The organism is Ochrobactrum sp. BTU2 (assembly GCF_024539785.1).
In the GTDB taxonomy this organism is placed as follows: domain Bacteria; phylum Pseudomonadota; class Alphaproteobacteria; order Rhizobiales; family Rhizobiaceae; genus Brucella; species Brucella anthropi.
Window position 1 is genome coordinate 456027 of record NZ_JAHWRG010000002.1, and the last position, 230686, is coordinate 686712.

Here is a 230686-nt window from a genome sequence, read left to right on the forward strand (position 1 = left end):
ACCGTCGATCTGGCGGCGCGCGATGCCAAGACTGCCATTGGCGGTCAGGCTTCGGCTCAGATGTCCGCTCAGGGGCTGGGTGCTGCGGGGCTTGCGCCTGTCGCCATCGAACGCGGGACGGAAGAACGCCGTCCTGTGGTCAAGCCTGTAGTAAACCGTCCTGCGCCGTCCGGGGACGATCTTCGTTTCTGGAATGGTTATGGCGGCTTTGCCGAGGACGGCGGCTATGTGGTGCGCGTCAACAACCGCACCAACACGCCGCATCCGTGGATCAATGTGATCGCCAATCCGAATTTCGGGTTCCATGTCTCGGCGGAAGGTTCGGCCTTCACCTGGGCAGGCAACAGCCGCGATTATCAGCTCACCCCATGGGCGAACGACCCGGTCACGAACCGTCCGGGCGAGGCGATCTATATCCTCGACCGTGAAACGGGCCGCACCTTTGCGCCGACGGCAAGTGTGCTGCGCGATGAGGCCGTGACCTATGAAGCGCGTCATGGCCACGGCTATTCGAGCTTCGGGGCACAGCATGGCGAACTGGCACTCGACCTCACCCACATCGTGGATGCGGACAAGCCGGTGCGCCTGTCACGCCTGACCGTCACCAATAACGGGCGTTCCAAGCGCAAGCTGCGCGTCTATGGCTATGTGGAATGGGTGCTGGGCAATGCCCGCTCCAAGAACGTGCCTTTCATTGTACCTTCGCAGGACGAGGAATTGGGCGCACTCTTTGCAGGCAATCCGTATCATCCGGACAAGTCCGGGCAGGTCGCTTTCTTTGCAGCAACCGAAAAGCCGCAATCCGTCACTGCCGACCGCAGCGAGTTCATCGGCACCACCGGTTCGGTGGACAAGCCGGAAGTCGTGCTGGCTGGCAAGGCGCTTTCGGGTACGGTCGAAGCAGGCCGCGATCCATGTGCGGCGCTCGCTCTTGATATCGAAGTGGGGCCGGGTGAAGCACGCGAGGTTGTCTTCCTGCTCGGCAATGCCGCCGATCAGAGACAGGCGAAGGCGCTGATCGCCGAAACCCGCAAGGTGTCGTTCGGTGACAAGCTTGCTGCTGCCAGACAGCAGTGGGAAGGCCTGTTCGACCGCGTTCAGGTGAAAACGCCAGACCCTGCTTTCGACCTTCTGGTCAATGGCTGGCTGCCCTATCAGGCGATTGCCTGCCGTATATGGGCCCGCGCTGCCTTCTATCAGGCAAGTGGTGCGTTCGGCTTCCGTGATCAGTTGCAGGACACGCTGTCGCTGCTTCTGATCGATCCGACGCTTGCCCGCGCGCAGATACTCAATGCGGCATCGCGCCAGTTCCCGGAAGGCGATGTGCAGCATTGGTGGCTGCCAGCGACCGGGGCGGGCGTCCGCACGCTGATCTCGGACGATGTTGTCTGGCTCGGCTATGGCGCTTCGCTTTATGTCGAGACGACGGGCGACCGCTCGATCCTCGATGAAAAGCTGCCATTCCTCGAAGGGCGCAAGCTGGAGGAGGGCGAACACGATGCCTTCTATCAGCCGGAAGTCTCCGAGCAGACGGCAAGCCTCTATGAGCATTGCGCCTTGGCGCTTGATCTTGCTGTCGAGCGAACCGGCAAGCACGGCCTGCCGCTGATCCTCGGCGGCGACTGGAACGACGGCATGAATCTCGTCGGCGTGAAGGGAGAGGGCGAGAGCGTGTGGCTCGGCTGGTTCCTCGCCTATACGCTCGGTAAATTCATCCCGATTGCTGAAGCGCGCAAGGACAAGAAGCGTGTCGATATCTGGAAAGCGCATCTGGAAAGCCTGACCGAAGCGCTCGACCGCGATGGTTGGGATGGCCAGTGGTATCGCCGTGGTTTCTACGACAATGGCGCGCCACTCGGCTCGAAGGACAGCGACGAGTGCCAGATCGATGCCATTGCGCAATCGTGGAGCGTGCTGTCCGGTGTTGCCGATCCGAAGCGCGCCGAACAGGCGATGGCTTCGCTCGAAAAATACCTGCTGGATGACGAAGGCGAATTGCTGCGTCTCTTCACGCCGCCTTTCGACGTCACCATTCAGGAGCCGGGTTATATCAAGGGCTATCCACCGGGTGTTCGTGAGAATGGCGGCCAGTACACCCATGGCGCGACCTGGGCCATCATGGCGCTCGCCCGCATGGGCAAGACGGCTGAAGCATGGCGTCTGTTCTCGCTCATCAGCCCGGTCAGCCATGGCCGCAACCCGGACATATACCGCGTCGAGCCTTATGTGATCGCAGCCGACATCTATTCCGTCGAGCCGCGTCGCGGACAGGGCGGCTGGACCTGGTACACCGGTTCCGCCGGCTGGTTCTACCGCGTTGCGACGGAGGGTATCCTCGGCGTCACAAAACGCGGCGACCGCCTGCATCTCGACCCGGCCTTGCCACCGGAATGGGATGGTTATGAAGCCGAGCTCCGCTTCGGCGAAGCGCTCTACCGCGTGAAGGTCGTGGTAGGTGCCCCCAGTGCCAAGGACAAGGTGGTGAAGCTCAACGGTCGCAAGGTCGGCAAGCCGGAAGAGGGTGTGCCGATCAAGCCGGACGGAGAACACGAAATCGTCGTAGAGCTTCCCAAACAGAAGTGAACCGATTAAAAAGGCGGGTGAAAACCCGCCTTTTGTACGACTCGGCGAAGTAAAGCCGGATGTTTGTGCTATCGGAAACATGCTTTTTCTGGAGGCCGTCATGGCCAAGACTGATATTGCGCGCCGCGTCTACAATCACGCATGGAAGCTCGATCCCATCGTCCGCAGCCTTCTGGATACGGACTTCTACAAGCTTCTGATGCTGCAGATGATTTGGGGCCTTTACCCCAAGGTGGACGCAACCTTCTCGCTCATCAACCGCACGACGTCGGTGCGCCTTGCCGATGAGATCGATGAGGGCGAATTGCGTGCGCAGCTCGACCATGCCCGCACGCTGCGCTTCTCCAAGAAGGAAATGATCTGGCTGGCGGGTAACAGTTTCTATGGCCGCAAGCAGATTTTCCAACCCGAGTTCCTGAACTGGCTGCACGATTTCCAGCTTCCGGAATATGATCTGCGCCGCAAGGACGGCCAGTACGAGCTGCATTTCCATGGACCGTGGTCGCACACGACCATGTGGGAAATTCCCGCACTTGCCATCATCAACGAGCTGCGTTCGCGCGCGGCGATGAAGAACCTTGGACCGTTTTCGCTCGATGTGCTTTATGCGCGCGCCAAGGCGAAGATGTGGAGCAAGGTTGAACGCCTGCGCCAGCTGCCGGGGCTGAAGATTTCCGACTTCGGCACGCGCCGCCGCCATTCCTTCCTGTGGCAGCGCTGGTGCGTCGAAGCGCTGAAGGAAGGCATCGGCGATGCCTTCACCGGCACCAGCAATGTGCTTCTGGCCATGGATACCGATCTTGAAGCACTTGGCACCAATGCGCATGAATTGCCGATGGTGCTGGCAGCTCTTGCCAAGAATGACGAGGAACTGCGCTCAGCCCCCTATCGCGTGCTGCAGGACTGGAACCGTTACTATGGCGGCAATCTTCTGATCGTTCTGCCCGATGCTTTCGGCACGGCTGCCTTCCTGCGCAATGCGCCGGACTGGGTTGCCGACTGGACCGGCTTCCGCCCCGACAGTGCCCCGCCCATCGAAGGCGGCGAGCGCATCATCGAATGGTGGAAGTCACGCGGCAAGGACCCGCGCGAAAAGCTGCTGATCTTTTCCGACGCGCTCGATGTGGATACGATCGAGGAGACTTACCGTCACTTCGAAGGGCGTGTGCGTATGAGCTTCGGCTGGGGCACCAACCTCACCAATGATTTTGCAGGTTGCGCTCCGAAGGAAATCGAAGGGCTGAATGCCATCTCGCTGGTCTGCAAGGTGACGGATGCCAACGGCCATCCTGCGGTCAAGCTTTCCGACAATCCGCAAAAGGCGACCGGCGATCCTAAGGAAGTGGCGCGTTATCTCAAGTTCTTTGGAAATGAGGAGCGGGTGGAGCAGCTCGTCCGCGTGTAACGAGCTGCAACGAGCGATTAAAGCGCGTTTCGATCTGACTGGATCAGATCGGCGCCCTAATCTTTTGTTTTGACGCACATCTTATCCGAAAACCGTTTCACACTTTTCGGGATGCGCTCTATTCCATCAACCGTGCGGTGCCGGAAACGCGGATAGAGCCGCCGCGCTCATTGCCGATCTGGGCGCGCAGATGTGACGGACTGCCCATATCCTCGCCCTGAAAGACTTCGATCTCGCCGCCATGCGGCCAGCCGCTATCACGCAGATAGGCGGCAAAGGCCGCCGTGGCCGCGCCAGTCGCCGGGTCTTCATAAACTCCGCCGGAGGCAAACGGGTTGCGGCTGTGGAAGCGCTTCGGCGTCTCGGAATAGATGAGCAGGATCGTCGTCCAGCCTTGCCGCTTCATCAGGATGCGCCCGCGCGCCATGTCGTAATGCATCGAAGCCAGCTTTTCGCGTGAACGAAGCGGAAGCACGATATGATCCGCCCCGGCATGGATCAGGGCGGGTGCCAGACCGGGTGCCAGATCATCCTGTTCGAAACTGAACAGTGCCAGCGCCTGTTCCACTTCCGCATCATTGGCGGCACGCTGGCGCGTCGGCGGCGATTGCAGGCTGGCCGCAAACAGCTCGCCTTCCTTGCGGCCTTCGACGCTGATATCGCCATTGTTGAGCTTGAGTGCGAAACGTCCATCGCCCATGCGCATGGCCAACGCAGCGCCGAGAGCAATGGTAGCGTGACCGCAGAACGGCACTTCCATTTCCGGTGCAAAATAGCGAACGCGCCAGCTATCGTCCTCCGGTGCAGCAAAGGCGGTTTCGGAAAAGCCCACATCCTTTGCAATTTTCTGCATATCTTGCGGGGAGGGGAGGCGATCGGCGATCAACACTCCAGCGGGATTGCCGCCCTGATTGCCTTGCGAAAAGGCAGCAATGCGCAACACGTCCATGGTTTCTCCTCGCCAGTCTGATTCGTGTCCCGCCCACCCCTATAAAAGGCGTGAAATGTGGCTGGTCAAGCAGTCTGTCGGCTAGCGGAAACTATCAACAGCATAGGTCGTTCCATCTCATCCGACAGTGCCGGCCATGCCGCGATCTGCTCTGGCGATGGATGCCATTCCTCCAGCCGGTTGATGGCAAATCCGGCCTCAATCAGCGCATTGACGGAGGTGCTGAGGCGGCGGTGATATTTAATGACACCCTCTGTCAGCCAATCGGTTCGCCTTTCACCTTCCACTGCATAATGATCGACCGGCCAGCGCTTCTGGCCGTTGCCTTCCTCGATCCAGCCCGGCGTAAGCGGCGCCATGAAGATCGGATGCTCGATCGTGAAAACAAAGCGACCTTCTGGCCGCAAAGCTGCATGGATCGCTTTCAAAAGACGCGGGAAGTCGCGGATATAGTGAAAGGCCAAAGAACTGTAGACGAGATCGAAGCTTGCTTCTGGAAGTTCCAGCCCTTCCATGTCGGCCTGAATGTAGCGAACGGCGTCATCCTGTGTGTCGTGGCGCGCACGTTCGAGCATGTTCTCCGAAAGATCGTAGCCGGTGAGGGAGGCAGCTCCCTGTTCGCGGGCAAAGCGGCAAAACCAGCCGAAACCGCAACCAAGATCGGCAACGTCACGGCCGGTCAGATCAGGCAAAAGCGAACGGACAATTGGCCATTCAGGCGCGCCTTCCAGCCCATGCACGGAACGTGGCAACTGGCTGTAAGCGGCGAAGAAGTCGTCGCGATCATAAATATTCTGGGCCATGGTCTATCGTTCGGTCAGTGCGAGTTTTGCCCCGAGTGCGACGAAGGCGGCAGCAAAGCTGCGGCGCATCCATGCAAGCACAGCGGGGCGCGAGATGATCTGGTTACGGACGGCGGCTGCGAACACACCGTAGAACGCAAACACCACGAATGTCATCGCCATGAAGACGAGAGACAGTTCCACCATGCGGGCAACCGTCCCGCCCTGTTGCGTATTTACGAATTGCGGCAGGAAGGCAAAGAAGAATATCGACAGTTTGGGGTTCAGCAGATTGACCAGAATTGCCGACCAGATGACCTCACGGTCCGAACGCGGCGCGTCGTTGGTTTCGATCTTCAGTGTGCCATGCTCCTTGAGCGTCATCCACGCCATATAGAGCAGATAGGCAACGCCTGCATATTTGATGACCTCGAAAGCAAGTGCGCTGGTATGGAGCAGAGCTGCCAGCCCTGTCACGGCAGCCAGCATATGCGGCACGATGCCGAGCGTGCAGCCGAGCGCGGCAATGACCGAGGCCCGTGCGCCACGGGACAGCCCTGCCGCAAGCGTTACCAGCACGCCAGTGCCGGGGGAGGCGACAATGATGAAGGATGTCAGCAGAAATTCGATGCTCATGATGTTCTGGACTCCTGTTCGGACCTTGTCGGAAAAGGTCGACGCAGGCCGGACGCATCATGTCACGGCTTTGCCTTGCGTCAATCCTTCATCTCATGCGCCCATGGCGGGTTTGCACCTGCACGCGAGACGGTGACGGCAGCAGCCCGGACCCCGAGCGCGACAGCGGAATGAATCTGGTCTTCAGTCAGTTCGGCAAGCGCGTCCTTGTCGAGAAGGCCCTGATTGTGAAGGCTGGCGAGAATGCCCGCATTGACCGTGTCGCCGGCGCCAACGGTGTCAATCACGTCCACTTTCACACCCGGCACGCGCACGGTTGCCTTGGTCGTATAGGCGTCAGCGCCATGCGCGCCCTTGGTAATGACCACCAGTTTCGGTCCGAGCTTCAGCCATTCGGCTGCGATTTCGTCGTGGCTGCCCTTTTCGCCAAACCAGGCGAGATCTTCGTCTGAAAGTTTCACGATATCGGCGAGCGCGATCATGCGCTTCATGCGCGCCAGATGTTTTTCGCGGTTGGTGATGAAGCCAGCACGAATATTCGGGTCGAGGAACATGACCCGCCTTGGTGCCTCACGCGTCATCAGCGCTTCATAGACGCTGCCGCACGGTTCGGAAATCAGGCTGATGCAGCCGAACAGCATGGCGTCGATGGCATCATCGACATAGGGCATGTCGCTCTCGGCCAGCATGCGGCCAGCAGTATTTTCATCATAGAAGGCGTAACGCGCCTGCCCATCGACCAGACGCACGAAAGCCAGTGTCGTTGGTCGATCCGAGATTGCGGCAAAGGAATAATCGACATTGGATCGCGCCAGATTATCGCGCAGTACCTCGCCAAAAAAATCCGACGAAATGCCTGAAAAGAAACCGGTCGGGACTTCGAGGCGTCCAAGCGCGATGGCCGTGTTGAAGACGGAGCCACCTGCGAAAGGCTGGAACGCGGTTTCCCCCGTTGCGGTTTCGCGTGGCAGCATGTCGATCAGGGATTCACCGCAGCAAAGGATCATGAAGGCACAACTCAGTTGTTAAATCGATTGAAACAGACATAACCACAAAAGCGCGAAGAATTTCAATCTCCGCGCTTTGTTAAGATGTCAGACGTGCTGGCCGCCATTGATATGAATTTCCGAACCCGTCACATAGGATGAGGCCTCGGAGCAGAGGAAGTAGATGGTTTCCGCCACTTCCGATGTCTTGCCGAGGCGGCGCATCGGAAGCTGTTCCACCAGCTTGTCGGTTCCCGGTGAAAGGATCGCCGTATCGATTTCTCCCGGTGCAATGGCATTGACGCGGATACCGTAAGGGCCGAAGTCGGAGGCCATTTCGCGGGTCAGGGCAGCAAGTGCGGCCTTCGATGTAGCATAGGCGGTTCCGGCAAAGGGGTGCACGCGGCTCCCCGCGATCGAGGTCACATTGACCACCGAGCCATGTGCAGCCTCGAGTTCCTTGAACAGGCCACGTGCCAGCATGATCGAGGCAAGGAAGTTGACCTGAAATACATCGCGCCAGACCGCCATGGGCGTTTCGATGGAATTCATGCGGCGTCCGCCCTCCGCCTTCGGCGAAATGCCTGCATTGTTGACCAGTGCATGAAGCTTGCTGCCATCGGCTTCGAGACGGCGGCGGATCTCGGCGATTGCCTTGCCAACATCTTCCTGATCGGCGAGGTCGACCTTGATGTGATCTTCCGGACCGGCAGGCCAGGGGCAATTGTCGGAAAAATCCTGTCGCGAGCAGGTGATGACGCGCCACCCGGCCCGCGAAAAACGCTTCACCGTCGCATGACCGATGCCACGGCTGGCACCGGTCAGGACCAGAGTTTTACGTTCGGTATCCGCCTTGGGAGTATCGGAACCGGCAACGTCTGTTTTGGTGACTTGGGACATGGAAACCTCGCTCTCCAATCTTGAATAGACCAAGCCGCTCAAGATTTCGAGGGGAATTAAAGCGCATCACGAAAAGTGTGAAACGGTTTTCGGAAACTGTGCGTGTTAGCGGAAATAGTGAGAGCGTTGATCTGACTTAATCAGATCGAAACGCGCTCGAACAAGCTTGGATTGAAGCTGCTTCACTTGATCGCGAGTAAAGGCCGCCAGTGGCGGCCTCTATTGATGTTACTGTGAATTACCCATGATGATATCGAGCAATGTCGTGGATTTTCCTGGCTGCTGCGGCTGCCCGCCGCCCACGTCGCCTGGCGGCATCGGGCGGTAATTGTCATTGGCATTGGCCGGGTAAGTCGTAGCGCCGGGCTGTTCGGCGAGTGGGCGGCCCGTCTCATTCGACTGCTGGATGCTGTTGCGGGCCGTGGAATCCGGAGCAGGTGGCCAATAGCCGTCATCACCATTAGCCGCCATCGGCTGATTGCCATAGGAATCCTGCGGCATCATGCCGGGATCGTAAGGCGCATTCGGATCGATGCCGTCGCTGCCACCGGGAACGACGTTCTGGATATCGTAATGGCCGGGAAGCTCGGCAACCGGCACGCCCTTATGTGCTTCCTTCATGAAGTTTTTCCAGGCGGCGACCGGTAGGGTCGAACCGAACACGCGCTTCATGCCCTTGCCGTCATCATTGCCGAACCATACACCGGTTGTGAGGTTGGCCGTATAGCCGACAAACCACGCATCGCGGAAATTCTGGCTGGTACCGGTCTTGCCTGCAGCGGGCCAGCCGAAGGCGGCGCGCTTTGCCGTCCCGTCTTCCACCGTGCGCCGCAGCATGGCGTTCATCATGCCGACATTGCGTTCATCGATGACACGCGGGCCAACGCCATCTTCCTTCTGATAAAGAACCTTGCCGTCGGAATCCGTCACCTTGGTGATGAAATAGACCGGCGCGCGATAGCCGCCATTGGCAAAAGGCACATAGGCATCGGTCAGTTCCAACAGGGTCACTTCCGACGTGCCGAGTGCCAGCGAGGCATTGGCTTCGAGTTTGGACTGAACGCCGAGCCGATGGGCCGTGTCGATCACGGTCTGTGGGCCGACTTCCATCACGAGCTGCGCGGCAACGGAATTCAGTGAATGAGAAAGGGCGGTAGCCAGCGTCACCTGTCCCATATATTTGCCGTTATCGTTGCTCGGCGTCCATTTGCCGATACGAACCGGAGCATCGTTGCGTACCGAGTCCGGTGTCCGCCCCTGTTCGAGCGCTGTCAGATAGACGAAGGGCTTGAAGGATGATGCAGGTTGGCGGTGAGCATCGGTGACACGGTCGAACTGGCTTGTGGCATAATCGACGCCGCCGACCATGGCGCGCACTGCGCCGGTACTGTCAATGGAAACGAGCGCACCCTGACTGGCGTTCATCTTTGTGCCGCTCTGGGAAATCTGGTCCTTGATCGCCTCTTCACCTGCGCGCTGCAGGTTCAGATCGATGGTGGTCTGGACGGTGATGTCTTCCTTCGCTTCACCGATCAGCTCGGGTAGTTCCGCCACAACCTTGTCGGCAACGTAGTTTTCCGAGCCCTGCCAATAGGATGGCGCACGCGTCATCGGTTCGCTTTCGGCGATGGCCATCTGGCTGTCATCGATCATGCCTTCCTCGCGCATGGCGCCCAGCACCAGCTTGGCACGTGCGGCGGCGGCTTCCGGATCGCGGGCAGGCGACAGGCGCGATGGTGCCTTCAGAAGACCGGCAAGGGTTGCCGCTTCCATCAGGTTCACATCCTTGGCGGGCTTGCTGAAATAACGCCGGGAGGCCGCATCAACACCGAAAGCGCCGGAACCGAGATAGACCCGGTTCAGATACATCTCGAGAATCTGGTCCTTGGTGTATTTGTGCTCAAGCCAGAGCGCGAGCATGACTTCCTGCACCTTGCGCTCAAGCGTGCGGTCGGGAGAAAGAAACAGGTTCTTGGCAAGCTGCTGGGTCAGCGTTGATCCGCCCTGAACGGCGCGGCCCGAAACAACGTTGGTTACTACTGCGCGGGCAAGGCCGATGGGGTCAATGCCGAAATGCGAATAGAAGCGGCGATCCTCGATAGCGATGACGGCCTTCGGGATAAAGGGCGACATTTCATGCAAGCCCACGGCCTCGCCGCCGGTAGTCCCGCGATTGGCGATCAGGTTTCCGTTGACGTCAACGATACGCACATTCGGTGGACGATCAGGAATGGCCCAATCCGTCGTCGGCGGCATCTTGGCCGCGAAATAGACCAGCATGCCTGCAAAGGCGATACCGCCCCAGAGGCCAAGTACGAGGCACCAGTAGATCGAGCGGCGCAGAAAGCCGAAAAAGCCACGCGGCTTCTTCTTGCCACGTCGTGAAGCGCGTGGTTCCGGTTCTTCTGATTGCCTGCGTCGGCGCTGCTGTGAGCGTGCCATGCGATCCTCCTCGTCGACGCGAAAAACCTCGTCATCTTTTTTCTCTTCGCCACCGAAGGAAGGTTCGATGCGCCGGTTTTTATCGTCACGCGATGTCATGTCAGCCTGGATCCGCCCACCCGTTTGCCGGTCCAATCGTGATGTGGACCGGTCATTCTGAATAATGTCTGCGTGCTTTACGGGATTTTGTGCCGCAAAAGCAAATAAGGGCCTAATCCGGTGCAGGGTAAATGCGGCAGTTTAAAGGGACGTAAATCGTTCACACACAAAAAAGGCTCCGCGGGGGCGGAGCCTTTTCTCAGTTATAAGCCCGATTATGTGCTTATCCCAGGGCGACGAAATGCTAACGCATCATGCCCTGAAAATGCTCAATCGCCGCACAGGCTTAACCAAACGCGATGAGCCAAACTCATCGAGTTTGGTATTAGAACTTGTAAGCAACACCGAGGCGGATATCGTTGGTCTTGAACGAACCGCGTGTCGCGGTGTTGCCAAGGTCGAAATCCTTGTTGCCGAAATCGGTATAGCGATATTCGAGGCGCAGAAGGACATTGTCGGTCGCAGCGTAGTCAACGCCGGTACCAACAGTCCAGCCGGTCAGGGTCTTGTCGTTGTTATAGTCGCTGCCGCCGACATTGAGCGAGTTCTTCACGCCGCCGAAAGCAACGCCACCGGCGATGTAGGGCATGAAGCGGTCAACGGCATAACCAGCGCGTGCGCGAACAGCGCCCGACCACTGCAGCTTCGTTTCAGCTGAAGTCTGAACAGCGTTGCTGTTCGAAATATAGTCGTGCGACTTCTTCAGGTCGTTGTAGTCGAAGTTGCCGTCAACGCCGAGAATGACGTTGTTGCCCATGTCGAAGTTATAGCCAGCATAGACGCCACCGATGAAGCCGTTCGGCTTGAACTCGTTGGACTGATCCGTGGACTTGTCGTCAAGCTTGGCGCGGCCCCAGCCCCAGCCAATCTCACCACCGATATAAGCGCCGCCCCATGAGAAGGCGGGAGCTGCCATTGGGGCAGGTTCCTGCGAAACGATTGCGTCGGCTGCATAAGCACCGGTGCTGGCGACGACTGCGAGCAGGGAAGCGCCAAGTAGAATTCTGAACTTCATCGAAAACTCCTATAAAATATGTTCGATATGGATTTTCAAATAGTATTTCTATGCCATGATGTATGTAACATTATGGCAACATAAATATAGTTTAGAAATAACTTAATATACAATTTGTTATTATTCAATTTTTGCTTTACTAAAAAGCAAACTACGAATGTTTTTCGTTCTATGTATTTTAGTTATAAATAAATTTCATCCAAATAAATTCAGGCCTATGCCAACGAAAAAAAGGCCCCGCGATGCGGAGCCTTTTCAGATATGTTTTCAACCAGAATTAGAACTTGTATGCGACGCCGAGGCGAACTTCGTTCGTCTTGAAGTCCTGATTGACATTCAGGCCGCCAAACTCAATGTCCTTATCGCCATAGTCGGTGTAGCGATATTCGAGGCGAACGATCAGGTTGTCGGTTGCGGCATAGTCAACGCCGGCGCCTGCAGTCCAGCCGGTAAGCGTCTTGCTTTCGGAGAAGCTGCCGATACCGTCAATGCTGCCGCTGTTTTTGATGTTGCCGAATGCAACACCACCGGCGAGGTAGGGCATGAAGCGATCAACCGCATAACCGACACGTGCGCGAACGGCGCCGGACCAGCGAAGCTTGGTTTCGAAATCGCCAACTGCGAGGTCGCCGCTGTAGACATCGATGTCCTTGGAAACATCGTTGTAGGTCACGTCGCCGTCGATACCGAGAACGATGCTGTTGCCGAGATCGAAGTTGTAACCGGCATAGATGCCGCCGAGGAAGCCATCCGGCTTGACGTTGCCAAAGCTATAGACGTCGCCGCTGAAATCGGACTTGCCCCAGCCGTAGCCGATCTGGCCACCGATGTAAGCACCGCTCCAGGTAAAGGTTGGTGCAACCACAACCGGAACTGGTTCCTGCTCGATGACAGCGTCGGCAGCCTTTGCGCCTGTAGCGGCCACAAGGGCAACAGTCGATGCAAGAAGAAGGGCCTTGAGCTTCATGATAAACCTCCTGAAGGAAAGTCTCAGAACCAATATTTGTCCCTAATATAAGCGATTGCTGTCAAAAGTCTGTAGCAAACGAGACACATCAAGGGGAATGTCGCCAGAGCGGTACACGTTAGCGTGAGCACCCTGTGAGGAGTCTTGATGTCGTCAGGCGCAATATGGCGCAGACACGCGCAAGTTATACCGGATGTAATTCCGCCGTTGTCGCGTTATAGAAAGCGACAGAACTTGCGGGGGAAACGGAAATGCATGACGCGAAGGGCATGAATGGGCGGGTCGACTGGGTCGATATTGCCAAGGGTATCTGCATCATCTTCGTGGTCATGATGCATTCGACGCTAGGCGTGGAGAAAGCAGCCGGCGCCCAGGGCTGGATGCACTATGTGGTCGCCTTTGCCAAACCCTTCCGTATGCCGGATTTCTTTATGATATCAGGCTTGTTTCTCAGTCTTGTGATCGACCGGCCATGGCGGCGCTATCTTGACCGCAAGGTCGTGCATTTTCTCTATTTCTATATTCTGTGGCTGACGATCCAGTTTACGTTCAAGGCGCCGGGCATTGCCAGCGAAGCCGGAGTTTCCGGTGTGGTGAACGCCTATCTGATGGCTTTCATCGAACCGTTCGGAACGCTCTGGTTCATCTATATCCTGCCTGTTTTCTTCATCGCGACGCGGCTTTTGAAGCACGTGCCGGTAGGCGTGACCTTTACGGCGCTGGCATTTCTCGAAATCCTGCCGATCCATACGGGTTGGATTATGGTCGACGAATTCTGCTCCCGTTTCGTCTATTTCTATGCGGGCTATGCTTTTGCTCCCGCCATCTTCCGGGCTGCGGACTGGCTTCGACAGCGCCCGCTCATCGGTGTTGCCGGACTGCTGGTCTGGGGCTTGATCGAATACAAGCTCGTCTTCATGCCAGTGCCGGAAAGCCTTGCCGCGCTGATATCACCCGCAAGCGACCTTCTGGATAGGCGGGGCGCAATCAGCGATCTGCCGGTCGTTTCACTTCTCCTGGGTCTGGTGGGTGCGCTGGCAATCATTTCCATATCTTCGCTCCTCAGCCTGCTGTCGGCCAGAAACTGGCTGCATCGAGGCTTGAGCTGGCTCGGTGCGCATTCGATTGTCGTCTATCTGGCTTTCTTCCTGCCGATGGCCATTGCCCGCACAGCGCTGCTGAAACTCGGCATTGGCGATATCGGTACAGTCTCGCTCCTGACGACAGCCAGCGGCGTCATCGGTCCGGTCATTCTTTATGGCTTTATCCAGTGGAGCGGTTACGGACAGTTTCTGTTCCGCCGTCCCGGCTGGGCCTATATCGATCAGGCGCCGCAAAAGAAAACGGCGGCTACCGCCGCCGTTTGATCTCATCACGAATGGGCGAAAATGTCGTCCTCGGGCCAGCCCATCAGATCGAGTTCCGAGCGCGTTGGCAGGAACTTGAAGCAGGCTTCGGCCTGTTTCGCACGGCCATCGCGTTCCAGCCGCTGTTCGAGCACGGCTTTCAGACGATGCAGATAGAGCACGTCGGAAGCCGCATATTCGAGCTGCGCAGCCGACAGTGTTTCCGCTGCCCAGTCCGATGATTGCTGCTGCTTGGAAATCGAAACGTCGAGAAGCTCGTTGCAAAGCTCTTTCAGGCCATGGCGGTCCGTATAGGTACGGGTCAGCTTCGATGCGATCTTGGTGCAGAACACAGGTTGCGGCATGGTGCCGAAAGCCTGCGCCAGCACGGCCAGATCGAAGCGGCCAAAATGAAAGATCTTGGTGATCGAGCGATCCTTCAGAAGCTTGACCAGATTGGGGGCCTTCTTCTGGCCGGCTTCAATCTGAATCACATCTGCCGTGCCGTCGCCGGGCGAAATTTGCACCACGCAAAGCCGGTCGCGATGCGGGTTCAGGCCCAGTGTTTCGGTGTCGATGGCGACCGCATCGACTTGATAGTTGTCGAGGTTCGGCAGATCGTTCTTGTGAAAACGGATAGTCATTCAGTTATCCTTACTTCGCGGCGATAGCCGCCATAATACGTGCCCAAGAGCGTTGTCCTTTGTGGAAGGAGTTCAGCTCGTATTTTTCGTTGGGCGAATGGATGCGGTCATCTTCGAGGCCAAAGCCCACGAGCAGCGATTCCATGCCGAGGAACTTGTCGAAGTCGCCGACAATCGGGATCGAGCCGCCCATGGCGATCAACACGGCTGGCTTCGGCCATTCGTCGGAAAGCGCATTCTTGGCCTTGGAAACAAGCGGTGAATCGTAGGGTAGCTGGATGGCTGGCGAGCCACCATGCGGATGGAACTCGACCGAACAATCGGCTGGCAGACGTTCCTTGACGAATGTGCGGAAGGCTTCGCGGATTTTGACCGGGTCCTGCTTGTGGACAAGACGGAACGAAACCTTGGCGGAAGCTTCCGCTGCAATGACGGTCTTGAAACCTTCGCCGGTATAGCCGCCGGTGATGCCGTTGACTTCAGCGGTCGGGCGCGCCCATGTCAGTTCCAGAACGCTGCGGCCTTTTTCGCCGGATGGAATGGACAGACCGATCGGACCGAGGAAGTTTTCAGCCGTGCGGCCAAGGCTTTCCCATGACTTCAGAATCTGCGTCGGTGTTTCTTCGACGCCCTCATAGAAATCGGGAACTGTCACGCGCCCGGTTTCGTCGTGCAGGTCGGCCAGAATTTTTGTCAGGACGTGGATCGGGTTTGCCGCAGCACCGCCGAAGAAGCCGGAATGGAGATCGCGATCGGCTGCCTTGATGACGATCTCCTCGCCGACGAGACCGCGCAAGCCCACGCTGATGGCAGGTGTTTCTGCGTCCCACATGGCCGTGTCGCAGACGAGTGCCACATCGGCCTTCAGCTCTTGCTTGTTGGCGTCGAGGAACGGCTTCAGCGATGGCGAGCCGGATTCCTCTTCACCTTCAAACAGGAGTGTCACCTTGACTGGCAGATTGCCATTGATCGCCTTGTAGGCGCGGCAGGCTTCCACAAAGGTCATCAGCTGGCCCTTGTCGTCGGACGTGCCGCGACCGGTCAGGATCTTGCGGCCATTACCCACGTCCTTGATAGCCGGATCGAAAGGATCGTTTTCCCAAAGATTTAGCGGATCGACCGGCTGCACGTCATAGTGACCATAGAACAGCACGTGCGGCGCATCCGGTGTCGCGCCTTCATGATGGGCAACCACCATCGGGTGGCCGGGCGTGTCGCGCACACTGGCATCGAAACCGATTGTCTTCAAATCTTCGACGAGCCATTCCGCAGCCTTGCGGCAATCGGCCTTGTAGGCCGGGTCGGTCGAAATCGACTTGATCCGCAAAAGATCGAACAGGCGATCGAGGCTCTGATCGAGATTGGCGTCGAGGTGGCTGAGTACTTTGTCGAGCGATTGCGCAGACGATTGCTGGGACATGGAAATTTCCTGACGAGTCGTAACGTAAACTGGCGGCACACTACAACCAGCGTCGTCAGGATGAAACCCGGTTTGGAAGAAAGAAGAGCCTCGATAAAATGAATTGGCCGTTACGGTGAGGGGGTACCGCAACGGCCATGTCACTACACTCAAAGCGGTAGCCCGGAGAGGGGAATGAGGCTACCGCTAGCATCCGGCATCCAACGGGGGACGGGTCAGAAAACCGGCGACCGACGAACTGTCGATGACTGAGATTTGGCCTTTCAACTGTGGCTATTCAAGGGCACGGAAGATTACAAATCTGTAACAAACGTGTTACCGCGACGTGATGGGTTTTCTTTCACGTGGACGGATGTTTCTCCTGACACGGGAGTGGTTTTCTTTAGGCGTCATTTCCTCTAATTCTAGCTTATGAAAAAAGGCGATCATCTCTTTCTCGTTGACGGCTCGGGCTATATTTTCCGCGCCTATCATGCCCTGCCACCGCTGACCCGCAAGACGGATGGTCTGCCGGTCGGCGCCGTCTCGGGCTTCTGCAACATGCTATGGAAGCTCTTGAAAGATGCGCGCAACACCGATGTGGGCGTGGTGCCGACCCATTTTGCGGTCATCTTCGATTATTCGTCGAAGACGTTCCGCAATGAAATCTATCCTGAATACAAGGCCAATCGCACTGCGCCGCCGGAAGATCTCATTCCTCAGTTCGGCCTCATCCGTCAGGCAACGCGCGCGTTCAATCTGCCCTGCATCGAGAAGGAAGGTTTCGAGGCTGACGACCTGATCGCGACCTATGCCCGTATTGCCGAGCAGGCTGGCGGCGATGTCACCATCGTTTCGTCCGACAAAGATCTCATGCAGCTCGTGACGCCAAGCGTATCGATGTATGACAGCATGAAGGACAAGCAGATTTCGATCCCGGAAGTGATCGAGAAATGGGGCGTTCCGCCGGAAAAGATGATCGACCTGCAATCGCTTACTGGCGACAGCACCGACAATGTTCCTGGCATTCCCGGCATCGGGCCGAAGACGGCGGCGCAATTGCTGGAAGAATTCGGCGATCTCGATACGCTTCTGGCCCGCGCTTCCGAAATCAAGCAGAACAAGCGTCGCGAGAACATTCTGGCGTTTGCCGACCAGACGAAGATTTCGCGCGAGCTGGTTACACTCAAGACCGACGTGCCGCTGGATGTCGATCTGGACAGTCTGGTGCTGGAGCCGCAGAACGGCCCGAAGCTGATCGGCTTCCTGAAGGCTATGGAATTCACTTCGCTCACTCGCCGGGTGGCCGAAGCGACTGACACCGACGCATCGGCTGTCGAGCCGTGCCATGTGGAGACAGACTGGGGCGCGGACGCCCATGGTCCCGATGTCGATGTTCCCGCCAAGGCTGATAATGCTGCGTCGCAACCGACATCCGCTGTCGCTGCCTCGGATCAGGGCTACACGCCGAAGGCGCTCGCAGAAAAGCGGGCGACAGAAGCAGCCGCACAGACAATCGATACGAGCGCTTATACCTGCATTCGCGATATCGCCACGCTGAAACTCTGGCTCGCAGAGGCGGTTGAAACCGGTGTTTTGGCCTTCGATACGGAAACGACGTCGCTTGATCCGATGCAGGCGGAGCTGGTTGGTTTTTCTCTGGCCTTGGCGCCGGGCAGAGCCGCTTATATTCCGCTCCAACACAAGTCTGGCGCGGGTGATCTTCTCGGCGGCGGCATGGTCGAAGGACAAATTCCGCTGGATGAGGCGCTGGCCGCTTTGAAGATCGTGCTTGAGGATGCTTCCGTTCTCAAGATCGCGCAGAACATGAAATATGACTGGCTGGTCATGCGCCGCCATGGGATCAATACAGTCTCGTTCGACGATACGATGCTGATTTCCTATGTACTTGATGCTGGCACGGGTAGCCATGGCATGGACCCGTTGTCCGAGCGCTGGCTCGGTCATACGCCAATTCCCTATAAGGATGTGGCGGGAAGCGGCAAGAGCGCTGTCAGCTTCGACATGGTCGATCTCGACCGTGCCACGGCTTATGCGGCAGAAGACGCCGATGTGACCTTGCGCCTGTGGCAAGTTCTGAAACCGCGTCTTGCAGCTGAAGGGCTGATGTCGGTCTATGAACGTCTGGAACGTCCGCTGGTCGATGTTCTGGCGTGCATGGAAGAACGCGGCATTGCCGTTGACCGCCAGGTACTGTCGCGTCTTTCTGGCGATCTGGCGCAGGCTGCCGCTGCCTATGAAGACGAGATTTACGAACTGGCAGGCGAAAGATTCAATATCGGTTCGCCCAAGCAGCTTGGCGATATTCTGTTTGGCAAGATGAGCTTGTCGGGCGCGTCGAAGACCAAGACCGGTCAATGGTCCACGTCTGCGCAGGTGCTGGAAGACCTCGCTGCCGAAGGCCATCCGCTGCCGCGCAAGATCGTCGACTGGCGTCAGCTCACCAAGCTCAAATCCACCTATACCGATGCGCTACCGGGGTTCATCAACCCGGAGACAAAGCGCGTTCATACGTCCTATGCGATGGCGTCCACTTCAACCGGACGTCTTTCGTCATCCGACCCGAACCTGCAAAATATTCCGGTTCGCACAGCCGAAGGCCGCAAGATCAGGACGGCCTTCATCGCCGAACCCGGCAACAAGCTGGTTTCTGCCGATTACAGCCAGATCGAACTGCGCGTGCTGGCCCATGTGGCCGATATCGCGCAACTGAAGCAGGCCTTTGCCGACGGCATAGACATTCACGCCATGACGGCATCCGAAATGTTCGGCGTGCCGGTGGAAGGTATGCCGTCGGAAGTGCGCCGCCGTGCCAAGGCGATCAATTTCGGCATCATCTACGGCATTTCCGCATTCGGCCTTGCCAACCAGTTGTCGATTCCGCGCGAAGAAGCAGGGCAATATATCCGCACCTATTTCGAGCGCTTCCCCGGCATCAAGGACTACATGGAGGCGACCAAAGCTTTCGCGCGCGAGAATGGCTATGTCGAAACGATTTTCGGGCGTCGTGCGCATTATCCCGATATCAGGGCATCCAACCCGCAGGTTCGTGCGTTCAATGAGCGCGCGGCCATCAATGCGCCGATACAGGGTTCCGCCGCCGACATTATCCGCCGCGCCATGATCCGCATGGAAGATGCGCTGGCGGAGCAAAATCTTGCCGCGCGCATGTTGTTGCAAGTGCACGATGAACTGATCTTCGAAGTGCCTGATAATGAAGTCGAAAAGACCATACCGGTCGTTCGTCACATTATGGAAAATGCGGCGATGCCTGCCGTCTCGCTTGCGGTGCCGCTGCATGTTGATGCGCGTGCAGCGCATAACTGGGATGAGGCGCATTAGAGCGCATTCCGAAAAGTGTGAAGCGGTTTTCGGGCCAAATGCGCGTCAAAAAGGACCAGAGCGGCGGTACGATTCAATCGGATCGAATTGCGCTCTGAGGTTTGGCCGGTTGACCTGAGCGGTCCAACCCTATAGGGAAGCATCAATTCTGTTGCTTCGGTGGTCGTCAGGGGAGTCGTGGACAAGTGGGTTCACGGCCAATGGGTATACGGCTTGAGAAGCTTTTTTCGTGAAAGTGGTTCATGTCTTTGCCCGAAACCATCGCTCCGGCTCTGTCCGGAGCATTAGCCGCTCGCGGTTATAATACACTCACCGCCGTTCAAAATGCCGTTCTGGCACCCGAAACGCTCGATGCCGATCTTCTCGTTTCCGCACAGACCGGATCGGGCAAGACGGTTGCTTTCGGCCTTGCCATGGCTAACACCATCCTCGAAGGCGAACTGCGTTTCAGCGATGCCGGTGCGCCGCTTGCCATGATTATCGCGCCGACGCGCGAACTGGCGCTTCAGGTTCGTCGTGAGCTGGAATGGCTCTATGCCGATACCGGTGCGCGCATTGCATCCTGCGTTGGCGGTATGGATATCCGCACCGAGCGTCGTGCGCTGGAACGTGGCGCCCACATCGTTGTCGGTACGCCGGGACGTCTGCGCGACCATATCACCCGTGATGCTCTCGACATGTCGGAACTGCGTGCCGTCGTTCTCGATGAAGCTGACGAAATGCTCGACATGGGCTTTCGCGAGGACCTCGAATTCATCCTTGGCGAAGCGCCGAAAGACCGCCGCACGCTGATGTTCTCGGCAACCGTGCCGAAGCCGATTGCCCAGCTTGCCAAGCGCTTCCAGAACGACGCGCTTCGTCTCACCGTCCAGAGCGAAACCAGCCAGCACGCCGATATCGACTATGTCGCCATGCCGGTGCCGCCGCATGAGCGCGACCACGCGATCATCAATACGCTGCTCTATTACGATTCACAGAACTCGATCATTTTCTGCTCGACCCGCGAAGCGGTGAAGCATATGGCAAGCCGGCTCTCCAATCGCGGCTTTGCCGTGGTTGCGCTGTCGGGCGAACTGAGCCAGGCCGAACGCAACAACGCCTTGCAGGCAATGCGCGACGGTCGTGCCCGCGTCTGCGTGGCAACCGACGTTGCCGCGCGCGGCATCGATCTGCCCAATCTCGACCTCGTCATTCATGCCGATCTTCCGAACAATCCCGAGACGATGCTGCATCGTTCGGGGCGTACGGGTCGCGCCGGTCGCAAGGGCACCTGTGTGCTGGTTGTGCCGTTCTCGCGTCGCCGCACTGCAGAGCGCCTTCTGCATATGGCGAAGCTCGATGCGCAGACGGTTCCGGCACCAAGCATCGCTGCTGTTCAGGCCAAGACCAATGAGCGTATTTTGAATGCGGAAGTCTTCAACCAGCCGGTTGAAGAAGAATATCAGGATCTCCTGAAGGCGCTGACCGAGCGTTATACGCCGGAACAGATTGCCGCTGCTTTCCTCAACCGCGAAGTGGCCTCCTATCCGGCGGCGGAAGAAGTTTCCGATGCGCCGGTGCATCCGGTTGGCGGCAAGAAACCCAGAGACCGTTTTGAAAAAGGCGAACGTTCTGATCGCGGTGATCGTTTCGAACGCGGCGAGCGTCGTGAGCGTGGCGAACCGGGCGAACGTTTCGACCGCAATGCTTCTTTCGATGGCGTGTGGTTCTCGGTTTCTGCTGGTCGCAAGCATCGCGCCGATCCGAAATGGCTGCTTCCGCTCATCTGCAAGGCGGGCGATGTTTCCAAGCGCGATGTCGGTTCGATCAAGATTTTCGACAATGAAACCCGCTTTGAAATCACTGCCTCCAAAGCCGATGAGTTCCGCCGTTCGGTCGAAGAACGCGGCACCGGCGAAAAAGGTCTTGTGATCCGCACTGCCGTTGCAGGTGCAGGCGGTGACGCTGCTCCGCGCGAAGGCAAGGGCGGTTTCAAACCACGCGGCGACAAGTCCAAGGAAGGCGGCTTCCGGGATGGCTACAAGAGCGACGGCTATAAAGGCGACCGCTCGAAAGGCGACAAGTGGGACAAGCCACGTGATTTCTCCCGTGGAGACGACTTCAAGAAAGATGGTTTCAAAAAGGGCGGTAAAAAGCCTGAAGGCGGCGGTTACAGCAAGAAGCGTCGCGGCGAGTAAATAACCACGATAAAAGAAAAGCCCGCTAAATAGCGGGCTTTTCTTTGGGTATTATAAAACCCCGAGAAGCTTTCCGGCTTTTCGGGGTTTGTGTTTTTTAAACGTCGAGATTGGCAACGCTCAGCGCGTTTTCCTGAATGAACTCGCGCCGCGGTTCCACGTCATCGCCCATCAAGCGCGAAAAGAGTGAATCAGCATCGGTCGCATCCGTCACCTTGACCTGCAGCAGCGAACGCACGTTCGGATCGAGCGTGGTTTCCCAAAGCTGTTCGGCGTTCATTTCGCCCAAGCCTTTGTAGCGCTGCAGGGTCAGGCCCTTGCGGCCCGTCGCAAAGATTGCGTCGAGCAGGCCCATCGGGCCGGAAAGTGTCTCCACCTTGTCCTTGCGGCGCAGCACAGGTGGCTCGGCAAAGACCTCTGACAGACGCGAAGCCACGCGGTCGATCTGACGGGCATCGGCAGAACCGAGCAATGCCATGTCGAGAATGGCAATGTCCTTCACGCCGCGCACCATGCGCTCAAAGCGATAACCGCCATCTTCCGTCACATGTGCTTCCCAACCACGTTCGGTTTCTTCCGAGATCATGTCGAGACGCTTTGCAACGGTATCGGCGGAACGCTGTGCGGTTGCATTGTCCCTTGATGCATCCGGATGCAGGAGCCCTGCGATGGCAGCCTGCTCCACCACGCGACGGTCATAGCGCGTGTGAAGACCCGCCAGAAGCTGACGCATGGTGCGTGCATCTTCCACCACCGAACGCAAGTCAGTCCCGGCGCGAACTTCGCCGCTTGCCATTTCCAGCGTGGCTTCTTCAAGACCCGTCTCAATGAGGAAGTCTTCGAAGGCGGCCTCGTTCTTGATGTATTGCGAGGACTTGCCACGCGAGACCTTATAGAGCGGCGGCTGGGCGATATAGATATGGCCGCGCTCGATCAGTTCCGGCATCTGCCGGAAGAAGAAGGTCAGCAGCAATGTACGAATATGCGCGCCGTCGACGTCAGCATCGGTCATGATGATGATCTTGTGATAGCGCAGCTTGTCCGGGTTGAAACCGTGCGTTTCATCCTTGCCGATTGATGTGCCGAGCGCAGTAATCAGCGTGCCAACCTGATCGGACGAGATCATGCGGTCGAAGCGGACGCGTTCCACATTGAGGATCTTTCCGCGCAGCGGCAGGATGGCCTGGTTCTGGCGCGAACGACCGCTCTTGGCGGAACCACCTGCCGAGTCACCCTCGACGATGAAGATTTCAGACTTGGCCGGATCGCGCTCCTGACAGTCGGCGAGCTTGCCGGGCAGGGACGTCACGCTCAGATTGCTCTTGCGGGTGATGTCGCGGGCCTTGCGGGCTGCTTCGCGGGCGGCAGCGGCCTGAATGACCTTTTCGACTACAATCTTGCCGCCAGCCGGATGCTCTTCCAGCCAGGTCGAAAGCGCTTCGTTGACGAGGCTTTCCACAACCGGGCGAACTTCCGAGGAAACCAGCTTGTCCTTGGTCTGCGACGAGAACTTCGGATCAGGAACCTTGACCGAGAGAACAGCGGTCAGGCCTTCGCGGCAGTCATCGCCGGTCAGCGTCACCTTTTCCTTTTTGGTCATGCCCGAAGCATCGGCATAGCCCGTCACCTGACGGGTCAGCGCGCCGCGAAAACCGGCCAGATGCGTGCCGCCATCGCGCTGCGGGATGTTGTTGGTGAAGCACAGCACCTTCTCGTGGTAGGAATCGTTCCACCACATGGCGACTTCAACCGTCATGCCGTCTTTTTCACTGCGGATATAAATCGGCTCGTCCAGAAGCGATTTCTTGCTCTGGTCGATATATTTCACGAACTCCACAAGCCCGCCGTCATAGTGCAACTCATGCTCCACCACGTCCGCATGACGGCGGTCGGTGAGCTTGATGCGAACGCCGGAATTGAGGAAGGCGAGTTCGCGCAGGCGGCGCTCCAGCGTATCGAAATCGAATTCGACCATGCTGAAGGTATCGGGCGAGGGCAGGAAGCTGACTTCCGTACCCGTCTCCGCACCGGCATCACCGGTTACCACGAGCGGGGCATCGGCCACGCCATGGGTAAAGCTCATCTCATGAATCTTGCCGGCACGACGGATCTTCAGCTTCAGCCAGATCGACAGCGCGTTCACAACCGAAACGCCAACTCCGTGCAGACCACCGGAAACCTTGTAGGAATTCTGGTCGAACTTACCACCGGCGTGAAGCTGGGTCATGATGACCTCGGCCGCTGAAACGCCTTCTTCCTTATGGATGTCGGTCGGAATGCCACGACCATTATCGGTCACGGTGCAGGAGCCGTCCGGGTTGAGGGCGACGGTGACAAGCGTGGCATGTCCTGCCAGCGCTTCGTCGATCGCATTGTCCACGACCTCGTAGACCATATGATGCAGGCCGGAGCCGTCATCCGTGTCACCGATATACATGCCGGGACGCTTGCGAACAGCATCCAGGCCTTTCAGAACACGAATGGAATCCGCGCCATACTCGGCGGGGGCTTCGGAATTCATCTCGGGCATCTCGCTCATGAAAATCTTTCGAAAAACGCGCTGCGAATGCAGCTTCAAAGATATGTCGAATCACGCGACAAACATGGCTTTAATATAGGTGCTAAAGGCTTTTTTTCCAAATTTTGGCGGTAAATTTGCCGGGGATTCCGGCAGTTGGTTCATATGAGAACAGTACCGGCACCGCTTGGCTTCTGGAACCGCCACAATTGACGCTTATATCGGGTTTGACGGGGGCGTTCTCGACCTGTTTTATGACGAAAGGAACGCTTGATGGAAATTGCGAACGTCATGAGCGAAAGACCGGTTCCATTTGTGCCGCCCGCACCGCGCCCGCGCGAAAAGCCGGTGGGGCGTTTCGAGATGATGCGGGTCGTCTACAAGAACCCGCTCGAGCTTTGGGGTGAGCCTTCCTATAACGAGCGGTGGATTTCCGTCAGCTGGTTCGGCATGAAAACCATCATCGCCAATGATCCGGGGCTGATCCGCCATGTGCTGGTCGACAATGCAGCCAATTATCCCATGTCCGCCATTCGTCAGCGCGTGCTGCGCCCCTTGTTGCGCGACGGCCTGCTGACGGCTGAAGGCCAGGTGTGGAAGCGGTCACGAAAAGCGATGGCGCCGGTTTTCACGCCGCGTCATATCGGTGGTTTTGCCGAGGCCATGCGGGACCGGTCGCTGCAGTTCGTTGAGCGATACAAGACCCCCGGTACGATTACCGATGTCGCCCATGACATGACGCTCCTGACCTATGATATTCTGGCGGAGACGCTGTTTTCCGGCGAGATCGCAGGCGATCCAAACGATTTCGCACATCAGATCGACAAGCTGTTCGAGACCATGGGGCGGGTCGATCCGTTCGACCTTCTGGGGCTGCCCGACTGGCTGCCGCGCCTCACGCGGTTGCGCGGACAGCAATCGCTGGGTTTCTTCCGCGAGCTGGTCTCAAACACCATCGCGCTGCGTAAAACGCGCATGGACAGGCAAGAAGACGTGCCGAGCGACTTCCTTACCCTGCTGTTGCGGGCCGAAGGACCAGATGGCCTGAGCCGCTCCGAAATCGAGGACAACATCATCACCTTCATTGGTGCCGGTCACGAGACCACCGCTCGCGCGCTTGGCTGGACGCTCTATCTACTCGCGAAGGCTCCGCGTGAGCGCGAACGTATCGAAACGGAAATCGACGGCTTTTTTGCAAAAGGCGGACGTGATCTGCCGCCGCAGGAATGGCTGGCATCGCTGCCTTTCACACGTGCGGCCTTCGAGGAGGCTATGCGGCTATATCCGCCAGCGCCGTCGATCAATCGCGAGGCGGCGACCGACGATACATACGATGACTTGAAAATCCCGAAGGGCGCGACCGTGCTGGTTATGCCATGGGTCATTCATCGTCATAGGCTCTACTGGGACCAGCCGGACGCTTTCATGCCTGAACGCTTCTGGCCCGAAAACCGCGACAAGCTCGACCGCTTCCAATATTTGCCCTTTGGGGCAGGCCCGCGCGTCTGTATCGGCGCGAGTTTTGCCTTGCAGGAGGCTGTGATTGCGCTTGCCATCTTGCTCGACGGACGTCGCTTCGAGGTGCTGGAAACGACGAAGCCATGGCCCGTGCAGAAGCTCACTACTCAGCCGCAAGGTGGTCTACCGATGAAAGTGATGAAGCGCTGATTAGCTCTTAAGGCGTTCAGCGTGCCATTTCAGATGATCATCCATGAAGGTCGAGATGAAGAAATATGAATGGTCATAGCCTTCACGCATATTGAGCGTGAGAGGAATGCCAGCCTTCTTGCAAGCCTCTTCCAGAAGCCACGGACGCAAGCCATCATCGAGAAAACCGTCTGCGGTACCCTGATCGACCAGAAATTCCGGGAACCGATAGCCGTCTTCGATGAGCAGCGTGGCGTCATAGGCGCGCCAAGCCCGTTCTTCCGGTCCGAGATATTTTTCCAGTGCCGGTCTGGACCAGCCTGCAGTAGAAGGTTGGACGATAGGTGCAAAGGCGGATGCTGACTTGAAGCGGTCCGGGTTCTTGAGCGCAATTGTCAGCGCACCATGTCCGCCCATGGAATGGCCGGTGATCGCCTGTCGCGACATATCGAGCGGGAACTCGCGTCCCACCAGATCGGTCAGTTCCTTCGTAATGTAGCTGTACATCTGATAATTTCTGGCAAATGGCTCCTGCGTGGCATCGACGTAGAAACCAGCACCTTTGCCGAACTGCCAGTTGTCCGGCTCATCCGGAATGTCATCGCTCCGCGGGCTTGTATCTGGGCAAATGACGGCAATTCCCAGCTCTGCGGCCATTTGCCGATATTCGCCTTTGTCCATGACATTCTGATGCGTGCAGGTAAGGCCGGAAAAATACCAGAGTACCGGTACCGGACCGCCTTTTGCCTGCGGCGGCAGGAAGACGGCAAAGGTCATGTCGCACTGGTTCGTCTCGCTTTTGTGGCGATAGACGCCTTGCATCCCGGCGAAGCTCTTTGCGGTCGAAATGGTTTCCATAGAGAATTCCCAGTTGTGTTCAGCTTCCGAGCGCCACTGCGACATTGACAGACGCGGCGACCAGCACGGTGTTGAAGAAGAAGGAGACGATGCTGTGCAGCAGCGTGACCTTGCGCATCGCAGGCGTCGTCACACTCGTATCGGAGGTTTGCGCCGTCATGCCGATGACATAGGCGAAATAGGCAAAATCCCAGCCGGAAGGTTCCGATGTTCCGGGAAATTCAAAGCCACCGCGATAACGGCTGGCATGGCTGGTATCGTCGCCAGCCGGTTCGCCCGGCTGCCAGTATACGTGTGCATAATGCAAGGCCGTCATCATATGAATGGTGAACCAGCCGAGTGGGACAGACGCAAGTGTCATGACCAGTGAGAATGTATCGGCCTTTGTTTCGCTGTTGATGAGAAGGAACAGCGAGACGATTGCGACGAGAACGGTCGCGAAAGTCACCAGAAAGATGATCCAGACAGGTTCGTCAGCACTTGCGGCGTGCTTTTTCAAAAAGCTGACCGTGAGCTTTGGCAAGGCAGACGCCGCCAGCCCCAGATAGAGCACGAAGAAGCAGTTTGCACCGATGACCGGGGCAAGAGAGCTTTTGAAAAGCCAGGCAATGATGAATGTTGTTACGCCACCAAGAGCGCCAAGATAGAACGACATATGGCGGCGCAGCAGAAACATCAGGCTGCTACTTCCTTTGGATCTAACCGCATATCGACATGCGGTATACCATCTTCGAGATACTCTTCCGAAATCGCGACAAAGCCGAACGACCCGTAGAATTTCTGCAAATGGCTCTGTCCGCCAAGTTCGATCGCTATGCCCGGAAAACGGGCATGAGCGAAATCGATTGCCTCTTTCATTAGGCGCTGACCAAGCTTGTAACCACGATAATCCGGCGCCACGACGACGCGCCCGATTTTCACCGGCTTGCCAGCCTGTTCCGGTGGCAGAACTCGCAGCGATGCTGCAAGTTCCTCGCCGTCGAGAATGCGCAGGTGAAACGCCTCGAAATCCTTGCCGTCGATTTCCGGGTAAGGGCATTTCTGCTCCACCACGAAAACGTCCACGCGCAGCTTCAGCATCGCATAAAGCGCGCGCGGGCTCAGATTGTCGAGTTCATCCCATTGGGAAACGAGAAGCTTTTCACTCATCAGTAGACAATCACCGAACGGATGGACTTGCCTTCATGCATCAGGTCGAAGGCCGTGTTGATTTCATCGAGCGGCATGGTGTGGGTGATCAGATCGTCGATGTTGATCTTGCCGTCCATGTACCAATCGACGATTTTCGGAACATCCGTGCGACCGCGTGCGCCGCCGAATGCGGTGCCTTTCCAGACGCGGCCTGTGACCAGCTGGAACGGACGCGTGGCAATTTCCTTGCCCGCTTCTGCCACACCGATGATGATCGATTCACCCCAGCCGCGATGGCAGCATTCCAGCGCCTGACGCATGACGTCGGTATTGCCGGTAGCGTCGAACGAATAATCCGCGCCGCCATCGGTCAGGTCCTGAATGGCCTGCACCACCTTGTCATTGCCGACTTCGCGCGGATTGATGAAGTCGGTCATGCCGAACTTCTTCGCCATCTCGACCTTGGATGGATTGATGTCCACGCCGATGATCTTGTCGGCGCCGACCATGCGCGCGCCCTGAATGACATTGAGGCCAATGCCGCCAAGACCGAACACTACGACATTGGAACCCGGACGAACCTTGGCGGTATAAATCACTGCACCAATACCCGTGGTCACGCCGCAGCCGATATAGCAAATCTTGTCGAATGGCGCGTCTTCACGCACCTTGGCAACCGCGATTTCCGGCAGAACGGTGAAGTTCGAGAAGGTCGAGCAGCCCATATAATGAAACACTTCGCCGCCATCGCAGGAAAAGCGCGTGGTCTTGTCCGGCATCAGGCCCTGACCTTGCGTAGCGCGGATCGAGGTGCAGAGGTTCGAGCGCTGCGACAGGCAAGTTTTGCACTGGCGGCATTCCGGCGTGTAAAGCGGGATCACATGATCGCCCGGCTTGACCGAGGTCACGCCTGCGCCCACTTCGCGAACAATGCCCGCGCCTTCATGGCCAAGGATCGCCGGGAATTTGCCTTCGGAATCGAGACCCGAAAGGGTGTAGGCATCTGTATGGCAAACGCCCGTCGCCATGATTTCGACCAGCACTTCGCCAGCCCGTGGACCGCCAATCTCGACTGTTTCGATGGTGAGCGGCTTTTTCGCCTCCCACGCAACGGCTGCGCGTGATTTCATGACGATGTTTCTCCCTTTCAGTCTATCTTAGAGCAACGCACTCATTTGAGGTAGGTGCGTAGAATCCGCATGATTTCGTCGATTTGTGTATCGGGATCAGCTTTGGTTTCCTGTCCAAATGTCTCGCGGAAATGACTTTCCAGCACTTCGGCCATCAACCCGTTGGCAGCACCCCGCAGTGCCGCAATCTGCTGCAACAATGCCGCGCATTCCGTGCCAGCCTCCACCGCACGCTCCAGTGCTTCGGCCTGTCCGCGAATACGGCGCAGGCGCGTCAAGGCGCGCTTTTTGTCTTCCGGTGAATGCGGCATGGAATCTCCCGATCTCAGCGAAATCTATATACTCTAGGGGAGTATGTCAATTGTCGGTCGCCAGCCGCAGATGCAGGAGTGGATAGGGGCGTCCCTGATCGTCTGTCTCTGAACGTCCGGTTTCGATAAAACCCATATGCCGGTAAAAGCCGACACCCTGCAGGTTCTGCTCGTTCACATCGACTGTCAGCGGACTGCCGAACGTTTTTGCATGCGTTATCAACTGTTTGCCGATGCCTTTGCCGCGCTGGTCGGGTGCGATGAACAGGCTGTCGATATGACGCTCGCTCATGCCCATGAAGCCGACCGGCTTGCCAGCGTCTTCAATAAGCCAGACTTCGACGTTCGGCAGATATTGCTCGGCCACCAGCTTTTCGATTTCCAGAAAATCATCGCGGCTCAGGAAGTCATGCGTGGCGAGAACGCTGGCGCGCCAGATTTCAGTCAACGCGGGCGCATCGGCCCTGTTCGATTTTCGAATATGGATCATGTGCGTTCCCTGTGTGATAAGCACGAAAGCGGAAGCCTTATCTGACGGAAATTATTTTGACGAGCCTGCCCGACCTTCCTGTGACACGAATTCTGCCTCAGCTGGATGAGGCATTGGCGCATCATGCGAGCGCAGTCCTTGTCGCGCCGCCCGGTGCGGGCAAGACGACACTGGTACCTATTCATATGCTGAACGCGGACTGGCGCAAGGATGGCACGATCGTGCTGCTTGAACCGCGTCGTCTGGCGGCACGTGCAGCTGCTCGCCGCATGGCGCAGCTCCTGGGCGAGGAACCGGGTGAAACGGTCGGCTACCGGATGCGCCTTGAAAGCAAGGTATCAGGGAAAACCAAGATCCTCGTCGTTACTGAGGGCGTCTTTGCGCGCATGATCCTGGACGATCCAGACCTCAAGGGTGTCGCCGCAGTCCTGTTTGATGAGTTCCATGAACGCAGTCTCGATGCGGATTTTGGACTGGCGCTGGCGCTGGATGTGCAGGCAGCCTTGCGTGACGACCTCAAAATTATTGTCATGTCGGCAACACTGGATGGCGCTCGCGTGGCTCAACTGTTGGGCGATGCGCCGGTGATCGAAAGTGAGGGGCGCGCTTATCCCGTCGATATTCGCTATCGCGATCGCAAAGCGGATGAACGGGTCGAGGACGCGATGGTGCGTACGATCCGTGATGCGCTGGCAAATGAAACCGGCAGTATCCTCGCCTTCCTGCCGGGGCAGGGCGAGATTGAGCGCACGGCAGGCATTCTGGAAAAATTACTGCCTGCCAATATCATTCTGGCACCGCTTTACGGTGCAATGGAAGGCCGCGATCAGGATGCGGCGATCAAGCCTCTACCGACAGGCCACCGCAAGGTGGTGCTGGCGACTTCGATTGCAGAAACCTCTATCACCATTGATGGCGTACGCGTGGTGATCGATTCAGGCCTTGCACGCCAGCCGAAATATGAACCGGCCACGGGCCTCACCCGGCTTGAAACCGTGCGGACTTCGCGTGCAAGTGCCGATCAACGTGCTGGCCGTGCGGGTCGTACAGAACCGGGCATTGCCATTCGCCTCTGGCATCAGGGGCAGACGGCGTCGCTCCCCGCTTTTTCACCACCGGAAATTCTCGAAGCTGATTTGTCGGGCCTTGTGCTGGATGCGGCTGCGTGGGGTGTGACCGATCCGGCAATATTATCGCTGCTCGACAAACCGCCGGCACCTGCGCTCAAAGAAGCCAAGGCGCTGCTTATGCGGCTCGGTGCGCTGGATGAAGCGGGACGATTGACGCCCGACGGTGAAGCCATGCGCTCTTTGGCCCTGCCTGCACGTCTGGCACATATGGTTGCAGAAGCTGGCAAGCGCGGCGAGGTGCAAAAGGCTGCTGAACTCGCTGTTTTGTTGACCGAACGCGGCCTTGGCGGCAATGAAACCGACCTTGATACGCGCATGTCGCGGTTCCGCAATGACCGATCAGATCGTGCACAGCGTGCAAAAGGGCTGGCACGGCGGCTTGCAGCAAATGTCCCAAACAAGGGTGAGGTGGCAGGCTCAAGCGTAGGTCGTATGCTCATTGATGCTTATCCGGACCGCATAGCCAAGGCTCGCGGGCAGATGGGGCAGTTTCTTCTGGCCAATGGACGTGGCGGCGAGGTCGATCCCGCTATCAGCCTCAGCAGGGCGCCATGGCTTGTGGTTGCCGATATGTCTGGAAGAGCGGGCCGCGCCCGCATTCTTTCTGCCGCGGAAGTTTCGGAAACCGAAATCCGCGCAGCCCTTGGTAACAGGATCGAAAGTGGACGACAGGTCGTCTATGACGCGGAAAAGAACGCCCTGCGGGCTCGTGAGGCTGTGCGCATTGGTGCGATAGCTCTCTCCGAAAAGCCGCTCGCCGCTCCTTCGGGAGCTGCCGCCGACGAAGGCGTGATTGCCGCCGTGCGTGAACATGGCCTCGATATTCTGCCATGGGGCAAGGAAACCGATATTCTGCGTCGTCGCCTTGGCTGGCTTCATCGCGGCCTTGGTGATCCGTGGCCTTCGATGGATAGCGACCATCTCATCGAAAGGCTGGACGATTGGCTGCTGCCCTTCCTGACGGGCGAAGCGCAACTTGACCGCATTCCCGGGCACGTGTTGAAGAACGGTCTGATGAGCCTTGTACCCTTCGATCTGCAGCGTAGTGTCGACCAGCTTGCGCCGACGCATTTCGAAGTGCCGACCGGATCGAATATTCCGATTCGCTATGACGCCGAAGAGCCGGTGATCGCAGTTCGTGTCCAGGAGCTTTTCGGTCTTGGGGTGCATCCGGCCATCGCCAATGGCAAGGTGCCGCTCTTGCTGGAACTTCTTTCTCCAGCTCATCGCCCGATCCAGATCACCCGTGATCTTCCCGGCTTCTGGAAGGGATCATGGGCGGATGTGCGCGCCGACATGCGCGGACGCTACCCGAAGCATGTCTGGCCGGAAGACCCGGCCAATGCGGAAGCGACGCGTCGCGCCAAGCCACGCGGAACCTGATTCCAACCTGCGACCGGATAACGCAGTTCCGCTTGCGTTGAGACCCGACCTTGTCTCATAAGGAGCGAGTAGAGGGACTCATGCACGCAGAATTCGAGAATCGCGCTTCCAATCTTTCGCGCCGCCCGCGCCTGACCACGTTGATACGTGTGCGCTGGCTGGCCATTGCCGGGCAGACCGCCGCCGTCATGTTCGTGGCGCTCTATCTGCAATTTCCTTTTGCAGTCGGCATCTGTTTTGCTCTGATCGCCTGTTCAGCATGGCTCAACCTTTATCTGGCCTTCCGCTTTCCGACCAACCACCGGCTCAATCCGGCGGCGGCAAGCCTGGTTCTGGCGTTCGACGTTCTGCAATTGGCAGGGCTGCTCTATCTCACTGGCGGGTTGCAGAATCCTTTCATCATTTTGATGATCGTACCCGTCATTATCTCGGCGACGTCGCTTTCGGCTCGTCATACGCTGGTGCTCGCCTTGCTGGTGGTTGCCTGTACGTCGGTGCTTACCATCAGGCACGAACCGCTGCCCTGGTATCCGGGCGAAACGCTGGACCTGCCGTTTCTGTTCGTCATCGGCATCTGGTGCGCCATTATTTCGGCGCTCGGATTCACTGGCGTTTACGCCTATCGTATCGCCGAGGAAGCGCGTCAGCTGGGCGATGCATTGAGCGCTGCCGAACTTATTCTCCAGCGTGAACAGCATCTGTCGGCGCTGGATGGTCTGGCTGCCGCAGCCGCCCATGAATTGGGCACACCGCTGGCAACGATTGCGCTGGTGGTAAAGGAAATGCAGCGCGCCCGCACCACCGATCCGGGCCTTGCCGAAGACATCGCCTTGCTCCATTCCCAGACCCAGCGTTGCCGTGAAATTCTTCAGCGGCTGACCAGCCTATCTTCGGAGGGCGAGGAACACATGTCGCGCCTGCCGCTCTCCTCTCTCATCGAAGAGGTGATTGCGCCGCACCGCAACTTCGGTATCACGATTGACGTGCAGAAGACGGAAGGTCCGAAACCGGAACCCGTCACCCGGCGCAATCCCGGCCTTCTCTACGGTCTCGGCAATCTGGTGGAAAATGCCGTCGATTTTGCACGTGGTACGGTCAACGTGACCTGGGGCTGGACCGACGGTAATGTGAGCGTGACCATTCAGGATGATGGCGAGGGGTTCAAACCGGAAATCCTCGATCGTATCGGCGAGCCCTATATGACGAGCCGCGACAATACGCGGAACGGCGGCGGACTCGGCCTTGGTCTGTTCATCGCCAAGACTTTGCTGGAACGCTCAGGCGCGCATATCACCTTCCGCAATCGCAACAATCCCGGACAGGGCGCAGAAGTGAAGGTGGTGTGGCCGCGTTCAGCATTCACATCAGGCTGAAGAAGGATGCAGCATGACGATTCCGCTTGAAATCCAGAGGGCGACGGAGGAGTTCGACAAGTTTCTCCATATGGCTCGGGATGAGGCAGGGCTCGCTACACGCAATCAGGCCTATACGATGGTGGAAGCTGTGCTGCTCACCTTCCGCCACCGGTTGGAGGTCGATCAAGCGATTCGCTTTGCCACGATATTGCCAACCGTTCTTCGTGCGGTTTTTGTAGCAAACTGGGATATTGGTGAAGCGAAACAGCCATTTCTGAGCCGACAGGCATTGACCTGTGAAGTGCAATCTCTGCGCAAAGATCATAATTTTGCACCGGATTCAGCTATTTACGATGTTGCCAAGGCGCTGCGTGCGCATATCGATCAAGTGGAGCTGGACAGCTTTCTGGCCGGGCTATCCGCCGAGGCCCGGCAATATTGGGCCATCTGAGCAAAAGACTGCAGCTTACGCACGATTTTGCTATCAATTCCTTGTGTCCATTTTTAAAAATATTCTGAAAATACAATGGCTTGCATTGTTCTTGCGTATGGGCGAATGCTGAAATTGCTTCAACAATTCAATGGCTATTTGACTTTTTGACGCAGGGGTATCAATAAGGAAAGAAAAATACAGGCAGGAAGCACCCGATGGACGACTTGAAGCAGGAAGACACCGAAGCCATAGGCAACGATCCGACCCTCCTTCTGGTTGATGACGACAAGCCCTTTTTGCAGCGCCTTGCCCGCGCCATGGAGAGCCGGGGTTTTCAGGTGACAACTGCGGAATCGGTTGAGGAAGGCATTGCTGCCGCCAAGGCCGCCGCCCCGGCCTATGCGGTCGTGGATATGCGCCTCGGCGACGGCAACGGCCTCGACATCATAGAAGCTATTCGTTCGCGCCGTGCCGATACGCGCGCCATCGTTCTCACCGGATACGGCAATATCGCAACTGCTGTGAACGCTGTTAAGCTGGGCGCAATCGACTATCTGTCGAAGCCTGCCGATGCGGATGAGGTCTTCGCAGCATTGACCCGCCGTCCCGGCGAAAAGGTTGCGCCGCCGGAGAATCCGATGTCAGCCGACCGGGTTCGCTGGGAACATATCCAGCGCGTCTATGAAATGTGCGAACGCAATGTCTCCGAGACCGCACGTCGTCTCAACATGCATCGCCGTACATTGCAGCGCATTCTGGCCAAACGCGCGCCTCGTTAAATTGGACAGCTAAATCAATCTATTTCTGTCTCGGGTACATCGAGACCCGCAAGTTCGGCGATTGTCAGGCGGGCGGCGCCCGCCCGCGCAAAGCGTAGCATCAACGCCTTTCGGGTTGCGCCGGGCAATTTATGTTCTGGCGCATCACGCATAATTTCCGCCCCATATCCATCAGAGAGAATGAAGCCGCATTCTTGCGGAAATATTTCGCGCGGCACCGCCGGATGGGTGGCGAAGAACAGCCGGTCGCAGTAAGCGCGATATTCGGGCCATTTGTGATCTGCCTTCCAATCCTCGATCGACGATTTGATCTCCACGATCCAGATTTCACCCTTGCGGTTGACCGCCATCAGGTCGGCGCGCCTGCCGGATGCCAGCGGCAGTTCAGGCAATGTTGCAAGCCCCATTTCCAGAAAAAGACGCTGCACGCCACGCCGCACCAGCATGGCGTTCTCCGACTGTCGGCCGTCGGAAAGAGGATGGGTCTGGTTGGGAATCACGATCGGCATGGGCGCATTTTGTGCGTGGATTCAGATCGAAACAATCGGAAAACTGGGACGAGCCGTACGAAAACCGCGCTACCAAGGCAAACATGGCCAAAAAATGTCTTATTCAAGGAATTTTCAATTTACGGTTAACGCCTGGTTAACAATACTACCGCATCTTCGACAAGAATGAGCGATTCGCTTCTATCTCCGGCCCATCGTGGTCCCATTGACGGAATGAACCAATCTGGGGGAATGCATGAATTCTCGCGTCCTTAAACTGACGACGGCTCTTTTTCTGACAGGTGCATTGGCAGGCTGCTCGACCGTAGGCGGCACTTTCTATACCGCCTCCTATTCTTCGGTCACCGACGCCGGCTATGTCGTCCCGGCCATCCCGAGCGAAAAGATCCAGGCGCAATATCGCCGCCAGATCGTCAAATATCCAACGGACGAAGCCCCCGGCACGATCATCGTCGATACGCGGGAAAAGTTCCTCTATCTCATTATGCCGGAAGGCAAGGCCATGCGTTACGGCATTGGTGTTGGTCGTGAAGGATTTGAATGGTCCGGTACGGCGCGCGTCGCCATGAAGCGGGAATGGCCGACCTGGACGCCGCCTTCCGCCATGATCAAGCGCCAACCGGAACTGGCAAAATATCGCAACGGCATGGACCCCGGCCTGCGCAATCCGCTCGGCGCGCGCGCTCTATATCTCTACAACAAGGGTGGCGACACGGGCTATCGTCTGCACGGAACGCCGGAATGGTGGTCCATCGGCAAGGCAATGTCTTCCGGCTGCATCCGCCTCATGAATCAGGACATCATGGATCTTTACGACCGCACCGAACAGGGTGCCAAGGTCATCGTGAAGCAGTAGGTCCAGATGATGACAGATATGAAAAAGGCCGCTTCAAGCGGCCTTTTTCTTTACAAGTCTCAGCAAGGTCAGATCTGTTCGACCTGCTGCACTTCCGGCACGAAATGGCGCAGGAGGTTCTGAATGCCGTGCTTCAGCGTTGCAGTCGACGACGGGCAACCAGAGCATGCACCCTTCATGTTCAGGAACACGGTGCCGTTCTCGAAACCGCGGAAGGTGATGTCGCCACCATCCTGTGCAACTGCCGGACGAACGCGGGTCTCGATCAGTTCCTTGATGATCTCGACGGTTTCGGCATCGGCTTCATCGAAAAATTCTTCTTCGCCATGAGCGGCAGCAGCGTCTGCATTGCTGTTGCCAGCCATTGCAGGTGCGCCCGACATGAAATGTTCCATGATCGTGCCAAGAATGGCGGGCTTCAGATGCTGCCACTCGCCGTCTTCCTTGGTGACGGTGATGAAGTCATAACCGAAGAAAACACCGGACACGCCCGGAACCGAAAAAAGCTTGGCTGCGAGCGGCGATGTGTTGCCCGCGGTGGAGGCGTCGCGGAAATCGGCGGTACCTTCCGGCATCACGACCTTGCCGGGAAGAAACTTCAGGGTCGCCGGGTTGGGCGTGGTTTCAGTCTGGATGAACATGCCAGTTGTCCCGCTTTCAGATTTTGGAACGATTCTCGTAAGCGCAGATACTCATGGACGCAAGTGCTGTCCCGATGCTGCGTGTATCAGTTGTCATCAATATAGGGTGATTAGGTCACCGCATCAATGTCATCGTCGCTCATACCTGCCGGAATGACCGTAACCGGGATCGGGAACTGGGAGCGGCTGGCAAGCGATTGCACGAGAGGGCCGGGGCCTTCCTTGCCCGAACCGGCAGCCAGAACCAGAATGGCGATGTCCTGATCTTCTTCGATGAGGCTAATCAATTCCGAGGCGGTTTCGCCCTCACGGATGTTGATTTCCGGCTCGATGCCTTGGGCTGCACGCACAGTTGCGGCGAATTTTTCCAGCGCTGCGCGAGCACGTTCCTGCGCTTCGGAACGCATGATTTCGCCGACACCCAGAATTTGCTGGAAATCAGAGTCATCAATCACGAAAAGCAGGATGAGAGAGCCGCCCGTATTTTTTGCACGGCGCGCGGCATATGCAACGGCGCGCCCGCATTCGGGCGTCTCATCGATGACGGCAAGAAACTTGCGGCGGTGACCGGCTTCCCGGCTAAGTCGTTTTGATACCATGGCCGCAATTTGCCATCGGGATTGACCGTCTGCAAGCTGACATTTGGTAGGTACTTGAAGATCGGATGATGATTTTCAAGTGAAGAGCGGCGGCAGCAAAAATGTTGCCGCTCGCTTGATCATTGAGAAGTTTAGTTCTGCAGCCAGCCGACGATGTCGCGAACATGGCGCATGGTCTGTTCGGCAATCACGCCAGCCCGCTCACCACCGTCGCGCAGAACGCTGTCGATGTAAGCCGGATCAGCGACCAGACGGCGCATCTCATGAGTGATAGGCGAAAGCTTTGCCACCGCGAGATCGGCAAGTGATGCCTTGAATTCGGAGAACTGGCGTCCGCCGAATTCGTTGAGCACGTCTTCCTTCGACTGAGAGGAAAGTGCTGCATAGATGCCAACCAGATTATCGGCTTCCGGACGACCGGCGAGACCGTCGAGCTCGGTGGGCAGGCCGTCCGAGTCGGTCTTTGCCTTGCGGATTTTCTTGGTGATGGTCTCTTCGTCGTCGATCAGATTGATGCGCGACAGATCGGACGGATCGGACTTCGACATCTTCTTGGTGCCGTCGCGCAGCGACATGATGCGCATGGCAGGGCCGGAGATCATCGGTTCCGTCATCGGGAAGAAGCCGGAAACCTGCTCGTCACCAACCTGCATATCCACGCCCACGCCGAGCGAAGCGATGCGATCCGAATAATCGTTGTTGAATTTCTGCGCGATGTCGCGGGTCAATTCCAGATGCTGCTTCTGGTCCTCACCCACCGGCACTGCGGTGGCGCGATAAAGCAGGATGTCGGCGGCCATCAGACTTGGATAAGCGAACAGGCCGAGCGAAGCGTTTTCGCGGTCCTTGCCTGCCTTGTCCTTGAACTGGGTCATGCGGCTCATCCAGCCGATGCGCGCGATGCAGTTAAATACCCATGCCAGCTCTGCGTGCTGCATGACGCGGCTCTGGTTGAAGACGATGCTTCTCTTCGGGTCGATACCGGCAGCAAGGAAAGCCGCGGTGACTTCACGGGTCGATTGCATCAGCTCAGCCGGATCGGGCGAAATGGTCAGCGCGTGCATGTCCACGACGCAATAGATGCATTCCTGCGTTTCCTGAACCTCGACCCACCGCTTGATCGCCCCAAGGTAATTGCCGAGGTGAAGATTTCCGGTCGGTTGGACGCCGGAGAAGACAAGCGGTTTGAACGTGCTCATGGCTTTATCCTAAAAAAGTTAGCCCCGCCGGTGGAGAGCGGGGATTTTGAATGCTGGTCTTTTCGCAGAGACGCAGCCGCCTTTCAAGCTTGAATTATTGCTCGCTTTCAGGGGCTTTCTTTGCCGCACCGCGCTTGATGTTGCGACGGATCATTCCCGTATTGGCGCCACCCAGACCGAAGGCCAAACCGAAATAGACCACCATTGCCGCAACAACGATAGCGGTGACGGTTCCCGCCCGCAGAGCAAGCGGCGCTGCGGAGGAAAGCTCGTAGGCAAAATGGCCGATGGCATAGTGGATTCCGAATGCCATGATCGCGGCAGCGATGAGGAGACGCGGAATACGGGTGAGCAGCGGAATATCCCGCCCCCAATGGCCGCGCTTCACGAGCATGGCGAACAGCAGGATAGCGTTGACCCATCCGGCAACGATTTCAGCCGTGGCGATGCCGGTCGGACCGAAATGCGGGAAAAGCGTGATGGCGAGCGAGACGTTCACCGCCACCGAAATGGCAGCGAAGATCATCGGTGTGCGGGTGTCTTCGCGGGCAAAAAAACCGGGAATGAACGCCTTGATCAGCACGAACGCGGGCAGGCCGAGGCCGTAGATGGCCAGAATATTGGAAACGACGAGCGTGGAATCCGGGCTGAACTTGCCGCGTTCGAACAGAAGCCGGACGATAGGTTCCGACATGACGAGCAGGGCAGCAGCGGCCGGTAGCGTTAGAAACAAGGTGAACTCAACCGAGCGGTTCTGAAGGTTCGACGCTTCTTTCATGTGCCCGCCACGCAGCGCGCGTGACAGTTCCGGGAGAAGCACGGTTGCGACGGCGATGCCGACGACGCCGAGCGGAAGCTGATAGATGCGGTCCGCATAGACGAGCGACGATACCGCGCCTTCCATGCCGGATGCGATATTGGTGTTGATGAGCAGGTTGATCTGCGTGATGCCGCCGGTGATCGCTGCGGGCAGTGCTAGCACGAGAAGCCGTTTGACGTTCGAGGTCAGACGTGGACGGCGGAAGCCGATCTTGATACCTGCATTGCGCACGGCGATCCACACAATGGCAAGCTGGACCAGACCTGCAGCCATCACGCCCCACGAAAGGCCATAGCCGACCGAAAGCGCGTCATAGCCACGCCACCACGCGAAAGCCAGAACCCCGATCAGGATGATGTTGAGGAATACCGGCGCAATGGCCGCTGCAAAATAGCGATGCAGCGAATTCAACATCCCGCCCATCATCGCCGCCAGCGACATACAGGCGAGATAGGGGAACATGATAACGGCGAGACGCACCGTATTGTCGAACTTCACCGGATCGTCGGTGAAACCCGGTGCAATTATCGTCCGTACGATGAAGGGCATCGAAAGTTCCATCACGATGGTCAGGAACAGAAGCACCGTGAAGAGAACGCCGAACACTTCTTCGGAAAAACGGCGCGCGCCGTCCATGCCGTTCTTCTCTATTTCCTTGGCAAAAAGCGGCACGAAGGCTGAATTGAACGCGCCTTCGGCAAAGAGCCGGCGAAAGGTGTTCGGGAACCGGAAAGCGGCATTGAAGGCGTCGGCTACTGGACCGGTGCCGAGCGCTGCCGCCATGAACATCTCGCGCGTGAAGCCGAAAATGCGGCTCATCAGCGTTCCGGACGCGACCGTGGCGAACTTTTTGACCAAACTCATTTACTGAAAAACCTATGCTGCGGCCTGAGATGAGCGGCCGTTTGTCTTGCTGCCATTTTCGCCGCTGAGAACACCAAGCAGCTTGCGCCTGATATTGCCCTGACGGGTGGCGTTTGAAATCTTGTGGCCCACAAGGTCAGTCACATAAAAACTGTCGATCACTTTCTCGCCGAAGGTGGTGATATGAGCCGATGCAATATCCAGCGAAAGGTCGGAAATAAGGCCAGTCAGTTCTGAAAGCAAACCGGGCCGGTCCAGACCTTCCACTTCAATGACGGTAAACTTGTTCGAAAGCGTGTTGTTGATCTCGACTCGCGGTTCCACCTTGAACGCCTTGGCGGCCCTCTTCGGCTTGGTGCGCTTGGCCAGCACGTCGGGCAGATGGGCCTTGCCGGACAAAACATCCTCGATGACCTTGCCGACGCGTTCGGCACGGCGGCGCTCGTCGTCATCAGTGTCGAACTCGCGGCTGATGAGAATGGTATCCAGTGCGCGCCCGTCGCCAGTGGTGAAAATCTGCGCGTCGACAATGTTGGCACCAGCTGCTGCGCAGGCACCGGTGATGATCGACAACAGGCGCGGATGGTCAGGCGCCAGTACCGTGATTTCCGTAACCGCCTCGAAAGTATGCGGCTTGGCCATGGTGGCCAGCGCCCGCTCGTTGCGGTCGGCTTCGCGAATGAAATGGGCGTGCCGGACCTGATCCTCGAGGCTGACAGTCAGGAAATAGTTGGTGTAATGAAGCGCCAGGTATGCATCGCGCTTGTCCTTCGGCCAATCAGAGAGCCGGTCCGCCAGCGCCTCTCGCGCCTGATGGTCGCGGTCGGCACGGGACAATTCCGAAAAGCCACCGGTCAGGACCAGTTCGGTTTCGTAGAAGAGCGTACGCAGAAGCTGGCCCTTCCAGCCATTCCACACGCCGGGACCAACCGCCTTGATATCGCAGACGGTCAGGATCAGGAGGAGCTTCAACCGCTCCATGGTCTGCACGGTGTCGGCGAAGTCGATGATGGTCTTGCGATCGTTGAGATCACGTGACTGCGCGACCATGCTCATGGTCAGATGTTCGCGCACAAGCCATTCAACGGTTTCTGTTTCGGTAGGGGTAAGACCCAGCCGTGGTCCCAGCCTGCGGGCGATGCGCGCACCAGCAACGGAATGATCTTCCGGGCGCCCCTTGGCGATGTCGTGCAAGAGCAGCGCCACATAAAGCAGGTTGCGGTCGCGCTTGACTGTCGTGATGAGGTGGTTTGAAAGCGGATGTTCGTTTTCAAGCTCACCATGCTCGATTTCCGACAGCACGGCGATGCAACGCAACAAATGCTCGTCCACCGTATAATGGTGGTACATGTTGAACTGCATCATGGCGACGATCTTGCCGAAGTCAGGAATGAATTTTCCAAGCACGCCGGATTCGTTCATGCGACGCAGGATGAGTTCGGGGTTGCGCGGCGAGGTCAGGATTTCGAGGAAAAGCTTGTTCGCTTCAGGATTTTCACGCAGATCGGAATTGATGAGTTTCAGTGAGCGCGTGAGGCTCTGCATTGCTTCGGGGTGAAATTCCAGCCCGTGTTTGTCGGCCAGATGGAAGAGACGAATGATATTGACCGGGTCTTCCTTGAAAACCTCTGGCCGTGCGATGTTGATGCGGTGATTTTCCGAAACGAAGTCGCCGTCGGCGGAAAGCTTGCGCTTGCGTCGCGAGAACGTAAGGAAAATGCGGTTGAAGCCCGGTACATGCTTGGCCTGCTGCTCCTCCAGCGCTGCGCTGATGATGCGGGTGAGATCGCCCACATCCTTGGCCACGAGGAAGTAATGCTTCATGAAACGTTCGACATAGTTCTGGCCGGGATGCGCCGTATAGCCAAGGCGTTGGGCGATTTCCGGCTGGATGTCGAAGGAAAGGCGTTCTTCTGCCTTCAACGTCGCGAAATGCATGTGGCACCGCACCGCCCAAAGAAAATCTTCCGCCTTGTTGAACAGCTTCAGCTCGGCTCGTGACAGAACGCCGAGCTTGACCAGCTCTTCTTTCGTTTTGACACGGTAAAAATATTTGGTGATCCAGAACAGCGTATGCAGGTCGCGCTGGCCGCCCTTGCCTTCCTTCACGTTCGGCTCAACCAGATAGCGGGTTTCGCCTGCCTTGCGGTGGCGCTGGTCGCGCTCCGCAAGCTTGGCCTGGATGAATTCCGGGCCGGTATCCTTGACGATTTCCTCGTCGAAGCGGGTAACAAGCGTTTTGAAAAGCTCGCGATTGCCGGTGAGAAACCGCGCATCGAGAAGTGCCGTGCGGATCGTCATGTCTTCGCGCGAAAGCCGGATGCACTCATCGATGTTGCGCGTGGAATGGCCGACTTTCAGTCCCATGTCCCACAGCATGTAGAGCATGTATTCGACAACTTGCTCGCCCCAGGGGGTCTGCTTGTAGGGCAGCAGAAACAGAAGATCGATATCTGACCCAGGCGCCAGCCCGCCGCGCCCGTAACCGCCGACCGCGACGATAGCCATGTTCTCGGCCTTCGACGGGTTGATCATCGGATAGGCTTTGGTGGTGGCGAATTCAAACAGCGCCTCAATCAGCGTATCCATGAGAAAGGACAGGCGTTTGGCGCAGAGCGTGCCGCCACCATCCTTCATCAACATGCCTTCGGCATTGGCGCGACCGCGCACCAAAGCGTCCTTCAGAGCCTGAAGCACCACTTTTCGCACGGTAGGACTGGTGTAGTTTTCGTCCGTGGAATCCGCCAGTTCGTTGAGCTTGCGGCGTAGCGTCTCGGGATTGACGATCTCTTCCAGCTTAAGGTCGTGTGCGCTCATGCGGCATGTAGATCCGGTTTGCGGAGAAAAGGATAGTGGACGATGGCTATCCTATAGCCGCTTTTATGGATGATGAATATCCAAAAGCAAAGGCCGGGAAAACCCGGCCTTTGTATTGCTCTTCGCTGATCTTTCAGTTCGTCGCGTTATAGGCGGTAATTGCCGCCATATTGACGATGTCGGAATCCTTCGCTCCGATGGTGACGATCTGCGCTGGCTTGTCGAGACCGACGAGCAACGGGCCGATAATCGTTGCGCCACCCAGTTCCTGCAGCATGTCGGCGGCAATCGAGGCCGAATGATTGTCCGGCGTGACGATCACATTGGCCGGGCCCGACAGGCGGATGAACGGATATTGTTCCATCAGCTTCGGGTTCAGCGCCACATCGGCACTCATTTCGCCGTCGAATTCGAAATCGACATGACGTGTTGCCAGAATGCGGACGGCCTCCTGAATGCGCGCGGAGCGTTCACCGCCCATATGGCCGAAAGTCGAGAAGGCGGTCAGTGCGACACGTGGCACATAACCCATGCGGCGTGCCATGCCCGCAGCTTCAACCGCAATATCGGCAAGCTCTGCTGCGGTCGGCATTTCATGAACGGCGGTATCGGCGATGAACACTGTGCGCCCGCGGCAAAGTGCGATGGAAACACCGACCATGCGATGGCCGGGCTTGGAATCGATCACGCGACGCACATCGTCGAGACCTGTCGCGTAATTGCGGGTCACGCCCGTCACCATGCCATCGGCATCGCCGAGCGCCACCATGCAGGCCGCAAAATGATTGCGGTCATTGTTGATGAGACGGTGGCAATCGCGCGTCAGATAGCCCTTGCGCTGCAGTTTCTCGTAAAGATAGTCGGCATAGGCCGCATTGCGGCTCGACAGGCGCGCATTGATGATTTCGATGCCGGGACGGTCGAGGTCGAGACCGGCAGCCTTGGCTGTATCCCTCACCCGTTCCTCGCGGCCAACCAGAATAGCGGTGCCGAGACCCTGATTGACGTAGGAAACGGCGGCACGCATCACCTGTTCTTCTTCACCTTCGGCAAAGACGATGCGCTTCGGCTGACGACGCACGCGCTCATAGATGCCGCGCAGCGTCGAGGCAATCGGATCGCGACGTGCCGACAGTTCGCGCTTGTAGCCTTCGATGTCGGCAATGGCACGCCCGGCAACGCCGGTTTCCATCGCTGCCTTGGCGACGGCAGCCGAGACGGATGCAAGCAGACGCGGATCAAACGGCACCGGAATGATGTAACTTGAGCCGAAGCGCGGACGGCTGCCCTGATAGGCGGCAACCACATCGTCCGGCACGTCCTCGCGGGCAAGTTCGGCCAATGCATTGACGGCTGCGATTTTCATCGCATCGTTGATGGTGGTTGCACGTACGTCGAGTGCGCCACGGAAGATGTAAGGAAAACCAAGGACATTGTTGACCTGGTTCGGATAATCCGAACGACCGGTGGCAACGATGGCATCGTCGCGGATGCGCGCCACTTCTTCGGGCGTTACTTCCGGGTCAGGATTGGCCATCGCGAAGATGATCGGGTTCGGCGCCATGGAACGGACCATGTCTTCCGTGAACGCACCTTTGGCCGAAAGGCCGAACACGACATCCGCGCCGTTCATGGCATCTGCGAGGGACCGCTTGTCAGTCTTCACCGCATGGGCGGACTTCCACTGGTTCATGCCTTCTTCGCGGCCCTGATAGACGACGCCCTTGGTGTCGCACAGGATGACGTTTTCCGAGGCAAAGCCCATCGCCTTGATAAGCTCGATACAGGCAATACCCGCCGAGCCCGCGCCATTGCAGACGAGCTTCGTCGTCTTCATGTCGCGGCCGGTCAGATGCAGCGCATTGATGAGGCCGGCAGCGGCGATGATAGCCGTTCCATGCTGGTCGTCATGGAAAACCGGAATGTCCATCAGTTCGCGCAGGCGCTGCTCGATGATGAAGCAGTCGGGCGCCTTGATATCTTCCAGATTGATGCCGCCGAACGACGGCCCGAGATAGCGTACCGCATTGATGAAGGCATCGATGTCGGTGGTATCGACCTCAAGATCGATGGAATCGACATCAGCGAAGCGCTTGAACAGCACGGCCTTGCCTTCCATCACCGGCTTGGATGCGAGCGCGCCAAGATTGCCGAGGCCGAGAATGGCGGTGCCGTTCGAAATGACAGCGACGAGATTGCCCTTGGCCGTATAGTCATAGGCGCGGGCGGCGTCTTCGGCGATTGCCTTCACCGGCACGGCAACGCCCGGAGAATAGGCGAGCGACAGATCGCGCTGCGTGGTCATGGGCTTGGTGGGGTTGATCTCCAGCTTGCCCGGGCGACCCTGCGCGTGAAAGTCTAGCGCTTCCTTCTCACTGGCTGTGGGTGCGCGTTCTGATGTGTTGCCCTTCGGCGTCGAGGCTGGCATGTTCCCTCCGGTTTCATCTGCGGGAGAACCTCGATAGCGCCAGTCACGCATCGTGTAAACAGTGCTTCGAGGAATAGATATTCATCCAAAAACGATGGAATACGAAATTTTATAACTTTAGCCTCGCCGGCTAAGCAATAAATGAAGGTTTTTAGATGGAAACGACGGCTAACGAACACGGCTCGGAAGCGGAAGAAAACACCGCCGAGGCAGCGCCCGTTCGCCTGACGCCCATGATGGAACAATATATTGAGATCAAGGCGGCGAATGTCGATTCGTTGCTCTTCTATCGCATGGGCGATTTTTACGAGCTGTTCTTCGATGATGCAGTGGAAGCCTCTGCGGCACTCGGCATCACGCTCACCAAGCGCGGCAAGCATCTGGGCGAGGATATTCCCATGTGCGGCGTGCCGGTCCATGCCGCCGACGATTATCTGCAGAAGCTGATCGCCAAGGGCTATCGCGTCGCGGTTTGCGAACAGGTGGAAGACCCGGCAGAGGCGAAGAAGCGCGGCTCCAAATCGGTGGTGAAGCGCGATGTGATCCGTCTCGTCACACCGGGCACGCTGACCGAAGAAAAGCTGCTGGATCCGTCCGAAGCCAATTTCCTGATGGCGATGGGGCGCACGCGCGGCGATGGTGCGCTGGCGCTCGCCTGGATCGACATTTCAACCGGAACTTTCCGTGTGGCGGAAACCACGCCGGACCGGCTTTTCGCCGATGTGATGCGGGTCGACCCGCGCGAACTGGTCGTGGCTGACAGCGCCTTCCACGATGAGGAGCTACGCCCGGTCTTCGATCTGGTCGGCAAGGCGGTAACGCCGCAACCGGCAACTCTCTTCGACAGTGCCGCCGCAGAGACGCGTATTCAGCGCTATTTCAATGTGGCAACGCTTGATGGTTTCGGCCAGTTCAGCCGTCCTGAACTTTCAGCTATTTCCGGTGCAATCGCCTATATCGAGAAGACGCAGATTTCCGAGCGCCCACCCTTGATGCGACCCGAACGCGAACATGAGGGCGGCACGCTTTTTATCGACCCGGCCACACGCGCCAGTCTGGAACTTGCCCGCACCATGTCGGGCAATCGAGACGGCAGTTTGCTGAAGGCGGTTGATCGCACGGTGACGGGCGGCGGTGCGCGACTCCTTGCCGAACGCCTGACCGCGCCGCTGACCAATCCGAAGGAAATCGCGCTGCGGCTCGATTCCGTTTCCTGGTTCCTGAGCGAGCAGTCGCTCTGTGAAGCCATGCGCGCGGAACTGAAGGGCGTGCCGGATATGCCGCGCGGTCTTTCGCGCCTTGCCGTCGGGCGCGGTGGCCCGCGTGATCTGGGTAGCCTTGCCCGAGGCTTCGAGGCTGCGCATGTCATTGCGAGCCTGCTGGAAAGCGCTTTGCTGCCCGACGAACTGGCACATGCCCGCGATGCCGTCAGTGCCATGCCCGCCATCTTTACCGCCCATCTCGACCGGGCCTTGGCTGATGAATTGCCGCTTCTGAAACGCGATGGTGGTTTTGTACGCGGAGGCTATAATTCCGAACTCGATGAAATGCGGGCTTTGCGTGACCAGTCACGCCGGGTGATCGCCGGTCTGCAGGCCAATTATATCGAAGAAACCGGTATCAAGTCGCTGAAGATCAAGCATAACAATGTGCTTGGCTATTTTATCGAGGTGACGGCCAACAATGCCGGGGCGATGACGGATACGGATGAAGCCAAGAGCCGTTTCATCCATCGCCAGACCATGGCCAATGCCATGCGCTTTACCACGACCGAACTGGCGGAACTGGAAAGCAAGATCGCCAATGCTGCCGACCGCGCATTGTCAATCGAGCTTGCCGTGTTTGAGGAATTGACGGCGGAAGCGGTCTCCCATGCTGATAGTATCCGTGCCGCCGCATCGGCGCTCGCTGTTTTCGACGTCTCGGCATCGCTTGCCGTGCTGGCGGAAGAGCAGGGCTATTGCCGCCCGCAAGTCGATGACAGTCTGTCCTTTAACATTGTCGCGGGTCGTCATCCGGTCGTAGAGCAGGCCCTCCGGCGTCAAGCGGCCAATCCGTTCGTCGCCAATGATTGCGATCTCTCGCCGCAAGCAGACGGCGGCAATGGTGCGATCTGGCTTCTGACCGGCCCGAACATGGGCGGTAAGTCAACCTTCCTGCGCCAGAATGCGCTGATTGCGATCATGGCACAGATGGGCTCCTTCGTGCCTGCGGGTTCTGCAAAGATCGGTGTCGTGGACAGGCTGTTCAGTCGTGTCGGTGCTTCCGACGATCTGGCACGCGGGCGTTCAACCTTTATGGTTGAAATGGTGGAAACGGCTGCGATCCTCAATCAGGCAGGCGAACGCTCGCTGGTGATCCTCGATGAGATCGGGCGCGGTACAGCCACTTTCGACGGATTGTCCATTGCCTGGGCAGCGGTTGAATATCTGCATGAGAAGAACCGTTGCCGGGCTTTGTTTGCCACGCATTTCCATGAAATGACTGCACTTTCAGAAAAGCTTGAGCGGCTTTCCAACGTCACCATGCGGGTCAAGGAGTGGGACAATGATGTCGTCTTCCTGCATGAGGTGGCGAAAGGGGCTGCCGATCGTTCCTATGGCGTGCAGGTGGCGCGTCTGGCGGGGCTGCCCGAAGCGGTCGTCAATCGCGCGCGCGATGTGCTGCACCAGCTTGAAGCGGGCGAAACCTCGGGCAAGGCGGACAAGCTGATCGATGATCTGCCGCTGTTCTCTGTCGTCTTGCAGCAGGAAAAGCCGAAGCTGCAGGTTCAGGGGAAAGATAGTGACCTGACCAAGGCTGTCTCTGCAATCAGTCCAGACGAACTGACTCCGCGAGAAGCGCTGGATCTGATCTACAAGTTGAAGGAACTGGCAGGCAGGGCGTGATGGGTTCTGGCCAGGTAGGGTGCCCCAGTCTGTTTGAGATTCTGGTTATGACGAGCCGAAAATGGTGATGTTTGCGACCCGGAACGGAATGTACTTTTGGGTACATGAGCACCGGAAGCGCAAAACAGCGCCGTTTGCAGGCCGTCAGAACCGGAATATCTACAGACTACACGAAGCGGTTCGCTTCCGCGCCGTAGTAAGTGATGTAGCGGCTGGAAATGCGCTCAATCGGCAGGATGATGAAGACATCGGTTGTGCCGAATGCCTCGTCGATTATTGCGCCGTCTCCGATCATCGCGCCAAGACGCAGATAACCCTTGACCAGTGGCGGCATGGAGAACAGCGCAACCTTGTTGTTGATCGCTTCCTTCGGCATCAGGTCCATGGCCTGATAACGATTGGGCAGGGCACGAACGTCCCAGTCATCGGTGGCACGGCAGTTGTGATGGAGGAACGACAGGCCGAGCGCGTGCGCTGCAGGCACCGCGCCGTGGAATGAAGCACAGCCGAACATCACATCGATGGAATGGCGGCGGCAATAGGCCCAGGCACCTTGCCAAAGAAGCTCGACAGTGCGCTTGGAGCGGTATTCCGCCTTCACGCAGGAGCGACCCAGTTCAAGCAGGCGGAGGTTCGGGCGTGAAAGGGCCAGACGCTGCACGTCATATTCATCGGCAGAATAAAAGCCGAGCGCCTGTTCTGCCTGATCGCTACGCATCAGACGATAGGTGCCGACAATCTGCTGATGCTCCGGCACGGGCAGGGCGGTGTCATAAACGAGCAGATGATCGCAAATAGCGTCGAAACGGTCAGCGTCTCGAAGCTCCACGGCTTCGATGCTTTCCCTGCGTGCGCCCATTTCGTCGAAGAAGACGCGGAAACGCAATTCCTGCGCGGCTTCTACCGCCTCGCGTGAATTTGCAAGCCGTACTTCCAGCGATCCGATGCGTCCCAGAACGATGGGATCGCCGTTGGACGCGAACAGCGCCTGTTGTGCTTCTAAGCCTGACATGACCGTATCATCAATGATTTGCTGGTCCATTCCAAGCAGTACTGTCATGATGATGGCTCCTGATTTGTCTATTCACGTATTCCTGAACGGCTTTCCCACGGATATTTCGGCGAGAGCTAGCCAATTCCAATCCTTGTTCAGCCGATTGCATGGACAGGGTGTCCAGTTCGACCGAAGCAGTACAGATTCAGTGCTACGCGACGATGACAGAAGCATGTCACCAATGTGTCAATTCGGATGACTGGACCTTATCCTCTTCAAAAAGCTTTTAATTTTAAGAGATCAAATTATGCGAAAGGCAGGGACTGTTCAACCCGGCGGGTTAGCGGGCGGCCCGTTCGCGCCGCCAGCCGAGGAATTCCTCCAGAATTATGAGACCTGCACCGATTGTAATGAAGGTGTCGGCGAGGTTGAAAACTGCGAATGACCAGGTTGGCAGGTGAAACAGAATATAATCTACGACGTAACCGTGCATCACGCGGTCGATAAGATTGCCGATGGCGCCGCCGACGACAAGTGCAAAACCGTAGCGTGCGAAGATGCGGTCCGGCGCGTTGGTCCACCACAGGTAAAGTACGAACAAAATAACTGCTGCGGTGATTGCGACCAGTCCCCAATCATGCAGCCATGCCAGCATGGAAAAGGCGATGCCCTCATTGTGCGTACGAAACAAGGCAAGGAACGGTAGCAGGTCGATCTGCTGGCCGTAGCCCATCCGCGTTTCCACCAGATGTTTGACACCCTGATCGATCAGTATGGTGAGAACAACGACGAACAGTGAGGACCAGACTGCGTGTCGCTTCATCCGGAAACCCTTTCATCGAGCGTGAGTGCGTCGCGACGAATTTCGTAGAGCATGACGCCGGTGGCAATTGCAAGATTGAGGGAATCTGCACGGCCTGCCTGCGGAATGCGAGCAAGCTTGTCGCAAGTATCGGCCAGACTGTCCGGCAGGCCCTGCTGTTCGTTGCCCATCATCAGCACGACCGGCTTGTTGGCATAGGGAATGGTGCGATAGTCGACCGCACCTTTCAGATGGGTGCCGACGACAAGGCCCGAAATGTCCTTGCGCCAGTTGAGGAAGTCGGCTTCCGTCACTTTATAGAGCGGCATGGAAAAGACCGAGCCCATCGTGGCGCGCACGGTTTCCAGCGAATAGGGGTCGGTGGTGTCGCCGATCAAAATGATGCCCTTGGCGCCGACCGCATCGGCGGTACGGATGACAGTGCCCAGATTGCCGGGATCGCGCACGCGGTCGAGCGCGATATAAACATCGTTGTTCTTCGGCTTGAGGTTTGCGAGCGGGCGATATTGCTGTTCGAAAACACCGACCACCATTTGCGGGTTGTCGCGGCGGGTAATGGCAGCCATGATCTTTTCAGTCACTTCCAGCACCAGCCCGCCCTTGGCGAAGGTGCGGGCGGCAACCTGCTCGACCATCTTGTTGCCCTTGCCGGACTTGGCGAAGACCAGCGTCTTGATGCGCCAGTCCTGTTCGAGCGCGTCGATGACGAGCTTCAGCCCTTCGGCCAGAAACACGCCCTGCTGGTCGCGGAATTTTTTCAGCGCCAGCGAGCGGAGATCTTTCACGATAGGGTTGGTGAGGCTGGTGACTTCCTTCACCTGACCTACCTTGGAATATTCGGCACGAGAGCCGCCTTTGGAAAAATCGTCGTCACGGCTCATTTTGCTACCCAGCGGCTGAACATGGATGTGGAAAGCGCGCGTCCTCCCGACTGATCGGCGGAACGTTCGCGCAGAATAAGTTCGCCCGATTCGACTGTACCACCAAGGCCGGTGAAACGGTCGCGCATCAGTTCGTGAATGGCGAAGAAGGATGCGCGGATCGAATAGGCAGTCAGGATGACGGCGAGCGGTTTTGGCGTCAGGATGGACCGGCATGTATCGACCATTGCGGGCAGATGCTCGAACAACTGCCAAACCTCGCCGCTCGGTCCGCGCCCATAGGCAGGCGGATCAAGCAGGATGATGTCATAGAAACTGCCGCGCCGTTCCTCACGCTGAACGAATTTCATCGCGTCTTCACAGATCCATCGGATTGGCTTGTCCGAAAGCCCGGCCATTTCCTGATTTTCACGCGCCCAGAGAATGGCCTTCTTGGAGGCATCCACATGGGTCACTTCCGCACCTGCACGTGCCGCTACCAGCGAGGCGACGCCCGTATAGCCGAAAAGATTGAGCACCTTAACGCTGCGTCCAGACTTTACCCCATCTCGGATAAGCCCATCCATATAGGACCAATGCGCGGCCTGCTCTGGGAACACGCCGACATGGCGGAACGAGGTGAAACGGCCATGAAAGGAAATGCCATCGTGCTGCATCGGCCATGTTTCGCCGAGCGGCACTTTCGGAAAGGCCCAGCGTCCCATACCTTCCTCGTCGGTGTTGCCGGTGAAGACGGCGTCGGCCTGATCCCATTCCCTTTGTGGCAGGCTTGGCAGCCAGATTGCCTGACCTTCCGGGCGGACGATCCGATAGGGACCATATTGCTCGAGCTTCAACCCGTTGCCGCTGTCGAGAAGCGCATAATCGGGCGAGGGTTCCGTTTCGAGGATGAGCGGCAGTCGTTCTCCCGGGCGTGCGCCGGCATAAGGCTTGATTTCGCGAAGCGGAGTAGCGGGCTTGTCGTCTACGGGCTTGGGTGCGGCCTTGGCGAATTGGGGACGCGGCTTTTTGAAAGACGAGCCTTTATTGTCAGACTTGCCATCAAATCGGCCTTCAAATTTGCTTTCTGAACGCGGCGCATCATGTCTTGCGCGCTCGAAACGACGGTCCTGTTTGCCGCCCGACGGCTTTTTGCCTTTTCCCTTTGGCGCTTTCACCCGAAACTCCAATCATCATGATTGGGGTCTAGGTAGGATAAACAGGGCCGGTGTGAAAGGGGAAAACGACGTTCAATCGCGCTTCGACCATGAAAACCCGGAAGTTTTGCCTCCGGGTTTGAGAATAGCAGGTGTTTCAGGAGTTCACGACCGGCATATTGCGCTTTTCGGCGGCGGTGCTCCGTTCAAGCAGGCGCGCAGCTTCCTGCTTGTACATGCGCTCCTTGCGGCGGTGCTTGCCTTGTGTGAGCCACGTCACCAGTGAGCCAATGACAACGCCGAGAAGAAGCGCGCCGAACAGCCACAGAAACAGAGGCGCATTATAGGACAGAGCGGGATTGCCCGGATTGAACGGATCGATCGTAAACTGCACCGATGCGCGATTGGCAACCGACAACGCAATCAGAGCCACTGCAAGCGGCACGAGAACGATGATGGCGATGATGCGTTTTGCCGCCATGATGTTTATCAGACTGCGCCGTTGAGACGGTCGCGCAGTTCCTTGCCGGTCTTGAAGAAGGGAACCCACTTTTCTTCCACATCCACCGTTTCGCCGGTGCGCGGATTGCGACCGCTGCGGGCAGGGCGGTTCTTCACCGAAAAGGCGCCGAAGCCGCGCAGCTCAACACGATTGCCTTCGGCAAGAGCGTTTGTGATCTCGTCGAATACCGCGCCCACGATGTTTTCGACATCGCGCTGAAAGAGATGCGGATTACGGCTGGCGATAATCTGAACGAGTTCCGATTTGATCACGGCTTTAAACCCCTGTTCTTCTGTTTGTTTCATCCGGTATCTACCGGATATTGTGTAAGTTTACCTGGCTGGCGTCAATTCGCTTCAGGCGTACCGTCAACGTGCCAAACCGAAAGAAGTCCGTCAAGAAAGATGCGTTCCTTGGCGATCTGCTTCAACATGCCGTCTGCTTCCTGCGGCACGCGAAGAAGGCGTGCACCGGCATGAATGATAAGATCGCGCAGCGAGAAACCCGTTTCACTGCTGACCGGCTTCCATTCCAGACGCGGCAAATCTTTGGAAAGCCCCTTGCTCGCAAGCCAGGCGACCGCTTCCTCTTCACCGCCCAATCCGTCGATCAATTTTTTATCGAGTGCCTGTCGCCCTGTAAAAACCGCGCCATTGGCGAGGGCCAGCGCCTGTTCATGTGTGAACGAACGGCGTTTTTCGACAATGTCCACGAACCACGCATAGGAATCCATGATCATATTGCGGATCATGCCCTTGGCTTCTTCGCTGGCCGGGCTGAAATAATTGGGTTCCGCCTTGAGTGGCGAGGATTTGATGGTTTCGACCTTCACACCGATCGTATCGAGAAGCTTTGAAACATCTGGATACTGGAACAGGACACCAATCGAGCCGACGATGGATGTCTGTCGTGCCACGATGTGGTCCGAAGCGCTGGCAATCATGTAACCGGCGGAAGCTGCAAGGGTTCCTACCTGCGTGACGACCGGCTTTTTCTCGGCAATCTTGCGCACGGCTTCGAAAATCGCTTCGCCGCCCACCGTCGTTCCACCGGGCGAATCGAGAACCAGAATCACGCCTTTGACGGCGTCATCCTTGGCGATCTTGTCGAGACGCTTCAGCAATTCCTCATTCTCGAAGATGGTGCCTTCGATACGAACCTTGGCAATGTGCGGCTGGTTGAAGTTGGTGCCGCGCATGGACCATGAAGCGAAGACGGCAATCAGGGCGGCGATCAGAAGCAGGAAGGCCCCACGCCAGATCGTCAGCTTTCTGCGCAATTTCCGGCGTTCGATAATTGCTTCGGCGTCTTGAGCCATTCCCGTCCATCCGTTCGTTCAAATCGCGCGGCTTGCGCCCCGCAGTTCACCTTGTGCCCCGAATGAGGGCACGCGGCAAGTATCTTCGAAAAATAGGTCTGGTTAGAGATAGTGCCTGAAATACATATTGTAATGAAGCTGTCCGAGATTCTTATGTTCGTTGCCAGATCAGCTTTGGCGGCTGCAATACGCACAGCTGTAATTTGACCGAGTTTTGTGGTATCAAAGAGTTGAATAGCATCCTGCTTAATTCGGTGGGGTGTCAATTGGGCTGAAGTATCAAAGGCATAGGCCGTTCCTGCTTGCTGTTTGCGAGGCGGGTGCGGTATTTTGCGCGGTATAAAGCTATTGAGCGACCGATTATTTCACCCCAAATAAACCTTATTGAAATGAAAAAGCGCGACACACACGCGCTGATTATCGAGTTTTACGAAAGCCGTTGAGGAATTGAACGCCACATGACCGCCGACACCACAGATAGCCATGCGCCGCAGAACGCGACTGCTCAAGGTCGCGGCACGGGTGGCATGCGTTTTGGTGCGTCGGAGAAGGCCGAGACGCTTTTTCATGCTGCACAGCGCCATTCGATCCGCGTTCGCGTTCTGAAGACAGCCCTCCCTGTCGCCGCAATCATCGTGGGAGCGGTATTCTCTTGGTACACGTTCCTTGCGACGCCGAACGCGCCCGTTAAGGTCGAAGTGAACAATGGCGGCGAAAGCGGAAAGCTTGTCATGACGAGCCCGCACCTGAATGGATATACCAAGGATAACCGCCCCTATTCAATGACCGCTTCCAAGGCGACGCAGGATGCAAAGAACAGCGGTGCGATTTCGCTTGAAGGCATTTCCGCGGAGCTGCCGGTTGGTGACAAGGGCACGGCCAAGGTCGAGGCAACGTCCGGTGTTTACGACAATGCCAATGGGCGTTTGCAACTTGATAAGGACTTTACTGTTACGACAGACGACGGTTTACGTGCGGTGCTGCGTTCTGCGGACGTAAATCTCAAGAGCGGGCAGATCACCACTGACAAGCCCGTGGATATCCGCAGCGGCAGCACGCATATTCTGGCCGACAGCATGCAGGTCAAGGACAACGGCAAGGTTCTGATTTTCGAGAACAAGGTTCGAATGACTGTTGACGGCAGCGTTGTTTCGCCCAACAAGGCTCCCTGAAAAGGGCGCCTGATTTGAGGATAGGGGAAGCGTTCGGACCGATTCATATCTGTGCGGCGCGGTTGAGTACATTCTGAAACCGGTCCTCGGATCGAAATGTGCTCGAAAACAGATTGTTAGAGCGTGATTCTGATGCAATCGGAATGGTACAGGCTCTAAGCCGCTTTTTTGATCGCATTTTGCGATGCTGAATGTTCCCATTTGGCCGCAAAGTGCTTAATGTTGCGTCTGACCGCATGTCGACCCAGGGATGGTCGAATGCTTCGGGGAGCTGAAATTATATGGAACGCGAGACGGGCAAGATGAACAAGGGTACGATGGCCCGCACTTTGCGGATGGGATTTGCAGTTCTGGCGCTCGGCATTGTCGCGGCTCCGACAGTTTCACTGGCGCAGGAAGGCGCAGCCGTGAACGGGCTGAAGCTTTCCAACAGCAAGGCGCCCGTCAAGATCGACGCTGACAAGCTGGAAATGCGCGACAAGGAAGGCATTGCCATATTCACCGGTAATGTTGCCGTTTCGCAGGGCGACGCCCTGTTGAAGGCAGGCCAGATGACAGTCTATTACAACAAGGCCAAGAAAGACGGCGAAGCACCGGCCCCGGAACCGACAAGTGCTGGCGTGGGCGGCCTCGATTCATCGAGCATCGATCACATCGACATTTCGGGGAAAGTCTATCTCAAGTCCGGGACGCAGGTCGCAACTGGTGATACCGGGCGTTATGATGCGAAAAACCAGGTTATGGTTCTTCAGGGGCAGAAAGTGGTTCTGACCGATGGCGACAATGTCGTGACCGGTTGCAAGCTGACGGCGCATCTCGATACGGGCCGCGCCAATGTCGAAAGCTGCAAGGGCCAGACCAAGGGTCGCGTATCGATTATCATGGCCCCGAAAGATCAACAGCAGGGCGGTGCTGCGCCCAAGCAGAACTGACCGGAGCAGGCGTGGGATTGTTCTGGAACAAGAAGGCCGACGGGCCGCAAGACGCATCGCAAAATGTGAACGCACCATCCGATGTCGCGGGCGCTATGCCCGGCCAGCCGGGTAAGTCGACGCGTCTCAAAGGGACGCTGGTGGCACGCGGTCTCTGCAAGAGCTATCGCGGCCGGCAGGTCGTCAATGGCGTGTCGTTCGGTGTGCGTGCTGGCGAAGCTGTCGGTATTCTGGGGCCGAACGGCGCAGGCAAGACCACTTGCTTCTATATGGTGACAGGCCTCGTTCCGGCTGATGCCGGTTCCATCGAGATCGACGGTTTCGACGTCACGTCTATGCCGATGTATCGCCGTTCCCGTCTTGGCATAGGCTATCTGCCGCAGGAAGCGTCCATTTTCCGTGGCCTTTCGGTGGAAAACAACATCAAGGCTGTGCTGGAAGTTGTGGAGAAAGATCGCTCCAAACGCGCTTCCGAGCTGGATGCGTTGTTGGAAGAATTTCACATCGCTCATCTGCGCAAGGCGCCTGCCATTTCGCTGTCCGGCGGCGAGCGCCGTCGTCTCGAAATTGCGCGTGCGCTGGCATCACGCCCAAACTTCATGCTGCTCGATGAGCCTTTTGCTGGTGTCGATCCGATTGCCGTTTCGGATATCCAGCAACTCGTTCGCCATCTGACAAGCCGCGGCATCGGTGTTCTGATTACCGACCATAATGTGCGTGAAACGCTCGGCCTTATCGACCGCGCCTACATCATTCACGCCGGTCAGGTGCTGACACATGGTCGTCCTGCCGAAATCGTTGCCAATCCCGACGTGCGACGGCTTTATCTCGGCGACCAATTCACACTTTAATATTCGGCATTTTCATATCGTTTCAGGCTCCTATGGAAATGCCTTCATTCTGACCAGCCATCGGTTTGAGCCTGTTATGTTCTGCACAAAGTTACAGAAAGTGCCGCTGAACCGCGACTATTTCCCCTTTTGTCCCCAAACCGCACATTCTGAATTGACAAGCAAGGTTCATACCAGTTTTCATTCAAATACGCTTTCAGCCTGAAACGGCTGCGAGCGCACGGCTTATTCCTCTGTATGGGCTCAGGTCCCATGTCGATGAGTGCCGTCTGAAGGCCAGATTGCTGTCAAGAATATCTCGCGCGTTGACCATGTGTTCCGCGGTTATTGACAGGGTTTAACGGGGGAGAATAACGCGTCGCATGGCTCTGTCGCCCAAGCTCGATTTCCGTCAATCGCAATCGCTGGTGATGACCCCCCAGCTGATGCAGTCGATCAAGCTGCTGCAGATGACGCATATGGAGCTGGAGCAATTTCTCGACATTGAAATCGAAAAAAATCCGCTGCTGGATCGAATTGAGGCAGCGAATGATGATTTTTCGGGCGCTGAATCAGCACGAGACGGCGCTGAAACCGGCGGAGAGGATGCGGCGTCGGATGACTTGTCGGATGGCGACTGGTTCAAAACAGGCGCTTCGGATAATGCCGAAAATCTCTCATCCACCTTCGACAGCTCACTTGAAAATATCTTTCCGGATGATCCGGGTCGCTTCGACGAGATCGGTCCCGATCTTGCCGCGCAATGGAAATCGTCCGTCGGTGACGGATATGTTTCAGGTGGCAGTTACGACATCGATCAGGTTACGGCCAGCCGGATTTCATTGAGCGAGCACGTGGCGGAACAGATCACGCTGACTTTTTCCAAAGCGGCAGACCGGTTCATTGCGACGGCGCTCGCCGATGCACTGGACGAGAGCGGCTATCTGCGTGTCGATATTGTCGGTCTGGCCCAGAATCTTGGCGTGGAAACCGTCGAGATCGAGCACGTTCTTGGAGTGATGCAAGACTTTGATCCGGCAGGCCTTTTTGCCCGTGATCTGCGGGAGTGTCTGGCGATACAGTTGCGTCTCAAGGATCGGTTCGATCCGGCCATGGAGGTGTTGATCGACAATCTCGATCTTCTTGCACGGCGGGATTTCGCGACGCTCAAGAAGCTGTGCGGTGTCGATCAGGCCGATATTCTCGATATGCTGACCGAAATCCGTATGCTCGATCCAAAGCCCGGTGCTTTGTTCGAAATCTCCGTGGCCGATGCCATTGTGCCGGACGCACTGGTTACACCGTCGCGTGACGGTGGCTGGACTATTGAACTCAACGCAGCCGCAATGCCACGTCTTATCGTCAACAATGAATATTATGCAGAGGTGAGCACCTCGGTCAAAGCCGAAGAAAAAGCATTTCTCTCGGATTGCATGCAGACTGCGAACTGGCTCGTACGCAGTCTCGACCAGCGCGCGCGCACCATTCTCAAGGTAACGCAGGAAATCGTCCGGCAGCAGGACGGCTTTCTGCGCCACGGCGTGACCCACTTGAAGCCGCTCAACCTGCGCACGGTTGCCGACGCGGTCGGTATGCATGAATCGACCATCAGCCGCGTGACGGCGAACAAATTCATGGCCACGCCGCGTGGCGTGTTTGAACTGCGCTATTTCTTTACGGCCTCCATTGCCTCATCCGAAGGCGGCGACGCTCATTCGTCGGAGAGCGTGCGCCATCGTATTCGGCAGATGATCGACGCCGAAAAGTCCGACGACGTACTGTCTGATGATGCCATCGTGGATGCTCTGAAGAAGGACGGTGTGGATATCGCGCGAAGAACGGTCGCAAAATATCGGGAATCGATGAATATTGCTTCATCGGTTCAGCGCAGGCGTGAAAAGAAGGCAAGATTGTCAGCTTCCTGATTGCGTAGAGCATTTTGCAGTCAGGTGGCATCACCTGACGTTGCATAAATGCGGTAATACAGACAGATAGAGCGGAAGCGCGAACGAATGTGAGCGCATTTCGCTCTAGCCAAAATGGTTCCACAGATTGCGCTGAGAAGGGACCGTTTTAAATCACCGATTGTACCTCTAGGGCCTTATTCCCGTATTCGAATAGGGGAGAATGCTCTAAAATTTTGGATCTGTAGCGCTGCTCTTTCAGAAAAATTCGATCTCGATTTGTGGAAAGATCAGCATTGCAAGAGGACCAACTGGCAGGAGGACCAATTGACAAGCGCCATTTCACCCAATAGAAGCCCGGCTCGCGTTGCGGCACGTGTCTGGACGCCCTCATTTCCAGGGCTTCCTGATAAGTCGTCAGCGTGAATTGGCGAGATGTCAGCAGAAGCACTTGTGTTTCTACGATCGAAAATACGCCAAAGCAGAATTGAAGCATGTCTCCTCAAAGTAGAACCGGTTTGGGGAGGAAGACATGGGTTGGACGTTTCCGCCGAATGCGTTTTGCAGACAACGTCCGATAATATCGCTGTAATTTCTGGAAGAAATTGCGGTTGTCCATATGTTTGAAGGAAGGGCAATGTGGCGTTCCGGGAAAATCGGGCCAGGAAAACCAGGCCAGGAAAACCGGGCCGGAAAAATCCGGGCAACGGACCAGCTACTGGGGCGTTACTTAAAAGAGCAATGTGCGGCAACCATCCCGTAAAGGGGCTATTGATTGGAGCAGTCACGACTTCGACGGCTTTTTGGAAGGTGTTTCAACGCCTCATCGGAAAGTGCGCCTGGCAAGCGTGCATGCACCATGAATTTAGTTGGAAAACGCACAGGACGAAAAGCATCTTTGATGCTGGTTCGCTTTGCGCTTCGCTCGCCTTGTGATTAGACTGAGTCCTGTGGTGTAACGCAAATGAGGTGTGCCAAATGACTCTGCGTGTATCTGGAAAGCATATGGACGTCGGTGAAGCTTTCACAACCCGGATCATTGATCGGGTGAATGAAGCAGTCGGCAAATATTTCGATCATGGCTTTTCCGGACAGGTTACGGTCACCAAGTCCGGTTCGCGTTACAGTGCGGATTGCACCTTGCACCTCGATAGTGGTGCAACTCTGCAAAGCACTGGCGACGCGCAGGATCCGCAGCTGGCTTTTGAAGCGGCCGCGGACAAGATCGAAACCCGCCTTCGCCGCTATAAGCGTCGTCTGAAATCGCGCCCGGCTACGCAGCCAGATGCGATCTATGATGACGTTGCATATCGTGTTATGGCACCGCTGTCGGAGGAAGAGGAGGATCTTCCGGCGGATTACGCGCCGACAATTGTTGCGGAATCGTCCGTCGCCCTGCGCACCATGTCGGTGGCGTCGGCGGTCGTGGAACTGGATCTGATCGAGAACCCGGTTCTGGTATTCCGCAATGCCGGCAATGATGAAGTTAACATCGTCTACCGTCGCGCGGACGGCAATATCGGCTGGGTCGATCCATCGATGGTCACCCGCCAGGCCGCGCCACGCGCCTGACGGCAAACCTGAAGCGCACGCAGCAGATCGCGATTAGGCGGCCGCGTGCGCTTCCCAAAACCGGGCCGCAAAGGCCTGATTGAAGAAGGAACGGAGAGAATGGATCTTAGTGATCTGATTCAGCCTGGGGCGATTATCCCGGCGCTGAAAGCCAGCTCCAAAAAACAGCTTTTGCAGATTCTGTCTGAAAAGGCTGCGGAACTGACCGGTCTCCCTGAGCGTGAAGTTTTCGAAACAATTCTCCAGCGTGAGCGCCTCGGTTCTACCGGGGTGGGCAATGGCGTTGCCATTCCGCACGGCAAGCTGGCGAACATCAACAAAATAGCCGGAATCTTCGCTCGTCTGGAAACCCCGGTCGATTTCGAGGCGCTGGACGATCAACCCGTCGATCTTGTTTTTCTGCTTCTCGCGCCGGAGAATGCCGGCGCGGATCACCTGAAGGCACTCTCGCGCATCGCCCGTATGCTGCGCGATGCCGATACGGTTGCCAAATTGCGCGGCACACATGACGCGCAGGCGCTCTATTCATTCCTGACAGCTCAGCCTGCTTCCAACGCCGCCTGAGTTCAAATAGTTTCTCGTAGACAAAACCGCCGTTCAGCTTGAACGGCGGTTTTGTTTGTTTGCTCGCAGAAACGAATTGGCAGGGAAGGAAAAAACAGTCCGAGCAGAAGCATATTTCTTCTGCCTCAAGACGACTTGCGGCATTTGTATACGCCACGATCTTCCGTACTGATTTCATACGGAAGCGCGATACCGGCGATGGCCGGTATCGCGTCTATCCTTAGTGCAGCATTACCGTGCGCAGTTCATGGTCTTGCGCGCCTTGTAGCGCGGTGGCGCGGACATCGGAGAGCACGATTGGCTCACCGCTGGCGCCAAAAAGCGCCCAGAGCTCAAGGCCCGGCTCTATCGGTGGGAGGGCAGGGAAGCTGCGGGCAAGGTCATCTGAACGGATCTTGCGCACATAGGCAACTTCACCTTCGCCGAGATGGGCGAATTCATTTTCGGTGAATATATGTCTGTTCATGGTCTTAGCCTCCATTTCGTCGGCATGTCATTTGCGACCATGCCGCATCAGAGCTTCACATTTTCAGTATAGCGGTATTGTGCTGAACAAAAACTGAACAAGCTCAGTCTTTCACCGCTATGCTGATTCGTTTAACCAGCCGTTCGGGTTCGGGGCGGTCGAGATCGATGGCCAAAAGGCCGTTTTTCAGGTCGCAACCGAGAACCCGCATACCGTCTGCCAGGACGAAAACGCGCTGGAACTGTCGGGCAGCGATGCCACGATGCAGAAATTCCCGTTCGGTATCGTCGGTCTGGCGTCCGCGGATGACGAGCTGATTGTCTTCCGTCATGACTTCGAGGTCTTCGCTGGCAAAACCGGCCACCGCCAAAGTGATGCGCAGACGTTCGGAACCCGTCTCGCCGCGCAGGCGTTCAATATTGTAGGGCGGATAACCGTCGCCGGATTTTGCGATCCGTTCCAGCGTTTTTTCCATCGTGTCGAATCCGAGCAGCAAAGGGCTCGAAAACGGTGTCATTCTTGTCATTGCATCAGTCCTTGATGAGAAGCGACCGTTATGAAGAGAACCCTTACGGCGTATCTCCTCGCTAACTGATATGGCTTGTGAAAAGCCTGACTTCAAGGGCCAATCCGGATTCCTTCGTTTCAACTTAAAACGAAGGAGAAGTTCAGGATACCCGGCAATATTAGGGTCAGGACCGATTAATTTGATGGAAATGGCACCTGAAATGACAAGGGCTGCTAGGAGAGACGCGAAGAACGGGGTGGTTTCCCCGGTCAAGCGGTTCGACGCAGCAGATCGCCAGTCATTTCGGTGTCCAGAGGATGTGGTCCATCCACCCGGCTACTTTGTCGAAAAAGCTCGAAAATGAACCACATTTCCTTCGCCTTTTCTCCTCGTATCCGAATGGATGGCCTCACACCATTTTCACCAAATTAATAGGTCCTGACCCCAGGGTGTTGCTATCGGCGTGCTTCTGAAAGCGCTGCACCGAAAGCGGTTGCGAAACTTTCGCGATCATCCTGGGAGAGGAAGTTTCCGATCGCGACACTCGCTTCACGGCTCTCCACGCTCATACCGGTAATTCCGATATCCGGCTTTCGTGCAACCTTGAACCGTATCCAGAACGGATTGAAACGATGCGCAGTCATCTTGCCGGACGCTGCATATTTGCGAATATGCAGGGCAGAGCGGGACACGGAGATTTCCTCACGCGCGCGAGCAGACCGGTAATTCCAGCGAAAAGCCAGATAGATCAGCAGTACATCGAGACCGAAAAATCCGAAGATCGGCCATGCGCCGATGGACCAGAAAAGAATACCGACGAACATCCAGCAGCCGATCAGAGCGCTCATCAATATGGTGAAGCCCGTACGTCCCAGCGAACGATAGGGGGTGAGGAGAGCTTCGAAAATGGGTTTGTCGAACCGATCAGGTTCTGCGCCGTCTGGGTGATGCATAGCATTCAGGTCGTCTGGCAGATTGTCCCGGCCTATACTGGCCTGCGGCAAGCTGCTGATTGTTTTGTCGATCAAGAAACTATTATAGAGACGGAATGGAAAAGGCCAAAATCAAATCGCCTGTGAACGTTTCTGCCGCCACCCGCCCTCAACGTCGGGTGCGTGGTACGCTTTATACGGCCGATGAAATCCATGAGATATTTCGCCGTTTCTCCATTCAGAGACCGGAGCCGAAGGGCGAGCTTGAGCATGTGAATGCCTTTACGCTTCTTGTCGCCGTGGTTTTGTCGGCACAGGCCACCGATGCCGGGGTCAACAAGGCGACGCGCGGGCTCTTCGCAATTGCCGATACGCCGCAGAAAATGCTGGCGCTGGGCGAAGAGAAAGTCGGCGACCACATTCGCACCATTGGTCTTTGGCGGAACAAGGCAAAGAACGTCATTCTCCTGTCCGAAGCCTTGATCCGCGATCATGACGGAGAAGTGCCGGGGGACCGGGACGAACTGGTAAAGCTGCCGGGTGTTGGCCGCAAGACGGCCAATGTGGTGCTGAATATGGCTTTCGGCCAGCCGACAATGGCGGTGGACACGCATATCCTGCGCATCGGCAATCGGATTGGTCTTGCTCCGGGAAAAACGCCAGAGGCCGTGGAAGCCATCCTCGTCCGGGTCATCCCCGCAGAATACATGCTTCATGCGCATCACTGGCTGATCTTGCATGGGCGTTACGTGTGCAAGGCGCGCAAGCCGGAATGCGAGAAATGTGTGATTGCCGATATCTGCAAATATCCGGCGAAAACCTGCGACATTCCTGCGCCGCTTATCCCCTTGCCGCCGCAGGCGTGAGCCGGGCTTCGCGTTGCGAGACAGCCTTGTGCAGATGGACCATCATCGTTGCCGCAAAAAGCGGTGTCAGCAGATTGACGATGGGGATAGCCATGAAGCCTGCAATCAGCAGCCCGGCCAGGAAGACGGTTACGCTATAATGTGACCGTAGCGCCTTGGCCTCGGCTTCGGAATGATAACGCATAGCGGCAAACTCGAAGAATTCCCGCCCGAGCAGATAGGCATTGATGACGAAGAAGGCGATCAGATTGACGCCGGGTATGAACAGCATGAACAGGGCGACGATGTTGCCGAGGATGACGATACCGAGGAATTTCAGCGAAACAACGATAGAGCGGCCGGTCGGCAAAGGCGTACCGGGTGGATCGTTCGGATAGTCTTCACGCTCGACCACTTCGGCGACGTCATCGAGAAACAGACCTGCCACAAGTGCAGTGACAGGTGCGATCATCAATGCGAGAACAAGCGCCAGACCAAGGCCTGCAACAATAGCGGCAACGATACCAAACCAGCCTGCCCATTCCGGCATGCCGGGCAGTATCTGCTCCATCCACGGCCAGGCAAAAGTAAAAAAGATTTGACGAACTGCCGCCCAAAGACCGATCAGCAGCAACAGCGTCAAACCGAGAGTTTTCCAGAAAACTGCACGCAATTCTGGCGTGGTCAGGCGTTTCAGAGCTTTCAATGCAGCATCCAAGATCATTTTCGACCCAATTCCGACTGTAGACGAAGATGGAAATAGGTATGCCTTCATCTTGGCGCAAGCTGCACTACCCACAATGCGGGAGGCTTGCAGGGTAGCCAAAGGGGTTTCAAACCGCTAAACCGGCACCCACATGACTGCCGCATATCCGGCCCAACGCATGTCGCGGAAAAGTGCATAGCGACTTTTCCGATGACGATCTGTTTTGCCGGATAGGAGACTAATCAAAAGGGGAGCTTCTCGCGCTCATGGCCACATTCGACGTTCTTTGCATCGGCAATGCCATTGTCGATATTCTTTCGCGCACTGATGACTCTTTTCTGGAAACGAATGGAATCGTCAAAGGCGCGATGAACCTGATCGATGCAGAGCGTGCTGAATTGCTCTATGGCCGGATTGCAGGTCCGGCAACAGAAATGTCGGGTGGCAGTGCCGGAAATACCGCAGCAGGTGTGGCAAGCCTTGGCGGACGCTCGGCCTATTTCGGCAAGGTTGCGACCGATCATCTGGGCCGTGTTTTCGCGCATGATATCCGCGCGCAAGGCGTTGCATTCGACACCCGTCCGCTGGAAAAGGGATCGCCGACTGCTCGCTCCATGATTTTCGTGACGCCGGATGGCGAACGCTCGATGAACACCTATCTCGGTGCCTGCGTGGAACTCGGACCGGAAGATGTCGAAACCTCCAAGGTGTCCGATGCGAAGGTGACCTATTTCGAAGGCTATCTGTGGGACCCGCCGCGCGCGAAGGAAGCCATCGTCATGGCATCGAAGATCGCGCACGAAAAGAAGCGCCAGATGGCGATGACGCTTTCCGATCCGTTTTGTGTCGACCGGTATCGCGAAGAGTTTCTGGAACTCATGCGCTCGCGCACTGTCGATATCGTTTTCGCCAATGAGGATGAGGCCAAGTCGCTCTATAAGACGAAGTCGCTTGAAACGGCGATTGCCTCCATGCGCATGGACTGCGCGCTTTCGATCATCACCCGTTCGGAAAAAGGTGCGGTCGTCGTCACACCTGACCAGACCTTGACTGTCCCAGCCATTGAAATCGACGCGCTGGTCGATACGACCGGCGCAGGCGATCTCTACGCAGCTGGTTTCCTTTACGGTTATACGAACGAGCGTTCACTGGAAGATTGCGCCCGTCTTGGTTCATTGGCGGCGGGGCTTATTATCCAGCAGATGGGGCCGCGTCCGCAGCTCAGCCTGCAGGCCGCTGCAGGCCAGGCTGGCCTTGTTTAAGATTTATTCCGGCCTGATGATCCGGTCGCGCTGAAGCTCTTCTTCAGTGCGTCCGGGGCGGCTTTTATAGACGGGCAATGTCCAGCCGAAATAAAGTGCGCCGCCGCGAATGAGAAACGCGGTCAGAGCCGCTGCAATCGCACATATAGCTGGCTCGACCTGCAACCAGGCAAGCAGGACATAGAGACACGCACCGGCAAGCGAAGCCGTGACATAGATTTCGCGACGCATTAGCACGGAAGGCTCGCCCGCCACCATATCGCGCAATATGCCGCCCAGAGTGGCTGTTGAAATGCCGGTCACAATGGCGACGGATGGTCCGAAACCGAGCGCCAGTCCCTTGGCTGCACCTATTACGGTATAGGCGGCCATACCAATGGCATCGAGCCAGAGCAGGACTCGATAGCGCGACTCGACCATGTGTGCGGTGAAATAGACAAAGATAGCCGCCAGCGTACCCGCCAGCAGATAAGTCGGCTCGACAACCCAGAAAACCGGTGCACCGAGGACGAGATCGCGGAACGTTCCGCCGCCAATACCGGTGATATTGGCAAGGAACAGAAAACCGATGATATCGAGCTGGCGTCGCGATGCTGCAAGAGCGCCGGTCGCAGCGAAAACGAAAACGCCTGCGAAGTTCAAAAACTCAGGAATCGTCACGCTGCAGCTCTCCTCCACACTTCCAGTGACAATTTTTCACCGGTTCGCGCCAATAGCAATATGCACCTTAGAGCATAATCCGACCGGAGTGAAACGAGGATCGATAAGATTATGATTAAAATAGAATAGGTTAGACCGCTGATCCGATCCAGTCAGATCGAAATGCGCTCTATCGCAAACTGGACTGCAGATATGAAAAGAGCGGCAGACAAAGCCGCCGCTCCAATACTCATCCGTTATTGCTGATATAATCAGCCATTGCCTTCGGAAGCGCCGTTGTCGGCAGTCGCCTTCGGGCCGCCTTTGGACACACCGACCATGGCCGGGCGCAGAACACGGTCGCCGATGGCGTAACCATCTTGCACGACCTGCACGACGGTGTTGTTCGGCAAATCCGGATTAGGCACTTCGAACATGGCCTGATGGAAGTTCGGATCGAACTTCTCGCCTTCCGGTTCAAGTTTCTTGACGCCGTGACGCTCCAGAGCCTGCAGCATGGCGCGTTCGGTCATTTCGACGCCGTCTGCGAGCGACTTCAGGCTGGCATCGGTCGCCAGAGCATCAGCAGGAATAGCGTCGAGCGCACGGCGGAGATTGTCAGAGACCGACAGCATGTCGCGAGCGAAGTTGGTCACGGCATAGGTGCGCGCATCTTGCACATCGCGCTGGGTGCGCTTGCGAAGGTTTTCCATCTCGGCTGCAGCACGCAGGAGCTGATCCTTCAGCTCGCCATTGTCAGCTTCGAGCATCGCGATCCGGTTTGCGGTTTCATCTACTGCCGCTTCGGCTTCGTCTTCGGCAACTTCCGCACGAGCTTCAGCCTTGCGCGCTTTCAGAAAATCGTCGGCAGCTCGGTTCAGCGCCTCACGATCCCGGGGATTGTTGATGTCGCGCTGCTCAAGATCGGGGTTCTGGGATTTGTTTTTTTCGTCAGCCATAATGCTACTTCCGTCTTGAATATCTTCTGGGGCGGATATCGAGTTTCATGCCAGTAAAATCAAGGTCTATTTTCAGGGACTTGGTTTGTCCCGGCAAATCTCACAGTTACCGCAGGAGCCGGGAAACGATCTGAGCGGTGTAGTCCACCATGGGAACGATCCGCGCATAGTTGAGCCGTGTGGGCCCAATGACTCCCAGAGCACCAATAACCCTTTGCTCGCTGTCGCGATAGGGGGCGACCACCAGCGATGAGCCGGAAAGGGAGAAAAGCTTGTTCTCCGAACCAATGAAGATGCGGACACCCGAACCGGCTTCCGCGAGATCGAGAAGCTGGACCATGCCGTCCTTGGTTTCGAGATCATCGAACAGATGGCGCAGGCGCTCGATGTCTTCCTGCGCATGGATGTTTTCCAGAAGATTGGCGCGACCGCGAACGATCAGCCGCGCCGGTTGATCCGTTCCAGCCCCGCTCCAGACCGCCAGCCCTTGGGCAACAAGTTCCTGCGATAGCTGATCGAGTTCCTGCCGTGTTTCTTCCGTCAGCTTTTTCAATTCGGCTTTGGCTTCGGAAAGCGTGTGGCCATGGATGTGTGCGTTGAGAAAGTTCGATGCCTCGACCAGCTGCGAATTGCTGATGCCGACGGGCAGATTGACGACGCGGTTTTCGACATCGCCGTTCTGCATGACAAGAACAGCCAGTGCCCGTGTCGGTTCGAGACGAACGAATTCGATGTGCTTGAGTGCCCCTTCCGCTTTGGTGGCAAGCACGAGGCCCGCGCCGCGCGACAGACCTGAAAGAACTTGGCTTGCCTCGGTAAGAACGCTTTCGACCGAATTGTTCATTCCGGCGGAACGAACCTGCGCCTCAATGGAGGAGCGTTCCTCCGGCGGCAGATCGCCCACTTCGAGAAACGCATCGACAAAGAAGCGTAGCCCGATCTGGGTCGGCAGGCGTCCGGCTGAGACATGCGGTGCGTAGATGAGACCCAGATGCTCGAGATCGCTCATCACATTGCGGATCGTGGCAGGTGAAAGCGTGTGTGGCAGCAGTCGTGAGAGATTGCGCGAGCCAAGCGGATCGCCATCGTTCAGATAGGTTTCCACAATCAGCCGGAAAATATCGCGCGAACGCTGGTCGAGCGAACTCAAAAGCTGGTGTTCCGGCGTTTTCATCATAATATGGTCGCGAACCCTAGTGTGGCTTTGAATCCGAAATTCGTTCACAGCGCTGTTCCCAGATGATGCGAATTTCGGATTCGCCACACTGGAAATAGCATACGCCAAATATAAGGTCGCAAGTCAAAGCGTCAAAGCCTTTAGGCTATAGTGACAGGCCTCTCAACATCTCTGACGGTTTTTCGGGCAGAATGGCTTTCTATTTGCGACCGGGAAGCCTAAAAAGCCGCACCGGAAAAATGAATCGAGGAATTTTCTATGCGTCCATCCAAGCGTGCGGCTGACGAAATGCGTGCCGTTTCTTTCGAACGCGGCATCTCCAAACATGCCGAGGGCTCCTGCCTCGTCAAGTTTGGCGATACGCATGTGTTGTGCACCGCAAGCCTTGAGGAAAAGGTGCCGGGCTGGATGCGCAATACGGGCAAGGGCTGGGTCACGGCGGAATACGGCATGCTGCCGCGTTCGACCGGCGACCGCATGCGCCGCGAAGCCGCTGCCGGTAAGCAGGGCGGACGCACGCAGGAAATCCAGCGTCTGATCGGACGCTCCTTGCGCGCCGTCGTGGACATGCAGGCACTTGGCGAAGTACAGATCACGGTAGATTGCGATGTCATTCAGGCCGATGGCGGCACGCGGACGGCAGCCATCACCGGCGGCTGGGTAGCGCTTCATGAATGCCTGCGCTGGATGGAAGCGCGCCAGATGGTGCGCGTCGAGAAGGTTCTGAAAGATCATATCGCGGCGATTTCCTGCGGCATCTACGAGGGTGAGCCTGTGCTTGATCTGGACTATGCCGAAGACTCTGTCGCCGAGACCGACAGCAATTTCGTGATGACCGGCAAGGGCGGAATTGTCGAAATTCAGGGAACGGCGGAAGGTGCGCCTTTCTCGGAAGAAGAGTTTGCCAATCTGATGAAGCTGGCTCGCGGCGGCATTGATCGCCTTGTGTCCTTGCAGAAGATGGCCGTCGCCTGATAGGAACGAGGTCTGCTCCATACACCGAGGAGACTTCATCCATGCGCGCAGCACGCATCCTTGAAACGGCGCTCTATGTCCGCGATGTCGCGGAGGCTATAGAGTTCTATCACGGCATTATGGGTCTGGAGCCGGTCGGGAAAGTGAGCGAGCGCAACGCATTTTTCCGGTGCGGCGACGGCATATTGCTTCTCTTCAAGGCCGAAGAGACGTTGAAGCCGCCATTGCCAGAGCACTTGCCCGTGCCGTCCCATGGCACAAGCGGTCCCGGCCATGTATGTTTTGCTGCAAGCCGCGAGGAGATGGAACGCTGGCGCAACCATCTGGCAAAACATGGCATAGCAATCGAGGCCGAGTTCGACTGGCCGAATGGTGCGCATTCGATCTACTTCCGTGATCCATCCGGCAATTCATTGGAGATTGCCGAACCCAAACTGTGGAACTGAAAATGAGAAAACTGGAACAGGGCAAGCTGATCGTCGCTTCGCACAATGCGGGCAAGCTGAAGGAGTTCGACGGTCTGATCGGCCCGTTCGGCTTTGAGGTCAGTTCGGTTGCCGCTCTTGGCCTGCCGGAGCCGGATGAAACCGGTACCACGTTTGAGGAAAACGCCTATATCAAAGCGCTTGCGGCAGCTGAAGCAACGGGGCTGCCAGCACTTTCGGATGATTCCGGCATGATGGTCGATGCGCTTGACGGTGATCCGGGGGTCTACACGGCAAACTGGGCCGAGACGGAAGACGGCACACGCGATTTCGACATGGCGATGCAGAAGGTCGAGAACCTGCTGCAAGAAAAGGCTGCCGTTGCGCCACAGCAGCGCAAGGCGCGTTTCGTATCCGTAATCTGCCTTGCCTGGCCGAATGGGGAGGCTGAATATTTCCGTGGCGAAGTCGAGGGCGCTATTGTCTGGCCGCCGCGTGGCACTACGGGTTTCGGTTTCGACCCGATTTTCCTGCCCGATGGCTATGAAAAGACGTTCGGCGAAATGACTGCCGATGAGAAGCACGGCTGGAAGCCTGGTGATGCTTCGGCCTTGTCGCATCGTGCTCGTGCCTTCAAGCTTTTCGCCGAAAAAGCGCTTAATGTGGAGCCGGCATCCGCAAAATGAACAAGCTGTTTCCCCCTTTGCAGGCAGTAGATGCTGCTCGCGCAAATGCCGCCGGGTCGATCCCAATCGCGCGTGCAAATGGGGAAAATGCGTTTGGCGTTTACCTGCATTGGCCATTCTGTCTGGCCAAATGCCCTTATTGTGACTTCAACAGCCATGTTCGTCACAAGCCGGTCGATCAGGCGCGTTTTTCGGAAGCATTTCTTCGCGAGATGGAAACCTTGCGTGAGCGCACCGGCCCACGCACGATCACCAGCATATTCCTGGGTGGCGGCACGCCGTCGCTGATGCAGCCGGAAACCGTGGGTGCACTTCTCAATGGGATCGCGTCCCATTGGTCGGTAGCGCCGGACATTGAGGTGACGCTGGAAGCCAACCCGACCAGTGTGGAGGCTGATCGTTTTCGCGGCTATCGCGCGGCAGGCGTTAACCGCGTGTCGCTTGGCATTCAGGCACTCAACGATCCCGATTTGCGCCGTCTCGGACGCATGCATTCGGTCGAGGAAGCCAAGGCGGCCATTCGGCTGGCACGCGAGATTTTCCCGCGCCTGTCCTTCGATCTGATCTACGCACGCCCGAACCAGACAATCGAGGCCTGGCGGGAGGAACTGAAAGAGGCCATCGGGCTTGCTGCCGATCATCTGTCGCTCTATCAGCTGACGATCGAGGAAGGCACGCAGTTCTATAATCTCTGGAAGGCTGGCAAGCTGACGACGCCCGAGCCGGATCACGCTGCAGCCCTTTATGAGGAAACGCAAAGGGTAACGGCAGAGCACGGCCTTCCTGCCTATGAAATCTCCAACCACGCGGTGCCGGGGCGCGAGTCACAGCACAATCTCGTCTATTGGCGTTACGGGCAATATGTCGGCATTGGTCCCGGCGCGCATGGGCGTTTCGTGGAAAATGATATTCGTACCGTCACCATGACCGAAAAACATCCGGAAACCTGGCTGGATAAGGTCGAGCGCAATGGCCACGGCATTATCGAAGAAGAATATCTCGATGGCGGACAGGAAGGCGACGAATTCCTGATGATGGGCTTGCGTTTACGCGAAGGCATCGATCTTGCCCGCTATGAGCGACTTTCTGGCCATGCAGTTGATGAAAAGCGACTTGCGAAACTGATCGCGGAAGGCATGATCGAACCGATGAGCGGCAGCATCATTCGCGCAACGCCAGATGGTGCGCTGGTGCTCGACGCGCTGGTTGCCGACTTGGCGGCATAAGGAACTTATAATGACGGACGAAGCAGGCGAGGGGCGACGGGAATATGTGGTTGGCGGCACGACAATGCGCGCCCGGCCACTGGAACCTGCTCTTTATATCGTCTCGACCCCCATCGGAAATCTCGGCGATATGACGCTGCGCGGTATCGAAACGCTGGCGTCCGTCGATATTCTGGCTTGCGAAGATACGCGCGTAACCCGCGTTCTGCTCGACCGCTATGGTATAGCGCGCCGCCCCATCAGCTATCACGAACACAATGCCGCCGAAGCCGGTGAAAAGCTGATAGCGGCTCTGTCAGCGGGCAAAAGCGTTGCGCTGGTGTCCGATGCCGGAACGCCGCTCGTCTCCGATCCCGGTTTCCGTCTGGTGGGCGAAGCGCGCGAGGCGGGCATTCGTGTCGTACCTATTCCGGGTGCTTCCGCCGTTCTGGCCGCACTTGCCGCTTCGGGCCTGCCGACCGACGCCTTCATGTTCTGCGGCTTCCTGCCCTCCAAGCATGGGCAAAAACAGTCGAAGCTTGAAAGCCTCAAGGGGATCGACGCAACGCTGGTGTTCTATGAATCGCCAAACCGGACAGCGGCAACGCTGGCGGAAATGGCCGAAGTGTTCGGGCCGGATCGTCTGGGCGCGCTCTGCCGTGAACTGACCAAGGCCTACGAGACCATTCGCACTGCGCCGCTGGGCGAGCTTGCAGCCGAGTTTGACGGCGAAGATCGCATTCGCGGTGAAGTTGTTCTGCTGGTGGGGCCGCCAACGGGCAACGCCGTTCCGCAAAGCGAGGAAGACATCGACAAGCTGCTGCTGTCGCTTGCCGCTGAGCTGCCGCCATCCAAGGCCGCGGGCGAGGCAGCGCGCATGACCGGCGGACAGAAATCGGTTCTCTATCAGCGTCTCATGCAATTGAAATCGGATCAGCGATGACAGACCTCCGCGAGAAGAAGCGAACTGCTTTCTTTCGCGGACACAGTGCCGAACGTTTTGCTTCCGTGCTTCTTCTTCTGAAAGGTTTTCGGATCGTCGCCCGGCGCTATCGAACACGGCTCGGCGAAATCGATCTGATCGCCCGGCGTGGCAATCTGATTTTGATCGTTGAGGTCAAGGCGCGGAGCAGTCTGGAAGCAGCGCACCTCGCTGTCACGCCGCAGGCCATGCGCCGCATCGAAGCCGCAGCCGATCTCTGGCTGCAACGCCAGCCCGACCATGCCCGCCTGTCGCTGCGTTTCGATCTGATTGCCGTGCTGCCGCGACGGTGGCCAAAACATGTTCCGGCATTCTTCACGAGCGGCAACTACTGATAAGTCTATGTAAATCCTATAAAAATTGTGGGGTATATTTCCGGCATTACGGGAAATTAAAATCCCGTATTCCTCCGTTTTGAGGAAAAGTGATGCTCGCCGTCATTTTCACGCGCAAGCCCATTTCTTATAAAATCACGTCGCTCAACGGATAATGGCACCAACTTTTACAAGACGCATTTCCGCACGCGAAACCAGTATCCACTTTCGCTGGAAATGCTCCCAAGGATGGTGCCGTGTCTCTATCGCAAAAGCGTTTACTGGCTGATTTTCCTGCCTTCTTCCGGGTCTCGGAAGAGGTGGTTGTCGTCGTTGGCGGCGGCGAGGAAGCTTTGAACAAGGCGCGCCTCGTGGCGCAGACTTCGGCGCGACTTCGCATCGTTGCTGAAGAAACAGAACATCATCTGGCCGATTTCATTGCAAACCATGGCGCGGAGCATGTGGCTGTACCTTTTGCGCCCGAACACGTTGAAGGCGCAAAGCTTGTTTTCGTGGCGACTGGCGATGAGGCGCAGGATCGCGCCATTGCCGCTGTGGTCAAGGCGCAAAAAATTCCGGTCAATGTGGTTGACCGTCCCGCACTTTGCGATTTCCTGACACCCGCCATTGTCAATCGTGCGCCGCTGACGATTGCGATTGGTTCGGAAGGGACGGCCCCGGTTCTGGCGCAGATGGTGCGCGCGCGTATCGATGCCGCGTTCTCGCCGCGTCTGGGTGAGCTTGCGCATTTTGCCGAAAGCTGGCGTCCGCTGGTCGAGCGCGCCTTGCCGAAGGGGCTGGCGCGCCGCAGCTTCTGGCGCGGGTTCTTTTCGGGCCGCGTCGCCCATGCCATCGAGAATGGCGACCGGGAGGAAGCACAGAAAGCCGCGAGCGACCTGATCAAGCAGCGCGACAATGCCGCCGGTTATGTCTGGCTGGTCGGTGCCGGTCCGGGTGCCGAAGACCTGCTGACCCTGCGCGCCCATCGCGCCTTGATGGAAGCCGATGTGATTGTGCATGATGCGCTGGTGCCGGAAGGTGTCATCGCCATGGGTCGCCGCGATGCCGAGCGTCTTGCCGTCGGCAAGCGCAAAGGCTGCCATTCCAAGAGCCAGGAAGAGATCAACCGCCTGCTGGTAACGCTCGGGCGGGAAGGCAAGCGCGTTGTGCGGCTGAAATCCGGCGATCCGCTGGTGTTCGGACGCGCAGGTGAAGAAATGGCCGCACTGCGTGCCGCCGGTATCGGGTTCGAAATCGTGCCCGGCATCACTTCTGCCTTTGCCGCCGCAGCCGACATGGAACTGCCGCTGACGCTGCGCGGTGTCGCCTCGTCGCTGGTGTTCACCACCGGCCATGACATGACCGGCGACGTGCTACCGGGCTGGACGAAGCTCGCCGTCTCCGGCGCAACCATTGCCGTCTATATGGGCTCGACCGTCGCGGCATCGGTTGCCGCGCGGCTGATTGGTGCGGGCCTGCACGAAGATACCGCCGTGGCGGTGGTGGAAAATGCGAGCCGGCAGGACAAGCGCCTGTTCCACGGCACGCTGAAAGATTTGCCGGATCTGGAAAGCCGCAAGGAACTTTCCGGTCCGGTCATGGTGATCATTGGCGATGCGGTCGCCGGTGCCGCCATCGACAAAGCCGAAGCGCTGGCCCTCAGGCCGGTTTCCGTCGCAGCCTAAACCCGCAGGATGCGCGGTTAACAAAAGTTTGGAGTTTGGAAATGGTTGTAAAAGTTCTCACTGCAAACCGGCTGATCGACGGGCAGGCTGTGTGGCTCGGTGCCGACGGCTCCTGGCAGGAAACCATCGACGGCGCGCTGGTCGCTCGTCACGTAGAGGCCGTTGAAGCGCTTGAAGACGCGGGCAAGGTTGCAGCAAAAGCCAATCTGGTTGTCGATGTGAACGTGATCGATGTCGAGGAGCGCGAGGAGGGACTTTACCCCATCCGTCTGCGCGAGCGCATCCGTCTTTCCGGCCCGACCATCGTGACCTTTGGCGATTTGCCCCTCGAAAAGCCTGAATTGAAGCGCGCCTCCTGATTGTGGATTTGGACCTAGCCTATGTATCGTTACGATGAATTCGACCGCGATTTTGTTGCGGCCCGCGTTGCCCAGTTCAAGGATCAGGTCGAGCGCCGTTTGACCGGGGAGCTGACCGAAGACCAGTTCAAGCCGCTGCGTCTGATGAATGGCCTCTATCTGCAACTGCACGCCTATATGCTGCGCGTGGCAATTCCCTATGGCACGCTTTCGAGCCGCCAGCTTCGGAAGCTCGGCCACATTGCCCGCGTCTATGACCGCGGCTTCGGCCATTTCACAACACGCCAGAATATCCAGTATAACTGGCCAGCATTGAAGGACGTTCCGCGTATTCTGGAAGAGCTGGCAGAAGTCGAGATGCACGCCATCCAGACCTCCGGCAATTGCATTCGCAATGTGACGGCCGATCATTTCGCGGGCGCTGCCGCCGACGAAGTGGCCGATCCGCGCCCATTCGCCGAAATTTTGCGCCAGTGGTCGTCGCTGCATCCGGAGTTTTCCTATCTGCCGCGCAAGTTCAAGATTGCCATCGTCGGCTCGGACCATGACCGCGCCGCCATTCAGGTGCATGACATCGGCTTGCAGCTGAAGAAGAACGAGGCGGGCGATCTGGGGCTGGCTGTCTATATTGGTGGCGGTCAGGGCCGCACGCCGATGGTGGCCAAGAAAATCCGCGACTTCCTGCCCATCGAGGACATGCTGACCTATGTGACGGCCATCGTGCGCGTTTATAATCTGCATGGCCGTCGCGACAACAAATACAAGGCGCGCATCAAGATTCTCGTCCATGAAACGGGCGTTGAAGAGCTTACCCGCGAGATCGATGCCGAGTGGGACGAAATCCGCAATGGCGAATTGAAGCTGCCGCAGCGCGATATCGACGCCATCGAAAGCTATTTCCGCATGCCGAACCTGCCGCAACGGCCGGAAGGCTGGGAAGTGCTGGCCGTCACGCAGAAGGCCGATGCGGAATTTGCAAGCTGGGTGGCGCGCAATGTCACGCCGCACAAGAACCCGGATTATGCGGTCGTCACCATTTCGCTCAAGCCCATTGGTGGCATTCCGGGCGATGCGAGCGCCGAGCAGATGGAACTGGTGGCGGATATTGCCGAGACCTATTCCTTTGATGAAATCCGCGTCAGCCACGAGCAGAATCTGGTTTTGCCGCATGTGGCCAAGGCCGATCTCGCAGCGGTCTATGATCTGTTGCAGTCGGATGGTCTGGTGACGCCCAATGCCGGTCTCATCACCGACATCATCGCCTGCCCCGGTCTCGATTATTGCGCCCTTGCCAATGCACGCTCCATTCCGGTGGCGCAGCGCATTTCGGAGCGCTTCGGCGACCAGCAGCGCCAGCTTGAGATCGGCGATCTCAAGATCAAGATTTCCGGCTGCATCAATGCCTGCGGTCATCACCATGTCGGCCATATCGGCATTCTGGGCGTCGAGAAGAAGGGCGAAGAGCTTTATCAGATCACGCTTGGCGGTTCGGCGGACGAGTATTCGACTATCGGTGACATCACCGGTCGCGGCTTCTCGTCGGAAGAGGTGGTTGATGCCATCGAAACAGTTGTGGACACCTATCTGTCCTTGCGGGAAAGCCCGGAAGAAACCTTCCTTGCCGCCTATCGCCGCGTCGGCATGGAGCCGTTCAAACAAGCGCTTTATGGAGAAATAAGCCGTGCAGCTTGATGCGGAAGAAAGTGCTGCCGCCGAAGCCCGCCTTTTGGAGGCAAGCCACGGTGCGTCTTCCCCGCAGGATGTGATCGCGCTCGTCACGCGTGAACTCTATGAGGGGCAGATCGCGGTCGTGTCTTCCTTCGGCGCGGAATCGGCTGTGCTTTTGCATATGATCTCGGAAATCGACCCGGCGACGCCGGTTCTGTTTCTCGATACGGGAAAGCATTTTCGTGCGACACTTGATTATCGTCATGATCTGGTGGACCGGCTGGGTTTGACTGATGTGCAGGATATCCTGCCGCTTGAGGATAGCCTCAAGGCGGACGATCCGTTCGGCGCGCTGTCGATGACCGACAAGGATCGCTGCTGCTTCATCCGCAAGGTCGAGCCGATGGCGCGCGCCGTGGCCCCTTATCGGGCCTGGATGACGGGCCGCAAGCAGTTTCAGGCATCGACCCGCGAAAGCCTGCCGGTATTCGAATCGGTCGGTTCGCGCATTCGTATCAATCCGCTGGCGCGTTTGCAGGCAGCCGATCTCAAGGCCTATGCCGAAAAACACGACCTGCCGCCGCATCCGCTGATCGCGCAGGGCTATCGTTCCATTGGCTGCATGCCCTGCACACGGCCCGTGAGCGAGGGCGAGGATCAGCGAGCCGGACGCTGGGCCGGATCGGAAAAGACAGAATGCGGCATCCATCTGTCGGGTCTGTCCGATAGTTTGAAGAATTTGGGAGCAGGTGACCGGAAATGAGCGATATCAACGAAACCAAACTCTGGTCTGCCGAGGGCTTTCGCGAAGACGACTATGTCTTTGCCGACGATCTTGAAACGGCGGGCGATGCCCCGGCAATCATCATTCCGCTGGCCGTCTGGCTCGGACTGGATGAGGAGCGCCGCCGCGCCTCCAATCGCCGGATCGGCGTTTCGGTGGCGCCGGGCGAAGCCATTGATCCGCTTCGGGATGATCTGGGCAGCGTGCCGCTGATCGCCTTGCAGTTTCCGGCCTTTAATGACGGGCGTTCCTATTCCAAGGCGGAGATTTTGCGCCGCGAAGGCTTTGCGGGCGAGTTGCGCGCCGTTGGCGACGTGCTGATCGATCAGGCCGCCCTGATGCTGCGCACCGGTTTCGACAGCCTTCAGGTGAGCAACAAGGTGGCGCAGGGCCGTCTTGGCGAAAATCGTCTGGTCGATACGCCCGGCTATTATCAGCCGGGACGTGGATCAGTACCGGAGGAAGCCGGGTTTGCCTGGCGGCGTGTCAAGGCAAGTTAGGCACATCGCTCAAATTTGCCATTTTTCTGCACGCCTTGATGCGCTAGACACGCCTCACCAAATTCAGGGAGTCGCGGCGTGATCCGGCATATTGTTTTCTTCAGCGTCAAAGAAGGTCAGGATATAGAGACTGTCAAAAAGGGATTGGAGCAACTTGGCACCATTCCCCATGCTGACCTTTTTGAAGTTCTGCCAAATTCCAGGGTCGATCCGATGTGCGACCGCATTGATCTCGTGGTCTATGCCGAGTTCAAAGATGAGGAAGCGCTTTTCGCTTTCAAGAAGCATCCGACCTATGACGCGACGACGCAACTGGTGCGTCCGATGCGCGAATTGCGCTTTTCAGCTGATGTTATGACAGACAAGCGCTAAAGCATTTCCAGCAAAAGCGCGAAGCGGTCTTGCGTGCGGAAATGCGTAAAATAACTACCAGTCGGCCTGTGGTCTTTCCTGTAGCGGCAGGCCGCCGAAAAGATCAGGCTCGCTGGACGTTTTTGCTCGCTCGATATTGAGAAGCTTCAGTTTGGTCGCCGTGCCACCTGCCGCCGAAAAGCCGCCGACCTTGCCATTGGCACCGAGCACCCGGTGACAGGGCACAATGATTGGAAACGGGTTTTTGCCCAGTGCATAACCGACGGCCTGCGACAGACTCACATCGCCGATTCTTCGGGCAATCGCACCATAGGTCGTTGTCTCGCCCGGTTTCAGCTCAAGAATGATTTCATAGACCTGCCGGTTGAGATCGGGTTGGGCATCCAGCGCCAGCGGTGTAGTTGAAAAATCCACATCGGCACCTGCCAGAAGCGCGCGCACACCCTGGATCGCATCGCTGACGAAGGAGGGCATATCGATATCTTCGGCACCGGGGAACCGCTCACTGAGCCGATAGCGGGTTTCCTTCTCGTCAGCATCTCCGATCTCAACGCCCACAATCTTCTGGCCGCGCCAGGCAATGCCGCACGGTCCGATCTCTGTTTCGAAAATGGTGACGCCTGACGATTCCATGGAAGTCATATTAACATGGTTTTGAACGGGACAAATGCCGGTTATCGGGCAACGATAGGAACGTTCACGTGAAAAGTCGCAACAATTGCGAAAAATGGCGCAGCGAAATGGTTGAAGAACGACACGAATAATGATTGTGTGATGGCGACCGGCCAATGCCCTTAAATGGCCAAACGGATTGACGAGAGTTTCCGGCACCTGTCACGGCGGGAGCGGAACCAAGGAATTTAAATGGACGATTACGAGCGATATGCCACAGGGTTGATGATCGTTTTTGGTGCGCTGATTATCGGCGGCCTCATGGCGGCTAACCTGTACCACGGCGACAAGCCGGGCTTTTTATTCGCGCTGGGCGCCGCGGTTGTCAGCTGGTTCGCGGCTTTTGCCGTCCTGTTTGACAAACCACGCGTTTATGGCGTGATGATTGCGGTTGCGATCGGTCTGGTCGCGGCTTCCATTGGTGCTTATGTAACCTGATTTATGAGCCAATTTATTTAGAAAAAGCCCCGGTTTTCCGGGGCTTTTTCGTTTTAGAGATATGGCGAGTAGCACTGGCGCCGTGGCCCATAATTGGGCTGGAACGTATTATCGTAGGCTCGGTAGGAACGATAACGGTTGTAGCACCACCGCACATGCGGGTTACCGCCGCGATAGACCGGTGCCGGACGGTAGCGATAAGCAGGCGGAGGCCCCCAGTAACGGCGATCATAGCGATAGTATGGGCGGTAACGCGGACGATCATGCCGCCAGTGTCGACGATGGTCCCGCCAATAGCGGCGGTCACCACGATAGTCGTAATACTGAACGTTCTGAACATTCGGTGCTGGAGCCTGGGCGGACGGTGTCGCCATCAAAGACGGCTGTGCCGCATTCGCAGTTCCGGCAGCAGCGGACAGTCCCATGCCGAGTGACAAACATGCGGCAAACAGGGAATAAGCAAACCTTTTCATCGGTCTCTCCTCACAGCGCATACCGAAAAATGTGAAACGGCTTTCGGATAAGATGCGCGTAAAATGAACAACACAAATCGTCCCTGAGGTCATTTTACGTCGAACATTGTGGCAGAGCGGTGGCCCTGCGCAGTCACAATTTCTTGGGTCCGGCAACAGATCGGTGATGTGCGGATAACAGGATAGGAAACACTCGGCCTGAATTGACATAAAGATATGTTTATGTCATTAAGCGACTTCCGTGATGTGCGTATAAAGGGCGATTCAGGTTTATGTGTCCGAACAGACCTGCTGCCTGGTAACAGATTGAATATAGGCGGTGTTTTATGGCCTCTTCCCTCGATGGTCTTTTTGGTGCAACGGCTGCGCAGCCGGATGGCTCAGAAGTGCTCGCAGCTCTCACCAAGGCAGCGCGTGAGCGCATCCTGATCCTCGACGGCGCGATGGGAACCCAGATTCAGGGACTTGGTTTTCATGAAGAGCATTTCCGCGGCGAGCGCTTCGGCGCCTGCGACTGCCAGCTTCAGGGCAATAACGACCTTCTGACCCTGACGCAGCCCAAGGCTATCGAGGAAATCCATTATGCCTACGCCATTGCGGGCGCGGATATTCTCGAAACCAATACGTTTTCGTCCACGACAATTGCCCAGGCCGATTATGGCATGGAAGAGCAGGTCTATGAATTGAACCGCGACGGTGCGCGTCTGGCCCGTCGCGCCGCCTTGCGCGCCGAGCAGAAGGACGGTCGCCGCCGTTTCGTTGCGGGCGCTCTTGGACCGACAAACCGCACCGCTTCCCTGTCGCCGGATGTGAATAATCCTGGCTACCGCGCTGTTACCTTCGACGATCTGCGCATCGCCTATGCCGAGCAGATCCGGGGGCTGATCGACGGCGGTTCCGACATCATCCTGATTGAAACCATCTTCGATACGCTCAACGCCAAGGCTGCCGTCTTCGCCTCGGAACAAGTGTTCGAGGAAAAGGGCATCTTCCTGCCGGTGATGATTTCCGGCACGATCACCGATCTTTCCGGCCGCACCCTGTCCGGCCAGACGCCAACGGCATTCTGGCATTCGTTGCGTCACGCCAAACCATTTACCATCGGCCTCAATTGCGCGCTCGGCGCCAACGCTATGCGTGCGCATCTCGACGAATTGTCGACCATTGCCGACACCTTCATCTGCGCCTATCCGAATGCCGGTCTGCCGAACGAGTTTGGCCAGTATGACGAAACGCCGGAAGCGATGGCCGCCCAGATCGAAGGCTTTGCCCGTGACGGTATGGTCAATGTGGTCGGCGGCTGTTGCGGTTCCACGCCGGAGCATATCCGCGCCATTGCCGAGGCTGTTGCGAAACACCCGCCGCGCAAGCCTGCCAAGGTCGCGCCGCTGATGCGCCTTTCGGGCCTTGAGCCCTTCACGCTGACCGAAGATATTCCTTTCGTCAATGTCGGCGAACGCACCAACGTGACCGGCTCGGCACGCTTCCGCAAGCTGATCAAGGCTGGCGATTTTGCTGCTGCGCTCGACGTCGCGCGCGATCAGGTGGTCAACGGCGCCCAGATCATCGATATCAACATGGATGAAGGCCTGATCGATTCCGAAAAGGCCATGGTCGAATTCCTCAATCTGATTGCTGCCGAGCCGGATATCGCTCGCGTGCCGATCATGATTGACAGTTCCAAATGGGAGGTAATCGAGGCTGGCCTGAAATGCGTTCAGGGCAAGGCGGTGGTCAATTCCATCTCGATGAAGGAAGGCGAGGAAGCCTTTATCCATCACGCCAAGCTCGTCCGTGCTTATGGCGCGGCGGTTGTCGTTATGGCTTTCGACGAAACCGGGCAGGCCGATACCGAGGCGCGCAAGATCGAAATCTGTACCCGGGCCTACAAGATCCTGACCGAACAGGTCGGTTTCGCACCGGAAGACATCATCTTCGACCCGAACATCTTTGCAGTGGCGACCGGTATCGAAGAACACAATAATTACGGTGTCGACTTCATTGAGGCGACACGCAAGATCATGGCGACCCTGCCGCATGTCCATGTCTCGGGTGGCGTGTCGAACCTGTCCTTCTCGTTCCGCGGCAATGAACCGGTGCGCGAGGCGATGCATGCTGTGTTCCTCTACCACGCCATTCAGGCGGGTATGGATATGGGCATCGTCAATGCCGGTCAGCTGGCGGTTTACGATGCCATCGATCCGGAACTGCGCGAGGCCTGCGAGGATGTGGTGTTGAACCGCCGCTCCGATGCGACCGAACGTTTGCTGGAAATCGCCGAACGTTTCCGCGACTCCGGCTCGAAAGAAGCCAAGGTGCAGGATCTGACCTGGCGCGAATGGCCGGTGGCAAAGCGCCTCGAACATGCGCTGGTCAACGGCATTACCGAATATATCGAAGCCGATACGGAAGAGGCGCGCCAGTCTGCCGAACGTCCGTTGCACGTCATCGAAGGCCCGCTGATGGCTGGCATGAATGTGGTCGGCGATCTGTTCGGTGCCGGCAAGATGTTCCTGCCACAGGTCGTCAAGTCGGCCCGTGTGATGAAGCAGGCCGTGGCCGTTCTCCTGCCATATATGGAAGAAGAAAAGCGCCTCAATGCTGAAAAAGGCATTGGCGGTGGTGAACGTCAGAGCGCCGGCAAGGTGCTGATGGCGACCGTGAAGGGCGACGTGCATGATATTGGCAAGAATATCGTTGGCGTTGTGCTGGCCTGCAACAATTACGAGATCATCGATCTCGGCGTCATGGTGCCATCGCAGAAGATTTTGCAGGTGGCGCGCGACGAAAAGGTGGATATCATTGGCCTTTCCGGCCTCATCACGCCTTCGCTGGATGAGATGGCGCATGTGGCAGCAGAAATGGAGCGCGAAGGTTTCGATATTCCGCTTCTGATCGGCGGCGCGACCACGAGCCGTGTCCATACGGCAGTGAAGATTCATCCGCGCTATGAACGCGGACAGGCAGTCTACGTCATCGATGCAAGCCGTGCCGTCGGTGTGGTTTCGAGCCTGCTGTCACCGGAAGGCAAGCAGGCCTATGTTGACGGTCTGCGCGGGGAATATGCCAAGGTGGCAGCCGCTCACGCGCGCAATGAAGCGGAAAAGCAGCGCCTGCCGATCGCTCGTGCTCGCGCCAATGCGCATAAGCTCGACTGGGATAATTTTGTTCCGGCAAAGCCGACATTCACCGGCACGAAGACCTTCGACGATTACGATCTGGCCGAAATCGCCCGCTATATCGACTGGACGCCGTTCTTCCAGACCTGGGAGTTGAAAGGCCGCTATCCGGCAATTCTTGAAGACGAGAAGCAGGGCGAGGCAGCCCGGCAACTCTGGGACGACGCTCAGGCGATGTTGAAAAAGATCATCGACGAAAAGTGGTTCACGCCGAAAGCTGTCGTCGGTTTCTGGCCCGCCAATGCGGTCGGCGACGATATTCGTCTTTTCACCGATGAAAGCCGGAACGAGGAACTTGCCACTTTCTTCACACTGCGCCAGCAATTGAGCAAGCGCGATGGTCGTCCGAATGTGGCGATGTCCGACTTCGTAGCACCTGCCGAAAGCGGAAAGCAGGATTATGTCGGTGGCTTCGTTGTGACGGCAGGTATTGGTGAAGTGGCCATAGCCGAACGTTTCGAACGCGCCAATGACGATTACTCGGCCATTCTGGTGAAGGCGCTGGCCGACCGTTTTGCCGAAGCCTTTGCGGAACTGATGCATGAGCGCGTGCGCAAGGAATTCTGGGCCTATGCGGCGAATGAGACCTATTCGCCGGAAGAACTGATCGGTGAACCCTATCAGGGTATTCGTCCTGCGCCGGGCTATCCGGCCCAGCCCGACCATACCGAAAAGACGACGCTGTTCCGCCTTCTGGACGCGACTGCGAATACGGGCGTGGAATTGACGGAAAGCTATGCGATGTGGCCCGGCTCTTCCGTATCGGGTCTCTATATCGGCCATCCGGAAAGCTATTATTTCGGCGTGGCCAAAGTCGAACGGGATCAGGTCGAGGATTACGCGAGCCGCAAGGGAATGACGATAGAGGAAGTCGAGCGCTGGCTCGCACCGATCCTTAATTATACCCCAGGTGCAGCTCCCGAAGAGGCTGCGGCGTGACAAATGCCGCAACTCGATTAGCTTAATCTCATATACTCGTATTTCTTACAGATGTATTGGGCGCGTTTGACTGGTTTGTAGTTGCTTGTCGACTACAAACCAGTAGACGGAGCTGCGTCGGCTCGGCATTCCATGTTCCAGAACCGTTGATTTATTTGGCGTTTTAGGGCTGGCCTGCTCCATGTAATAGTTAAGTATTTGTTAAAGTAATTTATAATTTAGATCACTGTAATATTTAACCGGTGGAGATGTATGCATTTCTGATTAGTATATAGAGAAAAATACAGAGATGTGTTACTGATTTGTTGGCGTTTTATTTAAATGCTTCGAATTTCAATAATCATCAATAGTTATATTTTTCGTTGGGAAGTCTGCAATGAAATGGGAACAAATTTATGAATCCATGCAATCTGCTGACGATGCCGGACAGCTCCTTGAATATATAGGCACCTATGCCAGGCAGTGCGGATTTGCACATACGGCTTATGTCATGCGCGTTCCCTTGTTGAACGGCGTGGTCAAATGGCTCAGCTTTGGGTCGTTGCCGCAGGAATGGACCGATCACTATACAGCCCGAAAATATGCGGATGTTGACCCATTGGTTCGCAAGGCACTGAACAGCATAGAGCCATTGGTCTGGTCGTCGAAGCTCTTTGCGGAAGCACCACAGATATGGGCGGATGCACAGCGCTTCGGCATCAAGGTCGGGATTTCCCAGCCGTGTTGGGCTGCTCAAGGCGTGTTCGGAATGCTGTCTTTCCTGAGAACTGGCCCGGCATTATCTTCCGGCGAGATTTCAATGTTGCGGCGCCAGATGCAGATCGCAGCCAATCTGCTGCATTTGTCCATGTATGAACATCTTGATGTTCCGACGATGAACTGCGTTTCTGAAGTGAACCTGACAATGCGCGAGCGGGAAATCCTGCGCTGGACGAGTGAGGGAAAGACTGCCGAGATCATCGGCACGATCCTCAATATTTCGACGCGCACGGTGAATTTCCATATCAGCAACGTGCTCACAAAGCTTGTTGCGGTGAATAAGGTTCAGGCCGTCGCCAAGGCCCGCACTTTCGGTCTTCTGTAAATATCTTCCAAGTCCCTCGGCGGTTTGATCCGAAGGGCATTTTTCAGCGGCTTTCCGGTTTGCGCTTTTTCTGAAACGGGCTACAAATTCATTATCTTTCCCGGAGGATCAATGAATGACTGCTCAGCCAAACTCTCTTGAAGCTCGCGATATCCGTTATCATCTCCATTCTTATACCGATGCTGTCCGCCTCGAAGCGGAAGGTCCGCTCGTCATCGAGCGTGGCGATGGCATTTACGTCGAAGATGTATCGGGCAAGCGCTATATCGAAGCGATGTCAGGACTGTGGAGTGTTGGCGTGGGCTTTTCCGAACCGCGTCTGGCCGAAGCAGCTGCACGACAGATGAAGAAGCTGCCTTTCTACCATACATTCTCCTACCGTTCGCATGGTCCTGTCATTGATCTGGCAGAAAAGCTTGTCTCAATGGCTCCTGTTCCGATGAGCAAGGCCTACTTCACCAATTCAGGTTCCGAAGCCAACGATACGGTCGTCAAGTTGATCTGGTATCGCTCCAATGCGCTGGGTGAACCGGAGCGCAAGAAAATCATCTCACGCAAGCGCGGCTATCACGGTGTGACGATTGCCTCTGCCAGCCTGACCGGCTTGCCCAACAATCACCGTTCTTTCGATCTGCCGATCGATCGTATCCTGCATACGGGCTGCCCGCATTTTTATCGCGAAGGACAGGCTGGCGAGAGTGAGGAACAATTCGCAACGCGGCTGGCGGATGAGCTGGAACAGTTGATCATCGCGGAAGGTCCTCACACCATCGCTGCTTTCATTGGCGAGCCGGTGATGGGGGCTGGCGGCGTAGTCGTGCCGCCCAAAACCTATTGGGAAAAAGTGCAGGCTGTTCTCAAGCGCTACGATATTCTGCTGATCGCCGACGAGGTTATTTGCGGCTTCGGACGGACAGGCAATCTGTTCGGCAGCCAGACTTTCGATATGAAACCGGACATTCTGGTGATGTCGAAGCAGCTTTCGTCATCCTATCTGCCGATTTCGGCCTTCCTCATCAACGAGCGTGTGTACGCGCCAATTGCCGAAGAAAGCCACAAGATCGGCACGCTTGGCACGGGCTTCACGGCATCTGGCCATCCGGTGGCGGCAGCGGTAGCGCTGGAAAACCTCGCCATTATTGAAGAGCGTGATCTGGTCGCCAATGCGCGCGACCGCGGCACCTATATGCAGAAGCGCCTGCGTGAGTTGCAGGATCATCCTCTGGTCGGCGAAGTGCGTGGCGTTGGTCTCATAGCCGGTGTCGAGCTTGTCACCGACAAGCAGGCCAAGACGGGCCTTGAACCAACCGGCGCTCTGGGCGCAAAGGCAAACGCCGTTCTTCAGGAGCGCGGCGTCATTTCCCGCGCAATGGGCGATACGCTTGCCTTCTGCCCGCCGCTCATCATCAACGATCAGCAGGTTGATACGATGGTGTCCGCGCTCGAGGCGACGCTGAACGATGTTCAGGCAAGCCTCACCAGGTAATAATTTGCTCTGGAGCTGTCCGAATAACGGGCAGCTTCAGAGCATAACCCCGTTAAATATCACAAAAATTGTATGATTTTCCGTGACTTGGCCAAAAAGCGGCTTTTCCCAGCGCGCGCAAGTTTGTTCCGGCCCCGCGCGCAAATACGGTAAGTTTTTCGCGCAAGCGAGTTGCAATACGCGATAGGTTTCTTTCACTTTTCCGCATCATTTCACGACAATGCGCGCATCGTGGCTTTTGCCACACCTGCGCCGGATGAAGGCATTCGCCATCCCTCCCGCCAGTATCGAGTCCCCATCCGGTTGCCGGGAGTAAGTAGTCGTGCATCATGCATCCCTGACCAAGAACCTGACGCATCTTCAGCGCCTTGAGGCGGAAGCTATCCATATTTTTCGCGAGGTTGCGGCAAGTTTTTCCAACCCGGTAATGCTTTATTCGGTCGGTAAGGATTCGTCGGTGATGCTGCATCTGGCGATGAAGGCATTCTATCCCGCTCCGCCGCCTTTTCCCTTTCTGCATGTTGATACGACATGGAAGTTTCGGGAGATGATTGAGTTTCGCGATGCGCAGGCGCGTGAAAAGGGTTTTGAGCTGCTCGTGCATATCAATGAGGATGGCGTGCGCGAGGGGGTTGGCCCCTTTAGCCATGGATCGAATGTCCACACTCATGTGATGAAGACGGTCGCCTTGCGGCAAGCGCTCGACAAGTACAAGTTCGATGCTGCTTTTGGTGGCGCCCGTCGCGACGAGGAGAAATCGCGCGCCAAGGAGCGCATCTTTTCCTTCCGTAGCGCGCAGCATGGTTGGGACCCCAAGAACCAGCGTCCGGAAATGTGGAAGATCTACAATACGCGGGTTTCCGCAGGGGAGTCGATCCGCGTCTTTCCGCTGTCGAACTGGACTGAGCTCGATATCTGGCAATATATCCTGCAGGAGAATATCCCCATCGTCCCGCTTTATTTTGCAGCGCATCGTCCGGTGGTCGAACGTGACGGCATGCTGATCATGCTCGACGACGACCGCATGAAGTTGCGTCCGGGCGAAACGGTGGAAAACCGACTGGTGCGGTTCCGCACGCTTGGCTGCTATCCGTTGACCGGCGCTATTGAATCCAGTGCGGCTGACCTCTCCGATATTGTCGAAGAAATGCTGATTGCCCGTACATCCGAGCGGCAGGGCCGCGCCATTGACCGTGACGAAGCCGGATCGATGGAAAAAAAGAAGCGCGAGGGCTATTTCTGATGAATGCGATAATCAAGCCTGTTGCGACCAATGCTGTAGTCAGCGACTTCCTGGCCGATCAGGAGCGCAAGACACTCTTGCGCTTCCTTACTTGCGGATCGGTGGATGACGGCAAGTCAACGCTCATCGGACGCCTGCTCTATGACACGAAACTGATCTTCGAGGACCAGCTCGCATCGTTGAAGAACGACAGCCGCAAGTTCGGTACCACGGATGACGATTTCGATTTCGCATTGCTGGTTGACGGTCTGGAGGCTGAGCGGGAGCAGGGCATCACCATTGATGTCGCCTATCGCTTCTTTTCGACACCACGTCGCAAATTCATTGTCGCTGATACACCCGGTCATGCGCAATATACGCGCAACATGGCGACTGGTGCCTCGACAGCCGATCTTGCTATCGTGCTCATCGATGCTCGTCAGGGTGTACTGACCCAGACACGACGCCATTCCTTTATTGCCGCTGCACTTGGTATTCGTCACATCGTTCTGGCCGTGAACAAGATCGATCTGGTCGATTTTTCGCAAGAGGCTTTCGAGCGCATCGTTGCCGATTATATGAGTTTCGCCAATGAATTAGGCTTTGTCAGCATCCAGCCGATCCCGCTTTCGGCGCGTTTCGGCGACAATGTCACCCTGCCGTCGCCACGCATGGACTGGTATGAAGGGCCGCATCTGCTCGAACATCTGGAGACCGTGCGCATCGACACGGAGGCAGCGGCCAAGCCGTTTCGTTTTCCGGTGCAATATGTGAACCGGCCCAATCTCGATTTTCGCGGCTTCTCCGGCACTGTGGCATCCGGTTCGATCAGCGCTGGTGATGCCGTGGTGGTTGCCAAATCAGGCAAAACCTCCCGCGTAAAACGCATCGCCACCTATGACGGTGATCTGCCACGTGCTTCCGAAGGACAGGCTGTCACACTGGTGCTGGAGGACGAGATCGAGGTTTCGCGCGGCAATATGCTGGTCGGGACGGAGGCCCGGCCCGAAGTTGCTGATCGGCTTTCAGCCAATATAGTCTGGTTCGGCGAGGAGGCATTGCATCCCGGCCGTTCCTATATCCTGCGTACCGAGACTGATCAGACGCCGGTAACGATCAACGAGATCGTATACAGAACCGATATTGACAGTTTCACCCGTCAGGAAGCATCCCGCCTCGACCTCAACGAAATTGGACTTTGCCATCTCCAGACGGTGGATCAGATTGCGTTCGATCCTTACGCGGATAATCGTGTAACCGGCGCGTTCGTCTTGATCGACCGGCTTACCAACGCGACTGTGGGCGCTGGGATGATCGATAGTGCTCTTCGTCAGGCGACGAATGTGCATCTGCAGTCCTTCGACCTCGACAAGCAGACACGCGCAGCGCAGAAATTCCAGAAACCGGCTGTGCTCTGGTTTACGGGGCTGTCAGGCTCCGGCAAATCCACCATCGCAAACCGGCTCGAACAGCGGCTCCACGCGCTTGGCAAGCACACCTACCTGCTGGACGGTGATAATGTCCGTCATGGCCTCAACAGCGATCTGGGCTTCTCCGATGAGGATAGGGCGGAGAATATCCGCCGTGTCGGCGAAGTCGCCCGATTGATGACCGATGCGGGACTGGTGGTACTGGTCTCCTTCATCTCGCCATTTCAAGCTGAGCGTGATCGTATTCGCGCTCGCCTGCCTGAAGGTGAGTTTGTCGAGATATTCGTGGATACACCGATTGAGGAATGCATCGCGCGTGACCCGAAGGGGCTCTATGCGCAGGCTTTGCGTGGCGAGATCAAGGCTTTCACCGGGATCGATTCTCCCTATGAGGCGCCAGTTTCACCGGAATTGCGCCTGAGCACGACAGGTCGTGACGTTGACGAACTCGTCGCAGAAGTAGAAAAGTATCTTGCCGAACGTGGTATCATCGGCAGTTATGGCAGCGATTCCTGGTCAATCTGAGCAATGAAGATTTCAGCCTCCCCGAAAGCCGATCCGAACGACGAAGCAATGCTGGCCGTCCTGCAGGAAGCTGCACTCGAGGCGGGGCGCGTTATCATGAAGCACTATGCCAATGGTTGCGCGGTTCAGAGCAAGAAAGATTCTTCCCCGGTCACGGAAGCAGATCGTGACGCGGAAGCCATCATTCTTGCGGCACTCGCTTCCGTTGTTCCGGATATTCCGGTTGTGGCTGAAGAAGAAGTGGCAGCGGGACGTTTGCCTTCACATTTGGGGCGGCGATTTTTATTGGTCGACCCTCTCGACGGCACCCGTGAGTTTCTGTTGCGAAACGGCGATTTCACAGTGAATATCGGCCTGATCGAGGATGGCGCTCCGGTTCTCGGCATCGTTTATGCACCAGTTCGCAATCGCTTGTTTATTGGAAACAGCAATGGTGCTGAAGAAATAACGACGACCAAAGATCATGCAATCGGAACAAGGCGCGGGATAGCGGTGCGTGTTCACGGGCCAGAGCGGGTGGCCGTCTGCAGCCGGTCACACAAGAACCCGGAAACGGAAAAGTTCCTGAACGACAACAGGATCAACAGCTGTGTTTCCATCGGTTCGTCGCTGAAATTCTGCCTGATTGCCAGTGGAGAGGCCGATATTTATCCACGTTTCGGCCCGACGATGGAATGGGATACGGCGGCGGGCGATGCCGTGTTACGCGCCGCTGGTGGCCTCACCACGACTTTCGAGGGAACGCCGCTCTCTTATGGTCAACGCGCCAATGAAGGTGTTGCGGGTTTTGCAAACCCCAATTTCGTGGCTTTTGGCGGTGGTACGAAGCCTGTTTTTGCTATGCTTTAATAGATTTTGGAAGCAAACGGATAGCGCCGTCCTGCTCTCATATGCAACTCGTCTGAAACCATTTCCAACTTTTGGGGTTAGGCATTAAAAAAACGACAGGATGCTCTTGCAGCTTGAAATTGGGGGCGTTATAAGCCGCCTCAATGGTCAAGACCACGTGGTCACGGAGTGTAGCGCAGCCTGGTAGCGCACCTCGTTCGGGACGAGGGGGTCGGAGGTTCGAATCCTCTCACTCCGACCATTTTCCTGAGAGCGAAGGCTCCTCTTTCATCCGATTTTTAGTATCAGACAGAGTATATCATCGCCGATGATGGGCAATTGCTTGTGTGTCAGGCGATGCTTTTTTCCTTCAGAGCATCAGTATTGGCTACCTCCTAAACGGATACTGTGGTAAGTGCATTTTCGAAGAGCATTGGCGCATTGAGGTAGACTTTGCCTAACTAATACCGGTCTCAACCCAGTTTCACCTATGCGACCTGACAGCAGAGAGCTGTCGGGCGTGTGAACTTGTTCATTGGGTGGTGGCTAGAGACCGGTTTGGCATTGTCAAATGTGCCGGACAGCTTGCGCTGTCTCTGCTCTTCAGCCACTTGAAATATCGCCATACCGCGCCCGGATTGGGCACCTCATTCGCCATCTTGGTGAACTTCCAAAATGGAAGACCGAGATATTATGAGCGATACTCTTCGGGTGCGGTGGATGATCACGCCCAAAACTGCCCCCCAGCCTTGGATTGCGTGCAGCGGATGCGGCAAGCTGAAGCCTTTTCAATCAAGTGGAAAGGTTCGGTTGAATGCCAACGGTCGCAAGCTTGATGCGTGGCTGATCTATAAATGCCTGACATGCGACAAGACATGGAACCGGACGATCTTCGAACGACAGAATATCCGCGAGATCAATCCCAGGATACTGGAGGCAGTTCATTCCAACGATCCGCAATGGATTTGGGTCGAGGCGTTTAATATGCAGGCACTGAAACGGAAATCGCAACGCGTCGATGAGTTCCCGGAGTACGATGTTGCTAAACGTATCGTGTGTGGAGCTGCCAGCTGCAAGGCAATCGAGATCGAATTGCAAATTGCCCTGCCGGTCAGCATTCGCCTTGATCGTCTGCTTGCAGCTGAGCTTAAATTATCTCGTGCTCGCCTTCAGGCACTTAGCGATGGAGGTGTAATTCGGATTGTACCGGATGAAAACGACATGCTGCGACGACGCCTCAAAACCGGTGTCATGATCTCGATAAATCCGGGAGAACCGGGTCAAGAGACTGGTTGGCAGTCGCTGCTTACGGCAGTCACGTCCTGACATAAAAAGGAGGCCCGTTTTCGGGCCTTCTATCATCCTCAATGGGTCATGATTGAACGTTGTTGCGCTCACTTAGTCCGTTTTCCCGAAAACCGACATGCGCATGAACTCCCCATCATATTGGGCGAGGGCGACCACGCGTTTGCGATCCAGTATCTCCACTCGGTTTGAGCGAAACAGGATCAGCCCTTCCTCGCGCAGGTCACGCAGCATCCGATTGAGATGTATCGGTGTCAGCCCAAGAGCATCGGCAAGCTGATATTGCGTCAGCGGGCAGTAGAACGAATTCGGATCACCCATTCCGCACGATTTCACGCGGTCGGAAAGCTCCAGAAACAGATGCGCAGTTCGGACGAACGCCGCGCGGCATCCGATATTGGTGAGATGTTCGATCAACATCGACCGCTGCCGCGCCAGAAGTTCGATAAGGATCAGACTGAGACGTGGCGCGCGTTCGATAGAAGCTTCAAGTGAGGCAAGCGGAATCTCGAAAGCCGACATAGGCGTAATTGCCGCGATTGTGTTGTAGCTGTAGCCATCGGCGGTTCGGAGTCCGAGAAAATCGCTTCGCATGGGAAAGTCGATGATCTGCCGCTCGCCGCTTGAAAGATCGCGATATACGCACCCCCAGCCGGACCGCACGAGATGGATGCTTCTGACACGTGCCCCCTGTTCAATGATGGTGGCATCGGCCGCATAATCGTTTTCGATAACAGTGAGAGAAGAAAGCGCATCTGTTTCCCGCGCTTCCAGCTTGGCAAGAATTGGAGGTGCCTCCAATAAACCAATAAGCGCTTCAATCGATGGGTCTGTGATCTGCTTGCCACTATGCATTTCTAACCCACTAGAGCGTATCCCGAAATTTGTGAAACAGCCTTTCGGAAAAGATGCGCGTCAACATGAACAGTTAGGGCGCTCGTTCGATTCAATCAAATCGATATGCAATTTAAAGCACTTCCACCATACCGCATGGCGGTTTTGCGCGGAAATCGAATAAACAACCAGTTGAACATTTCAGTTGGAAGTCTGAGTGCCCCTGAGCTTTGGAACGCGCAATTGCCCCCCTTTGCGCTGACGAATTCAGTAAAATCGAAAACCAACTAAACGAAAGATATAGAGGCTATATCCTACCTCTCTCCAAGTCGTTCTTATGGACGGTCATAAATTTTCTGCATTGCTAACATAAGTTAATGACACGATTATTTCCCGATAGCAATATTTACCCCAGTCAAGGCTACAGGTCTATCCAGACAAGCACCGGAAATCACTCGTCTCTGACGAAAGTAATAGTTGGATGCATAAACATAGAGCAACTTGAGTAGCGCCGGGAGTATCACATGTTGGAAACAAGAGGGGATAGCCTTTGGGCTGCTTCGGAAAGCATGGGCGACAGGGGAAACGCCGCAAGCATTGAGGCAGCACGTGGTCGGCGTTTGTTGCTCGTATGCAAGAGCAATCTTGAGCGGCAGTGCCTTTATAACGGGCTTGTGCTGAACGGACTCAAGCTTCCCGTGGAAACACAAGCGGCGGTTGAACTCGCAGATCCAACGGACGATATTGCTGTTGTTCTGATCAATATCGGCTCAAAGCGTTTGGCCGATCCGTTTTTTTCGGAGAAGTTGCAGGCTGTGATCGAACTCTGGCGTCCGGTTCCGGTCGTTTTTCTCGCCGAACGCGAGGAGTGGTCCCAGGTTGTGCGCGCCATGGAAATCGGTGCTCGTGGCTACATTCCCACTTCAGTCGATATCAAAGTTTGTGTTGAAGCCATCCATCTTGCCACCGCTGGCGGTATGTATGTTCCGGCCTCCATGGTTTTCCAAACCGCGCCGACCGATATCGACGACGATGTTTTGGGTGAACTGCTCACGGCACGAGAAATCGAGGTCGTCCATGCCATCCGAATTGGCAAATCGAACAAGATCATCGCGTTCGAACTCGGTATGAGCGAAGGCACGGTAAAGGCACACGTGCATAACATCATGAAGAAAATCGGTGCCGCGAACCGCACGGAAGTAGCGTGCAAACTGCACAGAATGTACGGCGAGAAGTTCGATTTCGACTGACTATTTCGATTTTCGTTGGTCTGGCTCAGCGCCTGTTGCCCACAAAATATGGAGGGGCGAACTGGTGATCCGCTCCTCCATAATAAGGATGGATGTTCTTTTGTTGGGCTCTCAGTCCAGTCTCCCCTGAAATACCAGCCTTCCAGAGCCTGATTACATACTCGATCTGCTACGCTATAACGCTACTCATTCCCCACATTCTTCGACCAAAGCCAAACAACATCATTAAACGGCTCGATGGTTTTGTTTTTTAGTTACATCGAACCGGGATAAATGCGCTATGCGAAGTTTTTACCATACCGGTAACTCTTGCTTTGCTTCAGTCTTTCGTGTGCAAGAGATAACTGAAAGAATACAACTGTTCGATTTTCAGTGAATATAGATATTGGATTCTCTATTAGCGATTAGGTTTATGAGAGTTGCATCGGGCCGTTCGAAGGGGCGGTCGAGCTTTAGACATTGATCGGTGAAATATGCGTTTCGTTTGAAATGTAAACGAATGTTTATACTTGAATTTATGCTGCTTTTGTTGGCCATTGGGCGAAAGCGACAAATATCGAAAATTGCTGAAAAGCGAATGCTATTCGAAGCCATTCGAACTGAAATGGTTGCTTTCTATTGAAAAAACGCGAAATTACCCGAACGTAATCAGAATAATGCCAGATCCGGGATAAAAATGCAGCTCACTCCCCGTCACAATGCAATTCTTGAGCTCGCTCGCAAGCAAGGGCAGGTTCTGGTGGATGATCTGGCTGCGGCTTTCGAGGTGACGCCGCAGACGGTCCGCAAGGATTTGAATGATCTTTGCCGCGCCCGGATGTTGCGCCGCATCCATGGGGGTGCGCTCTATCCATCCGGCGTCGAGAACATGGAGTATGAAGCACGACGCCGCATCGCCGCGCATGAAAAGGAATCGATCGGGCGCGCTGCCGCAGAAATCATTCCGGACGGTGCTTCCTTGTTCATCAATATCGGCACCACAACCGAAGCCGTCAGTCAAGCGCTGGTCGACCACAACAATCTGATGGTCATCACCAATAATATCAATTTTGCCAATACGTTGCGTGTTCACCCCTCTATAGAGGTGGTGGTGGCAGGTGGCGTCGTGCGCCCGTCTGATGGAGGGATTGTTGGCGAGGCCGCCGTTGATTTCATCCGCCAGTTCAAGGTCGATTACGCAATCATCGGCGCTTCGGCTATGGACGAAGACGGTGCTTTGCTCGATTTCGATTTCCGCGAAGTGAAGGTGGCGCAGGCCATCATCGCCAATGCCCGGCACGTAATCCTTGTGACTGACGCCACAAAGCTGGAGCGGACAGCTCCGGTGCGTATCGGCCACATATCGCAGATCAATACCTTCATTACCGACCATTGTCCGTCGAACCAGTTGCGGGAGCTGTGCCACGAAAGTGAGGTAGAGCTGATTGAAACCCTTGGAGAAAGCCGGGCGGCAGAAAAACAAGCATAGTTTCGTTTATTTTCGATTTGCTTTCGTATGAAATGATTTATATTCGCTTTGGTTTTCGGAGAGTGGTCTTCGGGGTTCGCCATGGCGCAAGAGAAACTATTTGATATTTTTGTAATCGGCGGTGGCATCAACGGCTGCGGTATCGCACGTGATGCGGTTGGTCGGGGATTTTCAGTTGGCCTTGCCGAGATGAACGATCTGGCAAGTGGCACCTCATCGCGGGCAACCAAACTCATTCATGGTGGATTGCGCTATCTGGAGCACTATGAATTTCGTCTGGTGCGCGAGGCGCTGATGGAGCGCGAGGTGTTGTGGGCCAATGCACCCCACATCATTCATCCGATGCGCTTTGTGCTGCCTTATCATAAGGGCGGAATGCGCCCTGCATGGCTGTTGAGGCTCGGGCTGTTCCTCTACGACCATCTGGGCGGGCGTAAAAAGCTCCCCGCCACGCGTACGCTTGATATGCGCTCGGACCCGGCTGCGCAGCCCTTGAAACCGCTTTTTACCAAGGCATTCGAATATTCGGACTGTTGGGTGGATGACGCGCGTTTCGTTGCCTTAACTGCCCGTGATGCAGCGGATCGCGGAGCGATAATCCAAACCCGAACCAAGGTCGTGGCGGCGCGCCGTGACAGGGAATACTGGACCATCACGCTCGAAGATACCGGTACACATGAGCGCGAGGAAGTTCGGGCTCGTCTGCTGGTCAATGCTGCTGGTCCCTGGGCAGACAAGGTTCTGCAGGATGTCGAAGGAGATCGACAGCTTCACAATGTCCGGCTTGTTCAGGGCAGCCATATTGTGGTGCGCAAGAAATTCTCCGATCCCCGTTCCTATTTCTTCCAGAACAATGACGGGCGTATCATATTCGCCATCCCCTACGAGGATGAGTTCACCCTGATTGGCACAACCGATCAGGACTATCAGGGGGACCCGGCCAAGGTTGCGATCACCGATGGTGAGACCGACTATCTCTGCGCGGCAGCCAGCGAATATTTCAAGGAGCCGGTCAGACGCGCGGATATCGTCTGGACCTATTCCGGTGTGCGCCCGCTTTATGATGACGGTGCAAGCAAGGCGCAGGAAGCAACGCGCGATTATGTCCTGAAAGAAGACGCACCCGATGGGCTTGCACCTCTGATCAACGTTTTTGGCGGCAAGCTGACCACTGCGCGGCGACTTGCCGAACATATGCTGGAGAAGATCGAGCATAGGCTGGGGCAAAAAGGTGCGCCGTGGACCCATGCTGCTCCGTTACCCGGTGGTGATTTCGTGGATGTCGAGTTCGAGCGTGAGCTGCAGAAGGTGAAAGTTGCATATCCTTTCCTGACGCCTGCTCATGCGCGGCGCCTGTTCCGGCAATATGGAACGCGTATTCGTGTTCTGCTTGGGGAAGCCACTTCACTTGCCGACCTTGGACAGCATTTCGGTGCCGATCTTTATGAAGCCGAAGTGCGGTATCTGCTTGAGAATGAATGGGCGGTGAGCGCCGAGGATATTTTGTGGCGGCGTACGAAACTTGGTCTTCGCCTGAATGCGGCGGATGTTTCCTCGCTTGAGGAATATCTGAAGCCTGCTCGCGTCGCCTAAGCCCTCTCAATCTGTAGCCGCACTTGCCAGTTGTGTTTTGAGCGGTCATTATCCTCCCAGACAGCGGGTTCCAGCCTTCCTGGGAGGAAAAGATGGGCACACCGCAAGACCGAACACATGCCGATCTGATTCAATCCGCGATCATGACAGCGGGAGGGGCAGCGCGATCTGCTCTGGTCGCCTCATGGCGACGCTCGTCGGAACTGCACGGGCTTGATCCTGCCGAATTGGGGTCGGTGCGCACCCTTTCCGATGGTGAATTCAGAACCGCTCATCAACGTATCGAACGTCTTGTCAGCATAGCGCAAGCCAGTATGGATCGCCTTTATCTGGCCGTCGGTGGTGTGGGTTGTTGCGTGCTTCTGGCTGACAGCGAGGGCGTTCCCGTTGAACGTCGTGGTGCGCCGGGCGATGATGATACATTCTATCGCTGGGGGCTTTGGACCGGTGCTGTCTGGAGCGAACAGAGCGAAGGCACGAACGGGATCGGCACCTGCATTGTTGAACAGCGCCCGCTGACAATTCATCGCGACCAGCATTTTCATACCCGTAATATCGGGCTTTCCTGTACGGTCGCCCCGATCCATGATCATCAAGGGCGTTTGATGGCAGCGCTTGATGTTTCCTCGTGCCGCGCCGATCTGACGGAGGCTTTTGCGCAGCTTATATCTGTCGCTGTGATCGATGCTGCACGGCGCATCGAGGCTGAAAATTTCCGTCAGGCTTTTCCCGAGGCTCGTATCATGCTGGCGCCAAGCCCCGACAGAACCGGCGGAGCACTGATCGCGGTCGACAAGGATGATCTGGTCATCGGCGCCACACGTGCGGCGCGTCTGGCAATGGGGCTTGACGATGCCGCTATTGCAGTTCCGTTGCCTGCAGCCGATCTTCTCGGCTGGCATGCTGACCCTCGTGAAGATATGGCAGAGTCAGAGCGCAGCGTTATTCTGCGCGCTCTTGCGCGCGCAGAAGGGAATATTTCGGCCGCAGCCGGCCTTTTGGGCATCAGTCGCGCCACGCTTCATCGCAAGCTCAATCGCCTGAAGATCATTCGTCCGCACTAATCACCAATAAGCGGGCCCAACTGTCTCAATATTGCGACACATAACCTTGCGAGCTTGAATGCGCGGGATGACTCTTTCGTGCTGCCGCGCGATCCTCACTCATGAAACGCTGTAGGAGCAGCGTGGTTTTGGGAGGAATGTCATGAACAAGGTTGAATTCAGCCGGACCGTGAAGCCGGCTTTCGCAAAACGCTACGGAAACTTCATCGGGGGCAAATGGGTCGAGCCCAAGTCGGGCCGCTATTTCGAGAACACTTCACCGGTCAATGGTCAGGTGCTTTGCGAAGTAGCCCGCTCGGATGCCGCTGATGTCGAAGCGGCTCTTGATGCAGCGCATGCCGCCAAGGATGCCTGGGGCAAGACGAGCGCGGCTGAACGCGCGCTCATCCTCAATCGCATTGCTGACCGGATTGAGGAAAACCTGCCTGCGCTCGCTGCCGCCGAAACCTGGGACAACGGCAAGCCAATCCGCGAAACCACCGCTGCCGATCTTCCTCTGGCCATCGACCATTTCCGCTATTTCGCCGGTGTGATCCGCGCTCAGGAAGGCAGCATTTCCGAAATCGACCACGACACGGTCGCTTATCATTTCCATGAACCACTCGGCGTTGTCGGGCAGATCATTCCGTGGAATTTTCCGCTTCTCATGGCGACATGGAAGCTCGCTCCGGCACTTGCGGCGGGCAACTGCGTCGTCCTGAAACCGGCTGAACAGACACCGGCATCGATCCTCGTGCTCATGGATCTGATCGGCGATCTTTTGCCCCCCGGTGTGATCAATGTCGTCAATGGTTTTGGTCTTGAGGCAGGCAAACCGCTCGCGTCGAGCCCGCGCATCGCCAAGATCGCCTTCACCGGCGAAACGACGACGGGTCGATTGATCATGCAATATGCCAGCCAGAACCTCATCCCGGTTACACTGGAACTCGGCGGCAAGTCGCCGAATATCTTCTTCAAGGATGTCGCAGCGGAAGACGACGATTTCCTCGACAAGGCCATCGAAGGCTTTGTGATGTTCGCACTCAATCAGGGCGAAGTTTGCACGTGCCCAAGTCGCGCGCTCATCCATGAATCGATTTACGACAAGTTCATGGAAAAGGCGCTCAAGCGCGTGAATGCAATCGTGCAGGGCGATCCACTCGATCCTGCCACGATGATCGGTGCACAGGCTTCCAGTGAGCAGCTGGAAAAAATCCTGAGCTATCTTGATATCGGCCGCCAAGAAGGTGCTGAAGTGCTGGCAGGTGGCGAGCGCAATATTCTGCCGGGCGATCTGGCTGGCGGTTATTACGTCAAGCCAACCGTATTCAAGGGCACTAACAAGATGCGCATTTTCCAGGAGGAAATCTTTGGACCGGTCGTGTCTGTTGCAACCTTCAAGGACGATGCGGAAGCGCTATCGATTGCCAACGATACGCTTTACGGTCTGGGTGCCGGTATATGGACGCGTGATGGCACGCGTGCCTATCGCTTCGGGCGTGCCATTCAGGCCGGTCGTGTGTGGACCAATTGCTACCATGCCTATCCGGCACATGCGGCATTTGGCGGTTACAAGCAATCGGGTATCGGTCGCGAAAACCACCTCAAAATGTTGGATCACTATCAGAACACCAAGAACATGCTGGTGAGCTACAGCCCGAAGAAACTGGGTTTCTTCTAGCCGAAGCTGACCCCGGAACTGCAATACGGAGAAAACATCTTCGTATTGCGCTCAATCAAGGGATGGAACCGTTCCTCATGCCAGTATTGCGTCGAGCATAACGGTTTCCAATACCCCTCCCAAGGGGGCCTGGGCGGAAACGCCCGGGCGACCTTCTTCTAGTGCCTCCGGAAAGCATTCAGTTTTCGACATTCATTTCTTCCCTCCCCCAGGAAGCCAGCTCAGTTCGACAACGAAGGAGAAACTTCATGGCAAAGACAATGAAAGCCGCTGTGGTGCGCGCATTCGGAAAGCCACTGACAATCGACGAAGTGCCAATACCCGAGCCCGGACCGGGACAGATACAGGTTGCCATCCATGCGTCCGGCGTTTGCCATACCGATCTGCATGCAGCCGAAGGCGACTGGCCGGTAAAGCCCAACCCGCCATTCATTCCGGGGCATGAAGGCGTCGGTTATGTTTCGGCTGTCGGTAGCGGTGTCAAACACGTTAAGGAAGGCGACCGCGTCGGCGTTCCATGGCTTTATACCGCATGTGGCCACTGTCGTCATTGCCTGGGCGGCTGGGAAACACTCTGCGAAGAGCAGCTTAATACAGGCTATTCGGTCAATGGCGGCTTTGCCGAATATGTCGTTGCCGATCCGAATTTCGTTGGTCACTTGCCGAAGAACATTGATTTCAACGAAATCGCGCCGGTTCTCTGTGCTGGCGTAACGGTTTACAAGGGCCTCAAGGTAACCGACACCAAGCCCGGTGACTGGGTTGTGATTTCCGGTGTTGGTGGCCTCGGTCATATGGCGGTGCAATATGCCAAGGCAATGGGGCTTAACGTTGCCGCTGTCGACATCGACGACAGAAAGCTTGATCTGGCGCGGAAACTTGGCGCGACGATTACCGTCAATGCCAAAACGCATAATGATCCGGCGGCCTATATCAAAAAAGAAACCGATGGCGGTGCGCAAGGCGTGCTGGTTACGGCTGTTTCGCCGATCGCATTCGAACAGGCCTTGGGCATGGTATCGCGTGGTGGGACTGTATCTCTAAACGGTCTGCCACCCGGTGACTTCCCGCTCTCAATATTCAACATGGTGCTGAACGGCGTCACCGTGCGCGGCTCAATCGTCGGTACGCGGCTCGATCTGCAGGAGTCGCTGGATTTTGCTGGCGACGGCAAGGTCCGCGCTACCATCCGCACGGAGAAGCTCGAAGATATCAACTCCATCTTCGATGATATGCGCCAAGGCAATATTGAAGGTCGCGTAGTCGTGGACCTGACTCAATAGGCAAGTTGGGCTAATATTAAGAGAGGGCGGTGAATTTCCGCCCTTTCGTATCATGGAGGAGGATATGGTTGAGGTAGCTCCCGGCGACGGCAAGGGTCAGGTTAGCGCCACGGCGGCAGCGCTTGACCTCATCCGTGAATTGCAGGCCGAATATGGGCCGATCATGTTCCACCAGTCGGGTGGTTGTTGTGACGGGTCATCACCGATGTGCTATCCACAAGGAGAATTTATTGTCGGCGATACGGATGTAAAACTGGGCGAAATCGGTGACGCTCCGGTCTATATCAGCGGCCCGCAATATGACGTCTGGAAGCATACCGAACTCATCATCGATGTCGTTCCGGGGCGCGGAGGCATGTTCTCCCTCGACAATGGGCGCGAAGTTCGGTTTCTGACGCGTTCGCGGGTCTGTTCGGTTCCCTGATTTCTCTTTTCGTTTTGTGGCGAAGCGGTTAGTTAGATCGGAGAGGGAGGGAGACGATCCAACATGGCCGCAGCAGGAAAACGAGCAACCATTCATGATGTGGCACGCCTTGCCGGTGTGTCGATCAAGACAGTTTCACGCGTCTACAATGACGAACCGAATGTGCGCGAAGCCATTCGCGAAAAAGTCAGGCAGGCGGGGAGTGAGCTCCGTTACCGTCCCAATGCTGCAGCGCGCAACCTTGTTGAACGGCGTTCTCACCTGATCGGACTTTTCTTCGAGAACCCCAGCGCCAGCTATGTCACCGAACTGCAGATGGGCGCACTGGAACGGCTGCGCGACACGCGATACCGGCTGCTGATCTTCCCCGTCGAAAATCGCGAAGACATCCGTGGTGCGCTGATCGAAACAGCCCACGCTTCCGGTCTCGACGGCATCATCGTGACGCCCCCCATGTCGGACGATCCTGAAATTCTGGCCGAACTGACGGCTTCCGCAATGCCATTTGCCCGTGTCGCAGGCGACGCGAACGTGCACCCGACCGATAGCGTCACGATCGATGACGAAGCGGCTGGCGTCGATCTGATGGAGTATCTTCTGAAACTCGGCCATCGCCGGATTGCGATCGTGATTGGCGATCCAACCCATCGCTCGGCAGAGCTGCGCCTCGCGGGCTATCGCCGCGCACTGGAAGAGGCGGGGATCAAGCGCAATCCCGATTATGAGGTACAGGGTGGCTTCAGTTTTGCGAGCGGTCTCGCTGCCGGAAAGAAGCTGCTTTCGCTTGAGGAGCCACCCACCGCTGTGTTTGCGTCAAACGACGATATGGCCGCCGCCGTCATGCAGGTCGCCTATGACCGCAACATTGCGATACCTGATCAGCTAACGGTGGTTGGCTTCGATGACAGCGCGATTGCCAGCATGGTGTCGCCGCAGATCACCACCGTCCGCCAGCCAATTTTCGAGATGACCCGCGATGCGGCGGACATGCTTCTCAACCAGATCGAAACCGGTCACCTGTCAGCCTCCCGGCGGATTGAGTATAAACTCATCATCCGCCAGTCATCGGGAAAAGCGCCGGTATAGGCCTGTCTAACTCTGTGCTGGACGCGAGGGGAAGAACCGCTCGCGAGCGAAATTGCTGCCGAAGATCATGTCATATTGCAGCATCTGATAGTCACGCAGGAGAGGAGGAAATGGCGGCCTCTGTTGCCAGCCTTCCTCGACTTTCTCCGAACGGTCGAAAACCGCATGATTGTCAACGACCTGGTAGCGCTCATGCAACTGACGCAGGAAGCCTGTGTAATAGGGATGCTGCATACCCGCCATATCCAGAATGTGCAGGGGCAGGAAGGCAGGGCTGATCGTACCGGTTCCCCGCTCGGCGCCACGTTTATTCGACCAGAGAACAAGCGGCGTTTCGTGTTGCAGCATCATATCGGCGGCAGGCGCTGTGCGGCTCGCGACCCGGTTTGCCATGAGCCCGGTCTCGACATAGACGGGGCCGAGTGGTGGCAGATGGTCACCGAAGAAGACGAGAATGGTTTCGCGGTCGCGCTTCGACGCCCATTCCATCAACCGTGCAAGGCTCGCATCGGCATCCATGGCGCCTTGCGAATAGGAACGGATCGACTGGCGCGTGTGCTCGCTGGCGTCAGTCTGCACCTCAAGTTTGGAATCCGGGTAACGATTGGCTTCGTAGGGGCCATGTCCCTGAAGCGAGACGGCAAAGAAGAAGAACGGCGCATCCATGGAATCTGCTTCGCGGATGATTTCATCGGTCAAAGCAGCGTCGGAGGCCAATGAGCCGCGCTTTTCCAGCGGTGGCATGTTTTCTTCTGACATGAACTTGTCAAAGCCCATGCTTTCATAGACGGGGCCGCGGTTCCAGAACCATTGGCGATAGGGGTGGATGGCGCGCGTCGCATAACCCTGATCCTTGAAAAAGCTTGCAAGCGAGGGAAGCGGGCGACGGATATATTGCTGATAAGGGATACTGCCGGAGGGCAGGAAGGCTTTGGAAAAACCGGTCAGAGCCTCGAACTCGACATTGGCAGTCATGCCACCGAATTCTGGCGAGAAGACATGGCCGGATTGTTCCGCCCGGACTGTGGGAATCGGGTCGGCGCTGAAAGCCACGCCCGGAAGGCGGGTCGGATCCCAGAAGGATTCGCTCATCACCATAATGACGTCAGGCTTGCTGGTATCGAATGCAGCAGGGATCAACTGCGCCGGCGGTTCGATGGCGGCAATTGCTTCGGAAGAATAGCCTTCTGGAGCGAAGACGGTAGCCATTGGCACATTCAGGATGAAGGCCATGGTAAAGCCGTTATGGGCGTAGTTTTCCTTCTGGTCCCACATGATCGGCAGGATGCGCAGACGGTCGCGCGCCAGCGAAAAACTGGCATAGTCGGAAATCACTGCGAACCAGGCGAGCAAGGGCAGCGCGAAGGCAATACGCAGCATCCGACCCTTCCATGGGATCGGATCAAAGCGCCGCCACCAGAACAGCGTCACGGTGATCATCACCGCTGCCGAAGCGATGAGAAGCAGGGCTATGCCGACCGCACTCCACGGGCGGTCACGCACCAGAAGCGGCAGAAGATCGACGATCTGACGGGCATAGAGAAAATCGCTCGGATAAAGCGGGTCACCGAGATAAAGGCTCTTTTCGCGTGCAGTTGTGGCCGCAATAAGCGCCAGCGGGCCGACAACAAAGAAGCCATAGTGAATGCGTCCGAAAATAGCGTCGCTTGCTGTCAGGACCACGACGAAGAGCGCAACGGTCGTCCATGCAGGCTTATGCGGTGTGCGGAAGAACTGCATCGTGTCGGTGAACGAGCCGCGCACGATCCATTCGACAGCGAAAACCAGCAGTGTTGAAAGTACAATGGAAGCGAGCGCAATTGCGGCGAGGCGCAGCGGCCAGGCAATACGGGCAGGCCCGAAAATCGCGGCATCGCTCCAGCGACGCGCTGCGGTATTTTCCATCACACCCGGCATGTTTTACTCACTAACTCCCGCACTTCTACAAAAAGCCTGTCACATTTCTGTCATGGAAATGTCAAGGCACGCTTGGGCCGCGAGTGATACGCACCGTGATCTGAATGGATGATGAATGGAGCATGTCTCCCGAAAGTGGGAACCGGTTTCGGGATAAAGACATGCTTAAAAACAAACAGATAGAGCATTTCTAATGATTCAATCAAAACAGGGAATGCTCTAAAATGAAAACAGGGCCGGAACTATTCCGGCCCTGTCCATGGCATTATAGCGGATTGGATTACGAAAAGACGTCTTCCAGTCCCTTGGTCAGTTCCAGCGCCTGCCGCTCGAACAGGCGGCGATAGATACCGCCCGGCTTGCGGATAAGCGCATCATGATCGCCTTCTTCAAGGATCTTGCCCTTGTCGAAAACCAGCAACCGGTCAAGCGCACGAACCGTCGAAAGCCGGTGCGCAATGACAAGCGTCGTACGACCAACCATCAGCCGTTCCATTGCCTGCTGGATCAGCACTTCCGATTCTGAATCGAGGCTCGATGTGGCCTCATCCAGAATAAGGATTGGTGCATCTGCCAGAAAGGCACGGGCAATCGCCACACGCTGACGCTCGCCGCCCGAAAGCTTCACACCCCGTTCCCCGACAAGCGTTGCATAGCCTTTCGGCAGGCGGCTGATGAAGTCATGCGCGCTTGCGAGGCGTGCAGCCTCTTCGATTTCCGCCTGTGTCGCACCGGGGCGGGCATAGGCGATGTTCTCGGCCAGCGTCCGGTGAAACAGGATTGGCTCCTGCTGCACGATGGCGATCTGCGATCTGAGCGATGCCTGTGTGACTTCGGCAATGTTCTGTCCGTCAATCTTGATGGCACCGCCACTGACATCGTAGAGACGCTGGATCAGCTTGACGAATGTCGTCTTGCCCGAGCCCGAATGACCGACCAGACCAACCCGTTCGCCTGCCTCGATCTTGACCGAAAAGTCGCGATAGAGGGCTGCTTCGTGGTTGCCATAGTGGAAAGTGACGTGATCGAAGGTGATCTCGCCATTTCCAATCTTGATCGCCGGTGCACCTGGCTTGTCGGCAATGCCGTAAGGCTGTGCCTCGATGTCGACCAGTTCTTCCATGTCGTTGACCGAACGCTGCAGGTTGCGGATATGCATTCCTACGTCGCGCAGATAGCCTTGCAACATGAAGAAGGCTGTCAGAACGAAGGTGATATCACCCGCCGTTGCCTTGCCCTGGCTCCACAGATAGAGCGCAAAGGCGATGACCACGCCGCGCATCACCAACAGGTTCGCGCCCTGAATGAATCCATTCAGCGTACCAATCAGCCATGTGCGGCGTGTGCGACCGCGCCACTTGGAAACGACCTTTGCAAGACGCGCATCTTCACGGCTTTCCGCGCCAAATGCCTTGACAACGGCGTTGCACGAAATGGCATCGGCCAAAGCGCCGCCCATTCGCGTGTCCCAGCTATTGGCAAGCGTTGCCGCAGGCGCAACAAAGCCAAGCGAAATCACGATCGTGCAGACGATGAACAGCACCGAACCGATTGCAACCAGCAACCCCATCAGCGGCCAGTACCACGATAGAAGTACCACCGAACCAACCAGCATCAGGATTGACGGCAACAGTGCCACGATCAGCGTATCGTTGAGCAGGTCGAGCGCCCACATGGCACGCGAGACCTTGCGCACGGTCGATCCGGCAAAGGCGTTGGCGTGCCAGTCTGTCGAAAACCGCTGCAGCTTACGGAACGAACTTGCTGCCATGTCGCTCATGATCTTCAAGGTGAAGTCCGTGATGACATAGAAGGTCAGCTGACGCGTAATCAACGCCAGCGCACCCAGCGCAAGCAGGATGATCAGGGCGTGGATGGCCGCATCCCATCCACTGTCGCCGCCAAGCGACAATGCGTCGACCAACCGACCGGAATAGAGTGGTGTCAGAACATCTGCGGCTGTTGCAAGCAGCATGCCGATTATCATCAGCGTCAGCCGCAAGGGCTGACTTCGCCAATGGCCGAAAGTGTAGCCGAGGACATTGCGGAAGGCAGGTCCCCGGAAATCTATGCGAAACCGAGTCATATCTATAATACCAGGCCGTGTTTAAACGGATTCTGGTTCCTTTAAAGAAGACAAAACAAGCAGCCGGTGAGGGCTGCGGCAAATTTGGAAGTTTTGGAATCTGCCCTTTTAGGGAGGGCGTTCAGGCCTCAGCCTGCAATGCGGGCCAAAGACTTAAAGCTTGGAAGCGCCCGCGCAAACACTGGGCACCATGGGGAATGGGTAATAGACACGCATCTCATACCTCTTGCCAGTGTTGCAGATGGGTGCACAATAAATGAGCAAAAATTTTTGCCAAGGCGCAAAATGACGAATTTTCTATCCAACCATTTGACTGTGACAAATTTGCAAGCCTTGTTTTAAGGAGTGCTGATCCAGCTTTCAGCCCTTTGCTGAACGGATATTTTCACTTTTTCCGTTACAGGACGGCTCCGGCCTTGCAATTCTGCCGCTCATGGGTGAAGGGTCGTTCTGAGATATATCAGAGCCGTGCGGCGCACAGGGAGAGTTCATGACAGTCCATCAAAATCTGATCGCGGGCGAATGGGTCGGCGGCGACGGGATCGCCAACATCAATCCTTCGGATACGAATGATGTCGTTGGGACCTATGCGCGGGCAACTGCCGAAGACACCAAGGCAGCCATTGCCGCCGCGAAAGCCGCTTTCCCGGCCTGGTCGCGTTCCGGCATTCTGGAACGCCACGCCATCCTGCGCAAAACTGCCGATGAAATTCTGGCGCGCAAGGACGAGCTTGGCCGTCTCCTGTCGCGCGAAGAAGGCAAGACGCTGGCTGAAGGCATCGGCGAAACCATTCGCGCCAGCCAGATTTTTGATTTCTTCGCAGGCGAAGCCCTGCGTTTGGCTGGCGAAGTTCTGCCTTCTGCACGTCCGGGTATCGGTGTGGAAATCACCCGTGAGCCGATCGGTGTCGTGGGCATCATTACCCCATGGAATTTCCCGATCGCGATTCCGGCCTGGAAGATTGCGCCGGCACTTTGCTACGGCAACACGATTGTGTTCAAACCGGCTGATCTCGTGCCGGGCTGCTCGTGGGCGATTGTCGATATCCTGCACCGTGCGGGATTGCCAAAGGGCGTTCTCAATCTCGTCATGGGCAAGGGTTCGGTTGTCGGTCAGACCATTCTGGACAGTGCGGACGTTCAGGCCGTCACCTTCACCGGCTCGACCGGTACGGGCAAGCGCGTTGCGGCGGCATCCATCGAGCACAACCGCCGCTTCCAGCTCGAAATGGGCGGTAAGAACCCGGTTGTCGTCCTGGATGACGCCGATCTCGATGTCGCTGTCGAGTCCGTGGTCAATTCGTCCTTCTTCTCGACCGGCCAGCGCTGCACGGCGTCGTCGCGTATCATCGTGACGGAAGGTATCCATGACAAGTTTGTCGCTGCTGCAATCGAAAAGCTGAAAAGCGTTGTGGTCGACAATGCCCTGAAGCAGGGCACGCATATCGGCCCGGTTGTTGATGAAAGCCAGCTTCAGCAGGACATGGATTATATCGAGATCGGCCGCAAGGAAGGCGCAAAGCTTGCTTTTGGCGGCGAACGTCTGAACCGCGAAACGCCGGGCTTCTACCTCCAGCCTGCGCTTTTCACCGAAGCCACCAACCAGATGCGTATCAGCCGCGAGGAAATCTTTGGCCCGGTCGCTTCGGTCATCCGCGTCAAGAATTATGAAGAAGCGCTTGCTACCGCCAACGATACGAGCTTCGGCCTGTCGTCTGGCATCTGCACGACGAGCCTGAAATACGCCACGCATTTCAAACGCAATTCGGAAGCGGGCATGGTGATGGTCAATCTGCCGACCGCCGGTGTCGATTTCCACGTGCCATTCGGCGGGCGCAAGGGTTCGAGCTACGGTCCGCGCGAGCAGGGCCGCTATGCCGCCGAGTTCTACACGACGGTCAAGACAGCCTATACGCTGGCCTGATAGCAATGTGAGTGGATGCAAAAAAACCGGCGGGAAACCGCCGGTTTTTTTATGCGGCTTTTTTAGGCCAGGCAGCAAGCTTGCGGGCGAAATGCGACACGGTGCCGTGCAGCAGCATGGTGAATGCCGCCAGCACGAACAGGCAGGCGAACATCAGATCCACCTTGGCGCGTCCATTGGCGAGCAGCATCAGATAGCCGAGACCTTTCGATGCGCCCACCCATTCGCCGACTACAGCGCCGATGGGCGCATAGACTGCGGCGAGGCTCAGACCCGACGCCAGCGAAGGAAAGGCGGATGGGATGCGGATGCGAAACAGGATCGCCATGCGTCCGGCACCGAGAATTTCCGCTGCGTCGATAAGGCTGCTGTCGGTCCGCCGCATGCCGTCGAAGAATGTCGAAACGACGGGAAAGAAGATCATCAGCACTGTGACTGCAATCTTCGATGCGGGACCGTAGCCAAGCCACAAAGTCAAAATGGGGGCGAGCGCGAAGATTGGGATCGCCTGACTGAACACCATGGCGGGCATGACGAGCCGCTGTGCTAGCGGTGACATCATCAGGCAAATGGCGGTTGCGATCCCAACCGCGCAGCCGAGCGCCAGACCGCCCAGAACTTCGCCGATAGTGGCGGCAGCGTTTTCGGCAATCAGCCCGGCATTGCCGATCAGTGACCGCACCACATCCAGCGGGCCGGGCAGGATGAAGCGCGGCATCTGGCCGATGCTCACCACCGCCTGCCAGATGGCAAGCGCTATGGCTGCCGACAGTAAACCGTCGGCAGCACGCTTTTTTCGACTTCGGTTCGGGAGTGCTTCGTTCACTATCCGGCCTTCAAGCCCATAGACCAGAAATCGGCTTCGAGCCTGCTTGCCGTCGCGAAAATCTGGCAGAGCCTTGGCCAGCGCGGGCTTTTCTCAAAGTCGTCGCCGATGCGGTCCTTTGCGGCTTGATCGAACAGCTTGCCGACCGTGTGGCACATGTCCTGATAGTCAGGCCCCGCATAGGTGTCGATCCATTCTTGATAAGGCGTACCGGGCAGGGCGGTCACGGCAAGGTTGAGGCCGATCTCGCCGTAGCCGTGTGCGCAGGGCACGAGCGCCGTCAGCAGGTCGAGGAAATCGCCCGCCTGTCCGCAGTCGAGCACATAGCGCGTATAAGCGAGGTTTTCCGGCTCCTCCCGCGTGGCGTAAAGCTCGTCCTCGCTGATCCCTTCGCGGGCACAAATGCCGACATGGAGCGGCAGTTCCGTGACGGCCAGACCATGCATGATTTGGGCGCAGAGCCGTGTTTCCTGCAGTGTGTTGGCCTTGACGACGCCGAGCGCAAAGGCGCGGGCATAGTGGTGCAGATAGACATAATCCTGACGGAGATAATGCAGGAAGGCCGCCTTGGGTAACGTGCCGTCACCCAATCCGCGCACGAATTCATGATCGATGTAGGGCTTCCAGTCATCAAGCGTCGCGGCGCGCAGGCGCGTGAACAGTTCGGATGAATAATGCGGTTGCGGCTGGCTCATGACTTGCTCCCTTCCGCGTTGACGTCGATGGCGAATTTTTCGACCGGAAGGACCGAAGGCACGAGACCGTTTTCCTTGAGATAGGTTTCGTAGCGGCTCCAGCGTCCGTAATCGAGACTTGCAGGCGAGCGGGAGAAACGGGCGACCGTGTCTTTCCAGGCGCGCTGGTTCAGCTCGTCCTTGAGTTCGGAACTATAGGATGCGAAGACGTCGTAGCTCTTCTCCGGGTGATTGACGATATACTGCGCGGCCTTCTCGGTAGCCGAGAGGAAGCGTGCGATCTTGTCCTTTTCCGCCGCGTCCAATTTGTCGGAAGCTGCGACATAGACGAGCTCGTCATAAACCGGCACGCCTTCTTCCTCGACGAAGAAGCATTTTCCGGGCACGCCTTCGACAGCCATCTGGTTCAGTTCGACATTGCGATAGGCACCCATTACCGCATCGACCTGCTTCGACATCAGCGATGGCGCGAGCGAGAAATTCACATTGATGAGCTCGACATCCGAGAGTTTGACGCCGTGCTGGCCGAGAATGGTGCCGAGCAATGTTTCCTCGGTTCCGGCGACCGAATAGCCGATCTTCTTGCCCTTGAGATCGGCGATGGAATTCACCGATCCATCGTCTCTGGTCATCAGGCAGTTGAGCGGCGAGTCGATCAACGTGCCGACGCGGATAAGCGGCAGGCCTTCATGCACCTGAAGATGCACCTGCTGCTGATAGGAAATGGCGAGATCCGCCTGTCCTGCCGCCACCATCTTGGTGGGCGTCGAGGCGTCAGCAGGTGCGACGATGTCCACATCCAACCCGGCATCCTTGAAGTAGCCAAGCTTGTCGGCGACGATGATGGGGCCGTGATCGGGGTTCACATACCAGTCGAGAATGAGCTTCAGCTTGTCGTCAGCGTGAGCCGAAGTGGCAGCCGTGAGGGCGAGGCCGAACAGGGCGGCGAAGGCGGTCTTTTTCATGTGGTCTGCTCCAGAGCATGGCCTGCATAAGCGCGCGTGGTTTCGATCCATTGGCGCAGGCGGCTTTCGGGGTCGGCATTGAGGGTGATGTCGGTGACGACGGAAACGATATCGGCGCCTGCTTCGAAAACACCGGGCGCGCGTTCAACGCTCATGCCACCGATGCCCACCAGCGGAATGTCGCCGATGCGCGCTTTCCATTGTCCAAGGCGCGGCAGGCCCTGCTCGTGCCACTTCATCTTTTTCAAAATGGTCGGATAGATGGGGCCGAGTGCGATATAGTCAGGCTTCACCGACAAGGCACGGTCCAGTTCGGCCTCGTCATGGCTTGAAACACCCAGTTTCAAGCCACCGTCGCGAATGGCACTGAGATCGGCATCGTCGAGGTCTTCCTGCCCGAGATGGATGAAGTCGCAGCCTTCCTCCAGCGCGAGCTTCCAATAGTCGTTGACGATCAGCTGGCAGTTATGTGCAAGGCAGATTTCCCGTGCGGCACGGATTTCACTGCGCAGCTCCGGCTCGCTCTTATCCTTGACGCGCAGTTGCACCAGCTTGACGCCGAGCGGCACCATGCGCTCCAGCCATTTTGCGCTGTCGAAGATCGGGTAGAACGGATCGAGGGCCATCACAAAAATGCCTTTCCGAGAAGAGGGGTGGATGGCGCGGCCATGTCACGCGCCTCGATGGCGTCGGCTTCAAAGGCAAGCCGCCCGGCTTCGACTGCAAGCGCGAAACCGCGTGCCATGGCGACGGGATCACCAGCCTTGGCGACGGCGGTGTTGATGAGTACGGCGTCATAGCCCAACTCCATCGCCGCCGCCGCATGGGACGGCACCCCGATGCCTGCATCGACGACCAATGGAATATCGGGGAAATGCGCCCGCATAGTTTTCAGCGCATAAGGGTTGTTGAGGCCACGGCCTGAGCCGATGGGCGCGCCCCAGGGCATCAGCACCTTGCAACCGGCTTCAATGAGCCTTTCCGCGACGACCAGATCGTCATTCATATAGGGAAAGACCTCGAAGCCGTCGTCGCAGAGTGCACGCGCTGCCTCGACCAGTCCGAACGGGTCTGGCTGCAATGTGTCGGTATCACCGATCACCTCCAGCTTGATCCAGTTGGTGCCGAAGATTTCGCGCGCCATTTTTGCCGTGGTCACCGCTTCGCGCGGTGTGTGGCAGCCTGCCGTGTTGGGCAGAACGGCCACGCCCAGCTCCCGGATCAGCGCCCAGAAATCCTGTCCGGCGCGGGCCTCGCCACTTTCGCGCCGCAGCGAGACGGTGACGATATCGCTTTGCGAAGCGCGCACCGCATCGGCTAATATGGCCGGCGATGGATATTGCGCCGTGCCGAGCAGCAGGCGGCTTTCAAATTTTTGTCCGTAGAATTCCAGCATCTCAGCCTCCCTGCATCGGGGCCAGAACTTCGATGCGGTCGCCAGCCGACAGAGTCGCGGCTGCGCGCTCGTCGCTGGCCACGAATTCGCCGTTCAGCGCGGTTGCAACAACCGCTTCATCCAGTTCGATTTCGGCGAGCAGCGCCGCCAGATTGGCGGCTGCCGTGGTGATGACCTCACCGTTCAGCACGATCGTCATGCATAGTCCTCCACAAATTCTGGTTTGGGCTCTGGCGCATCCTCCGGCATGGTCGCGCTCGCAACCGCCATGCGCGCTATCGCCGGCGAAAGCAGGAAGCCGTGGCGGTAAAGCCCGTTGACATAGACGGTTTTGCCCCGCCGTCTTACGCGGGGCAGATTGTCGGGAAAGGCCGGGCGCGCATCGACGCCGGTTTCGAGGATTTCCGCCTCGCCGAAGGCCGGATGCAAGGCATAAGCGGCGCTCAAGAGTTCCAGCGTCGAGCGCACGCTGATGCCACCCCGCTCATCGCTTTCGATCATCGTTGCGCCGATCATGTGCACGCCGTCGCCGCGTGGCACGATGTAGAGCGGAATCCGCGGATGCAGGAGGCGTATGGGTCGCTTGAGATTGATATCGCGCGAGCGCACAACCAGCATCTCGCCCTTGACGCCGCGCAGGTCCTGCAACTGATCACGCGCTGCAAGACCACGTGCATCGACGGTAATGTCGGCCTCGACTTTGACGTCTTTCACATCCTGCCCCAGATGAAAGACCACGCCTTTCTTCTGCAGTTTTTCGGCGAGCTCGATCAGTGTCTGGCGCGGGTTGAGATGGCCTTCTGCCGCGAAGAAAAGTCCCTGCCGAAAACGGTCGGCAAGGTCTGGTTCCAGCGCATTGATCTGGTCTTGATCAATGGTGTCAAATGCTTCCGTCCGGCGGGCGAAGCGGCGCAGTTCGGTCGCATCGCGTGTGTGCGAGAGCACAAGCGTACCCTTGCGATGGACTGTCGAAACGTGCCGCTCCCACCAGCCGATCGCTTCCTGTCCCAAACGAACGACCGGCTCTTCCGCGCTCTCGCCTTCGCACCATGGTGCCAGCATTCCGCCTGCAAACCATGAGCAGCTGTCGGAACCGATCTCAGTGCTTTTGGCAATGACAGTGACTGCATGTCCCTGATCGTGAAATTCTGCCGCGCACACTAGACCGGCGACACCTGCTCCGATGATGGTGACGCGCATCACATTGCCTCCTCTGAGTGGACTTTCCAGAGATTATGGAAGTGATGAACAGGCCCATGGCCTTGTCCGATCTTCAACGCATCGGCGGCGCGGATTGCCCCTTGCAGATAGGCATGGGCTGCAATGACTGCTTTTTCGAGCGGCAGGTTCTTGGCAAGCTCTGCAGCAATGGCTGAGGAGAGCGTGCAGCCCGTGCCATGGGTGTTACCGGTCCGGATACGCGTCGCCTCGACACGCAACGTGGGCTGATCGCGGCGAACCAGCAGGTCGACGCAGATTTCGCCTTCCGCATGGCCGCCCTTCATCAAAACAGCTTTCGCGCCGAGTTCGAGCAAGGCACGCCCCTGTTCTTCGGCGTCTACATCGTCGCGAGCCAGATCGCTGTCGAGCAGGCAGGCCGCTTCAGGCCGGTTGGGCGTCAGCAGCGTGGCCAGCGGAACCAGTTTCTGGCGCAAAAGCGCAATGGCGTTTTCGCTCAAAAGCCGGTCGCCGGATTTTGCAACCATCACCGGGTCGAGTACGACAGGGCCGGAGAAATGCGCAAGGCCCCGCGCAATGGCCTCGATGGTTTCGGGCACGGAAACCATGCCGATCTTCACCGCCGCTACATCGAGATCGCTGAAGACGGCATCGATCTGCCCTGCGACGATGGCGGGCGGGATGTCGTGCACCGCGCTCACCGTGCAGGTGTTCTGCACGGTGACAGCGGCAATGACGCTCGCACCATAGACGCCGAGCGCCGAGAATGTCTTGAGGTCGGCCTGAATGCCAGCTCCGCCACCACTATCGGAACCGGCAATAGTCACGCATATGGGCACGAATGCCGCACTGCCGTTTGATGTGGTTCGGGAGAAACTGTTTTTTTGGTCCATCATCACGTCTCTCATTCCGAACGGAAAAATGAGACGTCATGAACCTGTTTGGAGCTTGAACTCCGATGAGGGAAACCCTCGGCTGCGACGCGTCAAACTCCGTTCCCTACGCAGGTATTACCCGGATCAGGTTCAATGGGTTAACGCGATCAGCGTCTCTCAGCCTTTTGTGTCGCAACATCGGACGGAAAACCGCTTGGCACTTTTCCTGATATTGCTTCGAAGGCACCCCAACGAATTTTGCGTCTTTAGGCATAGGCTGGAAGTTGAAGCCGGTCAAGCGATGGAAAAATGCAGTTTTAAAGAAAATCCTTAAATCGACCCTCAATTTGTATATGGTTTATTAAAATTCTCGGCTTTAATCTATGTTCGGGGTGCATCTTCCGCGTGTTACTCATGGTGCCATGAAACTTGACGGTCCACTTTTAGGGTGGATCGAGATTATCCAGTAGGATCAGTTGGATGAGGGATTTACGATGAGGAAGCGGAGGGGCGCTTCAGCTTCGACGGAAGGCACGATGGCGCGCACGTCCGAGCAGGACTTCCGCATCCTTTTCACAACCCATCCGACACCGATGTGGGTTTATGACCCGGAGACGCTGCATTTCATCGTGATGAATGACGCTGCCTATCGGCTCTATGGATACACTGCTGATGAAATTCCGGGCATGACAGTGCTCGATATTCGACCCCAGACAGAACGGGATCGAATGCTGGCTGCCATTCGTGATCGCAGCGACCTTGAACGACCGGAGCGCTGGCAGCATCTGCGCGCGAATGGTGAAATCATTGACGTTCTGACTTACGGACGTCAGGTGCTGTTTGACGGCAAGGAAGCGATTCTCGCCATTGTTCAGGACAGGACAGAGTTGGCAGAAGCCAATCGTCAGGCAAACCACGCCCAAACCTTGCTGGACAGCCTCGTCAACAATCTGCCGCTTGGTGTCTTCGTCAAGGATATGCACGATGACGGTCGGTATGTGCTCTACAATCAGGCCGCATCAGCGGCGAGCGGACAGCCGGTAGACGAAGCCATCGGTTCGACCGACCTCGATCTTTTCCCTGAACGCGAGGCAACCGTCATCATCCAGCAAGATCGCACGGCGATGCGGCGTCGGGGCGTGTTGAACGTCGAACGCAAGATCGAGCGCAAGGACGGAACGTCGCGAACGATGCGGATCATAAAATGTTCGATCCCACCGGTCGAAGGCAACGAGCCCCGCTATTTGATCGGGCTTGTTGAGGATATAACCGAACGGCGTGAGATTGAGGAACGCATGGCACATATTGCCATGCATGACAGTCTGACAGGCTTGCCGAACCGCGCCTATTTTGCTCACCATGTAGAGAGTTTGTTGAAAAAGGGCGGGGATTCCGAGCCTTTTGCCTTGTTCTACCTTGATATCGATCATTTCAAGAACATCAACGACAATATAGGGCATCAGGCTGGCGACCAGCTTTTGCAGGAAGTGGCGCGTCGACTGAAGCAGATCACGACTTCGGATGAATTCATTGCCCGGCTGGGAGGCGACGAATTTGCCATTGTCTACCGGAGCGGGACACTGGCACAAATTGCAATGTTCGCTGACCGTATCCTTTCTGCTTTTCAGGATCCGTTCGAACTGGTGCGCAATTCAGAATTCGTCGCCTGCAGCATGGGCATCGCCCAGGCGCCATTGCATGGAGACAACCCCGACGTGCTGATGCGCAATGCCGATCTCGCGCTTTATGCTTCAAAATCAGGTGGACGCCGTACATTCCGGTTCTATCAGCACTCCCTGCGCCTGGCGGCGGAGAAGCGTTATGTCATGACCGGCGAACTTCGTCAGGCTCTGCTGGATGAACAGTTTGAACTGCATTATCAACCGATTTTCAATCTTGAGAGCGGCAAGATTTCCGGCTTTGAAGCGCTGATCCGCTGGCGTCATCCTGATCGCGGTATGGTTTCACCGGCGGAATTCATTCCACTGGCAGAAGAAACCGGGCTCATCGGACCGATCGGCGACTGGGTTTTAAGGACTGCATGTCGGGAAGCTGTGCTCTGGCCGGAGGACATAAAAGTCTCGGTCAATCTTTCACCGGTCCAGTTCAGTCAGACCACGCTCTTGCATTCCGTCACGGATGCGTTGGAAGCAGCGCGTCTTTCACCCGACAGGCTTGAGCTTGAAATCACGGAGTCGGTCTTCCTGTCGAACAGCAAGAACAATATCGAGTTGCTGTTCGAACTTCGCCGATTGGGTGTTCGTATCGCGATGGATGATTTCGGGACCGGCTATTCCTCTTTGAGCTATTTGCGATCATTCCCATTTGATAAGATCAAGATTGATCGCAGTTTCGTTTCAGGGATCGAAGTCGATACGCGCGATCTGGCCATCATTCAGGCTGTGGCAACGCTCGGTGCTGGCTTCAATATTGTCACGACGGCCGAGGGCGTGGAAACCGCACAACAGTTGGAACGTTTGAAGACCGAGCGTTTTGGCGAAGTGCAGGGTTTCCTGACCGGGCGGCCAATGCCTGCCGGAGACGTGCATTCCTTTATCCAGAATCGCAGCAATGTCGGTCTGGAAATGCCTGCAGCACACAACAGATTGCCGATTTAGGGCATCGCCCACTTGTTATTGAGCGGCGCTCGAAAAGCCATAACACCAAACAAAAAGTCCAAATCGAACCTCGCCTTAAAAAGGGCTTGACCTTCCAACGGTGGGAAGGCCTATCTAGGGAGCAACTCTCGAATTATGCCCTTTCCGGGCGATGAAAGGGATTGCCATGAACAAGCCTGTTAATCACGAAACCATCAGTTTTCCAGTGCCCGTCGAAGGGATGAGTTGCGCGTCTTGCGTGTCATCCGTTGAAAAAGCCGTGTCCAAAGTTCCGGGCGTCGACAAGGTTTCCGTCAATCTTGCAACGGAACGCGCCGACGTGACTTTCAAGGGTGAACCGGATTTGCCGTCGGTGATCGATGCCATTCGCAAGGCGGGTTATGATGTCCCGGCAGGGAGCATCGATCTCGCTATTGAAGGCATGACTTGTGCTTCCTGCGTCAGCAAGGTTGAAAAGGCGCTGAATGCTGTGCCGGGCGTAACACGCGCCAGTGTTAATCTCGCAACTGAACGTGCCCATGTGGAACTGGCCGGGCCGGTACAGCCCTCCGAACTCATCAAGGCGGTTGAACAGGCAGGTTATGAGGCGCGTTCGCTGGATGACGCGCAGAGCGACGTCAAGCAGGAAACCCAGTCCGAGAAGCGGGATGCTGAAGCGGCAGAACTGAAGAAAAGCGTCATTCTCTCTGCCGTTTTGACCTTGCCTGTTTTCGTTATGGAAATGGGTTCGCATCTGATCCCTGCAGTTCATATGTTCGTCATGGACAGGATCGGCATGCAGAACAGCTGGTATCTGCAGCTTGTGCTCACCACGCTGGTTCTGTTCGGTCCGGGATTACGCTTTTTCAAGAAAGGCATTCCGGCGCTGTTGCGCGGCACGCCTGACATGAATTCGCTGGTTGTGGTTGGCACGCTTGCCGCATGGGGCTATTCGGTGGTCGCGACTTTCCTTCCCGGCGTGCTGCCGGAAGGCACGGTGAATGTTTATTTCGAGGCTGCCGCCGTCATCGTCACATTGATCCTGATCGGGCGTTATCTGGAGGCGCGTGCCAAGGGACGCACCAGTGCGGCTATCAGCCGGCTGGTTGGCCTGCAGGCGAAATCGGCGCGTGTGGTGCGTAATGGCGAGACGATCGATGTGCCGCTGGAAGATGTTCGCGCTGGTGACGTCGTGCAAGTCCGCCCCGGCGAGAAAGTGCCGGTCGACGGCGAGGTGATCGAAGGTTCGTCCTATGTGGATGAATCGATGATTACCGGCGAGCCTGTGCCTGTTGCCAAGGAAAAGGGCGCGGAAGTGGTCGGCGGCACGATCAACAAAACCGGCGCTTTCACCTTCCGTGCCACCAAGGTTGGCCGCGATATGGTGATCTCGCAGATCATCCGCATGGTCGAGGACGCTCAGGCCGACAAGCTGCCAATTCAGGCAAAGGTCGACAAGGTGACCGGCTGGTTCGTACCCGCTGTGATGGCGGCTGCCGCTTTGACTTTTGCATTGTGGCTTGTGATCGGCGGCACGGGCATGCTGGGTTACGCGCTGGTGAACGCCATTGCGGTTCTCATCATCGCCTGCCCGTGTGCCATGGGCTTGGCCACGCCGACCTCCATTATGGTTGGCACTGGCCGCGCAGCCGAGTTCGGCGTCCTGTTTCGCCGCGGTGACGCATTGCAGACCTTGCGCGATGCTTCCGTTATCGCCGTCGACAAGACCGGTACGCTGACACAGGGAAAGCCCGCTTTGGCTCATTTCGCGACCGTCGAAGGCTTTGAGAAGGACGAACTTCTGGCGCTTGTCGCGGCTGTGGAGGCACGTTCCGAACACCCGATTGCCGACGCGATTGTGGAAGCAGCGAAAGAGAAGGGATTGAAGCTTGCGGATGTATCGGCTTTCGAAGCCGTACCCGGTTTTGGCCTGAAGGCTCATGTGTCCGGCCATGAGATTGCCATCGGCGCTGATCGTTACATGGCAAAGCTTGGTCATGACGTTGCTGTCTTTGCCAATGATGCGAAGCGTCTCGGCGATGAGGGGCAGTCTCCGCTCTATGCAGCTGTCGATGGTAAGCTGGCAGCAATCCTGACTGTTGCCGACCCGATGAAGGAAACCACGCCAGCGGCGATTGCTGCCCTGCACGAGCAGGGGCTGAAGGTCGCCATGATCACCGGCGATAACCGCCGCACGGCGGAAGCCATCGCAAAACGTCTCGGCATCGATGAAGTCGTTGCGGAAGTGCTGCCGGACGGCAAGGTCGAAGCGTTGAAGCGGCTTTCGGCAGGTGGCAAGCGGATTGCCTTTGTCGGTGACGGTATCAACGATGCGCCTGCACTGGCTGCTGCCGATGTCGGTATTGCGATTGGCACCGGCACGGATATTGCGATCGAAAGCGCAGATGTGGTGTTGATGTCGGGCGATCTTCGCGGCGTGGTCAATGCCATTGCCATATCGAAGGCGACGATCCGTAATATCAGCGAAAACCTGTTCTGGGCCTTTGCCTATAACGTCGCGCTGATCCCTGTCGCGGCGGGTGTCCTCTATCCGTTCACTGGCACGTTGTTGTCACCGGTTCTGGCGGCAGGCGCCATGGCTTTCTCCAGCATCTTCGTGCTGAGCAATGCCTTGCGGCTCAAGGCTTTTAAAAGCCCGATAGAGGCCTGAGCAAAAGAAAGGCGCGGTGTTGACCGCGCCTTTTTGTTTCAGAGCATTTCCAGCAAAAGTGCGAAGCGGTTTTGCGTAGGATAATGCGTACAAACAAAGACATAGAGCGGTTCCGTTTCAACCGGAACCGCTCTAATGAGTTCCGACAGCCTTGCCGTATGTTCGGACCACATTGCGGACGGCCTCCACCATCAAGGCGTGGGGCGTCGCTTCAATCTCACCCGAGGCGACTGCTGGATAAAGCGTGCCCAGATACTGACTGATCAGCGTTTCCGGTATCTTGCGCTCTTCCAGACGGTTCAAAAGCGCATCGACGGCAGCAGTTGCGACCGGATGCGGCCAGTAATAGCGAATGCGGTCGCTATAGGAGAAATGGCGTTGCAGGCGCAGTTCTTCCGCATCACCGTGATAGTATTTTTCCCAGTTCTTCGGCTCTGCGAGAAGTAGCGCTTCCATCTTACCGCGCAGGGTTTCTTCTTCCGGCAGTTTGTCGAGGAAAGCTGCAATCTGGTCGAGACCGTAAAGCGCCTCGCGCAGTGCAAAAGTCAGGCCGGGGCCGACTTTCAGAATGGTGAAACCGTCATCAACCAGATCGGAAAGCGCTTCCACCGGCTGATAGTCGGTGGAGTGGGCTTCAAAGACGAATTGCGCCATTTCGCTGAGAACACCGCTTAACGCCGTCGCCTTTTCACTGTTGTAGAAGACGACATTTTCGTTGCCGAACTCGACGCCCGGCTGCACCACGACGCCGATGGCGCGGGCGAATGCGTCTTCCAGTCCGAGTGCTGCGAAAGCCTTGCGGTGAATGGCGACGGTTTCAACTGCCGCGCCCGGCTTGGTCAGCTCCAGCTCTTCGATTTCTTCCATCGCTCCGCCGGGGATAGGGACTTCCGTGCCGATGATATAGACCGGCAGGTCGTATCCGGCTTCGTGGGCTGCTGCTTCCGAAACCTTGGCCAGGCGCGCTGCGCGCTCGGCGGTCACGGCATCGGGCAGTGCGACCGGCTCGCCAGCACAGCCCATCGAGGTATCGAGATGGATTTTGGTGAAGCCAGCGCGCACGAAGGCGTCGATCATCACATCCGACTTCGCAAGGGCTTCTTCGGCGGGCAGATGCTTCCACGGGTTGGGGCCGAGATGGTCGCCGCCCAGAATAAGCCGCTTGGTGTCGAAGCCGACACGGGCGGCGATGTCTTCCACAAAGCGGCGGAAGTCGGCAGGCGTCATGCCTGTATAGCCGCCGTCCTGATTGACCTGATTGCAGGTGGCCTCAATCAGCACGTCCGTGCTGGTCGCGATGCCTTCAAGAAGCGCGGCCTCGATCACCAGCGGATGCGCAGAGCAGATCGACGTGATGCCGCCGCGAACGCCGCTTGCATAACGGGCGGGAAGTGCGCTCAGAACATTCGTGCTGCTCATGCTGGAACTCCGTTTTTCTGCAGGAAGGCTTCAATTTCGGCCATGGTCGAGGTGCCTTCCATCGGTCCCTTGACGCCGACGGCGCGTGCGCCGGTGGCGTTGGCGATGACGAGGGCTTCTTTCGGTGCCATGTCGCGCAGCCAGCAGGTGACGAATGCCGCGCCAAAACTATCGCCCGCTCCGGTCGGGTCGATCTCATCGACCTTGAAAGCAGGCGCGAAAACTTCGCCGGACTGATCGAAATAGCTTGCGCCTTCCGCGCCGCGCTTGACCACGACGGCCTTCACGCCCCGCGCCAGCAGTTCTTCCACGGCTGCCTTTTCCTCGGTCGCCTTGGTGAAGAGGAAAATTTCCGGGCCGCTCGGCATGAACAGGTCGGTGTTTTCCAGCGCATGGGCCAGTGCCTGGCGCATGCCCGGCAATTCCAGCATTTCCTTGCGGATATTCGGGTCGAAGGACACGGTGCCACCCTTCGCCTTGATACGGATCGTCGCCTCGTGGATTGCAGAAACAATGCCTTCGGAGAACAGGGCGGAGCCCATGATATGCAGGTGATCGGCGGTCTCGATCAGCATTTCAGCTTCCGGCGTCAGGCCGATGGCGCTGCATGCGCTGTGCTTGATGTTGAAGATGAAATCGCGATTGCCATCCGGGCGATAACGCACGAAAGCGCTGCCGGTGGCGGCTGTCGGATGCACGCCGATGGCCGAAATATCCACGCCGTCCTTCTGCAAGCGCTCGATATTGAGCGCGCCGAAGTCATCATTGCCGACCGCGCTGACCATGCCGCAAGACTGGCCCATCTTGGCGGCCTGATCGATGAAGATTGCGGGCGCGCCGGAGGCGAACGGCCCGATCAATGGGATGGCGGTCTTGAAACCGTTGCCGGTTTCCACGGCCATGATTTCGACGACGATCTCGCCGATGGTGATGATCTTTTTCATAAGGTGCACCGCGATTACGTACGCATGGATTTCGAGCGCACGTCCAGCCAGACGGCAACCAGAATGACCACGCCCTTGACGATGAGCTGATAGAAATAGGGCACCGACAGCATGTTCATGCCGTTGTTGATGACACCGATGATGAGCGCGCCCAGAATGGTGCCGACCATGGTGCCGACGCCGCCGGCAAGCGAGGTGCCCCCAAGCACGACCGCCGCAATGGCGTCGAGTTCATAGCCCATGCCTGCATTGGTCTGTGCTGAGGACAGGCGCGAGGAGAGGAGAATGCCGCTGATGGCTGCCATGACGCCGGAGAGCATGAAGACGATGATCTTGATGCGGTCGACGCGGATGCCCGAATAGATCGCTGCTTCCTTGTTGCCGCCCGACAGATAGATGCGGCGGCCGAAAACGGTCTTCGACAGCAGGATATAATTGAAGATGAACAGGATGCCGACGATCCAGATGATGATCGGCAGGCCGAGCCAGTTTTCCGAGCCGATGGCAAGCCAGGTATCGTTTTCGATGATTTCAGGCGCGCCATTGGTCGGCAGACTGACCATGCCGCGATAGATGCCCATTGTCGCAACGGTCACGATGAAGGATGGCAGCATCAGCTTTGCCGAAAGCACACCGTTCAGCCCGCCCATGATGGCGCCCGCCGCAAGGGTGAAAACGACGGTCGGCACGAAGCCGAAGCCCATGGCGAAGGCTTGCGCTGCCACCATGCCGGAAACTGCGATGATCGAACCGATGGACAGGTCGATTTCACCAAGCAGGATCACATAGGTCATGCCATAGGCGGCAACGGCAATCACCGCCACCTGCTGCATGATGTTCATGAAGTTGTTGAAGGCGAGAAAGCGCGGGTTCAGCACCGCAAAGACCACGCAGAGCACGGCCAGCGAGATGATGATACCGCCATACTGGCGAACCAGCGGGGAGCTGAAAAGCGAACGGCGGACTTCCGCGTCCACGGCTTTCTTCTGAATATTTTGTGCGTTGCTCATAGGTGCATTCCTGCTGCGTAGCTCATGACGGTTTCTGGCGTGAGGCCATCGGCATCGACAATGGCGGCGACATGCTTGTTATGCATGACGGCCACGCGGTCGCTCAGGCCCAGCACTTCCGGCAGTTCGGAGGAAACCATCAGGATCGCCGCGCCATTGGCGGCAAGTTCACGGATGATGCGATAGATTTCGAATTTCGCGCCGACATCGACGCCGCGTGTCGGCTCATCGAGAATGAGGATGCGCGGCTTTGTCTGCAGCCACTTTGCCAGCACGATCTTCTGCTGGTTGCCGCCGCTGAGTGACCCGGCAACCGTGTCGATGGATGCGGTCTTGATGGCCAGACGCAGCACTTCCGCCTTGGCGGCGGAGCGCTCCGCTTTCGAGCGCATGAGGCCGAAAGGCCCTGCAAGCTGGCCGAGCGCCACCATGTTGATATTGCGCTCAACGCTGTGTGGCAGAACGAGACCTTCTTCCTTGCGGTTCTCGGTCACGAAAGCAATGCCGTTGCGAATAGCATCGGTCGGTGAGGAGAGGGTGATGACCTCTCCGTCGAGCCTGATTTCACCCGTGGGCCGCAGCATACCGAACAATGCCTTCATCACGTCCGAACGGCCAGAACCGACCAACCCGAAAAGCCCCAGAACTTCGCCGGGTTTCACGTCGATGGAAACATCGTTGAATTTGCCCGCAACCGAGAGGTTCTTCGTTTCAAGTATGGGCGGCACGCTTGCCGATGGTCTCGGCGCTTCGCGCGGCGGATAGATGTCGTTCATCTCACGGCCGACCATCAGGGCGATCAGCCGCTCGATTGTGGTCTCGCTCTTTTCCGTGGTCGTTACATATTCGCCATCGCGAACGACCGTAATGTCGTCGGAAAGCCGCATGATTTCTTCCATGCGATGCGAAATATAAATAACGGCTGTGCCCCTGGCTTTCAGGCGCTCGATAATCGAAAACAGGATTTCCGCTTCGCTGTCGGAGAGCGATGAGGTCGGCTCATCCAGAATGACGACGTCAGCAGGCTGGCTCAGGCCCTTGGCGATTTCGACGAGCTGGCGCTGGGCAATCGACAGGTCGCCAACCTTTGCGCGTGCATCGACAGGCAGACCAAGCTCATCGATGAGCTTGTCGGCAGCGGCGTTCAGTTCGCGCTCCCGCACAAAACCGAAGCGGCTTGGCTCATGATTGGCGAAGATGTTCTCGGCCACGCTGAGATTGCGCGACAGGCTCAATTCCTGAAAGACGATGGCGATGCCATTTGCACGGGCATCGCGCGGGTCTTTCGGCGTATAGGTCGCGCCCTTGAGCAAAATGGTGCCGGAGGTTGGCTTGAAAACGCCAGCCAGAATCTTCATTAGGGTGGATTTTCCGGCGCCGTTTTCGCCAAGAAGCGTATGCACGCGGCCGCGACGCACGGTCAGGTTCATGCGCTTGAGCGCGATGACCGGGCCGAAGGATTTCGCCACATCGCGAATTTCAAGCACCGTATCCGGCAGGGCGTTTCGTTCGGATTTGGTGGCTGTCTCGGTATCTGTCACTTTGGGGGCCTCCACTCTCCGTTATTCAGTTTCGCAATGGATTTTAAGATCGATCCCGAGCGAAGTCTGCAATTCAAAAGGGTTGCGGCGGCGGCAAGGCGCGTGGTGTTCGCCGGGCCGCCGCACGCAGATAGGAAACAGCGACTGGGAGGAGTGTCGCTGTTTCACGCGGTGTTACTTGGTTTCGCCGTCCTTGGTGACGACGCCCGGAACGATTGGCTGCTTGGCTGGAACTTCCTCGCCCTTGATGACTTTGGCAGCGGTTTCAACTGCAACCTTGCCCATCTGGTCCGGGTACTGGGCGATAACGCCGACCATGACCGGGTCGTTTTTGACGGCATTGCGGGCTTCTTCCATGCCATCGAAGCCGATCACCTTGACCTGGTTTTCAAGCTTGGCCGACTTTACTGCCGAGGCAGCAGCCAGCGCAGCATCGTCACCGAAACCGAAGATGCCGACAATATCCGGATTGGCCTGAAGGATGTTCTGGGCAGCCGAAAGAGCTTCCGGACGGGTGATGCCCGGCTGGATCGCCACGATCTTGATGTCGGGATATTTGGCAATGCCCTTCTTGAAGCCCTCAATACGGTCCACGACCGACTGAACCGTCGGGTAATCGATCACGGCGACATTGCCCTTTTCACCAATGGTTTTGGCCATCAGTTCGGCAGCCTTTTCGCCGCCTGCGAAGTTGTCCGTGCCCACAAAGGAGGTCACATCAACATTGTTGGCCGGTACGTCGACGGTAATGACCTTGATGCCAGCCTTTTCAGCCTTGTTGATGGCCGAGCGAACGCCCTTGCTGTCAACCGGCGAGATGATGATGACGTCAACGCCCTTGGTGATGAAATCTTCCACATCGGCGAGCTGCTTGCTCAGGTCCTGATTGGCGATGGAGACTTCCAGCGGTACATTTTCTGCCTGCGCTTCCTTCTTCATCGCATCTGCGAGCGCGATGTAGAACGGATGCTGCTGGGTCAGAAGCGATGCGCCGATGCCTTCGGCAGATGCAGCACCTGCCATCATGGCCAGAGCTACGCCGGAAAAGAGAATACGGCTGAGCGATTTGCGAAACATGATTTCCTCCGAATGACCGGCGCTCGCCGGGGCGTCCTTCTATGGGACATGAACAACGGTTTTCCTGCTGGTCCGTCAGTTGTCGCCAACTTCAAACCTCCCGAAGGGCAGGGCCTTCAGCCCATGATTGAGCTCCCCTAGACATGCTAGAGCTTGTTCAGTGTGTCAATATAAAATTTTTCACGTGTAAAAATTATAACGATTGAATTTGGGCAGGTTACATAGGCGTGAACTGCAGCAGGCACGTGAAGGCGTGGACTACTGATCACTGTTGTGTTGAAATTTGTTGCTTCTGGGCGGAAATAAATTTACGCATGAAAAGAAAAGTGGGTGGCGCCGAAAAATCGCTTCGATACCCCAATGGGAAAAGCAGGGCATGACCGAACAGAAGATCAGGACGATGGAAGAGTTCGCGGCGGCAAGCGGATTGTCTCGTCCTACGGTCTCGAAATATTTCGACAATCCTGAAAGCGTAAAGCCTTCCACGCGGGCTCGTATCGAAAAGGCGTTGAAAGACTATAATTATCAGCCCAACATTTTTGCAGTCAGCCTCAATCGCAAGAAGCCGAAGAACATCGGCGTTATCGTCCCGCATATATCCGATCCATTCTACGCGGAAATCATTCGCCAGATCGAGATGCGCTGTCTGGCGGAGGGCTACTGGACTATCGTGCTGTCATCTCATGGTGAGAGAAAACTCGAAGCGCGGGCGATGCGCACCTTGATGTCTCTCAAGATTGCGGGTGTTCTGATGGCTCCGCTCGGTTTCGATACGGATGAGAAGCTTCTTTCCAGTCTGTCGAACTCGACGCCTGCAGTTTTCCTGGACAGCCGTATCAGCGACGATCAGCCGTTCGTCGGCACGGATAATCGTCAGAGCATAGGGAATATCACCGAGTATCTCTATCGAACGGGGGAACACCCCTGCTTCCTCGAAATGCCGGCCGTAAACCAGAATGCGCTGGAACGGCGTTCGGCCTATATCGAAACCATGGAAAGGCTTGGCGTTGAACCGATCGTCCTTCCCATAGAAGCAAAGAACTGGAATTTCGAGGAACTGGGCTATCAGGAGGCAGGCCGGATTTTTGATCGCGGCGGGTTTCCGACGCGCACGGTTCTGTGTGCCAATGATCGTCTGGCTTTCGGCGTGATTTCCGCGGCATTCGAGCGTCGGCGCCATGTCGGGCGCGAGGAGGGCTGCGATCTCCGTGTCGCCGGTCATGACGACCATCCTCTCAGCCGCTTCACCTGTCCGCCGCTGACAACGGTTGCGCAGGATTATCGGCAAATCGCGCAACTGGGTCTCGATATGCTTTTCTCGCGGATCAATGCGCACGAAAGCGGGGCAGCCGTCGAGAAGGAAATTCGCCGTCTCGATAGCCACCTCATCATGCGCGGCTCTGCGTGATGCCACCAAAAAGCCTCCTGAAAGCCGAAATATACACAGTTTTGCCATGCGTTCGCCGCAATTGATGGGCGAAAATACGCCTATTCGCGCAACGTTTCGCGTCTTCTGACGGCTCAAAGCTTCTTTTCGGCACTCTGCCTTAATTAAGGATGCCGTTTGGACTGAAACCAGTCCCTCCCGACCTTTCCGGCGAAAGAATTACTCTGCCGCTCCCTAGATTTTTTCCATGCTCGCCTATGTGGATATGTAGGCAGCAGGGAGTTGTGCGGCACACGGATTGCTGCAAGACTTGCAACCTATATCTGACCATATCTGGCCATATCTGGAATGCCTCGAAATTGGTGAGCGGTTAATCCGCCCGGCTTCCCTGCCCATATGACGGGATGCCGGTTGTGCTAGAAGGGGGTAATGTCTTGCTTATCTGGTTAACTTCTATTGTTCTTTTCCTGATCGGGCTTGCGCTCGGCGCGGGAGGCATCTGGCTCGCCGCACTCGGCGGCAGCTGGTATTACATACTCGCAGCGATCGGCTTTCTGCTGACCGCCGTTTTGCTTTCCCGGCGCAGCGCCACAGCATTATGGGTCTATGCGCTTGTCATTCTTGGATCGCTCGGCTGGGCCGTTTATGAAGTCGGCTTCGATTGGTGGCAGCTTGGCGCACGCGGCGGCATCATCGTGCTGCTCGGCTTCTGGATGCTGACGCCCTGGATCAGGAAACCATTGAATAACGGAGCAGGCGATAGTGGTCTGCCGCTGGCCGCAGCCTCGGTGATCGCAGTTGTGGTCGCAGGCTATGCGATAACACAGGATAGCTACAATATTGCCGGAGACCTGCCGACGGAGAAGGTCGCTGCAACGCCCGATCTTGGCGGCAACATGCCCGATGGTGAATGGCATCAATATGGTCGAACGCCTTACGGTCAGCGCTATTCGCCACTGGCACAGATAACGCCGGAGAATGTCTCCAAGCTTCAGGTTGCCTGGCAGTATCAGACCGGCGATGTGAAGCAGCCGCAGGATGTGGGCGAAACGACCTATCAGGTCACGCCGCTCAAGATCGGCGATTCCCTTTATCTCTGCACGCCGCATAACTGGGCAATCGCGCTGGATGCGGCGACCGGCAAGGAAAAGTGGAAATTCGATCCCAAGGTCGGTTTCAATACAGACCGCCAGCACCAGACCTGCCGTGGTGTGAGCTACTGGAAAGATGCGACCGCAACAGCTGGAGCGAAATGCTCCGAGCGTGTCTATTTGCCGACATCTGACGCACGATTGATCGCACTGGATACGGCCACCGGAGAAATCTGCACGGATTTCGCCAATGGTGGAACTCTCGATCTCAGCCACGGCATGAAATACAATCCGGCAGGGTATTACTACTCCACTTCACCCCCTGCGGTCGTCGGCGACAAGATCATCGTTGGCGGTGCCGTCAACGATAATTATTCGACGGAAGAACAGTCCGGCGTCATTCGCGCATTCGATATCCGCACTGGCCAACTGCTGTGGAACTGGGATTCGGGCAATCCGGATGTCACCACGCCGCTGCCGGAGGGGGAGCACTACACGACCAACTCACCCAACAGCTGGTCCGTTTCAAGCGTCGATGAGAAGCTTGGGCTGATATTTGTTCCGCTCGGCAACAAGGTGCCCGACCAGCTTGGTATGGACCGCAGCGAGAATGTGGAGAAGTTTTCCTCGTCCATCGTCGCTCTCGATGTGAATACCGGACAGCTTCGCTGGGTGCGCCAGACTGTTCACCATGATCTATGGGATATGGACGTTCCAGCCCAGCCGGTCCTGCTGGAAATCAACGGGGTTCCGGCACTGGTCGGACCGACGAAGCAGGGCGATCTCTATGTTCTGGATCGACGCACTGGCGAGCCGATCATTCCAGTCAGGGAAATTCCAGCTCCGACAGGCGCGATACCCGAGGACCATACTGCGCCGACGCAGCCGATCTCCGATCTTACTTTCAGTCCGCCACCCTTGCGCGAAAGCGACATGTGGGGTGTGACGATGTTCGATCAGCTCGCTTGTCGTATCAAGTTCCACGAGCTGTTCTATGAAGGCCGATATACCCCGCCTTCGCTGCGCGGAACGATTGTCTATCCGGGCAATTTCGGTGTGTTCAACTGGGGCAGCGTGGCCGTCGATCCGGTGCGGCAAGTCATGTTCGGTATGCCGACCTATCTCGCCTTCACCTCGCGCCTCGTTCCACGCGCGGACATTCCGCCGAAAGGACAGGATGAAAAGGGAAGCGAGCAGGGCTTGAACCGCAACGACGGCGCGCCTTATGGCGTCTTCATGGGACCATTCCTGGGTCCGCTCGGTATTCCCTGCCAGACGCCGCCATGGGGTTATGTCGCTGGTGTTGACTTGCGAACCGGTAAGATTGCCTACAAACATCGGAATGGAACGATCCGCGATATGTCACCGGTTCCACTTCCGCTGAAGGTCGGCGTCCCGGGCATTGGCGGACCGATGATCACCGCAGGCGGCGTTGCCTTCCTTGGTGCAGCCGTGGATGATTATCTGCGCGCCTATGACCTGACTTCGGGCAAGCAGCTCTGGGAAGCACGGCTTCCTGCTGGCGGGCAGTCGACGCCAATGAGCTATACGGTCGGCGATCAGCAATTCGTTCTGATGGTTGCCGGCGGGCATGGTTCTGTTGGCACCAAGCCCGGCGATTACGTGATCGCCTATACTCTGCCGAAAGGCTGAGCTGGTGATGTGAAACGAAAACGCCGGGAGTGATCCCGGCGCTTTCATTTGAAAATCTCAGATTTTGCCGTGCAGCAACTCACCTTTTCGCGGAGCCGGGCGCTTGCGGCTTTCCACGCTGTTTTCTGCGAGCTGGTGAATGATCGGGCAATCGGGGCGGTTGTCCCCGTGGCAGTTTTTCGCGAGGTAGCGCAGCGTATCAGCCATTTCCTGCAACTGACGCATCTTGGCTTCCAGCTCCTCGACATGGCCAAGCGCTACCTTCTTGACGTCAGCCGATGCGCGGTTGCGATCGCGCCAGAGCGTCAGCAGTTCCTTGATCTGTTCAACCTGAAAACCGAGGTCGCGGCTGCGGCGGATGAAGCGCAGCGTCTCAACGTCTTTCTGCGTATAGACGCGATAGCCTGAACCGGTTCTCTCGGCAGCTTCAATGAGTCCGATTGTTTCATAATGGCGGATCATCTTCGCCGATATGCCAGATGCTGCAGCTGCCTGCCCTATATTCATCCCGTTCCTCGCTGGCTGGTTATTTGCAAGGATATAGGAATGCAGAGACGTCTTTCAAAGAGGCTTATGCGTTCAGATGGCTCGCCCGGAACGTTTCATGAGGTAATGTTCAATTGCCTGAAACCCATCGAAGATGAGTATGGCAAGTGCGGCCACGACGAGCCCTCCCTGCAAAACGAAGGCAAGATTGTTGGAAATGAGCCCGGCGATGATGACCTCACCAAGCGTTCTGGCAGCGACAGTCGAGCCAATGGTAGCCGTTGCAAGGCCGATCACAACGGAAAGTCTGATACCTGCCAGAATAACCGGCATGGCAAGGGGAACCTCGACTTTCACGAGCCGTTGCGCGCTGGTCATCCCCATGCCGCGTGCAGCTTCGACAACCGGAGGCGGCAAAGTCGTTAGTCCCGTCAGCGTATTTTCAAAAATCGGAAGCAGACCATAGAGGAAGAGTGCAATCAGGGTCGGCTTGTCTCCGAAACCGAAGACCGGCACTGCAAGTGCCAGCACTGCAACTGGAGGAAAGGTCTGGCCGATATTCACAAGGCTGCGTGAGAGTGGCAGAAACTCTGCGCCCTGCTTTCTGGTAACAAAGATTGCCATCGAGACGGCTACAATCGTGGATGCAAGTGCGGCCAGAGCGACCAGGCCGAGATGCTGCAAAGTCAGTGTCACGAAGTTTGCACGATCATAAATGACCGGGACGCCCTCATCGACGAGCGGTCGAAACAACGGCTCGAAAAGATGGGGCCGCCACAGAAACAGCAGCAGAACGCCCAGAAGCAGCGCACGTGGAACAAGGGACAGGAACAACCTCATGCCGGACGCTCTGCCTGATGCAGAAGCCTGTCGAGCGTAACTTGTCCAAGTGGTCTTCCATCATGATCAAGAACGGGAAGAGCCTTGCGTCCTGACCACAGAAGCTCGGCAAGGGCATCGCGTTGCGACGCTGTTACCGGCATTGTTGCACCGCTTGCATCACCGGGCTGGAGCGCGGTTTTAAGGTCCATGAGAGAGAGGAGGCGGAAAGGCCGTTCGCCCGTACCGACAAGACGTTCGACGAAATCGGTTGCCGGACGGGCAAGAATTTCTGCCGGTGGACCATATTGCAGCAATTTTCCGTCATCCATGACGGCGATACGATCACCCAGCGATATGGCTTCCTCCATGTCGTGCGTGACAAGGATTATGGTCGTGCCGAGCCGCTTCTGGATCGCCTTCAGATCTTCCTGTGCCTTGGCTCGGATTACCGGATCGAGTGCCCCGAATGGCTCGTCCATGAGAAGGATGTTCGGCCCGGCAGCGAGTGCGCGTGCCACACCGACGCGTTGCTGTTGCCCTCCGGAAAGTTCATGCGGATAGCGGTCGCGATAGTCCGCTGGTTCAAGCTGGAAGAGGTCAAGCAGTTCATCCACGCGAGCATCGATGCGCTGTTTCTGCCATCCAAGCAGAAGGGGAACCGTCGCAATATTCTCCGCGACAGTGCGATGCGGAAAAAGTCCGTTCTGCTGGATGACGTAGCCGATCTGCCGGCGCAGAACATGACCGGGTTCGTCCATGACACTGCGGCCATCGATGCGGATTTCTCCGTCGGTCGGCTCGACCAGACGATTGACCATCCGCAGGAGGGTCGTCTTGCCGGAACCTGACGTCCCGACAATGGCAGCAATACTGTGGGGTTCGATGGTGAAGCTCACCGCGTCCACCGCTGCGCGTCCGTTATAGCGCTTCGTGATATGGTCGAATTCGATCATTGGGAGCTGCCTTTCCCGGTGATTTCTATCGCTGCATCGAGAATGACAGCAGCCGCAAAGGCGAGGAGAACGGTAGGCAAGGCACCCAGCAGAACAAGATCCATGGCCGTTTGCCCAATGCCCTGAAAGACGAATGTTCCGAAGCCGCCGCCACCAATCAATGCCGCGATGGTCGTCAGGCCGATATTCTGCACCATGACGATACGTATGCCGGTGAGAATAACGGGAAAAGCGAGCGGAAATTCCGTTTTGAAGAGGCGTTGCAGGCGCGTCATGCCCATGCCGCGGGCTGCGTCCGTTACCGGCTCCGGCACCTGTGCCAGCCCTGCGACGGTATTCGCCACGATAGGCAGCAGCGAATAGAGGAAAAGCGCAACGAATGCCGGTGCAGCGCCGATACCACGAATACCGATAGCACCCGCCCAGGGAAACTGCGTGGCGACCCAGCCGAGTGGCGCAATCAAAATACCGAACAGGGCCATTGACGGAATGGTCTGCACGATATTGAGGCTGTTAAGAACGAAAGCCCGCAACCCGGCCAAGCGATGGCAGACAAGCCCCAGCGGAATACCCACTGCGGTCGCCGCTGCAAGCGATCCCAATGCCAACGATATATGCCGCTCCGCTTCGTTCCAGAAGCTGTCCGCGCGGCTTTGATATTCCTTCATGAATGAGATGCTGTCCCAGAGGCCTGAGGAAAGCAGCGCGGCCAGGAGCAATCCTGCAATGACCAGCAGTCCGATCCGTAAAAACGGACCGGCACGCAGCCGGACCAGCCCATCCGCGACATAAAGTGCGCTCGCAAAAAACAACAGCCAAAAGCCGGAAGCCGGAGAAACGCGCGCATATCTGTTTCCTTCGGGCGACAGATATGACGCGGCCAGGCCGATTGCCAGCATGACGGATGCGAGGCAGAACAGAGCCGCGAACAGCCGCAACAAATTGTTGCTGCGGACAAAGCCGATCAGCAGTCCTGCCGCTACGACAGCGGCGAACAGCAGCGCCAATGAGGCCGGCAGGGCATCCAAAAGATAACGAGGCTCGCCTTGAACAATGCGGTTTGCCCGAAAGTTTGCGAATGGCAGAAGCAATCCCGATAAGGCGATTGCCGCAATGACCAGTCCGAGCTTGTCGATATATGCAAACAAGCCCCTCGTGCCATTTGCCTGGATCGTCTGGTGTGTTGCACTCATGCCCGGCAATTATCCGTTATCGCGCTCTCTACTTGAGAAATCCGTTGGCTTTAAGAAAATCCTCGGCAACCGCCTTTGCCGGTTCGCCACCCAGTTGCACGCGACCGTTGAGTTCCTGAAGGGTGGTCAGGTCGAGTTTCTCGAAGACGGGTTTCAGAAGTTCCTCGATCTTCGGATTTTTCTTCAAGACTTCCTCACGGATGATCGGGGCGGGCTGGTAAACCGGCTGCACATGCTTGTCGTCTTCAAGAACGACAAGTCCGGAAGGCGCGATGCCCCCATCGGTGCCATAGACCATGGCCGCGTTGGCGCCGCTGGTCTGGTTGGCAGCGGCAGCAATGGTTGCAGCCGTGTCTCCGCCGGAAAGTGTGATGAGCTGGTCGGGTTTCAGGGTGAAGCTATAGGCGGTCTGGAAAGCTGGCAGGGCTGCTGCCGAGTTCACGAATTCAGAGGATGCGGCCAGAATGACCTTTCCACCGCCTGAAATGTACTTTCCGAATTCGCTCAGGTTCGTAAGCTTGTTTTCGTCGGCGACATCCTTGCGCACCGCAATGCCCCAGGTGTTGTTTGCCGGTGAGGGCGCCAGCCAGACGATCTTGTTGGCATCGTAATCGAGCTGCTTTGCAGTCTCATAAGCTTTGGCTGGGTCTTTCCAGAGCGGATCGTCAGCCTTGTTGAAGAAGAAGGCGGCATTGCCCGTATATTCGGGATAGATGTCGATTTCGCCAGCGGTGATCGCCTTGCGGACGACCGGCGTGGCGCCGAGCTGGATACGATCAGTGGTCTGGATACCATTCGCATTCAGAATGGCCAGAATGATGTTGCCGAGGACGCCGCCTTCGGTGTCGATCTTGGACGACACGACTACCTGTGCCTGCGCGAGGCTGGGAAACTGAACTGCGCCTGCAAAGAGGGCAAGTGCGATGGCACTTCCCTTGAATAGGTTTCTGTACGACATGCTCATCATCCCATCGCGCTGGTTTTTCCTTGTGAAGGTAAACTATAGCGCCAACGGGAAAAGGAAACCGCCGTTCGACACCCCTCCTGACAGCAGGCTGGCAGGAGGGGTAATGTCAAAAGGCTGGATCAGGCAGCAAAATCGTTTTGCGTGCCGTGTGCTTCAATAGCCTGTGCAAGACGCTGCAGCGCATGGACATAAGCTGCCGAGCGAACCGTCACATTGTGCTGCTTGGCATGGTTCCAGATGGCGCGGCCTTCACGTTCCATGATAGTTTTCAGGCGCTCATGGATTTCTTCAAGCGTCCAGTAATAGCCCTGACGGTTCTGCACCCATTCGAAATAGGAAACCGTCACGCCACCGGCATTGGCCAGAATATCCGGCAGAACGATGACGCCATTTTTCGCAAGGATTTCGTCTGCTTCCGGTGTCACTGGACCATTTGCAAGCTCGACAATAAGCTTTGCCTTGATGGAAGCTGCGTTGTCGGCATGGATCATGTTTTCCATGGCGCTTGGCACCAGAACATCGCAGTCGGCTGCAAGCAACTCATCAGGAGTGATGGCTTCATGGCCGTTCTTGCCAGCTGTCGAGACAACCGACTTGTTTTGTGCTTTCGCTTCCAGAAGCGCATCGAGATCAAGGCCGTTGGCGCAATAAACAGCACCGGACGAATCCGATACGGCAACGATCTTGTGACCATCGCTTGCCATCAGCTTGGCGATGAACTGACCGGCATTGCCGAAGCCCTGAACCGTGACGCGAAGCTGCGCAGCAAGGCCCAGATCGTGCGACAGATGGCGCACGAGATAGAAGCCGCCGCGCGCCGTGGCATCATTGCGTCCAAGCGAACCGCCAAGTGCCAGCGGCTTGCCGGTGATGACGGCAGGCGAGGATTGTCCGACGATCTGGGAATATTCGTCTGCCATCCAGCCCATGATCATGGAATTGGTATAGACATCCGGTGCCGGAATGTCGCGATCCGGCCCGATAATGCCGGAGAAAGCCTGGATATAGGCGCGCGAAAGACGCTCCAGCTCAGCCTTTGAAAGTTGACGTGGATCGACCTGAATTGCACCCTTTCCGCCGCCATAAGGCAGGTTCATGACGGCGCATTTGAAAGTCATCCAGAAGGCCAGCGTTTCAACCTCTTCCGCGGTCGATTCCGGATGATAGCGGATGCCGCCCTTCGTCGGTCCGCGCGTGTCGTCGTAGCGGCAGCGCCATGCAAGAAAGGATTTGCGCGAACCATCATCCATGCGGATCATCAGTCGCACTTTCATGGTCTCACGTGCATATTTCAGCTTCTCGATGACGTCCGCATCGATGTTGATGTGGCCTGCAGCCTCGTCCAGACGGACAAGTGCACTTTCGAGTAGATTCTCCTTAGTCACGGAATCACCTTTCTTGCGTTTCTTTTATTTTGGACGCGATTTTACGAAAGAATGCGTAGTCCTTTGCGCAATAAAAGAAAAGGGAAAAGGACAATAATGTTGTCCTATTTTACAGGGGCGATTTTTGAAACTGCTTTGCCGTCAGGTTGCAGACGCGGGCCCACTTGTATGAGATGGACCAGATGTCGCGAAATGGTGGGCATGTCGTATTTGTGGCGTCTTTTGACGCAAGCCTGCTGTCGGGTTTGAAACGGAAACAATAGAAATATCATCAAAGGCTTCGCTTGTGCCGACAGGGCGCTTGCGGTCGCGAAACTGGTGGTTGTCTATGTCCCGTTTTTCTGCAGCTTCTATTATTAAAAATGCGCTTTCCGGCAACAAGAACTGGAAGCCGCAATGGCCGAATGCCGAACCCAAGGCCGAATATGACGTGATCATCGTCGGCGCTGGCGGGCATGGTCTGGGTGCGGCCTATTATCTGGCCAAGGAACATGGCATCACCAATGTCGCGGTCATCGAAAAAGGCTGGCTTGGTGGCGGCAATACCGGGCGCAACACCACGATTATCCGCTCCAACTATCTCTATGATGAGAGCGCGCATCTTTACGAACATGCGATGAAGCTGTGGGAAGGCTTGAGCCAGGACCTCAACTACAACGTCATGTTCTCGCAGCGCGGCGTGATGATGCTGGCCCATACGGTGCATGATGTGCAGAGCTTCAAGCGTCACATCCATGCCAATCGTCTCAACGGCATCGACAATGAATGGCTGACCAAGGAGCAGGCGAAGGAATATTGTCCGCCGCTCGATATTTCAGCCAATGCGCGCTATCCGGTCGTCGGTGCCACCTTGCAGCGGCGCGGCGGCGTGGCCCGTCACGATGCGGTTGCATGGGGCTATGCGCGTGGTGCGACTGAGCGCGGCGTTGATATCATCCAGAACTGCCCGGTTACGGCCATCCGTCGCGATGTATCGGGCCGTGTGACCGGCGTTGATACGCCACGCGGTTTCATCAAGGCCAAGAAAGTGGCGGTCTCCGCTGCTGGCAGCACGTCCATTGTCATGGATACGGCAGGCGTGCGTATGCCGCTTGAAAGCTTCCCGCTACAGGCGCTGGTGTCCGAGCCGGTCAAGCCGATCTTCCCATGTGTGGTCATGTCCAACACGGTTCATGCCTATATCAGCCAGTCCGACAAGGGCGAGCTGGTGATCGGTTCCGGCACTGACCAATATGTGTCCTACAGCCAGCGCGGCGGCCTGCCGCTGATCGAGCATACGCTTGCGGCCATCTGCGAAGTCTTCCCGATCTTCACCCGTATGCGGATGCTGCGCAAATGGGGCGGTATTGTTGATGTCACGCCGGATCGTTCGCCGATTATCGGCAAGACGCCGGTGCCGGGCCTCTTCGTGAATTGCGGCTGGGGCACGGGCGGCTTCAAGGCGACACCGGGTTCGGCGCATGTTTTTGCGCATACAATTGCCCGCGACGAACCACACTGGATCAACGCACCGTTCACGCTTGAACGCTTCACCACCGGTCGCCTGATCGATGAAGCGGCTGCTGCCGCCGTGGCTCACTAAGGAAATAGGGGAAACACTAATGCTTCTTATCCGTTGCCCTTATTGCGAGATGGAACGCCCAGAGCTGGAATTCGCCTATGCGGGCGAAGCGCATATTGCGCGTCCAGCCGACCCATCGACACTGACCGATGATGAATGGCGCGACTTCCTGTTCACGCGCTCCAATCCACGCGGCACCCATTATGAACGCTGGCGGCATATCAATGGCTGCGGTCGCTTCTTCAATGCGGTGCGCGACACGGTGAGCGACAAGTTTGTCACCACCTACAAGGCCGGTGAACCCCGTCCTGCTTTGGCAGAAACTCCGGCTGCGGAGACAAAATAATGACCGATATGCGCATTCATAACAAAGGCCGTGTCAACAAGGCCAAGTCCGTTCGGTTCACCCTCAATGGCAAGACCTATTCCGGCTTTGAAGGCGACACGCTGGCTTCCGCCATGCTTGCCAATGGCGAACATCTGGCTGGTCGTTCATTCAAATATCACCGCCCGCGCGGCATTCTTTCTGCCGGTTCCGAAGAGCCAAATGCGCTGATGGGCGTCTCGCGTGGACCCGGCCGGTTTGAGCCGAACACCCGCGCAACGGTGCTGGAACTCTATGATGGTCTCAAGGCCGAAACCCAGAACCATTGGCCGTCGCTGAAGCACGATGTCGGCGCGATCAATGATGCGTTCTACATGTTCTTCTCGGCAGGCTTTTACTACAAGACCTTCATGTGGCCGAAAAGCTTCTGGAACAAGGTTTATGAGCCTTTCATCCGTGGCGCTGCCGGTCTTGGCAAATCGCCGTCCGAGCCCGATCCGGACACCTATGCCAGCCGCTATGCTTTCTGCGATGTGCTGGTTGCCGGTGGTGGACCTGCCGGTCTGGCCGCCGCCCTTGAAGCCGCAAAGAGTGGCGCGAAGGTCATCCTCGTCGACGAGCAGGCTGAATTTGGCGGCTCGCTTCTGTCGGAACCGGAGCCGGTCATCAATGGCCGCGCAAGCTGGGACTGGCTGAACGAAACCATAGCGGCCCTTAAAGCCAATCCGAATGTCACGCTTTTGCCGCGCACGACGGCCATCGGCTATTACCATCAGAACATGGTTGGTCTTTGCGAACGCCTGACTGATCATCAGGCCAAGCCTGCCTCCAATGCGCCGCGTGAGCGTATGTGGCGTGTGCGCGCAAAACAGGTGGTGCTGGCGCAGGGCGCGATTGAAAAGCCGCTGGTCTTTGCAGGCAATGACCGCCCCGGCGTGATGCTGGCGTCGAGCGCACGCACCTATCTCAATCGCTATGGCGTCAAGGTCGGCAATCAGGCAGTCGTCGTCACCTCGCATGACAGCGCATGGCTTGCGGCTTTCGATCTCGCGGTCGCAGGTGTGAAGGTTCCGGCCATCATCGATGTGCGTTCAAGCGTTGCCGACAGCCTCGTCAACCGCGCCAAAATGCTTGGCATTGAAACACTGACCGGCTGGACTGTGACGGATACCGGCGGACGCCATCGCGTGTCGTCGGTTCGCGCTAATCCGGTTTCCAATGGCTCGGTCGGTGCTGCGCGCACGATTGCCTGCGATGTGCTGCTGATGTCTGGCGGCTGGAATCCGAGCGTGCATCTGTTCTCGCACACAAAGGGCTCGCTCGTCTGGGATGAGGCACGCCAGATTTATCTGCCGGGCGAACGCACCGAGGAAAGCCGCTGTGCCGGTGCAGGCAATGGCAATTTCGACCTGCAGGCTGCATTGCACGAGGGTGCGGAAGCGGGTGCCGCTGCTGCCAATGATTCCGGACACAAAGCCAAGGCGTCTGAATATGCGGTCGCCGGTGATTTTGTCTGCGACGGCGTAAGCTGTCGTGAACTGCCGACGGATCGGGATCCGGGCAAGGCCAAAGCTTTCATCGATTTCCAGAACGATGTGACTGCCAAGGATATTCGTCTGGCCGTGCGCGAGGGTTTCCATTCCATCGAGCACGTCAAGCGCTATACCACCAACGGCATGGCGACCGATCAGGGCAAGACCTCGAACATTAACGGTCTGGCGGTTGCAGCCGATGCGCTCAAGCGCCCAACGCCGCAGGTAGGTCTTACAACCTTCCGCCCGCCTTACACGCCGACGACCTTTGGCGCTTTCTGCGGTTACAATCGCGGCAAGCTGTTCGATGTCACGCGCAAGACACCGATCGATAGCTGGGCTGAACAGCATGGCGCAGCTTTTGAGCCGGTCTCACTGTGGCGTCGCGCATGGTACTTCCCGAAAACCGGCGAAGACATGCATCAGGCCGTGGCGCGTGAATGCAAGGCGACCCGCCAGTCGCTTGGCATGTTCGACGCTTCCACCCTTGGCAAGATCGAAGTGGTTGGCCCGGATGCCGCGGAATTCATGAACCGCATGTACACCAACCCATGGACGAAGCTTGGCATTGGGCGCTGCCGTTATGGTCTGCTGCTTGGCGAAGACGGCTTCATCCGGGATGACGGTGTCGTCGGTCGCCTCACGCAAGACCGTTTCCATGTGACGACCACAACCGGCGGTGCCGCGCGTGTTCTCAACATGATGGAAGATTATCTCCAGACCGAATGGCCGGAGCTGAAAGTCTCATTGACCTCGACCACCGAACAGTGGGCCGTGGTGGCAATCAATGGCCCGAATGCGCGCAAGCTCATTGAGCCAATGGTTGAAGGTCTGGATATTTCCGATGAAGCCTTCCCGCATATGTCGGTGGCGGAATGCACATTCCTTGGCGTGCCAGCGCGTCTGTTCCGCATGAGCTTCACCGGCGAGCTGGGCTATGAAATCAACGTGCCTGCCCGTTACGGCCTGTCACTCTGGAAGGCACTCTATGAGGCCGGTCAGCAATATGACATCACGCCTTACGGCACCGAAACCATGCATGTTCTGCGCGCTGAAAAGGGCTATATCATTGTCGGTCAGGACACTGACGGCACGATTACGCCGGATGATGCAAGCCTTGGCTGGGCTGTCGGCAAGCAGAAGCCGGATTTCGTCGGCAAGCGTTCGCTGGCGCGTCCGGATATGCTGAAAGCGGATCGCAAGCATCTCGTGGGTCTGTTGACCAACGATCCGAAGCTGGTGCTGGAAGAAGGTGCGCAGATTGTTGCCGATCCAAAGCAGGCGCTGCCGATGACCATGCTTGGTCATGTCACCTCGTCCTATTGGAGCGAGGCGCTTGGTCGTTCCATCGCCATGGCAGTGGTCTCCGGTGGCAAGGATCGTATGGGTGAAACGCTTTATATGCCGATGCCTGATGGCACAGTGCATGAGGCTGTGGTTTCGGGAATGGTCTTCTATGATCCCGAAGGAAAGAAACTGAACGGATAACACTACAGCTGCATTCTTCGTGATGCCGGGCTGCAAAGAGCAATTTGTCTGCGTTCCGGTGCTCACGTACCTTTAAGTACGCTCCGCTCCGGTACTCGAAAACCACTCTTTTCGCCACGGCCTGACGAATTTGCAACTGTAGTGATAAGGATTGAACCATGCTTGTTGAGACAAAACCTTATTCGAACCGCAAGGTCGTCATTCCCGGTCGTCTGGAAATCCATGCAGCCGATGACGCCGCCCGTTTCATCCTGCGCATTGCCCCGGCAAAACTGGCCTTGGCCGAAAAAGCGCTGGGCGCAAAAATCCCGGCAAAGATCGGCGGTTTGATCCGCACGGACGATATTGCCGTTGCCTGCATCGGACCGGATGAATGGTATATCTGGGCTGATGAAGCCAAGGGTGCTGCGATCACGCAGGCTTTCGCCACGCTTTATGAAACAGAGCCGCACAGCCTGACGGACGTAAGCCATCGGGAAACCGGCATCGATATTTCCGGACCCAAAGCCGAATGGCTGTTGAATGCCGCTTCCCCACTTGAGCTTTCGCAGATGAGCTTTCCGGGTGCTGCCCGCACGATCTTCGATCACGCCCAGATCATTCTGTTGAAGTGGGATGCCGATCATTACCGGATTGAAGTGTGGAACTCGTTTGCCGATCACGTCTGGACCTTGCTGGAACTGGCCAGCAACGAGGTCTAACACACCATTCCATTCATCAAATCGAGACTGAAAACGCCGCCCAACCGGGCGGCGTTTTTGCATTCAAAGCCCAAATTCGGTCTTGCCTTCCATAAATCCATATGTGAAGACTATATTCACATAAGAAATTCATGAGGAGGGAATTTCCCGATGTCGGAAAGCGAACTGCCGCTGAGCGGGCTTGTCGTTGTCGATATGAGCCAGTTTCTGTCGGGGCCTTATTGCTCGTTGCGTCTGATGGATCTGGGTGCACGCGTCATCAAGATTGAACGGCCCGATGGTGGCGATCTCTCGCGCAGGCTTTATCTGAGCGACACGGAAATCGGCGGCGATTCCACGATTTTTCATGCGATCAATCGCGGCAAGGACAGCCTTGCGATCGACCTCAAAAATCCTGACGATCTGGCAGCATTGAAAAAGCTTCTCACACAGGCCGATGTGCTGATCCAGAATTTCCGCCCCGGTGTCATCAAGCGTCTTGGCCTTGATTACGAGGCAGCCAAAGAAATCAACCCGCGTCTCGTCTATGCATCGATCAGCGGCTATGGCGAAGAAGGGCCATGGGTCGGGCGGCCCGGGCAGGATTTGCTGGCGCAGGCGCGCTCGGGCCTCATGTGGCTCAATGGTGATGAAGGGCAGGGACCGGTTCCATTCGGTCTGGCGGTTGCCGATATGCTGGCAGGGGCTGCAGCCGCACAGGGAATTCTCGCAGCGCTGGTTCGCCGCGGCATCACCAATAAAGGCTCGCATGTCGAAACCAGCCTTCTTGAGGCACTGGTTGATTTCCAGTTTGAAGTGCTGACCACCCACCTTAACGATGGTCGTCGCCTGCCAAAACGTTCCGATTTCCGCAGCGCCCACGCCTATCTTGCAGCGCCCTATGGCGTCTATCCGGCAGCGGACGGCTATCTGGCCATCGCCATGATGCCGATTGCGAAACTGGCGCCACTGTTGGAAGCGGACAAGCTCGCCCCATTTGCCGATGATCCCAAAAGCGCCTTCGCAAAACGCGATGACATCAAGCGCCTGATCGCTGACCGCATTGCCGAGAAGACTGTCGATGAATGGCTCGCCATTCTGGAACCGGCCGATATCTGGTGTGCCCGCGTTCTCAACTGGGAAGAACTGCTCGCAAGTGAGGGATTTTCAGTCCTCGACATGCTCCAGACAGTGACGCGTGAAGATGATGTTTCCATCACCACGACACGTTCGCCGCTGCGTATCAACGGACAACGCCCAAAGGTGGCACGTGCTGCACCGCGCATTGGCGAAAACAGCAAAGAAATTCGCGAGGAGTTCGGTCTATGAGTACGATCAAGCTGAAAAGCATGACCTGGAGCCACCCGCGCGGCTATGATCCGATGGTTGCAGGTGCCGCACAATGGCTCGCGGACAAAGGCGTCGAGATCGAATGGGAAAAGCGCTCTTTGCAGGATTTCGAGACCTTTCCGGTCGAGGAACTGGCGCGCAATTTCGATATGATCGTGATCGACCATCCGCATGTGGGCCAGATCACCAAGGAAGGCTGTCTGCTGCCGCTTGATGTGCCGGGCCGCGAAACGGAACTGAAAAAGCTTGCCGATGGTTCCGTGGGCCAGTCCTTCCCAAGCTATAACTGGCAAGGGCGGCAATGGGCATTTCCGCTTGATGCCGCCACACAGGTTCAGGCATGGCGTCCGGACCTGATGGACAAGCCAGCCACCTCATGGGGTGAGGTGCTGCGTCTGGCGCGCGCCGGGAAAGTTCTGCTGCCACTGCGCTCGCCGCATTCGCTGATGTGCTTTTATACACTCGTTGCCAATGCCGGAACGCCTTGCGCGGTCGAAGGCGAACTGATCTCTGTTGAGGATGGTGTCAAAGCTTTCGAGCAACTGCGCGAGATCGCTTCGCTGGTAAAGCCGGAATGCTTCGGCATGGACCCGATTACCGTGTTTGAGGAAATGGCAGAGCCGGAATCCGAAATCGCGTGCTCACCGCTGATCTACGGCTATGTGAATTATGCCATGCGGGGCTTCCGCGAGCGTCTGATCCGTTTTGCCGATATTCCAGCGGGCGCGGCAGGTGTTGCAGGTTCGGCTCTGGGCGGTACGGGCATTGCCGTTTCAGCCTTCAGCAAGCATCCGGAGGCTGCTATCGATTTTGCCTATTGGATTGCAAGCGGTGACGTACAGAAGGGGCTTTATGCGGCCTCCAATGGTCAGCCGGGACATGCGGAAGCATGGGAAGACGACACTGTGAATGCGGCGACGTCTGACTTTTATCGCGACACGCGCGCGACACTGGAAGGCGCATGGGTACGTCCGCGTCACGATGGCTATATGCCGTTTCAGGAAGCGGCGTCGGAACGCATCAACAAAGGCTTGCTGGACAATGAGAAGGCGGAGGTCGTCATCGCCGATCTCAACCGGCTTTTCCGCGAAAGCTTCTGATTTATATGGAAAGGCTGGCGGCTTGCCGCCAGCCTGATTGGTTTTATAGTTTCCAGAGGCGCGTTGCATTCTCGGAGAGAAGCAGCGCTTTTTCGTCTTCGCTGCATCCTTCAAGAAGCGCATGGGTTGTGGCCACCCATGTCGAAAGTCCGGCATCGACATTGCTTGCCAGTGTGCAGACAGGCCAGTCGCTGCCCCACACAATCCGCTCCCAGCCGAAGGCCTCAATGACATGCTCCACATAGGGACGTACCGTGTCGACGGTCCAGCTTGTCTGCTCGGCATAGGCCACTACGCCGGAAATCTTTGCCGTCACATTGTCGCGCTGCGCAACCTCGGTAATGCCCTTTTTCCAGCCGTCCAGCGCACCTGACTTGATGTCCGGAACGCCGCAGTGATCGAGCACGAATTGCACGTCCGGGGCAAGATCGGCCAGCGCAAGTACCTTGTCGATCTGATGTGGGAGTGTGCAGAGATCGAAGGTCAGGCCAGTGCCTTCCAGCCGCTTGATATTCTCGCGGAAAAGAACACCCTCGGAAACGTCATCAGGTACGACATGCAGCACACGACGAAAGCCTTTGACGAAAGGATTGCCAAGCTGCAATTCGAGATATTCCGCAAATCCCGGCTCTTCCGGGCGGCACGAGGCGATTGCACCCTTGATGAAACCGCCCGATCTTCTGGAAATCTCCTGAACGTGGTCCGTTTCAGCCTGAATGGCATCGGCTGCCACATCCACTTCCATATGCAGTGCTGCTGTAATGCCGCAGCGCTCAGCCTGCTTCCGATAGGTCTCGAACAGAAAGTCGTGGTTGAGCGCCGGGACATCCCCCAGCCATGGGTAAGTCAGTGCGCTTTTGTCTATCAGATGCAGATGGGTATCGATAATCATGAAAACTCTCCTCCATTGACATACTTTCAAAAAAGAAGAGAGTTTTCAAATAAGAATTACCGGCATTGCTTAGTCGGCTGTCCCTATGTCGGAGCCGACCAGTTTCGACAGGTCTTTGACGGTCTTTTGCAGCAGGCTGATGGTCTGCGTAATGTCGGGTGCTGAAGCCGAATTGACGAGTGTCACATAGGGACAGGTCAGTGAGGCAATGCATGTGCCATCCGGACCGAGAATCGGTGCCGAGAGATTGTAAACGCCTGCCACCTGAGCGCTGGGCATCATTTCATAGCCACGTTCGCGAATCTGGTCGAGGCGCTCGTAGAAACTCTCATCGAGCTTCACGCTTTCACCGTCTTTTGCATATTCGGCAATCATCATCTTGCGTTCTTCCGGTGACCGGAAGGCGAGAAGCACATGGCCGGAACCGGTATCGAACAGACTGATATGCGAACCGACGCGGATTGAGATGCCCCAGTAATCCGGAGCCTCCTGCTGTGCAATGACAACGACGGAACCACGATCAAACACGGCAAGCTGGTTGGCCTGCTTTGAGCGGTCGGCAAGTTCACGCATGAAAGGCGTGGCAAAGGATGCAAGTCTGCGCACCGGTGCATGAAGGTGTGCAAGACCGAACAGCTTGAGCGTCAGTGAGTAGCGGTCGCCCTCGAGCTTGGTCACGTAACCGCGCTTCACCAGGCGATCCAGCATCCGGTAAAACTCGTTGGGGCTGCGGTCGAGGTGTTTGGCAATTTCTGCCTGTGTCAGCCCACCATCCACGCTCGCAAGCAGTTCCAGAATATCCAGTCCTTTGTCCAGCGCGGGCGCGCGGTAGCGATCGTCTGTTTCCAAGTTGGCTCCCCTCATGAATATCTCTCTTCATATACGAACAACCCGGAATGCGAAAGTCGCAAATGTGCGGAAACTCGCCTTGACCGGTTTTGAATAATATGTTTGCATATAAATACCAAATTCACAATTGGGGGCGGACCGGGGAAAAGTCCGTCGTGAGGAGGAGAAGCATGATGAGTTTCAAAACGTCCTGCCTGGCGGGAACGGCTCTACTGGCGTTGGCAATGGGTTCCGCTGGTGCGGCCGATTTGCCGGGTAAATTTGAAGGCGTGACGGTAAACGCCAAGCTGATCGGCGGTCAGCAATATGAAGCGCTGTATTCGCGCATTGCCGAATGGGAAAAAGCGACCGGTGCCAAGGTCAACATCCTGTCCAAGAAGAACCACTTCGAACTGGACAAGGAAATCAAGTCGGACATCGCTTCTGGTTCGATCAACTGGTGCGTCGGCTCCAACCATTCGTCCTTTGCGCCGCAATATCCTGATCTCTATGCCGACCTGAATGGTTTGCTTCCATCGGGCGAAATCGAAGGTTTCGTGCCATCGGTGATCAAGGCTTCGACGCTTAACGACAAGCTGGTCATGCTGCCGCGCGCGCAGTTCGACGTCTCGGCGCTCTACTATCAGAAGAGCCTTTACGAAGACGACGCCAAGAAGACCGCGTTCAAGGAAAAATACGGCTACGATCTGGCACCGCCAAAGACCTGGAAAGAAGTTTCCGATCAGGCTGTGTTCTTTGCCGATCCACCGAATTTCTACGGCACGCAGTTTGCGGGCAAGGAAGAAGCCATTAATGGCCGCTTCTATGAAATGCTGGTCGCAGAAGGCGGCGAATATCTCAAGGACGGCAAGCCTGCTTTCAATTCTGAAGCCGGTGTCCGTGCGCTCGATTGGTTCGTTAATCTCTACAAGGCCAAGGCCGTTCCTGCAGGCACCACCAACTATCTCTGGGATGAACTCGGCGCAGGCTTTGCTTCGGGCACCATTGCAATCAACCTGGATTGGCCGGGCTGGGCGACCTATTTCAACGATCCAAAGTCGTCGAAGGTCGCAGGCAATGTCGGTATCGTTCCGCCTCCGACAGGTTCTTCCGGCAAACGCACCGGCTGGTCGGGCCATCACGGCTTCTCGGTCACCGAATCCTGCGCCACCAAGGAAGCTGCTGCTTCGCTCGTCTGGTTCCTGACCAACGAAGATTCGCAGAAGCAGGAATCGGCTGCTGGCACGCTGCCAACCCGTACGGCTGTCTGGGATTATGTCATCGAACAGGCTGCTTCCGATCCATACAAGAAGGAAGTGCTCTCCGTGTTCCAGGAAACGGCAAAGACCGCTTTCCCGGTTCCGCAGACCCCTTCCTGGATCGAGATTTCCAACGCTGTTTATCCTGAGCTTCAGGCGGCGATCCTTGGCGACAAGACCTCACAGCAGGCGCTTGACGATGCAGCCAAGAAGGCAACGCAGATCCTTGAGGATGCTGGCGAACTCTAGTCTCGCTTTGTGACTTCATGGCCCGCCTTTGGGAAACCAATTGGCGGGCCGTTTTGACAGGTTTTCTGGCTGATCCACCGCTTCGGAAGAACAATGTTTAAACGAATTTCCCCGCCGGTTCTGCTTTTGCTTCCGGCCATTATCATCCTCGCAGCGGTGGTTCTGTTTCCCCTCGCGCTTTCGCTTTATTCAAGCTTCACGCCATTCCGGCTGACGCGCCCTGACAGCCTGTTCAACTTCATCGGCTTGCGCAATTATCAGCGTATCATGAGCGATTGGGTGTTCTGGGCTGCATTCATCCGCACGGTGATTTTCCTCACCATCGCGCTCAATCTGGAAATGCTGCTCGGCCTTGGCTTGGCGCTGCTCATCAATAAGGCCACCCACGGTCAGCGTGTTTTGCGCACGCTGATGATGTTCCCGATGATGTTTTCGCCGGTTCTCGTCGGCTTCCAGTTCAAGTTCATGTTCAACGACAATATCGGTCTCGTGAACAATGCGCTGCAATCTCTGGGCATCACCAGCCAGGCTATTCCATGGCTGATCGACGGCAATCTGGCGCTGTTTGCGATTTTGCTGGCAGAAGTCTGGATGTCGACCTCGGTGTTCGCGATCCTTATTCTGGGCGGTCTTCTGTCCATGCCGCAGGACCCGGTTGAAGCCGCGCGCGTCGATGGCTGCACGCCATGGCAGACATTCCGCTATGTCATCTGGCCTTATCTGATGCCGTTTGCTTTCATCGCAATGACTATCCGTTCGCTGGATGTGGCCCGTGCCTATGACATCGTGAAAATCATGACCGATGGTGGCCCGGCACGCCGAACCGAGCTGATCTGGACGCTGGTTGGACGCACCGCCTATTCGGATGCGCAGATGGGCTTGGCCAATGCCATGGCCTATGTCGCGATCCTGCTCTCGATCCTCTTCACCGTAATGTTCTTCCGCAAGCTTGCAGCCGCACGCGCGCAAATTGGAGCGGAGTGGTAATCATGGCATCAACAACGCTCTCCAATAACCAGCATCGTCTGCTGCGTCGCGTCAAGAAAGTCGCCTATCTTATCGGCCTGTTTCTCGCGATGGCGATCATTTGCCTGCCCGGTCTGTGGATCGTGCTGTCCTCGCTGCGTCCGCCGGTTGAAATCATGGCAAAGCCGCCGGTCTGGATTCCGCAGGAAATCACGCTTGATGCTTATTATGCGATGTTCTCAGGCGCAGGCGGCGGCGGTATTCCTGTCTGGGATTATTTCCGCAACTCGCTGATTATCTCGGTCACATCCACCATCATCGCACTGATTGTCGGCGTTTCGGGTGGCTATGCCTTCGCGCGCTTTCGCTTCTGGGGCAAGTCGACAACCTTCCTCGGCCTCATGCTGACGCGCTCGGTGCCGGGCATTGCCCTGTCGCTGCCGCTCTTCATGCTCTATTCGCGCATCGGCATCATCGACACGCATTTTGGTCTCATCGTCACCTATGTGGCGCTCAATGTGCCATTCACGATCTGGCTGATCGACGGTTTTTTCCGTCAGGTGCCGAAGGATCTGGCGGAAGCAGCCCAGATTGACGGCTGCACACGCTGGCAGGCCTTCTGGCAGGTGGAGTTTCCACTCGCTGGTCCCGGCATTGCGACCGCAGGCATCTTTGCCTTCCTCACTTCATGGAACGAATATGCGCTGGCTTCCCAGCTCACCCGCTCGGTCAATTCCAAGACCCTTCCTGTTGGTCTTCTTGATTACACCGCTGAATTCACCATCGACTGGCGCGGCATGTGTGCGCTGGCGGTCGTGATGATTATTCCGGCGCTGACCCTCACATTCATCGTCCAGAAGCATCTTGTTGCTGGTCTGACGTTCGGCGCGGTTAAAGGTTGATATAAAATGGCTCAGCTTTCCATCAAAAATCTCGTCAAGCGTTACGGCAATGTCGGCGTGGTGCATGGCATCAATCTCGAAATCGCCGACAAGGAATTTGTAGCGCTGGTCGGTCCGTCCGGCTGTGGCAAGTCCACGACGCTGCGCATGATCGCAGGTCTTGAAAGCATTTCCGACGGTGCGCTCGAAATCGGCGGCAAGGTGGTCAACGATCTGCCGCCGCGTGATCGCAATATCTCGATGGTGTTCCAGTCCTATGCGCTTTATCCGCATATGTCGGTGCGCGAGAACATGGGCTTCTCGCTCAAGATCGCCAAGCAGCCACAGGCGGAAATCGACCGACGCGTCAATGAAGCGTCAGCCATTCTTGGCCTTGAAGCCTTGATGGAGCGCCGTCCGGCACAGCTTTCAGGCGGTCAGCGCCAGCGCGTTGCCATGGGCCGCGCCATTGTGCGCAATCCGGAAGTGTTTCTGTTCGACGAACCGCTTTCCAATCTTGATGCGAAACTGCGCACACAGATGCGCACAGAGATCAAAAAGCTTCACGCCAAGGTGCAGTCCACCGTCGTTTACGTGACGCATGATCAGGTCGAAGCCATGACGCTGGCCGACCGCATCGTCATCATGCGCGATGGCCATATTGAACAGGTCGGAACGCCGGATGAAGTGTTCAAGCGTCCGGCTACGCAGTTTGTTGCTGGCTTCATTGGCTCGCCGCCGATGAATATGGCCGAGGCAACCGTGCAGGGTTCGGAACTGGTCTTTGCCAGTGGCCAGCGCCTGCCAGTGCCAGCACAATTCAAGGCCAAGGTCACGGATGGCTCCAAGGTCACGTTCGGCCTGCGCCCGGACGATCTGTTTCCGAAAGGCCATGGGCTTTCATCGGGAGACGCCGTTCATGAGGGCGAATTGCGCGTTTCGATCACCGAGCCACTTGGCAATGAAACGCTGGTCTTTGTCGAATTTGCCGGCAAGGAATGGGTGGCGCGTATGCTGAACCCACGTCACCTCAATTCCGGTGAAGCGATCTCCATGCATTTTGATCTGTCGCAGGCGCATCTGTTTGATGCGGCAAGCGGCAAGAGTCTGGCGGTATAGTTATGGCGCGTATTGAAAAAGTCGAACTGCGCATGGTCGACCTTCCGCCGAAGGTCAAGCGTACCGATGCGATCCAGAGCTTTGTCAGTCAGGAAACGCCGATTGTTACCATCACCGACAGTGATGGTGCGGTGGGTACGGGCTACAGCTACACCATCGGCACCGGCGGCTCGTCCGTCATGCGCCTGTTGAGCGATCATCTGGTGCCGCTTATCCTGAATGAGGATGCGGATTGTATCGAGGCGATCTGGCGCAAGCTCGAATTTGCTACCCACGCCACAACTATCGGTCCGATTACCGCTTTGGCGCTTGCTGCGATTGATACGGCACTCTGGGATTTGCGTGCGAAGAAGCAGAACCTGCCGCTGTGGAAGCTGGCAGGCGGCGCCAAGGAAAGCTGCCCGCTTTACACGACCGAAGGTGGCTGGCTGCATATCGAGAAAGAAGCGCTGGTCGAGGATGCGTTGCAAGCCAAAGCCAAGGGCTTTTCCGGTTCTAAGGTGAAGATTGGCAAGCCGCATGGTTCGGAAGACTATGCGCGTCTTTCGGCTGTTCGTGCGGCCGTGGGTGACGGCTTTGAGATCATGACCGACTGCAATCAGGGCTTTACAGTCGACGAATCCATTCGTCGTGCCGAGCGCCTGAAAGAACTTGATCTCGCTTGGATTGAAGAGCCGCTTCCGGCGGATGATCTTGATGGCCATATCCGCCTGACCCGTTCCACACCAACACCTATTGCAGTGGGTGAATCGATCTATTCGATCCGCCATTTCCGCGAATATATGCAGAAGGGCGCTTGCTCCATCGTGCAGGTGGATGTGGCGCGTATCGGCGGCATCACGCCATGGCTGAAAGTGGCACATGCCGCAGAAGCTTTTGATATTCCCGTCTGCCCGCACTTCTTGATGGAACTGCATGTCAGCCTCACCTGTGCCGTTCAGAACGGGCGCTATGTCGAATATATCCCGCAGCTTGATGACCTGACCACCAAGGGCATGGAAATTCGTGATGGCCACGCCATTGCACCATCAGAACCCGGCATTGGTATTTCGTGGGATTGGGATGCCGTGCGCGCGCGCTCCGTTTCCGAATTCACCCGCGAGATCGTGAGATCGTAATGGTTCAGAGAATGGGCATGGTGATCGGGCTGAAGCCTGAAAAGATCGCAGAATATAAAAAGCTGCACGCGAGCGTGTGGCCGGAAATTCTGGCACTCATTTCGCAGTGCAACATCACCAATTATACGATCTTTCTCAAAGAGCCGGAAAACCTGCTTTTTGGCACATGGGACTATGTAGGCGCCGACTTTGAAGCCGACATGAAGAAGATGGCCGATAACCCGAAAAATCAGGAATGGTGGTCCGTCTGTATGCCATGCCAGAAACCGCTTGAAACCCGTAAAGAGGGTGAGTGGTGGGCCATGATGGAGGAGGTTTTCCATCATGACTGAGGCCTTTGATCCGAAAACCCTGCGTCAGTGGTGGGCCAAACCCACACAGCCAAAGCCTATCGTGATTTTCGGTGCAGGCAGTATCGTCTGTGACGCGCATCTGCCCGCTTATCAAAAGGGCGGCTTTGCGGTTGCTGGTATTTTCGATCCCAATCTGGACAAGGCATCGGCACTTGCCGACCAATGGGGCGTGAAGGTTTTTGGAAGTCTTGAAGAGGCGCTTGCGGTTGAAGGCGCGATCTTCGATCTGGCAACGCCGCCTTCTGCTCATGCTTCGATCCTCGCGCAATTGCCGGAAGGTGCGGCTGTTCTGATCCAGAAGCCGATGGGCAGCGATCTAGCCGCGGCAACGGAAATTCTGAAAGTTTGCCGTGCGCGCAATCTCAAAGCTGCGGTCAATTTCCAGCTACGCTTTGCGCCAATGATGTTGGCACTTTACGATGCCGTCGATAAGGGCTTGCTCGGTGAAGTCGTGGATTTCGACGCATGGCTCGCGCTTGCCACGCCTTGGGGCCTTTGGCCGTTCCTGAAAGGTCTGCCACGCATCGAGATTGCCATGCATTCGATCCATTATCTCGATTTCGTGCGCGGTCTGCTCGGCAATCCGCAAGGTGTTCACGCCAAGACCATCGGGCATCCAAACCACGAAGTCGCCCAGACGCGCACGGCCGCAATCCTCGATTATGGCAACCGCGTGCGTTGTGCATTGTCGATCAATCATGACCATGATTTTGGCCGTAAATTTCAAGCCTGCGAGTTCCGTATCTGCGGCACCGAAGGTGCTGCCTATGTGAAACTTGGCGTCAATCTCGATTATCCGCGTGGCGAACCGGACGAGCTTTGGATCAAGCCAAAGGGCGCGGACGACTGGGTGCAGGTCGTGCTTCAAGGCGCTTGGTTCCCGGATGCATTCTTAAACCGCATGGCACAGTTGCAGCGTTTCGCGACTGGCGAAGACGCTGAACTTATCGGCTCGGTCGAAGATGCGTGGCACACCATGGCGCTGGTCGAGGCCGCCTATCAGTCGAGCGCTGCGCCTGCCACGCCGCTTGCCGCAAAACTGGAGGTCTGATTATGGCCGAACAGAAAATCTACTACGAAGATTATGAAATGAACCATGTGCGCCTCACCACGGGCCGCACCATCACCGAAACGGATTTCGTGGTTCATGCCGGGCATACGGGTGATTTCTTTCCACACCATATGGATGCGGAGTTTGCCAAGACCCTGCCGGGTGGTCAGCGCATTGCCCACGGCACAATGATCTTTGCAATTGGTGTCGGATTGACCGCAACGCTGATCAATCCGGTTGCATTTTCCTATGGTTATGATCGTCTGCGGTTTATTCGCCCGGTTCATATCGGAGATACGATCCGCACGCGCGTGACAATCAGCGCCAAGGAAGATGACCCGAAGAGGGCCAATATGGGCCGCGTTACCGAGCGGTGCGAAGTGCTTAATCAGCGGGATGAAGTGGTGCTGGCTTGCGACCACATCCTGCTTGTCGAACGGAAGGCTTGAAAATGACGATACGATTTGATGGAAAAACCGCACTGGTGACAGCCGCCGCTCAGGGCATTGGCCGTGCAAGTGCGCTGGCTTTTGCGGAAGCTGGCGCCAAGGTCTATGCGACCGACATCAACGAGGCCGCACTCAAGGAAATCGAAGGCGTTTCGGGCATTATCACCCGCAAGCTCAACGTGCTTGACGAGGCGGAAGTGAAGGCAGCGGTCGCCGAGATCGGTCAGGTCGATATCCTGTTCAACTGCGCGGGCGTTGTCCATGGCGGCTCAATCCTTGAGATGAAGGACGAAGACCTCGACTTTGCCGTCAATCTCAACGTCAAGGCCATGATCCGCACCATTCGCGCCGTGCTGCCGGGAATGCTGGAACGCAAGGACGGTTCTATCGTCAACATGGCGTCGGTCGCTTCGAGCGTGAAGGGCGTGCCGAACCGCTTTGCCTATGGCGTCACCAAGGCGGCGGTCATAGGCCTCACCAAGGCTGTCGCTGCCGACTACGTTGCCAAGGGCATCCGCTGCAACGCCATCTGCCCCGGTACGGTTGAAAGCCCGTCGCTTCAGGACCGTCTGCGTGCGCAGGGCGATTATGAAGAACAGCGCGCAGCCTTCATCGCGCGTCAGCCAATTGGCCGTATCGGCCAGCCGGAAGAAATCGCCGATCTCGCGGTCTATCTCGCAGGTGCCACGTACACCACCGGTCAGGCTTATAACATCGATGGTGGCTGGACGATCTAGAGCTATCGCTATTCAGGCTCTGGCGGCCTGCAAACGGTATTCTTCTGCGCTTCCGGTGCTCATGTACCTTTAAGTACATTCCGCTCCGGTTCTCGAAAAACACCATTTTCGGCACGCCATAACCTGAATTTCGACAGCTCTAGGCATTCCACCGCCACCAATTCCATCCCCACAAGGAGTAATCTCATGAAATTTCTTCGCTATGGCGAAACCGGTCAGGAAAAGCCGGGCCTTCTCGATGCGGACGGCAATATCCGTGATCTTTCCGCCCATGTAGGCGATCTTTCCGGCGCGGCTCTGACCCCGGATGCACTGGCCAAGCTCGGTGCGATCGATATCAATTCGTTGCCGAAGGTCGAAGGCAACCCACGTCTCGGTCCATGCGTTGCAGGCACCGGCAAGTTCATCTGCATTGGCCTCAACTATGCTGATCACGCTGCAGAATCCGGCATGGCCGTTCCGCCAGAACCAGTTATCTTCATGAAGGCCACCTCGGCCATCGTTGGCCCGAACGACGATCTGCTCATCCCGCGCGGTTCGGAAAAGACCGACTGGGAGGTCGAACTCGGCATCGTTATCGGCAAGACCGCGAAATATGTTTCGGAAGATGATGCGCTTGATTATGTCGCGGGCTACTGCACACTGCACGACGTCTCGGAACGCGCTTTCCAGATCGAGCGCGCCGGTCAGTGGACCAAGGGCAAATCCTGCGACACGTTCGGCCCGACCGGCCCATGGCTGGTGACGAAGGACGAGGTTGCCGATCCGCAGAACCTTGGCATGTGGCTCAAGGTCAATGGCGAAACCATGCAGGACGGCTCGACCAAGACCATGGTCTATGGCGTACGCCACCTCGTTTCCTATCTCTCGCAGTTCATGTCTTTGCAGCCGGGCGATATCATCTCCACCGGCACGCCTCCTGGCGTTGGCATGGGCATGAAGCCACCGCGCTATCTCAAGGCTGGCGATGTTGTCGAACTCGGCATTGAAGGTCTCGGCACGCAGAAGCAGAACGTGCGCGCTGACGTTTAATTTTTTTGAGCATGCTCTGATCACGGATAAATCATGACGAAAATCACTGATCTGCGCGTCTTCGATCTCCGCTTCCCGACTTCGCAAAGTCTGGACGGCTCTGACGCGATGAACCCGGACCCGGACTATTCGGCAGCCTATGTCATCCTCGATACGGATGACGAGGCGCTGAAGGGCCATGGCCTGACCTTCACCATTGGACGCGGCAACGACATTTGCTGTCAGGCGATTCTCGCCATGCGTCATCTGGTCGTGGGTGCCTCGATGGATGATTTCCTCGCGGCCCCCGGCAAGTTCTGGCGTTACCTGACCGGTGACAGCCAGCTGCGCTGGATCGGCCCGGACAAGGGCGCGATGCATCTTGCCACCGGCGCTGTCGTCAACGCCTTCTGGGATTTGGCTGCAAAGCAGGCTGGCAAGCCGGTATGGCGGCTTGTCGCCGACATGTCGCCGGAAGAGATCGCCGATATCGTCGATTATCGCTACCTCACCGATGCGCTGACCCGCGACGAAGCTGTCGAAATTCTGCGTAAAGCGGAAGCCGGCAAGGCCGAGCGTATCGCGAAGCTCGAAGCCAAGGGTTATCCTTGCTACACGACGTCTGCTGGCTGGCTCGGCTATGATGACGACAAGCTGCGTCGTCTGTGTCAGGAAGCCATCGACGAGGGTTTCAATCATGTGAAGATGAAGGTTGGCCGTGATCTCGAAGACGATATCCGTCGTCTGACCATCGCGCGCGAAGTGATCGGCCCTGATCGCTATCTGATGATTGATGCCAATCAGGTATGGGAAGTCGATCAGGCAATCGAGTGGGTCAATAAGCTTGCCTTCTCCAAGCCGTTCTTCATCGAAGAACCAACCAGCCCGGACGATGTTGCAGGCCACCGCAAGATTCGCGAAGCCATTGGCGACGTGAAGGTTGCGACTGGCGAAATGTGTCAGAACCGCATCATGTTCAAGCAGTTCATCGCGGAAGGCGCTATCGACATCGTTCAGATTGATTCATGCCGCATGGGTGGTCTGAATGAAGTTCTGGCTGTGCTGCTGATTGCTGCCAAGTTTGGTAAGCCGGTTTGGCCACATGCGGGCGGCGTTGGCCTGTGCGAATATGTACAGCATTTGTCGATGATCGACTATGTGGCCGTTTCAGGCACCAAGGAAGGCCGTGTGATCGAATATGTCGATCACCTGCACGAGCATTTCATCGAGCCATGCATCATCAAGGATGCGGCCTATATGCCGCCATCGCTGCCGGGCTTCTCGATTGAAATGAAGCCGCAGTCGATTGCGGAATATACGTTCAAGGGTTGAGAGCCAATTTTCGGCTTATCGTAAAATAAAAAGCCGCGCTGAAAAGCGCGGCTTTGCTTTTAGAGAAAGCGGATCATCAATGCGCCGGAAAGCAACAGAACCGCACCAACAATGCGCCCGGCGGTGATTTCACGCACCGCAACGCCCATGAAGCCGATGCGGTCAGCAGCCAGTCCGGCCATCAATTGTCCAGCAACAGCAAGCCCCATCACGGCAGCAGCCCCGATGCGCGGCGTCAGCAACACCGATGCGGTCACATAGATACAGCCAAGCGCACCGCCAGCCACGAAAAGCCAGCCCGCAGGCACGTTGAACGCTGGCATTGCACCCGTCGCGCGCGCGGTAATTCCGGCGATAACGGCAAGGATGACAGCACCGGAAAGGAACGAAATCGCAGCAGCTGTTACCGGCGATCCCAATCCACGAGCCAAGGCTGCATTGATAGGTGCCTGAATAGCAATACAGGCACCGGAAAGGATGCCGAACAACGTCCAGAGCATGGAGATTTCCTCGCTTGGTGAAGAACCTGGAAGGAACAAATGGAATGATTAGTCCTTGCAGAGGATAATCGTCAGGTCAATATTTCGAGTATGATCACGCCGAATACAGAAGCCTGATTGAACAAGTATTTTTGCGACGACTATTGAAGGGTTTAGAGTGGTGCCCGGAGGCGGATTCGAACCACCGACACGCGGATTTTCAATCCGCTGCTCTACCAACTGAGCTATCCGGGCATCCGTAACAAGCAATCTGCTCGTTCGAGGCGGTGTTGGTTCCCGCCGGAAGTGGGTGGGTTATAGCATTAAATTTCGCGCTGTCCAGCACCGTATCGCAATTTTTATCAGCTTTTCTCACATCTTTGATAAATAACTGATTTTATTGGAGGAAGCCACTTTGAGAGAGGCTTAGTTTCCTCCTTCTTCCTCTTCGTCAATTGGCTTTCCCGGCAGGACATAGCTGCCGGATAGCCAGCGATTGAGGTCGATGCTTTTACAGCGTGGCGAACAGAACGGATAGGATTCGCGCGATGAAGGCTTTCCGCATTCCGGGCAGGGGCGCGTCGGACGCAATGGCGTCACTCGTGCACCTGCTGCGGTCGATATGTCCTTCTTGTCGCTCATACCTGCTCTCAGACTTTCCCGCTGTTCCAGTTAGCGTAAACCGGGTAGTCGACGTCGTTCAGCAGGCTGATAGTTTCCTGCAGCGGCAATCCCACGACGTTTGTATAGGAGCCAACCAGCTTCACAACGAAACTACCGGCCAGCCCCTGGATTGCATAGCCGCCCGCTTTCCCTCGCCATTCACCAGACGAGAGATAGGCATCCATCTGCTGGCGGGATAACCGTTCAAAACGCAATCGTGTTTCAACCAGTGTCTGGCGCAAATTCCCGTTCGGCAAGACAAGGCTCACTCCTGTGAAAACCTTGTGCGTACGCCCGGAAAGCAGCCGCAGACATTCTCTTGCCTCGTCGGCAATCTCCGTTTTGGGGAGAATGCGCCGGCCCACGGCCACAACAGTATCGGCAGCAAGAATGAAGGCACCGGCGAAATTCGCATCGTCCTTCAGCTGCTCTTGTGCCTTGCGCGCCTTCTCCCGCGACAGACGTCGCGCCAGCGAGCGCGGGTGTTCCGCGCGCTGCGGCGTTTCATCTATATCGGCCGGATGAATGTGGTCCGGTTCGATGCCTGTCTGCCCCAGAAGCTCGATCCTGCGTGGAGAACCGGAGGCAAGAACCAGCTTGTGTTGCGCGCTCATCGAATAGACATTTCCTGGAACGGGAACGGATTGCTTACTTGAAGCGGTAGGTGATGCGGCCCTTGGTCAGATCGTAAGGGGTCATCTCAACCAGAACCTTGTCGCCGGCCAGAACGCGGATGCGATTCTTGCGCATACGGCCTGCCGTATGGGCGATGATTTCATGTTCGTTCTCGAGCTTCACGCGGAACATAGCATTCGGCAGCAGTTCCGTAACAACACCCGGAAATTCTAGGACTTCTTCTTTCGCCATGCGATACCTGTTTCTTTCTTTGATAAAATGCCGCTCTCGAGCGGTCTTTAGGTCGGAATTTGCGCGGAACCTATATGATTAGGCGGCATTTGTGAACAACGGAATTCCGTGAACTCAATGCTCATTAAAACGCTGCATGATTTGCCGCTTCAGACGGTCCCGCACATCGCGATACGCCGCCATGATCTGGCTTCGGCTGCCGGTTACCAAGGTCGGGTCCGGCGTTGGCCAATATTCGACATCAACCGAGAAACCCCGCATTCGCTCCAGCACAGTATGATGAGCGAGTGGCGTCAGCGTTACAATCAGGTCGAAATAGCCATCCGCAAGTTCTTCGAGGCCACGTGGTTGCCGGTTGTCAAGCGACAAGCCTTCTTCCTGAAGGACAGCATCGACAAACGGATCACGTTCGCCCCGCTTCACACCTGCAGAAGCTAAATAAATATTGGGTGGCAGGGCCTGTCTTGCAAGTAACTCCGCCATGGGTGAACGAATTGCATTCTTGCCGCAGACAAAAAGCAGGGACTTGGGCAGGCTCGATTTATGATCGTCGTCGCCGTCGGCGCTGAAATTCACGGGAGGGGCATCGGTGATGATCATCAATGATCAGCCTCTCCAGTGCAGGACGCAGACAAGTGTGAAAAGCCGCCGTGCCGTGTTGAAATCAACCTCGATCTTGCCCTGCAGCCTGTTCTGGAGCGTCTGCGATCCTTCATTGTGCAGGCCGCGCCGTCCCATGTCGATTGCTTCGATCTTGCTTGGTGTGGCCGACCGGATCGCCTGATAGTAGCTTTCACAAATCATGAAATAATCCCGCACGACGCGCCGTAAGGGCGTGAGCGAGAGAATATGAGTTGCGACGTCTTCACCGGCCTCCCGGGTGATGGCGAAGATCAGTCGCGATTCCATCAGCGAAAGCTTGAGACGGTACGGCCCTCCCGTGTCGTCTCCGATCGGGTGGAAGGAATTCTCTTCGATGAGGTCAAAAATGGCCACCGCGCGTTCATGCTCGACGTCAGGCGTCGAACGCCCGATGGATTCATCGAGCTCGACGTCAACAAGGCGCGCATTTGGAACAGCGGCGGTCATGTCACCTCATAGATTCAGCCGGATAGCGACAGACTGCGCGTGTGCGTCAAGGCCTTCGGCGCGGGCAATCTCGATTGCCGCAGGTCCGAGCACGCGCAGTTGATCAGGGCCGAGTTTGAGAAGCGACGTGCGTTTCATGTAGTCGAGAACCGACAAGCCGGACGAAAAGCGCGCCGAGCGCGCCGTTGGCAGAACGTGGTTGCAGCCGCCGACATAATCGCCGATCACTTCCGGCGTATAGCCGCCGATGAAGATCGATCCCGCATTACGGATTTTGGGCAGCAATGCTTCCGGATCGGCCGTAGCGATTTCCAGATGCTCGGCTGCAATGCGATTGGCAAGCGGAATGGCTGCCTCGAAATTCTCGACCAGAATAACCGCGCCGAAATCACGCCAGCTCGCGGCGGCAGTTTGCGCGCGCGGGAGGTTGCGGAGCTGTCGTTCGACAGCTTCTTCGACAGCCGAAGCGAGAGCCCCATCATTGGTCATAAGGATCGATTGCGCAGCGGTATCGTGCTCCGCTTGAGCAAGGAGGTCAGCGGCGATCCAGTCGGGATTGTTGTCCTTGTCGGCGATGACCAGCACTTCCGATGGCCCGGCGATCATGTCGATGCCAACCGTACCGAAGACGATACGTTTGGCCGCTGCAACATAGGCGTTGCCGGGGCCGACGATCTTGGCAACCGGACTAATTGTTTCGGTGCCATAGGCGAGGGCAGCGATAGCCTGTGCGCCGCCGACACGATAAATCTCGGAAACGCCAGCCAGACGTGCTGCCACCAGAACCAACGGATTGAGGATGCCGTCGGGTGCCGGGACGACCATGACAATGCGCTCTACACCTGCCACCTTGGCAGGAACAGCGTTCATCAATACGGAACTTGGGTAGCTTGCCGTGCCGCCCGGAACATAGAGCCCCACAGCTTCGATAGCGGTCCAGCGCGAACCGAGCTCAACGCCAAGCGCATCCGTATAACGATCATCTTTCGGCAACTGCCGCGCGTGGTGTTTCTCGATGCGCTCGTGAGCAAGCTTCAGCGCTTCGATCGTCGATGCCGGGGCTATATCGAATGCGGCATCGATTTCAGCTTCAGTGACCGCAATTCCGGTTTTTTCGAGATCGATCCGGTCAAAGCGCCGGGAATAGTCGATGAGCGCACTGTCACCTTCACGACGCACCCGTTCAACGATCTCGCGGGCCGCACGATCGACATCCTCGGACGCCTCGCGTTTGCTGGCCAGAAATGTCGCGAAATTATTCTCGAAATCGGGATCGGTTTGTCTGAGCGTCTTGACCACGCTTCTGTTCCTTCAAATATGCTTTGCCAGACTGGCGTCTGGCTGACGAAAGACGGTTTTGTATAACCCTCTCTTATGCCAGGGCGCTAAGATGCTGACGCTATCCAAGCCCTGAAAATGCTCAATCGCCACACGGGCTTTCCAAATCTCGATGATTCAGCTCATCAAGGGTTGGTATTAGACGTTATGGCGAGGAAGTGATTCTGTTTCCCATGCCGCGCCAAGGTCCGTCATTTGCGCTTCGATACATTCCACTTCAAGACGGATAGCCGCATTTGCCGAGAAAGTCAGTTCTATTGTTCCGGCAGGTGTTTCACCGGCTGTGAACTGAATGGCCATCAGGGAAAGCACTTCATCCGGTTTCTGGCGGTCAATGCCGACTGCCTTGGCTGCGATCACACGGTTGAAGTGCAGAGCGGTACGCCTGCGTTGATATTGCGGCTTGCGCAGGAACTTCGGCTTGCTTTCTTCCCAGACAAAGCGGTTTGCCGTGAGAACGAAGCGCTTCTCGTTCCCGAGATACTGAAGGTCGGATACTTTCAAAACTGCGTCCTGAAGATGAGCGGACAGGACCTGCAAATCCTCCTCATCCAGCGCCACAAGCTTCAACATCTCCATACTCCAGCACCACTTTCCGTTGTCGGTTAATAACTGCTCCCAACAGGCAGAAAATCAATCACCCGCTCGGCCAATTATCAACTTGGCATGTCAAAACAAAAAAATCGACAGGCTTTTCAAGCCTGTCGCCCTTCGATTGGAATCTTTAGCGTAGCGCAAGAAAAAGCCGGAGCGATGAATGTCACTCCGGCTTGGTCAGATCAGCCACTGATACGTTCTACTGTCGCGCCGCAGCGTGACAGTTTTTCTTCCAGGCGCTCAAAGCCGCGATCCAGATGATACACGCGGTTGACCATGGTTTCGCCCTCAGCAGCAAGGCCAGCGATCACAAGCGAAACCGAAGCCCGAAGATCCGTTGCCATCACCTGCGCGCCTTTGAGGCGTTCCACGCCTTCGACGGTTGCAGTCTGGCCGGACAGAGAAATCTTTGCGCCAAGACGTGCCAGCTCCTGCACGTGCATAAAGCGATTTTCAAAAATGGTTTCCGTGATGCGCGACGTTCCCTTGGCCTTGGTCATCAGGCCCATGAACTGCGCCTGCAAGTCGGTCGGGAAACCGGGGAAAGGGTCGGTAGTAACGTCAACGGGATGGATACCATGACCGTTACGGACAACGCGGAGGCCGCTATTGGTCTCGGTGATTTCAGCTCCGGCCTGTCGCAGCGTTTCGAGAGCGGCGGAAAGCTGGCTTTCCTGAGCACCTTCCAGAAGCACATCGCCGCCGGTCATGGCGACGGCCATGGCATAGGTGCCGGCTTCGATACGGTCTGGAATAACACGAACGCGCGCACCCGACAGGTTGGTGACCCCATCGATATGGATAGTGCTGGTTCCGGCGCCGGTGATCTTGGCGCCCATTGCATTAAGGCAGTCGGCGAGATTGACGACTTCCGGCTCGCGGGCGGCATTTTCGATGACGGTTTCGCCCTTGGCGAGGGCTGCTGCCATCAGCATGACATGGGTCGCGCCGACGGAGACCTTCGGAAACTTATAGCGTGCGCCGACGAGACCGTTCCTGGCTTTCGCCTTGGCGTAGCCGTTTTCGATTTCGATGTCGGCTCCAAGAGCTAATAAGGCTTCGAGGAGAAGGTCGACCGGGCGTGTCCCGATAGCGCAGCCGCCCGGCAGGGAAACATTTGCTTCGCCCATGCGGGCGAGAAGCGGCGCAATAACCCAGAAACTCGCACGCATCTTGGATACGAGTTCATAGGGTGCAGTGGTGGTGACGATATTACGGGCAGTAAAATGGATCGTACGCGAATAGGCCCCATCCTGATGTTCGCGGCGTCCGTTAACCGAATAATCCACGCCGTGATTGCTGAGGATGCGGATCAACTGTTCGACGTCAGCCAGATGCGGCACATTTTCGAGCGTCAGCGTATCGTCGGTCAGAAGCGAGGCGATCATCAACGGCAGAGCGGCATTTTTTGCGCCGGAGATTGGAATGATGCCGTTGAGCTTGTTGCCACCAACGATTTTGATGCGATCCATGCTGTGTCACCTTCTGGGCCGATACCTTGCCCGATAAATTTTCACCAAATCCGGCAGCCCTTAAGGCGCGGTGGCGTTGCGTCATGAAATTACGAGTCTTGCGGCCAAATTACGTCAAATACGAATCACAATAGGACGACATCGCTGCGAAGAACAGAAATGAGCTTTTACCGCAGAGCCCCCCTATCTTCAAGGAAGGCTTTGTTGTTGCGATTCTCAGTCGGTATCGTCGCTGGCGGCGGTGATGCCGTCGTTTCGTTCATCCGCTTCGCCTGCGCGACGTGATCTGGATTGTGCTTTGCGGCGCATCAGATTCGCGCGCAACTCCTCGGCCCGGCGTTTTTTGCGCTGGTCCGATTGGGTTTGTTTCTCTTTGTTGGTCGTATTTTCGCTCATGGCGGTCTTCTACTACGGGAGAAAGGGCCGGAAAAGCTGCTTTCAAATGCGTGTCCGGCAGATTTCCACATTATGTGAAAAGAAATGCAATTGCTTGCTTGCGATTTGCGTAATGATGTGGCAGAAGTCCGCCGCACTCAAGAGATTGCTGCGGTAGCTCAGTGGTAGAGCACTCCCTTGGTAAGGGAGAGGTCGAGAGTTCAATCCTCTCTCGCAGCACCATTTCCCCGTTGAAAACAAGGCATATTTGGCTTCATCCTGTACGTGGATGGGGAACAAATGCGCACCGGTGTGCAGTGGTTGGCACACTTGTGCGGCACATATCTGGCACAGCCTGTTCTTTTTCCGTTCACGTTTATTGATTTCCCCCAAGCGATATTTTCGTTTCAAAACTCTACACCAACGTTTCCGACTTCTATTTTTTTGTTTCAAAAAGACGGAGTAATGGGGGGAGTAGTTGACCGCCTGTTGCGCCTCTGCCAGCCTTCCGCCGATTTCTAACGGGAGAAGCCAATGACGAAACGTCTCGACATCACCGCCAGGCAAGTGACCGCAATCTGCGAGGGCGCTAGAAAGGCCGGATGCGTCCCAGAGATTAAGATCGGCAACGCTTATATTCGCCTGATCCCGCAAGAACTCCTGAACGACATCTCGGATGAAATCCCGTACGAGGATAAGGGAAGAGGGTATTTGTGAAAAGCGATCCTTATTCTTATCCACCACGCGGCATGAACCGTGAGGAAGCCGCCCGGTACATCGGTGTCGGCACAACTAAGTTTGACGAACTCGTCAAAGACGGACGTATGCCCAAAGGGAAGCGGATTGACGGACGTGTCGTCTGGGATCGGTATAAACTGGATGCCAGTTTCACCGATTTGCCAGACAATGACCCCCGACCACCCCAGGAAGCGAAGTCCAAACGATCCTACGATCTTTCCATCACCACCTTAGGAAAGCGAGAACAAGATACTCTGGCAGAACTGAGCCGATACGGAGTGGGTGTTAAGGTCAGCAGGCGGGAAATTAAAGGCTGCGGCGGTCAGACGGAAGACCGGCTGACAGCGCGGGGATTTATCGAGACATTCCCAAACCCGAAGTTTCCGGAACGCGTCGGCGGATACGTTCTTAATGAAGCTGGCATGCAAGCCTGGAAGGCAATTATGGCGGAACGCTTGTTCACTTGACGCGGTATCAATGCTCTGACAGCCTGCGGGAAACAGGGGGATGCGAGATGGCTTACGAACAAGGGATGTCGATTGATTACGATGTGGCCAGTCATAAACTGACTATCTATTTTAGAGGCCAGAAAAGAGAGTTTACTGCCCACTTCAACTCCTACGCAGAAGCGGCGGCCCATGGTGAAAAGCTCTGCCGACAGTGGGGATGGAAGGGGTAAAATATGGGTATCTTCGCACAGATTATTGGAACGCTTGGAATGCTGGCCGGTGTGGTCGCTGCTGCGCTCGGTTTCACGCTGACTGGATCAAGTGGCTTTCTGCTTCTGCCGTATGGCGTTGGCCTATTCATTTCCGGCATGCTGATTGTATGCCTCGGCCTTATTGTCGAGCACGTGCACGGAATGAGGAAAGCCCAAGAACGTACCCTTGAGCTTTTGGAAGGCCGCATTCGGAAAGAACCCGCTTAGTCTGCGCGGGAAGCCAATGGTCATCGCAATATATCCAAGTTGCGATAATTTGCTGCATGTACAGATTTCGTTAAATTTCACCTATATGGTTTCGTAACGATTATATGTGCATAAATACTCCACTGAAGGGGCGAGGAATAGAGTGACTAAGGTCAACCCATCAATCCTGCGATGGGCCCGCGAAACCGCCGGGCTCAATCTCGAGGATGCTGCTGCCAAGCTTGGCATCGGCACCGCTCGCGGTATCGCGGGCGAAGATAGGTTGGCTATGCTCGAAAGTGGAGACCTGGAGCCCACTAGGCCGCAGCTCGTTAAGATGGCTACGCAGTACCGTCGTCCTCTGTTGACGTTCTATCTCGCAGAACCGCCATCTGTGGCGGCGCGGGGCCAGGATTTCCGAACGCTCCCTGCAGAATATGCAAAACGGGATATGGCGCTGGTCGATGCTCTTCTCCGAGAGGTACGCGCCCGTCAAGAAATGGTTAGGTCCGTCCTTGAGACCGAGGACGAGGCTGTTCAATTGCGCTTTGTCGGCTCATTCGACCAAAAGCAAGGCGCGGAAAAGCTAGCTGATCGGATACGGGTCGAGCTTGGCTTTGAGTTGCATACGTTCAGGCATGGGGCTTCTTCCAAAGGTTTTTCTTATCTCCGAGGTCTGGCAGAGGCTGCGGGTATCTTTGTCCTGTTGATCGGAAATCTGGGCAGTTATCATAGTGCCTTGAACGTCGAACTATTCCGAGGGTTCGCGCTTGCCGACCCTATTGCACCTTTCGTCGTGATTAATGATCAGGACAGCGAGCAAGCATGGTCTTTCACGCTGCTGCACGAACTAGCACATATCTGGCTCGGTCAAACAGGCGTGAGCGGTGGCCGTTCGTCCAGTGAGATCGAAACATTTTGCAATGATGTAGCAGGGCGCATTTTGTTGCCGAATGCAGAGATTGCGCACGAGCCCTCGCTATTGAATGCTCCTCAAAGGCAAATTTTGGACCGTATTGCCGCTATCGCTGAAGCAAGGCAGGTGAGCTATTCGATGGTTGCCTATAAGCTTTATAGACATGGCATTATTGATCATGATGCCTGGTCTGCCGTTACTGCATTTTTCCGAGCTCAGTGGATAAAAAACCGGGCTGCACAGCGTGAACGGTCCAAAGAAAAGTCAGGTGGACCGAACTATTACGTTGTGCGGAGGCATAAACTCGGAAATCGGCTAGTTGAGCTCTCCAAGCGTATGCTGGCAGAGGGCGCGTTGTCGCCGTCAAAGGCTGCTGCGATCCTCGGCGTTAACCCGAGCAATGTTTACGTTCTTACTGACAGTGCTGCGTAAGGAGAGGCCGTGCATCTTATCGACGCGAACGTGCTGATCACTGCGCACAATTTATACTATCCTCTCGACCGTTTCCCTGAGTTCTGGAGCTGGCTGATACACATGGGGGAAGCTGGTCTGGTTAAGATGCCCCTAGAAATTCTTGAAGAAATAGCCGACGGTTCCCCATTGGACATGTGGCTATGCGAAGATGATAATTTTGAATGTCTCCGGCTTGATGAGGATGTTGACCCATCCTTGGTACAGTCAGTAATTAATAAGTATGCCACCGATCTAAACGATGCCGAGACAATTGAGATTGGGCGTGACCCTTTCTTAATCGCATATGCTCTGGCACAGCCATTACATCGCTGCGTGGTGACCGTGGAAGCTTCAAAACCAAGCACCAAACGCGCTAATCGGCGTATACCTGACGTGTGCAACGATCTAAGCGTGAAATGGTGCAACAGCTTCCAAATGCTATCTGCATTGAATTTCACCACGAATTGGCAATCTTCAATCTAGGTCTTCGCTTATATCACTTTAAGCCGCCATACCCTCTATTTCCTTCGAGGTTACCCGGTGAAGGGCTTTCTCTTCGTCGTAGGCCTTCATAAGCGCTTTGTTGGCCCGCTTTGCGCTTTTGTGCATGGAAAGCATCAGGTACAGCATACCGGCCAATCCTGATCGCTGACGCACGATGCCGGATAGCTGGTTACATTCCCACATCGCGAAGCCCATAGGCATCTGATCCCATGCCTCGTACCAGCTTGATAGATCGGTCTCGATCCAGTCAGAGCAGGCGCGGACAAGATCACTCACGGCCCATAGGCTGTATTTGTCGATCAGTCCCTGCTTCCCCGCTGCTTCTGCCAGGGTGGACAGGACGATACGGGCATGGCCTTCACCATACTTTTCAATCAGTCGGTTGATTGTGGCAACGGCGCGTGTCTGGCCCGGTAGCGGGTAGCTGGTGCCTGGAATAATCTCGATATCAAATTCCGCGCAAAGTTCATGTGCTGTCGTCATGTGAAACGGCCTGCTTGCTGAATTGGAGACTGCACAGAATATATCACATTTGGTGAACAATTCGCTATAATAGATCACATTCATTGAACAATTGTGGATTGCACATGTCGAAGCTCAACAAGCCTATCCGCTCCATGCTCATCAACCGATACGATGGTGCGCGGGTGCTGCACATAAGCGATATCGCCTTCAAGGAACTGGTTTCGGAAGGCTATATTAAGCCAGATAGGCGCAAGGGCTTCTATCGGCTGGGACACATCATCGACGGCCACGCCGAAGCCGTGCGAATGAATAGGATCGTTGCGCCGCATGCGCGGGCGATTACACCCGCTATCATGGCGTGTGAAATTTTCACCTGACTGATCACAATATTCAAAATTCTTACGCTTTATGTTTTTTCGACTGGGACGCGGGTAGGCGGCCAAGTGATGGCTCTTCAGAGCAGCTCCCCCCGCTAATTGTTTCTGATTGCCTGGATTTCCAGAATTCTTTTGCACAATCAGTTTGAACATCGCTCGGCTTGATTGCAATTTCAAATAGACGTTCGATCAAATCATAAATCGAAGTTGCGATGCCCTTTCTCCGGTGGTCGCACCGTATATCTATGCTGTCGCAAATAATCACGCCATCGCCCAAAGCAAATGTTGCATGACCAACATGTGACTGGCTGGCTTCTTCTACGATGCGGAACCATAGTGATCCATTGGTGCAATCGTAAGTTATGCTGCGATCATCAAACTCAAACCGGGCTTGATCCTGCGTTGGCAACCCGGGAGGAACTAATGACAAGTCGAAATAATATCCGACAGGCACCCCCTCAGTTATTCTGAAGGTTTGAAAACTTCCAATTCTCTCCATTATCAAACTGCTCCCTTGTAGAACAATCACCGCAAAATCTAACGCCATTGTTTTGAATTTTTTACCCTTTGGCATTCAATCTTGTCGGACAACGTGAAATCAGGTTGACAGGCGACGAACTTCCCCTGCTCAACTTCGACCAGTGCAAAATCCTCTTCTCCAAAGTGGCGCAGCGCTTCTATCCTGGCGTCATCCTCGTTCGTGGCCTGAAGCTCGATCTTCTTACCGCTGTTGATGATGTCAGTCAGTGACATGGTTGTGACCTTTCAGATGAAGCTGTTATCGATGAGGACGGCAAAACGGATTGTCCTAGATGGAGCGCCGGATTGCACATCGTTGCGGATATAAACGGTGGTAAATGGCGGGAAGGTTTCCGCGCAGAACGTCTGTCTGTCTGGCGGGTCTCCGGCGGTGCTGTTGAGGATCACGTAGGGCATTCGGCCAGTTGGATTGCTGAAGGTGTAAATCTGACGTGTGCCTCCGGCCAAGGTCACCGTGCCTTGAACTGCCATCGTCATTGTTGACATGCCTGGGTACATGCAAAGATTGTCCACAGACGCGGTCAAGGCGTCATACCCAGCGCGGGATACGCGAACGCCATCAGTTGAGAATACGGCTCTCCTGCTCATGCGGCTGTGTACCTGTCTGCTCGATTTTTGAAGATGATGCAGCGGAAGCGGTAATTGCCGCCGTAACTGCTCTGAGTGTCGGTTCCTGCCCAGACCTTCCCATCCTGAACACCCCATTGCCAGAAGTCGTTCATCTCAGATGTCGCCGCTGCGCGATCATTCGGATAGAAGACACGATCCAGCAGGCTGATGCTTGGAAACGCTAGCGGGCAGTAGCCAAGTGTCGGGAACGTGTATGCGCCCCAATGGTAATTATTCGTCCGGTTCAGCGTCACATCAATGACGGCATGGACCTTGAGATAATCGCCATCCGATGAGAACACCGAAGGGCTGCCCCGGTCTGAAGCGTCGTATCCGGGCGTTGATATCCGGAACAGGAAATCGTTGCCCAGCGGGCCAATGTGAATTCTTCTGCTCATGACTGGTACACGATCAATGTGCCGAATTGCCCGCCGGACAAGCCAAGCGTATCAACAATTTCGAACCGGTTGTTATACATCCGAACATTTGCATTCGGGGTTTGCGCGTTGCCGCCTCCCGGCGTGGCCTGCCACATCGTGCTGAAGTATGGGGCATTCGGATCGAGAGGGAATGGCCATGTGACGCCTTGGTTTTGCGGATATGCCGCGCCGCTCGTCCGATAGCCATCCCACATCCAAGAATACCTGGGTATGTGGTTCAAGGCATACGGGAACGTCACGGTTTTAGACGCTGGATTGCCTGCCGGGATCGTCACACGGAAAATCCATCGGATGCCAGCACCTTGAAACCAGTCGCTATCAAACGTCTTGTAGATGTCCGCCAGCGACAGATTATCAGCATCATATCCCGGCTTTGTGGTGATGAGCCGGGGACGATTGCCAGACAGGAAAACACGAACGGACATGCTCAGCCTCCCTGTTCCACGAACGCGAAAAAGTTGACAATGCCGTGGCTGGTTAGCCCATCAGGGTCACGCATTGTCATGGTCTGTCGGTGGTTGATGGATACGAGCCGATTGTCAGGGAGTTCGATTGTGGCACCGAGAACGGCGCGCCTGACCAGATCGCCAACGTGACGACATTCCGGGAAGCCCACGGATCGCGACCAGACATCAAGCTGGATGCTGATCTCAAAGCCAGTGATGCACTCCGCGTCATCGCTCAATTCATCGAACGGCCCGAACGAGACATACGGGAATTCGGCCCCTTCAGGCACAGTGTCATAGACCCGGCCACCAATAACGGCCGACAACGCCGGATCGGCCTTGAGACGGTCATACAGGGCCTTTTGTAGCTCAAGGGACGGTGATGTCATGCCGCCACCTCGCTGACCGCCTTGGCCTGCTCGTAGCGCTCTTTCAGCCATTCCGGGTAGCGTTCTGGCCCGTTCGGGTCGATCTGCTTGCCGATCTGATCTTCGGGCCACCTATGAGCGATCCACGATTGCGTATGTCCCTGCTGAATAGCGGACATCTGAATAAATCCGCCAGCCATGTAATGGCGATTATCGCCCTCGCGTTCTTCCTCACCTTTGACAAACGCGCTATCGGCGCGGCAGGCGCAAACCAGCCGCATGAGAATATCGCCTGTCTCTTCGTTCGGCAGTGGCGGCACTAGGTCGAATTCGTGCATGGTATCCGGCAGATAATTGCACCACGTATCGGCTGGCAATTGAGACCGGACGAACGGTTCTATCGTTATGGATCGGCCGTCGCTCAAATCGACACTCGGCTTTTCGTAGCTGACCACGCGGTACGCCTCATATGCCTGCCGTGCATCAGACCATCCGCCGATGACGCAAGAGACTTCGCTAATCGGGCCTCGGTGCCATTCGCCCCAGACGTTGGTGAAAAGCTTCCGATGAACGGTCTCGCAGAATCCCGCTATGCCTTCCACCAGATCGTCAAAGCTGTTGATCTGCTGGTTGACTTCCCACCGCAAGGCAACGCCGAACGCGCCCGCGCCAGTCGCACCAATGAAGCAGTCATATTCTGGTAGCAGGATGACCTTGGAGACGAAGCCGGATACCTCGCCCGTCTCATAGGTGTAGCAAACCCCGTCCGATGCTACGAGAATGCCATCCGTGCCGACTGATATAGCTAACGCGCTCATGCCCGGCCTCCTATCATCAGTACACATTCGGCCCCAGCTTCACCGCCTGGCACATATCCGCCTGTCGCAAAGTGGTCCAAGGACATGCCGTTATTGATTGCTTCCAGAATGCCCCGGTTCTTTTTCGTCGCCTTGGCGTTCACAACGAACTCGCCATTTGAGAGCTTTGCGAAGATGCTGTCAGATGTCGCAGAACCGGGACCGCGCACGTGACCGCCACCTGCCAGCCGTAAACCGGACCATGGGTCGGAACCGCCACCGCCGAATATGCTGCTGAAGATACTGCCGATCCCGCCACTGCCGCCGCCTCCGAATAGAGCATCCAGACCCGAATTCAGGAAACGGTCAGCCAGTCGGCCCAGAGCATCGGACAGAACATCAGAAGCCTTTGCACCACTGAGAAGGCCAGACACGAGCGTACCGGCGAACTCACGGCCAGCATCGTTGACTTCCTGAATAGCTGCCTGCTGCCTGTCGTATGCTTCGGTCGCCTTGTAGTTTGCCTCCACAAGCTGCTCGATTTGGGCCTTCTCTGCCGCCGTGGCCGCTGCGCCAGCATGGCGAAGAGCAGTCATCTTCTCCTTTTCCAGCGCCGATTTGCCCACCAGAGACGCTTCGAACTGAAGGTCAGCGATTAAATCCTGTACCGCTTTTCGCTCGCGCTCTGCGGCCTTGGCTGCACGGTCACGCGCTTTTTCCTCGTCTGATTTGCCCTTCTTCGTGGTGTCAGGCGGGGTATATGGCTTTACCGGTGGCTCGATTGTGATTGTATCGAGCTTGACGGCGGTAAGCTCGTCCTTGCGGGCTTGTAGGCGCGCCATCTGATCGTCTATGGCCTTTAGCTCGGTTGCTGCATCCTTACCGACCACGCCGAGAACGCTATCTTCCCATCCACCTTTTTGAGCGAGAAGCTGTTCTTTCCGCTTCGAAAGCGTGTCCAGCTCGGCATTAATGCCAGACAGGGTTTTATCTTCAAGGTTCTGCCACGATGACAGGAAGCCTTGCAGCGCGGTTGCTGCTTCAACGATAGCCCCTTTGACCGCCGTACCCATCGTGGTCGCCAGCCGGTTGAAAGCCTTGTCGATTTCATCAGCTTTCTTGATGAAGTCAGCATCGAAGACAGCGCCCATCTTCTCGGCTTCGTTGAGCGTGGCGGTGATGCCTTCGCGGCCTTGCTCAATGAGCCTGACGAACTGTTCGCCACCCTGACCGCCTAGAAGCTCATCGAATATGCGGACGCCTGCCGCTGTATTCTGCAAACGCTTGGTGCGGTCGATGATTTCAAGCAGCAGCGCAGATGGGTCTTTCAGGCGTTCTTTGACTTCAGCGGGTGACATGCCGATCTGCGCGAATGCGTCAGCGCCGCCGCCTTTGCCAGTCTTCACATACTCATCGCCACGAATATTCAGCTCTTTGAAAGCATCGATCATGGCGTCAATGCCGATGCGGTTCTGATCCGCAACATACCGCCACTTCTGGAAATCCTCGACGTTGATACCGGCTGTCTGTGCTTCGCGTCCAAGGTCAGCGAAAGACTTCGTGACAGCCTGTACGCTCGCGGCGAGACCAACCACGCCACCGGCAGCGATGCCCGCAAACAGGCCCTTACCGAACTCGGACACAATTCCTTTCATCTTGGAAAAGCCACGACTAAGCGAGCTTTCCATATTCTTCGCCGCCTTATTGGTGCGGCGCTCCATGTTGCCCATTTCGCCGTCTAGCTTCTTGGTAAGCTTTTCCATCTGCTTTTCAGCCTGGCTGACGCGCAACTCCATGCGCGCATACAATGCGGGTTCATTTGCCATTGTTGAATTCCTTGATTGCCTTGTTCATGGCGCGGCTACGGCGGCTCACAAACTTCTTTTTCAGCAGGCGATACGCAGGCCAGAAGAAGGGATTGGCTGCCATCTCCTGAGTGCCGAATTCCTGCGCCAGCGCGTAATCGTAGGTGGCGCTTTGGCCGTCCTTCACGGCGCGCGTGGTAGCTTCACCGCCAGCGCGCACAACTTGGCCCCCGGTCTCGGTATCGTGATGGCGGATGCTTGGCTTCAGATGCACACCATCTTTTGGGTCCACCGGTGCCATACTGCGGGACACGCGCACCCATTCATCGGCGTTCTGCTCTATGGCCCTGTTGGTCTCCTTGTGGACCTTTTCGGGTAATTGACGCAGACGCCGCTTGAATTCATTGCTGACGTACCATCCTTTAGCCATCGGCGTTCTCCTCCTCATCGGAGAAGGAAGCATCGTCCTCATCAATGCCGTACAGTGTGGCAAGGAGAACCATGGAGGCGAGCGGCGCATATGTCCCTACGCCCCTAGCTTGAATGGCTTCCTTAAGCTGGATGATGCTTTCAGTTAACTTTCTGGCAGTGAGAACCCCGTCTACCCTTGCGTACTGCTTAGTAAGCTTCCAATGCATCAGGTCGGTGCCTGCGGCTGGCTGCGGTCCCAGTGCAAATTCGAGAACGTTCGTGACATCATCCGCCGTCCAAGAGCTGCCCATCAAGCGTTTGAGCGTGGAGATTGCCGATCCATGGTCTAGCTCGAAGTATGGCAATGCATCGCGTTTGATACCGATATTGACGTGATTGCCATTGATCTTTGCGTCTACGGTTAGCGCCGTTGCTGTTTCGGTGCTCATGTTAACTCTCCAAATAAAAATGGGGTGCTCGGGGCTTCGATAAGCGCGCAAAAGCCGAGGTTGTAAGGGCGAAAGTCGCAGTGAGTTTTTCGGTTATTTTCGATAAAACCGTGAAATGCGCTGCTGGAATAAAAAATATGCGAATGTGTTCAGGGCGGGTACGCGCTCGAAGCACTTTCCAGACTTTTACCCTCCCCCCGGTTATCGATAGGCCCTCGTCTGATGATCGAGGCGCTGTTTCAGGCCATCGTGGCAGGTCTTGCAGAGACATTGCAGGTTCGTCTCATCCCAGAACTTGGTCTCACTGCCGCCATGTGGTTCGCGGTGATCGCAAACCAGCTTGGAAGTGTCGGGCTCAAGCAGCCCGCACATCTGACAGGTGAACAGGTCGCGGGTGAATATCTTCATGCGCAGCTTCTGCCACCGGGCGATGCGATACCACCGACGCCACGGCGCTACCTTCACGCGGTGCGCATCACGGTTCTTCTGGCTACCAGGTGTAGGACCAAGGCGAGGCTTCATGGTCGAGACCAGAGGCTTCATCATCTTCAGCTTAGGTCGAGCCATCAGAAGGTCATCCCATCCGTGTGCTGCTTAACAGCGGCGAAGATTGCCTTCTGCTCTGCCCTGGTAGGCACACGCCCCATGAACTCGGTGGCACAGGCATAACCTCGCAGGAATAGCTCGGTCTCGTATCGGGCGCGGGTGCCGAACTCATCCTGAACTCGCTGGAGCGTATTCACAGCATCTATACCGAATAGCTCTTCGATTGGCCTGTCGAATGAGGTGTCTTTCTCTTCGGTCATCACGCATCACGTCCTTTCTTCACCATCAGCATCCAGCCATCACATGTGCCGGGTTCCTCGGTTTCCTTGAGAGAGCGGAGAGCAATCCAGGCGCTGCCGTGGAAGGTGGTAACGTCGCCCTTGGAGTAGTTCTGTGCTCGCTGGTAGATGCCCCGATACTGGATGCCGCCTTCTTCCAATGCCTCCAATCTCTTGGTGAAGGATTTGATTTCCTCAGCCTGCCGTTCGAACTTTCGGGCAACGGCTACATTATGGACTGCCTGTTCGATCAGGCTCCGCCGAAGCGATGGCGGGCGCGTCAAATCGGCTTCGGTGAGACCCGCTGTTTTGATGTGTTGGCGGTAATCTTTTTCGGCTTCTTCAAGAACCGAGAGCCAGTACCGATCATCTTCCGTCTTCGCGTCAAATCCATCTGTAAGATTATCGCCCGTATCGATAACCGCTGGTAAGGCTGGCGGCATCGGTGTGGGTGTGCCGTCGATAACCTGCCAGTCCGTTCCATCTCCGGGGCGCTGGCCGGTGCTTTTCTTCGCCTGCCATATGGCTCCACGGTGCTGGACGATAGCGCCATGGTCATACCGTTGAGGCTCAAACGGCGGCAGGCCCTTTTGACCGGCAAGCAGGCGGGCTTGTATCTTCTTCAGTCCTTCGGCATCGGCCCGCATGAGAGCAACAGCTTCAAGATGAGGCTCGCTGTTATAGTGATGATACTCCATATCTCCAGCAGCCTTTTCCAAGCGGCGAATTTCTAGCGCCACCTGGGTCTCGGTCAGTTCGTCTGGCCGTTGCTTCTGTAAGAATTCCTTGAGGCTCATGGCCGATCCTCCCCGATTTCGTGAATGATCCCGTTTTCGAGGCACCACTCGATTGATGAAGGTTCTTCATCGGATGCGGTGTCCCGGATCGTAGAAACGTCTATGCCGGTGCGCTGTGCGATGATGGTGATCAGATCGGCGTCAATCGCCCGGAACTGATCTGCCTGACGCTGGAAATCACCAGTCGTCCACGAAGTGACCGAGTATTCCCCGCATCGTGTCTGATGAATGAGGAACGACGCTTTCCGGCTGGCTATCCTCCGATCTGCTGCCAATGCGATCAACAGGCCACCGCTTTCACAGCTACCGACGATATGAGCGGTCTTGCGTTCAGCGGGATGGTCACGAAGCTGCTTGTGGAGCAACATTGCCGGGAAGCACTCGCCACCGGGACAGTCGATAATCAGGTCGATGGAATGCGCCGCCGGTACCGAAGCGAGCTTTTCCATTACGTCACAGAATAGCTCTTCGGTGATCGATCCCTTGATGTCGATCTGGATATGACGGACGTAGTTGCCCTTGGCGCGGTGACGCTCGGCAAGCTTGAGATTGCGCTGCTTCACGGCCTCGGTCGGTTCCAGGCTGATGCCATCATCTGAGAACATGCTGATGATCATCGGCACCAACTCCGGGCAAGTTTCAGGAAGTTGTCGATAAGGCCGCGTGTGGCCTTGCTGCCGTTGATTGCTGGATGATCTGGCGAGAGACCTGCCCGCAGAGCTTCCCGATGGAAATCTTCGCCAGCTTTCAGAAGGGTATCGAGTGTCTCCACCGCTTCGAGCACGGCGACGGCATAGGCCGCATAAACCGGCTGTAGTTCCTGATTGGCCGACTGGACATATTCGCGATTGAGAGCGTTGAAGGTGCCGCTTGTCTCGGTATCCTGATTGACAAGCTCGGCCAGATTGTCGGCTGCATCATCAATTTGAACCTGGCTCGGAATTGACCGAACTGTTACGCCAGCCTCGGCATTGCTGCGGCTCAACCGCATATCGGAAAGCTCGCGCGCTGCTAACGCTCTAGCGTTCCGGGTTGCTTCATATGCCTGTCCCGCTTCAACAAGCTGGCGGGGCTTCTCTGGAAGGCGAAGAGCGCGGGTGAAGTATTCCGCGCCCTGCTGGTCTTTGGTGTTCCGGGTCATGTTGGGTGCCTTGTTTGCCATTGCTGACAAATCTATCACCCCGCATCGTCACGACCCGTCACGCGTGACATAATCCCGGAAGGCGACTTCAAGAGCCTCCTTGACCCGCTCCGGATCGTCATCGTCCCATTCTTTCAGATGGCCGGTTTCGATGAGGAAATCTCTGACGGCTTCACCTGGAAGCGCAAGCGGAAATATGACATCGCCCCGGCGTTGACGGGCGCGGCAATCACGTTGACGCTCTGCTGCCGTCCTGGGACGTTCGCTGCTGGTTCTCCTGATCAATTCGCCCTCGCTTGGATAAGAACGCTCTCTGCGGCGGCAAGTGTGGCCTCAACCACGGTCAAGCCAAACTGCCGACGAAGCGCCGGGATGATCGGGTGCGGCCTGTCGCGTTCTGGTGTTGTCGCCAACCAGCGGGCTGCCTCGGTCACGCGGGAATTTGATTGGTCGGTCATGCCCGCTTCCTTTCTTCGAGGCGAGCGACCTTGCCGTCGCCCTGCTTGTTCGGAATGCCATAGATCACTTCCATCGCCGCCTTACGGATAAGACGCGGCATGGCATCGATTACGTTCGACGGCTTGGCATCGGCCCATGTGAAGAGATCAAGCTGGATCATGCGGTGATTGCCTCCGACTTCCAGTTTTCCACGACACGCGGGAATAGCGTTCCGGCCATTACCCGTTCAATTGCTGTCGAGACATGACGAGGCGGCAAGCCAAGGTTTCGTACAAATGCCTTCGCATCTTCTGGATTTACAAGCTTCGGAAAGGGCTGATTTGCTCCGCTCGCGTGTGCGTACGTAGATGCCTCTTCCTTATCCTCCAAAGCCCCATGATCTGGCCGTGGCGGTGATTTTGATTGTGTTTGTGAATATGATGGTGGTTGTGATGGTGATTGTGACTGCTTTCCATCGGCTTTATGCCGATCAAAAACCGGGCTTTCTGTCGGCTTTTCATCGGCTTTATCATTCTTGCGAGGGCGACCGCCCTTTTTTCCGTTTTCAGATTGGTTTTTGTGCTTCGTTTCCGATGTGGCTCGGATATCGGCGGTACGTTTATGTACCCAAAGGTAATCATACAGCGGGGCTAACGTGTCACGGATATAAGGCCACCTGTCGGCGTCCACATGCGCGATACGGCGCAACCGTTCCTCATCGTGGGGCAACTCGCCGTGTCGCCACTGATGCAGGCGAAGGAACATGTGAGCCCCGTACTCTTCAGCGCTGAGAGCGGACGCTTCCGCCAACTCGTCGCCTACGTAGATTTGCATCCATGGCAGATCGATCATACGGACACCTCTTTCTGATAACTTGTCTCTGCGAGCCATTTCATCAGGCCGAGGGGCATCTGCTTTCCTTCCGGCCAATTATCCGCACACCACCGCATGACCTCATCAAAAGACCGTGCGGTGAAACTTTTCGAAGTGTCGGAAAGGCGGGCGAAAAAATTAGGATCATTCTTCACACGCCGAGATACCGACGACAGTGCGCAACCATCCGCTTGTGCGAATGCAGCGCCAGTTTCTATGAGAGTTTGTCGAAGTAGGTTTTCCATGATTTGTTTACTATATGGATAAATCCCGCATACAGCAAGCAAAATGCGTGATACATCGCGCTTTGAAAGTTGCAGAGTTTGAGGGATATTCCTACAATGCTAAATCCATTCACCGACCCGCAAAATTCCGACATCCTCAAGCAGCGCATACAACAGCGTATGGATGCGTTGGGGCTAAACCCGTCGTCCGTCGCACTGCATGCCGAATTGGGCAGATCAGCTGTAAGAGATATTCTTTCCGGTAAGGCTAAGAGCCCCAAGCACATCACACTATACAAGATAGCAGAGGCTCTTGAATGCTCTGCCTCCTACTTGGTTGGTGAGATTGATACGCTTTTTCCGAAAGACGATCCCGAGAAGTGGGTGGCGCTTGATCGTTCAACCATGGAAATCTCCGGCATACTTGAGGCCGGGGTGTATCGCAAAAAAGGCGAGCGGTTTTTGTTAGATGAGGAGCCAACGGGGTATAATCCGATCTGGAACCCCAAAACTATCGAGAACGACAGGAGGTTTCCAGGTCGAAAGCTTGCCATATATGAAATGGGCGACAGCAGTCTTGATGGCCTTCATATTGTTAAGGGTGACATTGTCACGATCCTGCTTGCGGACGATGATAACGTTCAATTGCGTGATGGGCAGATCGTCGTCGCGCTGAATTTGCCTCCAGACATCAAGGAGATGGAACTCAGCGCTCGGCTGGTAAAGAAGGTTGATGGCGCTATTCATCTCTCAACGTTCTCTAAAGATCGCGCATTCCGACCTATAATTATTCCAGATTTTGATGAAAATTCCCGCGACAATAAGCTTCTAAAGTCCTCATATAATGAAGAAGTTAGGATCATAGGTCGCGCAATCAGTTTGACCCGAGATTTTAAAATGTAGGATTTATCACGCATATGTGTTGACGCGTGATAAATCCCGCATTATGGTTCCCTCCATAGGCGATTTGCCCGATGGAGAAACACATGTCAGTCATTCAGAATATACCAAGTCGCGCAGAGCGGCTTATGTCATGCGCCAATACCGTTAATGCCTCGATTGAGGCGAAGATCGAGCGCACAGTGTCCGAATTAGCTGCCCAGGGCAAAGACCCCTCGAAACTGACGGAGGCTGAGATCGAAGCCATGGTTAAGTCTATTGACTGGTCTCGTGACGAACTGGATGTCGCAAGCATCACCCGGCTTGAAGGAATGGCGGCTGTCGTTATTGGCGAGAAAGCCGTCGCTATTATCAATCAGCACATGAAGATCGCGCCGGATGAGCTACGCAGATGCCTGCTCGCCTATTACGCCGCTCTTGATACAGGCGAAATTGGAGGCGCTGAGTGATGGTTTCCCATCCCGCCTTTGGCATCCCGGTTAATCCGGGACGCTTAGCGCCCGTGGTCCGCAAGGTCGTTGCCTTGGGTTTGGCGCTTTCCGCTGACGACGATCTGAGCATCGCGCTCGGCAATGGCGGTCGCGTTCAAGAATATGATGTCCTGACGCCAGACGATCAGGATTTCGTTCTGTATGCGACGCTTGCCACGATCAATCAATACAACGTTGCCGATCTGATCGACGGGATTGTCGAGGATTGGATCAAGGACGGCGCACCGCTCTAAGCGCCCCTCTCAAACAATTCGGAGAATAGCAATGCCGACACAGCAAGGTCAGGCAACCGCCGAAGGTTTGCCAGAAATTGAACATCCAGAGCGCCGTATTAGAAACCTCGCCAAAGAAATTTCATCCGCCTTGGACGATGTTGACGGCTATCGGGTTGTCATCATCTATCCATCTGCTCAGGCAGATTATCCGGTTCAGATTTGTCTCGACGGCGAGTTTTCCGATTTGCTTCAGGCGGTAGTCAAGATGCGCAAGGAATTGAGAGAGGCAGCACAATGAGCAGCCCTGCAGTCCACCGCCTACGCCGTCTCACGCTGGAGAAGTGGATAGAAGACGCTATCGCGCTTCTGGATAGCATGGATGGCGATCCTGATTTCGAGGATGACCGCGAATACGAGGAGGAGCGAGAAATCGACGCCGCAGAAATGGGGATCGCTGATGTTGATGCTATTGCAGAGTATTTCCCCGGCTTCGCATACGGGAGTGTTCTGTAAGGATGTTCCTCTTTTCACTCCGTAATCGCGTCTGGCAGCAGCTGGCGCTCTGGGCCTGCAAACGTGCTGACCGTTCATATGAAGACTTCCTGCGGAGGTATGACCGATGAGCGCATTACCCGAATGGACGAAGTCTCTTGTGCCGGTCGGAATGGATGATGCGGCTATGCTGCTCGGTGTGTCCCGGCGCTTTTTGATGGACAAGCTTAAATCTCATCCACTTTATGAGCGGCGCGGGTCGAAGAAGGTCTTCTATCCGGAACGCATTGCACTCTTGCGGGAGGCACTTTCATGTCAAACCTCGAACTCAAACAACGAAATGGCATCTGGTATGCCGTTGGCACAATCGCCGGAAAGCGCGTACGAGAAAGCCTTGGCACTCGCGACAAGCAAGTCGCGGAGCAAATCAGGGCGCAATATGAAGCGCGGCTCTGGAAAAGTCATACCTATGGCGAGGAAGCGGTAAGGCTCTTTGAAGAGGCCGCGACCAGCTACATGAAGCAGGGCGGCGAGGCGCGGTTCCTCGCTCCCATTATCAAGCATTTCAAAGGGCGCGCTGTCGGCACGATTAAGCCCGCCGAGTTGCGTTCTATGGCACTGGCGGTATTCCCTACGGCTGCACCGTCAACGCGTAACAGGCAGGCCATTATCCCGGCCAGAGCCGTCATTAATCATGCCCACGATCTGGGATGGTGTGGACCGATCAAGGTGAAAATGTTCGACGTTCCGAAATCGACCAAGCACAAGCCGGTTGACCGGAGGTGGCTGGATGCTTTCTTGGCGCAGTCTGACAAGGACAAGCTCTTTCACCTGTCTGGCATCGTCCTATTCATGAACCAAACCGGCGCTCGCGTGTCCGAAGCGGTCAATCTGCTTGGTGAGCACGTCGATTTAGGCAAGCGCATTGCGATGCTGGAGAAGACGAAGACAGATGAATGGTCGCCGCGCTACCTGACAAGCGAACTGGTCACCAGAATGGCGGCGCTTGGCTTAGAAGATGGGAAGCCTGTTTTCAGCTATACCGATCCGAAGGCGGTCAATCGGCGCATTGCTGCCGTTTGTAAGCGGGCAGAAATCGAGCGGCGCACCACGCATTCCGCTGGCCGTCATTCGTTCGGCACGAACGCCATGGCAGTACCTGACGCCGACATCAAGGCCGCTATGGATGCTGGTGGGTGGAAGTCCGCGAAGCTGTTTCTGGAAACTTACGTACACAGCCACGAAGCCGGTAAATCACTGGCTGAAAAGTTCGATAAACAGACTGGCCTTGTTGGCACAGATTTGGCACAATCAAATTCCCGCAAGGCATATCGTTTTGGAAAGAAACGATAAATTGCCAGTCATCTCCTTGCCTTGGTAAGGGAGAGGTCGAGAGTTCAATCCTCTCTCGCAGCACCATTATTTTCCAATAAAATCCAGAAACTGGCTTTGCCGTGCTTTCATTAAAGCGCGTTTCGATCTGATTGGATCAAATCGGCGCTCTAATCATTTATTGTTACGCGCATCTTTTCCGAAAACCGTTTCACACTTTTCGGGATGCGCTCTAATGGAAAGTGCGTGTGGTTGCTGATTTGAGATCAGTTCACGCAGGGGTTCAATCTCATTGAGCCGCTTTTCTTTCGCCACCAGTCTTTTCGATGTATACTATTCGCCAGACCGTCAGGCTCTGGTCTGACGAATTGGCGTCACGAAATCGGATTTGTCCGGTGACCGGTTGAAAGCCAGAAATTGCGTGCAGGCCATGTCCTGACCGTTTCCTTGCCGTCAGGACTGCTTAATCCGCAGGAGGAGCGTCATGGCACAGTTTCATGTTGTTGCAGGTCGAGACCAATCAGCCTTTTATCCTGAAGTTAAGCGCATTCGCATGGCAGATGTATTTGATGCCCTGCGTCTGGGCTTCAACGACTTCTGGGCAAAGCCATCGCATTACGTTTTCCTTTGCCTCATATACCCGCTGGCGGGGTTGTTCATCACTTACTGGAGCACGAACGCAAACGCGTTACCGCTCTTGTTTCCCCTGATGTCCGGCTTTGCCCTGATCGGGCCAATTGCTGCGCTGCCGCTTTATGAGATGAGCCGCCGCCGTGAAGAAGGGTTGGATACATCCTGGAAACGTGCGCTCGATGTGAGCCATTCCCCGGCATTGCCGTCCATCGTGGCTGTCGGTGCTTTTCTGTTCGCAATCTTTATTGTCTGGCTGCTGGTGGCGCAAAATCTCTATGTTCACTATTTCGGGCCGATGCCGCCCGAGAGCTTCTCAATGTTGATGAATCAGGTGTCGTCAACGGAAGAGGGACGCAGTCTGATTTTTGCCGGTTGTGGCATTGGTTTGCTTTTTGCAATCGTTGTCCTGTGCTCGACGATTGTGACTTTCCCGATGCTGCTTGATCAGGATTGCGGCGCTGCGGCAGCGGTTGCGACATCGTTGCGTGTTGTCATGCGCAACCCCATGGAATCGCTGCTCTGGGCTGCAATCGTAACCGCGATGCTGATCGTCGGTTTTGCCACGATGTTTGCCGGGTTGGCGGTAGTAATACCCATCCTTGGGCATGCGACCTGGCATCTCTATCGAAAGACGGTCACGCACCCGGCGGCAATGCGTATTTGACCGAGGAACTGATCGATAAATCCCATCCGAAACATTGCTTCGGGTGGGATTGCCGTGGCTTTTGATGAAACATTTTCAAGCTTTCCAATATGTGGCGGCGTCCTGCCGCACCCCCACCCCCCTTTATTATGCGGTCAGTTCTGCTTTAGAAGAGCAAGACGAGATTCGCGCAGATGATAATAAATAACAATAAGTTAGCGGAGCTCTCCTCGCAGCGCGTCAACGGGCTGGGTGGGCTTTCGATACATTTCAAGGACGGGCGTTCGCGCATTTCCAGGCTTTACCAGGAAGGCGCAGCCAAGATCCGCATGCCGCAAGTCGGAGGCGATCCGCTGGAAGCAATCCTGATCAACACATCAGGAGGGCTGACGGGCGGTGACCGACTGCAATGGGATGTGGAGCTTGGCGAAAACGCTTCGGCTGTCATTACCACGCAGGCCTGTGAGCGTATCTATCGCTCAGGGGGCGGCGAGGCACGCATTGCCACGCGTTTGAAGGCGGCAAAAGGCACGCGTCTTGCTTGGCTTCCGCAGGAAACCATTCTGTTCAATCAATCCGTGTTGTCACGAACGCTGGATGTCGAGCTGGAGGAGGGGGCGGAAATCCTGGTGGTGGAGGCGACTATATTCGGGCGCCTTGCCATGGGTGAGCGGGTTGATGAAGCGATGTTCAGTGATCGTTGGCGTGTGCGATTGGGTGGGCGGCCCGATGGGAGGCTTGTGCATGCAGAAGAGTTTCGGCTGGGACCGGATATTGGGGCCGAATTGCAAGCCCGTCCGGTGGCAGATGCGGCCTGTGCAGTCGCCACCGTGCTCTTGATTTCAGGGGAGGCCGGGAAACATCTGGAAGCAGCCCGGCAGATCATTGGAGAGGAGGGCGGTGCCAGCCTCTGGCAGGTTGGCCCTGCAACCAAACTGATGATGCGGCTTCACGCGCCGGATAGTTACACCTTGCGCAAACGTCTGGGGCCATTGCTCGCCCTGCTTAACGGTAAGGCAGGACTGCCCAAAGTTTGGACATTTTGAGTTCGCGGCAATCCCGCCGCTTTTAACGCCAGCGGAATGCATACCGCTTTGAAAGTATGAAGTTGGAATGAAGTCATGAATTTGACGCCCAGGGAAAAAGACAAGCTTTTGATCGCCATGGCCGCCATGGTTGCCCGCCGCCGTCTGGAGCGCGGGGTAAAACTCAATCATCCAGAAACGATCGCACTGATAAGCGATTTTGTCGTTGAAGGTGCCCGCGATGGGCGCACGGTTGCCGATCTTATGGAAGCAGGCGCGCACGTCATCACCCGTGAACAGGTGATGGATGGTGTGCCCGAAATGATCCACGACATTCAGGTCGAAGCCACATTTCCCGATGGCACAAAGCTCGTCACCGTTCACGAGCCGATCCGCTGATTTTCAGGTTTCGCCGAGGCGAACCTGTTTTTTGAAAGGTACGATAATGAAGAAGACTACGGTCCTTGCCGCGGTGGCAATGGCACTCACCGCAAGCCCTGCCTTTGCCCATCTCAATCCGGCCGAACATGGCTCGTTTGCGGCGGGCTTCACGCATCCGCTCTCCGGCGCGGACCATATCCTGGCGATGGTTGCGGTAGGACTTTGGGCCACCATGCTCGGTGGACGGGCACTCTTCGTCGTGCCAGCGGCATTTGTCGGCGTGATGCTGCTTGGTTTTGTGGCGGCACTTCTGGGCATGCCGCTGCCCTTCGTTGAGCCGGTCATTCTGGCTTCGGTGGTCGTGCTTGGTCTTATGGTGGCGCTTGCCTTCCCTGTCACTCCGGTTGTTGGCGCACTTATTGCCGGCTTCTTCGCCTTCTTTCACGGTCATGCACACGGCGGGGAAATCGGAGGCGCGACATTCCTCTCCTATGCGGCTGGATTTGCGCTTGCGACCGCACTGCTACACGCCGCTGGCATGGGTGTCGGCCTTGCCGCAGGACGGCTTATGGCGGGCAGGAATGGCAAAATTGCTTTGCGTCTGGCCGGTGGCGCTACCGCACTTGGCGGCCTGACGCTGATGGCTGGGTGAGGTGTGACATGATCCCCGGCGAAATTATTACGCAGGACGGCGATATAGAACTCAATCAGGGGCAATCCACCATCACGATCAAGGTCGCCAATACCGGCGACCGCCCCATACAGGTCGGTAGTCATTTTCATTTTTACGAAGTGAATGCGGCCCTTTCTTTCGAACGCGACAAGGCGCTCGGACAGCGGCTGGATATTGCAGCCGGAACTGCCGTGCGCTTCGAGCCCGGTCAGGAACGCGACGTGACATTGGTTCCCGTGAGCGGCAAGCGCGAGATCTACGGATTTCGCCAGATGGTCATGGGAAAGCTTTAGAACAGGTGACGGAGACATTTCATGCCAGCCAGAATTAGTCGCGCCACCTATGCGCAAATGTTCGGCCCTACTGTTGGCGATAAGGTGCGTCTCGCCGATACGGAACTGTTTATCGAAGTCGAACGGGACCTCACCACCTATGGCGAAGAGGTGAAGTTTGGCGGAGGGAAGGTTATCCGCGACGGTATGGGACAAAGCCAGATGTCGCGCGCCGACGGTGCGATGGATACAGTCATTACCAATGCTCTGATCCTCGATCATACCGGTATTTATAAAGCCGATGTGGGGCTTCGCGACGGGCGTATCGCGGTGATCGGAAAGGCCGGAAATCCGGATACGCAGCCCGGCGTTTCGATCATCATCGGCCCCGGTACGGAGATTATCGCGGGTGAAGGCAAGATCCTCACGGCGGGCGGTATCGACACGCATATCCATTTCATCTCACCGCAACAGGTGGATGAAGCACTTAATGCAGGCATCACCTGCATGGTGGGTGGCGGCACCGGACCTGCCCATGGCACGCTTGCAACCACATGCACGCCGGGGCCGTGGCATATAGCCCGGCTGATCCAGTCGTTCGACGGCCTGCCGATGAATATCGGTGTGTTCGGCAAAGGAAACGCTTCACTGCCCGGTGCATTGGAAGAAATGATCCGCGCCGGCGCCTGCGGTTTGAAGCTGCATGAGGACTGGGGCTCGACACCGGCTGCGATCGATAATTGCCTTTCGGTCGCAGACCGGTTCGATATTCAGGTTGCGATCCATACCGATACGCTGAACGAAGGTGGCTTCGTCGAAGATACGCTCAACGCCTTCAAGGGGCGCACGATCCATTCCTTCCATACGGAGGGCGCTGGTGGCGGACACGCTCCGGATATTATTCGCGTGTGTCAGTATCCGAACGTGTTGCCGGCTTCGACAAATCCGACCCGGCCCTACACGGTCAATACGATTGCAGAGCATCTCGACATGCTGATGGTGTGCCATCATCTGTCCCCGGCAATTCCTGAAGATATTGCCTTTGCAGAAAGCCGTATCCGCAAGGAAACCATCGCTGCAGAAGACATCCTCCACGATATGGGAGCGTTCTCCATCATTTCCTCCGACAGTCAGGCGATGGGCCGTGTCGGCGAAATGATCATTCGCTGCTGGCAGACTGCGGACAAGATGAAGAAGCAGCGCGGCAGTCTTCCCGACGACAAGCCCGGAAATGACAATTATCGGGCGCGTCGCTACATCGCGAAATACACCATCAACCCTGCTATCGCCCATGGCATGGCGCATGAAATCGGTTCGGTGGAAGTGGGCAAACGGGCCGATCTCGTTTTGTGGAATCCTGCTTTCTTCGGAATCAAGCCGGAGATGGTTCTGCTTGGTGGCTGGATCGCAACCGCGCCGATGGGGGACCCGAATGGCTCAATTCCAACGCCGCAACCGATGCATTATCGTCCGATGTTCGGCTCATTCGGGAAAGCCCGCACCAATACGTCCATTACCTTCGTTTCGCAGGCCGCAATGGATGAAGGGCTTCGAGAGAAGATTGGGGTGGACAAGCAGATGATTGCCGTGGCCAATACCAGAGACGGTATCGGCAAACATTCCATGATCCTCAACAATGCGATGCCGCAAATGGAAGTTGACCCGGAAACCTATGAGGTGCGCGCAGATGGCGAACTTCTGACCTGCGAGCCCGTCGACGTCGTGCCAATGGCGCAACGCTACTTCATGTTCTGATCTTGAAAGGCAAACAAATGTTTCGTGCCACTGCCATTATTCGTGCAGATAAGGTGATCGATGCCGTGCCTGCGGGCCACGCCGTTCTCGAACGCGATGAACGTCATTTGCGGCGCAAGGCCATCGTTCTGGAAGGTGGCGAGAAGGTGCTCGTCGATTTTGCAGAGCCAATTGTGCTCGAGCACGGCGACCGGCTCGTCCTCGATGACGGACGCGAGATCGAAATCCGCGCCGCAAGCGAGGAACTTTACGAAATCCGCGGGCGTGATCCGCTGCATATTGCCGAACTCACCTGGCATATCGGCAACCGTCACCTCGCGGCTCAGATCGAGAGTGATCGCATCTTCATTCTTCGCGACCATGTCATAAAGGCTATGCTTGAGGGGCTTGGTGCAACAGTTACGGATGTAACAGCAATTTTCAGTCCGCTGCGCGGTGCTTATTCTGGCGGCCATTCGCATGATGACCACGATCATCATCATGGTCATCACGAACACGATCATGAACATCATCACCACCACCACGACTGATACCACCACCGCTTTGCTGCGGCTGATGGCCTGGCTGTCGCCCGTCTTTCCGGTCGGGTCGTTCAGCTATAGTCATGGGCTGGAGCGGGCCGTCCATGATGGCTATGTCGCAGACACCGCCACAATGAGCGATTGGCTGCGCTGGCTTGTAACACGTGGCTCCGGCTGGAATGATGCCGTGCTTTGCGCGGAAAGCTGGCGGTGTGCGGTTGCCGAAGGCGATCTTGTTGAAGTTGCAGAATTGGCCGAAGCACTGGCCGGTTCGCGTGAACGTCATATGGAGACGATGCTGCAGGGCGAGGCGTTTCTGGCTGCAGCTAGAAGCTGGCCCAGTTCTGTATTTGATCGCCTGCCAGCCGATTGCCCCTATCCGGTGGCAGTCGGTGCCGTGGCGGGCGCTAACAAAGTATCGCTTGGATTGACACTCGCTGCCTTTCTGCAAGCCTTCTGTATCAATCTTTTGCAGGCATCGATCCGTCTTTCGGTCATGGGGCAGAACGGCGTGACTGCGACAATGTCGGATTTGGAGCCGGTTCTCGCCGAAACAGCGACGCGAATAGAAAAAACTTCATTGAGTGACCTTGGTTCCGCGACTTACATTAGCGACATCATGGCCATGAAACACGAAACCCAACATTCGAGGCTTTTTCGCACATGACACAGAAAAACGGACCCTTGCGTATCGGCATCGGCGGCCCGGTGGGATCGGGAAAGACGACGCTGACCGAAAAGCTTTGCAAAGCGCTGCGTGATAAATACTCGGTCGCCGTGATTACCAACGATATCTACACGCAGGAAGACGCCCTCATTCTGGCACGTTCTCAGGCTTTGTCCGAAGATCGGATCATGGGCGTCGAAACGGGCGGATGCCCGCATACGGCAATCCGCGAGGATGCCTCCATCAATCTGCAGGCAATTGCCGAAATGAACCGGCGATTTCCCGATCTGGAGATCGTCTTCATCGAATCCGGTGGTGACAATCTCGCTGCTACCTTCTCACCGGATCTGGCGGACCTGACGCTTTATGTCATCTCTGTTTGTCAGGGTGAGGAAATTCCGCGCAAAGGCGGTCCGGGTATCACACGGTCAGATTTTCTTGTGATCAACAAGAGTGATCTTGCTCCTCATGTGCACGTCGATCTCGATATTATGCAAGGCGATGCGGCTCGCATGCGCGGCAAGCGTCCATTCGGTTTCACCGACCTCCATCGCGGCAAGGGCGTGCCGGAAATCATCGACTTTATCGTTGAGAATGGCGGACTGGAAGCGCGTTGATTACGGCTGGCTGTTGAGCCGTTTGCGGGCCTCCCGTTGTGAGGCCTGCAAATCAATGATTGGTTTGGGATAGGTACTGCCCAACGCAATTCCAGCGCTGGTCAGCACATCCTTGGGGGCCTCAAACGGCTTGTGCAGCCATTTGTTGGACAGGCCTGATAGTTCTGGCACCCAATGCCGGACATATTGTCCTTCGGCATCGAATTTTTCACCCTGCAAGATCGGATTGAACACCCGGAAATAGGGCGCAGCGTCCATGCCGCAGCCTGCCACCCACTGCCAGCTTCCCGGATTGCTGGCGATATCGCCGTCCACGAGCGTATCCCAGAACCATTCTTCACCCTTTCGCCAGTCGATGAGCAGATTCTTGGTGAGAAAAGATGCCACAAGCATTCGCACGCGATTGTGCATCCATCCGGTGGCCCAAAGCTGACGCATACCGGCATCGATGATGGGAAAGCCCGTCTGTCCGCGACGCCATGCTTCGAATGCAGCTCGATCATCGCGCCATGCGATGCCGGACAGTGTGTCACGCATATCGTGTCGACTGATGTCGCGGCGGTGATAGAGCTGGTGATAATTAAAATCGCGCCAGATCAGCTCTGACAGAAACTTTTCACCGCCAGCGCGTGCAGAGTGATGCTCGTCCATAAACGCCAGTGTGGCATACCACGCCTGACGCGCGCTGATTTCACCGAACCGCAAATGAGGTGAAAGTCTTGAAGTTCCGTCGATGCCGGGAACGTCGCGATCCTCGGTATAGGTCGACAGCGTGTTCTCCAGAAAACGTGTCAGGCAGTCGCGCGCCGCGTCTTCTCCAATATTCCAAAGCCCATCGAACTTTTTCGCCCAGGCAGGAACGTTGGGCGAATAGCAGGTTTCCTGTGTTGGTTTGATATCCCATTGCCTGCGCGAAAGCGGGCGAGGAATGTGATGGTGGCGCAACGCTTTGGCGAAAGGGGTGAAGACCTGATAGGGCGTGTCGCTGGCCGTCTTGAGCTCCCAGGGCTCAAGAAGAAGATTGCCAGGAAATGAGGTTACACCGGTTCCACTCTCCTTGAGTTGTGCCTTCAGATTCGCATCGAATTCACGCTCCGCCGGTGCGTAGCGACGGTTCCAGAACAGTTCGGTGACGGCCAGTTTCGCGATCAACTGAGGGAGGATATCCCTCGGATCACCGGTCTCGATGAGAAGTTCAATGCCACGATCAGCGAGCTGTTTTCTTATCGCTTCAAGACTTTGGTCCAGCCACCACCGCACCGCGCAGCCGGGCGCCCGAATCTCGGCAACGGTCTCATGAACGTAAACTGCTGTTATATGGCCGCCTGTTTCGGCGGCTGCATCCAGTGCGGGGTTGTCGTTGATTCGAAGATCGTTACGCAGCCAGACGAGCGCGTGATGCTTCATGAGAAAAATTCCACTGCAGAAATGTGATGCCGATATGTCGAGCCACATATAGCGGGGCGAGCAAAAACGTCACGAGGTCGGGGGCAGTCATTTTGGGAAATATGCAAAGCAATGCATAAACCGGTTCGTCACGCGCCGAAAAAAATCACTGATTGTTTTGAGAAAAATGGCGCACCCGAAAGGATTCGAACCTCTGACCCCCAGATTCGTAGTCTGGTGCTCTATCCAGCTGAGCTACGGGTGCTTGCCTGTGTGCCGCTCGCTGCGGCGATGGGCGGTTGATAATCGGACGGATCGCTAAATGCAAGCGTCTTCTTAGAAAAAAATGTGGTTCTGTGAAGATTTCTTGTCAGGCCCCACATTTCCGGGCTTTTCGTTCAAAGTTGGCACAACGGTAGATTGCTTAAACACTTTCCTCTGCCCGTTGGAGGCTCCGGTCTCCGCGTTGCATCGGCAAATCGGGGATGCGAATCTCGAAATGTGCCCCAACTGGGCGGTCTTCTCGAAGCTCGATTGTCCCACCATGCGCGCGGATCAGTTCTTGCGCGATGGCAAGCCCAAGACCAGTGCCGTCACTGCGTGTCGATCCCTTGAAAGCCGTGAAAAGATTGTCGCGTGCTTTTTGTGGCAAACCGGGGCCGGTGTCCTCGACACCGATGATTGCCATCGTCCCGATTCTTCCGGCAGAAATCGTGAGTCGCTTGACGGTCGCGTCATCAATGCTCTGATCACGCTCCATGGCTTGCACAGAATTCCGGCAAAGATTGCTCAGCACGCGGAACAACTGCTCTGAATCGACATTGAGTTCGAAATCCTCCGGGACAAGATTCTCGAACTCAACGCTGCTTTCTGACCTGGGGCTCAGGGTTTCCTGAACGTCAGCGATAATTGTGTGCAGCAGAACGCGACGCGGGCGCGGTGGTGCTTCTTGCGAGCGACCATAGGCCATGACGCTTTCGGAATAGCTGATCGCGCGGCTGAGAGTGCGGATAAGTTTGGGTGCAAACCGCTGCACCATTGGGTCTTCGGTATCGGCAAGCCGGTCAGACATCAACTGCGCTGAGGCCAGAATATTGCGCATGTCGTGGTTGATTTTGGAGACGGCGAGGCCAAGATCGGCGAGATGTTTCTGTTCTTTGAGCGTTCTCTGAAGGTCGCTCTGAATATGCGATATCTGACGCTGGGCCACGCCGAATTCGTCCTTGCGGTTTTCTGGCACAAGGATCAGCGCGGGATTGTCAGGGGATGAGGCGAAATCGATCATGTTGCGATGCATGATACGCACCGGCCGCAACAGCATTTCGTGAATGATCAGGTAAATCAGGCTCGCCGCTATGACTGAAATGATGAGCGAGATAAAAGTCACGTTGCGCGCATAGACGAGCATAGCGTGTCGGAGGGGTGCATCCGAGGTCACGATTTCAATAATACGTCCCGGAGAACTGGATGGCGAAACCGAACCATAGATTCGTAGCGTTCTGTCTCCGCCGTTGAACAAGGTTCCGAATGCGTCCCATATGGCAGCTGCTTCGCTGATATTGTTGAGATCAATGACCTGGTCAATCTTGCCGGGTACTTCCGACATGGCGAGCAGACGCGAAGCACCGGCTTCACGCATGGCTATGGCTTTCGTACCGGTTGCCAGAAGTACCTTGTCCTGAATGTCACGCGGCACATCCATATCGCCGCCTGCGGCGAGAACCTCGCTGACCGCGCCCACAGTATCAAGTCTCGAACTCATCCAGCGCACGCGCATATTGGCAACAGACGGGACGAAGATCAGAACTTCGGTGATCAACACGGCAAGTGCGGTCAAGAGCAATAGCTTGCTCGAAAGCCGGTTTCGCCAGGGTAAACGTGTGAACTGGGTTGACGAGAGCCGTTCCGTGGTCGCAGTTTGGGAGGCCGCTTCAGGGGAAGGCGTGCCCGTATCTGTGGTCTTTTCAACAACCGCCATAGCCTGTGCTTCCAACGCGAGGTGAACCGGCCTAATCGCCGCAGTGCCTCAACCTGTGTGCCATCGAAACGCAATACATAAAGGTAGCCTCCTATATATGGAGCCGATCGATAAATCCAACAGCCTTTGTTCAATCGGTTAAGAACGCACCCGCTCCCGGGATCTCTGCGAGCAGTATTACCGAAATTTAACTCGACGCCTTGAGATCGTGCGTGCAAAGTCTTGGTTGGAAAAATCCATGCATCCTGATGGGTTGCATGATTTGCGCAATGTGAAGGCAATCATCATTCTGATACTATTTGCTGGCATTTTCCGCGCCCGACAAATTGGTTTCGAAAACGAGGGCCGTCAGGTGACGGTAGGCCTTGCCGGAGAGCTGAATGAAATCCTGGAAGCAGATTGCCTTGTGCCTGCTCATAGCTGCGGCTGCCGTTGGCGGCTGGTATGCCTATAAGAACAAGAATGATGTGGTGAAGACCGCAGCAACGGGCGAGGAAGCGCCGAAAGGCGAAGGCGGGCGATCCGCACCACTCGTTGTTGTCGAGGCCGCCGGCGAAGAGACCATCAACAACCGTTTGACGGCTATCGGTTCGGCACGGGCTCTCAGCACCGTGTCGATAACCCCGTACTCCAGCGGTTACATGACGAAGCTTTACGTCAAGGCGGGCGATAGCGTGAAGGAAGGCGACTCGATTGCCGAACTTGACGCCGAGACGGAAAAGATCGCTGTCGCTAAGGCCGAGACGGCGTTGAAGGATGCGCAGACGACACGCCAGCGCATTGCAAAATTGCGAGCGACGAACACCGCAACTGAAGTTCAGGTGGTTGAGACTGAGCTGGCGGTCGCCAATGCGCAGCTTGCTTTGCAGGACGCGCAGCTCGCCTTGAGCCGTCGCACGGTTCGTGCGCCAATCTCCGGTATTGTTGGTATTCTTCCTGTCAATGTGGGTAACTACATTACCGCACAGACTTCCATCGGTCGTATCGATGACCGGTCGAAAGTGCTGATCGATATATGGGTGCCAGAACGCTTCGCACCGCAAATCAAGGTTGGCCAGCCGTTGACAGCGGAATCGACCGCTTTCCCGGGTGAGACCTATAGCGGCGAGATCAACGCGGTTGACAATATGCTGGATGAAGCCAGCCGTACGCTGCATGTTCGCGCAGAAGTGCCGAACACGCAGGATCGTCTGCGCGCGGGCATGTCGTTCTCCGTCACGGTTCTCTTTCCGGGTGATCGCTATCCTTCGGTCGACCCGCTGGCCATTCAATGGGGGGCTGACGGTTCCTATGTGTGGCGTGTTGAGGACGGTGTCGCCAAGAGAATTGTCGCGCGTATCGTTCAGCGCAATTCAACCAACATTCTCATCGATGGTCCGGTGAAGCAGGGCGACATGATCGTTACGCAAGGTGTTCAAACCGTGCGCGATGATGCGCCGGTACGTGTAAAGGACGAACAGGGTACGGCACTGGCTGATCCTGTTTCGATAACACGTACTGCAGGATGAGGGTAAACGCGTGACCGGTCACAATTCCTCATCCAGTAGCGGCGGATCGACGGCGCTTTTCATCCGTCGTCCAGTTTTTGCTTTCGTTATCAACGTTCTGATTGTCGTCGCGGGTCTTGCTGCTTTCACAGGCGTCGATATTCGCGAACTGCCGGACGTTGACCGGCCTGTGGTGACAATCAGCACGGATTTCAGTGGTGCATCCGCTGAAACTATTGACCGTCAGTTGACACAGGTTCTCGAAAACGCTGTCGCGCGCGTTTCGGGCGTAAAATCTATTTCTTCAACATCGTCGTTTGAACGCAGCCGCGTCACGGTGGAGTTCAACGATGGTGTAGACCTCAACGTTGCCGCCGCCGACATGCGCGATGCGATTTCCCGTGTCGCCAATGACGTGCCGGAAGAAGCGGACCCGTCGCGCATCATCAAGGCCGATTCCAACGCTGATCCCGTGATGCGTCTGGCGGTTACGTCCGACACCATGTCTGTCGATGACATGACGGTGCTGGTCGAAGACCAGATACAGGATATCCTCTCCGCGGTTCCGGGCGTGGCTGACGTCCAGATCAACGGTGACCGCGACAAGATATTCCGCATCGATATCAATCAGGCGCGCCTTGCGAGCTATGGTCTGACCATTGCGGATATTTCTACGGCGCTTTCTTCCATGGGGCTGGACGCCCCTGCCGGTTCTTTGCGTAGCGCCGATCAGTCCATCGTTGTCCGTGCCACGGCCAATCTGGAAAAGCCTGAGGATTTCGAGAACGTCTACATCAACGGACGCACGCAGATCCGCGATGTTGCTACCGTCACGCTTGGGCCGGATATCGAAAGCTCGGCGGTCCGGTCCAACGGCAAGACGGCAATTGGTCTCGGCATCGTCCGTCAGGCACAGTCGAATACGCTCGATATCTCGGAGGGCATTCGGGCAGCGGTCGCCAATTTGCAGAAAACCTTGCCCGCGGGCGTGAATATCGCCGTTACCAGTGACGATGCGAATTTCATCAATGGCGCTATCCACGAGGTGGAAATCGCACTGATCGCGTCAGTGATCATCGTTGTGGCGATTATCTTCGTGTTCCTCTGGGATATACGCGCAACGCTCATCCCGGCCTTGTCCATGCCTGTCGCTTTGATCGGCACGATCGCCGCCATCTATCTGGCAGGATTCTCGGTCAATATTCTTACCCTTCTGGCTTTGGTGCTCGCCACAGGTCTCGTGGTCGATGACGCCATTGTTGTGTTGGAAAACGTTGTCCGGCGACGCAATCAGGGCATGGGGCCGCGTGCTGCGGCAGTCCTCGGCACGCAGGAAGTCTTCTTCGCCGTTATTGCCACGACGCTGACTTTGGCGGCAGTCTTCGTTCCAATTTCGTTTCTGCCGGGGCAGGCGGGTGGTCTGTTCCGTGAATTCGGCTTCGTGCTGGCAATTGCTGTTCTTCTGTCATCTGTTGTTGCGTTGACGCTTTGCCCCATGCTTGCCTCTCGCTTCCTCAAGGAAGGGAATGGCGAAGACGGCGGCCACGGTCCGCTTTTCCTGCGTCGTATTGGCGGCGGGCTTGCGACCTTCTATAAAAAGACGCTGCACATCTGTCTGTCGGCGCCATTCGTTGTTGTGCTGGTGGCAATGCTTTTCGCAGGCGCATCCTTTGTCGGCTACGGTCTGATCCGTCAGGAACTGACGCCCTCGGAAGATCGTGCCGTTGCACTGCTGCGTATCAATGGGCCGCAGGGCATCAGTGTGGAGTTCCTCCAGTCTCAGCTCGACAAGATTGAGGAGGCCGTCCAGCCTCTGCGCGATAGCGGTGAAATCATTACTACTTATGCCATCGCAGGTTCCGGCGGGTCGTCCAATAACGGCTTTGTTGTCCTGACGCTGGCACCGTGGAAGGAACGCGCGCGCAGCCAGCAGGAAATCATGGCTGACATTACCCAGCGCATCAAAGGCATAACGGCGGTGCGTATTTTTACCACCCAACCGAACAGCCTTGGTATTCGTGGTGCGGGCAACGGTTTGCAGTTTGCCATAGTCGGTAGCGATTATGCCAAGCTACAGCCTGCCGCGCAGGCGGTCGTTGCCGCGCTGGAAAAGGATCCACGGTTCGTGCAGCCGCGACTGTCCGTCGAGCCGACCCAGCCGCAGCTTTCCGTCGAGATCAATCGCGAACGAGCATCCGATCTTGGTATCGACATCACAGGGCTTGCGAATGCTGTGCAGTCGGTACTCGACGGTCGCAAGATCGGATCGGTTTATGTCGGAGATCGCAGTTTCGATGTGAAACTCGTTGCCACCACCAACCCGATCAACGATCCGACCGATCTTGAAAACATATTCATGAAGACGACGGACGGTCGTTATGTGCCGATGTCGTCTATTGCTACGGTCGTTGAGAAAGCGGTTCCGCCGCAGCTTGATCGCGAGACGCGCCAGCGCTCGGTGTCCATAACGACAAATCTGCGCGACGATTTCGCGTTGGGCGATGCCTATAAGGTCGCACAGGAAATCGCGGCACCTTTGCTGCCTCCGGGAAGCCATATCATTCCGCTGGCGGAAGCTTCGACGCTCAGCGAAACATCAAGCGGCCTGGCAATGGTGTTCGGTTTTGCCATCATCATCATTCTTCTGGTGCTGGCAGCGCAGTTTGAAAGCTTTGTCAGTGCGCTGATCGTGATGGCGACGGTTCCTCTCGGGCTTGGTTGTGCGGTTTTTGCGATGCTGCTCACAGGTACGAGCCTGAACGTCTACAGCCAGATCGGTCTCGTGCTTCTGGTCGGCATCATGGCCAAGAATGGTATCCTGATTGTCGAATTCGCAGATCAATTGCGTGACAGGGGCTTGAGCGTTCGAGAAGCAATCGAGGAAGCATCCAACATTCGTCTTCGCCCGGTCTGCATGACGATGATCTGCGCCGTGCTTGGCGGTGTGCCGCTGGTTTTGGCAAGTGGCGCTGGCGCAGAAGCCCGTGTGGCTCTGGGCTGGGTCATTGTGGGTGGTCTTGGATTAGCAACGATTGCTACGCTTTATGTAACGCCGGTCGCCTATCTGCTGCTGGGACGCTTTACGCAGCCCAAAGCCGAAGAGGAAGCACGGCTCGAAAGAGAGCTGAACTACGCCCTTAAAGGGAAGTCACAAAAGGGTGGCACGGCTGAACCGGCGGAATAAACAAAAAGAAACCGGCCTTTTGGGGCCGGTTTTTTTGCTGTTTTGAACGGGATCACTTCTTCATGGCGTCGGTTATCTTGGCTGTCCACGCGCCTTCCGGTTTCTTGGTGATGACGGGGTCAGAGCCACCGCCCAGAAGCGTTTCCACGGTGCGGTCGGCAGCCGCCACATCAAGGGTGCCATCGGAGCCGTCAACCAGCTTGCCGATTTCCTTGACCATACGTTCCTGAACTTCCTTGGTCTGAGCACCGGAAGCATCGTTGTCGAGTATGATATCAGCTGCTTCTCCAGGGTTCTCGGATGCGTATTTCCAGCCCTTCATTGAGGCACGGACAAAACGGGCGAGCTTGTCGACCATTGCCGGATCATCTAGGCTCTTTTCCAGCACATAGAGACCGTCTTCCAGCGTGGCGACGCCTTGCTCTTCATATGGGAAGACGACAAGCTGATCGGCTGGAATGCCTGCATCAATCACCTGCCAATATTCATTATAGGTCATTGTAGAAATGCAGTCGGCCTGCTTCTGGATCAGCGGGTCGACGTTGAAGCCCTGCTTGAGCACGGTCACGCCATCCTTGCCGCCTTCGGTCGGAATTTTCAGATGGCTCATCCATGACAGGAACGGGTATTCATTGCCGCCGAACCAGACACCGAGCGTGCGGCCCTTGAAGTCTTCCGGCTTGGTGATGTTAGTATCCTTGCGGCAGGTCAGCATCATGCCGGATTTCTTGAAAGGCTGGGCGATGTTGACGAGCGGGACGCCTTTTTCGCGGGTCGCGAGCGCCGACGGCATCCAGTCAACCACAACATCCGCGCCACCACCGGCAATCACCTGCGGCGGAGCGACGTCCGGTCCGCCCGGTTTGATATCGACATCGAGATTTTCTTCCTCATAGAAGCCTTTGTCCTTGGCTACATAGTAACCGGCAAATTGCCCCTGCGTCACCCATTTGAGCTGCAAGGTCAGCTTGTCGGCTGCCATTGCCGAACTGCTCATAAGCGCGAGCGCCAGTCCGGCTGTTCCAAGGCATAAAGAAATTGCCTTTTTCATTTCAGTTCTCCTCTGGTTCTTTTTATTGCCGCGCATTTTGCCCGAAAACCGGTTCCCACTTTTCGGAATGCACTTTGGTCTGCCTTATTTTTGCAGATGCCAATTATTCAGGCTTATGCCCTCCTGTATGAAGGGTGCCAGAATGTCATTCTGCGCTCGATCAGCGCGATCAGCCCATAAGAGAGCGATCCCGCAAGAGCAGCTACAAAGATTTCAGCCCAAACCATATCCACATTCATGCGCCCGATTTCCGCAGAGATGCGGAACCCCATGCCGACAATCGGCGTGCCAAAAAACTCCGCCACGATCGCTCCGATAAGTGCGAGGGTGGAATTGATCTTGAGAGCGTTGAATATGAACGGCATGGCCGCTGGGAGACGCAGCTTGAACAATGTCTGCCAGTAGCTTGAGCCGTAGGTTTCCATCATGTCCCGTTCCATTGCCCCGGTACTGGCAAGGCCCGCAACCGTGTTCACCAGCATAGGGAAGAAGGTCATGATGATGACCACCGCTGCCTTCGATTGCCAGTCGAAGCCAAACCACATCACCATGATCGGTGCGACGCCCACGATTGGAAGTGCTGCAGCCAGATTGCCGAGCGGCAACAGGCCTTTACGCAGGAATGGAATCCGGTCGGCGATGATGGCGGTTATGAAACCGAGACCGCATCCCGCCACATAGCCGATGATGACGGCCTTCAGAAAGGTCTGTCGGAAATCCGCCCAGAGAATTGGTACGGACGCCGTTATGCGTGCCCAGATTGCTGATGGTGCTGGAAGGAGAACCTGAGGAATAGCGAAAAGCCGGACGGTTACTTCCCAGAGCAATAACATCGCGATGCCAAAGAGCGCTGGCACTGCGATATCCAGAAGCTTTTGGCCCAAAGGGTTACGGGTCTTGAGACTTGCGACCCAACCCACAACCAGCCATGAAACAGCTATTAGCGCTATGACGGATAGGATGCCTGTCATCATGTGGCTGCCCTTTCCGGCTTTACACCCATGCGTCGGTTCACAAGCTGTGCCGCGACGCCAATCAGCGCAACCAGCACCGCAGCCATCAGAGCAGCGGCAACGAGTGCTGCCCATATCTGCACGGTCTGGCCATAGTACGAGCCTGCAAGCAGCCGAGCACCAAGACCGGCGACTGCACCGGTTGGCAATTCACCGACAATAGCGCCAACGAGGCTGATCGCGACGGCGATCTGCATCGATGTGAACAGGAATGGCATGGCCGCAGGCCAGCGCAGTTTCCAGAACACCTGCGATCTTGATGCATTATAGGTGCGCATGAGGTCGAGATGCATCACATCAGGCGATCTCAGCCCCTTCACCATTCCCACTGCCACGGGAAAGAAAGAGAGATAGGTGGAGATGATAGCTTTGGGCAGCAAGCCCGATATGCCAATGGCATTCAGGACCACGATAATCATCGGCGCGATGGCGAGGATCGGGATCGTTTGTGAGGTGATGATCCATGGCATCAGGCTCTTGTCGAGTGTGCGGGAATGAACAATTCCTACAGCGAGAAGAACGCCCAGCGCCGACCCAAGCACAAAACCGAGCAGGGTGGACGATAGTGTGACCCATCCGTGATAGATCAGGCTGCGCTTGGAACTCGGTTTGACACCGAAGACGGTTTTCCAGATTTCTTCAGCTACCTGATGCGGTGCGGGCAGGACCGGTCGGTCCTGATGCATCGTATTGGCGACAAGCGTCGAGAAGGTGATTTCTGTCCCTGCGCGTGTCGCCTGATCACGCTCAAACGGGGCGTTGAGTACCACCGCTAGGCCGTACCAAAGCGCAATAATGACGGCGAGTATAGTCGCCACGGGGATGAATCTGTCGTGCAGGAAGCCTTTCATGGACGATCTCCAGCACGATGCCGTTGAAAAGTGCCCTTATTCATGGATGTGCCCCAAACGCAAACCCTCACGGACGCGGTGGGCAATTTTCAGGAACGCTTCGGACTCCCTGATTTCAAGTGGTCTGTCCGGGCCAAGATCGCAATCGATGATTTCATGAATGCGGCCTGGGCGCGGGCTCATGACAACGATCTTGGTTGAGAGAAACACCGCTTCCGGGATCGAGTGTGTGACGAAAATCACTGTTTTGCGGGTTGCTGCCCAAAGCTTGAGAAGCTGTTCGTTGAGATGATCGCGCACGATTTCGTCCAGAGCGCCGAAGGGCTCGTCCATCAGCAGCATATCAGGATCGAATGATAATGCGCGGGCTATCGATGCGCGCTGTTGCATGCCGCCGGAAAGCTGCCAGGGATATTTTTTGTCAAAGCCTGAGAGATTGACGAGCGCGAGGTTCTTTTCGATCCGCTCGCGCCTTTCTGCCTTGGAGAACCCCATAATCTCCAGCGGCAGGCTGATATTGTCTTCGATGGTGCGCCACGGAAACAGAGCGGCCGCCTGAAATACGTAACCATAGGACCGGTCGAGGCGGGCTTGCTCCGGTGTTTTGCCGTTGACCGTGACAGAACCTGATGTCGGTTGCTCCAGATCGGCCACGACGCGCATCAGCGTAGTCTTGCCGCATCCCGAAGGTCCGATGAAGGAAACGAACTCGCCGCGCTTGACGGCAAGATCAATATTGGACAGCGCATGGACAGGTCCGTCATTCGTCTCGAAGACGAGCGACAAGTCTTTGATGTCGATCACTGTCTGCGCATTTGCCTCGCCCCTCCCATTATCCCTGGATCGGGTGGCCATGCTGTCATTCAAGTTCATGCGCGGTTCCCGAAGCTGGACGATGGCCATGTCTCAGACCCCTATCGGCATATGTTCGGCGCTGCGTTCCACCTTGCGCGGCGCAACGATTTCCTTCCATTGTGACAGCGCCCGATTGACGGCACCGTTCGGTTCGCGCTCGATGAAGCGCCCGTCGCCTGGCTCTGCCTTGACGTGTCCCTTGTCGAAAGCGATACGTCCGCGTGAAAGCGTCGTCCTCGGCAGGCCCTTGAGCTCAAAACCTTCGAACACGTTGTAATCAATCGAGGAAAGCTGTGTTTTTGCAGAAACCTTCTTGGTTGCCTCCGGATCCCAGATGACAAGATCAGCGTCAGCACCCGGCAGCACTGCGCCTTTCTGCGGATAGATGTTCAAGATCTTGGCAATGTTTGTCGAGGTGACAGCAACAAATTCATTTGGCGTCAGGCGACCAGTGCGCACGCCGCGCGACCACAACACTGGCATACGTTCTTCCAGACCACCCGTTCCATTCGGAATCTTGGTGAAATTGCCGATGCCGTAACGCTTCTGTTCAGTAGTGAATGCGCAATGGTCGGTTGCAACGCATTGCAGGCTTCCAGCCGCAAGACCGGCCCAGAGACTATCCTGATTGACCTTGTCACGGAATGGCGGAGACATTACCCGGCGTGCCGCATAATCCCAATCCTTGTTATGATATTCGCTTTCGTCCAGCGTCAGATGCTGGATCAGCGGCTCGCCGAACACGCGCATACCCTTTTGCCGGGCGCGGCGGATCGCTTCATGGCTCTGTTCGCAGGAAACATGCACGACATAGAGCGGAACGCCTGCCTGATCGGCAATCATGATCGCGCGATTGGTTGCTTCACCCTCCACTTCCGGCGGACGCGAATAGGCATGGGCTTCCGGTCCGTCATTGCCTTCGGCCATCAGTTTAGCCTGCAGCTGCGCAACGATATCGCCGTTTTCAGCATGGACGAGCGGCATGGCGCCCAGTTCAGCACAACGCTGGAACGACGCGAACATCTCGTCATCATTCACCATCAACGCGCCCTTATAGGCCATGAAGTGTTTGAAGGTGTTGATGCCGCGCTTCACCACCTCGGCCATTTCGTTGAACGTGCGCTCGTTCCAGCCGGTAATCGCCATGTGGAACGAATAATCGGTGCGCGCCTTGCCAGCCTTCTGGAACCACTCCTGAAGCGCGTCGAGCAGGTTACCTTCGGAATCCGGCAGCACGAAATCGACCACCATCGTCGTGCCGCCGGAAAGGGCGGCCGCAGTTCCGGTATCGAAATCGTCGGAAGAATAGGTCCCCATGAAGGGCATTTGCAGATGGGTGTGCGGGTCGATGCCACCCGGCATGATATAACAGCCGGATGCATCTATGACTTCATCGCCGGAGAGATTGTCGCCGACAGCAACAATCTTTTCGCCTTCGATGAGAACATCGGCTTTAAAGGTGCGGTCAGCCGTGATGACGGTTCCGCCTTTGATGACCTTTGCCATTGTTCGTCGTTCCCCTTTTTGGTTTTGTTGCGAACAGTAGCAGTAGTGGATGGTTGTGAAATCAGCTTACAATTTCAGCAGTCTCCAATACCGCATGCAGAAGCACGTCGGTTCCCGCCGACGCCCATTCCTTCGAAATATCCTCGTCTTCATTGTGGCTGAGCCCGTCCACGCATGGGCACATGACCATGGCCGTTGGTGCGACGCGATTGACCCAGCAGGCATCGTGGCCTGCGCCGGAAACGATGTTGCGATGGCTGTAGCCAAGTCGCTCTGCCGCATTGCGGATCGCCACCACACAACCATCATCAAAGGTCACCGGGTCGAAATGTCCGGCCACCTCAATCTCGATGCCGATGTCCAGTTCTGCGGCAATCTTCGGCGCTTCCTTTTCAAACCGCGTTTTCATGTCGTCCAGCACATCCTGGTTGGGCGAACGGAAATCCACAGTGAAAACGATCTGGCCCGGAAGCACATTGCGTGAATTGGGTGAAACGTCGATATGGCCGACACCGCCAACCGCATCCGGCTGGTGGGACATGGCGATTTCGTTGACGAGTTGCAGCATCTTGCCGAGGCCAAGGCTCGCATTCTTGCGCATCTTCATAGGCGTAGAGCCGGTATGCGCCTCCTTGCCGGTCAAGGTCACCTGCAGCCACCACAGCCCCTGACCGTGCGTGACAACACCGATATCCTTGTGCTCAACTTCAAGGATTGGTCCCTGTTCGATATGAAGCTCGAACATCGCATGGATTTTGCGCTGCCCGACCGGTTCATCGCCTTTCCAGCCGATGCGCTCCAGTTCGTCTCCGAATTTCTTGCCTTTGGCGTCGGTGCGCTGATAGGCCCAGTCCTGCTCGTGGACACCGGCAAAAACACCGGATGAGAGCATCGCCGGGGCAAATCGCGTGCCTTCCTCATTCGTCCAGTTGACGACGACGATTGGCCGCTTTGTCTTGATATTCATATCGTTGAGCGTGCGCATGACTTCGAGGCCGCCGAGCACGCCCAGCACGCCATCGAATTTACCACCCGTCGGCTGCGTGTCGAGATGGCTGCCCATATAGACCGGATCGGCGTCGGCATCTTCGCCGGGGCGGAGGAAGAACATGTTCCCCATCGTGTCCACGCCCATGGAAAGTCCGGATTTTTCGCACCAGCTCTGAAACAGTTTGCGGCCTTCGCCGTCCTCATCGGTCAAGGTCTGGCGGTTATTGCCACCGCGCACACCGGGGCCGATCTGGGCCATGTCCATCAGACTGTCCCAAAGACGATCGCCATTGACTCTAAGATTGCTGGTGAGCACCATGCGCTCTGCCTCCGCATTATGTATGTGCGTTTAAATTCGGGCCATTATACTTCTAGCCCGTATCCACCCGCCAATATATGTTCCCACGACCCGGCTCTTTGGCCACAATATTCTTGCCTTGCGGGCAAAAACTTGACTAGTTGGTCAAATTGCAGGCTAGAAGAGCGTTTGAATATGGTCAAGCGCTTTTGAAAAATTCTACACTGCTGAAAGGTGTCAAATGGCCACAGCTCCTTCAGACTCACGGACCGACACGGTTGAAAACGAGAAGATGTCGAACGACAAGTCGGAAGGCGCGACGCGCATTCAGGGTATAAATCGCAGGCTTATCCTCGATGCAGCGCTGGAGGTTTTTTCCGCTTATGGCTTTCGAGGTTCGACAGTCGACCAGATCGCCGAGAAGGCAGGCATGTCGAAGCCAAACCTGCTTTATTATTTCCCGCGCAAGCAGAACATTTATGTGACCGTGCTGGAAGATACGCTTGCCACCTGGCTGGAGCCTTTCGAACACATTAATCCGGACGGTGATCCGCTGGAAGAATTGCGGCGCTACATTGCTGTGAAGCTTGAAATGTCGGCGAAGAAACCGGAGGCTTCGCGCCTTTTCGCCAATGAAATTCTGCATGGCGCTCCGGCGATTTCTGACTTTCTCAAAGGGCACCTGAAGCAGTTGGTCGATGAAAAAGCGGCAGTCATTCATCGATGGATTGCTGAAAAACGCTTGGCTCCGGTCGATCCTTATCATCTGATTTTCACCATATGGGCGGTAACGCAGCACTATTCGGATTTTTCCGTGCAGGTCGGGGCCGTTCTCGGCAGGCGATCGGAGGAGGCCGGTTTTTATGATGAGACGGCCAAAGCGGTGAGTGCCATTATTCTTGACGGCATCCGCCCACGAAACGAGAATTCGTCATCATGAAAACGATTCTTATTGCAGCAGCCATTGTCCGCGATGAGGCAGGCCGTTTCCTCCTCGTGCGCAAGCGCGGCAGCGAGATTTTCTTCCAGCCCGGCGGCAAGATCGATGCGGGCGAGCAGCCTCAAATCGCACTCATCCGTGAGATCGAGGAAGAACTCGGCATTCTCATTGATGAGAGCCAGTTAAGCTATGCTGCGAAAATGTCAGCGCCTGCAGCTAACGAGCTCGACGCCACGGTTGAAGCCGAGCTGTTCCATCTTAGCCTTAAGGAAGGGCAGGTGCCTGCCGCTTCCAGCGAGATTGAAGAACTGATCTGGCTCAAGGCTGGTGATCAGAGCCGCCCTGTTGCCCTGCTTTCACAGAGCATTCAGGCGCGGTTTTCGGATGCAGTTTAAGCACTCTCGACGCGATTTCCTTCGCGATCGAACAGATGGAGATGCTGTGCTGGGAAGCTCACCTGAATGGAACCCTGCGCATGAAGCGCATCGCGATCCAGCGTGAAAATCTTGAACGGCAATCCATGCAGGCTGAGATGCAGGATAATGCCGAAGCCGGTTGGCTCGACCAGATCGACATCAGTCGTCAGGCCTGCTGAATTCTCGATATGCACATGCTCTGGACGAATGCCAAGCGTGGCGTTCGCGCCATCCTTGAGTTTTACGGGCTGCGGCAATGCGATGAGCGTGCCGTCCTTGAGTTTCAGACGCGGACCACCATCCTGTTCAAGATAGGTCACATCGAGGAAGTTCATGGCGGGTGAGCCGATGAAACCTGCCACGAAGAGATTGGCCGGGTGGTCATAAAGCTCCAGTGGAGAGCCGACCTGTTGCACCACGCCACCATGCATGGCGACAATACGGTCAGCCAGAGTCATGGCTTCGATCTGGTCATGCGTTACATAGATCGACGTGGCTTTCAGCTCGCCATGCAGCTTCTTGATTTCAGCACGCATCTGCTCGCGCAGCCGTGCGTCGAGGTTGGAAAGCGGCTCGTCAAAGAGGAAGGCCTTGGGCTGACGCACAATGGCGCGGCCCATGGCAACACGCTGACGTTGGCCGCCGGAAAGTGCTTTCGGACGACGCTCCAGCAAAGGATCAAGGCCGAGCTTGGCGGCGGTCGATTTGATGGCGCTTGCGATCTTTTCTTTCGGCGTTTTGCGCAGTCGCATGCTGTAGCTCATATTGTCGGCGACACTCATATGCGGATAGAGCGCATAGGACTGAAACACCATCGCAATATCGCGATCTTTGGGTGCCAGCTCATTGACGCGCTTGCCACTGATCTGCACCTGACCGGCAGTGATGTCTTCAAGGCCTGCAATCATGCGCAGCAATGTGGATTTGCCACAGCCTGACGGGCCGACCAGCACGATGAATTCGCCATCTTTGATCTCAAGGTCAACGCCGTGCAGAACAGCATGTTCGCCATAGCTTTTGCGGACTGACTGAATATCGATGGAAGCCATAGGGAAAAATCCTTTCAGCCTTTGACCGCGCCAGCCGTGAGGCCCTGCACGAGATATCGTTGAATGAGGAAGAAGAAGAGACAGGCCGGGATCAGCGCGAGCACGCCCGCTGCCATCATCTGTCCGAAATCGACCGAGAACTTTGAGACGAAGCTCAAAAGCCCGACCGGGAACGTGGCTGAATCATTGCCGGAAATCAGCATCAGCGCGAACAGAAGCTCGCTCCACGCTGCGGTGAAAACAAAGCCGAGCGTTGCAGCAATACCGGGCAGGGTCAGCGGCAGAATGATCTGGCGGAAAGCCATGAACTGCGTTGCGCCGTCGATCTTGGCGGCTTCTTCGAGATCCTTCGGAATGCCGTCGAAGAACGATTGCATCAGGAAGGTTGCAAAAGGCACATTGAATGCCGAATAGACGATGATGAGGCCGATCAGGCTGTTGGTGAGACCGAGCGGTGCCATGATCTTGTAGATCGGCGCGATCAGCATCACGAGCGGGAACATCTGCGTCAGCAGCATCAGCGCCACAATCCAGTATTTTGCACGGAAATTGAAACGTGACAGCGCATAGCCGGAGAGCGATGCCAGTAGCGTAACGATGATGGCGGTTGAGCCGGATACGATCAGGCTGTTGCGGAAGAACAGCGGAAATGAGCTGTTATTCAAAACATGGCTGAAGTGATCGAACGTCATGCGCGATGGCCAGAGCCGTACGCCTTCGCTGTAAAGCAGATCATTGGGCGTGACGGAAACCTTCACCAGCCAGAAGATCGGAAACAGCGCGAACAGGACGAACAGCAGAATGGCAATGCGATGCGCGCCGACAAGGAGGAGTTTACGGTTTGTCATGGCCTCAATCCTTGTTCAGCAGCGTCTGGCGCAACAGCACGATGAGCATTGAATAGACCATCAGCAGGACAAGCAGGACCATCGCAATTGCCGAGGCATAGCCGAAATCGAGCCGTTTGAAGGCCTGCGTGAAGATGTAGCTGGCGACGATCTGTGTCCGGTCGGCAGGGCCGCCACCGGTCATCACGACAATCAGATCGGCACTGTTGGCAATCCAGACGGTGCGCAGCAAAATGGTGATGGCCATGGTTGGCGCAAGATAGGGAAGTGTGATCGAGAGAAAACGCTGGACTGGGCCGGCGCCATCGATGGCTGCTGCTTCATAAAGGTCGCGCGGGATAGCCTGCAAAGCGGCCAGCATGGTGATGGCAAAGAACGGAATACCCCACCACACACCCGCGGTAATGATGCCCCACATCGCAAGATTGGGGTCGGAAAGGATATTGTCTGGCGCGCTTAGAAGGCCGATTGCATGCAGCCAGTGCGGTAGTGGGCCGATCACCGGATTAAAAAGCCACGCAAAGTTAAGACCTGTGAGGAAAGTCGGCACAGCCCATGGCAGGAAGATCAGCGCCTGTGCCAGCCCACGTCCGGCAAATGGTTTGTCGAGCAGCAGGGCAAGAATAAGCCCGAACACGAATTGCAGCAGCACCGAACAACCGGTCCACCAGAGTGTGTTTTTCAAGGAACGATAGAAAGCCTGATCGGTCGCAAGTTCGCGGAAATGATCAAGCCCCACATAGCCACCCGAAAACGGGTTAAGCAACTGAATGTCGCGAAAGGCATAGGAGACGCCGAGGACCAGCGGAACCAGCATGATAGCGCCGATGAGGATCAGTGCGGGGGCGCTGTAGAGATAAGGTTCGGAGGCGTGCGCAAGTCGCTGCAGAAAACTGCGGCGATCCTGTCTTGGCACGTCGTTGTGCACCGGGGCCTTTATGGAAGCGGTGTCGTTCATCATTTTTCCCTTCGCGGGGCTGCATCATTCGCTTTGCAGGCGCGGTCTTCCACGCCTGCAAGCTGTTCATGGTGCTATTGCTTTGAAAGGTGCTTCTGCTGTGCCTTGGTCAGATATTCTGCCCACTGGTCGGCCAGCTGATCCGGCGTGATGTCGCCGAGAAGCGCTTCCTGCGAGGTCTTGATGACGAGCGAATCCTTGAAGAAGGCAAACTCTTCCAGATAGGTCGGCATCACGGTTGGAACGACATTCTTGTCAGCCAGTTCATCGAACCAGCCCTTGAACTGCTCGCCGCTATAGAACGGATCGTTCTGAGCGGATTTGAGAACCGGCAAGGCACCGGTGCGCTTGTTCCATTCGATGTTGCCTTCCGGGCCTTCAAGCATCGAGATCAGCTTCCAGGAGAGGTCCTTGTTCTGGCTACCGCTCATCATCGACCAGCCGGCAAAACCGATGGTCGGGAAGGTTTTGCCATCCGGGCCCTTTGGCATGATGGTGACGCCGAAATCTTCCGGCTTCATGCGTTCGGCAATGGCGATCAGCGCATCTGGATCTTGGTTGAGGAAGGCGCAGGTGCCGCTATAGAAACCGGCGACGGTTTCGTTGAAGCCCCAGTTGACGCTGTCCTTCGGTGCAAGGCCGTTCTTGTAGAGATCGACCATCCAGGTGATGCCCTTTTTCCAGCCTTCGCTGTTCATGGTCGAGGTGCCGTCTTCGTTGAAGAACTTATTGTCACCGGCCATGGATGCGGCAAAAATCACCCAGCCATTGAGACCACCGGGGCCACCACGCATACAGAAGCCGGACTTGCCGGGAAGGGCTGCGATCTTTTTGGAGGCTTCGACAAATTCGTCCATCGTCTTTGGCGGCTCGGACACACCAGCCTCAGACAGCAGCTTCTTGTTGTAGAACATGGCGTTCAGATAGAAGCCGTAAGGCAGCGTATAGGCTGTGTTGTTGACACTGCGGCCAAGCTCAAGTGCGCGCTCGGTCAGGTCTGGCGTGGTTTCCCACTTTTCGAGATATGGCTCGAGGTTTTCCAGCATGCCATTGTTGGCATAGAGCGAAACCCAGGTGTCCGGCATTTCCATGACATCGGGAATTTCACCAGCCGAAACCATGGTTGCGAATTTCTGGAAGGATTCGCCCCATGGCAGCGAGATGATTTCGACCTTGGTACCCGGATTGGCTGCTTCAAACTTGGCAACGATGGATTCAAGCGTCTTGGTGCGTTCCGGGCTGGTGATGACTTCAACAAGCTTCAGAGTGGTATCGGCAAGCGCCGTACCGCTCAAAAGCATGGTTGCGAATGCGGCTGCTATTAGTTTTTTCATTGCAGTTCCCCTTATTGCTCCTCACTGGATTTTCGTTATTCGGTCGATGCTGCGAGCGCTCCTTCAATATCCCGCCACAGCGCTTCCGTTCCTTCCAGTCCGACATGCAGGCGCACGGAGCGCGGGTCGATGCCGAACGTATGTGCCGAATTTGGCTGTGCTTTCTGCTGCAGCACGACTTCGCCCGGCACGATCAGGCTTTCATGACCGCCCCAGCTCACGCCGAGCTTGAACAGATCGAGATGATTGCAGAATTCGCGAATGTTCACGCCTTCCCGGAAGATGACCGAGAACAGGCCGGACGTGCCCTTGAGACCCGCAGGCAGACGATTGGCAAGTGCCGGGTGGCAGACGGTTTCAACCACATCCAGTGCCTGAAGACGCTTTGCAATTTCCAGTGCCGAAGCCTCGTGCGCCTTCATGCGCGTCGGCAAAGTGCGCATGCCACGCACCAGAAGCCACGCATCAAACGGTGAAAGCTTGCCGCCGAGATATGGATAGGTTTCTGCGCGGATTGTATTGATCAGGGCTTTCGATCCGGTCACGACACCGGCCACGACATCGCTATGGCCACCGAGATATTTCGATGCCGAATGCACGACGAGATCAACGCCAAGCGACAGTGGGCGCTGGAAGATCGGGCTGGCCCAGCTGTTGTCGATGATGCTCAGCACGCCATGCTGCCTGGCAATCGCTGCCAGGGCACCGACATCATGGGCTTCCATGACCCAGCTCGTCGGGCTTTCCATGTAGAAGAGCTTTGCACCGGGCAGGGCTTTTGCAACCGCTTCCTCGTCGCGGCCATCGACGTAGTCTACCTGCACCTGCATACGCTTCATAATGGTGCCAAACAGGCGGAATGCATCCGGGTAGACATGACGTACCGCAACGATGCGATCACCGGGATTGACGAAGGCCAGCACACTTGAAGAGATGGCAGCCATGCCGCTGGCAAAGCCCAGCGCGTCTTCGCCGCCTTCAAGTTTTGCCAGCATTTCTTCAAATGCCCGCACGGTCGGGTTGAGGCCGCGTGTGTAGATCGGGCGAACCTTTTCGCCGCGATAAGAGGCGACCATGTCGTCATAGCTTGGGAAGGTGAAAAGCGAGGTCTGCACGATGGGTGGAACCACGGCGTCGTAGGCATTGCTTTCATCATGAGCAACCGTAAGCGCTGCGAAATCCAGCGGATCCATCCCGTCGGTCATTTGGACATTTCCTTGATGTCTTCCTCGACAATGTCGAGGATCTTGAGTGTTTCCTGCCGTGCGGCTTCAGGGTCCTGAGCCACGATGGCGTTAAAGAGCGTGCGGTGGAACGGAAAGGTCCGCCGCGCGAAGTCGATCCGCTCAAACGGATGATCCCAGAAGTGCAAGAAGGCTTCGCGCATCTGTTCGAGCAATTGTCTGAAAAGCGGATTATGGGTCGCGTCGTAAATGGCGAGATGAAACGCCAGATCTTCCGGGCCTGACGTGCCTTCCGCGATATGAACGCGCTCCATCTCATTGAGATTGCGTTCGATGATGACGAGGTCTTCCGCCGTGCGTTTGCGGGCGGCGACCATGCTGGCCTCGGCTTCGATGCCACGGCGCACTTCAAGCGATTGCAGCAATGCATCGCGCAATTGCGCGGGGTCGAATGAAAGCGGCATATGAATGGTTGCTGCCGAAATTGGCTTGAGCAGATAGGTGCCGCTGCCTTTGCGAGCTTCGATCACACCCAATGCCTGAAAATGACGGATTGCTTCGCGAATGGTGGAGCGCCCCACGGCCAGTGCAGCCATCAATTCACGTTCAGCGGGGAGGCGATCACCGGCCTGAAGATGCGCTGTCGCGATGTAGTTGGCGAGCGCGTCTGTTACCTGCCGGGCGCGATCCATCGGCGGTAGTGGTGCAATCTGCAGCAGCCTGCGATCTTTCATTCTGCCTCCATTTCACAGATTGGCCCAGAGATCAGCCCAGAGTCTCAACGCGCAATCAGGTCAGAGCCGGTTCCCTTATTGGTTCTTAAATTGGTCTGACATCATAGTAATATCGACAGGAATTCGAGACTGTCAAGCGCGGTTTATTTGCGAGTGAATAGACTGTTTGCATGCGCATGCTTTTCCGATTGCGCTTCGGCAAGCTTGCTCCTATCAATCGCTGGAAGAGGCGGCGCGTCCCAAAAAGTGTGAAGAGGTTTTTGGATAAGACGCGCTGAAAAAGGAGTGCGGCATGCTGCATGCCGCGATCGAGGAGATACCCATGCAATTGAAGGCATCCGAAAAGCGGACGCTTGGCCGAACTGGTTTGACTGTAACCGCGCTTGGTCTGGGAACCGCGCCTTTGGGCGGACTGTATGCGCCGGTTTCGCGTGCTGATGCGGACGCTTTGCTGGAAGCTGGTTGGGGCAGCGGTATCCGTTATTTCGACAGTGCGCCGATGTATGGCTATGGCCGATGCGAGCACCTTCTTGGCGATATGCTGCGTGAAAAACCCGAGCGCGCCGTCATTTCCACCAAAGTCGGGCGTCTGATGACCAATGAGCGTGCTGGTCGCACGCTGCCACCATCGCCGCCAAAGAATCCGCTCGATTCGGGCTGGCATAATGGCCTCAATTTCCGTGAGGTTTTCGATTACAGCTATGATGGCGTCATGCGCAGCTTCGATGACAGCCAACAGCGCCTCGGCTTTCCTGAAATCGATCTGCTTTATGTCCACGATATTGGCCGTGTGACCCATGGCGACAGACACGAGCTTCACTGGAATGCGCTGACCAAGGGGGGCGGCTTCCGTGCGCTGACCGAGTTGCGCGCGGCAGGTAATATCAAGGGCTTTGGTCTTGGCGTGAATGAATGGCAGATCATTCGCGATGCGCTGGAAGAGGCTGATCTTGATTGCTCGCTTCTCGCTGGCCGTTACTCACTGCTCGATCAGGTTTCCGAAAAAGAATTCCTGCCGCTGGCGCAAAAGCGCGGCATGGCGCTGGTGATTGCTGGTGTATTCAATTCAGGCATTCTGGCGGCACCGCGCGGCGGCGAACAGAAGTTCGACTATGCTGATGCACCTGCTGAAATCATTGTACGCACCAATCGCCTGCATGATATTTGCGATGAGTATCATGTGCCGCTTGCCGCTGCTGCCATGCAGTTTCCGTTGAGGCATGAGGCCGTTAGCTCCATTCTGATCGGCGTCCGTTCGCCAGAACAGATCAGGCAAAATGTGGTCTGGTTCGAGCAGTCGATTCCGGATGAATTCTGGAACATGCTTCGCTCGGAAGGCCTCATTTCCTAATCATGACTTCCAAAATTCTCTGTGTCGGTGCCCTCACAATGGACACCATTTTCCGCCTCGACACGCTTCCCGAACAGGCAGGCAAATATCTGCCGCGCGAAGCGGTCGAGATTGCAGCTGGCATGGCCTCGAGCGCCGCTGCCGCGATTGCCCGGCTTGGCGGCGACGTGGCGCTCTGGGCTTCTGCGGGGACTGATCCGGTGGGCGATCGCGCCGTCGCCGAACTGGAAGCCGAAGGCATTGATTGTTCCTATATCCGGCGGCTGGAAGGCGCACGCACGGCCTTCTCTTCAATCCTTGTCGATGCAAATGGCGAACGCATCATTGTGCCCTTTTATGATCGCAAGCTTGCAAGCCCGTCTGATCTGGTGCCGCCGATTGTGGCGGGAGCCTATGCGGCTGTTATGACCGATGTGCGCTGGCCGTGGGCTGCGGAAACGGCGCTGCGTGCGGCTCGCGATGCCGGTATTCCGGCGATTCTGGATGCCGATACCGCGCCTGTCGAATTGCTGGAAACGCTGCTACCGCTTGCAACCCATATTGTTGCGTCGGAACCCGCTGCAATCAGCGTCACGGGCACGACGGATCTGCACGAATGCGTCCGTATTCTTAGCAACCGCTATGATGTTTTCACATCCGTCACGGCTGGCGCAGATGGCTGCTATTGGACTGAAGGTGCTGGCAAGCCTGTTTCCCATGTGGCGGGCTTCAAGGTTAATGCAGTCGATACGCTGGCCGCGGGCGACGTCTTCCATGGCGCTTTCGCGCATGGTCTGGTGGAAGGGAAGCCGATGACCGACATCATCCGCTTTGCCAATGCTTCCGCCGCCATCAAATGCGCGCGCTTCGGTGGACGTGCCGGTTCGCCAAGCAAAACAGAAGTTCTTTCTTTCATCGAAACCGGCGTTGTTCCAGTCCGATAAATTGAACGTCTCCTGTCGTCCCCTCCCTCATCCTGAGCCGATGCGAAGCACCGTGTCGAAGGACGAGGGGAGGCATTTGGTTCATTTTCCCTCGTCCTTCGAGACGCTGTTTTCAACAGCTCCTCAGGATGAGGGAAGGAGAGGTCAGCGCTCGAATTCTACTTTCTCCCAGGTTCTTCCAAAATCATGAGATTGCACACTGAACCCGAATTGACTCTTTACTAACATGTTAGTATGTGCAAGCTTAAAGTTCAAATTTGGGAGGAGCCAGTTTTGGCGCATAATCATTCAGGGCAGGAGCGCTTTGGGCTCTCTGCAGCGCTTACGACGCCATTCGATGCAGATGGCAAAATCGATGTCGGCCGTGCACTGAAGCACGCTCTCGCACGCCTCGACAGCGGCTGCTCAAGCGTAACCTTATTTGGCACCACTGGCGAAGGGGCATCGATTGCCGATGCTGAGCGCGCAGCACTTCTCGACGCCTTCATTGCGCAGGGTTTCCCGGCTTCGAACATTGTTGTCGGCGTCATGGAAAATTCGATTGCCGATGCGGTCCTGCAGGCAGGTGATGCCCTGCGTCGCGGCTGCAAGGCTATTCTTCTGGCGCCGCCTTCCTATTTCAAGAATCTCTCCGACGAAGGTCTGTTCAACTGGTTTTCAGCGGTGTTCAAAGGTCTGGGCAGTAATGCCCGCAGCATCATTCTCTACAATATTCCGTCGGTGACGGCTGTTGAACTGTCGGTCGATCTCATCGGTCGCCTGCGCGCAACTTTCGGTGACATCATCATCGGCGTGAAGGATTCGTCCGGTAACTGGGCCTATACGGAAAAGTTGCTTGCTGCGCATAAAGACATTGCGATCCTGATCGGCGATGAACGCGACCTTGCTGCCGGCGTACGTCTCGGCGGGCAGGGTGCGATTTCCGGCATGGCCAATCTGTTCCCGGATCGCCTGCTGGGCATGATCAACGACGGTCAGGACGATGCCGAACTGGTCGGCGCAGTACAGCAATTGCTGAACTATCCGGTAACGCCTGCGGTCAAGGCCATGGTGGCGCGTCATACGGGTGACAAGGAATGGCGTCGCGTACGTGCACCGCTGATTTCACTGAATGATGCGGATTTCGATGCAATCGGCAGTGTATTCGACCGTTTGCATATGGCAAAAGCAGCTTAAGGGCGGCATAAGCAAACGGGACCAAGAGGGGGCAGGCTTTGGCAGACGATCACAACGAACCAGTAAAATTGCGGGATAAGGCTTATCAGAGCTTCACCCAGCATTTGCTGGCGCGTGATTTTCATCCGGGCCAGTTCGTTTCGCAGCGCCAGCTCGTCACCATGACGGGCTTGCCACTGGGTGCGATCCGCGAACTGATCCCGCGCCTTGAGGCGGAAGGTCTTATCAAGACAGTGCCGCAGCGCGGGCTCCAGATCGCCCATATCGATCTTAATCTGATCCGTGAAGCGTTTCAGTTTCGCCTTTTCATCGAAAAGGAGTCGATTGCGATTTTCTGTCAGTCGGCTTCCGACGAGCTGTTGCGTTCGCTGCGTGCCGAGCATGAAGACACTCTCAATCGCGCAATGAGCGAAGGTGAAACGCCGGAGCTTGAAGAACGGGCGCAGAATATCGACTGGAGCCTGCACGACACAATTGTCGGCTCGCTCGATAATGAGATCATCTGGCGTGCTTACCAGACCAATACGATCAAGATGCGCCTGATCAATCAGGAGCGCTTCCGTATCACCGGGCGTGTTATCCCGGTCATGCAGGAGCATCTCGCTGTGCTTGCTGCAATCGAAACACGCGATCCGCAGACAGCCATGGATGCCATCGCCGTTCACATCAACAATGCACGGAAGCTGGCTTTGCAGATTTAACAACCAGGGCCGCGCAAGAGGAGTTGCCGGGCCGGAAGAATGATAGGGCCAAGAAGCCATAGGGGAGGAGCATGTAATGAATCTATTACGTCCAACACGTCGTCAGTTTCTGGCGGGAACAGCAGCCATCGCCGCCTCGGGTGTCACGGGCATCAGCCCATCTTTCGCGCAGTCGACCGTTGACTGGAAGAAATATGCTGGCACCACGCTTGAAGTAAATCTTATCAAGAGCCCGCGCGGCGAAATCCTTCAGAAATATCAGAAGGAATTCGAAGAGCTCACCGGCATCAAGGTCAATTCCGAGCAGATGCCGGAACAGCAGCAGCGCCAGAAAGCGGTGATCGAGCTGACGTCCGGTCGTCCAAGCTTCGACGTTATTCACATCAGCTATCACGTTCAGAAGCGTCAATTTGAAAAGGGTGGCTGGCTTGCCGACCTCAACCCGTTTCTGAAAGACCCGACGCTGACCGATGCATCACTCACAGAAGATGATTTTGCAAGCGCCGGTCTGACCTTCGCCAAGGATGCCAATGGCCGCTTCGGCGCGCTGCCTTTCTCGGTCGATTACTGGATCATCTACTGGAACAAGGAACTCTTTGCCGCCAAGGGCATCGAATTCCCGAAGACTTTTGAAGAATTGGTTGCCGCTGCAGAAGCGCTCACCGATCCATCAACCAGAACCTATGGTTTTGTCGCTCGCGGCATGAAGAATGCCAATGCGCCGGTCTATACCAGCCTCCTGCTCGGCTATGGCAAGCAGTCGGTTGACGCAGACGGTAATCTGCAGACGGATTCGGCTGAAGGGATTGAAGCCGCCAAGCTCTATCAGCGCCTGATGACCAAATCGGCACCTCCCGGTGTTGCAGGCTTTAACTGGGCTGAATGCCAGTCGAACTTCCTGCAGGGCCGTGTCGGCATGTGGCTCGACGGTATCGGCTTTGCGCCGCCGCTCGAAGATCCGAACAAGTCGCGTGTTGTCGGCAAGGTTGGCTATGGCGTCATGCCAGCAGGCCCGAATGCGCAGGCAGCACCAACCACCGGCGATGGTATCGGCGTGACCGAAGCTTCCAAGAACAAGGAAGCTGCATATCTGTATTGCCAGTGGGCCATTTCCAAGGAAATGGGCGCTCGCCTGTTGCAGTCGGGATCGGGTGTTCCGTTCCGCAAGTCGGTCATCGATGATGAAGCCGTGCGCAAGGGCGTTACCATGCCAGCGGGCTGGGTGGAAGCTCTGTCAAAATCCGCACCAATCAGCCAGCTCTGCCTGCCGGTCATCGTACCTGTCACCGAATTCCGCGACATTATCGGTGTCGGCCTCACCAATCTGTTGAATGGTGCGGATGCAGAAACTGAAATGAAACGCGCGACGGAAGAATTCCGTCCGGTCCTCGCACGGAGCGAAGGAAAATGACATCTGCCGCCCCGATAGGTGCAAAAACGGAAGCTGCTGCCAATGCAGCTTCCTCCACCAAGACTGGCAAGAGCCGCTTGCGGCCAAGTTACTGGCCATTTGTTCTTCCAGCCTTGATCACCGTCGGGGCGGTGATTGTCTTCCCATGGGTGTTTACGCTTTGGATGAGTGCAAACCAGTGGCAGCTCGGCGGGGAGCAGAGCTTTGTCGGCTTCGACAATTATCTGCGTCTTGCAGCCGATATGCGCTTCTGGGAATCCATGTGGCATACGCTTGTCTATACAGTTCTCTCGGTCGTGGCGCCGATGATTCTGGGCACGATTGCAGCGCTGGTCTTTGACAGCAAGCTGCCAATGCGCGGGCTGTTGCGCGGTATTTTCGTGATGCCGATGATGGCGACGCCGGTTGCCGTCGCCCTTGTCTGGACGATGATGTATCACCCGCAGCTCGGTGTGCTGAACTATCTTCTCTCGCTGATCGGCATTGCGCCGCAGGAGTGGATATTTAATCAGAGCACGGTTATCCCGTCGCTGGTGCTGGTTGAAACCTGGCAGTGGACGCCGCTGGTCATGCTGATTGTGCTCGGCGGCTTGGCCTCCATGCCGCGCGATCCGTTTGAAAGTGCGGAAATCGATGGTGCCAATGGCTGGCAGAAGTTCCGCTATATCACGCTTCCGATGATCCTGCCCTTTATCATGGTGGCCGTCATCATCCGCTCGATCGATGCGCTGAAAAGCTTCGACATTATCTATGCGATGACGCAGGGCGGTCCCGGAACGGCATCGGAAACCATCAATATCTATCTCTATAACGTGGCGTTTTCCTATTATGACATTGGCTATGGATCGGCGATTGCCGTGGTGTTCTTCATTGTCATTATCGCCATGTCGATGATCCTTCTGGCCCTGCGCCAGCGAACCAAATGGAACTCGTGAGGACCGACCATGGCACGCAAGTCAATTCTTTCAAAGCTTGGCACGGCACTCATGGTTTTCATCATCGTGTCGCCTGCAATCTTCTTCTTCGTCTGGATGCTGTCGCTTTCCTTGAAATATGAAATCGACAACGGCGCCTATCCACCGATCCTGATCCCCGACCGCATCGCGTGGTCGAACTATAGCGGAATTTTCGAGACCAACGATTTTCTGCTCTATTTCTGGAACAGTATTCTCGTGACCGGAACAGCGACTTTGCTGGCATTGCTGGTCGGGGTTCCGGCAGGCTACGGCATTGCACGACTGCGCGCCAACAAGTCGGCAATCGTCATCATGATTGCGCGTATGACGCCGGGTCTGTCCTACCTGATCCCGCTGTTTCTGCTGTTTCAGACGCTCGGACTGCTCGGCACCCTCTGGCCGCAGATCATCATCCATCTGGTTGTGACTGTTCCAATCGTGATCTGGATCATGATCGGCTACTTCGAGACAACGCCGTTGGAGCTTGAAGAAGCCGCCATTATCGATGGCGCATCCTCGTGGCAGGTGTTCATGAAGGTGGCACTTCCAATCGCCAAGCCGGGCGTTGTGGTGTCGCTCATCCTTGCGGTGATCTTCTCGTGGAACAATTTCGTTTTCGGCATCGTGCTTGCAAGCCGCGAGACACGCACCCTGCCGGTCGCAGTTTACAACATGCTGTCCTTTGAACAGGTCAGCTGGGGTCCGCTTGCCGCCGCAGCCCTTGTGGTCACATTGCCGGTCCTGTTGCTAACCGTTTTCGCACAGCGCCAGATCGTTGCAGGTCTGACAGCAGGCGCCGTCAAATAAGAGTTGAGGTTCAAGATGGCATCTGTATCCATCCGAAATGCAATCAAGAAATATGGCAATGTCGGCGTGTTGCACGGCGTGTCCGTGGATATTCAGGACGGCGAATTTGTCGTGTTGGTCGGCCCGTCGGGCTGCGGAAAATCCACGCTTCTGCGCATGATCGCAGGGCTTGAGGAAATCAGTGACGGCGAAATCGCCATTGGTCCGCGTGTGGTCAATGACCTACGCGCTAAAGAGCGCGATATTGCCATGGTGTTCCAGAATTATGCGCTCTATCCGCATATGACGGTGGCCGACAATATGGGCTTCGCGCTCATGCTGAAAAATGCACCGAAGGAAGAACGCGACAGCCGCGTTAATCGTGCAGCAGAAATCCTCGGCCTCAACAAGCTGCTCGACCGCTTTCCACGCCAGCTTTCCGGCGGTCAGCGCCAGCGTGTGGCCATGGGCCGTGCGATTGTTCGCGATCCGCAGGTGTTTCTGTTTGACGAACCGCTCTCCAATCTCGACGCTAAATTGCGCGTGCAGATGCGCGGTGAGATCAAGGGACTGCATCAGCGCCTAAAGACCACCACGATTTACGTGACCCACGATCAGATCGAAGCCATGACCATGGCTGATAAGATCGTCGTCATGCGCGATGGCCTCGTGGAACAGATCGGCGCGCCGCTCGATCTTTATGACCGTCCGGCCAACATGTTTGTGGCTGGCTTCATCGGTTCACCATCGATGAACTTCGTCAATGGCAAGATCGAAGAAGGTTCGTTTGTGGCCGACGGCGGCTTCCGTATGCCGCTTCCGGAAGGCGATTATGCAAGTCTTTCGGGCAAGGCTGTTTATGGTGTGCGCCCTGAGCATATGAAGATCGCAGAGCAGGGCGTTCCAGTCACGGTCGAAATCGTTGAACCCACCGGCTCGGAAATCATGGTCATGGGCAAGCTCGGTGATCAGCCGATTACCTGCCTGTTCCGCGAGCGCCTGACCGTGCGTCCGGGCGATGTGCTGACCATTGCGATTGATCCGGCAACAAGCCATGTGTTCGAGCCGAAAAAAGGCAAACGCGTCAGCCGCTAACATCAAAACGCCGAGCTTTTGCCCGGCGTCTTTGTTTTATTCCGCGGCCTCTTTCACGGCCATCGGATTGTTTGGATGCGTGGTCCAATTGGCATATTGTGCCGGGATCGGTGCCTTGGTGCGCGGATCGAAATCGCCGATCTGCTCCATGGTGATGCAATCCTCGACCGGGCAGACATTGACGCAGAGATTGCAGCCAACGCATTCCTCATCGATCACCTCAAAGTGGCGCGCACCATTCACCAGACTGGTGATTGCCTGATGCGAGGTATCTTCGCAGGCAATATGGCAACGGCCGCACTTGATGCAGGAATCCTGATCGATCCGTGCCTTGGTGACATAATTGAGGTTGAGATACTGCCAGTCGCTGACATGCCCCACAGCCATGCCGCGGAAATCGTCCAGCGTCTGATAGCCTTTACTATCCATCCAGTCGGAAAGACCGTCGATCATTTCTTCAACGACCTTGAAGCCATAGGTCATAGCAGCGGTACAGACCTGAACCGTGCCGCAGCCGAGCGCGATAAATTCCGCAGCATCGCGCCATGTGGTAATCCCGCCAATGCCTGAAATCGGCAGGCCATAGGTTTCAGGATCGCGCGCAATTTCCGCCACCATGTTGAGCGCAATCGGCTTGACCGCTGGTCCGCAATAGCCGCCATGGCTGCCGCGACCGTCAATGGATGGGACCGGCGACATGCTGTCCAAATCAACCGAAACAATCGAATTGATCGTGTTGATCAGCGATACCGCATCGGTGCCGTTTTCTTTCGCGCCACGCGCTGGCTTGCGAATATCGGTGATGTTCGGCGTCAGCTTGGTGATCACCGGCATACGGCTATATTGCTTGCACCATTTCACGACCATCCCGACATATTCCGGCACCTGACCGACAGCCGCACCCATGCCGCGTTCGCTCATGCCGTGCGGACAGCCAAAGTTCAGCTCGATGCCGTCGGCACCGGTTTCTTCCACCAGGGGCAGGATTGCTTTCCACGCTTCTTCTTCGCATGGCACCATGATCGAAGCGATCAATGCGCGGTCGGGCCAGCGCATTTTCACTTCTTTCATTTCGCGCAGGTTCACTTCCAGTGGCCGGTCGGTGATCAGCTCGATATTGTTGAGACCCAGCAGGCGCCGGTCAGCACCATGGATAGCGCCATAGCGCGGACCATTGACGTTTACGACCGGCGGGCCTTCAGCCCCCAGCGTTTTCCAGACCACGCCACCCCAGCCAGCCTTGAAAGCCCGTTCGACATTGTAAGCTTTGTCCGTCGGTGGGGCCGAAGCCAGCCAGAACGGGTTTGGAGACTTGATGCCGAGGAAGTTCGTTGAAAGATCAGCCATTTTTACTCTCCTCAGCCCTGTTCCTGGCCCAATGGCACACTGCGGTCACGCGAAGCAGACGGGGAGGGCGCATGAAGTGCGCCGCCCGACAACACCGCATCGGCAAAACCTTCAATCGCTTCGGGACGTTTTGTCAGCGTCGCATGGATGGATTCTGCTGCAACCTTGCCGTCTTCCACCGATGCAACGGTCAGATCCTGACCACCTGCAACGCAGTCGCCTCCTGCCCATATGCCCTCAACGGATGTGCGACGATCTTCATCGACGCTGATGCGCCCTTTGGAAAGTCCGATGCCAGACCCGGCAATTGGCTCTGGTTCAAACTTCTGGCCGATAGCCTTGAACACCTGATCGGCTTCAAGAATGAGATATTCGCCGGTGCCGGAAAGTTTGCCGCTATCGGCATTGGTATATTCAAAGACCACGGCATTGACCGTGCCGTCTTCGTTCCGCTCAAGGGCATGCGGTTGCAACCAGTGACGGATCACCACGCCATGAATCTGTGCCAGTTCCTGCTCATAGGCGCTGGCATTCATGCTTTCCTGACCGCGACGATAAACGATTGTCACGTTTTCAGCGCCAAGCTTCTTGGTCTGGATCGCAACGTCTACCGCCGTCATGCCGCCGCCGATCACTACCACATTGCGGCCAACGGGGAGGGATGAGAGGTCTTTTGCCTGACGCAGATTGGCGATGTAATCCACCGCATCGATCACGTTGGGCGCATCTTCGCCGACAAGCGCCAGATCGTTGACGCCTGGCATGCCCATGCCGAGGAAAACTGCATCATAGCCAGCCTTCAGCGTTTCAATGGTGATGTCCTGACCGAGCGTCTGGTTATATTCGATATTGATCGCGCCGATTTTCAGCACGAATTCCAGTTCGCGCTGGGCGAAATTATTGACCGTCTTATAGGCGGCAATACCATATTCATTAAGACCGCCGCCCTTGGGTCGCGCTTCAAAAATCGTCACCTGATGCCCATACATCGCAAGGCGATGTGCTGCGGAGATACCTGCCGGGCCCGCGCCAACGATTGCGATGTGCTTGCCAGTATCGGGTGCGCGCTTGAATGGATGATTGCCGGTTTCCATCAGAACATCTGTGGCATAGCGCTGCAATTCACCGATCTTGACCGGTTTGCCTTCGGAGGTTTCGCGAACACACACTTCTTCGCAGAGCGTTTCTGTCGGGCAAACGCGGGCGCACATGCCGCCCAGAATATTTTCTGAGAGAATGGTCTTGGCTGCACCGATGGCATTGCCGGTGTTAATCTGGCGAATGAAACGCGGAATATCGATGCTGGTAGGACATGCATTCATGCAAGGTGCGTCATAGCAATAATAGCAGCGGTCGGATTCAACGAGGGCTTCATGCTTGTTCAGCGGCGGATGCAGATCATCAAAAACATGCGCATAGTCGGCCTTCTCAAGCCGCGAGCCGTGAATATCAGGCCCGTTCGTATGTCCCGGATTATCGACTGCATCAATAGGCGAATTGTCTGCTGATCTCATCGATCGCATCTCCCATTTTTGCTTGTTCAGGCGCGGGTTCCCTTTGCGCACCTTAAACGTTGTTCCGGGCTGCGATCTTTGCCGTCGCGTGATGCCCGTTAATGACAGGATGACAGATTTTTACGGAAGGTCAAATTTTTTATCATCTGGTCAATTTATGAGAGTTAGGCACTAGAAATAGAGAAAGGCCCGGCTTTGGAAGCGCGGGCCTTTGACAGTTGATCAGAGTGTGAAATCAAAGCGGATCGGACTTGAGGCCGTCCGGTGTCGCTTCCGAGGCAGGGAAAGTTTGGGATTCTTTGGGTAGTGCCGGGCGCGAGCTTAGCACCAGAGCACAGCCACTGATGATGACAGCAGCGCCGACAAACTGGATCAAGGAAAGCTGTTCTTTGAGGAACACCGCACCGACGAGAACCGCGATGACAGTCACGACGAATTCAACGCTGATGGCTTTGGTCGGGCCGACATTTCCAACCAGTTTGAAGTAAAGCACATAGGTAAGCGCACTCATCACACATGCCGAGATCAGCAGATATACAAAATCAATCATCCCCGGCATGGCTGGCACAGGAACGGCCAAGATCAGTGGCAAACTTAATATGCCGCCAAACACGAATGCGCCGATGGTGGTTTCCCATGAGCCGGTGGTAGAAAGACGACGGCTTGCATAGTTGCTGCCGAATGCTGCCGAGAAGCAGGAGAAAAGCACAGCAATACAGCCCATGATAAATTCAGGCGTAACCGCAACAGCCGGGAAGCCGACCAGAAGCACAATGCCGGTCACGCCGAGGAGCAGGCCGATGAGGCCGCGCGACGTGATGCGTTCGAGACCCCAGAGCTGGCTGATAACCATCGAGAAAAGCGGAATGGATGCGACGCAGATCGCGGCCATTGCGGTGCCGATCAGCGGCGTCCCGTAGGAAAGGCCAATAAGCTGGCCCGCAACGGTGGTTGCACCAACCACGGCGAAGGGTTTCCAGCCCGCCTGAAAATCAAGATTGCGTCCGGAGAGTTTCGCGATTGCAAAAAGTGTTCCGGCGGCAATGAAAGAGCGGAAGGCAACCGCACCGGCCCAGCCAAAGGCTTCGACCACGCGCAGCACCACGAGGAACGAAAGTCCCCATGCTACGGCAAGGAAAATATAGGTCGCGACGTCTCTGGGTTTCATGCCAGCGGGCTTTCAAGAAGTATTGCGAATTATCGAATACCGGATTGTTAAGGAACACCGTTGCAGCTTTATAAGAGTGAAGCTGGATCAGGTCGTTTTTGCGGCGGCGTTCGACGCCGCTTCTGCGATATTGGCAAAGAAGCGGTCTGCGATTTTTCGTGCGACTGAACCGAGCAATTTCGTGCCGATCTGTGCCACCTTGCCGCCGGCATCGCCACGTATGGCGTAGGATAAAATCGTGTCGGTACCATCTTCGTCCAGACGCACATCGGTCGCACCGTGAGCAAACCCTGCTATGGAGCCTTCCCCGTGGCCGGAAATCGTATAGGAGACCGGCGGTTTCATATTCGACAATTCCAGAATGCCGTGAAAGCGGACTTTCAGGATTCCGAAACTCACTTTGAGGGCGGCACGTATCTCTGTTTCCGAAATGCGCTCTATATCTTCGCAACCGGGAATGCAGGATTTCAGCGTTTCAATGTCGTTCAACGCATCCCAGACTGCTTGGCGTGGTGCCGCAATCCGCTCTTCTCCGGTCAGGTCCATGCTTCACTCCGAGGTGGATCACCCTAAATTGATCAATATGGTGTATATGACACTCTGTCCAAATTGGAAGTTCGGTAATTTATTTGCCGCAAATCCTCTCTAAAACGCTTAATGTCCGCAATTAAATCGATTTGATTCGGGAGTAGCATCATGGCAAGAGACGCGACGAAGCTTGAAGCAACGGTCGCAAAGCTTAAAAAGCACTGGGCAGATTCGGCCCCGCACGATATGCGCGCGGCGTTCAAATCAGACCCGGGCCGGTTCGAGCGGTATTCGCTATCCCTGGATGACCTTCTGTTCGACTGGTCAAAATGCCGGGTCAATGACGAGACGATCGGGCTCCTCAAGGAACTCGCTATTGCTGCCGATGTCGAAGGTCGTCGTGCGGCGATGTTTGCGGGTGAGCACATCAACAACACGGAGGACCGTGCCGTTCTCCATGTCGCGCTGCGCGACACGTCCTCGAAGGAAGTGCTTGTTGACGGACACAATGTGCTGCCGGATGTAAAGGAAGTGCTCGACCGTATGGCGGCATTTGCGGATGGCATTCGGTCGGGCGCGATCAAGGGAGCGACCGGAAAGAAGATCACCGATATCGTCAATATTGGCATTGGCGGGTCCGACCTCGGACCGGTCATGGCAACTCTGGCTCTTTCCCCATATCATGATGGCCCGCGTGCGCATTTCGTCTCCAATATCGACGGCGCTCATATTGCGGATACGCTTGGCATTCTCGATCCTGCGACGACGCTTGTCATCATCGCTTCCAAGACGTTCACGACCATCGAAACAATGACCAACGCGCAGACCGCGCGTAAATGGGTAGCAGATGCACTTGGAGAAGCGGCTGTGGGCGCCCATTTCGCTGCTGTCTCAACCGCATTGGACAAGGTTGCCGCCTTCGGCATTGCTGAAGACCGGGTCTTTGGTTTCTGGGACTGGGTCGGTGGACGTTATTCCGTATGGTCGGCCATCGGCCTGCCTGTGATGATTGCGATTGGACCGGAGGATTTCCGCAAGTTTCTGGCAGGTGCGCATTCAATGGATGTGCATTTCCGAGATGCGCCGCTGGAAAAGAACTTAGCCGTCTGGCTGGGTCTCATCGGTTACTGGCATCGTGCGATCTGTGGTTATGGCAGCCGTGCGATCATTCCATACGACCAGCGTCTCGCCCGTCTTCCAGCCTATCTGCAGCAGCTGGACATGGAGTCGAATGGCAAGAGCGTCACGGTCGATGGCAAGCCGGTTTCCGGTCCGACAGGCCCGGTTGTTTGGGGTGAACCTGGCACGAACGGCCAGCACGCTTTCTTCCAGCTTCTGCATCAGGGCACCGACACCATTCCGCTCGAGTTCATCGTTGCAGCAAAGGGCCATGAAAAGCACCTCGACCATCAACATGAAATGTTGCTGGCGAATTGCCTTGCACAGTCCGAGGCCTTGATGAAGGGGCGTACCCTTGATGAAGCGCGAGCGCAGTTGAAGGCGAAGAACCTGCCAGAGAGCGAAGTTGAACGCATTGCTCCGCATCGCGTTTTCTCAGGCAATCGCCCTTCGTTGACGCTGGTTCATGACAAGCTTGATCCGTTTGCTCTCGGACGTCTGGTAGCGCTGTATGAACACCGCGTGTTCGTCGAAGCACAGATTTTCGGCATCAATGCTTTCGATCAATGGGGCGTGGAGCTTGGCAAGGAACTTGCCACCGAACTTCTGCCGGTGGTTTCGGGTGAGGAGAGCAGCGACGGTCGCGACGCTTCCACACAAGGGCTTGTCGCGCATCTGCATGCGCGAAGGAAAGCTTGACGGTATTCTCTGCACAGCTAGAAATAAAGGAGAGCCGGGTTTGTAACCCGGCTCTCTTCATGAGAAATAAATGGGAAATGAAATGAAAACCGAGATCGTAAAATTTGCCGGCGATGTACCGGGAAATGCCATCGAGTTGCGCGTGCTGCGCTTTGCAGGCAAGGACAGCGATGCGCCTTCCGCCTATTTGCAATCTTCGCTTCACGGTGCGGAACTTCCGGGGCAGGCGGCTCTTCATTTCCTGGTTCCGATGTTGAAGAAGGCCGCCGATGAAGGGCGCATTCTTGGTAATATTACCGTTGTTCCGCAAGCCAATCCGATCGGCTCCAATCAGTGGCAGGCACATCAGCATCTCGGTCGTTTCGAGACGTTTTCGCTGACCAATTTCAATCGCGCTTTCCCGCTACTGCCGGATTTTGACACCTCTGAACTGCCGGAGCCGGATGCGCCGATCTCACTGGCTCAGCGCCTGAAGGCGACGCTTTTGAAGCTGGCCCTGCCGAACGACATCGTGCTCGACTTGCATTGCGACGACGAGAGCGAGAATTACGTTTATATCGCGGAGGAATTCGCCGAAGACATGAAGGATCTGGCCATCGCGCTCAATTCGACGGCAATCCTCGCATGGGACACGACGGCCGACGCAGCTTTTGAAGAAGCCTGTGCGCATCCGGTTCTGCAATTGCCGGCGGACAAGCGCAACATGAAGCGCCGGGCTGTTACAACGGTTGAATTCCGTGGCTTGAGCGATGTTTATGCCGATATGGGCAAAGGCGATGCCGAAGGTCTGTATAAATTCCTCGTGCATCGGGGCGTTGTTCGCGACGACAATGTGAAGCTAGAGACGGAATATAAGGGTCTTGTCACGCCGCTCTCACATGTTGAAATGTTGCGCGCGCCGGAAGGCGGTATGGTGCTCTTTCATGTAGCGCCGGGCGATGAAGTAAAGGCGGGAACGAAGCTGGTTACAGTGGTTACGAAGCCGGGTGAACCAGAGGGCGATATCACGCTGACCGCACCGCAGGATGGACGTATTCTGACGCGTCGCTCGCTGCGCTATGTGCGTCGTGGGGATGATCTTCTCAAGCTGCTTGGAGCACAGCCTTCAACCGTCAAGAAGCGTGCCGGTGCGCTGGAAGCATGAGCGACAAGCTTTCCGCAGAGCGTATGAAATCAATCCGTGCCGTCCTGTTCGACAAGGACGGCACCCTGATCGATTTCGACCGCACCTGGTTTTCAATCTCGTGGCAACTGGCGCAGCGTGCAGCAAAAGGCGACGAGGTGCGGGCTCGCGCGTTGCTCGATGCGGGAGGTTATGACTGGCTGACCGAGCGTTTCCGGGCCAATTCGGTCATCGCGGCAGGTACAGTCGAAGATATCGTTTCACTTTGGCATCCAGACGTCGCATCCGAGCAGGTGCGCAAACTGGTCGAAGAATATGACGCTTACTGCGTCACCGAAGGTGCGCGTTCGGCGGTTGCGATCGAAGCCGTTCGCGAAACGCTGGAAACGCTGCGGGAGATGGGGCTTCGCCTTGGTATCGCCACCAACGATTCCGAGGCTGGTGCCCACGCTACCGCCAAAGCTCTGGGTATCCACGGGCTCTTCGAAGTCGTGATTGGCTACAACACGGCGGCGCGCCCAAAACCTTATCCCGACCCGCTGCTCTATTTTGCAGAAAAGCTGGGATTGGCACCCCACGAGATCGCCATGGTCGGCGACAATCTGCATGATCTGGAAACAGCCCATGCTGCCGGGGCAGGGCTTGCGGTCGGTGTTCTATCGGGCAACTCTCCTCGTGAGGCGCTGGAGCCTCATGCCGATGTGGTGCTGGATAGCGTTGCTGGATTGCCTGAATTATTGAAGTGATGAGTGCTGGCTTCCATTCAATTCGTTGAATGGAAGCATCATGACAATTCATCCTCAATGCTCTTGCGGTGTGATCGGTGTGGAGTAGCATGACGGAACGTTCAACGTTCCCGAGCTATGTCCATGATCCTGATCGGCCAGTATGATTCCCCTTTTGTGCGGCGTGTCGCTATCGCCATGCGGCTTTACGGCCTGCCATTCGAGCATGAACCATGGTCGACATTCGGTGACCGGGACAGGATTGCGGAGTTCAATCCGCTGAGCCGCGTGCCGACGCTTGTCCTCGACGATGGCGACGTCGTGATCGAAAGCGCGGCGATACTCGATTATCTCGATGAGATCGCGGTCGGCAAGCCTCCGTTGGTGGCGCAAAAAGGTATCGAGCGCCGTCAGGCTTTGAAGATATGTGCGCTTTCTACCGGTCTTGCCGATAAGGCCGTGAGCCTTCTCTATGAAGGTTTGCTGCGAAGCGAAAAATCAAGCGTTTGGGTGGAACGCTGCGAGACACAGATCGCGCGGGTGCTGGATGTTCTGGAAAGTGATCTTGCGGAACGGAAATCATCATACTGGTTTGGAGATGATATCGGACATACCGATATCGCGGCGGCTTGTGCGCTTCGCTTTCTGCGCGAGGCGCATCCAAGCCTCTTTGATGAGCAGAAACATCCGGCATTGGCTGGTCTGGCAGCTCGATGCGAAGCGCTGGCACCTTTCCAGGAGATCGTTCAGCCTCTGGTGCCGCCCTCAGCATGATTCAGTCTGAAACAAATACGGCCGGATGAAATGTCCGGCCGTATTTGTTTGTAAACTTCAACGTTCTCAGTCGCGAAGTTCGCGACGCAAAATCTTACCGACATTGCTCTTTGGCAGGCTTTCGCGGAACTCGACTTCGCGCGGACGCTTGTAGTTGGTGAGACGTTCGGCACAATAGGCTTTGACTTCGTCTTCGGTCAGGTTGAGGTCGCTACGGACAACGAACAATTTGACGACTTCGCCCGAATGTTCGTTCGGTATGCCAACGGCAGCCGTTTCCACGATGCCGGGGTGACCGGCGGCAACTTCTTCAATTTCGTTTGGATAGACATTGAAGCCGGAAACCAGGATCATGTCCTTCTTGCGGTCGACGATCTTGGTGTAACCGCGTTCGTCCATGAAGCCCATGTCGCCCGTGCGGAAGAAACCATCCGGCATGATCGCGCGTTTGGTTTCATCGGGACGTTCCCAATAGCCCGACATCACCTGTGGTCCGCGCACGCAGATTTCCCCGACCTCTCCGAGTGCCAGGTCATTTCCGTCATCGTCACGGATTGCCACATCAGTCGATGGCATGGGCAGGCCGATAGTGCCGGAGAACTCGGTCGCATCAAGCGCGTTGGCGCAGGCGACGGGCGAGGTCTCCGAAAGGCCATACCCTTCAGTGACGTGGCAACCAGTCATTTTCTGCCAGCGTTCGGCAACAGGACGTTGCACAGCCATTCCGCCGCCGAGAGTGAGAATAAGAGGTTTGAAATCCAGCGTCTGGAAATCAGGGTTGTTCATGAGGCCGTTGAACAAGGTGTTGAGGCCCGGGAAGATATGGAACGGGTATTTCTTCAGCTCTTTGACGAAGCCGGAAATATCGCGTGGATTGGGAATGAGGATATTTCGTGCACCAAGCTTAATGCCGATCATCGCATTCACCGTGAGCGCGAAAATATGGTAAAGCGGCAGGGCGCATACGAAATTCAGGGCCTTGGGCTTGCCTTTGTTGCGGAAAGCAACCTCCATCCAGACATGCATCTGCTCCACATTCGCAAGAATATTGCTATGGGTGAGCATGGCGCCTTTCGAGACGCCCGTCGTACCGCCTGTATATTGCAGGAAAGCAAGGTCAGAACCTTGAACCGGAATGGGGTTGAAGGATTGGGCACGGCCTTGAGCCAATGCATCCTTGAAACGGATATGGCCCGGGATGTTCCACACAGGGACCATTTTCTTCACGCGGCGCACGACGAAATTGATGATGTGGCCCTTGAAGCCATGCATGTCGCCCATTGAAGCGACAATGATATTGGGAACATTGACGGAGTTAAGGGTCTTCTCCACCGTCGATGCGAAGTTCTCCAGAACAATCAATGCTTTGGCGCCGGAGTCGTTCAGCTGGTGTTCCAGCTCGCGCGGCGTATAAAGCGGATTGACGTTCACCACCACGAAACCGGCGCGGAGAATAGCCGTAAACGCAATTGGATAATGCAGGATGTTTGGCATCATCACTGCGACGCGATCACCTTTGACGAGGCCACGCGATTGGAGAAATGCTGCGAGGGCGCGAGAGTATTCGTCCAGCTTCTTGAAAGAGAGATCCTTACCCATGCAGGTAAAGGCGGGATTGTCGGGGAACTGCCGACAGGACGCCAGAATCATATCGCCAATAGACGAGGTATTGCTCAGATCGATTTCGTGCGGAACGCCGACCGGATACGATTTGAGCCAGATTTTTTCCTGCTTCAACGCGCCTTTCTTGGCTGTATCTGCTGCGACGGATTCAACTACGGATGCACTTTGCCCAGTCGTTTTTTTCGCCATGTCTTCTCCCCGGATTGCTCCGTCCTAAGTTGGGCAGCCTGTGCGCCCGCCGTCTCCCAAGCTGCCCGCCCGGACAGCCTCCTCACCATAAATGTGGTCGAGTTTTACTCTCTTCGCAAGAGTTACATTGACGTAAGCGTAAATTATAAAGGAGTCGAGCGTCTTCCCCAATTTTTAAGTTCAGCAATCACAATAGGTTGAAAGAAACCACGGGAGAAAATAGCAGGTCCGATGGGCGGGGCATATCGCAATTATGTGTAATCTTGCGTCTGATGAGCTTCGAATTCCTGATTTCGCAGAGATCGAATGAGTATCGAGATTGCCTTGCCGCCATAGGTGACGAGATCGTAGTTTCGGTCGCCGCGCAACCATTCATTGAGGAGCCCGCTCAACATGGAAAGCAGGATCAGTGCTGCCGTATCAGCAGTCCATTCCTTTGAAAGCTCCCCGCGTCTTGCCGCCACGTCGAGCAATCCTGCGAGCAATGAGAGGACATTAGATCGCGCTTCCCTGAGTCTGTCTTCCAGTGGGGCCATCTCGCCGACGAATTCGCATCGCTGGTTGATGATAATGAAAATGTTCTGCTGGCGTACATCGTTCGAAAAAAGATGCAGCGCCTGGATAATCGATTGTTCCAGAACATGCATTGGATTGGGGTGATTAACGGCCGCTGCCTGCAACATGATTTCTTCTTGCGGGAAGCGGACATTACCTATGATTGTGCGCGCGATTTCAAGCTTGTCGTGGAAGTGGAAATAAATCGCACCACGCGTTACTCCGGCATGACATGCGATTTCCATCAGTGTAGATTGGTTGACACCACGTTCGAGGAAAACCTGCTCGGCGGCCACCAGAATGGCTTCCCGGGTCTCGGCTGCCTCGGCTTTCGTTCTTCGCATGACTTCTCTCAGGTAGATGCAGGCTAGTGGCCCAGTTTGCCACTGAATCTGGATAACTCATTCGTGATCTGTAATATTAGGTGATTGACTATAACACGGTAGTCCGTATTTACAAACACTCGTGTATGTTAAATTGGCAGCACCGCGCGACAGCAAGGGCACTCCCATCATGACTTTGAACCGTTCCATTCGGCTTTTTGCGGCAGGGGCCGCATTTCTTGTCTTTGCGGGGCAACCCGTTCTGGCGCAGGCACCCGGGGGGGCTACACCGCCTCCGCCACAGGTATCCGTTACGGTGGTCAAGCCGCATGATGTACCTGTTACCTATGAATATGCGGCGCGTATCAGCGCCTATCGCG

224 protein-coding genes, 5 tRNA genes and 1 riboswitch (2 of these 230 only partly in view) are annotated in these 230686 nt (G+C 56.3%); of the genes, 113 read left to right on the plus strand and 116 right to left on the minus strand.

What is annotated here, in order from left to right:
- Window positions 1-2583, plus strand: partial view of a glucoamylase family protein gene (locus KWJ32_RS06855; protein ID WP_256885953.1) — the 3' portion only. The gene continues 6093 nt to the left of window position 1, outside the view; only the last 2583 of its 8676 coding nucleotides appear in the window; the start codon falls outside the window, past its left edge; the stop codon is at window positions 2581-2583.
- Between the two features lie 100 nt (window positions 2584-2683).
- Window positions 2684-3988, plus strand: a complete 1305-nt coding sequence (gene pncB / locus KWJ32_RS06860; RefSeq protein WP_010657961.1) for a nicotinate phosphoribosyltransferase — start codon at window positions 2684-2686, stop codon at window positions 3986-3988.
- Between the two features lie 118 nt (window positions 3989-4106).
- On the opposite strand, the gene KWJ32_RS06865 is transcribed toward pncB, so the two are convergent.
- From KWJ32_RS06865 to KWJ32_RS06900, 8 genes are all read right to left on the minus strand, one after another.
- Complete coding sequence (locus KWJ32_RS06865; protein WP_011982342.1) at window positions 4107-4937, minus strand: PhzF family phenazine biosynthesis protein; 831 nt, start codon at window positions 4935-4937, stop codon at window positions 4107-4109.
- Window positions 4938-5002: 65 nt separating this feature from the next.
- Window positions 5003-5740, minus strand: coding sequence for a class I SAM-dependent methyltransferase (locus KWJ32_RS06870; RefSeq protein WP_011982343.1), 738 nt, complete (start codon window positions 5738-5740; stop codon window positions 5003-5005).
- Window positions 5741-5743: 3 nt separating this feature from the next.
- Window positions 5744-6355 (minus strand): LysE family translocator, encoded by a 612-nt coding sequence (locus KWJ32_RS06875; protein WP_010657964.1) that lies wholly within the window; start codon window positions 6353-6355, stop codon window positions 5744-5746.
- 80 nt (window positions 6356-6435) lie between these two features.
- The gene (locus tag KWJ32_RS06880) at window positions 6436-7362 is read right to left on the minus strand and encodes a carbohydrate kinase (RefSeq protein WP_011982344.1); all 927 of its coding nucleotides are present in this window, start codon (window positions 7360-7362) and stop codon (window positions 6436-6438) included.
- A gap of 87 nt (window positions 7363-7449) precedes the next feature.
- Window positions 7450-8241, minus strand: coding sequence for an SDR family oxidoreductase (locus KWJ32_RS06885; RefSeq protein WP_010657966.1), 792 nt, complete (start codon window positions 8239-8241; stop codon window positions 7450-7452).
- Window positions 8242-8469: 228 nt separating this feature from the next.
- Window positions 8470-10782 (minus strand): transglycosylase domain-containing protein, encoded by a 2313-nt coding sequence (locus KWJ32_RS06890; protein ID WP_011982345.1) that lies wholly within the window; start codon window positions 10780-10782, stop codon window positions 8470-8472.
- Between the two features lie 325 nt (window positions 10783-11107).
- The gene (locus tag KWJ32_RS06895) at window positions 11108-11797 is read right to left on the minus strand and encodes an outer membrane protein (protein ID WP_011982346.1); all 690 of its coding nucleotides are present in this window, start codon (window positions 11795-11797) and stop codon (window positions 11108-11110) included.
- A gap of 277 nt (window positions 11798-12074) precedes the next feature.
- Window positions 12075-12764: an outer membrane protein gene (locus KWJ32_RS06900; protein ID WP_010657969.1), complete on the minus strand. Its 690-nt coding sequence runs from the start codon at window positions 12762-12764 to the stop codon at window positions 12075-12077.
- 251 nt (window positions 12765-13015) lie between these two features.
- On the opposite strand from KWJ32_RS06900, the gene KWJ32_RS06905 reads away from it, so the two are divergent.
- Window positions 13016-14131 carry an acyltransferase family protein gene (locus tag KWJ32_RS06905; RefSeq protein WP_011982347.1) on the plus strand — a complete coding sequence of 372 codons (1116 nt, stop codon included), beginning with the start codon at window positions 13016-13018 and terminating at the stop codon, window positions 14129-14131.
- 5 nt (window positions 14132-14136) lie between these two features.
- Here KWJ32_RS06905 and KWJ32_RS06910 read toward each other — a convergent pair whose 3' ends face one another.
- Both KWJ32_RS06910 and KWJ32_RS06915 read right to left on the minus strand, forming a co-directional pair.
- On the minus strand, window positions 14137-14754 hold the full coding sequence (locus tag KWJ32_RS06910; protein WP_011982348.1) for a ribonuclease D: 618 nt from the start codon (window positions 14752-14754) through the stop codon (window positions 14137-14139).
- Between the two features lie 10 nt (window positions 14755-14764).
- Window positions 14765-16174, minus strand: a complete 1410-nt coding sequence (locus KWJ32_RS06915) for a dipeptidase (protein ID WP_125300534.1) — start codon at window positions 16172-16174, stop codon at window positions 14765-14767.
- A gap of 411 nt (window positions 16175-16585) precedes the next feature.
- On the opposite strand from KWJ32_RS06915, the gene polA reads away from it, so the two are divergent.
- Together polA and KWJ32_RS06925 are read left to right on the plus strand one after the other, a co-directional pair.
- Complete coding sequence (gene polA, locus KWJ32_RS06920) at window positions 16586-19516, plus strand: DNA polymerase I (RefSeq protein ID WP_011982349.1); 2931 nt, start codon at window positions 16586-16588, stop codon at window positions 19514-19516.
- Between the two features lie 242 nt (window positions 19517-19758).
- Window positions 19759-21693, plus strand: coding sequence for a DEAD/DEAH box helicase (locus KWJ32_RS06925; protein WP_011982350.1), 1935 nt, complete (start codon window positions 19759-19761; stop codon window positions 21691-21693).
- A gap of 97 nt (window positions 21694-21790) precedes the next feature.
- On the opposite strand, the gene gyrB is transcribed toward KWJ32_RS06925, so the two are convergent.
- Window positions 21791-24232 carry a DNA topoisomerase (ATP-hydrolyzing) subunit B gene (gyrB, locus tag KWJ32_RS06930; protein ID WP_040130016.1) on the minus strand — a complete coding sequence of 814 codons (2442 nt, stop codon included), beginning with the start codon at window positions 24230-24232 and terminating at the stop codon, window positions 21791-21793.
- A 270-nt stretch (window positions 24233-24502) separates the two neighbouring features.
- On the opposite strand from gyrB, the gene KWJ32_RS06935 reads away from it, so the two are divergent.
- Window positions 24503-25879 (plus strand): cytochrome P450, encoded by a 1377-nt coding sequence (locus KWJ32_RS06935; protein ID WP_125333813.1) that lies wholly within the window; start codon window positions 24503-24505, stop codon window positions 25877-25879.
- On the opposite strand, the gene fghA is transcribed toward KWJ32_RS06935, so the two are convergent.
- The 6 genes from fghA to KWJ32_RS06965 are packed head-to-tail and all read right to left on the minus strand — an operon-like array spanning window position 25880 to window position 29778.
- The gene (fghA, locus tag KWJ32_RS06940; protein ID WP_151609716.1) at window positions 25880-26716 is read right to left on the minus strand and encodes an S-formylglutathione hydrolase; all 837 of its coding nucleotides are present in this window, start codon (window positions 26714-26716) and stop codon (window positions 25880-25882) included.
- 19 nt (window positions 26717-26735) lie between these two features.
- Window positions 26736-27392 (minus strand): DUF1345 domain-containing protein, encoded by a 657-nt coding sequence (locus KWJ32_RS06945; protein ID WP_094514651.1) that lies wholly within the window; start codon window positions 27390-27392, stop codon window positions 26736-26738.
- The gene (locus KWJ32_RS06950; RefSeq protein WP_094514653.1) at window positions 27392-27865 is read right to left on the minus strand and encodes a GNAT family N-acetyltransferase; all 474 of its coding nucleotides are present in this window, start codon (window positions 27863-27865) and stop codon (window positions 27392-27394) included. The genes KWJ32_RS06945 and KWJ32_RS06950 overlap by 1 nt, the downstream gene beginning before the upstream one ends.
- Window positions 27865-28977 (minus strand): S-(hydroxymethyl)glutathione dehydrogenase/class III alcohol dehydrogenase, encoded by a 1113-nt coding sequence (locus KWJ32_RS06955; protein ID WP_011982356.1) that lies wholly within the window; start codon window positions 28975-28977, stop codon window positions 27865-27867. Before KWJ32_RS06955 ends, KWJ32_RS06950 begins: the two co-directional genes overlap by 1 nt.
- A 41-nt stretch (window positions 28978-29018) precedes the next feature.
- Window positions 29019-29288, minus strand: a complete 270-nt coding sequence (locus tag KWJ32_RS06960) for a metal/formaldehyde-sensitive transcriptional repressor (RefSeq protein WP_010657981.1) — start codon at window positions 29286-29288, stop codon at window positions 29019-29021.
- 46 nt (window positions 29289-29334) lie between these two features.
- Entirely contained in the window at window positions 29335-29778 is a 444-nt protein-coding gene (locus KWJ32_RS06965) for an acetyltransferase (RefSeq protein ID WP_094514655.1), read from the minus strand.
- A 56-nt stretch (window positions 29779-29834) separates the two neighbouring features.
- Here KWJ32_RS06965 and hrpB point away from each other — a divergent pair, with 56 nt between their 5' ends.
- The 4 genes from hrpB (at window position 29835) to regA (ending at window position 34858) form a co-directional block, all read left to right on the plus strand.
- On the plus strand, window positions 29835-32291 hold the full coding sequence (gene hrpB / locus KWJ32_RS06970; protein ID WP_011982358.1) for an ATP-dependent helicase HrpB: 2457 nt from the start codon (window positions 29835-29837) through the stop codon (window positions 32289-32291).
- 80 nt (window positions 32292-32371) lie between these two features.
- A complete protein-coding gene (locus KWJ32_RS06975; protein ID WP_010657984.1) occupies window positions 32372-33664 on the plus strand; it encodes an ActS/PrrB/RegB family redox-sensitive histidine kinase in 1293 nt (430 codons plus the stop codon).
- A 13-nt stretch (window positions 33665-33677) separates the two neighbouring features.
- Complete coding sequence (locus KWJ32_RS06980) at window positions 33678-34097, plus strand: DUF2267 domain-containing protein (protein ID WP_011982359.1); 420 nt, start codon at window positions 33678-33680, stop codon at window positions 34095-34097.
- 197 nt (window positions 34098-34294) lie between these two features.
- A complete protein-coding gene (regA, locus tag KWJ32_RS06985; protein WP_006465866.1) occupies window positions 34295-34858 on the plus strand; it encodes a global response regulator transcription factor RegA in 564 nt (187 codons plus the stop codon).
- A 14-nt stretch (window positions 34859-34872) separates the two neighbouring features.
- Here the strand turns inward: regA and KWJ32_RS06990 are convergent, their stop codons facing one another.
- Window positions 34873-35367, minus strand: coding sequence for an MmcB family DNA repair protein (locus KWJ32_RS06990; RefSeq protein ID WP_011982360.1), 495 nt, complete (start codon window positions 35365-35367; stop codon window positions 34873-34875).
- Window positions 35368-35602: 235 nt separating this feature from the next.
- On the opposite strand from KWJ32_RS06990, the gene KWJ32_RS06995 reads away from it, so the two are divergent.
- Complete coding sequence (locus KWJ32_RS06995; RefSeq protein ID WP_011982361.1) at window positions 35603-36223, plus strand: L,D-transpeptidase; 621 nt, start codon at window positions 35603-35605, stop codon at window positions 36221-36223.
- A 68-nt stretch (window positions 36224-36291) separates the two neighbouring features.
- Here KWJ32_RS06995 and KWJ32_RS07000 read toward each other — a convergent pair whose 3' ends face one another.
- The 6 genes from KWJ32_RS07000 to KWJ32_RS07025 all read right to left on the minus strand — a co-directional run bounded on the left by KWJ32_RS07000 (window position 36292) and on the right by KWJ32_RS07025 (window position 45591).
- Window positions 36292-36864, minus strand: coding sequence for a NifU family protein (locus KWJ32_RS07000; RefSeq protein ID WP_151609718.1), 573 nt, complete (start codon window positions 36862-36864; stop codon window positions 36292-36294).
- Between the two features lie 110 nt (window positions 36865-36974).
- Window positions 36975-37463 carry a universal stress protein gene (locus tag KWJ32_RS07005; protein WP_010657989.1) on the minus strand — a complete coding sequence of 163 codons (489 nt, stop codon included), beginning with the start codon at window positions 37461-37463 and terminating at the stop codon, window positions 36975-36977.
- Window positions 37464-37594: 131 nt separating this feature from the next.
- Complete coding sequence (trpS, locus tag KWJ32_RS07010; protein WP_010657990.1) at window positions 37595-38662, minus strand: tryptophan--tRNA ligase; 1068 nt, start codon at window positions 38660-38662, stop codon at window positions 37595-37597.
- 94 nt (window positions 38663-38756) lie between these two features.
- Window positions 38757-40346, minus strand: a complete 1590-nt coding sequence (gene murJ / locus KWJ32_RS07015; protein ID WP_010657991.1) for a murein biosynthesis integral membrane protein MurJ — start codon at window positions 40344-40346, stop codon at window positions 38757-38759.
- A 12-nt stretch (window positions 40347-40358) separates the two neighbouring features.
- Window positions 40359-43163, minus strand: coding sequence for a [protein-PII] uridylyltransferase (locus KWJ32_RS07020; protein ID WP_125333689.1), 2805 nt, complete (start codon window positions 43161-43163; stop codon window positions 40359-40361).
- 133 nt (window positions 43164-43296) lie between these two features.
- Entirely contained in the window at window positions 43297-45591 is a 2295-nt protein-coding gene (locus KWJ32_RS07025; RefSeq protein WP_029925933.1) for an NADP-dependent malic enzyme, read from the minus strand.
- 155 nt (window positions 45592-45746) lie between these two features.
- On the opposite strand from KWJ32_RS07025, the gene mutS reads away from it, so the two are divergent.
- The gene (gene mutS / locus KWJ32_RS07030; protein WP_011982364.1) at window positions 45747-48479 is read left to right on the plus strand and encodes a DNA mismatch repair protein MutS; all 2733 of its coding nucleotides are present in this window, start codon (window positions 45747-45749) and stop codon (window positions 48477-48479) included.
- A gap of 166 nt (window positions 48480-48645) precedes the next feature.
- On the opposite strand, the gene KWJ32_RS07035 is transcribed toward mutS, so the two are convergent.
- The 7 genes from KWJ32_RS07035 to sppA form a co-directional block, all read right to left on the minus strand.
- Window positions 48646-49539, minus strand: a complete 894-nt coding sequence (locus KWJ32_RS07035) for a GNAT family N-acetyltransferase (RefSeq protein ID WP_256885954.1) — start codon at window positions 49537-49539, stop codon at window positions 48646-48648.
- A gap of 274 nt (window positions 49540-49813) precedes the next feature.
- On the minus strand, window positions 49814-50296 hold the full coding sequence (lspA, locus tag KWJ32_RS07040; protein WP_010657996.1) for a signal peptidase II: 483 nt from the start codon (window positions 50294-50296) through the stop codon (window positions 49814-49816).
- Window positions 50293-51177 carry an RNA methyltransferase gene (locus KWJ32_RS07045; RefSeq protein ID WP_011982366.1) on the minus strand — a complete coding sequence of 295 codons (885 nt, stop codon included), beginning with the start codon at window positions 51175-51177 and terminating at the stop codon, window positions 50293-50295. Before KWJ32_RS07045 ends, lspA begins: the two co-directional genes overlap by 4 nt.
- Window positions 51174-52334 carry a class I SAM-dependent rRNA methyltransferase gene (locus tag KWJ32_RS07050; protein ID WP_011982367.1) on the minus strand — a complete coding sequence of 387 codons (1161 nt, stop codon included), beginning with the start codon at window positions 52332-52334 and terminating at the stop codon, window positions 51174-51176. The genes KWJ32_RS07045 and KWJ32_RS07050 overlap by 4 nt, the downstream gene beginning before the upstream one ends.
- Window positions 52335-52470: 136 nt before the next feature.
- Window positions 52471-52794: a LapA family protein gene (locus tag KWJ32_RS07055; protein ID WP_010657999.1), complete on the minus strand. Its 324-nt coding sequence runs from the start codon at window positions 52792-52794 to the stop codon at window positions 52471-52473.
- 8 nt (window positions 52795-52802) lie between these two features.
- Window positions 52803-53087: an integration host factor subunit beta gene (locus KWJ32_RS07060; RefSeq protein ID WP_004687882.1), complete on the minus strand. Its 285-nt coding sequence runs from the start codon at window positions 53085-53087 to the stop codon at window positions 52803-52805.
- A 74-nt stretch (window positions 53088-53161) separates the two neighbouring features.
- A complete protein-coding gene (gene sppA, locus KWJ32_RS07065; protein ID WP_011982368.1) occupies window positions 53162-54133 on the minus strand; it encodes a signal peptide peptidase SppA in 972 nt (323 codons plus the stop codon).
- 458 nt (window positions 54134-54591) lie between these two features.
- Between sppA and lptC the strand changes: the two genes are divergently transcribed.
- The 6 genes from lptC (at window position 54592) to ptsN (ending at window position 61107) form a co-directional block, all read left to right on the plus strand.
- Window positions 54592-55305 carry an LPS export ABC transporter periplasmic protein LptC gene (gene lptC / locus KWJ32_RS07070; protein WP_011982369.1) on the plus strand — a complete coding sequence of 238 codons (714 nt, stop codon included), beginning with the start codon at window positions 54592-54594 and terminating at the stop codon, window positions 55303-55305.
- Between the two features lie 281 nt (window positions 55306-55586).
- Complete coding sequence (locus tag KWJ32_RS07075; RefSeq protein WP_011982370.1) at window positions 55587-56237, plus strand: LptA/OstA family protein; 651 nt, start codon at window positions 55587-55589, stop codon at window positions 56235-56237.
- A 95-nt stretch (window positions 56238-56332) separates the two neighbouring features.
- Entirely contained in the window at window positions 56333-57088 is a 756-nt protein-coding gene (lptB, locus tag KWJ32_RS07080) for an LPS export ABC transporter ATP-binding protein (protein WP_029375854.1), read from the plus strand.
- 362 nt (window positions 57089-57450) lie between these two features.
- The gene (gene rpoN / locus KWJ32_RS07085; protein WP_011982371.1) at window positions 57451-58992 is read left to right on the plus strand and encodes an RNA polymerase factor sigma-54; all 1542 of its coding nucleotides are present in this window, start codon (window positions 57451-57453) and stop codon (window positions 58990-58992) included.
- A gap of 957 nt (window positions 58993-59949) precedes the next feature.
- Entirely contained in the window at window positions 59950-60543 is a 594-nt protein-coding gene (gene raiA / locus KWJ32_RS07090) for a ribosome-associated translation inhibitor RaiA (protein ID WP_010658005.1), read from the plus strand.
- A 99-nt stretch (window positions 60544-60642) separates the two neighbouring features.
- Window positions 60643-61107 carry a PTS IIA-like nitrogen regulatory protein PtsN gene (gene ptsN / locus KWJ32_RS07095; RefSeq protein ID WP_006465889.1) on the plus strand — a complete coding sequence of 155 codons (465 nt, stop codon included), beginning with the start codon at window positions 60643-60645 and terminating at the stop codon, window positions 61105-61107.
- Between the two features lie 220 nt (window positions 61108-61327).
- Here the strand turns inward: ptsN and KWJ32_RS07100 are convergent, their stop codons facing one another.
- From KWJ32_RS07100 to KWJ32_RS07110, 3 genes are all read right to left on the minus strand, one after another.
- A complete protein-coding gene (locus KWJ32_RS07100; protein ID WP_010658006.1) occupies window positions 61328-61573 on the minus strand; it encodes a DUF1150 family protein in 246 nt (81 codons plus the stop codon).
- 103 nt (window positions 61574-61676) lie between these two features.
- Window positions 61677-62099 (minus strand): Hsp20 family protein, encoded by a 423-nt coding sequence (locus KWJ32_RS07105; protein WP_010658007.1) that lies wholly within the window; start codon window positions 62097-62099, stop codon window positions 61677-61679.
- Window positions 62100-62536: 437 nt separating this feature from the next.
- Entirely contained in the window at window positions 62537-63034 is a 498-nt protein-coding gene (locus KWJ32_RS07110) for a DUF2244 domain-containing protein (RefSeq protein ID WP_011982372.1), read from the minus strand.
- Window positions 63035-63129: 95 nt separating this feature from the next.
- Here KWJ32_RS07110 and nth point away from each other — a divergent pair, with 95 nt between their 5' ends.
- A complete protein-coding gene (gene nth, locus KWJ32_RS07115; protein WP_094514689.1) occupies window positions 63130-63879 on the plus strand; it encodes an endonuclease III in 750 nt (249 codons plus the stop codon).
- On the opposite strand, the gene KWJ32_RS07120 is transcribed toward nth, so the two are convergent.
- The gene (locus KWJ32_RS07120) at window positions 63854-64582 is read right to left on the minus strand and encodes a sulfate transporter family protein (protein ID WP_011982374.1); all 729 of its coding nucleotides are present in this window, start codon (window positions 64580-64582) and stop codon (window positions 63854-63856) included. The two genes, nth and KWJ32_RS07120, sit on opposite strands and share 26 nt — an antisense overlap.
- A 248-nt stretch (window positions 64583-64830) precedes the next feature.
- Between KWJ32_RS07120 and KWJ32_RS07125 the strand changes: the two genes are divergently transcribed.
- Entirely contained in the window at window positions 64831-65826 is a 996-nt protein-coding gene (locus KWJ32_RS07125; RefSeq protein ID WP_010658011.1) for an adenosine kinase, read from the plus strand.
- 3 nt (window positions 65827-65829) lie between these two features.
- On the opposite strand, the gene KWJ32_RS07130 is transcribed toward KWJ32_RS07125, so the two are convergent.
- From KWJ32_RS07130 to hrcA, 3 genes are all read right to left on the minus strand, one after another.
- On the minus strand, window positions 65830-66486 hold the full coding sequence (locus tag KWJ32_RS07130) for a trimeric intracellular cation channel family protein (RefSeq protein WP_010658012.1): 657 nt from the start codon (window positions 66484-66486) through the stop codon (window positions 65830-65832).
- 251 nt (window positions 66487-66737) lie between these two features.
- Window positions 66738-67424, minus strand: a complete 687-nt coding sequence (gene grpE, locus KWJ32_RS07135; protein ID WP_010658013.1) for a nucleotide exchange factor GrpE — start codon at window positions 67422-67424, stop codon at window positions 66738-66740.
- Window positions 67425-67530: 106 nt separating this feature from the next.
- A complete protein-coding gene (hrcA, locus tag KWJ32_RS07140) occupies window positions 67531-68601 on the minus strand; it encodes a heat-inducible transcriptional repressor HrcA (RefSeq protein WP_010658014.1) in 1071 nt (356 codons plus the stop codon).
- Between the two features lie 258 nt (window positions 68602-68859).
- Here hrcA and rph point away from each other — a divergent pair, with 258 nt between their 5' ends.
- The 12 genes from rph (at window position 68860) to KWJ32_RS07200 (ending at window position 78556) form a co-directional block, all read left to right on the plus strand.
- Window positions 68860-69576 (plus strand): ribonuclease PH, encoded by a 717-nt coding sequence (rph, locus tag KWJ32_RS07145; RefSeq protein ID WP_010658015.1) that lies wholly within the window; start codon window positions 68860-68862, stop codon window positions 69574-69576.
- A 41-nt stretch (window positions 69577-69617) separates the two neighbouring features.
- Complete coding sequence (locus KWJ32_RS07150; protein ID WP_010658016.1) at window positions 69618-70022, plus strand: VOC family protein; 405 nt, start codon at window positions 69618-69620, stop codon at window positions 70020-70022.
- Between the two features lie 2 nt (window positions 70023-70024).
- Window positions 70025-70687 carry an RdgB/HAM1 family non-canonical purine NTP pyrophosphatase gene (gene rdgB, locus KWJ32_RS07155; RefSeq protein ID WP_151609720.1) on the plus strand — a complete coding sequence of 221 codons (663 nt, stop codon included), beginning with the start codon at window positions 70025-70027 and terminating at the stop codon, window positions 70685-70687.
- Window positions 70684-71913, plus strand: a complete 1230-nt coding sequence (gene hemW / locus KWJ32_RS07160) for a radical SAM family heme chaperone HemW (protein WP_011982377.1) — start codon at window positions 70684-70686, stop codon at window positions 71911-71913. The genes rdgB and hemW overlap by 4 nt, the downstream gene beginning before the upstream one ends.
- A 10-nt stretch (window positions 71914-71923) precedes the next feature.
- A complete protein-coding gene (rsmI, locus tag KWJ32_RS07165; RefSeq protein ID WP_011982378.1) occupies window positions 71924-72835 on the plus strand; it encodes a 16S rRNA (cytidine(1402)-2'-O)-methyltransferase in 912 nt (303 codons plus the stop codon).
- Entirely contained in the window at window positions 72832-73209 is a 378-nt protein-coding gene (locus tag KWJ32_RS07170; RefSeq protein WP_011982379.1) for a YraN family protein, read from the plus strand. The genes rsmI and KWJ32_RS07170 overlap by 4 nt, the downstream gene beginning before the upstream one ends.
- A gap of 236 nt (window positions 73210-73445) precedes the next feature.
- The gene (gene cysG / locus KWJ32_RS07175; RefSeq protein ID WP_011982380.1) at window positions 73446-74873 is read left to right on the plus strand and encodes a siroheme synthase CysG; all 1428 of its coding nucleotides are present in this window, start codon (window positions 73446-73448) and stop codon (window positions 74871-74873) included.
- A 41-nt stretch (window positions 74874-74914) separates the two neighbouring features.
- The gene (locus tag KWJ32_RS07180; RefSeq protein WP_011982381.1) at window positions 74915-75232 is read left to right on the plus strand and encodes a DUF2849 domain-containing protein; all 318 of its coding nucleotides are present in this window, start codon (window positions 74915-74917) and stop codon (window positions 75230-75232) included.
- A 21-nt stretch (window positions 75233-75253) separates the two neighbouring features.
- Entirely contained in the window at window positions 75254-76924 is a 1671-nt protein-coding gene (locus KWJ32_RS07185; protein WP_011982382.1) for a nitrite/sulfite reductase, read from the plus strand.
- The gene (locus tag KWJ32_RS07190) at window positions 76914-77663 is read left to right on the plus strand and encodes a phosphoadenylyl-sulfate reductase (protein ID WP_011982383.1); all 750 of its coding nucleotides are present in this window, start codon (window positions 76914-76916) and stop codon (window positions 77661-77663) included. The genes KWJ32_RS07185 and KWJ32_RS07190 overlap by 11 nt, the downstream gene beginning before the upstream one ends.
- Window positions 77660-78184, plus strand: coding sequence for a DUF934 domain-containing protein (locus tag KWJ32_RS07195; protein ID WP_011982384.1), 525 nt, complete (start codon window positions 77660-77662; stop codon window positions 78182-78184). Before KWJ32_RS07190 ends, KWJ32_RS07195 begins: the two co-directional genes overlap by 4 nt.
- A 78-nt stretch (window positions 78185-78262) precedes the next feature.
- Entirely contained in the window at window positions 78263-78556 is a 294-nt protein-coding gene (locus KWJ32_RS07200) for a Dabb family protein (protein ID WP_011982385.1), read from the plus strand.
- Between the two features lie 54 nt (window positions 78557-78610).
- Here the strand turns inward: KWJ32_RS07200 and KWJ32_RS07205 are convergent, their stop codons facing one another.
- Window positions 78611-79189 (minus strand): methylated-DNA--[protein]-cysteine S-methyltransferase, encoded by a 579-nt coding sequence (locus tag KWJ32_RS07205; RefSeq protein ID WP_041545243.1) that lies wholly within the window; start codon window positions 79187-79189, stop codon window positions 78611-78613.
- 231 nt (window positions 79190-79420) lie between these two features.
- Between KWJ32_RS07205 and KWJ32_RS07210 the strand changes: the two genes are divergently transcribed.
- The gene (locus tag KWJ32_RS07210; RefSeq protein WP_010658028.1) at window positions 79421-79666 is read left to right on the plus strand and encodes a hypothetical protein; all 246 of its coding nucleotides are present in this window, start codon (window positions 79421-79423) and stop codon (window positions 79664-79666) included.
- 53 nt (window positions 79667-79719) lie between these two features.
- Here KWJ32_RS07210 and KWJ32_RS07215 read toward each other — a convergent pair whose 3' ends face one another.
- A complete protein-coding gene (locus KWJ32_RS07215) occupies window positions 79720-80139 on the minus strand; it encodes a BA14K family protein (RefSeq protein ID WP_011982387.1) in 420 nt (139 codons plus the stop codon).
- Between the two features lie 326 nt (window positions 80140-80465).
- On the opposite strand from KWJ32_RS07215, the gene metH reads away from it, so the two are divergent.
- The 8 genes from metH to KWJ32_RS07255 all read left to right on the plus strand — a co-directional run bounded on the left by metH (window position 80466) and on the right by KWJ32_RS07255 (window position 92158).
- Window positions 80466-84257 (plus strand): methionine synthase, encoded by a 3792-nt coding sequence (gene metH / locus KWJ32_RS07220; protein WP_011982388.1) that lies wholly within the window; start codon window positions 80466-80468, stop codon window positions 84255-84257.
- Window positions 84258-84633: 376 nt separating this feature from the next.
- The gene (locus KWJ32_RS07225; protein ID WP_011982389.1) at window positions 84634-85341 is read left to right on the plus strand and encodes a LuxR family transcriptional regulator; all 708 of its coding nucleotides are present in this window, start codon (window positions 84634-84636) and stop codon (window positions 85339-85341) included.
- A gap of 115 nt (window positions 85342-85456) precedes the next feature.
- On the plus strand, window positions 85457-86827 hold the full coding sequence (locus tag KWJ32_RS07230) for an aspartate aminotransferase family protein (protein WP_011982390.1): 1371 nt from the start codon (window positions 85457-85459) through the stop codon (window positions 86825-86827).
- Between the two features lie 322 nt (window positions 86828-87149).
- Window positions 87150-88070 carry a sulfate adenylyltransferase subunit CysD gene (gene cysD, locus KWJ32_RS07235; protein WP_011982391.1) on the plus strand — a complete coding sequence of 307 codons (921 nt, stop codon included), beginning with the start codon at window positions 87150-87152 and terminating at the stop codon, window positions 88068-88070.
- Window positions 88070-90004 (plus strand): sulfate adenylyltransferase subunit CysN, encoded by a 1935-nt coding sequence (cysN, locus tag KWJ32_RS07240; RefSeq protein ID WP_011982392.1) that lies wholly within the window; start codon window positions 88070-88072, stop codon window positions 90002-90004. The genes cysD and cysN overlap by 1 nt, the downstream gene beginning before the upstream one ends.
- Window positions 90005-90007: 3 nt before the next feature.
- The gene (gene cysQ, locus KWJ32_RS07245) at window positions 90008-90853 is read left to right on the plus strand and encodes a 3'(2'),5'-bisphosphate nucleotidase CysQ (RefSeq protein ID WP_010658035.1); all 846 of its coding nucleotides are present in this window, start codon (window positions 90008-90010) and stop codon (window positions 90851-90853) included.
- A 164-nt stretch (window positions 90854-91017) separates the two neighbouring features.
- Window positions 91018-91094: transfer RNA gene (locus tag KWJ32_RS07250), tRNA-Pro, on the plus strand.
- A 458-nt stretch (window positions 91095-91552) separates the two neighbouring features.
- On the plus strand, window positions 91553-92158 hold the full coding sequence (locus tag KWJ32_RS07255; RefSeq protein WP_011982455.1) for a DUF1062 domain-containing protein: 606 nt from the start codon (window positions 91553-91555) through the stop codon (window positions 92156-92158).
- A gap of 72 nt (window positions 92159-92230) precedes the next feature.
- Here KWJ32_RS07255 and KWJ32_RS07260 read toward each other — a convergent pair whose 3' ends face one another.
- On the minus strand, window positions 92231-92992 hold the full coding sequence (locus KWJ32_RS07260) for a Crp/Fnr family transcriptional regulator (RefSeq protein WP_011982456.1): 762 nt from the start codon (window positions 92990-92992) through the stop codon (window positions 92231-92233).
- 503 nt (window positions 92993-93495) lie between these two features.
- Here KWJ32_RS07260 and KWJ32_RS07265 point away from each other — a divergent pair.
- From KWJ32_RS07265 to KWJ32_RS07300, 8 genes are all read left to right on the plus strand, one after another.
- Window positions 93496-94221: a response regulator transcription factor gene (locus KWJ32_RS07265; protein ID WP_010658038.1), complete on the plus strand. Its 726-nt coding sequence runs from the start codon at window positions 93496-93498 to the stop codon at window positions 94219-94221.
- Between the two features lie 676 nt (window positions 94222-94897).
- Window positions 94898-95689: a DeoR/GlpR family DNA-binding transcription regulator gene (locus KWJ32_RS07270; RefSeq protein ID WP_256885956.1), complete on the plus strand. Its 792-nt coding sequence runs from the start codon at window positions 94898-94900 to the stop codon at window positions 95687-95689.
- 81 nt (window positions 95690-95770) lie between these two features.
- Window positions 95771-97282, plus strand: coding sequence for a glycerol-3-phosphate dehydrogenase (gene glpD, locus KWJ32_RS07275; RefSeq protein ID WP_011982457.1), 1512 nt, complete (start codon window positions 95771-95773; stop codon window positions 97280-97282).
- A gap of 92 nt (window positions 97283-97374) precedes the next feature.
- Entirely contained in the window at window positions 97375-98346 is a 972-nt protein-coding gene (locus KWJ32_RS07280; RefSeq protein ID WP_010658041.1) for a GAF domain-containing protein, read from the plus strand.
- A gap of 142 nt (window positions 98347-98488) precedes the next feature.
- Window positions 98489-100006, plus strand: a complete 1518-nt coding sequence (adh, locus tag KWJ32_RS07285; RefSeq protein WP_011982458.1) for an aldehyde dehydrogenase — start codon at window positions 98489-98491, stop codon at window positions 100004-100006.
- 248 nt (window positions 100007-100254) lie between these two features.
- Complete coding sequence (gene adhP, locus KWJ32_RS07290) at window positions 100255-101289, plus strand: alcohol dehydrogenase AdhP (RefSeq protein ID WP_011982459.1); 1035 nt, start codon at window positions 100255-100257, stop codon at window positions 101287-101289.
- Window positions 101290-101353: 64 nt separating this feature from the next.
- Window positions 101354-101713: a DUF779 domain-containing protein gene (locus KWJ32_RS07295; protein ID WP_011982460.1), complete on the plus strand. Its 360-nt coding sequence runs from the start codon at window positions 101354-101356 to the stop codon at window positions 101711-101713.
- Between the two features lie 63 nt (window positions 101714-101776).
- Window positions 101777-102799, plus strand: a complete 1023-nt coding sequence (locus KWJ32_RS07300) for a LacI family DNA-binding transcriptional regulator (RefSeq protein ID WP_011982461.1) — start codon at window positions 101777-101779, stop codon at window positions 102797-102799.
- Between the two features lie 6 nt (window positions 102800-102805).
- Here the strand turns inward: KWJ32_RS07300 and KWJ32_RS07305 are convergent, their stop codons facing one another.
- Together KWJ32_RS07305 and KWJ32_RS07310 are read right to left on the minus strand one after the other, a co-directional pair.
- Window positions 102806-104704: an LTA synthase family protein gene (locus tag KWJ32_RS07305; RefSeq protein ID WP_231771271.1), complete on the minus strand. Its 1899-nt coding sequence runs from the start codon at window positions 104702-104704 to the stop codon at window positions 102806-102808.
- Window positions 104705-104996: 292 nt separating this feature from the next.
- Window positions 104997-106802, minus strand: coding sequence for an ABC transporter ATP-binding protein (locus KWJ32_RS07310; RefSeq protein ID WP_011982463.1), 1806 nt, complete (start codon window positions 106800-106802; stop codon window positions 104997-104999).
- Between the two features lie 490 nt (window positions 106803-107292).
- Here KWJ32_RS07310 and KWJ32_RS07315 point away from each other — a divergent pair, with 490 nt between their 5' ends.
- Window positions 107293-108726 carry an aldehyde dehydrogenase family protein gene (locus tag KWJ32_RS07315; protein WP_010658048.1) on the plus strand — a complete coding sequence of 478 codons (1434 nt, stop codon included), beginning with the start codon at window positions 107293-107295 and terminating at the stop codon, window positions 108724-108726.
- A gap of 49 nt (window positions 108727-108775) precedes the next feature.
- On the opposite strand, the gene KWJ32_RS07320 is transcribed toward KWJ32_RS07315, so the two are convergent.
- Genes KWJ32_RS07320 through thiD form a run of 8 tightly spaced genes read right to left on the minus strand, consistent with a single transcriptional unit; the run spans window position 108776 to window position 114680 of the window.
- A complete protein-coding gene (locus KWJ32_RS07320; protein WP_011982464.1) occupies window positions 108776-109552 on the minus strand; it encodes an ABC transporter permease in 777 nt (258 codons plus the stop codon).
- Entirely contained in the window at window positions 109552-110247 is a 696-nt protein-coding gene (gene tenA / locus KWJ32_RS07325; RefSeq protein WP_011982465.1) for a thiaminase II, read from the minus strand. Before tenA ends, KWJ32_RS07320 begins: the two co-directional genes overlap by 1 nt.
- Complete coding sequence (locus KWJ32_RS07330; RefSeq protein ID WP_011982466.1) at window positions 110244-111212, minus strand: ABC transporter substrate-binding protein; 969 nt, start codon at window positions 111210-111212, stop codon at window positions 110244-110246. Before KWJ32_RS07330 ends, tenA begins: the two co-directional genes overlap by 4 nt.
- Window positions 111209-111841 (minus strand): thiamine phosphate synthase, encoded by a 633-nt coding sequence (locus tag KWJ32_RS07335; protein ID WP_172488789.1) that lies wholly within the window; start codon window positions 111839-111841, stop codon window positions 111209-111211. The genes KWJ32_RS07330 and KWJ32_RS07335 overlap by 4 nt, the downstream gene beginning before the upstream one ends.
- The gene (locus tag KWJ32_RS07340) at window positions 111838-112608 is read right to left on the minus strand and encodes a thiazole synthase (protein ID WP_011982468.1); all 771 of its coding nucleotides are present in this window, start codon (window positions 112606-112608) and stop codon (window positions 111838-111840) included. The genes KWJ32_RS07335 and KWJ32_RS07340 overlap by 4 nt, the downstream gene beginning before the upstream one ends.
- Before the next feature lies 1 nt (window position 112609).
- Entirely contained in the window at window positions 112610-112807 is a 198-nt protein-coding gene (gene thiS, locus KWJ32_RS07345; protein WP_010658054.1) for a sulfur carrier protein ThiS, read from the minus strand.
- On the minus strand, window positions 112804-113808 hold the full coding sequence (gene thiO / locus KWJ32_RS07350; RefSeq protein WP_011982469.1) for a glycine oxidase ThiO: 1005 nt from the start codon (window positions 113806-113808) through the stop codon (window positions 112804-112806). Before thiO ends, thiS begins: the two co-directional genes overlap by 4 nt.
- Window positions 113808-114680 carry a bifunctional hydroxymethylpyrimidine kinase/phosphomethylpyrimidine kinase gene (thiD, locus tag KWJ32_RS07355; protein WP_041545269.1) on the minus strand — a complete coding sequence of 291 codons (873 nt, stop codon included), beginning with the start codon at window positions 114678-114680 and terminating at the stop codon, window positions 113808-113810. The genes thiO and thiD overlap by 1 nt, the downstream gene beginning before the upstream one ends.
- A gap of 86 nt (window positions 114681-114766) precedes the next feature.
- A riboswitch (TPP riboswitch) is annotated at window positions 114767-114923 on the minus strand.
- A 233-nt stretch (window positions 114924-115156) separates the two neighbouring features.
- On the opposite strand from thiD, the gene KWJ32_RS07360 reads away from it, so the two are divergent.
- Together KWJ32_RS07360 and KWJ32_RS07365 are read left to right on the plus strand one after the other, a co-directional pair.
- Window positions 115157-117280: a bifunctional diguanylate cyclase/phosphodiesterase gene (locus KWJ32_RS07360; RefSeq protein WP_011982471.1), complete on the plus strand. Its 2124-nt coding sequence runs from the start codon at window positions 115157-115159 to the stop codon at window positions 117278-117280.
- Window positions 117281-117446: 166 nt separating this feature from the next.
- Window positions 117447-119930, plus strand: a complete 2484-nt coding sequence (locus KWJ32_RS07365; protein ID WP_040130011.1) for a heavy metal translocating P-type ATPase — start codon at window positions 117447-117449, stop codon at window positions 119928-119930.
- 132 nt (window positions 119931-120062) lie between these two features.
- Here the strand turns inward: KWJ32_RS07365 and KWJ32_RS07370 are convergent, their stop codons facing one another.
- The 5 genes from KWJ32_RS07370 to KWJ32_RS07390 form a co-directional block, all read right to left on the minus strand.
- The gene (locus KWJ32_RS07370; protein ID WP_125300565.1) at window positions 120063-121349 is read right to left on the minus strand and encodes a D-tagatose-bisphosphate aldolase, class II, non-catalytic subunit; all 1287 of its coding nucleotides are present in this window, start codon (window positions 121347-121349) and stop codon (window positions 120063-120065) included.
- The gene (locus KWJ32_RS07375) at window positions 121346-122293 is read right to left on the minus strand and encodes a sugar kinase (protein WP_011982474.1); all 948 of its coding nucleotides are present in this window, start codon (window positions 122291-122293) and stop codon (window positions 121346-121348) included. Before KWJ32_RS07375 ends, KWJ32_RS07370 begins: the two co-directional genes overlap by 4 nt.
- Before the next feature lie 14 nt (window positions 122294-122307).
- Window positions 122308-123303: a ribose ABC transporter permease gene (locus tag KWJ32_RS07380; protein WP_029925857.1), complete on the minus strand. Its 996-nt coding sequence runs from the start codon at window positions 123301-123303 to the stop codon at window positions 122308-122310.
- Window positions 123300-124844 (minus strand): sugar ABC transporter ATP-binding protein, encoded by a 1545-nt coding sequence (locus KWJ32_RS07385; RefSeq protein ID WP_011982476.1) that lies wholly within the window; start codon window positions 124842-124844, stop codon window positions 123300-123302. The genes KWJ32_RS07380 and KWJ32_RS07385 overlap by 4 nt, the downstream gene beginning before the upstream one ends.
- 174 nt (window positions 124845-125018) lie before the next feature.
- The gene (locus tag KWJ32_RS07390; protein WP_011982477.1) at window positions 125019-125921 is read right to left on the minus strand and encodes a substrate-binding domain-containing protein; all 903 of its coding nucleotides are present in this window, start codon (window positions 125919-125921) and stop codon (window positions 125019-125021) included.
- 376 nt (window positions 125922-126297) lie between these two features.
- Between KWJ32_RS07390 and KWJ32_RS07395 the strand changes: the two genes are divergently transcribed.
- Together KWJ32_RS07395 and KWJ32_RS07400 are read left to right on the plus strand one after the other, a co-directional pair.
- Window positions 126298-127329 carry a LacI family DNA-binding transcriptional regulator gene (locus KWJ32_RS07395; protein WP_011982478.1) on the plus strand — a complete coding sequence of 344 codons (1032 nt, stop codon included), beginning with the start codon at window positions 126298-126300 and terminating at the stop codon, window positions 127327-127329.
- Between the two features lie 413 nt (window positions 127330-127742).
- Window positions 127743-130052: a glucose/quinate/shikimate family membrane-bound PQQ-dependent dehydrogenase gene (locus KWJ32_RS07400; protein ID WP_041544912.1), complete on the plus strand. Its 2310-nt coding sequence runs from the start codon at window positions 127743-127745 to the stop codon at window positions 130050-130052.
- A 57-nt stretch (window positions 130053-130109) separates the two neighbouring features.
- Here the strand turns inward: KWJ32_RS07400 and cueR are convergent, their stop codons facing one another.
- The 6 genes from cueR to KWJ32_RS07430 form a co-directional block, all read right to left on the minus strand.
- Complete coding sequence (gene cueR, locus KWJ32_RS07405) at window positions 130110-130559, minus strand: Cu(I)-responsive transcriptional regulator (protein WP_010658066.1); 450 nt, start codon at window positions 130557-130559, stop codon at window positions 130110-130112.
- Window positions 130560-130631: 72 nt separating this feature from the next.
- Window positions 130632-131378 (minus strand): ABC transporter permease, encoded by a 747-nt coding sequence (locus KWJ32_RS07410; RefSeq protein ID WP_010658067.1) that lies wholly within the window; start codon window positions 131376-131378, stop codon window positions 130632-130634.
- Window positions 131375-132313, minus strand: a complete 939-nt coding sequence (locus tag KWJ32_RS07415; protein ID WP_231771272.1) for an ABC transporter ATP-binding protein — start codon at window positions 132311-132313, stop codon at window positions 131375-131377. The genes KWJ32_RS07410 and KWJ32_RS07415 overlap by 4 nt, the downstream gene beginning before the upstream one ends.
- Window positions 132310-133506 (minus strand): ABC transporter permease, encoded by a 1197-nt coding sequence (locus tag KWJ32_RS07420; RefSeq protein WP_231771273.1) that lies wholly within the window; start codon window positions 133504-133506, stop codon window positions 132310-132312. The genes KWJ32_RS07415 and KWJ32_RS07420 overlap by 4 nt, the downstream gene beginning before the upstream one ends.
- A 28-nt stretch (window positions 133507-133534) precedes the next feature.
- Window positions 133535-134464, minus strand: coding sequence for an ABC transporter substrate-binding protein (locus tag KWJ32_RS07425; RefSeq protein ID WP_029375863.1), 930 nt, complete (start codon window positions 134462-134464; stop codon window positions 133535-133537).
- A gap of 128 nt (window positions 134465-134592) precedes the next feature.
- Window positions 134593-135858 (minus strand): Glu/Leu/Phe/Val dehydrogenase, encoded by a 1266-nt coding sequence (locus KWJ32_RS07430; RefSeq protein WP_010658071.1) that lies wholly within the window; start codon window positions 135856-135858, stop codon window positions 134593-134595.
- Window positions 135859-136186: 328 nt separating this feature from the next.
- Here KWJ32_RS07430 and KWJ32_RS07435 point away from each other — a divergent pair, with 328 nt between their 5' ends.
- From KWJ32_RS07435 to KWJ32_RS07460, 6 genes are all read left to right on the plus strand, one after another.
- Complete coding sequence (locus tag KWJ32_RS07435) at window positions 136187-137440, plus strand: sarcosine oxidase subunit beta family protein (RefSeq protein WP_040128940.1); 1254 nt, start codon at window positions 136187-136189, stop codon at window positions 137438-137440.
- A gap of 19 nt (window positions 137441-137459) precedes the next feature.
- Complete coding sequence (locus KWJ32_RS07440; RefSeq protein ID WP_010658073.1) at window positions 137460-137765, plus strand: sarcosine oxidase subunit delta; 306 nt, start codon at window positions 137460-137462, stop codon at window positions 137763-137765.
- On the plus strand, window positions 137765-140764 hold the full coding sequence (locus KWJ32_RS07445) for a sarcosine oxidase subunit alpha (RefSeq protein WP_011982484.1): 3000 nt from the start codon (window positions 137765-137767) through the stop codon (window positions 140762-140764). The genes KWJ32_RS07440 and KWJ32_RS07445 overlap by 1 nt, the downstream gene beginning before the upstream one ends.
- Window positions 140765-140922: 158 nt before the next feature.
- Window positions 140923-141465: a sarcosine oxidase subunit gamma gene (locus KWJ32_RS07450; protein WP_011982485.1), complete on the plus strand. Its 543-nt coding sequence runs from the start codon at window positions 140923-140925 to the stop codon at window positions 141463-141465.
- 150 nt (window positions 141466-141615) lie between these two features.
- Window positions 141616-142773 carry a CaiB/BaiF CoA-transferase family protein gene (locus KWJ32_RS07455; RefSeq protein WP_231771274.1) on the plus strand — a complete coding sequence of 386 codons (1158 nt, stop codon included), beginning with the start codon at window positions 141616-141618 and terminating at the stop codon, window positions 142771-142773.
- On the plus strand, window positions 142770-143894 hold the full coding sequence (locus KWJ32_RS07460; protein ID WP_231771275.1) for an extracellular solute-binding protein: 1125 nt from the start codon (window positions 142770-142772) through the stop codon (window positions 143892-143894). The genes KWJ32_RS07455 and KWJ32_RS07460 overlap by 4 nt, the downstream gene beginning before the upstream one ends.
- Window positions 143895-143937: 43 nt before the next feature.
- On the opposite strand, the gene KWJ32_RS07465 is transcribed toward KWJ32_RS07460, so the two are convergent.
- Both KWJ32_RS07465 and KWJ32_RS07470 read right to left on the minus strand, forming a co-directional pair.
- Window positions 143938-144786: an amidohydrolase gene (locus tag KWJ32_RS07465; protein ID WP_011982488.1), complete on the minus strand. Its 849-nt coding sequence runs from the start codon at window positions 144784-144786 to the stop codon at window positions 143938-143940.
- 69 nt (window positions 144787-144855) lie between these two features.
- Window positions 144856-145650: an IclR family transcriptional regulator gene (locus tag KWJ32_RS07470; RefSeq protein ID WP_040129995.1), complete on the minus strand. Its 795-nt coding sequence runs from the start codon at window positions 145648-145650 to the stop codon at window positions 144856-144858.
- Window positions 145651-145805: 155 nt separating this feature from the next.
- On the opposite strand from KWJ32_RS07470, the gene KWJ32_RS07475 reads away from it, so the two are divergent.
- The 11 genes from KWJ32_RS07475 (at window position 145806) to KWJ32_RS07525 (ending at window position 156139) form a co-directional block, all read left to right on the plus strand.
- A complete protein-coding gene (locus tag KWJ32_RS07475) occupies window positions 145806-147122 on the plus strand; it encodes a sugar ABC transporter substrate-binding protein (RefSeq protein ID WP_011982490.1) in 1317 nt (438 codons plus the stop codon).
- Window positions 147123-147215: 93 nt separating this feature from the next.
- On the plus strand, window positions 147216-148109 hold the full coding sequence (locus tag KWJ32_RS07480) for a sugar ABC transporter permease (RefSeq protein ID WP_010658081.1): 894 nt from the start codon (window positions 147216-147218) through the stop codon (window positions 148107-148109).
- Window positions 148110-148111: 2 nt separating this feature from the next.
- Window positions 148112-148990, plus strand: coding sequence for a carbohydrate ABC transporter permease (locus KWJ32_RS07485; RefSeq protein WP_011982491.1), 879 nt, complete (start codon window positions 148112-148114; stop codon window positions 148988-148990).
- Between the two features lie 6 nt (window positions 148991-148996).
- Window positions 148997-150088 (plus strand): sn-glycerol-3-phosphate ABC transporter ATP-binding protein UgpC, encoded by a 1092-nt coding sequence (ugpC, locus tag KWJ32_RS07490; RefSeq protein ID WP_011982492.1) that lies wholly within the window; start codon window positions 148997-148999, stop codon window positions 150086-150088.
- A 2-nt stretch (window positions 150089-150090) separates the two neighbouring features.
- Window positions 150091-151206, plus strand: coding sequence for a mandelate racemase/muconate lactonizing enzyme family protein (locus KWJ32_RS07495; protein WP_011982493.1), 1116 nt, complete (start codon window positions 150091-150093; stop codon window positions 151204-151206).
- Window positions 151206-151538, plus strand: a complete 333-nt coding sequence (locus KWJ32_RS07500; protein ID WP_011982494.1) for an L-rhamnose mutarotase — start codon at window positions 151206-151208, stop codon at window positions 151536-151538. The genes KWJ32_RS07495 and KWJ32_RS07500 overlap by 1 nt, the downstream gene beginning before the upstream one ends.
- Window positions 151531-152610, plus strand: coding sequence for a Gfo/Idh/MocA family oxidoreductase (locus tag KWJ32_RS07505; protein ID WP_011982495.1), 1080 nt, complete (start codon window positions 151531-151533; stop codon window positions 152608-152610). Before KWJ32_RS07500 ends, KWJ32_RS07505 begins: the two co-directional genes overlap by 8 nt.
- A 2-nt stretch (window positions 152611-152612) precedes the next feature.
- Entirely contained in the window at window positions 152613-153059 is a 447-nt protein-coding gene (locus KWJ32_RS07510; protein ID WP_010658087.1) for a MaoC/PaaZ C-terminal domain-containing protein, read from the plus strand.
- Between the two features lie 2 nt (window positions 153060-153061).
- Window positions 153062-153796: an SDR family oxidoreductase gene (locus KWJ32_RS07515; RefSeq protein WP_011982496.1), complete on the plus strand. Its 735-nt coding sequence runs from the start codon at window positions 153062-153064 to the stop codon at window positions 153794-153796.
- Window positions 153797-153982: 186 nt separating this feature from the next.
- Complete coding sequence (locus tag KWJ32_RS07520) at window positions 153983-154828, plus strand: fumarylacetoacetate hydrolase family protein (RefSeq protein WP_011982497.1); 846 nt, start codon at window positions 153983-153985, stop codon at window positions 154826-154828.
- A 33-nt stretch (window positions 154829-154861) separates the two neighbouring features.
- On the plus strand, window positions 154862-156139 hold the full coding sequence (locus KWJ32_RS07525; RefSeq protein ID WP_094514744.1) for an L-fuconate dehydratase: 1278 nt from the start codon (window positions 154862-154864) through the stop codon (window positions 156137-156139).
- Window positions 156140-156198: 59 nt separating this feature from the next.
- Here the strand turns inward: KWJ32_RS07525 and KWJ32_RS07530 are convergent, their stop codons facing one another.
- The 11 genes from KWJ32_RS07530 to KWJ32_RS07580 all read right to left on the minus strand — a co-directional run bounded on the left by KWJ32_RS07530 (window position 156199) and on the right by KWJ32_RS07580 (window position 163040).
- Complete coding sequence (locus tag KWJ32_RS07530; protein WP_010658091.1) at window positions 156199-156639, minus strand: DMT family transporter; 441 nt, start codon at window positions 156637-156639, stop codon at window positions 156199-156201.
- A 158-nt stretch (window positions 156640-156797) separates the two neighbouring features.
- Window positions 156798-156873, minus strand: a tRNA-Phe gene (locus KWJ32_RS07535).
- Between the two features lie 171 nt (window positions 156874-157044).
- The gene (gene yacG, locus KWJ32_RS07540; protein ID WP_011982499.1) at window positions 157045-157260 is read right to left on the minus strand and encodes a DNA gyrase inhibitor YacG; all 216 of its coding nucleotides are present in this window, start codon (window positions 157258-157260) and stop codon (window positions 157045-157047) included.
- 8 nt (window positions 157261-157268) lie between these two features.
- A complete protein-coding gene (locus tag KWJ32_RS07545; protein WP_010658093.1) occupies window positions 157269-157895 on the minus strand; it encodes a Maf-like protein in 627 nt (208 codons plus the stop codon).
- A 34-nt stretch (window positions 157896-157929) separates the two neighbouring features.
- A complete protein-coding gene (gene infA, locus KWJ32_RS07550; protein WP_002965531.1) occupies window positions 157930-158148 on the minus strand; it encodes a translation initiation factor IF-1 in 219 nt (72 codons plus the stop codon).
- A gap of 114 nt (window positions 158149-158262) precedes the next feature.
- Window positions 158263-158748, minus strand: a complete 486-nt coding sequence (locus KWJ32_RS07555) for a low molecular weight phosphatase family protein (protein WP_011982500.1) — start codon at window positions 158746-158748, stop codon at window positions 158263-158265.
- Between the two features lie 6 nt (window positions 158749-158754).
- Window positions 158755-159237: a UPF0262 family protein gene (locus tag KWJ32_RS07560; RefSeq protein WP_010658095.1), complete on the minus strand. Its 483-nt coding sequence runs from the start codon at window positions 159235-159237 to the stop codon at window positions 158755-158757.
- 6 nt (window positions 159238-159243) lie between these two features.
- Window positions 159244-160536: a histidinol dehydrogenase gene (hisD, locus tag KWJ32_RS07565; RefSeq protein ID WP_040129976.1), complete on the minus strand. Its 1293-nt coding sequence runs from the start codon at window positions 160534-160536 to the stop codon at window positions 159244-159246.
- A 177-nt stretch (window positions 160537-160713) separates the two neighbouring features.
- On the minus strand, window positions 160714-161154 hold the full coding sequence (locus KWJ32_RS07570) for a DUF2948 family protein (protein ID WP_010658097.1): 441 nt from the start codon (window positions 161152-161154) through the stop codon (window positions 160714-160716).
- 200 nt (window positions 161155-161354) lie between these two features.
- Window positions 161355-162644 carry a UDP-N-acetylglucosamine 1-carboxyvinyltransferase gene (murA, locus tag KWJ32_RS07575; RefSeq protein WP_010658098.1) on the minus strand — a complete coding sequence of 430 codons (1290 nt, stop codon included), beginning with the start codon at window positions 162642-162644 and terminating at the stop codon, window positions 161355-161357.
- 216 nt (window positions 162645-162860) lie between these two features.
- A complete protein-coding gene (locus tag KWJ32_RS07580; RefSeq protein WP_010658099.1) occupies window positions 162861-163040 on the minus strand; it encodes a hypothetical protein in 180 nt (59 codons plus the stop codon).
- Between the two features lie 147 nt (window positions 163041-163187).
- Here KWJ32_RS07580 and KWJ32_RS07585 point away from each other — a divergent pair.
- The 8 genes from KWJ32_RS07585 (at window position 163188) to KWJ32_RS07620 (ending at window position 166516) form a co-directional block, all read left to right on the plus strand.
- Window positions 163188-163262, plus strand: a tRNA-Thr gene (locus KWJ32_RS07585).
- Between the two features lie 57 nt (window positions 163263-163319).
- Window positions 163320-163541 carry a hypothetical protein gene (locus KWJ32_RS07590; protein WP_231771276.1) on the plus strand — a complete coding sequence of 74 codons (222 nt, stop codon included), beginning with the start codon at window positions 163320-163322 and terminating at the stop codon, window positions 163539-163541.
- 12 nt (window positions 163542-163553) lie between these two features.
- A complete protein-coding gene (locus tag KWJ32_RS07595) occupies window positions 163554-163736 on the plus strand; it encodes a hypothetical protein (protein ID WP_231771277.1) in 183 nt (60 codons plus the stop codon).
- Window positions 163733-164224 carry a hypothetical protein gene (locus KWJ32_RS07600; RefSeq protein WP_231771496.1) on the plus strand — a complete coding sequence of 164 codons (492 nt, stop codon included), beginning with the start codon at window positions 163733-163735 and terminating at the stop codon, window positions 164222-164224. Before KWJ32_RS07595 ends, KWJ32_RS07600 begins: the two co-directional genes overlap by 4 nt.
- A 47-nt stretch (window positions 164225-164271) precedes the next feature.
- Window positions 164272-164436, plus strand: coding sequence for a hypothetical protein (locus tag KWJ32_RS07605; protein WP_231771278.1), 165 nt, complete (start codon window positions 164272-164274; stop codon window positions 164434-164436).
- 3 nt (window positions 164437-164439) lie between these two features.
- Window positions 164440-164685: a hypothetical protein gene (locus KWJ32_RS07610; protein WP_231771279.1), complete on the plus strand. Its 246-nt coding sequence runs from the start codon at window positions 164440-164442 to the stop codon at window positions 164683-164685.
- Between the two features lie 142 nt (window positions 164686-164827).
- Entirely contained in the window at window positions 164828-166012 is a 1185-nt protein-coding gene (locus KWJ32_RS07615; RefSeq protein WP_231771280.1) for an XRE family transcriptional regulator, read from the plus strand.
- A 9-nt stretch (window positions 166013-166021) separates the two neighbouring features.
- Window positions 166022-166516: a DUF4411 family protein gene (locus KWJ32_RS07620; RefSeq protein WP_231771281.1), complete on the plus strand. Its 495-nt coding sequence runs from the start codon at window positions 166022-166024 to the stop codon at window positions 166514-166516.
- A gap of 18 nt (window positions 166517-166534) precedes the next feature.
- Here KWJ32_RS07620 and KWJ32_RS07625 read toward each other — a convergent pair whose 3' ends face one another.
- Complete coding sequence (locus KWJ32_RS07625) at window positions 166535-167020, minus strand: hypothetical protein (RefSeq protein ID WP_231771282.1); 486 nt, start codon at window positions 167018-167020, stop codon at window positions 166535-166537.
- A gap of 104 nt (window positions 167021-167124) precedes the next feature.
- On the opposite strand from KWJ32_RS07625, the gene KWJ32_RS07630 reads away from it, so the two are divergent.
- Window positions 167125-167379, plus strand: coding sequence for a hypothetical protein (locus KWJ32_RS07630; RefSeq protein WP_231771283.1), 255 nt, complete (start codon window positions 167125-167127; stop codon window positions 167377-167379).
- A 22-nt stretch (window positions 167380-167401) separates the two neighbouring features.
- On the opposite strand, the gene KWJ32_RS07635 is transcribed toward KWJ32_RS07630, so the two are convergent.
- From KWJ32_RS07635 to KWJ32_RS07725, 19 genes are all read right to left on the minus strand, one after another.
- Window positions 167402-167953: a hypothetical protein gene (locus KWJ32_RS07635; RefSeq protein WP_231771284.1), complete on the minus strand. Its 552-nt coding sequence runs from the start codon at window positions 167951-167953 to the stop codon at window positions 167402-167404.
- On the minus strand, window positions 167917-168132 hold the full coding sequence (locus tag KWJ32_RS07640) for a hypothetical protein (protein WP_256885958.1): 216 nt from the start codon (window positions 168130-168132) through the stop codon (window positions 167917-167919). Before KWJ32_RS07640 ends, KWJ32_RS07635 begins: the two co-directional genes overlap by 37 nt.
- Before the next feature lie 12 nt (window positions 168133-168144).
- Window positions 168145-168396 carry a hypothetical protein gene (locus KWJ32_RS07645; RefSeq protein WP_231771286.1) on the minus strand — a complete coding sequence of 84 codons (252 nt, stop codon included), beginning with the start codon at window positions 168394-168396 and terminating at the stop codon, window positions 168145-168147.
- 107 nt (window positions 168397-168503) lie between these two features.
- Window positions 168504-168926, minus strand: a complete 423-nt coding sequence (locus KWJ32_RS07650; protein WP_231771287.1) for a hypothetical protein — start codon at window positions 168924-168926, stop codon at window positions 168504-168506.
- Window positions 168923-169393, minus strand: a complete 471-nt coding sequence (locus KWJ32_RS07655) for a hypothetical protein (RefSeq protein WP_231771288.1) — start codon at window positions 169391-169393, stop codon at window positions 168923-168925. Before KWJ32_RS07655 ends, KWJ32_RS07650 begins: the two co-directional genes overlap by 4 nt.
- A gap of 2 nt (window positions 169394-169395) precedes the next feature.
- The gene (locus KWJ32_RS07660; protein WP_231771289.1) at window positions 169396-169803 is read right to left on the minus strand and encodes a DUF3168 domain-containing protein; all 408 of its coding nucleotides are present in this window, start codon (window positions 169801-169803) and stop codon (window positions 169396-169398) included.
- Window positions 169800-170600: a hypothetical protein gene (locus KWJ32_RS07665; RefSeq protein WP_231771290.1), complete on the minus strand. Its 801-nt coding sequence runs from the start codon at window positions 170598-170600 to the stop codon at window positions 169800-169802. Before KWJ32_RS07665 ends, KWJ32_RS07660 begins: the two co-directional genes overlap by 4 nt.
- Entirely contained in the window at window positions 170597-172405 is a 1809-nt protein-coding gene (locus KWJ32_RS07670) for a hypothetical protein (protein WP_231771291.1), read from the minus strand. Before KWJ32_RS07670 ends, KWJ32_RS07665 begins: the two co-directional genes overlap by 4 nt.
- Window positions 172395-172814 carry an HK97-gp10 family putative phage morphogenesis protein gene (locus KWJ32_RS07675; protein WP_231771292.1) on the minus strand — a complete coding sequence of 140 codons (420 nt, stop codon included), beginning with the start codon at window positions 172812-172814 and terminating at the stop codon, window positions 172395-172397. The genes KWJ32_RS07670 and KWJ32_RS07675 overlap by 11 nt, the downstream gene beginning before the upstream one ends.
- Complete coding sequence (locus tag KWJ32_RS07680) at window positions 172807-173244, minus strand: hypothetical protein (RefSeq protein ID WP_256885959.1); 438 nt, start codon at window positions 173242-173244, stop codon at window positions 172807-172809. Before KWJ32_RS07680 ends, KWJ32_RS07675 begins: the two co-directional genes overlap by 8 nt.
- A gap of 201 nt (window positions 173245-173445) precedes the next feature.
- The gene (locus KWJ32_RS07685; RefSeq protein ID WP_231771294.1) at window positions 173446-173811 is read right to left on the minus strand and encodes an HNH endonuclease signature motif containing protein; all 366 of its coding nucleotides are present in this window, start codon (window positions 173809-173811) and stop codon (window positions 173446-173448) included.
- Window positions 173811-174050 carry a hypothetical protein gene (locus KWJ32_RS07690; RefSeq protein WP_231771295.1) on the minus strand — a complete coding sequence of 80 codons (240 nt, stop codon included), beginning with the start codon at window positions 174048-174050 and terminating at the stop codon, window positions 173811-173813. The genes KWJ32_RS07685 and KWJ32_RS07690 overlap by 1 nt, the downstream gene beginning before the upstream one ends.
- Window positions 174050-174865, minus strand: coding sequence for a hypothetical protein (locus KWJ32_RS07695; protein ID WP_231771296.1), 816 nt, complete (start codon window positions 174863-174865; stop codon window positions 174050-174052). Before KWJ32_RS07695 ends, KWJ32_RS07690 begins: the two co-directional genes overlap by 1 nt.
- Window positions 174862-175482: an ATP-dependent Clp protease proteolytic subunit gene (locus KWJ32_RS07700; protein WP_231771297.1), complete on the minus strand. Its 621-nt coding sequence runs from the start codon at window positions 175480-175482 to the stop codon at window positions 174862-174864. The genes KWJ32_RS07695 and KWJ32_RS07700 overlap by 4 nt, the downstream gene beginning before the upstream one ends.
- Window positions 175479-176006, minus strand: coding sequence for a hypothetical protein (locus tag KWJ32_RS07705; protein WP_231771298.1), 528 nt, complete (start codon window positions 176004-176006; stop codon window positions 175479-175481). The genes KWJ32_RS07700 and KWJ32_RS07705 overlap by 4 nt, the downstream gene beginning before the upstream one ends.
- Before the next feature lie 48 nt (window positions 176007-176054).
- Complete coding sequence (locus KWJ32_RS07710) at window positions 176055-176291, minus strand: hypothetical protein (RefSeq protein WP_140022486.1); 237 nt, start codon at window positions 176289-176291, stop codon at window positions 176055-176057.
- Window positions 176288-176464, minus strand: a complete 177-nt coding sequence (locus tag KWJ32_RS07715; RefSeq protein ID WP_231771299.1) for a hypothetical protein — start codon at window positions 176462-176464, stop codon at window positions 176288-176290. Before KWJ32_RS07715 ends, KWJ32_RS07710 begins: the two co-directional genes overlap by 4 nt.
- Window positions 176461-176625, minus strand: coding sequence for a hypothetical protein (locus tag KWJ32_RS07720; RefSeq protein WP_231771300.1), 165 nt, complete (start codon window positions 176623-176625; stop codon window positions 176461-176463). Before KWJ32_RS07720 ends, KWJ32_RS07715 begins: the two co-directional genes overlap by 4 nt.
- Window positions 176622-177296: a DUF1376 domain-containing protein gene (locus tag KWJ32_RS07725; RefSeq protein ID WP_256885960.1), complete on the minus strand. Its 675-nt coding sequence runs from the start codon at window positions 177294-177296 to the stop codon at window positions 176622-176624. The genes KWJ32_RS07720 and KWJ32_RS07725 overlap by 4 nt, the downstream gene beginning before the upstream one ends.
- Before the next feature lie 362 nt (window positions 177297-177658).
- Here KWJ32_RS07725 and KWJ32_RS07730 point away from each other — a divergent pair, with 362 nt between their 5' ends.
- From KWJ32_RS07730 to ureG, 16 genes are all read left to right on the plus strand, one after another.
- On the plus strand, window positions 177659-178444 hold the full coding sequence (locus tag KWJ32_RS07730) for a hypothetical protein (RefSeq protein ID WP_231771302.1): 786 nt from the start codon (window positions 177659-177661) through the stop codon (window positions 178442-178444).
- Window positions 178445-178527: 83 nt separating this feature from the next.
- On the plus strand, window positions 178528-178890 hold the full coding sequence (locus KWJ32_RS07735; protein WP_231771303.1) for a hypothetical protein: 363 nt from the start codon (window positions 178528-178530) through the stop codon (window positions 178888-178890).
- Entirely contained in the window at window positions 178890-179165 is a 276-nt protein-coding gene (locus KWJ32_RS07740) for a hypothetical protein (RefSeq protein ID WP_256885961.1), read from the plus strand. The genes KWJ32_RS07735 and KWJ32_RS07740 overlap by 1 nt, the downstream gene beginning before the upstream one ends.
- Window positions 179166-179196: 31 nt before the next feature.
- Complete coding sequence (locus tag KWJ32_RS07745; RefSeq protein ID WP_231771305.1) at window positions 179197-179445, plus strand: hypothetical protein; 249 nt, start codon at window positions 179197-179199, stop codon at window positions 179443-179445.
- Window positions 179442-179660 (plus strand): hypothetical protein, encoded by a 219-nt coding sequence (locus KWJ32_RS07750; protein WP_231771497.1) that lies wholly within the window; start codon window positions 179442-179444, stop codon window positions 179658-179660. Before KWJ32_RS07745 ends, KWJ32_RS07750 begins: the two co-directional genes overlap by 4 nt.
- Before the next feature lie 291 nt (window positions 179661-179951).
- A complete protein-coding gene (locus tag KWJ32_RS07755; RefSeq protein ID WP_231771306.1) occupies window positions 179952-180992 on the plus strand; it encodes a tyrosine-type recombinase/integrase in 1041 nt (346 codons plus the stop codon).
- Window positions 180985-181058: transfer RNA gene (locus KWJ32_RS07760), tRNA-Thr, on the plus strand. Before KWJ32_RS07755 ends, KWJ32_RS07760 begins: the two co-directional genes overlap by 8 nt.
- Before the next feature lie 397 nt (window positions 181059-181455).
- A complete protein-coding gene (locus KWJ32_RS07765; protein WP_231771307.1) occupies window positions 181456-182268 on the plus strand; it encodes a DUF2189 domain-containing protein in 813 nt (270 codons plus the stop codon).
- 173 nt (window positions 182269-182441) lie between these two features.
- Entirely contained in the window at window positions 182442-183293 is an 852-nt protein-coding gene (locus tag KWJ32_RS07770; protein WP_010658101.1) for an urease accessory protein UreD, read from the plus strand.
- 75 nt (window positions 183294-183368) lie between these two features.
- On the plus strand, window positions 183369-183671 hold the full coding sequence (locus tag KWJ32_RS07775; RefSeq protein ID WP_010658102.1) for an urease subunit gamma: 303 nt from the start codon (window positions 183369-183371) through the stop codon (window positions 183669-183671).
- Window positions 183672-183717: 46 nt separating this feature from the next.
- Entirely contained in the window at window positions 183718-184305 is a 588-nt protein-coding gene (locus KWJ32_RS07780) for a HupE/UreJ family protein (RefSeq protein ID WP_231771308.1), read from the plus strand.
- Between the two features lie 8 nt (window positions 184306-184313).
- Window positions 184314-184619, plus strand: coding sequence for an urease subunit beta (locus KWJ32_RS07785; protein ID WP_011982504.1), 306 nt, complete (start codon window positions 184314-184316; stop codon window positions 184617-184619).
- A 21-nt stretch (window positions 184620-184640) separates the two neighbouring features.
- Window positions 184641-186353, plus strand: a complete 1713-nt coding sequence (ureC, locus tag KWJ32_RS07790; RefSeq protein WP_011982505.1) for an urease subunit alpha — start codon at window positions 184641-184643, stop codon at window positions 186351-186353.
- 17 nt (window positions 186354-186370) lie between these two features.
- On the plus strand, window positions 186371-186883 hold the full coding sequence (ureE, locus tag KWJ32_RS07795; RefSeq protein ID WP_011982506.1) for an urease accessory protein UreE: 513 nt from the start codon (window positions 186371-186373) through the stop codon (window positions 186881-186883).
- The gene (locus tag KWJ32_RS07800) at window positions 186855-187541 is read left to right on the plus strand and encodes an urease accessory protein UreF (RefSeq protein WP_029925800.1); all 687 of its coding nucleotides are present in this window, start codon (window positions 186855-186857) and stop codon (window positions 187539-187541) included. Before ureE ends, KWJ32_RS07800 begins: the two co-directional genes overlap by 29 nt.
- Entirely contained in the window at window positions 187538-188158 is a 621-nt protein-coding gene (gene ureG, locus KWJ32_RS07805) for an urease accessory protein UreG (RefSeq protein WP_010658108.1), read from the plus strand. The genes KWJ32_RS07800 and ureG overlap by 4 nt, the downstream gene beginning before the upstream one ends.
- Here the strand turns inward: ureG and KWJ32_RS07810 are convergent, their stop codons facing one another.
- The 3 genes from KWJ32_RS07810 to KWJ32_RS07820 all read right to left on the minus strand — a co-directional run bounded on the left by KWJ32_RS07810 (window position 188159) and on the right by KWJ32_RS07820 (window position 191522).
- Entirely contained in the window at window positions 188159-189565 is a 1407-nt protein-coding gene (locus tag KWJ32_RS07810; protein WP_041544919.1) for a deoxyribodipyrimidine photo-lyase, read from the minus strand. It lies immediately after the preceding gene.
- 167 nt (window positions 189566-189732) lie between these two features.
- Window positions 189733-189809 (minus strand) — tRNA-Arg (locus tag KWJ32_RS07815).
- A gap of 159 nt (window positions 189810-189968) precedes the next feature.
- Window positions 189969-191522, minus strand: coding sequence for a HAMP domain-containing sensor histidine kinase (locus KWJ32_RS07820; RefSeq protein WP_011982509.1), 1554 nt, complete (start codon window positions 191520-191522; stop codon window positions 189969-189971).
- A gap of 380 nt (window positions 191523-191902) precedes the next feature.
- Here KWJ32_RS07820 and KWJ32_RS07825 point away from each other — a divergent pair, with 380 nt between their 5' ends.
- Together KWJ32_RS07825 and KWJ32_RS07830 are read left to right on the plus strand one after the other, a co-directional pair.
- The gene (locus tag KWJ32_RS07825; protein ID WP_010658164.1) at window positions 191903-193030 is read left to right on the plus strand and encodes an efflux RND transporter periplasmic adaptor subunit; all 1128 of its coding nucleotides are present in this window, start codon (window positions 191903-191905) and stop codon (window positions 193028-193030) included.
- 10 nt (window positions 193031-193040) lie between these two features.
- Window positions 193041-196193 (plus strand): efflux RND transporter permease subunit, encoded by a 3153-nt coding sequence (locus KWJ32_RS07830; RefSeq protein WP_011982510.1) that lies wholly within the window; start codon window positions 193041-193043, stop codon window positions 196191-196193.
- 52 nt (window positions 196194-196245) lie between these two features.
- On the opposite strand, the gene KWJ32_RS07835 is transcribed toward KWJ32_RS07830, so the two are convergent.
- The 6 genes from KWJ32_RS07835 to KWJ32_RS07860 all read right to left on the minus strand — a co-directional run bounded on the left by KWJ32_RS07835 (window position 196246) and on the right by KWJ32_RS07860 (window position 202778).
- Window positions 196246-197244 carry an ABC transporter substrate-binding protein gene (locus KWJ32_RS07835; protein WP_010658166.1) on the minus strand — a complete coding sequence of 333 codons (999 nt, stop codon included), beginning with the start codon at window positions 197242-197244 and terminating at the stop codon, window positions 196246-196248.
- Between the two features lie 113 nt (window positions 197245-197357).
- Window positions 197358-198218, minus strand: coding sequence for an ABC transporter permease (locus KWJ32_RS07840; RefSeq protein WP_010658167.1), 861 nt, complete (start codon window positions 198216-198218; stop codon window positions 197358-197360).
- Complete coding sequence (locus KWJ32_RS07845) at window positions 198215-199108, minus strand: ABC transporter permease (protein WP_011982511.1); 894 nt, start codon at window positions 199106-199108, stop codon at window positions 198215-198217. The genes KWJ32_RS07840 and KWJ32_RS07845 overlap by 4 nt, the downstream gene beginning before the upstream one ends.
- 36 nt (window positions 199109-199144) lie before the next feature.
- On the minus strand, window positions 199145-199963 hold the full coding sequence (locus KWJ32_RS07850; RefSeq protein ID WP_029925790.1) for an ABC transporter ATP-binding protein: 819 nt from the start codon (window positions 199961-199963) through the stop codon (window positions 199145-199147).
- A gap of 51 nt (window positions 199964-200014) precedes the next feature.
- Entirely contained in the window at window positions 200015-201469 is a 1455-nt protein-coding gene (hydA, locus tag KWJ32_RS07855; RefSeq protein ID WP_012090678.1) for a dihydropyrimidinase, read from the minus strand.
- Between the two features lie 61 nt (window positions 201470-201530).
- Window positions 201531-202778 (minus strand): Zn-dependent hydrolase, encoded by a 1248-nt coding sequence (locus KWJ32_RS07860; RefSeq protein ID WP_010658171.1) that lies wholly within the window; start codon window positions 202776-202778, stop codon window positions 201531-201533.
- Between the two features lie 220 nt (window positions 202779-202998).
- On the opposite strand from KWJ32_RS07860, the gene rutR reads away from it, so the two are divergent.
- Both rutR and KWJ32_RS07870 read left to right on the plus strand, forming a co-directional pair.
- Complete coding sequence (rutR, locus tag KWJ32_RS07865; RefSeq protein ID WP_012090679.1) at window positions 202999-203697, plus strand: HTH-type transcriptional regulator RutR; 699 nt, start codon at window positions 202999-203001, stop codon at window positions 203695-203697.
- Window positions 203694-204092, plus strand: a complete 399-nt coding sequence (locus KWJ32_RS07870; protein ID WP_012090680.1) for an NUDIX domain-containing protein — start codon at window positions 203694-203696, stop codon at window positions 204090-204092. Before rutR ends, KWJ32_RS07870 begins: the two co-directional genes overlap by 4 nt.
- Here KWJ32_RS07870 and ugpC (KWJ32_RS07875) read toward each other — a convergent pair.
- The 6 genes from ugpC (KWJ32_RS07875) to KWJ32_RS07900 all read right to left on the minus strand — a co-directional run bounded on the left by ugpC (KWJ32_RS07875) (window position 204089) and on the right by KWJ32_RS07900 (window position 210220).
- Window positions 204089-205162: a sn-glycerol-3-phosphate ABC transporter ATP-binding protein UgpC gene (gene ugpC, locus KWJ32_RS07875; protein WP_231771309.1), complete on the minus strand. Its 1074-nt coding sequence runs from the start codon at window positions 205160-205162 to the stop codon at window positions 204089-204091. The two genes, KWJ32_RS07870 and ugpC (KWJ32_RS07875), sit on opposite strands and share 4 nt — an antisense overlap.
- A 14-nt stretch (window positions 205163-205176) precedes the next feature.
- Window positions 205177-206010, minus strand: coding sequence for a carbohydrate ABC transporter permease (locus KWJ32_RS07880; RefSeq protein WP_010658175.1), 834 nt, complete (start codon window positions 206008-206010; stop codon window positions 205177-205179).
- A 4-nt stretch (window positions 206011-206014) separates the two neighbouring features.
- Window positions 206015-206968 (minus strand): sugar ABC transporter permease, encoded by a 954-nt coding sequence (locus KWJ32_RS07885; RefSeq protein ID WP_094514768.1) that lies wholly within the window; start codon window positions 206966-206968, stop codon window positions 206015-206017.
- A gap of 74 nt (window positions 206969-207042) precedes the next feature.
- Window positions 207043-208302: a sugar ABC transporter substrate-binding protein gene (locus KWJ32_RS07890; RefSeq protein ID WP_010658177.1), complete on the minus strand. Its 1260-nt coding sequence runs from the start codon at window positions 208300-208302 to the stop codon at window positions 207043-207045.
- 35 nt (window positions 208303-208337) lie between these two features.
- Window positions 208338-209507 carry a PLP-dependent transferase gene (locus KWJ32_RS07895; RefSeq protein ID WP_010658178.1) on the minus strand — a complete coding sequence of 390 codons (1170 nt, stop codon included), beginning with the start codon at window positions 209505-209507 and terminating at the stop codon, window positions 208338-208340.
- The gene (locus KWJ32_RS07900; RefSeq protein ID WP_010658179.1) at window positions 209504-210220 is read right to left on the minus strand and encodes a FadR/GntR family transcriptional regulator; all 717 of its coding nucleotides are present in this window, start codon (window positions 210218-210220) and stop codon (window positions 209504-209506) included. Before KWJ32_RS07900 ends, KWJ32_RS07895 begins: the two co-directional genes overlap by 4 nt.
- Before the next feature lie 322 nt (window positions 210221-210542).
- Here KWJ32_RS07900 and KWJ32_RS07905 point away from each other — a divergent pair, with 322 nt between their 5' ends.
- The 8 genes from KWJ32_RS07905 (at window position 210543) to ugpC (KWJ32_RS07940) (ending at window position 218619) form a co-directional block, all read left to right on the plus strand.
- Window positions 210543-211571, plus strand: a complete 1029-nt coding sequence (locus tag KWJ32_RS07905) for an aldo/keto reductase (protein ID WP_041545271.1) — start codon at window positions 210543-210545, stop codon at window positions 211569-211571.
- A 2-nt stretch (window positions 211572-211573) separates the two neighbouring features.
- Window positions 211574-212494 (plus strand): PfkB family carbohydrate kinase, encoded by a 921-nt coding sequence (locus tag KWJ32_RS07910; protein WP_010658181.1) that lies wholly within the window; start codon window positions 211574-211576, stop codon window positions 212492-212494.
- 273 nt (window positions 212495-212767) lie between these two features.
- Complete coding sequence (locus KWJ32_RS07915) at window positions 212768-213670, plus strand: dihydrodipicolinate synthase family protein (protein WP_012090685.1); 903 nt, start codon at window positions 212768-212770, stop codon at window positions 213668-213670.
- Window positions 213671-213708: 38 nt separating this feature from the next.
- Window positions 213709-214371 (plus strand): GntR family transcriptional regulator, encoded by a 663-nt coding sequence (locus KWJ32_RS07920; protein WP_012090686.1) that lies wholly within the window; start codon window positions 213709-213711, stop codon window positions 214369-214371.
- Window positions 214372-214447: 76 nt separating this feature from the next.
- Entirely contained in the window at window positions 214448-215782 is a 1335-nt protein-coding gene (locus KWJ32_RS07925) for a sugar ABC transporter substrate-binding protein (RefSeq protein WP_012090687.1), read from the plus strand.
- Window positions 215779-216717, plus strand: coding sequence for a sugar ABC transporter permease (locus tag KWJ32_RS07930; RefSeq protein WP_010658185.1), 939 nt, complete (start codon window positions 215779-215781; stop codon window positions 216715-216717). Before KWJ32_RS07925 ends, KWJ32_RS07930 begins: the two co-directional genes overlap by 4 nt.
- Window positions 216718-216726: 9 nt before the next feature.
- A complete protein-coding gene (locus KWJ32_RS07935; protein WP_010658186.1) occupies window positions 216727-217545 on the plus strand; it encodes a carbohydrate ABC transporter permease in 819 nt (272 codons plus the stop codon).
- Window positions 217546-217560: 15 nt separating this feature from the next.
- Window positions 217561-218619, plus strand: coding sequence for a sn-glycerol-3-phosphate ABC transporter ATP-binding protein UgpC (gene ugpC, locus KWJ32_RS07940; protein ID WP_010658187.1), 1059 nt, complete (start codon window positions 217561-217563; stop codon window positions 218617-218619).
- A 36-nt stretch (window positions 218620-218655) separates the two neighbouring features.
- Here ugpC (KWJ32_RS07940) and preA read toward each other — a convergent pair whose 3' ends face one another.
- The 4 genes from preA to KWJ32_RS07960 form a co-directional block, all read right to left on the minus strand.
- On the minus strand, window positions 218656-219966 hold the full coding sequence (gene preA / locus KWJ32_RS07945) for an NAD-dependent dihydropyrimidine dehydrogenase subunit PreA (RefSeq protein WP_010658188.1): 1311 nt from the start codon (window positions 219964-219966) through the stop codon (window positions 218656-218658).
- Window positions 219967-219977: 11 nt separating this feature from the next.
- Complete coding sequence (locus tag KWJ32_RS07950; RefSeq protein WP_029375879.1) at window positions 219978-221489, minus strand: NAD(P)-dependent oxidoreductase; 1512 nt, start codon at window positions 221487-221489, stop codon at window positions 219978-219980.
- A gap of 226 nt (window positions 221490-221715) precedes the next feature.
- Window positions 221716-222648: an EamA family transporter gene (locus tag KWJ32_RS07955; RefSeq protein WP_012090689.1), complete on the minus strand. Its 933-nt coding sequence runs from the start codon at window positions 222646-222648 to the stop codon at window positions 221716-221718.
- A gap of 87 nt (window positions 222649-222735) precedes the next feature.
- Entirely contained in the window at window positions 222736-223194 is a 459-nt protein-coding gene (locus KWJ32_RS07960) for a carbon monoxide dehydrogenase subunit G (protein ID WP_010658191.1), read from the minus strand.
- A 150-nt stretch (window positions 223195-223344) separates the two neighbouring features.
- Between KWJ32_RS07960 and pgi the strand changes: the two genes are divergently transcribed.
- The 4 genes from pgi to KWJ32_RS07980 all read left to right on the plus strand — a co-directional run bounded on the left by pgi (window position 223345) and on the right by KWJ32_RS07980 (window position 227616).
- On the plus strand, window positions 223345-224994 hold the full coding sequence (gene pgi, locus KWJ32_RS07965; protein WP_029925762.1) for a glucose-6-phosphate isomerase: 1650 nt from the start codon (window positions 223345-223347) through the stop codon (window positions 224992-224994).
- Between the two features lie 82 nt (window positions 224995-225076).
- Entirely contained in the window at window positions 225077-226138 is a 1062-nt protein-coding gene (locus KWJ32_RS07970; RefSeq protein ID WP_010658193.1) for a succinylglutamate desuccinylase/aspartoacylase family protein, read from the plus strand.
- On the plus strand, window positions 226135-226863 hold the full coding sequence (locus KWJ32_RS07975; protein ID WP_010658194.1) for an HAD family hydrolase: 729 nt from the start codon (window positions 226135-226137) through the stop codon (window positions 226861-226863). Before KWJ32_RS07970 ends, KWJ32_RS07975 begins: the two co-directional genes overlap by 4 nt.
- A 123-nt stretch (window positions 226864-226986) precedes the next feature.
- Window positions 226987-227616, plus strand: coding sequence for a glutathione S-transferase family protein (locus KWJ32_RS07980; protein WP_029375880.1), 630 nt, complete (start codon window positions 226987-226989; stop codon window positions 227614-227616).
- 66 nt (window positions 227617-227682) lie between these two features.
- Here KWJ32_RS07980 and KWJ32_RS07985 read toward each other — a convergent pair whose 3' ends face one another.
- Both KWJ32_RS07985 and KWJ32_RS07990 read right to left on the minus strand, forming a co-directional pair.
- Entirely contained in the window at window positions 227683-229428 is a 1746-nt protein-coding gene (locus tag KWJ32_RS07985; protein WP_010658196.1) for a long-chain fatty acid--CoA ligase, read from the minus strand.
- Window positions 229429-229679: 251 nt separating this feature from the next.
- Window positions 229680-230327, minus strand: coding sequence for a TetR family transcriptional regulator (locus KWJ32_RS07990; protein WP_010658197.1), 648 nt, complete (start codon window positions 230325-230327; stop codon window positions 229680-229682).
- Window positions 230328-230496: 169 nt separating this feature from the next.
- Here KWJ32_RS07990 and KWJ32_RS07995 point away from each other — a divergent pair, with 169 nt between their 5' ends.
- A protein-coding gene (locus KWJ32_RS07995) for an efflux RND transporter periplasmic adaptor subunit (RefSeq protein WP_010658198.1) crosses the window boundary here: on the plus strand, window positions 230497-230686 show its start. 1025 nt of this gene lie beyond the right edge of the window; only the first 190 of its 1215 coding nucleotides appear in the window; it begins with the start codon at window positions 230497-230499; its stop codon lies off the right edge, out of view.

Coding starts and splice junctions, on each gene's coding strand:
- pncB (WP_010657961.1), top strand. CDS start 2,684: ATGGCCAAGACTGATATTGCGCGCCGCGTCTACAATCACGCATGGAAG.
- KWJ32_RS06865 (WP_011982342.1), bottom strand. CDS start 4,937: ATGGACGTGTTGCGCATTGCTGCCTTTTCGCAAGGCAATCAGGGCGGC.
- KWJ32_RS06870 (WP_011982343.1), bottom strand. CDS start 5,740: ATGGCCCAGAATATTTATGATCGCGACGACTTCTTCGCCGCTTACAGC.
- KWJ32_RS06875 (WP_010657964.1), bottom strand. CDS start 6,355: ATGAGCATCGAATTTCTGCTGACATCCTTCATCATTGTCGCCTCCCCC.
- KWJ32_RS06880 (WP_011982344.1), bottom strand. CDS start 7,362: ATGATCCTTTGCTGCGGTGAATCCCTGATCGACATGCTGCCACGCGAA.
- KWJ32_RS06885 (WP_010657966.1), bottom strand. CDS start 8,241: ATGTCCCAAGTCACCAAAACAGACGTTGCCGGTTCCGATACTCCCAAG.
- KWJ32_RS06890 (WP_011982345.1), bottom strand. CDS start 10,782: ATGACATCGCGTGACGATAAAAACCGGCGCATCGAACCTTCCTTCGGT.
- KWJ32_RS06895 (WP_011982346.1), bottom strand. CDS start 11,797: ATGAAGTTCAGAATTCTACTTGGCGCTTCCCTGCTCGCAGTCGTCGCC.
- KWJ32_RS06900 (WP_010657969.1), bottom strand. CDS start 12,764: ATGAAGCTCAAGGCCCTTCTTCTTGCATCGACTGTTGCCCTTGTGGCC.
- KWJ32_RS06905 (WP_011982347.1), top strand. CDS start 13,016: ATGCATGACGCGAAGGGCATGAATGGGCGGGTCGACTGGGTCGATATT.
- KWJ32_RS06910 (WP_011982348.1), bottom strand. CDS start 14,754: ATGACTATCCGTTTTCACAAGAACGATCTGCCGAACCTCGACAACTAT.
- KWJ32_RS06915 (WP_125300534.1), bottom strand. CDS start 16,174: ATGTCCCAGCAATCGTCTGCGCAATCGCTCGACAAAGTACTCAGCCAC.
- polA (WP_011982349.1), top strand. CDS start 16,586: ATGAAAAAAGGCGATCATCTCTTTCTCGTTGACGGCTCGGGCTATATT.
- KWJ32_RS06925 (WP_011982350.1), top strand. CDS start 19,759: ATGTCTTTGCCCGAAACCATCGCTCCGGCTCTGTCCGGAGCATTAGCC.
- gyrB (WP_040130016.1), bottom strand. CDS start 24,232: ATGAGCGAGATGCCCGAGATGAATTCCGAAGCCCCCGCCGAGTATGGC.
- KWJ32_RS06935 (WP_125333813.1), top strand. CDS start 24,503: ATGAGCGAAAGACCGGTTCCATTTGTGCCGCCCGCACCGCGCCCGCGC.
- fghA (WP_151609716.1), bottom strand. CDS start 26,716: ATGGAAACCATTTCGACCGCAAAGAGCTTCGCCGGGATGCAAGGCGTC.
- KWJ32_RS06945 (WP_094514651.1), bottom strand. CDS start 27,392: ATGTTTCTGCTGCGCCGCCATATGTCGTTCTATCTTGGCGCTCTTGGT.
- KWJ32_RS06950 (WP_094514653.1), bottom strand. CDS start 27,865: ATGAGTGAAAAGCTTCTCGTTTCCCAATGGGATGAACTCGACAATCTG.
- KWJ32_RS06955 (WP_011982356.1), bottom strand. CDS start 28,977: ATGAAATCACGCGCAGCCGTTGCGTGGGAGGCGAAAAAGCCGCTCACC.
- KWJ32_RS06960 (WP_010657981.1), bottom strand. CDS start 29,288: ATGCCGCATTCACCGGAAGACAAAAAGCGCGCCTTGACGCGCCTGCGC.
- KWJ32_RS06965 (WP_094514655.1), bottom strand. CDS start 29,778: ATGATCCATATTCGAAAATCGAACAGGGCCGATGCGCCCGCGTTGACT.
- KWJ32_RS06975 (WP_010657984.1), top strand. CDS start 32,372: ATGCACGCAGAATTCGAGAATCGCGCTTCCAATCTTTCGCGCCGCCCG.
- KWJ32_RS06980 (WP_011982359.1), top strand. CDS start 33,678: ATGACGATTCCGCTTGAAATCCAGAGGGCGACGGAGGAGTTCGACAAG.
- regA (WP_006465866.1), top strand. CDS start 34,295: ATGGACGACTTGAAGCAGGAAGACACCGAAGCCATAGGCAACGATCCG.
- KWJ32_RS06990 (WP_011982360.1), bottom strand. CDS start 35,367: ATGCCGATCGTGATTCCCAACCAGACCCATCCTCTTTCCGACGGCCGA.
- KWJ32_RS06995 (WP_011982361.1), top strand. CDS start 35,603: ATGAATTCTCGCGTCCTTAAACTGACGACGGCTCTTTTTCTGACAGGT.
- KWJ32_RS07000 (WP_151609718.1), bottom strand. CDS start 36,864: ATGTTCATCCAGACTGAAACCACGCCCAACCCGGCGACCCTGAAGTTT.
- KWJ32_RS07005 (WP_010657989.1), bottom strand. CDS start 37,463: ATGGTATCAAAACGACTTAGCCGGGAAGCCGGTCACCGCCGCAAGTTT.
- trpS (WP_010657990.1), bottom strand. CDS start 38,662: ATGAGCACGTTCAAACCGCTTGTCTTCTCCGGCGTCCAACCGACCGGA.
- murJ (WP_010657991.1), bottom strand. CDS start 40,346: ATGAGTTTGGTCAAAAAGTTCGCCACGGTCGCGTCCGGAACGCTGATG.
- KWJ32_RS07020 (WP_125333689.1), bottom strand. CDS start 43,163: ATGAGCGCACACGACCTTAAGCTGGAAGAGATCGTCAATCCCGAGACG.
- KWJ32_RS07025 (WP_029925933.1), bottom strand. CDS start 45,591: ATGCCAGCCTCGACGCCGAAGGGCAACACATCAGAACGCGCACCCACA.
- mutS (WP_011982364.1), top strand. CDS start 45,747: ATGGAAACGACGGCTAACGAACACGGCTCGGAAGCGGAAGAAAACACC.
- KWJ32_RS07035 (WP_256885954.1), bottom strand. CDS start 49,539: ATGACAGTACTGCTTGGAATGGACCAGCAAATCATTGATGATACGGTC.
- lspA (WP_010657996.1), bottom strand. CDS start 50,296: ATGAAGCGACACGCAGTCTGGTCCTCACTGTTCGTCGTTGTTCTCACC.
- KWJ32_RS07045 (WP_011982366.1), bottom strand. CDS start 51,177: ATGAGCCGTGACGACGATTTTTCCAAAGGCGGCTCTCGTGCCGAATAT.
- KWJ32_RS07055 (WP_010657999.1), bottom strand. CDS start 52,794: ATGGCGGCAAAACGCATCATCGCCATCATCGTTCTCGTGCCGCTTGCA.
- sppA (WP_011982368.1), bottom strand. CDS start 54,133: ATGGCTCAAGACGCCGAAGCAATTATCGAACGCCGGAAATTGCGCAGA.
- lptC (WP_011982369.1), top strand. CDS start 54,592: ATGACCGCCGACACCACAGATAGCCATGCGCCGCAGAACGCGACTGCT.
- KWJ32_RS07075 (WP_011982370.1), top strand. CDS start 55,587: ATGGAACGCGAGACGGGCAAGATGAACAAGGGTACGATGGCCCGCACT.
- lptB (WP_029375854.1), top strand. CDS start 56,333: ATGCCCGGCCAGCCGGGTAAGTCGACGCGTCTCAAAGGGACGCTGGTG.
- rpoN (WP_011982371.1), top strand. CDS start 57,451: ATGGCTCTGTCGCCCAAGCTCGATTTCCGTCAATCGCAATCGCTGGTG.
- raiA (WP_010658005.1), top strand. CDS start 59,950: ATGACTCTGCGTGTATCTGGAAAGCATATGGACGTCGGTGAAGCTTTC.
- ptsN (WP_006465889.1), top strand. CDS start 60,643: ATGGATCTTAGTGATCTGATTCAGCCTGGGGCGATTATCCCGGCGCTG.
- KWJ32_RS07100 (WP_010658006.1), bottom strand. CDS start 61,573: ATGAACAGACATATATTCACCGAAAATGAATTCGCCCATCTCGGCGAA.
- KWJ32_RS07105 (WP_010658007.1), bottom strand. CDS start 62,099: ATGACAAGAATGACACCGTTTTCGAGCCCTTTGCTGCTCGGATTCGAC.
- KWJ32_RS07110 (WP_011982372.1), bottom strand. CDS start 63,034: ATGCATCACCCAGACGGCGCAGAACCTGATCGGTTCGACAAACCCATT.
- nth (WP_094514689.1), top strand. CDS start 63,130: ATGGAAAAGGCCAAAATCAAATCGCCTGTGAACGTTTCTGCCGCCACC.
- KWJ32_RS07120 (WP_011982374.1), bottom strand. CDS start 64,582: ATGATCTTGGATGCTGCATTGAAAGCTCTGAAACGCCTGACCACGCCA.
- KWJ32_RS07125 (WP_010658011.1), top strand. CDS start 64,831: ATGGCCACATTCGACGTTCTTTGCATCGGCAATGCCATTGTCGATATT.
- grpE (WP_010658013.1), bottom strand. CDS start 67,424: ATGGCTGACGAAAAAAACAAATCCCAGAACCCCGATCTTGAGCAGCGC.
- hrcA (WP_010658014.1), bottom strand. CDS start 68,601: ATGATGAAAACGCCGGAACACCAGCTTTTGAGTTCGCTCGACCAGCGT.
- rph (WP_010658015.1), top strand. CDS start 68,860: ATGCGTCCATCCAAGCGTGCGGCTGACGAAATGCGTGCCGTTTCTTTC.
- KWJ32_RS07150 (WP_010658016.1), top strand. CDS start 69,618: ATGCGCGCAGCACGCATCCTTGAAACGGCGCTCTATGTCCGCGATGTC.
- rdgB (WP_151609720.1), top strand. CDS start 70,025: ATGAGAAAACTGGAACAGGGCAAGCTGATCGTCGCTTCGCACAATGCG.
- hemW (WP_011982377.1), top strand. CDS start 70,684: ATGAACAAGCTGTTTCCCCCTTTGCAGGCAGTAGATGCTGCTCGCGCA.
- rsmI (WP_011982378.1), top strand. CDS start 71,924: ATGACGGACGAAGCAGGCGAGGGGCGACGGGAATATGTGGTTGGCGGC.
- KWJ32_RS07170 (WP_011982379.1), top strand. CDS start 72,832: ATGACAGACCTCCGCGAGAAGAAGCGAACTGCTTTCTTTCGCGGACAC.
- KWJ32_RS07180 (WP_011982381.1), top strand. CDS start 74,915: ATGGTTGTAAAAGTTCTCACTGCAAACCGGCTGATCGACGGGCAGGCT.
- KWJ32_RS07185 (WP_011982382.1), top strand. CDS start 75,254: ATGTATCGTTACGATGAATTCGACCGCGATTTTGTTGCGGCCCGCGTT.
- KWJ32_RS07195 (WP_011982384.1), top strand. CDS start 77,660: ATGAGCGATATCAACGAAACCAAACTCTGGTCTGCCGAGGGCTTTCGC.
- KWJ32_RS07205 (WP_041545243.1), bottom strand. CDS start 79,189: ATGGAATCGTCAGGCGTCACCATTTTCGAAACAGAGATCGGACCGTGC.
- KWJ32_RS07210 (WP_010658028.1), top strand. CDS start 79,421: ATGGACGATTACGAGCGATATGCCACAGGGTTGATGATCGTTTTTGGT.
- KWJ32_RS07215 (WP_011982387.1), bottom strand. CDS start 80,139: ATGAAAAGGTTTGCTTATTCCCTGTTTGCCGCATGTTTGTCACTCGGC.
- metH (WP_011982388.1), top strand. CDS start 80,466: ATGGCCTCTTCCCTCGATGGTCTTTTTGGTGCAACGGCTGCGCAGCCG.
- KWJ32_RS07225 (WP_011982389.1), top strand. CDS start 84,634: ATGAAATGGGAACAAATTTATGAATCCATGCAATCTGCTGACGATGCC.
- KWJ32_RS07230 (WP_011982390.1), top strand. CDS start 85,457: ATGACTGCTCAGCCAAACTCTCTTGAAGCTCGCGATATCCGTTATCAT.
- cysN (WP_011982392.1), top strand. CDS start 88,070: ATGAATGCGATAATCAAGCCTGTTGCGACCAATGCTGTAGTCAGCGAC.
- cysQ (WP_010658035.1), top strand. CDS start 90,008: ATGAAGATTTCAGCCTCCCCGAAAGCCGATCCGAACGACGAAGCAATG.
- KWJ32_RS07255 (WP_011982455.1), top strand. CDS start 91,553: ATGATCACGCCCAAAACTGCCCCCCAGCCTTGGATTGCGTGCAGCGGA.
- KWJ32_RS07260 (WP_011982456.1), bottom strand. CDS start 92,992: ATGCATAGTGGCAAGCAGATCACAGACCCATCGATTGAAGCGCTTATT.
- KWJ32_RS07265 (WP_010658038.1), top strand. CDS start 93,496: ATGTTGGAAACAAGAGGGGATAGCCTTTGGGCTGCTTCGGAAAGCATG.
- KWJ32_RS07270 (WP_256885956.1), top strand. CDS start 94,898: ATGCAGCTCACTCCCCGTCACAATGCAATTCTTGAGCTCGCTCGCAAG.
- glpD (WP_011982457.1), top strand. CDS start 95,771: ATGGCGCAAGAGAAACTATTTGATATTTTTGTAATCGGCGGTGGCATC.
- KWJ32_RS07280 (WP_010658041.1), top strand. CDS start 97,375: ATGGGCACACCGCAAGACCGAACACATGCCGATCTGATTCAATCCGCG.
- adh (WP_011982458.1), top strand. CDS start 98,489: ATGAACAAGGTTGAATTCAGCCGGACCGTGAAGCCGGCTTTCGCAAAA.
- adhP (WP_011982459.1), top strand. CDS start 100,255: ATGGCAAAGACAATGAAAGCCGCTGTGGTGCGCGCATTCGGAAAGCCA.
- KWJ32_RS07295 (WP_011982460.1), top strand. CDS start 101,354: ATGGTTGAGGTAGCTCCCGGCGACGGCAAGGGTCAGGTTAGCGCCACG.
- KWJ32_RS07300 (WP_011982461.1), top strand. CDS start 101,777: ATGGCCGCAGCAGGAAAACGAGCAACCATTCATGATGTGGCACGCCTT.
- KWJ32_RS07305 (WP_231771271.1), bottom strand. CDS start 104,704: ATGGAAAATACCGCAGCGCGTCGCTGGAGCGATGCCGCGATTTTCGGG.
- KWJ32_RS07310 (WP_011982463.1), bottom strand. CDS start 106,802: ATGACTCGGTTTCGCATAGATTTCCGGGGACCTGCCTTCCGCAATGTC.
- KWJ32_RS07315 (WP_010658048.1), top strand. CDS start 107,293: ATGACAGTCCATCAAAATCTGATCGCGGGCGAATGGGTCGGCGGCGAC.
- tenA (WP_011982465.1), bottom strand. CDS start 110,247: ATGAGCCAGCCGCAACCGCATTATTCATCCGAACTGTTCACGCGCCTG.
- KWJ32_RS07330 (WP_011982466.1), bottom strand. CDS start 111,212: ATGAAAAAGACCGCCTTCGCCGCCCTGTTCGGCCTCGCCCTCACGGCT.
- KWJ32_RS07340 (WP_011982468.1), bottom strand. CDS start 112,608: ATGCTGGAATTCTACGGACAAAAATTTGAAAGCCGCCTGCTGCTCGGC.
- thiS (WP_010658054.1), bottom strand. CDS start 112,807: ATGACGATCGTGCTGAACGGTGAGGTCATCACCACGGCAGCCGCCAAT.
- thiO (WP_011982469.1), bottom strand. CDS start 113,808: ATGCGCGTCACCATCATCGGAGCAGGTGTCGCCGGTCTAGTGTGCGCG.
- thiD (WP_041545269.1), bottom strand. CDS start 114,680: ATGGACCAAAAAAACAGTTTCTCCCGAACCACATCAAACGGCAGTGCG.
- KWJ32_RS07360 (WP_011982471.1), top strand. CDS start 115,157: ATGAGGAAGCGGAGGGGCGCTTCAGCTTCGACGGAAGGCACGATGGCG.
- KWJ32_RS07365 (WP_040130011.1), top strand. CDS start 117,447: ATGAACAAGCCTGTTAATCACGAAACCATCAGTTTTCCAGTGCCCGTC.
- KWJ32_RS07370 (WP_125300565.1), bottom strand. CDS start 121,349: ATGAGCAGCACGAATGTTCTGAGCGCACTTCCCGCCCGTTATGCAAGC.
- KWJ32_RS07375 (WP_011982474.1), bottom strand. CDS start 122,293: ATGAAAAAGATCATCACCATCGGCGAGATCGTCGTCGAAATCATGGCC.
- KWJ32_RS07380 (WP_029925857.1), bottom strand. CDS start 123,303: ATGAGCAACGCACAAAATATTCAGAAGAAAGCCGTGGACGCGGAAGTC.
- KWJ32_RS07390 (WP_011982477.1), bottom strand. CDS start 125,921: ATGTTTCGCAAATCGCTCAGCCGTATTCTCTTTTCCGGCGTAGCTCTG.
- KWJ32_RS07395 (WP_011982478.1), top strand. CDS start 126,298: ATGACCGAACAGAAGATCAGGACGATGGAAGAGTTCGCGGCGGCAAGC.
- cueR (WP_010658066.1), bottom strand. CDS start 130,559: ATGAATATAGGGCAGGCAGCTGCAGCATCTGGCATATCGGCGAAGATG.
- KWJ32_RS07410 (WP_010658067.1), bottom strand. CDS start 131,378: ATGAGGTTGTTCCTGTCCCTTGTTCCACGTGCGCTGCTTCTGGGCGTT.
- KWJ32_RS07415 (WP_231771272.1), bottom strand. CDS start 132,313: ATGATCGAATTCGACCATATCACGAAGCGCTATAACGGACGCGCAGCG.
- KWJ32_RS07420 (WP_231771273.1), bottom strand. CDS start 133,506: ATGAGTGCAACACACCAGACGATCCAGGCAAATGGCACGAGGGGCTTG.
- KWJ32_RS07425 (WP_029375863.1), bottom strand. CDS start 134,464: ATGTCGTACAGAAACCTATTCAAGGGAAGTGCCATCGCACTTGCCCTC.
- KWJ32_RS07435 (WP_040128940.1), top strand. CDS start 136,187: ATGTCCCGTTTTTCTGCAGCTTCTATTATTAAAAATGCGCTTTCCGGC.
- KWJ32_RS07440 (WP_010658073.1), top strand. CDS start 137,460: ATGCTTCTTATCCGTTGCCCTTATTGCGAGATGGAACGCCCAGAGCTG.
- KWJ32_RS07445 (WP_011982484.1), top strand. CDS start 137,765: ATGACCGATATGCGCATTCATAACAAAGGCCGTGTCAACAAGGCCAAG.
- KWJ32_RS07450 (WP_011982485.1), top strand. CDS start 140,923: ATGCTTGTTGAGACAAAACCTTATTCGAACCGCAAGGTCGTCATTCCC.
- KWJ32_RS07455 (WP_231771274.1), top strand. CDS start 141,616: ATGTCGGAAAGCGAACTGCCGCTGAGCGGGCTTGTCGTTGTCGATATG.
- KWJ32_RS07460 (WP_231771275.1), top strand. CDS start 142,770: ATGAGTACGATCAAGCTGAAAAGCATGACCTGGAGCCACCCGCGCGGC.
- KWJ32_RS07465 (WP_011982488.1), bottom strand. CDS start 144,786: ATGATTATCGATACCCATCTGCATCTGATAGACAAAAGCGCACTGACT.
- KWJ32_RS07470 (WP_040129995.1), bottom strand. CDS start 145,650: ATGAGGGGAGCCAACTTGGAAACAGACGATCGCTACCGCGCGCCCGCG.
- KWJ32_RS07475 (WP_011982490.1), top strand. CDS start 145,806: ATGATGAGTTTCAAAACGTCCTGCCTGGCGGGAACGGCTCTACTGGCG.
- KWJ32_RS07480 (WP_010658081.1), top strand. CDS start 147,216: ATGTTTAAACGAATTTCCCCGCCGGTTCTGCTTTTGCTTCCGGCCATT.
- KWJ32_RS07485 (WP_011982491.1), top strand. CDS start 148,112: ATGGCATCAACAACGCTCTCCAATAACCAGCATCGTCTGCTGCGTCGC.
- ugpC (WP_011982492.1), top strand. CDS start 148,997: ATGGCTCAGCTTTCCATCAAAAATCTCGTCAAGCGTTACGGCAATGTC.
- KWJ32_RS07495 (WP_011982493.1), top strand. CDS start 150,091: ATGGCGCGTATTGAAAAAGTCGAACTGCGCATGGTCGACCTTCCGCCG.
- KWJ32_RS07500 (WP_011982494.1), top strand. CDS start 151,206: ATGGTTCAGAGAATGGGCATGGTGATCGGGCTGAAGCCTGAAAAGATC.
- KWJ32_RS07505 (WP_011982495.1), top strand. CDS start 151,531: ATGACTGAGGCCTTTGATCCGAAAACCCTGCGTCAGTGGTGGGCCAAA.
- KWJ32_RS07510 (WP_010658087.1), top strand. CDS start 152,613: ATGGCCGAACAGAAAATCTACTACGAAGATTATGAAATGAACCATGTG.
- KWJ32_RS07515 (WP_011982496.1), top strand. CDS start 153,062: ATGACGATACGATTTGATGGAAAAACCGCACTGGTGACAGCCGCCGCT.
- KWJ32_RS07520 (WP_011982497.1), top strand. CDS start 153,983: ATGAAATTTCTTCGCTATGGCGAAACCGGTCAGGAAAAGCCGGGCCTT.
- KWJ32_RS07525 (WP_094514744.1), top strand. CDS start 154,862: ATGACGAAAATCACTGATCTGCGCGTCTTCGATCTCCGCTTCCCGACT.
- KWJ32_RS07530 (WP_010658091.1), bottom strand. CDS start 156,639: ATGCTCTGGACGTTGTTCGGCATCCTTTCCGGTGCCTGTATTGCTATT.
- yacG (WP_011982499.1), bottom strand. CDS start 157,260: ATGAGCGACAAGAAGGACATATCGACCGCAGCAGGTGCACGAGTGACG.
- KWJ32_RS07545 (WP_010658093.1), bottom strand. CDS start 157,895: ATGAGCGCGCAACACAAGCTGGTTCTTGCCTCCGGTTCTCCACGCAGG.
- infA (WP_002965531.1), bottom strand. CDS start 158,148: ATGGCGAAAGAAGAAGTCCTAGAATTTCCGGGTGTTGTTACGGAACTG.
- KWJ32_RS07555 (WP_011982500.1), bottom strand. CDS start 158,748: ATGATCATCACCGATGCCCCTCCCGTGAATTTCAGCGCCGACGGCGAC.
- KWJ32_RS07560 (WP_010658095.1), bottom strand. CDS start 159,237: ATGACCGCCGCTGTTCCAAATGCGCGCCTTGTTGACGTCGAGCTCGAT.
- KWJ32_RS07570 (WP_010658097.1), bottom strand. CDS start 161,154: ATGGAGATGTTGAAGCTTGTGGCGCTGGATGAGGAGGATTTGCAGGTC.
- murA (WP_010658098.1), bottom strand. CDS start 162,644: ATGGATCGCATCAAAATCGTTGGTGGCAACAAGCTCAACGGCATCATT.
- KWJ32_RS07580 (WP_010658099.1), bottom strand. CDS start 163,040: ATGAGCGAAAATACGACCAACAAAGAGAAACAAACCCAATCGGACCAG.
- KWJ32_RS07590 (WP_231771276.1), top strand. CDS start 163,320: ATGCGCACCGGTGTGCAGTGGTTGGCACACTTGTGCGGCACATATCTG.
- KWJ32_RS07595 (WP_231771277.1), top strand. CDS start 163,554: ATGACGAAACGTCTCGACATCACCGCCAGGCAAGTGACCGCAATCTGC.
- KWJ32_RS07605 (WP_231771278.1), top strand. CDS start 164,272: ATGGCTTACGAACAAGGGATGTCGATTGATTACGATGTGGCCAGTCAT.
- KWJ32_RS07610 (WP_231771279.1), top strand. CDS start 164,440: ATGGGTATCTTCGCACAGATTATTGGAACGCTTGGAATGCTGGCCGGT.
- KWJ32_RS07625 (WP_231771282.1), bottom strand. CDS start 167,020: ATGACGACAGCACATGAACTTTGCGCGGAATTTGATATCGAGATTATT.
- KWJ32_RS07630 (WP_231771283.1), top strand. CDS start 167,125: ATGTCGAAGCTCAACAAGCCTATCCGCTCCATGCTCATCAACCGATAC.
- KWJ32_RS07635 (WP_231771284.1), bottom strand. CDS start 167,953: ATGCCAAAGGGTAAAAAATTCAAAACAATGGCGTTAGATTTTGCGGTG.
- KWJ32_RS07640 (WP_256885958.1), bottom strand. CDS start 168,132: ATGTCACTGACTGACATCATCAACAGCGGTAAGAAGATCGAGCTTCAG.
- KWJ32_RS07645 (WP_231771286.1), bottom strand. CDS start 168,396: ATGACGATGGCAGTTCAAGGCACGGTGACCTTGGCCGGAGGCACACGT.
- KWJ32_RS07650 (WP_231771287.1), bottom strand. CDS start 168,926: ATGAGCAGAAGAATTCACATTGGCCCGCTGGGCAACGATTTCCTGTTC.
- KWJ32_RS07655 (WP_231771288.1), bottom strand. CDS start 169,393: ATGTCCGTTCGTGTTTTCCTGTCTGGCAATCGTCCCCGGCTCATCACC.
- KWJ32_RS07660 (WP_231771289.1), bottom strand. CDS start 169,803: ATGACATCACCGTCCCTTGAGCTACAAAAGGCCCTGTATGACCGTCTC.
- KWJ32_RS07665 (WP_231771290.1), bottom strand. CDS start 170,600: ATGAGCGCGTTAGCTATATCAGTCGGCACGGATGGCATTCTCGTAGCA.
- KWJ32_RS07670 (WP_231771291.1), bottom strand. CDS start 172,405: ATGGCAAATGAACCCGCATTGTATGCGCGCATGGAGTTGCGCGTCAGC.
- KWJ32_RS07675 (WP_231771292.1), bottom strand. CDS start 172,814: ATGGCTAAAGGATGGTACGTCAGCAATGAATTCAAGCGGCGTCTGCGT.
- KWJ32_RS07680 (WP_256885959.1), bottom strand. CDS start 173,244: ATGAGCACCGAAACAGCAACGGCGCTAACCGTAGACGCAAAGATCAAT.
- KWJ32_RS07685 (WP_231771294.1), bottom strand. CDS start 173,811: ATGGCTCGACCTAAGCTGAAGATGATGAAGCCTCTGGTCTCGACCATG.
- KWJ32_RS07690 (WP_231771295.1), bottom strand. CDS start 174,050: ATGACCGAAGAGAAAGACACCTCATTCGACAGGCCAATCGAAGAGCTA.
- KWJ32_RS07695 (WP_231771296.1), bottom strand. CDS start 174,865: ATGAGCCTCAAGGAATTCTTACAGAAGCAACGGCCAGACGAACTGACC.
- KWJ32_RS07700 (WP_231771297.1), bottom strand. CDS start 175,482: ATGATCATCAGCATGTTCTCAGATGATGGCATCAGCCTGGAACCGACC.
- KWJ32_RS07705 (WP_231771298.1), bottom strand. CDS start 176,006: ATGACCCGGAACACCAAAGACCAGCAGGGCGCGGAATACTTCACCCGC.
- KWJ32_RS07715 (WP_231771299.1), bottom strand. CDS start 176,464: ATGACCGACCAATCAAATTCCCGCGTGACCGAGGCAGCCCGCTGGTTG.
- KWJ32_RS07720 (WP_231771300.1), bottom strand. CDS start 176,625: ATGATCCAGCTTGATCTCTTCACATGGGCCGATGCCAAGCCGTCGAAC.
- KWJ32_RS07725 (WP_256885960.1), bottom strand. CDS start 177,296: ATGATCGATCTGCCATGGATGCAAATCTACGTAGGCGACGAGTTGGCG.
- KWJ32_RS07730 (WP_231771302.1), top strand. CDS start 177,659: ATGCTAAATCCATTCACCGACCCGCAAAATTCCGACATCCTCAAGCAG.
- KWJ32_RS07735 (WP_231771303.1), top strand. CDS start 178,528: ATGTCAGTCATTCAGAATATACCAAGTCGCGCAGAGCGGCTTATGTCA.
- KWJ32_RS07740 (WP_256885961.1), top strand. CDS start 178,890: ATGGTTTCCCATCCCGCCTTTGGCATCCCGGTTAATCCGGGACGCTTA.
- KWJ32_RS07745 (WP_231771305.1), top strand. CDS start 179,197: ATGCCGACACAGCAAGGTCAGGCAACCGCCGAAGGTTTGCCAGAAATT.
- KWJ32_RS07750 (WP_231771497.1), top strand. CDS start 179,442: ATGAGCAGCCCTGCAGTCCACCGCCTACGCCGTCTCACGCTGGAGAAG.
- KWJ32_RS07755 (WP_231771306.1), top strand. CDS start 179,952: ATGTCAAACCTCGAACTCAAACAACGAAATGGCATCTGGTATGCCGTT.
- KWJ32_RS07765 (WP_231771307.1), top strand. CDS start 181,456: ATGGCACAGTTTCATGTTGTTGCAGGTCGAGACCAATCAGCCTTTTAT.
- KWJ32_RS07770 (WP_010658101.1), top strand. CDS start 182,442: ATGATAATAAATAACAATAAGTTAGCGGAGCTCTCCTCGCAGCGCGTC.
- KWJ32_RS07775 (WP_010658102.1), top strand. CDS start 183,369: ATGAATTTGACGCCCAGGGAAAAAGACAAGCTTTTGATCGCCATGGCC.
- KWJ32_RS07780 (WP_231771308.1), top strand. CDS start 183,718: ATGAAGAAGACTACGGTCCTTGCCGCGGTGGCAATGGCACTCACCGCA.
- KWJ32_RS07785 (WP_011982504.1), top strand. CDS start 184,314: ATGATCCCCGGCGAAATTATTACGCAGGACGGCGATATAGAACTCAAT.
- ureC (WP_011982505.1), top strand. CDS start 184,641: ATGCCAGCCAGAATTAGTCGCGCCACCTATGCGCAAATGTTCGGCCCT.
- ureE (WP_011982506.1), top strand. CDS start 186,371: ATGTTTCGTGCCACTGCCATTATTCGTGCAGATAAGGTGATCGATGCC.
- KWJ32_RS07800 (WP_029925800.1), top strand. CDS start 186,855: ATGAACATCATCACCACCACCACGACTGATACCACCACCGCTTTGCTG.
- ureG (WP_010658108.1), top strand. CDS start 187,538: ATGACACAGAAAAACGGACCCTTGCGTATCGGCATCGGCGGCCCGGTG.
- KWJ32_RS07810 (WP_041544919.1), bottom strand. CDS start 189,565: ATGAAGCATCACGCGCTCGTCTGGCTGCGTAACGATCTTCGAATCAAC.
- KWJ32_RS07820 (WP_011982509.1), bottom strand. CDS start 191,522: ATGGCGGTTGTTGAAAAGACCACAGATACGGGCACGCCTTCCCCTGAA.
- KWJ32_RS07825 (WP_010658164.1), top strand. CDS start 191,903: ATGAAATCCTGGAAGCAGATTGCCTTGTGCCTGCTCATAGCTGCGGCT.
- KWJ32_RS07835 (WP_010658166.1), bottom strand. CDS start 197,244: ATGAAAAAGGCAATTTCTTTATGCCTTGGAACAGCCGGACTGGCGCTC.
- KWJ32_RS07840 (WP_010658167.1), bottom strand. CDS start 198,218: ATGATGACAGGCATCCTATCCGTCATAGCGCTAATAGCTGTTTCATGG.
- KWJ32_RS07845 (WP_011982511.1), bottom strand. CDS start 199,108: ATGAAAGGCTTCCTGCACGACAGATTCATCCCCGTGGCGACTATACTC.
- KWJ32_RS07850 (WP_029925790.1), bottom strand. CDS start 199,963: ATGGCCACCCGATCCAGGGATAATGGGAGGGGCGAGGCAAATGCGCAG.
- hydA (WP_012090678.1), bottom strand. CDS start 201,469: ATGGCAAAGGTCATCAAAGGCGGAACCGTCATCACGGCTGACCGCACC.
- KWJ32_RS07860 (WP_010658171.1), bottom strand. CDS start 202,778: ATGGTGCTCACCAGCAATCTTAGAGTCAATGGCGATCGTCTTTGGGAC.
- rutR (WP_012090679.1), top strand. CDS start 202,999: ATGGCCACAGCTCCTTCAGACTCACGGACCGACACGGTTGAAAACGAG.
- KWJ32_RS07870 (WP_012090680.1), top strand. CDS start 203,694: ATGAAAACGATTCTTATTGCAGCAGCCATTGTCCGCGATGAGGCAGGC.
- ugpC (WP_231771309.1), bottom strand. CDS start 205,162: ATGGCTTCCATCGATATTCAGTCAGTCCGCAAAAGCTATGGCGAACAT.
- KWJ32_RS07880 (WP_010658175.1), bottom strand. CDS start 206,010: ATGACAAACCGTAAACTCCTCCTTGTCGGCGCGCATCGCATTGCCATT.
- KWJ32_RS07885 (WP_094514768.1), bottom strand. CDS start 206,968: ATGAACGACACCGCTTCCATAAAGGCCCCGGTGCACAACGACGTGCCA.
- KWJ32_RS07890 (WP_010658177.1), bottom strand. CDS start 208,302: ATGAAAAAACTAATAGCAGCCGCATTCGCAACCATGCTTTTGAGCGGT.
- KWJ32_RS07895 (WP_010658178.1), bottom strand. CDS start 209,507: ATGACCGACGGGATGGATCCGCTGGATTTCGCAGCGCTTACGGTTGCT.
- KWJ32_RS07900 (WP_010658179.1), bottom strand. CDS start 210,220: ATGAAAGATCGCAGGCTGCTGCAGATTGCACCACTACCGCCGATGGAT.
- KWJ32_RS07905 (WP_041545271.1), top strand. CDS start 210,543: ATGCAATTGAAGGCATCCGAAAAGCGGACGCTTGGCCGAACTGGTTTG.
- KWJ32_RS07910 (WP_010658181.1), top strand. CDS start 211,574: ATGACTTCCAAAATTCTCTGTGTCGGTGCCCTCACAATGGACACCATT.
- KWJ32_RS07925 (WP_012090687.1), top strand. CDS start 214,448: ATGAATCTATTACGTCCAACACGTCGTCAGTTTCTGGCGGGAACAGCA.
- KWJ32_RS07930 (WP_010658185.1), top strand. CDS start 215,779: ATGACATCTGCCGCCCCGATAGGTGCAAAAACGGAAGCTGCTGCCAAT.
- KWJ32_RS07935 (WP_010658186.1), top strand. CDS start 216,727: ATGGCACGCAAGTCAATTCTTTCAAAGCTTGGCACGGCACTCATGGTT.
- ugpC (WP_010658187.1), top strand. CDS start 217,561: ATGGCATCTGTATCCATCCGAAATGCAATCAAGAAATATGGCAATGTC.
- preA (WP_010658188.1), bottom strand. CDS start 219,966: ATGGCTGATCTTTCAACGAACTTCCTCGGCATCAAGTCTCCAAACCCG.
- KWJ32_RS07950 (WP_029375879.1), bottom strand. CDS start 221,489: ATGCGATCGATGAGATCAGCAGACAATTCGCCTATTGATGCAGTCGAT.
- KWJ32_RS07955 (WP_012090689.1), bottom strand. CDS start 222,648: ATGAAACCCAGAGACGTCGCGACCTATATTTTCCTTGCCGTAGCATGG.
- KWJ32_RS07960 (WP_010658191.1), bottom strand. CDS start 223,194: ATGGACCTGACCGGAGAAGAGCGGATTGCGGCACCACGCCAAGCAGTC.
- pgi (WP_029925762.1), top strand. CDS start 223,345: ATGGCAAGAGACGCGACGAAGCTTGAAGCAACGGTCGCAAAGCTTAAA.
- KWJ32_RS07970 (WP_010658193.1), top strand. CDS start 225,077: ATGAAAACCGAGATCGTAAAATTTGCCGGCGATGTACCGGGAAATGCC.
- KWJ32_RS07975 (WP_010658194.1), top strand. CDS start 226,135: ATGAGCGACAAGCTTTCCGCAGAGCGTATGAAATCAATCCGTGCCGTC.
- KWJ32_RS07980 (WP_029375880.1), top strand. CDS start 226,987: ATGATCCTGATCGGCCAGTATGATTCCCCTTTTGTGCGGCGTGTCGCT.
- KWJ32_RS07985 (WP_010658196.1), bottom strand. CDS start 229,428: ATGGCGAAAAAAACGACTGGGCAAAGTGCATCCGTAGTTGAATCCGTC.
- KWJ32_RS07990 (WP_010658197.1), bottom strand. CDS start 230,327: ATGCGAAGAACGAAAGCCGAGGCAGCCGAGACCCGGGAAGCCATTCTG.